The 230,686-nt window shown below is 36.5% G+C and carries 198 protein-coding genes, 2 tRNA genes, 2 pseudogenes and 1 riboswitch (2 of these 203 only partly in view); of the genes and pseudogenes, 89 read left to right on the top strand and 113 right to left on the bottom strand.

Going from position 1 to position 230,686, the window contains the following annotated elements; all coding sequences use genetic code 11:
* The 6 genes from BELBA_RS13640 to BELBA_RS13615 all read left to right on the top strand — a co-directional run.
* On the top strand, positions 1-55 hold the 3' portion of the coding sequence (locus BELBA_RS13640) for a site-specific integrase (RefSeq protein ID WP_014773273.1). 1,178 nt of this gene lie to the left of the window's left edge; only the last 55 of its 1,233 coding nucleotides appear in the window; the start codon falls outside the window, past its left edge; the stop codon is at positions 53-55.
* Complete coding sequence (locus BELBA_RS13635; protein ID WP_014773272.1) at positions 52-420, top strand: hypothetical protein; 369 nt, start codon at positions 52-54, stop codon at positions 418-420. The genes BELBA_RS13640 and BELBA_RS13635 overlap by 4 nt, the downstream gene beginning before the upstream one ends.
* Positions 421-470: 50 nt before the next feature.
* The gene (locus tag BELBA_RS13630; protein ID WP_014773271.1) at positions 471-788 is read left to right on the top strand and encodes a transposase; all 318 of its coding nucleotides are present in this window, start codon (positions 471-473) and stop codon (positions 786-788) included.
* The gene (locus tag BELBA_RS13625) at positions 689-1,648 is read left to right on the top strand and encodes an IS3 family transposase (RefSeq protein ID WP_157466182.1); all 960 of its coding nucleotides are present in this window, start codon (positions 689-691) and stop codon (positions 1,646-1,648) included. Before BELBA_RS13630 ends, BELBA_RS13625 begins: the two co-directional genes overlap by 100 nt.
* 146 nt (positions 1,649-1,794) lie before the next feature.
* On the top strand, positions 1,795-2,019 hold the full coding sequence (locus BELBA_RS13620; protein ID WP_052307635.1) for a ParA family protein: 225 nt from the start codon (positions 1,795-1,797) through the stop codon (positions 2,017-2,019).
* A gap of 7 nt (positions 2,020-2,026) precedes the next feature.
* Positions 2,027-2,296: a hypothetical protein gene (locus BELBA_RS13615; protein WP_014773269.1), complete on the top strand. Its 270-nt coding sequence runs from the start codon at positions 2,027-2,029 to the stop codon at positions 2,294-2,296.
* A 260-nt stretch (positions 2,297-2,556) separates the two neighbouring features.
* Here the strand turns inward: BELBA_RS13615 and BELBA_RS13610 are convergent.
* From BELBA_RS13610 to BELBA_RS13520, 19 genes and pseudogenes are all read right to left on the bottom strand, one after another.
* Positions 2,557-3,771: pseudogene (locus tag BELBA_RS13610) on the bottom strand (IS256 family transposase).
* A gap of 127 nt (positions 3,772-3,898) precedes the next feature.
* Positions 3,899-4,129: a hypothetical protein gene (locus BELBA_RS13605; protein WP_014773267.1), complete on the bottom strand. Its 231-nt coding sequence runs from the start codon at positions 4,127-4,129 to the stop codon at positions 3,899-3,901.
* A gap of 10 nt (positions 4,130-4,139) precedes the next feature.
* Positions 4,140-5,006, bottom strand: coding sequence for a patatin-like phospholipase family protein (locus tag BELBA_RS13600; protein WP_014773266.1), 867 nt, complete (start codon positions 5,004-5,006; stop codon positions 4,140-4,142).
* An 86-nt stretch (positions 5,007-5,092) separates the two neighbouring features.
* The gene (locus tag BELBA_RS13595) at positions 5,093-6,463 is read right to left on the bottom strand and encodes a TolC family protein (RefSeq protein ID WP_014773265.1); all 1,371 of its coding nucleotides are present in this window, start codon (positions 6,461-6,463) and stop codon (positions 5,093-5,095) included.
* 11 nt (positions 6,464-6,474) lie between these two features.
* Entirely contained in the window at positions 6,475-9,549 is a 3,075-nt protein-coding gene (locus tag BELBA_RS13590; protein ID WP_014773264.1) for an efflux RND transporter permease subunit, read from the bottom strand.
* A 4-nt stretch (positions 9,550-9,553) separates the two neighbouring features.
* Positions 9,554-10,588, bottom strand: coding sequence for an efflux RND transporter periplasmic adaptor subunit (locus tag BELBA_RS13585; protein ID WP_103923946.1), 1,035 nt, complete (start codon positions 10,586-10,588; stop codon positions 9,554-9,556).
* Between the two features lie 71 nt (positions 10,589-10,659).
* Positions 10,660-11,241, bottom strand: a complete 582-nt coding sequence (locus BELBA_RS13580; protein WP_014773262.1) for a TetR/AcrR family transcriptional regulator — start codon at positions 11,239-11,241, stop codon at positions 10,660-10,662.
* A 163-nt stretch (positions 11,242-11,404) separates the two neighbouring features.
* Positions 11,405-11,836, bottom strand: coding sequence for a PaaI family thioesterase (locus tag BELBA_RS13575; RefSeq protein WP_014773261.1), 432 nt, complete (start codon positions 11,834-11,836; stop codon positions 11,405-11,407).
* Between the two features lie 52 nt (positions 11,837-11,888).
* On the bottom strand, positions 11,889-12,377 hold the full coding sequence (locus BELBA_RS13570; RefSeq protein ID WP_014773260.1) for a luciferase domain-containing protein: 489 nt from the start codon (positions 12,375-12,377) through the stop codon (positions 11,889-11,891).
* Between the two features lie 13 nt (positions 12,378-12,390).
* Positions 12,391-13,299 (bottom strand): dioxygenase family protein, encoded by a 909-nt coding sequence (locus tag BELBA_RS13565; protein ID WP_041779376.1) that lies wholly within the window; start codon positions 13,297-13,299, stop codon positions 12,391-12,393.
* Positions 13,300-13,356: 57 nt separating this feature from the next.
* Complete coding sequence (locus BELBA_RS13560) at positions 13,357-14,022, bottom strand: NAD(P)-dependent oxidoreductase (RefSeq protein ID WP_014773258.1); 666 nt, start codon at positions 14,020-14,022, stop codon at positions 13,357-13,359.
* Positions 14,022-14,399 (bottom strand): DoxX family protein, encoded by a 378-nt coding sequence (locus BELBA_RS13555; RefSeq protein WP_014773257.1) that lies wholly within the window; start codon positions 14,397-14,399, stop codon positions 14,022-14,024. Before BELBA_RS13555 ends, BELBA_RS13560 begins: the two co-directional genes overlap by 1 nt.
* Positions 14,400-14,510: 111 nt before the next feature.
* Complete coding sequence (locus tag BELBA_RS19110; RefSeq protein WP_014773256.1) at positions 14,511-14,996, bottom strand: hypothetical protein; 486 nt, start codon at positions 14,994-14,996, stop codon at positions 14,511-14,513.
* Positions 14,968-15,321 carry a nuclear transport factor 2 family protein gene (locus BELBA_RS13545; RefSeq protein WP_014773255.1) on the bottom strand — a complete coding sequence of 118 codons (354 nt, stop codon included), beginning with the start codon at positions 15,319-15,321 and terminating at the stop codon, positions 14,968-14,970. Before BELBA_RS13545 ends, BELBA_RS19110 begins: the two co-directional genes overlap by 29 nt.
* A gap of 83 nt (positions 15,322-15,404) precedes the next feature.
* Positions 15,405-16,037, bottom strand: coding sequence for an SDR family NAD(P)-dependent oxidoreductase (locus BELBA_RS13540; protein ID WP_083833708.1), 633 nt, complete (start codon positions 16,035-16,037; stop codon positions 15,405-15,407).
* Positions 16,038-16,268: 231 nt separating this feature from the next.
* Complete coding sequence (locus BELBA_RS13535; protein ID WP_014771681.1) at positions 16,269-17,423, bottom strand: IS91 family transposase; 1,155 nt, start codon at positions 17,421-17,423, stop codon at positions 16,269-16,271.
* A complete protein-coding gene (locus BELBA_RS13530) occupies positions 17,413-18,249 on the bottom strand; it encodes a tyrosine-type recombinase/integrase (RefSeq protein WP_280956311.1) in 837 nt (278 codons plus the stop codon). Before BELBA_RS13530 ends, BELBA_RS13535 begins: the two co-directional genes overlap by 11 nt.
* A 111-nt stretch (positions 18,250-18,360) precedes the next feature.
* Positions 18,361-18,567 carry an SDR family NAD(P)-dependent oxidoreductase gene (locus tag BELBA_RS13525; protein WP_041779375.1) on the bottom strand — a complete coding sequence of 69 codons (207 nt, stop codon included), beginning with the start codon at positions 18,565-18,567 and terminating at the stop codon, positions 18,361-18,363.
* 45 nt (positions 18,568-18,612) lie between these two features.
* Complete coding sequence (locus BELBA_RS13520) at positions 18,613-19,482, bottom strand: SDR family oxidoreductase (RefSeq protein WP_014773254.1); 870 nt, start codon at positions 19,480-19,482, stop codon at positions 18,613-18,615.
* Positions 19,483-19,873: 391 nt separating this feature from the next.
* On the opposite strand from BELBA_RS13520, the gene istA reads away from it, so the two are divergent.
* Genes istA through BELBA_RS13490 form a run of 4 tightly spaced genes read left to right on the top strand, consistent with a single transcriptional unit; the run spans position 19,874 to position 23,144 of the window.
* Positions 19,874-21,436, top strand: a complete 1,563-nt coding sequence (gene istA, locus BELBA_RS19355) for an IS21 family transposase (RefSeq protein WP_245531072.1) — start codon at positions 19,874-19,876, stop codon at positions 21,434-21,436.
* A gap of 12 nt (positions 21,437-21,448) precedes the next feature.
* Positions 21,449-22,168 (top strand): IS21-like element helper ATPase IstB, encoded by a 720-nt coding sequence (gene istB, locus BELBA_RS13500; RefSeq protein WP_014773251.1) that lies wholly within the window; start codon positions 21,449-21,451, stop codon positions 22,166-22,168.
* Between the two features lie 2 nt (positions 22,169-22,170).
* On the top strand, positions 22,171-22,422 hold the full coding sequence (locus tag BELBA_RS13495; protein ID WP_014773250.1) for a hypothetical protein: 252 nt from the start codon (positions 22,171-22,173) through the stop codon (positions 22,420-22,422).
* Complete coding sequence (locus BELBA_RS13490) at positions 22,419-23,144, top strand: restriction endonuclease (protein ID WP_014773249.1); 726 nt, start codon at positions 22,419-22,421, stop codon at positions 23,142-23,144. The genes BELBA_RS13495 and BELBA_RS13490 overlap by 4 nt, the downstream gene beginning before the upstream one ends.
* A gap of 1,086 nt (positions 23,145-24,230) precedes the next feature.
* Here the strand turns inward: BELBA_RS13490 and BELBA_RS13485 are convergent.
* Complete coding sequence (locus BELBA_RS13485; protein WP_014773247.1) at positions 24,231-24,575, bottom strand: winged helix-turn-helix transcriptional regulator; 345 nt, start codon at positions 24,573-24,575, stop codon at positions 24,231-24,233.
* Between the two features lie 88 nt (positions 24,576-24,663).
* On the opposite strand from BELBA_RS13485, the gene BELBA_RS13480 reads away from it, so the two are divergent.
* From BELBA_RS13480 to BELBA_RS13455, 6 genes are all read left to right on the top strand, one after another.
* Positions 24,664-25,080 carry a DoxX family protein gene (locus BELBA_RS13480; protein ID WP_014773246.1) on the top strand — a complete coding sequence of 139 codons (417 nt, stop codon included), beginning with the start codon at positions 24,664-24,666 and terminating at the stop codon, positions 25,078-25,080.
* Between the two features lie 33 nt (positions 25,081-25,113).
* Positions 25,114-25,989 carry an SDR family oxidoreductase gene (locus BELBA_RS13475; RefSeq protein ID WP_014773245.1) on the top strand — a complete coding sequence of 292 codons (876 nt, stop codon included), beginning with the start codon at positions 25,114-25,116 and terminating at the stop codon, positions 25,987-25,989.
* 38 nt (positions 25,990-26,027) lie between these two features.
* Positions 26,028-26,660, top strand: coding sequence for an NAD(P)-dependent oxidoreductase (locus BELBA_RS13470; RefSeq protein WP_014773244.1), 633 nt, complete (start codon positions 26,028-26,030; stop codon positions 26,658-26,660).
* Positions 26,661-26,668: 8 nt separating this feature from the next.
* Positions 26,669-27,715 (top strand): LLM class flavin-dependent oxidoreductase, encoded by a 1,047-nt coding sequence (locus BELBA_RS13465; RefSeq protein WP_014773243.1) that lies wholly within the window; start codon positions 26,669-26,671, stop codon positions 27,713-27,715.
* 801 nt (positions 27,716-28,516) lie between these two features.
* Entirely contained in the window at positions 28,517-28,951 is a 435-nt protein-coding gene (locus tag BELBA_RS13460; RefSeq protein WP_157466097.1) for a DUF6943 family protein, read from the top strand.
* Positions 28,952-29,129: 178 nt separating this feature from the next.
* Positions 29,130-29,771: a DUF6266 family protein gene (locus BELBA_RS13455; protein WP_014773241.1), complete on the top strand. Its 642-nt coding sequence runs from the start codon at positions 29,130-29,132 to the stop codon at positions 29,769-29,771.
* Between the two features lie 173 nt (positions 29,772-29,944).
* On the opposite strand, the gene BELBA_RS13450 is transcribed toward BELBA_RS13455, so the two are convergent.
* From BELBA_RS13450 to BELBA_RS13440, 3 genes are all read right to left on the bottom strand, one after another.
* Positions 29,945-30,017: transfer RNA gene (locus BELBA_RS13450), tRNA-Thr, on the bottom strand.
* Between the two features lie 125 nt (positions 30,018-30,142).
* A complete protein-coding gene (locus BELBA_RS13445) occupies positions 30,143-31,993 on the bottom strand; it encodes a DUF349 domain-containing protein (RefSeq protein WP_014773240.1) in 1,851 nt (616 codons plus the stop codon).
* Between the two features lie 51 nt (positions 31,994-32,044).
* Positions 32,045-32,614: a YqgE/AlgH family protein gene (locus tag BELBA_RS13440; protein WP_014773239.1), complete on the bottom strand. Its 570-nt coding sequence runs from the start codon at positions 32,612-32,614 to the stop codon at positions 32,045-32,047.
* Between the two features lie 153 nt (positions 32,615-32,767).
* Here BELBA_RS13440 and pdxH point away from each other — a divergent pair, with 153 nt between their 5' ends.
* Positions 32,768-33,403 (top strand): pyridoxamine 5'-phosphate oxidase, encoded by a 636-nt coding sequence (gene pdxH / locus BELBA_RS13435; protein WP_014773238.1) that lies wholly within the window; start codon positions 32,768-32,770, stop codon positions 33,401-33,403.
* A 39-nt stretch (positions 33,404-33,442) separates the two neighbouring features.
* On the opposite strand, the gene bshB1 is transcribed toward pdxH, so the two are convergent.
* From bshB1 to BELBA_RS13395, 8 genes are all read right to left on the bottom strand, one after another.
* On the bottom strand, positions 33,443-34,159 hold the full coding sequence (gene bshB1 / locus BELBA_RS13430; protein WP_014773237.1) for a bacillithiol biosynthesis deacetylase BshB1: 717 nt from the start codon (positions 34,157-34,159) through the stop codon (positions 33,443-33,445).
* A gap of 49 nt (positions 34,160-34,208) precedes the next feature.
* Positions 34,209-35,201 (bottom strand): M23 family metallopeptidase, encoded by a 993-nt coding sequence (locus tag BELBA_RS13425; protein ID WP_245531071.1) that lies wholly within the window; start codon positions 35,199-35,201, stop codon positions 34,209-34,211.
* Positions 35,202-35,261: 60 nt separating this feature from the next.
* Positions 35,262-36,200, bottom strand: coding sequence for a thioredoxin-disulfide reductase (gene trxB, locus BELBA_RS13420; protein ID WP_014773235.1), 939 nt, complete (start codon positions 36,198-36,200; stop codon positions 35,262-35,264).
* 317 nt (positions 36,201-36,517) lie between these two features.
* Positions 36,518-37,381: a sigma-70 family RNA polymerase sigma factor gene (locus BELBA_RS13415; RefSeq protein ID WP_014773234.1), complete on the bottom strand. Its 864-nt coding sequence runs from the start codon at positions 37,379-37,381 to the stop codon at positions 36,518-36,520.
* Between the two features lie 93 nt (positions 37,382-37,474).
* On the bottom strand, positions 37,475-39,616 hold the full coding sequence (gene pnp / locus BELBA_RS13410; protein WP_014773233.1) for a polyribonucleotide nucleotidyltransferase: 2,142 nt from the start codon (positions 39,614-39,616) through the stop codon (positions 37,475-37,477).
* A gap of 105 nt (positions 39,617-39,721) precedes the next feature.
* Positions 39,722-39,997, bottom strand: a complete 276-nt coding sequence (gene rpsO / locus BELBA_RS13405) for a 30S ribosomal protein S15 (protein WP_014773232.1) — start codon at positions 39,995-39,997, stop codon at positions 39,722-39,724.
* 43 nt (positions 39,998-40,040) lie between these two features.
* Positions 40,041-41,867, bottom strand: coding sequence for an LptF/LptG family permease (locus BELBA_RS13400; RefSeq protein WP_014773231.1), 1,827 nt, complete (start codon positions 41,865-41,867; stop codon positions 40,041-40,043).
* Positions 41,868-41,946: 79 nt separating this feature from the next.
* Positions 41,947-42,342 (bottom strand): START-like domain-containing protein, encoded by a 396-nt coding sequence (locus BELBA_RS13395; protein ID WP_014773230.1) that lies wholly within the window; start codon positions 42,340-42,342, stop codon positions 41,947-41,949.
* A gap of 92 nt (positions 42,343-42,434) precedes the next feature.
* Between BELBA_RS13395 and BELBA_RS13390 the strand changes: the two genes are divergently transcribed.
* Positions 42,435-42,508 (top strand) — tRNA-Met (locus BELBA_RS13390).
* Between the two features lie 308 nt (positions 42,509-42,816).
* On the opposite strand, the gene rplT is transcribed toward BELBA_RS13390, so the two are convergent.
* The 5 genes from rplT to BELBA_RS13365 all read right to left on the bottom strand — a co-directional run bounded on the left by rplT (position 42,817) and on the right by BELBA_RS13365 (position 47,389).
* Positions 42,817-43,161, bottom strand: coding sequence for a 50S ribosomal protein L20 (gene rplT / locus BELBA_RS13385; protein WP_014773229.1), 345 nt, complete (start codon positions 43,159-43,161; stop codon positions 42,817-42,819).
* A 102-nt stretch (positions 43,162-43,263) separates the two neighbouring features.
* Positions 43,264-43,461, bottom strand: a complete 198-nt coding sequence (rpmI, locus tag BELBA_RS13380) for a 50S ribosomal protein L35 (RefSeq protein WP_014773228.1) — start codon at positions 43,459-43,461, stop codon at positions 43,264-43,266.
* Between the two features lie 22 nt (positions 43,462-43,483).
* Positions 43,484-44,035 carry a translation initiation factor IF-3 gene (infC, locus tag BELBA_RS13375; protein WP_014773227.1) on the bottom strand — a complete coding sequence of 184 codons (552 nt, stop codon included), beginning with the start codon at positions 44,033-44,035 and terminating at the stop codon, positions 43,484-43,486.
* 92 nt (positions 44,036-44,127) lie between these two features.
* Entirely contained in the window at positions 44,128-46,077 is a 1,950-nt protein-coding gene (thrS, locus tag BELBA_RS13370; protein ID WP_014773226.1) for a threonine--tRNA ligase, read from the bottom strand.
* A 112-nt stretch (positions 46,078-46,189) separates the two neighbouring features.
* Positions 46,190-47,389, bottom strand: coding sequence for a 6-bladed beta-propeller (locus tag BELBA_RS13365; RefSeq protein WP_014773225.1), 1,200 nt, complete (start codon positions 47,387-47,389; stop codon positions 46,190-46,192).
* A 91-nt stretch (positions 47,390-47,480) separates the two neighbouring features.
* Here BELBA_RS13365 and lhgO point away from each other — a divergent pair, with 91 nt between their 5' ends.
* Positions 47,481-48,680: an L-2-hydroxyglutarate oxidase gene (lhgO, locus tag BELBA_RS13360; protein ID WP_014773224.1), complete on the top strand. Its 1,200-nt coding sequence runs from the start codon at positions 47,481-47,483 to the stop codon at positions 48,678-48,680.
* A gap of 5 nt (positions 48,681-48,685) precedes the next feature.
* On the opposite strand, the gene BELBA_RS19895 is transcribed toward lhgO, so the two are convergent.
* From BELBA_RS19895 to BELBA_RS13350, 3 genes are read right to left on the bottom strand one after another with little or no spacing between them, the layout of a single operon-like run.
* Entirely contained in the window at positions 48,686-48,865 is a 180-nt protein-coding gene (locus tag BELBA_RS19895; RefSeq protein WP_169315095.1) for a hypothetical protein, read from the bottom strand.
* On the bottom strand, positions 48,783-48,977 hold the full coding sequence (locus BELBA_RS20505) for a hypothetical protein (protein WP_157466096.1): 195 nt from the start codon (positions 48,975-48,977) through the stop codon (positions 48,783-48,785). The genes BELBA_RS19895 and BELBA_RS20505 overlap by 83 nt, the downstream gene beginning before the upstream one ends.
* Positions 48,958-49,290 (bottom strand): carboxypeptidase regulatory-like domain-containing protein, encoded by a 333-nt coding sequence (locus tag BELBA_RS13350; protein WP_083833707.1) that lies wholly within the window; start codon positions 49,288-49,290, stop codon positions 48,958-48,960. Before BELBA_RS13350 ends, BELBA_RS20505 begins: the two co-directional genes overlap by 20 nt.
* 239 nt (positions 49,291-49,529) lie before the next feature.
* On the opposite strand from BELBA_RS13350, the gene BELBA_RS13345 reads away from it, so the two are divergent.
* A complete protein-coding gene (locus BELBA_RS13345; RefSeq protein ID WP_014773223.1) occupies positions 49,530-50,006 on the top strand; it encodes a hypothetical protein in 477 nt (158 codons plus the stop codon).
* Between the two features lie 816 nt (positions 50,007-50,822).
* On the opposite strand, the gene BELBA_RS13340 is transcribed toward BELBA_RS13345, so the two are convergent.
* The 3 genes from BELBA_RS13340 to BELBA_RS13330 form a co-directional block, all read right to left on the bottom strand.
* Positions 50,823-51,254 carry a putative quinol monooxygenase gene (locus BELBA_RS13340; protein ID WP_014773221.1) on the bottom strand — a complete coding sequence of 144 codons (432 nt, stop codon included), beginning with the start codon at positions 51,252-51,254 and terminating at the stop codon, positions 50,823-50,825.
* Positions 51,255-51,279: 25 nt separating this feature from the next.
* Positions 51,280-54,321, bottom strand: coding sequence for an Eco57I restriction-modification methylase domain-containing protein (locus BELBA_RS13335; RefSeq protein WP_014773220.1), 3,042 nt, complete (start codon positions 54,319-54,321; stop codon positions 51,280-51,282).
* A 101-nt stretch (positions 54,322-54,422) separates the two neighbouring features.
* Positions 54,423-55,385 carry a YheT family hydrolase gene (locus BELBA_RS13330; protein ID WP_014773219.1) on the bottom strand — a complete coding sequence of 321 codons (963 nt, stop codon included), beginning with the start codon at positions 55,383-55,385 and terminating at the stop codon, positions 54,423-54,425.
* Positions 55,386-55,475: 90 nt separating this feature from the next.
* Between BELBA_RS13330 and BELBA_RS13325 the strand changes: the two genes are divergently transcribed.
* On the top strand, positions 55,476-56,810 hold the full coding sequence (locus BELBA_RS13325; protein ID WP_014773218.1) for an amidohydrolase: 1,335 nt from the start codon (positions 55,476-55,478) through the stop codon (positions 56,808-56,810).
* Between the two features lie 107 nt (positions 56,811-56,917).
* Here the strand turns inward: BELBA_RS13325 and BELBA_RS13320 are convergent, their stop codons facing one another.
* The 8 genes from BELBA_RS13320 to BELBA_RS13285 form a co-directional block, all read right to left on the bottom strand.
* Entirely contained in the window at positions 56,918-58,588 is a 1,671-nt protein-coding gene (locus BELBA_RS13320; protein WP_014773217.1) for an IS1182 family transposase, read from the bottom strand.
* Between the two features lie 89 nt (positions 58,589-58,677).
* Positions 58,678-59,751: a VOC family protein gene (locus tag BELBA_RS13315; RefSeq protein WP_014773216.1), complete on the bottom strand. Its 1,074-nt coding sequence runs from the start codon at positions 59,749-59,751 to the stop codon at positions 58,678-58,680.
* A 40-nt stretch (positions 59,752-59,791) separates the two neighbouring features.
* Positions 59,792-60,463 (bottom strand): TIGR04283 family arsenosugar biosynthesis glycosyltransferase, encoded by a 672-nt coding sequence (locus tag BELBA_RS13310; protein ID WP_014773215.1) that lies wholly within the window; start codon positions 60,461-60,463, stop codon positions 59,792-59,794.
* Positions 60,464-60,468: 5 nt separating this feature from the next.
* Positions 60,469-61,059 carry a DUF6134 family protein gene (locus BELBA_RS13305; RefSeq protein WP_014773214.1) on the bottom strand — a complete coding sequence of 197 codons (591 nt, stop codon included), beginning with the start codon at positions 61,057-61,059 and terminating at the stop codon, positions 60,469-60,471.
* 48 nt (positions 61,060-61,107) lie between these two features.
* The gene (gene arsM, locus BELBA_RS13300; RefSeq protein ID WP_041779369.1) at positions 61,108-62,079 is read right to left on the bottom strand and encodes an arsenosugar biosynthesis arsenite methyltransferase ArsM; all 972 of its coding nucleotides are present in this window, start codon (positions 62,077-62,079) and stop codon (positions 61,108-61,110) included.
* Positions 62,076-62,693: a TIGR04282 family arsenosugar biosynthesis glycosyltransferase gene (locus tag BELBA_RS13295; protein ID WP_014773212.1), complete on the bottom strand. Its 618-nt coding sequence runs from the start codon at positions 62,691-62,693 to the stop codon at positions 62,076-62,078. The genes arsM and BELBA_RS13295 overlap by 4 nt, the downstream gene beginning before the upstream one ends.
* Positions 62,694-62,698: 5 nt before the next feature.
* Positions 62,699-63,742: an arsenosugar biosynthesis radical SAM (seleno)protein ArsS gene (gene arsS, locus BELBA_RS13290; protein ID WP_014773211.1), complete on the bottom strand. Its 1,044-nt coding sequence runs from the start codon at positions 63,740-63,742 to the stop codon at positions 62,699-62,701.
* A gap of 27 nt (positions 63,743-63,769) precedes the next feature.
* Positions 63,770-64,102: an arsenosugar biosynthesis-associated peroxidase-like protein gene (locus BELBA_RS13285; protein WP_014773210.1), complete on the bottom strand. Its 333-nt coding sequence runs from the start codon at positions 64,100-64,102 to the stop codon at positions 63,770-63,772.
* 246 nt (positions 64,103-64,348) lie between these two features.
* Here BELBA_RS13285 and BELBA_RS13280 point away from each other — a divergent pair, with 246 nt between their 5' ends.
* Positions 64,349-65,428 (top strand): 3-oxoacyl-ACP synthase III family protein, encoded by a 1,080-nt coding sequence (locus BELBA_RS13280; protein ID WP_014773209.1) that lies wholly within the window; start codon positions 64,349-64,351, stop codon positions 65,426-65,428.
* A 79-nt stretch (positions 65,429-65,507) separates the two neighbouring features.
* Here the strand turns inward: BELBA_RS13280 and BELBA_RS13275 are convergent, their stop codons facing one another.
* The 3 genes from BELBA_RS13275 to BELBA_RS13265 are packed head-to-tail and all read right to left on the bottom strand — an operon-like array spanning position 65,508 to position 68,059.
* Entirely contained in the window at positions 65,508-66,296 is a 789-nt protein-coding gene (locus BELBA_RS13275; protein ID WP_014773208.1) for a PhzF family phenazine biosynthesis protein, read from the bottom strand.
* 7 nt (positions 66,297-66,303) lie between these two features.
* A complete protein-coding gene (locus BELBA_RS13270) occupies positions 66,304-67,305 on the bottom strand; it encodes a bile acid:sodium symporter family protein (protein ID WP_014773207.1) in 1,002 nt (333 codons plus the stop codon).
* A gap of 13 nt (positions 67,306-67,318) precedes the next feature.
* Positions 67,319-68,059: a TrmH family RNA methyltransferase gene (locus tag BELBA_RS13265; RefSeq protein ID WP_014773206.1), complete on the bottom strand. Its 741-nt coding sequence runs from the start codon at positions 68,057-68,059 to the stop codon at positions 67,319-67,321.
* A 17-nt stretch (positions 68,060-68,076) separates the two neighbouring features.
* On the opposite strand from BELBA_RS13265, the gene tamL reads away from it, so the two are divergent.
* The gene (gene tamL / locus BELBA_RS13260; RefSeq protein WP_041779368.1) at positions 68,077-70,494 is read left to right on the top strand and encodes a translocation and assembly module lipoprotein TamL; all 2,418 of its coding nucleotides are present in this window, start codon (positions 68,077-68,079) and stop codon (positions 70,492-70,494) included.
* A 2-nt stretch (positions 70,495-70,496) separates the two neighbouring features.
* Here the strand turns inward: tamL and BELBA_RS13255 are convergent, their stop codons facing one another.
* Positions 70,497-71,441 (bottom strand): succinylglutamate desuccinylase/aspartoacylase family protein, encoded by a 945-nt coding sequence (locus tag BELBA_RS13255; protein WP_014773204.1) that lies wholly within the window; start codon positions 71,439-71,441, stop codon positions 70,497-70,499.
* Between the two features lie 90 nt (positions 71,442-71,531).
* Here BELBA_RS13255 and murB point away from each other — a divergent pair, with 90 nt between their 5' ends.
* Positions 71,532-72,545, top strand: a complete 1,014-nt coding sequence (gene murB / locus BELBA_RS13250; RefSeq protein ID WP_014773203.1) for a UDP-N-acetylmuramate dehydrogenase — start codon at positions 71,532-71,534, stop codon at positions 72,543-72,545.
* On the opposite strand, the gene BELBA_RS13245 is transcribed toward murB, so the two are convergent.
* On the bottom strand, positions 72,542-73,024 hold the full coding sequence (locus BELBA_RS13245) for a deoxycytidylate deaminase (protein ID WP_014773202.1): 483 nt from the start codon (positions 73,022-73,024) through the stop codon (positions 72,542-72,544). The genes murB and BELBA_RS13245 overlap by 4 nt on opposite strands.
* A 188-nt stretch (positions 73,025-73,212) precedes the next feature.
* Between BELBA_RS13245 and BELBA_RS13240 the strand changes: the two genes are divergently transcribed.
* The 3 genes from BELBA_RS13240 (at position 73,213) to BELBA_RS13230 (ending at position 74,844) form a co-directional block, all read left to right on the top strand.
* Entirely contained in the window at positions 73,213-73,494 is a 282-nt protein-coding gene (locus BELBA_RS13240; RefSeq protein WP_014773201.1) for a DUF202 domain-containing protein, read from the top strand.
* Positions 73,495-73,644: 150 nt separating this feature from the next.
* Positions 73,645-73,854, top strand: a complete 210-nt coding sequence (locus tag BELBA_RS13235) for a hypothetical protein (RefSeq protein WP_014773200.1) — start codon at positions 73,645-73,647, stop codon at positions 73,852-73,854.
* Between the two features lie 108 nt (positions 73,855-73,962).
* Entirely contained in the window at positions 73,963-74,844 is an 882-nt protein-coding gene (locus BELBA_RS13230) for a Ppx/GppA phosphatase family protein (protein WP_014773199.1), read from the top strand.
* 300 nt (positions 74,845-75,144) lie between these two features.
* Here BELBA_RS13230 and ppk1 read toward each other — a convergent pair whose 3' ends face one another.
* Together ppk1 and gyrB are read right to left on the bottom strand one after the other, a co-directional pair.
* The gene (gene ppk1 / locus BELBA_RS13225; protein ID WP_014773198.1) at positions 75,145-77,268 is read right to left on the bottom strand and encodes a polyphosphate kinase 1; all 2,124 of its coding nucleotides are present in this window, start codon (positions 77,266-77,268) and stop codon (positions 75,145-75,147) included.
* A gap of 127 nt (positions 77,269-77,395) precedes the next feature.
* Positions 77,396-79,357 (bottom strand): DNA topoisomerase (ATP-hydrolyzing) subunit B, encoded by a 1,962-nt coding sequence (gene gyrB / locus BELBA_RS13220; protein ID WP_014773197.1) that lies wholly within the window; start codon positions 79,355-79,357, stop codon positions 77,396-77,398.
* Positions 79,358-79,732: 375 nt separating this feature from the next.
* Between gyrB and BELBA_RS19350 the strand changes: the two genes are divergently transcribed.
* Together BELBA_RS19350 and BELBA_RS13215 are read left to right on the top strand one after the other, a co-directional pair.
* A complete protein-coding gene (locus tag BELBA_RS19350; protein WP_014773196.1) occupies positions 79,733-79,876 on the top strand; it encodes a hypothetical protein in 144 nt (47 codons plus the stop codon).
* A complete protein-coding gene (locus BELBA_RS13215) occupies positions 79,864-80,562 on the top strand; it encodes a beta-carotene 15,15'-dioxygenase, Brp/Blh family (protein ID WP_083833706.1) in 699 nt (232 codons plus the stop codon). Before BELBA_RS19350 ends, BELBA_RS13215 begins: the two co-directional genes overlap by 13 nt.
* Here BELBA_RS13215 and BELBA_RS13210 read toward each other — a convergent pair.
* From BELBA_RS13210 to glsA, 3 genes are read right to left on the bottom strand one after another with little or no spacing between them, the layout of a single operon-like run.
* Positions 80,559-80,924, bottom strand: a complete 366-nt coding sequence (locus tag BELBA_RS13210; RefSeq protein WP_014773195.1) for a CoA-binding protein — start codon at positions 80,922-80,924, stop codon at positions 80,559-80,561. The genes BELBA_RS13215 and BELBA_RS13210 overlap by 4 nt on opposite strands.
* A 9-nt stretch (positions 80,925-80,933) precedes the next feature.
* Positions 80,934-81,887, bottom strand: coding sequence for a glycine N(alpha)-acyltransferase GlsB (gene glsB, locus BELBA_RS13205; RefSeq protein WP_014773194.1), 954 nt, complete (start codon positions 81,885-81,887; stop codon positions 80,934-80,936).
* Positions 81,888-81,890: 3 nt separating this feature from the next.
* Entirely contained in the window at positions 81,891-82,787 is an 897-nt protein-coding gene (gene glsA / locus BELBA_RS13200) for a lyso-glycine lipid O-acyltransferase GlsA (protein WP_014773193.1), read from the bottom strand.
* A gap of 158 nt (positions 82,788-82,945) precedes the next feature.
* On the opposite strand from glsA, the gene BELBA_RS13195 reads away from it, so the two are divergent.
* On the top strand, positions 82,946-83,794 hold the full coding sequence (locus BELBA_RS13195) for an SDR family NAD(P)-dependent oxidoreductase (RefSeq protein WP_245531070.1): 849 nt from the start codon (positions 82,946-82,948) through the stop codon (positions 83,792-83,794).
* 8 nt (positions 83,795-83,802) lie between these two features.
* Here BELBA_RS13195 and BELBA_RS13190 read toward each other — a convergent pair whose 3' ends face one another.
* The gene (locus BELBA_RS13190; RefSeq protein WP_014773191.1) at positions 83,803-84,465 is read right to left on the bottom strand and encodes a hypothetical protein; all 663 of its coding nucleotides are present in this window, start codon (positions 84,463-84,465) and stop codon (positions 83,803-83,805) included.
* Positions 84,466-84,696: 231 nt separating this feature from the next.
* Here BELBA_RS13190 and tnpC (BELBA_RS13185) point away from each other — a divergent pair, with 231 nt between their 5' ends.
* The 5 genes from tnpC (BELBA_RS13185) (at position 84,697) to msrB (ending at position 91,342) form a co-directional block, all read left to right on the top strand.
* Positions 84,697-86,139, top strand: coding sequence for an IS66 family transposase (gene tnpC / locus BELBA_RS13185; protein WP_245531063.1), 1,443 nt, complete (start codon positions 84,697-84,699; stop codon positions 86,137-86,139).
* A 45-nt stretch (positions 86,140-86,184) separates the two neighbouring features.
* Positions 86,185-87,081 (top strand): RsmD family RNA methyltransferase, encoded by an 897-nt coding sequence (locus BELBA_RS13180; RefSeq protein ID WP_014773190.1) that lies wholly within the window; start codon positions 86,185-86,187, stop codon positions 87,079-87,081.
* Positions 87,082-87,102: 21 nt separating this feature from the next.
* A complete protein-coding gene (locus tag BELBA_RS13175) occupies positions 87,103-88,284 on the top strand; it encodes an aspartate aminotransferase family protein (protein WP_014773189.1) in 1,182 nt (393 codons plus the stop codon).
* Positions 88,285-88,440: 156 nt separating this feature from the next.
* A complete protein-coding gene (locus BELBA_RS13170; RefSeq protein ID WP_014773188.1) occupies positions 88,441-90,843 on the top strand; it encodes a penicillin acylase family protein in 2,403 nt (800 codons plus the stop codon).
* Positions 90,844-90,931: 88 nt separating this feature from the next.
* Positions 90,932-91,342 (top strand): peptide-methionine (R)-S-oxide reductase MsrB, encoded by a 411-nt coding sequence (msrB, locus tag BELBA_RS13165; protein ID WP_014773187.1) that lies wholly within the window; start codon positions 90,932-90,934, stop codon positions 91,340-91,342.
* A 130-nt stretch (positions 91,343-91,472) separates the two neighbouring features.
* Here the strand turns inward: msrB and BELBA_RS13160 are convergent, their stop codons facing one another.
* From BELBA_RS13160 to BELBA_RS13135, 6 genes are all read right to left on the bottom strand, one after another.
* Positions 91,473-92,651 (bottom strand): MvaI/BcnI restriction endonuclease family protein, encoded by a 1,179-nt coding sequence (locus BELBA_RS13160; RefSeq protein WP_014773186.1) that lies wholly within the window; start codon positions 92,649-92,651, stop codon positions 91,473-91,475.
* Positions 92,648-94,855 carry a DNA cytosine methyltransferase gene (locus BELBA_RS13155; protein WP_014773185.1) on the bottom strand — a complete coding sequence of 736 codons (2,208 nt, stop codon included), beginning with the start codon at positions 94,853-94,855 and terminating at the stop codon, positions 92,648-92,650. Before BELBA_RS13155 ends, BELBA_RS13160 begins: the two co-directional genes overlap by 4 nt.
* Positions 94,856-95,053: 198 nt before the next feature.
* Entirely contained in the window at positions 95,054-96,004 is a 951-nt protein-coding gene (locus tag BELBA_RS13150; RefSeq protein WP_014773184.1) for a DUF4097 family beta strand repeat-containing protein, read from the bottom strand.
* Positions 95,997-96,383, bottom strand: a complete 387-nt coding sequence (locus tag BELBA_RS13145) for a TM2 domain-containing protein (RefSeq protein WP_014773183.1) — start codon at positions 96,381-96,383, stop codon at positions 95,997-95,999. The genes BELBA_RS13150 and BELBA_RS13145 overlap by 8 nt, the downstream gene beginning before the upstream one ends.
* Positions 96,376-96,681, bottom strand: a complete 306-nt coding sequence (locus tag BELBA_RS13140) for a DUF2752 domain-containing protein (RefSeq protein WP_041779367.1) — start codon at positions 96,679-96,681, stop codon at positions 96,376-96,378. Before BELBA_RS13140 ends, BELBA_RS13145 begins: the two co-directional genes overlap by 8 nt.
* 108 nt (positions 96,682-96,789) lie before the next feature.
* A complete protein-coding gene (locus BELBA_RS13135; RefSeq protein WP_245531069.1) occupies positions 96,790-97,842 on the bottom strand; it encodes an oxygenase MpaB family protein in 1,053 nt (350 codons plus the stop codon).
* An 84-nt stretch (positions 97,843-97,926) separates the two neighbouring features.
* On the opposite strand from BELBA_RS13135, the gene BELBA_RS13130 reads away from it, so the two are divergent.
* Together BELBA_RS13130 and BELBA_RS13125 are read left to right on the top strand one after the other, a co-directional pair.
* Entirely contained in the window at positions 97,927-98,823 is an 897-nt protein-coding gene (locus BELBA_RS13130) for a TolB family protein (RefSeq protein WP_014773180.1), read from the top strand.
* An 84-nt stretch (positions 98,824-98,907) separates the two neighbouring features.
* A complete protein-coding gene (locus tag BELBA_RS13125; protein WP_041779366.1) occupies positions 98,908-99,816 on the top strand; it encodes an SMP-30/gluconolactonase/LRE family protein in 909 nt (302 codons plus the stop codon).
* Positions 99,817-99,865: 49 nt separating this feature from the next.
* On the opposite strand, the gene BELBA_RS13120 is transcribed toward BELBA_RS13125, so the two are convergent.
* The 3 genes from BELBA_RS13120 to BELBA_RS13110 all read right to left on the bottom strand — a co-directional run bounded on the left by BELBA_RS13120 (position 99,866) and on the right by BELBA_RS13110 (position 104,022).
* On the bottom strand, positions 99,866-100,249 hold the full coding sequence (locus BELBA_RS13120) for an acyl-CoA thioesterase (protein ID WP_014773178.1): 384 nt from the start codon (positions 100,247-100,249) through the stop codon (positions 99,866-99,868).
* A gap of 134 nt (positions 100,250-100,383) precedes the next feature.
* Positions 100,384-102,726: a 5-methyltetrahydropteroyltriglutamate--homocysteine S-methyltransferase gene (gene metE / locus BELBA_RS13115; RefSeq protein ID WP_014773177.1), complete on the bottom strand. Its 2,343-nt coding sequence runs from the start codon at positions 102,724-102,726 to the stop codon at positions 100,384-100,386.
* A gap of 246 nt (positions 102,727-102,972) precedes the next feature.
* Positions 102,973-103,164, bottom strand: a riboswitch (cobalamin riboswitch).
* Between the two features lie 153 nt (positions 103,165-103,317).
* A complete protein-coding gene (locus tag BELBA_RS13110) occupies positions 103,318-104,022 on the bottom strand; it encodes a DsbA family oxidoreductase (protein ID WP_014773176.1) in 705 nt (234 codons plus the stop codon).
* 521 nt (positions 104,023-104,543) lie between these two features.
* On the opposite strand from BELBA_RS13110, the gene BELBA_RS19715 reads away from it, so the two are divergent.
* Positions 104,544-104,714 carry a hypothetical protein gene (locus BELBA_RS19715; RefSeq protein WP_014773174.1) on the top strand — a complete coding sequence of 57 codons (171 nt, stop codon included), beginning with the start codon at positions 104,544-104,546 and terminating at the stop codon, positions 104,712-104,714.
* 21 nt (positions 104,715-104,735) lie between these two features.
* Here BELBA_RS19715 and BELBA_RS13105 read toward each other — a convergent pair whose 3' ends face one another.
* Both BELBA_RS13105 and BELBA_RS13100 read right to left on the bottom strand, forming a co-directional pair.
* Positions 104,736-105,065, bottom strand: coding sequence for a hypothetical protein (locus BELBA_RS13105; RefSeq protein ID WP_014773173.1), 330 nt, complete (start codon positions 105,063-105,065; stop codon positions 104,736-104,738).
* The gene (locus BELBA_RS13100; protein ID WP_014773172.1) at positions 105,062-105,310 is read right to left on the bottom strand and encodes a hypothetical protein; all 249 of its coding nucleotides are present in this window, start codon (positions 105,308-105,310) and stop codon (positions 105,062-105,064) included. Before BELBA_RS13100 ends, BELBA_RS13105 begins: the two co-directional genes overlap by 4 nt.
* 947 nt (positions 105,311-106,257) lie before the next feature.
* Between BELBA_RS13100 and BELBA_RS13095 the strand changes: the two genes are divergently transcribed.
* The 8 genes from BELBA_RS13095 to argH all read left to right on the top strand — a co-directional run bounded on the left by BELBA_RS13095 (position 106,258) and on the right by argH (position 114,718).
* Positions 106,258-106,938, top strand: a complete 681-nt coding sequence (locus BELBA_RS13095) for an N-acetyltransferase (protein ID WP_014773171.1) — start codon at positions 106,258-106,260, stop codon at positions 106,936-106,938.
* A 33-nt stretch (positions 106,939-106,971) separates the two neighbouring features.
* Positions 106,972-108,171: an argininosuccinate synthase gene (locus BELBA_RS13090; protein ID WP_014773170.1), complete on the top strand. Its 1,200-nt coding sequence runs from the start codon at positions 106,972-106,974 to the stop codon at positions 108,169-108,171.
* Complete coding sequence (gene argC, locus BELBA_RS13085) at positions 108,158-109,126, top strand: N-acetyl-gamma-glutamyl-phosphate reductase (protein WP_041779365.1); 969 nt, start codon at positions 108,158-108,160, stop codon at positions 109,124-109,126. Before BELBA_RS13090 ends, argC begins: the two co-directional genes overlap by 14 nt.
* Before the next feature lie 10 nt (positions 109,127-109,136).
* The gene (locus BELBA_RS13080) at positions 109,137-110,267 is read left to right on the top strand and encodes an aspartate aminotransferase family protein (RefSeq protein ID WP_014773168.1); all 1,131 of its coding nucleotides are present in this window, start codon (positions 109,137-109,139) and stop codon (positions 110,265-110,267) included.
* A gap of 122 nt (positions 110,268-110,389) precedes the next feature.
* Entirely contained in the window at positions 110,390-111,334 is a 945-nt protein-coding gene (locus tag BELBA_RS13075) for a Rossmann-fold NAD(P)-binding domain-containing protein (RefSeq protein ID WP_014773167.1), read from the top strand.
* A 32-nt stretch (positions 111,335-111,366) separates the two neighbouring features.
* Positions 111,367-112,167 (top strand): acetylglutamate kinase, encoded by an 801-nt coding sequence (argB, locus tag BELBA_RS13070; RefSeq protein WP_014773166.1) that lies wholly within the window; start codon positions 111,367-111,369, stop codon positions 112,165-112,167.
* A 92-nt stretch (positions 112,168-112,259) separates the two neighbouring features.
* On the top strand, positions 112,260-113,345 hold the full coding sequence (locus tag BELBA_RS13065) for a M20 family metallo-hydrolase (protein WP_014773165.1): 1,086 nt from the start codon (positions 112,260-112,262) through the stop codon (positions 113,343-113,345).
* A gap of 35 nt (positions 113,346-113,380) precedes the next feature.
* A complete protein-coding gene (gene argH, locus BELBA_RS13060) occupies positions 113,381-114,718 on the top strand; it encodes an argininosuccinate lyase (protein ID WP_014773164.1) in 1,338 nt (445 codons plus the stop codon).
* A 9-nt stretch (positions 114,719-114,727) separates the two neighbouring features.
* Here the strand turns inward: argH and BELBA_RS13055 are convergent, their stop codons facing one another.
* The 5 genes from BELBA_RS13055 to BELBA_RS13035 all read right to left on the bottom strand — a co-directional run bounded on the left by BELBA_RS13055 (position 114,728) and on the right by BELBA_RS13035 (position 119,651).
* Positions 114,728-115,249: a hypothetical protein gene (locus tag BELBA_RS13055; RefSeq protein WP_014773163.1), complete on the bottom strand. Its 522-nt coding sequence runs from the start codon at positions 115,247-115,249 to the stop codon at positions 114,728-114,730.
* Between the two features lie 13 nt (positions 115,250-115,262).
* Positions 115,263-116,300, bottom strand: a complete 1,038-nt coding sequence (locus BELBA_RS13050; protein WP_342626371.1) for a hypothetical protein — start codon at positions 116,298-116,300, stop codon at positions 115,263-115,265.
* A 244-nt stretch (positions 116,301-116,544) separates the two neighbouring features.
* The gene (locus tag BELBA_RS13045) at positions 116,545-117,123 is read right to left on the bottom strand and encodes a YceI family protein (RefSeq protein ID WP_014773162.1); all 579 of its coding nucleotides are present in this window, start codon (positions 117,121-117,123) and stop codon (positions 116,545-116,547) included.
* Between the two features lie 186 nt (positions 117,124-117,309).
* A complete protein-coding gene (locus BELBA_RS13040; protein WP_014773161.1) occupies positions 117,310-118,977 on the bottom strand; it encodes a DUF6909 family protein in 1,668 nt (555 codons plus the stop codon).
* A gap of 158 nt (positions 118,978-119,135) precedes the next feature.
* Positions 119,136-119,651 carry a DinB family protein gene (locus BELBA_RS13035; protein WP_014773160.1) on the bottom strand — a complete coding sequence of 172 codons (516 nt, stop codon included), beginning with the start codon at positions 119,649-119,651 and terminating at the stop codon, positions 119,136-119,138.
* A gap of 68 nt (positions 119,652-119,719) precedes the next feature.
* On the opposite strand from BELBA_RS13035, the gene BELBA_RS13030 reads away from it, so the two are divergent.
* Positions 119,720-121,069, top strand: coding sequence for a M20/M25/M40 family metallo-hydrolase (locus tag BELBA_RS13030; protein WP_041779671.1), 1,350 nt, complete (start codon positions 119,720-119,722; stop codon positions 121,067-121,069).
* Between the two features lie 90 nt (positions 121,070-121,159).
* Here BELBA_RS13030 and BELBA_RS13025 read toward each other — a convergent pair whose 3' ends face one another.
* From BELBA_RS13025 to BELBA_RS12985, 9 genes are all read right to left on the bottom strand, one after another.
* Positions 121,160-122,863 carry a sodium:solute symporter family protein gene (locus tag BELBA_RS13025; protein ID WP_014773158.1) on the bottom strand — a complete coding sequence of 568 codons (1,704 nt, stop codon included), beginning with the start codon at positions 122,861-122,863 and terminating at the stop codon, positions 121,160-121,162.
* An 87-nt stretch (positions 122,864-122,950) separates the two neighbouring features.
* Positions 122,951-125,410 (bottom strand): PIG-L family deacetylase, encoded by a 2,460-nt coding sequence (locus tag BELBA_RS13020; protein ID WP_014773157.1) that lies wholly within the window; start codon positions 125,408-125,410, stop codon positions 122,951-122,953.
* A 177-nt stretch (positions 125,411-125,587) separates the two neighbouring features.
* Complete coding sequence (locus BELBA_RS13015; RefSeq protein WP_014773156.1) at positions 125,588-126,796, bottom strand: tetratricopeptide repeat protein; 1,209 nt, start codon at positions 126,794-126,796, stop codon at positions 125,588-125,590.
* A gap of 13 nt (positions 126,797-126,809) precedes the next feature.
* Positions 126,810-129,347: a DNA gyrase subunit A gene (gene gyrA, locus BELBA_RS13010; RefSeq protein ID WP_014773155.1), complete on the bottom strand. Its 2,538-nt coding sequence runs from the start codon at positions 129,345-129,347 to the stop codon at positions 126,810-126,812.
* Positions 129,348-129,440: 93 nt separating this feature from the next.
* A complete protein-coding gene (locus tag BELBA_RS13005) occupies positions 129,441-130,427 on the bottom strand; it encodes a hypothetical protein (RefSeq protein ID WP_014773154.1) in 987 nt (328 codons plus the stop codon).
* 97 nt (positions 130,428-130,524) lie between these two features.
* Positions 130,525-131,037 carry a hypothetical protein gene (locus tag BELBA_RS13000; protein ID WP_014773153.1) on the bottom strand — a complete coding sequence of 171 codons (513 nt, stop codon included), beginning with the start codon at positions 131,035-131,037 and terminating at the stop codon, positions 130,525-130,527.
* A gap of 154 nt (positions 131,038-131,191) precedes the next feature.
* Entirely contained in the window at positions 131,192-131,845 is a 654-nt protein-coding gene (gene rpe / locus BELBA_RS12995) for a ribulose-phosphate 3-epimerase (RefSeq protein WP_014773152.1), read from the bottom strand.
* A 52-nt stretch (positions 131,846-131,897) separates the two neighbouring features.
* Positions 131,898-133,547, bottom strand: a complete 1,650-nt coding sequence (locus tag BELBA_RS12990; protein ID WP_014773151.1) for a S8 family serine peptidase — start codon at positions 133,545-133,547, stop codon at positions 131,898-131,900.
* Positions 133,534-134,220, bottom strand: coding sequence for a hypothetical protein (locus tag BELBA_RS12985; RefSeq protein ID WP_014773150.1), 687 nt, complete (start codon positions 134,218-134,220; stop codon positions 133,534-133,536). The genes BELBA_RS12990 and BELBA_RS12985 overlap by 14 nt, the downstream gene beginning before the upstream one ends.
* An 84-nt stretch (positions 134,221-134,304) precedes the next feature.
* Between BELBA_RS12985 and trpF the strand changes: the two genes are divergently transcribed.
* The 3 genes from trpF to BELBA_RS12970 are packed head-to-tail and all read left to right on the top strand — an operon-like array spanning position 134,305 to position 136,433.
* Complete coding sequence (trpF, locus tag BELBA_RS12980) at positions 134,305-134,931, top strand: phosphoribosylanthranilate isomerase (protein WP_014773149.1); 627 nt, start codon at positions 134,305-134,307, stop codon at positions 134,929-134,931.
* Between the two features lie 23 nt (positions 134,932-134,954).
* Positions 134,955-135,848, top strand: a complete 894-nt coding sequence (gene hemF, locus BELBA_RS12975; RefSeq protein WP_014773148.1) for an oxygen-dependent coproporphyrinogen oxidase — start codon at positions 134,955-134,957, stop codon at positions 135,846-135,848.
* Between the two features lie 12 nt (positions 135,849-135,860).
* Positions 135,861-136,433 carry a phosphatase PAP2 family protein gene (locus tag BELBA_RS12970; protein WP_014773147.1) on the top strand — a complete coding sequence of 191 codons (573 nt, stop codon included), beginning with the start codon at positions 135,861-135,863 and terminating at the stop codon, positions 136,431-136,433.
* On the opposite strand, the gene BELBA_RS12965 is transcribed toward BELBA_RS12970, so the two are convergent.
* On the bottom strand, positions 136,414-137,007 hold the full coding sequence (locus BELBA_RS12965) for a riboflavin synthase (protein ID WP_014773146.1): 594 nt from the start codon (positions 137,005-137,007) through the stop codon (positions 136,414-136,416). The two genes, BELBA_RS12970 and BELBA_RS12965, sit on opposite strands and share 20 nt — an antisense overlap.
* Before the next feature lie 130 nt (positions 137,008-137,137).
* Here BELBA_RS12965 and BELBA_RS12960 point away from each other — a divergent pair, with 130 nt between their 5' ends.
* The 5 genes from BELBA_RS12960 (at position 137,138) to BELBA_RS12940 (ending at position 140,674) form a co-directional block, all read left to right on the top strand.
* Complete coding sequence (locus BELBA_RS12960; RefSeq protein WP_014773145.1) at positions 137,138-137,800, top strand: protein-L-isoaspartate(D-aspartate) O-methyltransferase; 663 nt, start codon at positions 137,138-137,140, stop codon at positions 137,798-137,800.
* A gap of 82 nt (positions 137,801-137,882) precedes the next feature.
* Positions 137,883-138,413 (top strand): acyl-CoA thioesterase, encoded by a 531-nt coding sequence (locus tag BELBA_RS12955; RefSeq protein ID WP_014773144.1) that lies wholly within the window; start codon positions 137,883-137,885, stop codon positions 138,411-138,413.
* A gap of 119 nt (positions 138,414-138,532) precedes the next feature.
* The gene (locus tag BELBA_RS12950; RefSeq protein ID WP_014773143.1) at positions 138,533-139,069 is read left to right on the top strand and encodes a hypothetical protein; all 537 of its coding nucleotides are present in this window, start codon (positions 138,533-138,535) and stop codon (positions 139,067-139,069) included.
* 248 nt (positions 139,070-139,317) lie between these two features.
* A complete protein-coding gene (locus tag BELBA_RS12945) occupies positions 139,318-139,641 on the top strand; it encodes a DUF3817 domain-containing protein (protein ID WP_014773142.1) in 324 nt (107 codons plus the stop codon).
* Between the two features lie 10 nt (positions 139,642-139,651).
* The gene (locus BELBA_RS12940) at positions 139,652-140,674 is read left to right on the top strand and encodes a hypothetical protein (RefSeq protein WP_014773141.1); all 1,023 of its coding nucleotides are present in this window, start codon (positions 139,652-139,654) and stop codon (positions 140,672-140,674) included.
* Positions 140,675-140,855: 181 nt separating this feature from the next.
* On the opposite strand, the gene BELBA_RS12935 is transcribed toward BELBA_RS12940, so the two are convergent.
* From BELBA_RS12935 to alaS, 7 genes are all read right to left on the bottom strand, one after another.
* Complete coding sequence (locus BELBA_RS12935) at positions 140,856-143,312, bottom strand: leucine-rich repeat domain-containing protein (protein WP_014773140.1); 2,457 nt, start codon at positions 143,310-143,312, stop codon at positions 140,856-140,858.
* Positions 143,299-144,138, bottom strand: coding sequence for a hypothetical protein (locus BELBA_RS12930; protein ID WP_014773139.1), 840 nt, complete (start codon positions 144,136-144,138; stop codon positions 143,299-143,301). The genes BELBA_RS12935 and BELBA_RS12930 overlap by 14 nt, the downstream gene beginning before the upstream one ends.
* The gene (locus tag BELBA_RS12925; protein ID WP_014773138.1) at positions 144,135-144,713 is read right to left on the bottom strand and encodes a hypothetical protein; all 579 of its coding nucleotides are present in this window, start codon (positions 144,711-144,713) and stop codon (positions 144,135-144,137) included. The genes BELBA_RS12930 and BELBA_RS12925 overlap by 4 nt, the downstream gene beginning before the upstream one ends.
* A 26-nt stretch (positions 144,714-144,739) precedes the next feature.
* On the bottom strand, positions 144,740-145,210 hold the full coding sequence (locus BELBA_RS12920; protein ID WP_014773137.1) for a hypothetical protein: 471 nt from the start codon (positions 145,208-145,210) through the stop codon (positions 144,740-144,742).
* A 258-nt stretch (positions 145,211-145,468) separates the two neighbouring features.
* Complete coding sequence (locus BELBA_RS12915; RefSeq protein WP_014773135.1) at positions 145,469-146,581, bottom strand: TlpA disulfide reductase family protein; 1,113 nt, start codon at positions 146,579-146,581, stop codon at positions 145,469-145,471.
* A 7-nt stretch (positions 146,582-146,588) separates the two neighbouring features.
* The gene (gene gatB / locus BELBA_RS12910; protein WP_014773134.1) at positions 146,589-148,049 is read right to left on the bottom strand and encodes an Asp-tRNA(Asn)/Glu-tRNA(Gln) amidotransferase subunit GatB; all 1,461 of its coding nucleotides are present in this window, start codon (positions 148,047-148,049) and stop codon (positions 146,589-146,591) included.
* 85 nt (positions 148,050-148,134) lie between these two features.
* Complete coding sequence (alaS, locus tag BELBA_RS12905; RefSeq protein ID WP_014773133.1) at positions 148,135-150,759, bottom strand: alanine--tRNA ligase; 2,625 nt, start codon at positions 150,757-150,759, stop codon at positions 148,135-148,137.
* A gap of 123 nt (positions 150,760-150,882) precedes the next feature.
* Between alaS and BELBA_RS12900 the strand changes: the two genes are divergently transcribed.
* Entirely contained in the window at positions 150,883-151,860 is a 978-nt protein-coding gene (locus BELBA_RS12900; protein ID WP_014773132.1) for a M23 family metallopeptidase, read from the top strand.
* Positions 151,861-151,911: 51 nt separating this feature from the next.
* On the opposite strand, the gene BELBA_RS12895 is transcribed toward BELBA_RS12900, so the two are convergent.
* Positions 151,912-153,663: an ABC transporter ATP-binding protein gene (locus BELBA_RS12895; RefSeq protein WP_014773131.1), complete on the bottom strand. Its 1,752-nt coding sequence runs from the start codon at positions 153,661-153,663 to the stop codon at positions 151,912-151,914.
* Positions 153,664-154,044: 381 nt separating this feature from the next.
* Here BELBA_RS12895 and fsa point away from each other — a divergent pair, with 381 nt between their 5' ends.
* The 5 genes from fsa to BELBA_RS12870 all read left to right on the top strand — a co-directional run bounded on the left by fsa (position 154,045) and on the right by BELBA_RS12870 (position 157,855).
* Positions 154,045-154,704, top strand: coding sequence for a fructose-6-phosphate aldolase (fsa, locus tag BELBA_RS12890; RefSeq protein WP_014773130.1), 660 nt, complete (start codon positions 154,045-154,047; stop codon positions 154,702-154,704).
* Positions 154,705-154,819: 115 nt separating this feature from the next.
* On the top strand, positions 154,820-155,023 hold the full coding sequence (locus tag BELBA_RS12885) for a hypothetical protein (RefSeq protein ID WP_041779669.1): 204 nt from the start codon (positions 154,820-154,822) through the stop codon (positions 155,021-155,023).
* A 1-nt stretch (position 155,024) separates the two neighbouring features.
* Positions 155,025-155,735: a cell division ATP-binding protein FtsE gene (locus tag BELBA_RS12880; protein ID WP_014773128.1), complete on the top strand. Its 711-nt coding sequence runs from the start codon at positions 155,025-155,027 to the stop codon at positions 155,733-155,735.
* Positions 155,736-155,835: 100 nt separating this feature from the next.
* Entirely contained in the window at positions 155,836-157,287 is a 1,452-nt protein-coding gene (locus BELBA_RS12875; protein WP_014773127.1) for a S41 family peptidase, read from the top strand.
* A 118-nt stretch (positions 157,288-157,405) separates the two neighbouring features.
* Positions 157,406-157,855: a GNAT family N-acetyltransferase gene (locus tag BELBA_RS12870; RefSeq protein WP_014773126.1), complete on the top strand. Its 450-nt coding sequence runs from the start codon at positions 157,406-157,408 to the stop codon at positions 157,853-157,855.
* Here BELBA_RS12870 and BELBA_RS12865 read toward each other — a convergent pair.
* Together BELBA_RS12865 and BELBA_RS12860 are read right to left on the bottom strand one after the other, a co-directional pair.
* Complete coding sequence (locus BELBA_RS12865; RefSeq protein ID WP_014773125.1) at positions 157,842-158,951, bottom strand: glycerate kinase family protein; 1,110 nt, start codon at positions 158,949-158,951, stop codon at positions 157,842-157,844. The two genes, BELBA_RS12870 and BELBA_RS12865, sit on opposite strands and share 14 nt — an antisense overlap.
* A gap of 9 nt (positions 158,952-158,960) precedes the next feature.
* Positions 158,961-160,379: an alanine/glycine:cation symporter family protein gene (locus BELBA_RS12860; protein WP_014773124.1), complete on the bottom strand. Its 1,419-nt coding sequence runs from the start codon at positions 160,377-160,379 to the stop codon at positions 158,961-158,963.
* Positions 160,380-160,631: 252 nt separating this feature from the next.
* Here BELBA_RS12860 and BELBA_RS12855 point away from each other — a divergent pair, with 252 nt between their 5' ends.
* Positions 160,632-162,095: a Gfo/Idh/MocA family protein gene (locus tag BELBA_RS12855; protein ID WP_014773123.1), complete on the top strand. Its 1,464-nt coding sequence runs from the start codon at positions 160,632-160,634 to the stop codon at positions 162,093-162,095.
* Positions 162,096-162,145: 50 nt separating this feature from the next.
* On the opposite strand, the gene BELBA_RS12850 is transcribed toward BELBA_RS12855, so the two are convergent.
* The 4 genes from BELBA_RS12850 to BELBA_RS12835 are packed head-to-tail and all read right to left on the bottom strand — an operon-like array spanning position 162,146 to position 167,266.
* Positions 162,146-163,531, bottom strand: a complete 1,386-nt coding sequence (locus BELBA_RS12850; RefSeq protein WP_014773122.1) for a TolC family protein — start codon at positions 163,529-163,531, stop codon at positions 162,146-162,148.
* Positions 163,531-164,883 carry an HlyD family secretion protein gene (locus BELBA_RS12845; protein ID WP_014773121.1) on the bottom strand — a complete coding sequence of 451 codons (1,353 nt, stop codon included), beginning with the start codon at positions 164,881-164,883 and terminating at the stop codon, positions 163,531-163,533. The genes BELBA_RS12850 and BELBA_RS12845 overlap by 1 nt, the downstream gene beginning before the upstream one ends.
* Before the next feature lie 12 nt (positions 164,884-164,895).
* Positions 164,896-166,596 carry a peptidase domain-containing ABC transporter gene (locus tag BELBA_RS12840; RefSeq protein ID WP_014773120.1) on the bottom strand — a complete coding sequence of 567 codons (1,701 nt, stop codon included), beginning with the start codon at positions 166,594-166,596 and terminating at the stop codon, positions 164,896-164,898.
* Positions 166,586-167,266: a TetR/AcrR family transcriptional regulator gene (locus BELBA_RS12835; RefSeq protein WP_014773119.1), complete on the bottom strand. Its 681-nt coding sequence runs from the start codon at positions 167,264-167,266 to the stop codon at positions 166,586-166,588. Before BELBA_RS12835 ends, BELBA_RS12840 begins: the two co-directional genes overlap by 11 nt.
* A 212-nt stretch (positions 167,267-167,478) precedes the next feature.
* On the opposite strand from BELBA_RS12835, the gene BELBA_RS12830 reads away from it, so the two are divergent.
* From BELBA_RS12830 to BELBA_RS12820, 3 genes are all read left to right on the top strand, one after another.
* Positions 167,479-170,724 carry a TonB-dependent receptor gene (locus tag BELBA_RS12830; RefSeq protein ID WP_014773118.1) on the top strand — a complete coding sequence of 1,082 codons (3,246 nt, stop codon included), beginning with the start codon at positions 167,479-167,481 and terminating at the stop codon, positions 170,722-170,724.
* Between the two features lie 130 nt (positions 170,725-170,854).
* A complete protein-coding gene (locus tag BELBA_RS12825) occupies positions 170,855-171,520 on the top strand; it encodes a Crp/Fnr family transcriptional regulator (protein WP_041779364.1) in 666 nt (221 codons plus the stop codon).
* A gap of 4 nt (positions 171,521-171,524) precedes the next feature.
* A complete protein-coding gene (locus BELBA_RS12820; protein WP_014773116.1) occupies positions 171,525-172,559 on the top strand; it encodes an alpha/beta hydrolase in 1,035 nt (344 codons plus the stop codon).
* 42 nt (positions 172,560-172,601) lie between these two features.
* On the opposite strand, the gene BELBA_RS12815 is transcribed toward BELBA_RS12820, so the two are convergent.
* Together BELBA_RS12815 and BELBA_RS12810 are read right to left on the bottom strand one after the other, a co-directional pair.
* Entirely contained in the window at positions 172,602-175,763 is a 3,162-nt protein-coding gene (locus tag BELBA_RS12815; RefSeq protein WP_014773115.1) for an AsmA-like C-terminal region-containing protein, read from the bottom strand.
* Between the two features lie 59 nt (positions 175,764-175,822).
* Positions 175,823-176,914 (bottom strand): 6-phosphofructokinase, encoded by a 1,092-nt coding sequence (locus tag BELBA_RS12810; protein ID WP_014773114.1) that lies wholly within the window; start codon positions 176,912-176,914, stop codon positions 175,823-175,825.
* A 98-nt stretch (positions 176,915-177,012) separates the two neighbouring features.
* Here BELBA_RS12810 and BELBA_RS12805 point away from each other — a divergent pair, with 98 nt between their 5' ends.
* On the top strand, positions 177,013-179,115 hold the full coding sequence (locus tag BELBA_RS12805) for a M28 family peptidase (protein WP_014773113.1): 2,103 nt from the start codon (positions 177,013-177,015) through the stop codon (positions 179,113-179,115).
* Between the two features lie 358 nt (positions 179,116-179,473).
* Here the strand turns inward: BELBA_RS12805 and BELBA_RS19105 are convergent, their stop codons facing one another.
* Positions 179,474-182,593: a PAS domain-containing protein gene (locus BELBA_RS19105; protein WP_014773112.1), complete on the bottom strand. Its 3,120-nt coding sequence runs from the start codon at positions 182,591-182,593 to the stop codon at positions 179,474-179,476.
* Positions 182,594-182,769: 176 nt separating this feature from the next.
* Positions 182,770-183,819 carry a sensor histidine kinase gene (locus tag BELBA_RS12795; protein WP_014773111.1) on the bottom strand — a complete coding sequence of 350 codons (1,050 nt, stop codon included), beginning with the start codon at positions 183,817-183,819 and terminating at the stop codon, positions 182,770-182,772.
* 218 nt (positions 183,820-184,037) lie between these two features.
* On the opposite strand from BELBA_RS12795, the gene nrfH reads away from it, so the two are divergent.
* The 4 genes from nrfH to BELBA_RS12775 are packed head-to-tail and all read left to right on the top strand — an operon-like array spanning position 184,038 to position 190,655.
* On the top strand, positions 184,038-184,685 hold the full coding sequence (nrfH, locus tag BELBA_RS12790; RefSeq protein WP_014773109.1) for a cytochrome c nitrite reductase small subunit: 648 nt from the start codon (positions 184,038-184,040) through the stop codon (positions 184,683-184,685).
* An 8-nt stretch (positions 184,686-184,693) separates the two neighbouring features.
* Positions 184,694-186,184: an ammonia-forming cytochrome c nitrite reductase gene (gene nrfA / locus BELBA_RS12785; RefSeq protein WP_014773108.1), complete on the top strand. Its 1,491-nt coding sequence runs from the start codon at positions 184,694-184,696 to the stop codon at positions 186,182-186,184.
* A gap of 18 nt (positions 186,185-186,202) precedes the next feature.
* A complete protein-coding gene (locus BELBA_RS12780) occupies positions 186,203-187,516 on the top strand; it encodes an alginate export family protein (RefSeq protein ID WP_041779363.1) in 1,314 nt (437 codons plus the stop codon).
* A 4-nt stretch (positions 187,517-187,520) separates the two neighbouring features.
* Positions 187,521-190,655 carry a cytochrome c biogenesis protein CcsA gene (locus BELBA_RS12775; protein WP_014773106.1) on the top strand — a complete coding sequence of 1,045 codons (3,135 nt, stop codon included), beginning with the start codon at positions 187,521-187,523 and terminating at the stop codon, positions 190,653-190,655.
* 164 nt (positions 190,656-190,819) lie between these two features.
* Here BELBA_RS12775 and BELBA_RS12770 read toward each other — a convergent pair whose 3' ends face one another.
* The 4 genes from BELBA_RS12770 to BELBA_RS12755 all read right to left on the bottom strand — a co-directional run bounded on the left by BELBA_RS12770 (position 190,820) and on the right by BELBA_RS12755 (position 197,183).
* Positions 190,820-192,628 (bottom strand): hypothetical protein, encoded by a 1,809-nt coding sequence (locus tag BELBA_RS12770; RefSeq protein ID WP_014773105.1) that lies wholly within the window; start codon positions 192,626-192,628, stop codon positions 190,820-190,822.
* Positions 192,629-192,732: 104 nt separating this feature from the next.
* Positions 192,733-193,896: a THUMP domain-containing class I SAM-dependent RNA methyltransferase gene (locus tag BELBA_RS12765; protein WP_014773104.1), complete on the bottom strand. Its 1,164-nt coding sequence runs from the start codon at positions 193,894-193,896 to the stop codon at positions 192,733-192,735.
* Between the two features lie 45 nt (positions 193,897-193,941).
* Complete coding sequence (locus tag BELBA_RS12760; protein WP_014773103.1) at positions 193,942-194,781, bottom strand: DUF4249 family protein; 840 nt, start codon at positions 194,779-194,781, stop codon at positions 193,942-193,944.
* Positions 194,782-194,783: 2 nt separating this feature from the next.
* Positions 194,784-197,183 (bottom strand): TonB-dependent receptor, encoded by a 2,400-nt coding sequence (locus BELBA_RS12755; protein ID WP_014773102.1) that lies wholly within the window; start codon positions 197,181-197,183, stop codon positions 194,784-194,786.
* 665 nt (positions 197,184-197,848) lie between these two features.
* Between BELBA_RS12755 and BELBA_RS12750 the strand changes: the two genes are divergently transcribed.
* The 11 genes from BELBA_RS12750 (at position 197,849) to BELBA_RS12700 (ending at position 219,368) form a co-directional block, all read left to right on the top strand.
* The gene (locus tag BELBA_RS12750) at positions 197,849-198,334 is read left to right on the top strand and encodes a cadherin-like beta sandwich domain-containing protein (protein ID WP_041779362.1); all 486 of its coding nucleotides are present in this window, start codon (positions 197,849-197,851) and stop codon (positions 198,332-198,334) included.
* A complete protein-coding gene (locus BELBA_RS12745) occupies positions 198,331-198,672 on the top strand; it encodes a type IX secretion system membrane protein PorP/SprF (protein WP_052307630.1) in 342 nt (113 codons plus the stop codon). Before BELBA_RS12750 ends, BELBA_RS12745 begins: the two co-directional genes overlap by 4 nt.
* Positions 198,673-198,911: 239 nt before the next feature.
* Entirely contained in the window at positions 198,912-202,211 is a 3,300-nt protein-coding gene (locus tag BELBA_RS19100) for a PAS domain-containing sensor histidine kinase (protein ID WP_014773100.1), read from the top strand.
* Between the two features lie 84 nt (positions 202,212-202,295).
* Positions 202,296-207,467 (top strand): PAS domain S-box protein, encoded by a 5,172-nt coding sequence (locus BELBA_RS19095; protein WP_014773099.1) that lies wholly within the window; start codon positions 202,296-202,298, stop codon positions 207,465-207,467.
* 70 nt (positions 207,468-207,537) lie between these two features.
* The gene (locus BELBA_RS12730) at positions 207,538-209,541 is read left to right on the top strand and encodes a PAS domain S-box protein (RefSeq protein WP_014773098.1); all 2,004 of its coding nucleotides are present in this window, start codon (positions 207,538-207,540) and stop codon (positions 209,539-209,541) included.
* 141 nt (positions 209,542-209,682) lie between these two features.
* A complete protein-coding gene (locus BELBA_RS12725) occupies positions 209,683-210,543 on the top strand; it encodes a sensor histidine kinase (protein ID WP_169315107.1) in 861 nt (286 codons plus the stop codon).
* The gene (locus BELBA_RS12720; protein ID WP_014773096.1) at positions 210,543-213,620 is read left to right on the top strand and encodes a PAS domain S-box protein; all 3,078 of its coding nucleotides are present in this window, start codon (positions 210,543-210,545) and stop codon (positions 213,618-213,620) included. The genes BELBA_RS12725 and BELBA_RS12720 overlap by 1 nt, the downstream gene beginning before the upstream one ends.
* Before the next feature lie 318 nt (positions 213,621-213,938).
* Positions 213,939-214,523, top strand: a complete 585-nt coding sequence (locus BELBA_RS20435) for a PAS domain S-box protein (RefSeq protein WP_342626408.1) — start codon at positions 213,939-213,941, stop codon at positions 214,521-214,523.
* 9 nt (positions 214,524-214,532) lie between these two features.
* Positions 214,533-216,191: an ATP-binding protein gene (locus BELBA_RS12710; protein WP_014773094.1), complete on the top strand. Its 1,659-nt coding sequence runs from the start codon at positions 214,533-214,535 to the stop codon at positions 216,189-216,191.
* A gap of 132 nt (positions 216,192-216,323) precedes the next feature.
* Positions 216,324-218,984: a ligand-binding sensor domain-containing protein gene (locus BELBA_RS12705; RefSeq protein WP_014773093.1), complete on the top strand. Its 2,661-nt coding sequence runs from the start codon at positions 216,324-216,326 to the stop codon at positions 218,982-218,984.
* A 3-nt stretch (positions 218,985-218,987) separates the two neighbouring features.
* Positions 218,988-219,368 (top strand): response regulator, encoded by a 381-nt coding sequence (locus tag BELBA_RS12700; RefSeq protein ID WP_014773092.1) that lies wholly within the window; start codon positions 218,988-218,990, stop codon positions 219,366-219,368.
* 69 nt (positions 219,369-219,437) lie between these two features.
* Here the strand turns inward: BELBA_RS12700 and BELBA_RS12695 are convergent.
* Positions 219,438-220,618, bottom strand: a pseudogene (locus tag BELBA_RS12695) (IS4 family transposase).
* A 193-nt stretch (positions 220,619-220,811) separates the two neighbouring features.
* On the opposite strand from BELBA_RS12695, the gene BELBA_RS12690 reads away from it, so the two are divergent.
* The 5 genes from BELBA_RS12690 to BELBA_RS12670 all read left to right on the top strand — a co-directional run bounded on the left by BELBA_RS12690 (position 220,812) and on the right by BELBA_RS12670 (position 224,775).
* On the top strand, positions 220,812-221,246 hold the full coding sequence (locus BELBA_RS12690; RefSeq protein ID WP_014773091.1) for a response regulator: 435 nt from the start codon (positions 220,812-220,814) through the stop codon (positions 221,244-221,246).
* Between the two features lie 85 nt (positions 221,247-221,331).
* Entirely contained in the window at positions 221,332-221,763 is a 432-nt protein-coding gene (locus BELBA_RS12685) for a response regulator (RefSeq protein WP_014773090.1), read from the top strand.
* A 173-nt stretch (positions 221,764-221,936) separates the two neighbouring features.
* Entirely contained in the window at positions 221,937-223,379 is a 1,443-nt protein-coding gene (gene tnpC, locus BELBA_RS12680; RefSeq protein ID WP_245531063.1) for an IS66 family transposase, read from the top strand.
* 8 nt (positions 223,380-223,387) lie between these two features.
* On the top strand, positions 223,388-224,374 hold the full coding sequence (locus BELBA_RS12675; protein ID WP_041779359.1) for a PAS domain S-box protein: 987 nt from the start codon (positions 223,388-223,390) through the stop codon (positions 224,372-224,374).
* Complete coding sequence (locus BELBA_RS12670; RefSeq protein WP_014773088.1) at positions 224,371-224,775, top strand: response regulator; 405 nt, start codon at positions 224,371-224,373, stop codon at positions 224,773-224,775. Before BELBA_RS12675 ends, BELBA_RS12670 begins: the two co-directional genes overlap by 4 nt.
* Here the strand turns inward: BELBA_RS12670 and BELBA_RS12665 are convergent.
* Complete coding sequence (locus BELBA_RS12665) at positions 224,772-225,119, bottom strand: helix-turn-helix domain-containing protein (RefSeq protein WP_041779358.1); 348 nt, start codon at positions 225,117-225,119, stop codon at positions 224,772-224,774. The two genes, BELBA_RS12670 and BELBA_RS12665, sit on opposite strands and share 4 nt — an antisense overlap.
* Positions 225,120-225,222: 103 nt before the next feature.
* Complete coding sequence (locus tag BELBA_RS12660) at positions 225,223-225,423, bottom strand: hypothetical protein (protein ID WP_014773087.1); 201 nt, start codon at positions 225,421-225,423, stop codon at positions 225,223-225,225.
* Between the two features lie 279 nt (positions 225,424-225,702).
* Between BELBA_RS12660 and BELBA_RS12655 the strand changes: the two genes are divergently transcribed.
* From BELBA_RS12655 to BELBA_RS12645, 3 genes are read left to right on the top strand one after another with little or no spacing between them, the layout of a single operon-like run.
* A complete protein-coding gene (locus tag BELBA_RS12655) occupies positions 225,703-226,005 on the top strand; it encodes a hypothetical protein (protein WP_014773086.1) in 303 nt (100 codons plus the stop codon).
* A 48-nt stretch (positions 226,006-226,053) separates the two neighbouring features.
* Positions 226,054-227,514 carry a proton-conducting transporter transmembrane domain-containing protein gene (locus BELBA_RS12650; protein ID WP_014773085.1) on the top strand — a complete coding sequence of 487 codons (1,461 nt, stop codon included), beginning with the start codon at positions 226,054-226,056 and terminating at the stop codon, positions 227,512-227,514.
* Positions 227,515-227,518: 4 nt separating this feature from the next.
* Positions 227,519-229,828 carry a DUF2309 domain-containing protein gene (locus BELBA_RS12645; protein WP_014773084.1) on the top strand — a complete coding sequence of 770 codons (2,310 nt, stop codon included), beginning with the start codon at positions 227,519-227,521 and terminating at the stop codon, positions 229,826-229,828.
* Positions 229,829-229,991: 163 nt separating this feature from the next.
* On the opposite strand, the gene BELBA_RS12640 is transcribed toward BELBA_RS12645, so the two are convergent.
* Positions 229,992-230,686 carry the 3' portion of a DUF2490 domain-containing protein gene (locus BELBA_RS12640; protein ID WP_014773083.1) on the bottom strand. It continues 4 nt past the right edge of the window, so only the last 695 of its 699 coding nucleotides appear in the window; its start codon lies beyond the right edge, outside the window; the stop codon is at positions 229,992-229,994.

Here is a 230,686-nt window from a genome sequence, read left to right as displayed (position 1 = left end):
CTTTGAGGATAACGTTAAAGAATCATTCCAAAAACAGCTTCTCAATTTTGAATGATGAAAATATTATCTAACAATCAAACAAAAATACTTGACGACATTCTCTACCAGGGGCTTCGCCCTTGGTCAGAGAAAAACAGCGTGGACGAAAAGTTTGCTCCAAAGTTCCGTGCCCTGAAAGAAGCCTCCACTGATTATCAATTCCGGTATGAAATCAAATTTGAAAGGCCATTTGACAACAAAACCAAGTACTACTCAAAGCTGATTCTAAACACCCTCAAAACGGACGTTGAAAGGCTCTACAACCTCATCAGTGAAGATGATACTGAAAACCTAATCCGCTATTGGCTGGATGATACTTTGAACAAGCGTTTAAAGACCCGTTTAAAAGACATTGGAAAGCTGATTAAAGAGAAGGAATGAAGCTGCTACATTTGATTGGACAGTAAGTTAAGCCCCTTAACTTAGAATCAATGAAAGACAGGACAAGAAGAAGCTTTGACAAGGAATTTAAGAAGATGGTTGTCGAACTTCACAAGGGTGGTAAATCATCCAATGAGATTGGTAGGGAGCTGGGAATCCCCGGCGATATGGTACGCCGTTGGAGTAGGGAGTATGAATTCCACGGTGATCAAAGCTTTGCAGGGAACGGAAAACCGATACTGAGTGCTGAGCAACGTGAAATAGCCGAATTGAAAAAAGCGCTGAAAGAAGCCCAGATCGAGCGGGATATCTTAAAAAAGGCCGTAAGCATCTTCTCCAAGAGCGACAACAAATATTCAGGTTCATGAGCGATCACCGAGAGGAATTTGCTGTTGAGAAGATGTGTCAGGTTTTCGGTGTTTCCAGAAGTAGTTTTTACGATTGGCTAAACAGGAAACCTTCCAAAAGAGCCTTAGAAAACGATGTATTGCGACAAACCATCCAAGAGGTGACAGCGCAAACCAAATCCAGACTTGGCAGTCCAAAACTGACCCTGGAGCTCGAGGGCCGAGGGATCTTTATCTCCAGACCCAGGGTAGCCAGACTGATGAAATTGATGGGTATCCGGAGTGTCATCAGTAAGAAATTCAAGGTATGTACCACCGAATCTGATCATCCGTATGCTCCGTCAAAGAACGTGTTAGACCGGGATTTTACCGCTACACGACCGGGAGAGAAATGGGTGTCCGATATCACTTATGTAAGAACTCAGCAAGGCTGGCTATATCTGACAATAGTAATGGATCTATTCGACCGGAAAATCATCGGTTGGTCTATGAGCAGGACACTGGAGGCGAATCCAACGGTGGTCGCAGCACTGCAAATGGCACTGAGAAACAGGCCGGTAAATCCCAATGAATTGATATTCCATTCCGACCGTGGAGTCCAGTACGCCTGTGAAGAGTTCAGGTCCTTGTTGCAGAACCACCGGATAATCCAGAGTATGAGCCGAAAAGGAAACTGTTGGGACAATGCCGTGGCAGAGAACTTCTTTAAAATCATCAAATCAGAATTGATCTACCAGCTTCCACTATTGAACATCGGACAGACACAGATTGAGATTTTTGAGTTTATCGAAATATGGTACAACAAAAAGAGAAAACATTCCTACTTGAATTACCTCACCCCGGAGCAATTCGGAGAAAAAACAAAAACAAAAGCAGCCTAAAGAAAACTGAACTCGAACTAATGAGGGGGATTTTTTTTCTAAATCCCACTCATTAGTTGAGTAGCCCCGCGGCAGGCGGCATTAAATCAAATCAGAAACAGGCTTAAAAATATTGTCCAGTTTTTTGTAGCAAATCCATCGGTGGAGTGTTTATTACCCAAATCAACCCAAACCGAATCCTGACCAAAACCATTGTGGAGAAACTCACCGAGGATCTCCAGGATAAAGTGTTCGACACCAAAATCCGAATCAACGTAGCATTGGCCGAAGCACAGCTGCAGGGACAAAGCATATTTGACTATGCACCAGACTCGAACGGAGCTAAGGATTATGAACTGCTGGTCGATGAAATTTTAAGCAAGTTAAACTGATAAAAATATGGCGAAGAAACTGAACGATCCTAGCAAGGGAAACAAAAACCTTGGCGCAAAACAAAGAGGTCTCGGAATGCTGATCAACCCTGAATCTGAGATACAACAAAAAGAAAAATCATCAAGCAAAGAGTTTGACACAGAAGATGTGAAAATCTACTCACTCCGGATTCCAACTGATATGTTCGATAAGTTAAAATATGAGATAGGTAGGGAAACCAAGGCTTCAATGAGAGATATGATTCTGACGGCGGTTGCTAAGCATTATGGGATTTAGGAAAAGGTTACTCCTTTTTGCACAATTAAAGCCACCTGAAAGGATGGCTTTGTTTCTTATGAAAGACTTTACGTTTTGCTTGATTTTAATACGGTTTTTTGAACAAAGACACGCACATGTAAAAAATTAATTTGTAGAAAAAGGCTAATCAAGCACTTCAGCCCTAATTACGTTTATACAATGTGGGAGGGGAGTGTTAGCCGAACTCTGTCCTTCCCTTCTCTTGGGGTAACCCAAGAGAAGGGAACTAAATAATTATTTTATTCCGCGTCCAAAACTAACCTCCCCTCAAATCTAATGGCAAACTGTTGGACTGTCAACCCCCAGTTATGGATAGGGGCCGTCCATTTCCGTTCGATCCTCTTTGCAGCAAGATACACCAGTTTCAGCAGTGCCATATCACTTGTGAAAGCCCCTTTTATTTTGGTGACTTTCCTAACCTGCCGGTGATAGCCTTCAACCGCGTTGGTGGTATAAATGATCTTTCTGTTGGGTTTGGTATAGGCAAAATAGGCACTAAGACGTTCCCAGTTGCTGTTCCATGAACGGACCACCACAGGGTATTTCTTCCCCCACTTTTCTTCCAGGTCCAACAGGGCAGACTCTGCCCCGTCTTTGGTATCTGCCCCATAGATAAGTTTCAGGTCAGCGGCAAGCTCCTTCTGCTCCTTACTAGCTACATACTTCAGGCTGTTGCGGATCTGGTGGACGATACAGAGCTGTACCTCAGCCTTAGGGAAAATAGAATGGATTGCTTCAGGGAATCCCGTCAGGTTATCTGTACAGGCGATCAGGATATCCTTTACCCCACGGTGCTGCAGGTCACTTAGGACCTGGAGCCAGAAGTTGGCCCCCTCACTTTCAGAAAGAAACATGCCCAACAGCTCTTTCTTCCCTTATTTGTTGATACCCAAAACATTGTACAGGGCCTTATGCCTCACCTTACCATCTTCCCGCACCTTGAAGTGCATCGCATCAAGCCATACGATACAATATACATCCTCTAAAGGACGGCTCTGCCATTCTTTCACCTTTGGGACCACCCGGTCTGTAATCCCGCTGATCACTTCGGTGGAGACCTCTGTATATACATCTCCCGGATATGGGCTGATATATCCCACATACTGCCTCCCATGCCATACAGGGCGGATCTGGTCTTCCAGACTGTCGGCTAATATGCGCTGCCTTTTTTTCACTATTTTAGGCTCAAAGCCACTTTTTCGGTCCTGTGGGGTCTCGATCGTTACTTCTCCCAGGTTACTCTTGACAATCTTGTTGCCCGTGCCGTTTCGCTTGTTGCCCGATGACCAACCATTTTCTTCATCCCGAAGATGCTCTTCCATCTCTGCGTGGAGCGCCTCTTCCAAAAACTCTTTGAGTATCGGCGCTAAGGCTCCGTCCTTTCGGAACAGGTTGTCACCTGATAAAAACTGTTTTAATACTTTTTTCTTGAATGCTGATTCTTGTTCTTTCATACTGCTCTATCTTAAAATTCAAAGCTTTAGACAGAGTTAAGATTACACACTCGATCGATAGAAATTCCATTATCGGATTTTCATACATTTTGTATTTCTTTTGTGCACTCATGTCAATGTGTTTTAATTATTTAATCAATTTTTCTATAATATAAGCTGGAACCTGGGCTGAATACGCATCTTCATCATTAAGTTGATTTTTGGTAACAAGTTCCAACTCGAAGATTAGCCCTAATACAAAAACCTTATCCATTTTTAGCTCTTGATAGAAGTTGTCATATTTTCTTTTTCCCAATAAATTGATCCCATAGAGATGAAAAACATGAATAATTTTACGGAGTTTAGAATAGCTTCCCATCTCTTAATAATTATAATATTCTATACTTTGTTATTTGTTCACTGGCAACCATTTCCCCTATTTTTATCAGTTCATCTGCTTTATGAAAGTCGAAGGTATTGGCCGAATCATTAGGGATATTGATTAAGATATCCGGTTTGTACCTTTCAATATGCTGCCTGGCAATTTTATGTATCATAGCAGCAGTGGTTGTGGTTAACATAGAATAATAACCTAAACTTCCTTTATCTCCTGATGAAACCAGTTTGGCCATATTTTTCATGAGGCCATTAAGCTGGTTATCGTTCGAATTGTTATTTGGCAAAACATTTTTGTTTAATTCATTTTTTTTATCTCCGTATAGATTTACCACAACAAGAATGTAATCCTGTTTACGTTCTACATACTCAATGGGAACCGGATTTAACACCCCCCCGTCTACCAGCAATAAGTTCTTATACATAACCGGTATAAAAACGGTTGGAATTGCTACCGATGCCCGAATGGCCTCATAAAAACTACCCGATTTAAAAATCATTTCGCGTTCGTTCAGCAGATCAGTAGCTACAGCCGCAAAAGGAATACGCATCTCCTCAATGTTCATGTCGGGGATAATTGTTTTCATTTTGTCAAATACTTTATCCCCTTTCAGTAACCCGGAGGTTGACAAAGCAAAATCCAAAAGTCCCCAGATTACCTGTCGGTTTATTGTTTTTACCCAATCGGTGTATTCGGGTAATTTACCCATCGCGTGGAGTCCGCCAATAACAGCGCCTATAGAAGATCCCGAAATAGAGGATATTTCAAACCCTTGTTTCTCCAATTCATTAATAGCACCAATATGAGCCAGCCCTCTTGAGCCGCCACTTGATAATACTAATGATACTTTCCTTTTCATCTTTTAAAATTCATTCATTAATTTCTATTCTATCATTTAATCCAGATGGTTAGCCATTTCTACTTTTGAGTACAAATAGCATTGCTTTAACGCATGTTCTTAACCTCTCTACTGGTACCGGTAACTTGTAAATAGGTTGATATTGCCAGTTGATATTGAGTTTTGGCTTCAATCAATTTATCAGCAGTTTCTGTTTGCAGTGCTTGTGCTTCCAGTAAGTCCGAAAGGGTGACAACACCACTGTTATAACTGGTCTGCATTACTTTCAGATTCTCATCGGTTTGCTTTACAGTTTCTTCCATCATTATAATTTGACGATAAGATTCGTTTACATCAGTCCAGGCTTTTTCCATCTGAAGCTTTAATAAACCTTTGGTATCATTGAAAGTGTTCTCGGCAATTTGTTCCTTGATTTTATGTTCCTTGATGGCGTGCGAGCCTCCCCACCAATCGGAAATGGGTATAGACACTGTGCCATAAACCAAACCATTGGTAGTAGTATTAGTTCCTTCGTAATAGCTGTTGAAGGAATAACCAGCAGCACCTACAGCTAACTGAGGCATATAATCGCCCCTTTTCATTTTAGTTTGTAACTGCTCTGCTTTTACCGATTGCTGCAACAACTGATATTCTGCCCGGTTTGGTAATGCAGCTTCGATATCGGTGTAATAAGTGTTTGGCAATTGTATGTTTTGCAAATCTTCCTGCAATACCAGCGCTGAGTCATACACTATACCGATGGTTTGACAGAACTGCCTAATCGCTAACTGCTTGCCGCTTTGCAGTTTGCTTTTATTGGTTCTAAGTTCACTTTGCTTTATCTGTACTTTCAACGCATCGTTTTTAATAATTAACCCTGATTTGAAGGCATCCTTTACTTGCTTGCTTACATCGTTTAACAACGCTTCATATTGTGCGATGGTCTTTTCTTTTTCCTGAAGCACTACAATCTGCCAGTATTGTTGTTCTGTTTTTAATAGCGTTTCATTTAAACTTAATTGTTGTTGCTTCTCTTTTACGTCAACTCCCAATTGGGCGAGTTTATTTCCGTTGCTGATTTTTCCACCAACAAAAATGGGTTGGGTTATATTGAGTAATCCAACCGTTGCTCTATCTAAAAGCTGGAGGTTTAAACCTGGAAAATAAGCAAACTCTGTTGCCGTTGCGAGGTTAGCCGGATTGCCGTCATATACCGGCAAATTTCCTCCCGGCATATTGAATTTAATGATGGGGTCCATCGCACGCATAGCAAATGCTGTTGCACTTACTTTAGGAAAGTAGTTGGTAAAAGCATTTTTCTTTACCTCCTGAGCCATCTCCATTTCCAATGCACTGTTTTTAATGTGTACATTATTTTTAATCGCCAAGTCTTTACTTTCTTGTAGGCTCAGCGTTGTCTGGCTGTATCCTTCTGTTATGAGAAATAAAGTGGCAGCTATGATAATTATCTTTTTCATTCTAAAGAATTTTAAGCAATTGATTTCTTAAGTGATTGATGATACATCACAGGCAGCACATACAAGGTAAGTATCATGGATATCAGCAGTCCAAAGCAAACTACAGCACCTAAAGGCCCCCAAAGAGATGAGCCACTTACAATCATCGGCACCACGCCAACGGCAGCCGCAAAAGAAGTGAGAAATATGGGGCGCATTCTACGCTTACCGGCAGCCACCGCTGCTTCCGCCAATAACATTCCGTTCTTGTTGCGGAGCTCTTCAGCATAATCAATCAGGATAATGCCATTGCGCACGACGATACCCATAAGGCTCATTATTCCGAGGAAGGAGGTAAGCCCAAAAGGATAACCGGTAAGTACTAAACCCATAGCCGCACCCAGAAAACTTAAAGGCATGGTCAGCATCACTAAAAAGACTAATCTCGATCGCTTAAACTGGAAAAGCAAAATAAAATAAATCAACATTACGCCTGCCAGCATGGCTTTGCTCAGCGGTGTATAATTTTCCAATTCACTTTCCTCCTCACCGCCATACGTGAGTTGAACATCGGAACCTGTTTTTATTTTTTTGAGTTCCGGCTTTAGTTCAGCTAATATTTTATAAGGTAGCACCCCTCTTTTTACATCCGCTCGCACCGTAATAGTTCGTACACCGTTCCTGCGGATAATTTGCCCTTCGCTCCAGTCGGTGGTTATGGTAGTTACCTGTCGCACAGGAACTGTGGCACTCAAAAACAGGGATGTTACATTTTGATTTTCGATATCATCAAAACCATCTCTTTTATCGATTGGATTAATGACCTTCACATCTACCGGATAATCTCCTTCCCAAACTGTACCTATAGGTATCCCAGAGAAACCAGATGCTATTGAAGAGGCGATTAGTCCTCGGGTCAACCCTAACCGGTTGGCGAGTTCATCATTCACATCTACACGCACACCCTGCCTTTTATTAAGATAATCCGTACGCGCCCATATAACAGCATCGTTTTGTTGCATTATACTTTTTACATTTTCAGCGATGGCTTTTATGGAATCAATGTTGTTACCGGAAATCCGTACTTCAATCGGAGCGGTTGTGCTCAGCATATCCAATTGTTTCATGCGCACATAGGCATTTGGAAAAATATTGCGTTTTGCTTCATATTCATCCAATATTGCCACGGCATCGTCGGCTGTTATGGTATTGACTACCAACTGCGCATAATTTTTTGATGGGAAATTAGGTGCGTAGGTAGTGTGGAAACGTGGTGAGCTGGTACCCATGAAGGAGGCTACATTAACCACCCGACTATCACTCATGAGCAATACCTCCATACTATCGGCAACAGCAACTGTTTGGGCAAGTGTGTATCCTTCCGGTAGATAAATTTCTACGGCAAACTGATTCCTCTCCACTTTTGGAAATAACTGTCGTGGCAACAGTGCCATGATTGCTCCGCCTAATAAAATGGAGAGTAAGCCTACCAGCATGGTCAGCTTTGGTCCTCTGAAGGCACTTTCGAGTGTGCTATTATAAAACTGTTGCACCCAATCGAGTAGTGACTTCTTATCGGCTTTTGCTTCTTCCGCTTCTCCTTTCCTGACTCCTTTTTTGATAAATACATAGCTCATGTAAGGAACCAGAAAGTAGGCCACCAGCATAGACGTAAACAAGGCCACACCAATGGTAACAGGCAGAGAACCAACAAAATCACCGGTCATTCCAGATAAGAAAAATACCAAAGGAACATAGGTAGCGATAATGGCAAGGGTAGCAGAAAATACCGGAACAAAAAGTTCTGTCGCACTTTTCCAGGCAGCATCCCAGGGCGTTTCGCCATGATCTAATTTTTCTACATGACTATCAATAACAACAATGGCATTATCCACCACCATGCCTAATACAACGATTAATCCTGCAAGCGAAACGGTGTGTAGTTCAACACCTAATAAATATAAAATGCCTACGGTTATAAAAATGGTAATGGGGATCGTTACGCCGGCAACCGCAGCTACCCGTAAAGGCAATAACAACATCGTAACGATGATCACAGCGATAATAGCAATGAAAAATTCTTTCAGGAAATGAATAATGGAACGATCTACGGCTGTTGGCATATCAGCAATCTTATCCAGATTTACATCAGAAGAAATTTTAGTCCGGATGGAAGCGAGGGATTGATCCACCTGTTTCCCAAAATCAACAATGTTGTTGCCAGGTTGCATTTCCAATGACACCAGCAAGCTTTTTGCCCCATTGTTTTTTATGAAAGAGTCAGGTTCCTTATATTTTCTAACTACAGTAGCAATATCTTTCATCCGGATGATGTTACCAGCAGGATCGGCATACACGATTTGGTTTTTAATGTCTTCTTCCGATTTGAAATTTGCTGGAATATGTATCGGTGTAATCAATTCTGAATTATTGAGTTCGCCACCGTAATACACAGCACCCTCCAATTGCATGGCGGCAAGCACCGTAATAGGACGCACACCGTAATAAGCCAGTTTAGCATTATCCAGATAAATGGCTATCTGTTCCTGTTGAATTCCGTAGTGTTTTACTTTAGAAACGGCCTTTATTTTTCGCAATTCCGTTTCGATAATTTTCAATTCTTTCTCCAGCTCTTTATAGGTTTTGCTTTCTGATTGTATGGTAAGTAGCAAAGCGGCTGTATCGCCAAAATCATTGTTGGCAATCAGCGCAAGTACCTGCGGTGGCAACTGTAATTTTAATTCGCTGAGGCCGAATTTTATTTTATCCCAAAAGCCATCAGGGTCTTTTACGTTGTTGTTTACTTCCACAAACACAACCAACATTCCTTCTCTGGATATGGAATACGTTTTCTCCCGGTTTACTTCTTTAAAACCGTAAAGAAAACTTTCCACTTTGGTGGCTAATTGGTCTTCCACCTGTTCGGAAGTAGCCCCCGGAAATACACCGATGATCAATCCCTGTCGAATGATGAACTCAGGAAATTCATTTCGGGGCATTACCCAAAGAGAAAATATACCAAACAACACCAACAGACTTGTTATGGTAATGGCTATTTGCTTATACCTCATAGCCAATTCTATGACATTAAACTTATGTGTCGTCATGATGCTATTTTATAATGTTTACCTGTGAGCCCTGGCGAAGTTTGTCTTGCCCTGCCACAATGATTTTATCACCTTCTTTCAAATTTCCGCTGACCAGAATTTTTTGGTCGATTAAAGCAATGGTTTTCACCGCTCGCTTTTGAGCCGTGTTATTTTCTATCACATATACAAACTGCGTCCCTTGTAAATCCTGCTGCATTGCTTTGTTAGAGATAAGAACACCGGTCGCCTTGTTTTGGGTTGCAAAGTTGACTGTACAAACCATACCCGGCTTAATGGCTAAATCAGAATTGTCAACTTCAAGTCTTACCGGATAGGAGTGTGAAAATATATCAGCCGAAACACCAATTTCTCTTACAATACCGGTGATTGTTTTAGAGATAGCTCCAACAGTAATGATGGCCTGATCTCCCTTTTTGAACGAACTGATCTCATCTTCTGGTACGGGAATTTTTACATATACTTTACTGATGTCGAATAATTCAAAAACTGTAATATTTGGAAATACATTCTCTCCCTCCTGAATCGATTTTTTACCTATCACACCCGCTGTAAAAGCATATAGTTTTGTATCGTCAAGTCCTTTTTTTGCAATGGCTGTAGCCGATTTTGCCTGACTTAATCCTGTTTCTACCTCCACCCATTTTATTTCAGACAGGGTACCATTTTCATGCATCGGCATTAACCGGTTATACGCATCCTGTGCCTGTTGTAATTTTTGAAATGCCATCTGGTAGGTGTTCTCCATAGTCGATGGATTTAGTTGTGCCAGCAACTGGCCTTTGTTTACCTGCTGTCCTTCTTCTACTGCTATTTTCGAAACGGTTCCCGGCACCGAGAAACTGAGTGGTGTATTTTTCTTTGGCACCACAACCCCGGAATACCCAACTGTATGGCTTCCTTTAAATTGAATTACTTCTTCTGTTTTAACATTAAGGGAAATGTGCTTCGCACTTTCCGATGATGTATTCTCTCCTGACGAGCATCCGGCCAGGATAACGGAAAACCAAAGAGCGATGTGCAGTTTATTGACTTTCATATTCATTGTTAGTTCTATTAATTACAATTAGACTATTTTAGTTTTTTGGTCGATAATGGGTTAAAAAAAAATTACCTCGCTATGATTCCATAAAAAAGCACGTTCAGCAATCCTTCAAACCGATTTTCTGTTTTTGCATAATTGTTTTTAATGAATAAAGGATATTCTAAACCCTTCAGTGCTGTGACCAGGGCAAAGGCGGTGAGGTTGATGTCTTCTATTTTAAAATCACCTTCTTCAACACCCGTCTTCAATATTCCTTTGATGGTGTTAACCTCTTCGGTGTCATACTTCACTCTGACATTTTCAATGAAACTGTAATGCTCCAGATATTCATCTTTTAAAGCACTGTATAGATTGGTTAATTTGTTAATAACTTTCATTCTTGTTAAAACATAAGCCCGTATTTTTTTTTCAGAGGTAGTTTCTGCATTGATTGCTTTTGCTATGGCAGCACTTAACACATCCGATTCCTTTTCAACGATTGCCTTGAAAATATCTTCTTTGCTTTTGAAGTAATGATAGATGGAACTTTTGCCTTTTCTTGAAGCATGAGCTATTTCATCCATTGTGGTTTTCTTAAAACCATATCTGGCAAAGATGGTTTTAGCGGAATTTAGGATGACCTCACTTACATCGTCTTTAATGTCCATTGTTGTTTCCATTGTTTCTTCCCAAACTATTTATCGACCAAATTAGTTTTTTGGTCGAGTGCAAAGATATACATTTTTTTTAAACCCACTCTTTTAAGAATTCTTTCGGTTGGGGAGTTTAGCTCAAACAAGCTGATTTTTGCATAAATTTGAGCGGCTCATGTTAAGATTCACTCCTTAATGCGCTATACACACATCTTGCGAGGGCGACCGGTTCTTTATTATCGGGCTGAAACAATTCTACATCAACCTTAATGATTGTCTTCCCTTGTTTAATTATTCGTGCTTTTGCTTGTACATCCGCCTTAACGGCTGCATGTAAATAATCAATGCGCATATCAATGGTGTTCAGCCTGTCATTGGGTGAATGTAAAGCCGTTGCCCCGGCCACTCCTCCGGCAGTATCGGCAATGGCGGCCAGAATACCTCCATGCCAGCGGCCTTGTATAAAATCACCAATAAACTCTTCTTTGAATGGAACATGAATATGAACCGAGCCTGCTGTAATCTCAACTATTTTTAAACCGAGTATTTTGTTAGCAGGCATCATGTTTTCGATGGCGTGCTTCAATATTTGAAAATCATTTTCGTGCATGGTTAATTTTTTTTTAGTAGAATTTATTTTTACTGACCCAAACTTCGCCTCATTAATCGCTTATTTCACCTATTGCAAATTGGTAGGAGCGAAAAATAATTTTTTTAATCTCATCGGCCTCCTCTTCGTTTCTGGGCGCGTAAACCATTATGAAGTTTGGCGGCAACCATCCTTTATGCACTACAGGATGCAATTCGCCCCAACCCAGTTCAATTACTTTTTTTACATCACGCTGCGGGAGGCCTAAGTGCATACTGCCATCCGGAGCAGGATGAAAATGCGCAAATTCCGTTTCAACCATAAAAGCATTACAATGTGTGCACATTTTTTCTTCTGACATACACATGGCCTGTGCTCCGGGTACAGAGATTTTGCTATACTCCTTTGAAATATCAGGAAGCGAGAATGCCCAACCAATGAGTTCATCCACCAGCTTTCTGTCTTTTGGTTGTTGATCCAATTGCATGTGAGGATTGCTCGGTGTGGTAGTTGGTTTGGCTCCTGTTCTTTTTGGAAGCTCAAAATCATAATGTAAGGTCATGTTATACTATTGTTTAATGGGTTGATTCAATGATGAAACTACGGTCGCTAAATGCAGGCAAAAGACTTTCATAGGTGTGCTCTATAGTATCGTTGGTATTCAGCATAGCCATAGAATAAATTAGCGGCACATAATGATCGGGAGTCGGGGCAGCCATTTTTCCAAATTTTGTTTTTTCATAATTCATCAAACTTTTTATGTCGCGGTCCACCACTCTCTGTTTTATCCATTCATCAAATTCCTTATCCCATCCATACAAGGTTTTATCGCCTTTGAAAAGTCTGGAACTTGCCAATTGAAGATTATGAACAACGGAACCGCTGCCGATAATCAAAACACCCTTCGTTCTTAATTTCTTCAGTTGAACTGCTAACTCATAGTGGTATTGAGGAGATTGATAATAATCAATGCTCATCTGAAAAACCGGTACATTGGCATCTGGGAAAAGATGACGAAGCATGGGCCAATTGCCATGATCGAAACCCCATTCGGTTGTAGTTCTAATTGCAGGGATGGCTTCTGCTACATTTTTGGCAAATTCCGGAGCACCTGGAGCCATGTATTTTATAGTGTAATATTCGGGAGGGAAACCGTAAAAATCGTAAATCGTTTCCGGCCACGGAGAAACATTTACGTATGTGCCTTTGGTACACCAGTGTGCTGATACTACCAATATGGCTTTAATTTCTTTTGGATATTTTTTTCGTAAGTCAACACCTAAATCAAAAAGATAAGTTAAAAAAGGATTCGCTTTATGAGGAAGGTGTATGTCCATTGGGTTTCCGTGCGAAGTAAAAAGAACCGGAAGGGTTACTTCCTGTTCGGGTAAGCCGGTTATCGAATTGGCCCAGCTCTTTACATTTGAAGTCCCAAAACCTATTGTTGCTGCTCCCATTATTTTTATAAAGTCTGATCGGTTCATTTTACAATTCAAAAGGGAATTTAAATCGGACGCACGTTACTCCGCTACCGGATAAAGTCATTCTGATGAAATAGAAAGTTCTTGCTGGTAATACTTTTCATCATCAACAATGTCCAGCATAAAGCGGGCAACATCTTTTCGGCTGATGGTCATGTTTAGTTTTTTATCGCCTTTAATGCTTACCCGAACTTGCTTCTGCTTTTCACTGCTGCTAAGGCCAACCGGTCGAACAGATGTCCATTTCAGTCCGCTTGTACGAAGTACTCTTTCCTGATCTTCATGACCTGCGTAGGCTACACCAACGTTGGTCTTTTTGATAAGAAATTTAAATATCCAATTTGTTTCTTTGTAGCTATCGCCTGTTCCCCAGGCTGAAACAGTTATCACCCGCTTTACACCGTTTTCATTCATTGCGAAAATTATATTTTTCATACTTGTATACAATAAATCAAGTGGCGAAGTCACTTTTGCCCAAGGCAGGTCAGATTTCCTTCCAATGTTGAGCGCAACAAAGATGGCATGTGTTTCCTTGATAACTTTCCTCACATCATCTATACGCATAGGATTTCCTTCAATGACTTGTAGATTGGGATTTGCAAGTTTGATTTTTTGTTTGTCGCGAACCAATGCTTTTACAACCCAACCTTTTTCCAGGGCTTGTTTTACAATTTCAATTCCAGTTCGGCCATTGGCGCCTAATACGGCTATTGCTTTTATGTCCATTATTTTTTCGTAAAACTTGCCAGCATTTCGGGATTGCGCAGGTAATTACCAATCCAGATCACAGTCAAAATAATGGCAGGCATTATAAACGATTCCTCATGTTGTAGATGAGTGGCAATGGCTCCACCAAAGTGGGCGGTTAACAAAAGAAACCCAAGGGAGGATGTTCTGGGAATAATAAATAAAATGATGAAAATCAATTCGCCAATTCCTATAAACGTGAGGTTATCAATCAATCCCCATTTAGTGAAATTAGTTACCAATTCTTCAGCGTGTGTCAGTTTCATGGTGGCGCTCATAATAACCAACGCACCCACTAGTCCAATTATCACCCATGCGGCAATTTTTCTTGTTTTACTCTTTGTTTGCTTTTCCATGATGGTTTTGTTTACTAAATGAATTTCATTTCCATAAATTCTATACTTAAGCATGATGCTCAAGCAAGAACTGCCAAGTAGTTCACTTACCTGGTTTATATCCGATCAAAATCAGGGCAGGAGATAAACGATTACAGTAATAATCAATCCTGTACCAAAAGCATAGGCAAGCAATTGCCAGGCTCTTGCTCTGTCTTTCACCCTGAATTCTTTTTGATCGATGGTATCTGTTTTCCCCACCTCTCCTAAATTGAACATGTGCCCAAATCCGAAATACACGCAGAACTTATTGTACGCCTGTATGAATCCTGTTGCTCCCATTACTGCCGGAATGAAAACTACAAGTCGCATCCAGTGAGGTGCACTGAACCATAATAAGAGAGAAATGGTAATTACCGTTAGTACCAACCCTGTCCATCCACTTGCTTTTCGCCTTTTGATTTCCTCTCTCCCCATATTGCAGGTTCCGGGAATATATTTTTCATTGGAAGGGTTGCTTCCATTATTTTCATTAAACGATGACATAAAGGCAATGGCTTGATCGAGTGAAATTGCTCTTGTTTTGATTTTAGTTAGTTGAATAATAAAAACGTTCATGAATAATTTGGCCGTCCTTCCATTTTTGCACGGCCACCTGGCACATTTTCATGCGGGGCGCGCCTTTGTAGGTGACATCAAATTCCCATTCTACCATAGTCACATTGTCGCCCACGGCAACTGCTTTTACTTCTGCTCCGTGAAACGTTTCAATCATCTGCATCCCTTGAATTTCCCTTTCCCTGTTGGCTGATTTGCCAACCATTGGGGGTTTGGAGTTTTCCTGCATTACTACATCTTCATGATAATACTTTTCAAAAGCATCCATTTGTTTGCCCGACAGCATTAGCTTGATTAGGTCTTCGATTTTTTCTTTGATGTTCATGGTTTGATATTTTTTCGTGTATAAATAAATTCGGTTTTAGAGCAGATAACTATGTAAGTGCCGATGTTGAATAAACAGAGAATCTAATATGCCGCCATTCCTCCATCTACCACATTAATGGTTGCAGTTATAAATTGGCTATCGTCAGAAGCTAAATACAAAACTACATTGGCTACTTCTTCGGGCTGAACATACCTTCCCAAGGGAATACCTTTTATAAATTCCGCTTTTATTGCCTCTGCATGTCCTGGAGCCATTCCTTCTTCCAGAGAACGCATCATCCGGTTATCAACGGTCCCCGGATTAACTGTATTTACCCTGATTTTTCGTGGGGCAGCCTCCTGTGCTGTGGCTCGCATAATACCAATGGTGGCGTGTTTACTTGCATTATAGGCGGTCATTCCTGAGATGCCAATAAGCCCTGCTACGGAAGATGTAATGATAACACTTCCTCCGTCATTCATTCTTGGTAACACATGCTTCATGCCCAACCAAACCCCTTTCACATTGACAGCAATAACTTTATCAAAATTTTCCTCCGGGTATTCTGTAATTGGCTTTACCACCCCTTCGATCCCTGCATTATTGAAGAACACATCTATTTTGCCAAATTTATCTACTGTTTTCTGTGCATATTTTTCAACATCAGAACTTTGGGTAACATTAAGCCCACTAGAGAAAAGCCCTTTGAAAAAAAGCCCTGATTGATGTAAAATCTATCAGGGCTTTTTGCTAGTGGCTGTTGACTGACAACTGGAGGGTGAAGTGTTTGCTAGGTGTATTAGTACTCTTTTTATGGGTTTAATTATTTTTCATTAGTTACGATTTCTACTATTATTTGACCAATCCTTGTGGAAAAGGCATAAAATCCCCTACCCAAAATTGGGGTATTCTGCTTTAGAGATGTCTTGGACCCAACCATTGTTTTCTTAGATCCTGAATACATGTCAGGAAGGGGCTGGATTTGGATTGAAAGATTTTTGTTTTCTGGCTGATCTATCCCTTGTATCAAAGATTGTTTCCATTCTTCCGTGATCGCAGCAAGGGCATTTTAAAATATCCCTGCCGTATTTTTCGAGCATTCTGATCTGGAATGGAATTGTGACTTTGGGTTTGGTTGGTTGCATATCGAGAGAAGACCGTATCATAGCCAACCGTTCAGTTTTGCCCTGTATTCTCAAGTATCCGAAGTGGCGGATCTTGACAAACCTTTTTGGTAGGATATGCTGCTCAAACCTTCTAAGGAATTCCTGATGAGTAAGCCACATCTGTTTTGTTTTGGAACCGTCTGCATAGTCTTTATAGCTGAACTTGATATGTGTTGCGTTGACCTCAAGGATTCGGTGTTTGGTGATGGCAATCTTGTGGGTATAGCGTCCAAGGTACTCGACGACTCTATCGGGTGAACCGAAAGGAGCTTTGGCGTATACGTTCCATTTTTTGAACCTTACAGCTTTAATTACGCTGTTTTTACTGCCAATCCAGCTAATTGAGGGATCTTTTTCCATCCCTTCCATGAATATGGCTTTGAACATACTTGCCAGACTTTTTTGAGGAAAAAGGAATCGGTTGTTTTTGCGTTTGGCATCTACCCAACGCTTTCCGTCGAAGCCACCTGCACTGACGATACAATGTACATGTGGATGGAAAGAAAGATCCTGTCCCCAAGTGTGGAGAACCATTGTAATACCTGGTTCAGCTCCCAGGAATTCAGGCATTCGACCGTGTTTGAGTAATGTTTGGGAAGCTGCCTGAAACAGCAAGTTAAATAGCCTGTTTCTGTTGCCCATGATCACAACATTGAGTTCATGGGGCAAAGTGAATACTACATGATAGTATGCTGTAGGTAGTAGTTCGTCCATCCTTCCCTGAATCCAAGCGTCCCTTTTCATACTTCCACAGTTGGGACAGTGTCTGTTACCGCAGCAATGGTAGCGATGGGCGATGTTGCCACATTGTTGATCATTGCATCTGCTAATGTGATAGCCCTTAGCAGCGGTATGACATGCTACAAGATCAGCAAAAACAGCTTTGCTATAAGTATTGAAGCTGTGGATGGATTGATGTCTGAATAGGGATTGGAAAGAAGAGTCAGTTTCCATCAGCTAGCAAATCAAGTGGAGATACTAGTTTTTCCCTACGTTGTTTGGTAAGGTGAAGATAGATCATAGTAGTCTCTATCTTTGAGTGTCCAAGAAGCTGTTTGATGGTATGAATATCTGTTCCCGCATCAAGCAGATGTGTGGCAAAGGAATGCCTGATAGAATGTGCGGAAAAACCATACTGTTCAAAGCCCGCCTGTTTCATGGCCATGCGGATGGCGTGCTGTATGGAGCGGTCGTTCATAGCTTTTCCCGGGATCTGTCCTTCAAAGAGAAAAACTTTCGGCTTGTGTACTCTGTAGTAAGCTTCAAGCAAAGGGAGAACAGCAGCTGGAAGGATAGTAAATCTGTCCCTGCTACCCTTTCCTGCCACAACTTTGAGCTGCATTTCGGCTCTTGAGATATGTTTCATTTCCAAGAATCGAAGTTCGCTCAACCTGATACCTGTTCCATAAAACAAAGCAATGATGGCTTTATGCTTGATATTGGTTGTGGATTGGATTACATGGCTGATCTGATCTTGGGTTAGAATTTCCGGAAGTCTGAAGTCTTTCCGGGGATAAAGTGCGTGGGGGACTACATAAGGTGAAGGTAAAATGTGTTTAAAAAAGAAGCTACAGCTTTGAGCCGTCATCCTGCATTTGTCCCTACCGACAGCATGCTCTTTTTTGATGTAATTGATGTAAGAGGCAATGTGATCTTGGGTGAGCTGCTCAGGATTAAGGTGATTGAAATAGGCGAAAATATAGCGCATCTCGGCCATATAGTTGCGGATGGTCATATGGGAATATGCTTTGGCTTCTAGGAAAGAAGATAGTTTTAGCAAATACTCCTTAGCGGAATCATTGAGGGCAACAGTGCCCAGCGTGTTTTTTTTGAGTTTTCATGATCTAAGATTTTGATATAAATAAAAATAAGCAGAATTTAGGTAAATCGCTCACCCGTAGGGTGTCAGTTCAACATCTGCTACGCAATAATCAACATTTGGTGATTGTAATTCTGTTGCAGCATTTTTCAACGAATCCTCATTTACGTCAACAAGCATTATTTTCGCACCGTTTTGTAAAAAAAGTTTGGCGGTAATCAGGCCGATACTGCCGGCACCACCTGTAATGATTGCAACTTTGTTTTCTAATTTTCCCATATTGGTTTCATTTATGAATTTCTACTATTTAAGGTTTTATTTATCCTACAAGGATTTTGTGCCATATACACTTTTTAGAAAATCCTTTAAATCAAGAGGAGGATGACCAATTAATTTCTTTAATGTATCATCGGCATAATCAAACTCCCCGGCTTTCATGGTCTCGGCAATACTTGCCATCATACCCGTAACATTTTCCGGCAAACCATGTTGCAGCATGCCCTTTTTCAAATCTTCCAGTGGAATATCTACATAGTTTACAGGGGCATTTACAATATCCGAAAGCATAACAGCTATCTCTGTAAAGGTATATGCTTTTAATGCGGTGATATTATACACTTTATTCTGATGGGCAGAAGGGTTGGAAAGTACAACTGCATTGGCCTCTGCCATATCATTTCGTGACGCAAAATTTACCCTTGCATCACCAGCACTGTAATAAATAGCTCCTGTATTGGTAAAATCTCCTAACAACATCGGTAGAAAATCAGCATAATAGGTATTTCCCATAATGGTATAAGGAATTCCTGATGCTTTAATCTCTGCTTCTGTTTTTACGTGATCCATACCTCCACTGAATTTGGAATCAGGGGAAGATTTCAGCACACTGGTGTAAACGATATGCTTTATGCCACTCTCTTTTGCCGCTTTTATGGCATTAGAATGCTGCTCATAACGTCCGGTTATGGAACTTGATGAAACCAGTAAAAGGACATCTACCCCCCGCATAGCCGCAAGCAATGAATCATAATTAAAGTAATCTCCTATGGCAATATCCACTCCTTTTTTTTTGAATGGAGCTCCTTTTTCTTCGGTTCTTACCAATGCCCTAATTGGGGTTTTAGGATTTTTTTTCAATAAAGATTCGATAGTGGCCGCCCCTAAATGCCCGTTGGCTCCTGTAATTAATATCATAATTTTTTGTTTTTAAATTAGTTGGTAGATGTTTTCACAAACTTAATCAAAATTAAAAGATATATTGAAATATATCTATATATTGAATAAAAAAAATTACTTGACCAATTCTTCTTTAAGGGATGTGAGGTATTTTGGATATTCCGGAGCATATTGACCCCTTAAGACCGGAATAATTTTGGAAGGAGAAAGTGCCTTCAGGCGCTTGATTCGACTGACATTCCGGCGGATGTTGACCCCCCAAAGCGGGATTTTCGTTTGGATTCCGGAGCATGCTGACCCCATCGGGTTCTGATTCCGGAGCATGTTGACCCCTCTTTGTTAATGGTTTTGGTTTCTTAGTGGCTTACCAAGCACTAAGCGGAAGACGATGGCCGGAAAACCAAAACCCATGAGTCAGATCAAACAACTCCTCATTTTACACCGTCAGGGACAAGGAATCAAAGCCATTGCCCGCAGCCTGTCCATGAGCAGGAATACGGTGAAGACCTACCTGTTCAAACTCGAAAAGCTGCTTAGTGACCCGGCCGGGGATCTAAGTGCTGATCAGATTTTGGGTATGGAAGAACCCGAGATTTACCATCTTTTCCATCCCGGAAACCCTTCCTACAAGGATACCCGATACGAGCACTTCAAAAGCCTGCTGGATTACTTCCTGAAAGAACTCCGCCGTACCGGAGTTACCCGGGCCCTACTCTGGGAAGAATACCGCCAGAGCCGTCCTGACGGGTATGGATATTCCCAGTTTTGTCATCACCTGGACCAGCACAGTTCGACCAAAGGCAAACCCTCCCTCAGGCTTGAACACGCCCCGGGAGAAAAACTCTACATCGACTTTGCGGGAAAAACCATTCCCTACATCGACCGGGAAACAGGCGAACTGATCCAATGCCAGCTGTTTGTGGCCTGTCTGCCCTTTTCGGATTATTCCTTTGCCATGGCCGTGCCTTCCCAGACGCTGGAGGATTTTCTGTATGCACTGGCCTGCTGTCTGGAGTTTTTGGGAGGGGTTACACAGATCCTGGTCCCGGACAACTTCAAAGCCGCTGTGGTCAAGGCTGACCGGTACGAACCCGATCTCAACCGGGCTCTGGAAGACTTTGCCAGCCATTACGGAATGGCCGTTGTCCCGACCCGGGCTGCCAAACCCAAGGACAAGGCCCGGGTAGAGAATCAGGTCAAGATTCTTTATTCCCGTGTCTACGCCAAACTTCGTAACCGGCAGTTCTTTGATCTCTATTCACTCAATGAGGCCATTAGGATACAACTCAGAGCCCATAATCAAACCCGCATGAAGCAGAAGGGCTACTGCCGGGAAGAGCAGTTTCTGGCCTCCGAGAAGCCCCTGCTTAACCCGCTGCCCACCGAACGCTTTGAACTCCGGCACCATACCGAGTTGACCCTTTCCCAAAACAACCATGTCTATCTGGCCCGTGACAAGCATTACTACAGTGCCCCCCATACCCTGATCGGCAAAAAACTCAAGGTCATCTACACCCGGTCCATGGTACAGCTTTACTATCAGGGCAAAAAGGTTGCTGCCCACGTGAGAAACTTCAAAGCGGGAGGATACTCTACGGTCAGGGATCATCTATGCTCCCAGCATCAGCACTACCGGGACCGCAGTCCTGACTATTACCGGAATCTGGCAGCCAAAAAATCTCCGGTTTTGGGCCAGTATGTTTCCAAACTCTTTGAGCAAAACCGCTATCCCGAACAGCTCTACAAAACCTGTGACGGACTGCTGTCCCTGTTCAGAAAAGCAGACTTGGGCACCTTCGAAAAAGCCTGCCAGCTGGGAATCGACCACGGTGAATATTCCTACCGCTTCATCAAAAACGTACTGGCCAACCACACGGCCCATGAAGATCATTCCGAACCCGAAAAACCCCTTCCCCCACACCGCAATGTCCGCGGAAAGGAGTATTACCAACAACAGAAACTTCAATTTTAACCCCCTAATCGTATGAATCAGATCGAAACTCAGATGACCCGGCTCAAGCTCCACGGCATGGCCAAAGCATGGACCGCACTTAAAGAGAGCCGCAAAAACCAAAGTCTCTCCCTGACCGAAGGACTGGAGTTACTCCTGCAGTCCGAAGAGCTCGAAAAGGACAACCGCCGCTTCAAAAGGCTGGAGCACACCGCCCAGTTCCGCTACAAAGCCAGTCTGGAAGAACTCAAACTCGACCGCACCAGAGGACTCGACGACCTGTTGCTGGCATCCCTGGCCACAGGCGATTACCTCACCAAAGGCGAATCGGTACTCATCACCGGAGCCACCGGATGTGGCAAAAGCTACCTGGCTTCCGCCCTGGGACATCAGGCCTGTCTGCTTGGATTCAAAGCCGCCTACTTCAATACCCAAAAGCTCATGCTCAAAACCAAGATGGCACGGCTGGAAGGAACGGCCATCAAGTTCTTTGATCGTATCGCCAAAACAGACTTGTTGATCCTGGATGACTTCGGACTCACCCATCTGGAAAAACAGCACCAGCTGGATCTGATGGAACTCATCGAAGACCGACACGGAAAAAAATCCACCATCATCGTCAGTCAGTTGCCCGTACAGAGCTGGTATGAAGTCATCGGAGAGGAAACCATCGCCGATGCAATCCTGGACCGCCTCCTGCATTCATCCTATAGGATCGAGCTCACCGGAGACTCTTTAAGAAAAAAAATGTAAAATTGTCAGGCTATTGGTCTATCCAATACCAAACCATTTTAGAGGGGGGTCAATATCCCCGGAACAGGGGTCAGTATCGACCGGAATATCCAGGTAAAATAACCAATGCAATAGAAGCCTTTAAAAACATTGTTGCTGAAGGTTTAGAAGCTGATATGTCAAATGATGAAGTGAATGATTTGAAATCATCCATTGCCGAAATGAAGAAACAACTTGATCGAATTGCAATTTTAAAACAAGGTGAAAACCAGTGAATCTTTCCGCAATTATAGAATTAGCTTATAGCTGTGAAAAGGCCAAATTCAGCACTCTCCAATTTTTGACATCTTATTATCAATTAGAAGGTAAAAACATGTTCAAAGCTGCTGAATTGGCTGAAATCAACATTCAAAATTTCATTGGATATGCCCAAAGCCACATAGCATTAGCCACTAAATTAAATACAGCAAGTATATTCGAGAATATTGATTCTTCTATAGTTTCATTCAATCCGGATTACCCAATTATCCAGAATATTTACAAAGGTTTACACAAACTAACCTGGCAAGAATTTGAAGAGTTTTGTGGAACGCTACTTAAAAAATGCTTCAATGCTGAAAGTGTAAATATTTCTCAAAAGTCGAATGACGGTGGTGTAGATTTCTCCGCTAAAGTTCCATTCAAGAATATGTATTCTCTAAGTCCTTATGGATATGTTGAACTGTTTGGTCAAGCCAAAAAGTACAGCGGAAATGTTGGTCGTGTAGATATAGACAAATTCACTGCTTTTGCCAATCGTCAAAAAAGAGATAACCAGTACCCGGCACAACTATTTATTTTCTGTACCACATCTGATTATATCCAATCAGCACTAGATGAAATTTCAAAGAACAACTTTATAAGTCTTAACGGCCAGCAAATCGCCTTTCTAGTTTTCAATCAGATGAAGTCGATTGATTTCAAAGGAGATGATTATTTGTCAACTTTCATTCAATAGATCCTGCACACACCATTCCCACCCGCACCCATGTGCCTCCAGTAGGTTCATTTCGTTCGTTCGTTCCTCACTCTCTTCATTCACCCACTTCCAGCACCGCACAGCAAGAGTAGCCCGTTATTCCATTCCGCTGCGCTACATTTCATACCGTGCCACACTTGCTTTTCCCAACACACCCCCCAACGCAGGTAAAGCGGTGTTCGTCAGTCGTTCCGTTTTGTTCCGCAAAAACATATCTGCAAGGGTAAAATGCACTCCCTTCGGTCGCCCTTGCATATACCGTTCACTTACCAGGTGTCTTGCGCTCCAGTGGGTGCTCGCCACCTGCCGTTCACTTGTTTTGCTTCACACACTCTCTCCTTCCTCACTCGCAGCTATTTCATCCCCCCAAACCCCTTCTATGGTGTTCGCTACACTCACAATATTTTTTATTGGGGGTCTGTCGCTGCTTATTGTTTTTGCTCGCCTGCGGGTCGCTGCGGGCTGATCGGGCTGTCATGTTTTTTGCTTTCCCCAATGTGCTTTCAGTCGCTTCATTTCAGTCATTCGTTCCTCATTCCTTCAATTCAGCCACTTTCAGCACCGCACACAAGCGTAGCTCTTTCACTTCACTACACGAGCCAACCCAACGTCATTCCGCAATCTGCCTGCAATCCTCCTCCAATGGTTTTGTACTACACTCAAAAAATACAAACCCTACAAAAGCTATTGCAGGCAGTTATTGCTCCATTCCTTTCCAACAATCGCTACGTTTCGTTCAATCGCTACCCTTGCCTTTGCCGACCCTGATGCAAAAAAACACGCCAGCCCTGCCGTAAACGGTAGGCGTCTGCCGCCCTCATTCTTCGGGCTTTTGCAGCCACCACCCTTGCTCCGCTCGCAGGCGGCTCGCAGAAATGGCTTCGCCTGGGTTTACCTGCGTTTCCCGCTTTTTTCCCTCCGCACAATTCACTAAATTAGTTGACCATGAAAGAACTATTTGAAGACTTTCATTATCTAATTTTTCGCAGGGATGAAAAGGAATTTCTAAGACATTATATGTCCACCCAAAATTACCTATTAAGCACCCCTATTAAACGAAGAAATTTACCTTCCAAGAATTTTCTTGCGGTGATTTTTACCCCAATCACTTAATGCCTGTATAACAGGTTGAAGTGTTTTAGCATAGGGTGTAATGGTGTATTTGATAACTACAGGTATATCATCATATACAGTTCTTTCAATAAGTTCATTTTCCTCTAAATCCTTCAATTCCTTTGCAAGGACTTTTGATGTAATTTTTGGAATACTTCTTTCTATCTCTCTAAAACGACTATTTCCAGAAGAAATAGAAATTAAAATCAACAACTTCCATTTTCCACTAATAATGTCCAGCGCATCCCTGACAGGGAGCATTTCGGACGTACACTCTGTATGACTTGCTTTGCTCATCGCTCTAAGTTTTTTCGCTTACCTTTTGGTAACTGCTATACTTTGGAAAGCAAATGTACGTATCTTTGCCGAAATAAAAAATGAATAAATGACACAGAAAAACAAAACTTCAAAAGCAATGAACATCAGTCTTTGGGCTGCTCAAGTAATTTTGGCTGTAGCCTTTGGCATGGCTGGTGTTTCAAAATCCTTTTCACCAATTCCAGAATTAGCAGCACAGTTAGTATGGCCAGGAGACATTCCTGAGTTTCTTGTGCGTATTATAGGTATTTCTGAACTCGCTGCGGCTGTAGGGTTATTGTTGCCGTCTTTGCTACGCATTAAGCCAAAATTGACAGTTTGGGCTGCTATAGGTTTAGTGGTTGTGATGGTCTTAGCCCTAACATTTCATATTGTACGTGGTGAAATGTTTGCTATCCCTATCAATTTAGGATTCGGACTGGTTGCAGCATTTATTGCTTGGGGGAGAACAAAAAAAGCCCCAATACAACCCAAAACAAAATAACAAGATTGTTAAATCAACAAAAAACATAATATAATGAGTAAGATTTTAGTGACCGGAGCAACCGGACAATTAGGCAAAGCAGCCGTAAATGAATTGTTTCATAAGGTGAATGCAAGTGATATTTCTATTCTTGTTCGTGACCCTCAAAAAGCAGAGGAACTGAAAAATAAGGATGTAAATGTTATCAAGGGAGATTATAATGATTACGCGTCTTTGGTAGCTGCTTTTAAAGGAATTGACAAATTATACTTTGTATCATCCAGCGATGTGATGAACAGATTTGCACAACACGAAAATGTGGTAAAAGCTGCAATAGAGGCAAAAATTGGTCATATCATTTATACAAGTGCTCAACGAAAATCAGAAGATGGCACTTCGCCAATTGCAATGGTTGCAGATGCCCATTGGAAAACTGACAATTTGATTAAGCAATCTGGACTTCCTTATACCATATTAAAACACGGTTTATACACAGATATTTTACCGATGTTTATGGGAGATAAGGTTATTGAAACTGGAACTATTTTTCTTCCAGCTGGTACAGGAAAAGCCTCTTATGCTAGCCGTAATGATTTAGCTGCTGCGGGTGCTGTCATTCTTACAACAGATGGTCACGAAAATAAAGTATATGAATTTGGTGGAACTGATTCTTATTCTTTTGAAGACATTTCGGGTATGCTTAGCGAACTGTCGGGTAAAACCATTCAGTATGTTTCGCCATCAGCCGAGGAATATGCAGAACAATTAAAAAGCCTTGGTGTGCCAGATGAAATGATTCAGGGAGCTGCTACGTTTTGTGTAGCAACAGCTCAGGGAGAGTTTGATTTTCCAGCTACGGATTTAGAAAGACTATTAGGAAGAAAGCCAGAATCCGTAAAGGATTTTTTGAAAGCTGCTTATCAGTTGTAGTCCATTTAGTTTTTTAAAATATTAAAAGAATAGAAAAAATGAAAATAGCAGTATTTGGGGCAAACGGAGCAATAGGAACCCATTTTATAAAGTCGGCTCTTAAAGAAGGACACGATTTACACTTGTACAGTCGTAAGAAAATTGATTTGGCTGATTCAACAAAAACAAAATTATTTATTGGTGAGCTTTCCGACTTTGAAACTATTCGGGAAGCCATAAAAGACACGGATGCAGTAGTAAGTTTTCTTGGACCTGCTCTTAAATATTCCTATCCCGGAATGCCAATAACAAACGGACACGAAAATATCATCCGTGCGATGAAAGAACTAAATGTTTCTAGATTTATAACCATCGCAACACCAGCCGTCAAGTTTGAAAAAGATAAGTCGTCTATCATCACCATTATGCCTAAAATTATGGCAAGGCTATTTATGCCAAAACCTTACAAAGAAATTGTAGCAGTAGGCAAGTTGACAAAATCATCGAGGCTTGACTGGACAATCATCCGCTTTCTTGCACCTGTAGATGGTGAGCCAACAGGAAATGTAAAGGTGTCTTTCGGTGACAAGAAAATTGGTTTCAAGATTACCCGTGCAGACATCGCAGGATTTGCCCTTAAAGAATTGACTCACCCAGAATATATTAGGTCAATGCCGATTATCGGTAGTTAAGCATAGATATGGAGAAAAAAGTAAATTTTGAATTGGGGGTATATTCCTTTGGAAATACGCCCCGAAACAAGGATGGGAGTTACGCATCTACAGCACAAGCAGTTCGTGATGCACTAGAAGCAGTAAAATTAGCCGAAGAAGTTGGTCTGGATTATTTTGGATTTGGCGAACATCATACGAATTCAATGCCGATTTCTTCGCCAGCTTCTATGGTTGTTGCAGCAGCTGCATTGACGAATAAAATAAAATTGGGTACAACCGTAAGCGTGCTTTCAACAGAAGAACCTATTCGTTTATATCAACAACTATCTACGGCAGCATCTATTGCACCTGGACGGATTGATATTGTAGCTGGTCGTGGCTCTTCTGAGATTACGTTCTCAATTTTTGATTTAGACCAAAACAATTATGACTTGTTGTTTAACTCAAAATTTGAATTACTTCTTCAACTCAATAAAGATGAAAATATATCTTGGTCAGGAAAACACCGAAAAAAAGGATTAGTTAACACGTTGATTGTACCTCGGCCAGAACAACCCTTGAAAATATGGCTTGGTACAGGAGGAAGTCCAAATTCAGTTTACAGAGCTGCTGAATTAGGAGTGCCTATGTTTCTTGGTATCCTTGGTGGTTCACCTGAAAAGTGGGCTAACTACGGTACTGCCTATCGTGATGCTTGGACAAAAGCAGGGCATTCCCCAAATCAAGCGGACATTGGAGTAGCAGTTCACGGATTTGTGGCAGAGAATGATCAAGAAGCAAAGAAAATTTATTTAGAAAATGAAGCGCAAATGTTTATGACAGGTTCAGCCGAAATTGGAAGACCAATGAGCAAACCCGTTGGTAGAGAAGCAGACCTTGAAAAAGGGATGGTATTTGCAGGAAGTCCAGAAAACGTTGCTGAAAGAATAGTGAACCTTCATAAATTACTTGGACACTCAAGACAAATTTTGCAAATGGATGTTGGCGGTATGCCTCAAAAGACATTCCTAAAAAGTATTGAATTGCTCGGAACTAAGGTGTTACCGATTGTACGGAAAGAGCTTAACCATTAAACTTTTACACTTAATAATTTCATTACAAGCAGAAAAGAAGGCAAGCCTAAACGGTTATTATATCAATGGGTAAATACAGGAATCCCAAAGAATGGATATAGCTCTTACTTAAACTTATGTTTTCCTTTCTTGCAAATCCAATATAACCAAATTAGGCTCTAATTTCCTCACCTTCAAATTGATCCAACCTTAGTGTCAATATATAACTCAAACATAAAGCAAAGTTACAGGCGTGCGGATGCCAGAGCTGCAAGGGTTCGCTACGCCTGTTAGGAAAAAAATCTCCACCCTACGGGTAGTATTTTTTTCCCACAGCCCTTGCATCAATCGCACCGTCCTGTATTGCGAGGGCATTATGTTTAAGTTATTATTCAGAGTCCGTTTCGGCAGCCGGTGGTTGTTGGCGGGCGTTCGCACCTCAGGTCTTCCGTTTCATGCAGGCATTCAGCGTTGTGGCATCACAGATTATACGCTGCGTGTTTTTTGGTTCGAGTTGTGCCTTTCAGAGCTTCCTTTTTAGGGGGCTCTTTTTTTTACTCGTTAAGGGAAAATTTTAAAAAGAGAAAAGCAAAGATAGGCGGGTTCGCACATGCCCACCGCACTTTCGGACAGTCAAGGTCAAGCCCTACGGGTTTTGAAAAAAATCTCCACCCTTCGGGTAGTATTTTTTCCAAAAACCTTGACAGCCGAGCCTCACCCGCCTAAAAGTCAGCTTTCTCTTTTCTTTTTTTCCCTTTTTTCTTTTCTCTTTTGAAAAAATCTATGCGAAGCGCAGCGAGCAAAACTTTAATGGCTCACTGTATGAAATCGTTTCGTATCAAAACACACCGACTGGAAAGCAGCTACCAACAGCCGCACTTCTTTATCCTGAATAAAGGATTGAACAGCGGGAAACCGCTCAACAACGCTTGCCCAAATTGCTTTGTTTGCCTTACTGATTCAGGCCAACATAGGGAGTTTCTCTACTGGCTTTGCTTTGGATTATGGAAATCAAAATCCTTCCACTATCTCCTGAAAGGCTCCGTAATTCCTTTCGTCACCATTGGTGAAACTCGAAAACTAATCCGAGAAAGCTCAATCAAGGCAAGCTGCAAAGCCCAGGTATTTCAAAAGGCAATTCAAGCCCTTCAACTACTCGATACCAACGAGCAAAAAATCAAGGTCACACTAAAGATGATTGATACTGCCAGACAAGCCATATTTTATGACATGATGAAAGAAACAGGTGCAGGGTAACTTCCTGCTCTGCCAAAAGAACAGGGTAACAAAAGCAAAATAAAGCACAAAAACGCAACAGCATCCAAGAGAGAACTACTGCCTAATTCTTGAAGTAATTTAGTTGGCGAAGGGCAAATCCATGGTAAGTCCGTGTCAAGTCCAAGCAAATGTTTAACCCCTAAAAAATCGTAAAGAGATGGGAAAAATTAATCAAGGTATTCTCGGTGGTGTCTCAGGACAGGTTGGGAATGTAATCGGTGGATCTTGGAAGGGCATCGATTACCTGCGCATCAAACCTTCCAGTGTAGCGAACCCAAGAACTGAAGGTCAGGTTGACCAACGTTCGAAGTTCTCAACTGTTTTGCGGTTCTTGCAGCCCATGACAGACTTTCTGAGAGTCGGTTTCAAGTTGTATGCAAACCGTATGACCCAATTCAATGCGGCCATGTCTTACAACCTGAACAATGCAGTTGCCGGAGCTTATCCAAACTTCATGATTGACTATGCAAGTGCATTGGTTTCTCGTGGAAACTTGACAGGTGTAGCCAACGGTGCAGCCACTTCTCCAACTGCTGGAAACGTAGAAGCAACCTGGACAGACAACTCCGATAGTGGAAGTGCAAGAGCGACAGACAAAGCTCTGATTGTTCTTTTGAACACTACCCGAGGGGAAGCAGTGTTCACCACTGCGGGACCAGCAAGGTCTGCCGGATCAGCGACCATTCCAGTGCCTTCTGAGTACTCAGGAGAAGACGTTGAAGTCTTCTTAGGTTTTGTATCAGAAGACGGTACTAAAGTCGCTAACAGCGTTTATTTAGGCTCTGTAACAGTTGCGTAAAGCGATTGGTGTTTTCCTTGAAAAGCCACTTCAGCAATGAAGTGGTTTTTTTTTGATTTATTTTGAAAGTCAGCAGATAAGCTAAATTCCATATCCATCAAATAGTATGTATTCTGTATGTATTGAAAATAAAAAAGCACTTACGAGTTAACGTAAGTGCCTGATAATCAAAGAGCCCCTTGCCGGGATCGAACCAGCGACCTACTGATTACAAGTCAGTTGCTCTACCAGCTGAGCTAAAGAGGCCTTTTGTTGTCTTTTTGAGCTGTTTTGCTCTTAAGACTCTGCAAATATAGTAGCTTAATTTTTCTGACCAAAACTGATTTAAAAAAAAATAGAGAGATAAAAGTATCTCTCTATTTATGAGCGAATTAAAATTCGCGTAGTATTGAAAGTTTTTTCTTTAGCTTATCAATTTCAGTTTCGGCTTTCTTGATTTTATCATCAAATTGGTCTTTCAACTTATCAGCAGTCTTTGAAGCAGCAAAAAACTCTAAATTATTTTTCCATAATGTGATGTTATTTTCCAAATCAGAGATCTGCTTTCTTATCCCATGTTCTTTCTTATTCAAGACGCGAGTACCATTTGGATCTGCTTGTAGCTTGTTAAGGTTAAGCCTGAACAAAAACTCATCCTTATTACCTCCTTCAACACCCAATTTTTCTACATAATACTCAACAGCTTCGTTAAATTTAGCAAGTATATCCTTCATGTTTTTTCTAGGAACGAAACCAATTTCATTAAATTTATGAATCATGGCTTCAAGGCTTTCTTCTGACTTTGTCTCAGAATCGGCTTCTTTCTTTATCACATCACAAAGCTCAAGTTTAGTCTCTAAATTATCTTCAAATTCTTTATTGACTGCTTTATTAGCTGACCTTCTGTTTTCAAAGAAGGTATCACATGCTTTTTTAAATCTAGAATATAAGCTATCTCTTACCTTCTCTGGTGTTGGACCAAGGTTTCTCCACTCCTGCTGTAATGATATCAGTTTATTAGCCGTCTCTTGCCAATTAGTACTCTCAACTAGTTCTTCTGCTTTAGTGATTAATTCCTCAGCTTTATTTTTATTCGCTATACGTACTTCATCAAGTTCTTTGAAGAAGAGATTTTTGTTTTGGAAAAAGTGCTTAAAAGCACTCCAGAATTTCCTATTGATATCTTTTCCACTTTCTTTTGGAACAGGCCCAATTGCCTCCCATTCTTTTTGAACAGCTAATACTTCCTTAGTTTTTGAATTCCAATCTTTGATTTTTGAAGCCGAAAAATCTTTTAGTCCTTCTAACTTTTCAATGATTTTTTGTTTTGCAACTAAATTCTCTGTAAAAACCTCTTTTTGACTTTCGTAAAATTCCTTCCTTCTATCATATACTGCATCTGAAGCTGTTTTGAATCTTACCCAAAGTGCCTCTTGCTCCTCGCGAGGAACTGGCCCAATATGCTTGAACTCTTCATGCAAATCATTTAAAACTTTTGTGGCTTCAGCTAAATCTTCTAGTTCCACTAAAGTCTCTGCTTTTTCACAAAGTTCAGTTTTTTGCTCTAGATTTTTCTTTCTATCTAATTCCTTCAATTCAAAATAGATACTTCTATTGTCATAGAATCTATCCATCAAGGCATTGTAAGACGCCCAGAGGTTTTTATTTTGTGAGGAAGGAACCTGACCAATTTTTTTCCACTCTTCCTGAATAGATTTGATTGCATTGATGCTCAGTGTGGTCTCTTCACCATCTACAAGATCTCTTAATTTATCTAAAATTGCATTTTTTGCCTCTAGGTTTCTATCTTTTTGCTTTTCTTGATCTTTAAAAAACTCGGCTTTTTTGGTTTTAAAATCATGAACCAATGCAAAAAACTCTTGGTCTAAATCTGATTTTTTAAAATTAAAATCATCCTCTGTTCCACCTTCAGCGATAAATTTCTCAAGCGCTTCATTTTTCTCTGTATTAAAAAATTCATCAAAGTGCGTTTTAATTTCATTTACCTTGGAATCCGATTTGATGAAATTAGAAGAAGATAAAATTGCTTTTAGAGCTGTTAGAAGTTCTTCTTTAGAAAGGTTTGAATAATCTACCTCTACCTCTGCTTCTGATATTTCTTGATCTTCTTCCTCAGATTCTTGATTTGACTCAATGGATTGAATTTCTTTACCCTCGGCTTCTTGATTCTCAGATACCTGGGTCACCTTGTCCTCGTCGGACATTTCTTTGTCTGTGTTCATAATTTAATCAGTACTAATGAAAAACTGTTAAAACAAAAGTAACAAAATTGTTTAATTTAATCTTGGGTCAATGGGATAATTTGCCAATACTTGATATTCACCACCCATATTTTTCAAAATAATCCTCCATAATTCTTCTGGCGAAGAATGTAAAACACTTTCTAAATCAGTATTATCGTTGACAATCCAAGTATTGTCCTCTATTTCAGCCTCAAGTTGCCCCTCTGTCCAACCTGAATAACCTATAAAAAACCTAATATTATCTAAATCAATCAAAGATTGGTTTAGATAAGAAACAAGTTGATTGAAATCTCCACCCCACCAAAGGTTTTTACCTAATTCAATACTTCCGTCTAATAATTTTTCTCCATAATAAATAAAATGAAGTGTATTTTGCTCAACTGGTCCTCCTACGTACACATCACATTCCAAAAAACTAAGATCATCTACCAACTCTCCCAATTTTAGAATTGAAAGCTTATTTAAAACCAAGCCAAAAGCCCCACTTTCACTATTTTCGCAAAGCAATACAACTGACCTTACAAAATTTTCATCTTGTAAAAATGGCTTAGATATTAATAAATGACCTGATTTTGGATCAATTCTAGAATTTTCTTTCATAAAAAATACTTTTTAATAATCGATCGTTAATATATATCTAAATTTTTTAAATGCAATAAGAATGGTACTTTTATCAAGCAAATGAATAGAAAATATAACATATCAATAACACTTTCACAATTACCAAGTTAGTCAACATACAAGCTGATTTATATGAAAATCTCGGATATTAGAATAGATTATGCCCTCAAGTCTTTAGATGTTAAAGATGTGCAAAATATGCCTTTGGAACAATTTAGAATATGGTTTGAAGAAGCTTTGGAAGCAAAAGTTCTCGAAGTCAATGCGATGAATTTAGCTACTATACAAAAAGACGGAACCCCGAATTCTAGAATTGTTTTGCTTAAAGGAATTGAAGATGGACTAATTTTCTTTACAAATTATCAAAGTACGAAAGGAATTGAATTGGCTCAAAATCCAAATGTAGCAGTTACTTTTTTTTGGGCTGAGCTCGAAAGACAAGTTAGATTCTTGGGTAAAGTAGAAAAAATAAGCCCAAAAGATTCTGATGAATATTTTTACTCAAGACCTTTTTCTTCTCAAGTTGGCGCATGGGTTTCTCCTCAAAGCTCTGAAATAGCTGACCGGGATTTTTTAGAAAAGAAGGAAACCGAACTAGGCAATAATTTGAACCCTGAAACAATTAAAAGACCTGATCATTGGGGTGGATATAAAATAATTATTCATCAAGCAGAATTCTGGCAAGGAAGACCTAGTCGCTTGCATGACAGGATTCTCTATCGTTTGAGTGCTACTGGTGATTGGACCAAAGTAAGACTTGCACCATAAAAGCAAAAAATGGTTCTACCGCCCAGGTAGAACCATTTTTTATTGAAGATCAAATAAATCATTGACGCCCAACATTTTTATTTTCGTAAAACCTTCTCCATACTTGGTATTGATACTATGTCCAAATTCTCTTGCCCTTGCATCTATAAACCCAAGAAAATTCTCTGATGAAATAAAGCTTTGTGGTTCAATACTAGTAGGGTCATAAAATTGAGACTTGAATGCTTTTATACTAGCAAGTTTGACATCCCAAAAGTCTGTTATATCAACAACAAAATCAGGTTGAATATAATTATTTTGTATATAATGATAGATGTTTTTTGGTCTCCAAGGAGATTGATTCTCACCATCTAACTGTGTTTCTACACGTCTCAAGCCACTTATAAAACAAGAATTTAAGGCAAGACTGGCTCCTTTTCCATGATCAGGATGACGATCAGTAATTGCATTAGCAAGTACGATTTCAGGTTGATATTTTCTAATCATTTTTACCATCTCTAGTTGATGTTCGTGATCATCTAAAAAATAAATATCTTTGAATCCTAAATTCTCTCTTGCAGATAATTTCAAAATTGCTGCTGCTTCTAAAGCTTCTTGTGTTCTAATTTCTGGAGTGCCTCGTGTCCCCATCTCCCCTTTTGTGAGATCAATAATCCCAACTTTCTTTCCTTGAGCGATCTGACGTGCTATTGTTCCAGAACAAGCTAATTCTGCATCATCAGGATGTGCAGCAAAAACAAGTATATCTAATTTCATGACTCTAGTTTAAATTTCAATCTACAACAAACCAGAAAGGTAAAAAAGTTTATCTTATTCTTAAATTTTGTCCAACCCTAAGAATGCTTCTAGTGGTAAGGTTGTTCAAACGAGTCAAATTACTTACTCTAGTACCATATTTTCTTGCAATAATACTGAGATTCTCGCCACTTCTGACTCTATGATAAACGGATTTTTGTGCCTCAATAACATGATCAAAGCTTGCTGATGTTACTGCGTAAATATCTGAATGTAATCTACCAACACTGAAATCAAAAAGTTGTGTTGGATTGATAGACAAACCTTGATAGCGAACTTCAAAATGTAAATGTGGACCCGTACTTCTTCCTGTACTTCCACCCAAACCTAAAACATCTCCAGATTTTACTTCCTGACCAACTTCGACTAATATTTTGGACATATGTCCATAAAGCGTTTCTAAACCATTCTTATGTCTTACTACTACATAATAACCATAACCATTTCTATCATATGACTTTATCCTTACAATACCATCAAAGGTACTATAGATAGGATCTCCTGTATTTAACTTCAAATCAGTACCATGATGCCAACGATACCTTCTAAAACCAAACTCTGATGTAATTTTTGTTTGGTCTAGTGGCAAAGCCCATTTTGTCCCAAAAAATTGATCATAGAGTTTTACATAAACTGTATCTTTAAAACCCTTGGGATTAAAATCATAAATATTGATTTTTTGACTATCCCAAGAAGAATAATACTCAAAGGCCGTAATCCAAATGCTATCAATTTGTATTTGTTCAGATACTTTTACCAACTGATTTGTAGGAGCCCAAATCAAGGATAGCGTATCTTCTGAGACTATGCTGAGTCTTTTATTTAAATTCACATAATCCTTGTACAATAAAGAGTCTGTCTGACGAGTAATATTTTGAAGATACTTTTGAGAATCAAAAAGTCTTATATCTCTTAAAAGAGGATTATTTACAATTTGAGGCTGTTCTTTGGGCTTTTTAATAATTTTAGGAAAAATTTGGGCATGAGTTTTAAATAAACTCATACCCATTAAAATCAATAACAATAAGACACTTTTATAACTCATTACTTATTATTAAAACAACTACTCTAAGGAGGCTAAATATCTTTCGGCATCTAGGGCCGCCATACATCCAGTTCCCGCAGCAGTTACTGCTTGTCTATAAATATGATCTTGTGCATCTCCACAAGCAAAAACACCTTCAATATTAGTCTTAGTAGTTCCGGGGATAGTTTTGATATAACCAGAAGGATCCATATTAATAAAATCTTTAAAAATGGCAGTGTTTGGTTCATGACCAATAGCAACAAAAAAACCAGAAACTTTAATTTCAGAAACTTCCTTACTTACATTATTTATCAATCTAGCTCCTGTTACTTCATCATCACCGAGAATTTCCTCAGTCTCTGTATTCCAGAGAATTTCTATCTTAGGATTATTCATTACCCGCTTTTGCATGATTTGAGAAGCTCTCATTTCATTTTTTCGGACAATCATATATACCTTACTACAAATATTAGCTAAATAAGATGCTTCTTCACAAGCTGTATCTCCAGCACCTACTATCGCAACATCTTGACCTTTGAAGAAGAAACCATCACAAACTGCGCAAGCTGATACTCCTTTTCCGTTTAATCTCTCCTCGCTTTCTAATCCCAACCACTTAGCGGATGCTCCTGTAGAAATCAAAACTGTTTCGGCATGAATTTCTACTTGTTCATCTACAATGACTTTATGTGGCTTGGAGCTGAAGTCTACTTTCGTGACTAAACCATATCGAACTTTTGTTCCAAATCTTTCTGCCTGCTTTCTAAAATCTTCCATCATCTCAGGCCCCATAATTCCATTAGGATATCCAGGATAATTTTCCACATCAGTAGTGATCGTCAATTGTCCTCCTGGCTGTCCTCCCGTATATAAAATTGGGTTTAATCCTGCTCTAGCTGCATAAATAGCAGCGGTGTACCCTGCTGGGCCAGAACCTATAATAAGTACTTTTACTTTTTCAATATCAGTATTCATTGCTCTTTTTTTAAGGGTTGGCAAATTTTGTTAATTTAAATCTTACAACAAAATTAACATCTGTTAAAATTCCATAAATCATTGAGAAATTAACCTTTGTTTCTGCTCCTTTTACTTTTGAAAATTTGAGTTAAACATTAAGGTACTCTTTTATAATGTAGAAAGTTTTCATCTCAAAGATCAAGTAATTTTTCTGATCAAAGATTAGTGAAATATTTTTAAGTTATACTCTATTTTTTTGTCGAAAATTCTACATCCACTTGGACATAAAAAAAGGGGATAAAATCCCCTTTCAAATTTATTTACCAATAGGATAATTAACCTAAATACGGTTTTAAAGTTTTACTTCTTGAAGTATGTCTTAACCTCCTGATTGCCTTTTCTTTAATTTGTCTAACTCTTTCTCTAGTAAGGTTAAATTTCTCTCCAATTTCTTCAAGTGTCATGGCATGCTCTCCATTAAGACCGAAATAAAGTGTAATTACGTCAGCTTCTCTTTGAGTCAAAGTGGATAAGGCTCTTTGAACTTCTTTTCTCAAAGAATCATTCATCAATCCATCATCAGGCTTTTCTTCACCATCATTTTCTAAAACATCCAATAAGCTGTTTTCTTCTCCTTGAACGAAAGGTGCATCCATGGAGACATGTCTACCAGATATTTTCATAGTATCAACAACCTCACTTGCTGTTACCTCAAGTACTTCTGCAAGTTCCTCCGGAGAAGGTTCTCTTTCAAACTTTTGCTCTAGCTCACTGAAAGTTTTACTAATTTTATTTAAAGATCCTACTCTATTCAATGGTAGTCTTACAATTCTAGATTGTTCAGCAAGCGCTTGAAGTATAGATTGTCTAATCCACCATACAGCATAAGAAATAAACTTAAAACCTCTAGTTTCATCAAATCTTTGAGCTGCTTTAATCAAACCTAGGTTACCCTCGTTGATCAAATCACCCAAAGAAAGACCTTGGTTTTGATATTGTTTGGCTACAGATACCACGAACCTTAGGTTGGCTTTTGTTAACTTTTCTAACGCTAACTGATCACCTTCTCTGATTCTTTTGGCTAAAACCACTTCCTCATCTGCGGTAAGTAGATCAACTTTACCAATCTCTTGTAGATACTTATCTAAGGACTGACTTTCTCTGTTGGTTATCTGTTTGCTAATTTTTAGCTGCCTCATTCAAGAATATATTTAATTACAAATTTTGGACTCTGTTGTTAACAGAAATTTATACTATTAAGGTTCAAATTAATCAATTTGATTAAATAAACTTTAATCTTTGTTCTCTGTTTTTTCTGGTTTTGGAAGAAGTACTTTTCTTGAAAGCTTAAATTTACCTGTCTTTTTATCTACATCGATTAATTTAACCTGAATCTCTTCACCTGCTTCTAAAACTCCATCCATGGTTTCTAATCTTTCCCATTTGATTTCAGAAATATGAAGTAAACCATCCTTTCCAGGCATAAATTCAACGAATGCTCCAAAAGGCATTATATTCTTCACTTTTCCTGTGTATGTCTCACCTATCTCAGGTTGCGCTACAATTCCTTTAATTCTTGAAATTGCTGCGTTCATTGAAGTTTCATCACTTGAGAAAACATTGATTTTACCCATATTGTCTTTCTCTTCGATTACGATTGTGGCACCTGTGTCTTTTTGAATCTCTTGGATTACTTTTCCACCTGGTCCAATTACAGCTCCTATCAACTCTTTTGGAATTGTCATGATAAATGATCTCGGAGTATGTGGTTTCAAATCAGCTTTTGGAGCAGCAAGAGTTTTCGAAATTTCTTTCAAAATATGTAATCTACCTTCTTTTGCTTGGAAAAGAGCTTCTTTCAAGACATTGTAATCTAATCCTTCAACTTTTAGATCCATTTGGCAAGCGGTGATACCTTTTTCAGTACCTGTCACTTTGAAATCCATGTCTCCTAAATGATCCTCATCACCTAAAATATCAGATAAAATTGCATATTTCCCTGTTTTCGAATCAGAAATCATACCCATAGCAATCCCTGTAACGGCAGATTTGATAGGGATACCCGCATCCATTAATGCAAGTGACCCAGCACAAACTGTAGCCATAGATGAAGAACCATTAGATTCTAAAATATCTGAAACTATTCTAATTGTATAAGGATTTTGATCATCCGCTGGCAAAACTTTTTTCAACGCTCGCATAGCTAGGTTACCATGACCAACTTCTCTTCTACCTGGACCTCTATTTGGTTTTACCTCACCAGTTGAGAAACCAGGGAAATTGTAGTGTAAAAAGAATTTGTTGTAGCCTGAAATTACTGCTCCGTCCACCATTTGTTCGTCCATTTTTGTACCTAAAGTACAAGTAGTTACGGATTGCGTTTCACCTCTAGTAAAAACCGCAGAACCATGGGCAGAAGGAAGATAATCTACTACAGACCAGATTGGTCTAACTTCATCCAGTTTTCTACCGTCAAGTCTTTTCTTTTCATTAAGAGTAAGGTTTCTAGCAGCTTCTTTGTGGATTTTTGAAAAATATGGTCCAATCAAACTTGCTTCAAATTCATGTTCTTCTCCAAGACTCTCAACAAACTCTGTTTTTATTGCCTTAATCATTTCTGATCTCTCAGATTTATTAGCAATCATTTTGCTCACGGCATCATAACACTTCTGATAGAGATCAGCATGCATTTTTTCAAATAAAGCTGGATCAGATTTTTCGTGATTATATTCACGCTTTACTTCTTTCCCTACAGCAATTGTCAATTCTTTTTGAACTTGACAATGTCTTTTGATCTCTTCATGTGCCAACTGCATGGCCTCAACCATTTCATCTTCAGAGATTTCATCAGCCTCACCTTCTACCATAAGAATGTATTCTTCAGATCCAGCCACGATAAACTCAAGAGATGCTTGTGCTAATTGAGTTGGTGTTGGGTTGATGATAAGCTTACCATCTATTTTGGCAACTCTTACTTCCGATATTGGTCCGTTGAAGGGGATATCAGAAACAGCCAATGCAGCTGATGCTGCCAAACCTGCTAGACAATCTGGAAGCACATCTGCATCAGATGACATTAAGGTAATTGCAATCTGTGTATCAGCATGATAATCATCTGGAAAAATAGGTCTGATCGCTCTATCAACAATTCTACTGATCAAAATTTCATAATCAGAAAGTCTTCCTTCTCTTTTGAGAAAACCACCAGGGATTTTTCCTGATGCAGCAAATTTTTCTTGATAATCTACTGACATTGGAAGGAAATCTACTCCTTCTCCAGCCTCTTTTTTGGACATTGCGGTGGCCAATAGCATCGCGTTGCCCATTCTTACTACTACAGCTCCATCAGCTTGTTTAGCTAATGCACCCGTTTCAATGATGATTTCTCTACCGTCCTCTAGGGTGATAGTTTTAGAAATTACGTTTGGTAACATACAAATTTGTTAAGAATAAATCTTTAATAGTTATAAAAGTAAGGTTTAATATCTGGGGGAAAGCAAAAAAGTAAGGTTCTCAAATAGAGAACCTTACAGTAATTTTTATTTACGTATTCCTAGGTCAGCAAGAACAGCTCTATATCTTTCGATATCATTTTTGTAAAGATAGTTTAATAAACTTCTTCTCTTACCTACTAGTTTCAAAAGACCTAGTCTAGAAGAATGGTCTTTTTTGTTGGTTTTCAAATGGTCAGTTAAATGCTTAATTCTGAATGTGAATAAAGCGATCTGAGACTCTGGAGAACCAGTATCAGTCTCAGACTTTAACCTACCATGATTTTTAAACAACTCCGATTTTTTCTCTGTAGTTAAATACATGCTTAGTTAAATTTATTTTAAAACAGTCACAAATGTACAAGGTTTATTTTGATTTTAAAAGTGTCTTTTGGTTTTTGCTAAACTTTGTTTCCATCCACTGCTTCACCTTTTTATAGAAATCTGTGTAAACTTCCATTTCGAATAATCTAGCATCTTTTCTGGCTTGTTTTAGAAAAAATAGGCCAATAGGAATTAAAACCAAAATTGAAAACCACGTACCAAATAGAGTATTTGCCATACCTTCCTTACCCCATTTTTCACCTGTAATCGTAAGCATGTAATAGATTATAAAGAAAATAATAGATACTAGGACAGGCATTCCCAAACCTCCTTTTTTGATGATCGCTCCAAGTGGTGCACCTATCATAAACATTACTATACAAGCAAAAGCCGTTGTGTATTTTTGATACCATGCTATTTGATACCTTCGATATTCTCTTTCAACTTCATTTATCTCAAAAACCTTTCTATTGAATGCATTCTTAAGCGTTCTTGCATTATTTAACGCTACGGTAGCAGACCTTGATCTATAATTATTTTTCTCTATAATAGAGTCTATTCTCATCCTTTGTGATTCGGTAAATTCAGTTGGCTTTGATGGTAAATCTGATTTCGGTCTGATAGGCAGCTCTTTGGTTGCTATCTTCCTTGAATAAATAGAGTCTATTTCAAATTGCCTTCCTTGATTTATCGAGTCTGACTTTCTGTAAGAAGGATTCGCCTCTGCAATTTCATTAGCTAGATTATCATCAAAATTTGCACCCACATCAGTCAAAGGCATCAGAGTGGAGCTATCTAGTTTGATAGTATCAAAATTTAGATTACTACCATCTGAAATCGCCAATGCAATTTGCTCATCTGTAGTTTTTAAGGAATCATTTTTTTCGAATAATTTTTTCCTTTCGATTCGAACTGAATCATCATACTTCTTTTTCTTAATTACCTCTTCGGGGATTTCAAAATTTCTGTTTCTTGTATAAAAAGGATAAGAAGATTGTGAGGAAGCGAAATTTGTAAATATCATTCTATTAATTTCACTTGACATGGAATCTAATCCAACTTTAAGCTGACCTATATTTTTGATAGATCTATTATTTGACCATTGATCTTCAGAAGTACGATTCATTTGAAAAGACTCCAAATTGAAAATTATCTGATTTTCAGAAAATTTTGTCCTTGTAAAATCTTGCGGCTTATTGTAAGAAGCTCTTCTATCCCTAGACTCCTTATAACTGATTCCATTGTACAATGTCATACTCATATAAGACTCATTAAAAAATGGCTCCATTCTCCCCGAATCTGCAAGAATAACATTGACATTCCCCCGCCCTTCTGAATGATCATAAATGATAAGATCAACTAACCTGACCTCGTCTAATTTTTTATTTACTTTAATACTATATGTTGGAATACCGCTATAGAATACTCCTTCTTTTATATCCAAAGCAGGAGATTTCATCCGAATATCATAAAGCAAACTAAAAGTTTTTAAATTGACCTTAGGTACAAGATAATTATTAGATAAAAATGCTAAAAAAGATAAAATCACAACAAAAATCCCTATTGGCCTCAAAGCTCGAAGAAGAGAAATCCCACTACTTTTGATAGCCGTTAATTCAAAGTGCTCTCCTAAATTTCCGAAAGTCATTAAGGAAGAAAGCAAAACAGCCAGTGGCAAAGCCATAGGCGAAATACTGATCAAGAAATAACTAATCAATTCTAGGTAAACTACAAAATCTAATCCTTTGCCGAAAATCTCATCGAAATACCTCAGCATATTTACCGTCAGCAGAATAAAATCTACTACAATAAATGTCAACAAAAAGGGACCAATAAAGGACCCTAAAATTAATTTATCAAGTTTTTTCATGAAGAAGTAATCCCCTCTAACAAAACTATTACGTTAAGGCTTTTGAATAAGATGTCAAAAGTAAGAAATCCTAGGCAGATTATCCCCCTATTATTTCTTTTAGAGAAGCTATTAAACTACCCCAAATAGATTCTTGCTCTTCGTCATCATAAGCATCACTGTAATCTATTACTCTCAAAAACATCGTTTGGGTTAACTCATTTTCTTCAAGCTTAAACTCAATAAAAGAATGATCGGTTTCCTCTTCATCATTGGGATCATAAAAGTCAAATTTCACATGCATATTTGTTCTTAATGCTACGAGCTTCGCATGATGATCTTCTCCGTCATAGCTAAAGATGTAATTTTTATCCTCGTTGATTTTGACATCATCGGCAAACCACTCGGACAACCCACTTGCGGTACTCAAATAAGGAAATAAAATTTTCCTAGAAGTATTTATTTGATAGTCAGCAACAAACTTGTTCTTTACCATAGTTTTAAAATTTTGATTCGTAAAAAGTATGATTTTTTAAGCAATCACACTTGTTTTTAACAACTCAACCTAGCATATTTGCATTCCAATTCGGCGAGGTAGCTCAGATGGTTAGAGCGCAGGATTCATAACCCTGAGGTCGGCAGTTCGATCCTGCTCCTCGCTACAAGCCCCATTTTTGGGGCTTTTTTATTGCACAACCTCTAAGAGTTAGGATTCATATCCGCCGCGCTTGTGCGCCGTGGCGTAGCGGACACAGGTTTAACTCCTGTCCTCGCTACTTAAGCCCCTCTTTTGGGGCTTTTTTTGTTATTAAAGAAAAAACCAATTCTAAAAACCTGAAAAATCAGGCTTTTAAAGATTGGTTTTCTGTTCATTTGTAAGATACTAAATTTTATTAGATTCACATTCAATTGGAAATAAAAAAAGCCCTGAAAATTTCAGGGCTTTTTACATAAATAAGTTAGTGCGAACTTACTTAACTTTTTCAACTACAGCTTTGAATGCCTCAGGGTGATTCATGGCTAAGTCTGCAAGAACTTTTCTGTTCAATTCAACTTCACCTTTCTTCAATGCTCCCATTAATTGTGAATACGACATGCCATGTAATCTGGCACCGGCATTGATACGCTGAATCCATAAAGCTCTGAATTCTCTTTTCTTAGCTTTTCTGTCTCTGTAAGCGTACTGTAAACCTTTTTCGTACTTGTTTTTAGCTACTGTCCAAACGTTTTTACCTCTTCCGAAGTAACCTTTGGTTGCTTTTAATACTTTTTTTCTTCTTGCTCTTGACGCTACCGCGTTTACTGATCTAGGCATAGTAATAAATTTTTTGACTCTTGGTGGCTTTGCTTTCGCATTACACTTGTGACCAAAGCGTCTGGTGAATAATTAACCTTAATTGTTTTGTTGATCTCTGAATTAACCGATTCTCAACATTGCTTTAACTCTTCCTTCATCTGACTCGTGAACCATACCCATTTTAGTCAGATTTCTCTTTCTTTTGGTATCTTTCTTAGTCAAAATATGGCTTTTGTAAGCATGCTTTCTTCTGATCTTACCGGTTCCAGAAAGCTTGAACCTCTTTTTTGCACTTGATTTGGTTTTTACTTTTGGCATAACTGTATTTGTTTGTTGAAAATTATTTCTTTGTCGCTTTTGGAGCTAAAAAGAGAAACATTCTCTTTCCTTCCATTTTTGGCATTTGCTCAACTGCTCCATATTCTTCGAGTGCTTGCGCAAATTTCAACAAAAGCATTTCCCCTCTTTCTTTGAAGACAATCGTTCTACCTACGAAATGAACATAAGCTTTCACTTTTGAACCTTCTTTAAGGAAATTGATGGCATGCTTTAATTTGAAATTGAAATCGTGATCATCCGTGTTAGGTCCAAATCTGATTTCTTTCAGAACAGTCTTAGCTGCATTGGCTTTGATTTCCTTTTGCTTCTTTCTCTGCTCGTACTTGAATTTAGCGTAATCAATGATCTTACAAACCGGTGGACTCGCTGTCGGAGAAATCTCTACAAGGTCAAGTTCATTTGCTTCAGCAAGTTTAATTGCCTCAGATAATGATAGAACGGCATTGCCACCTTCTACAAAATCTCCTACGATTCTTACCTCACGCGCCCTGATCTTATCATTTATTTTATAAGGCTCTTCTTGTCTTGGTCTAAACGGTGCTCTTCCTCTCAAAATATTTATTTATGGTTTTGTTGATTAAATTGGCTGCAAATATCGAAATATTTTTGGGATTTAAAAAACCCCAATCTTTTTTAACTGAAATATTAATGTTGGATAGAAGTTGCTATGATATTTTTAAAATAGGCAGCAAATTCCTCTGGACTAAAACTTCCCAAATCTCCCTCACCATGCTTTCTCACTGAAAGCTTTCCTTCTTCCATTTCTTTCTCTCCTACGATCAACATAAATGGAATTTTCTTCATCTCTGCATCACGGATTTTTCTACCTATCTTTTCATCTCTATTGTCAATCGCACCAATGATATCATGATCTTCCAACATGCTTTTGACTTTTTCTGCATATTCCGTAAACTTCTCTGAAATAGGTAAAATAGTCATTTGCTCAGGAGAAAGCCATAATGGGAAATTCCCTGCACAATGCTCAATCAAAACAGCAACAAACCGCTCCAATGAACCAAATGGAGCTCTATGAATCATTACAGGTCTGTGTTTTTGATTGTCAGAACCTATATATTCCAACTCGAAGCGATTAGGTAATTGATAATCGACCTGAATCGTTCCCAATTGCCACTTTCTTCCCAAAGCATCTTTTACCATGAAATCCAATTTCGGACCATAGAAAGCCGCCTCACCTAATTCAGTGACTGTTTCTAAACCTTTTTCAGCTGCTGCTTCGATAATGGCTGCTTCAGCTTTGTCCCAAGCCTCATCGGTTCCTATGTATTTCTCAGCTTTTGCAGGATCTCTTAAAGAAATCTGAGCTGTATATTCTTCAAAACCTAAAGCTTTGAAAACATAAAGCACCAAATCAATCACTTTGATAAATTCTTCTTTCACCTGCTCTGGACGGCAGAAAATATGTGCATCATCTTGAGTAAATCCTCTTACTCTAGTCAATCCATGCAATTCTCCACTTTGCTCGTAACGGTAAACTGTTCCAAACTCAGCATACCTGATCGGAAGATCTTTGTAAGACCGTGGCTTATGCTTGTATATCTCACAGTGATGCGGACAGTTCATCGGTTTCAACAAGAACTCCTCCCCTTCGTTTGGAGTAGCTATGGGTTGAAATGAATCTTTCCCGTATTTTTCATAGTGTCCTGAAGTTTCATAAAGCGCCTTGTGACCAATATGCGGAGTCACCACTTGTTGATAACCGGATTTATCTTGAGCTCGCTTCATGAAATTCACCAAACGCTCTCTCAAAAGTGTTCCTTTTGGCAACCAAAGAGGAAGTCCCATTCCTACTTTTTCAGAGAAAGTGAAAAGCTCCAATTCTCTACCTAGTTTTCTATGATCTCTTCGCTTAGCTTCTTCAAGCATGTGAAGATATTCAGTCAGTTCTTTGGCTTTTGGGAAAGTTACTCCGTAAATCCGAGTAAGCATTTTTCGCTTTTCATCCCCTCTCCAGTAAGCACCGGCGATATTCAATAGCTTGATCGCTTTGATAAATCCTGTGTTTGGAATATGCGGTCCACGACATAGATCTACAAAATTACCTTGCTCGTAGAAAGTGATGGTACCATCATCCAGTCCTTGCAACAGGTCTAATTTATATTCATCATCTTTTTCTGTAAAATATGCTACAGCTTCAGACTTAGAAATCTCTTTTCTGATATATTCATTCTTTTCTCTAGCCAATTCAGTCATTTTGGCTTCGATTTTCTCCAATTCAGAACCTTCGAAAACTCTATCACCAAAATCTACATCATAGTAGAATCCTGTTTCGATAGAAGGACCGATTCCTAACTTCACACCTGGATAAAGTGCTTCTAAAGCCTCTGCCATCAAATGGGCAGATGAATGCCAAAAAGTGGATTTACCTTCCTTGTCATTCCAAGTTAATAATTGCACTGTGGAATCTGAATGGATTGGTCGGGTTGCGTCCCAAACTTCTCCGTTTACTTTTGCTGCCAATACATTTCTCGCTAAACCCTCGCTGATACTAAGTGCAATTTGTAGCCCTGAAACTCCTTTGTCATAATTCTTTACCGAACCATCTGGCAGGGTAATGTTGATTTTTTGATCAGACATTTATCTTTTAATCATTTAATGAAACATCGCATCTATACAAACAGATGCATTACAGCCTGCAAATATGCAAATTCATAGGCGGTTTAGAAAGACTGAACCTAAGAAGATCTTGTTATTTTTTTGTTTTCAGGATCATCAAGACATAATTCTCCGTTTCCTTTCCATAAAAAGCTGCTTCTATAAAATCCTTTCCTTTTCCTTCTTGGTAAGCTTTCCAATCTTCATCTGACATGGTTTGCTTCTTAGCCACTGCTTGATTGTATAAAGCTGGTCCTTGAAGTGCTATGGCTACTTCATTACTTTCTAATTGATAAACAGGTGGATAAAAATTAAAAGACTCGTCAATATCATTGATCAAGTAAAAATTTACCAAATCATGGGTTTTATTCTGCTTATCAAAAATTGAAACAATGCCCTTACCTTCTGTTTCCAATCTACTCAAAATGTATTTTGAATTTGAAAAACCAAAAGGAGAATAAGATGCCCCGCAGTTTTCTTGAAAATAATCCCAAAATACTTTTTCATCCATTTCCAATTCCTTTTCCTTCATTTTTTCATGATTCATTGCATCATTTCCAAAATCGAAAATTATTTGAGGCTGAAATTTATTTTGGTTAAAAGTATATAAGGTATCCAAATAAGTTCTAGAAAAATAAAATCCATTATTATTGGAGTAAAAGTTCACACGATCTCCCATTGACCTATAAAAAATATCTGGATGGGATGAAAAATAGCTTTTGAGAACTGAGCCTTTATGGTCAATCTCCGAAACTAGATTTTCTGCTTTTGCTCCACTATATACAAAGAAGTGTTTGGAATTAATATCATAATAAAAAGTCCTGCCCATAACTGGAATCTTGATTTCATGTATAAAACTTCCTTCAAGATCAAACTTGATGATTTTCCCTGGGTGTGCTAATAAGTAAATGGTGTCTTGTTCAATTTGAAGGTCTGCCACCTCGATGTACTTACCCAAACCATCCCCTCTATTTCTAATCCGTTTTAAAAAATTCCCCTGTCTATCAAAAATTTGAACACCCTTTCCAATGTAAGAATCAAATAAATAGATCTTGTCCTTGAATCCAATAAGCTTTTCAATTTCTCCTATTTGTGAATCGGGATTTTCATCTTCTTTTAAAAGTAAATACTCTATTTCCGGCTCAAAATAATCTGTCAACTTTCCATCTTTGACTGAATCCAAGTCAACCTTGATTGTAGTGATTCCATCTTTTTCGGTAACCGTTCCTGTTTCAGGTTGACTGTTACATCCAACGATAAATAGCAAAAAGATTCCAATGATTTTATTTCCCATATTCAAAACTAATGATTTAAACTAAAATCTAAATATGCTTTCAATTATATTTTTATCAAACAACTGTATATTTGTCTAAAGCATTAAATTCATGTTATACGACATCATCATCATAGGCGGGGGAATAGTTGGACTTGCCACAGGACTGAAACTAAAAGAGCAAAAACCTGAGCTTAAGGTCGCTATCCTCGAAAAAGAAGAAGAGCTGGCAAAGCATCAAACTGGAAATAACAGTGGCGTTATCCACTCAGGACTATATTACAAACCTGGGTCACTAAAAGCTACCAATTGTATCGCTGGATATCATCAGCTGATCCAATTCTGTGAGGAAGAAAGCATTCCTTATGAAATCACAGGGAAAGTTGTAGTCGCTACGCAAAAGGAGCAGATTCCTATTCTGAATGGATTGTATGAAAGAGGATTGCAAAATGGCCTTGAAGGAACTCGTCATATAACCTTAGACGAGCTGAAGCAATATGAACCTTATTGTGCGGGTGTAGCGGCTATTCATGTTCCACAGACCGGGATTGTTGATTATAAAAAAGTAGCTATTGCCATTGGTGAAAAGTTCAAAAGTTTGGGAGGCGAAATTTTCCTTGGTTATGAGGTCATTCGAAGTAATTCACTGAAAGCTTACTCTGTTGTAGAGACCAAAAAAATGCATTTTGATACCAAGCTGATTATCAATTGCGGCGGTCTGTATTCTGACAAAGTTGCCCAGATGAATCAGGATAAAGAATTGGATGTGAAAATAATCCCTTTCCGAGGTGAATACTACAAAATCAAAAAAGAGCGAGAATACCTTGTCAAAAACCTGATTTACCCTGTTCCAGATCCAAACTTCCCTTTCTTAGGTGTACACTTTACGAGGATGATGAAAGGTGGTGTAGAAGCTGGACCAAATGCTGTTTTGGCTTTCAAGCGGGAAGGATACAAGCGCTCGGATGTCAATTTCAAAGAATTATCTGAAACTCTCTCTTGGCCAGGTTTCCAGAAGGTGGCCGCCAAGTACTGGAAAACAGGCTTTGGAGAAATGTACAGATCTTTTTCTAAAGCTGCTTTCACAAAAGCGCTGCAAGAGTTGATCCCAGATATTCAGGAGTCAGATTTGGTGGAAGGTGGTGCTGGTGTGCGTGCCCAAGCTTGCGACAGAACAGGCGGCCTTTTGGATGATTTCAGCATCAAAGAAAATCAATATGCCATCAATGTCCTCAACGCCCCCTCGCCTGCTGCCACAAGTTCTTTATCCATTGGTCAAACAGTAAGTGAATTGGCTTTGAAGAGGTTTTAAACCTATCAAAACTCCTTTTCACCAAATTCACTCTTTACAAATCTAGCTCTGTTCTTGGCGGAATTGAGAGAAAAGGAAAGATTAAGCACGATCACATCTACTTCATAGATATAATTTGTCGTTGTGAAAAACTCCCCTGCTCTTTGGGTGGTGATTCGCGCTTGCAAATGGTCGGAAATAATCATAAACATAAAGTGTGTCCAAAGTACCCGCTCGATCTTGAAGATTGAAATCTCTATCCATTGCCTCCATTCTTAGACCTGCACCATAAGAAAGCTTATCTAGCTTTTTGTCCAACTGAAGATAAGCGGCAATCTCGCTTTTGATTTTTCGTAAGTTCAAAAGCTGGACTATTGAGTGTCTGAAAACCAATGAAACTAATTTTCAAAAAGTATTCCCCAGACAGGAGATTTTCAATCAGAAAATTCCCTGCTTCATCTGTGATACTTCCTTCTACTAGCAGGCTGTCTTGAGTTTTGTAAACAGCCACACTCGCAAATTCCAAAGGAACTTGGCTTTGAGCATCCACTACCTTTCCTCTCAATTCGGCTTGTCCATAAGTCCAAAATGGAAGAATCATAAAAATAAAAACAACCTTAAATACACGCATTTTTTCAAATTTTCGGGAAATTACTAACTCTTAGGCTTCTATAAAGTTATTTTTCTATCAGTGGTAAAAATGATAGAAAAAGCAAAACCGCATTTTTTCTCAATGTCCTATTTTTTAATCCAAATCAAAAAATGACTAAAACTTGAGGACTAAAATTTGTTTTTTCATAAAGATTTGATTATGTTCATCCTAGAGTTTTTACAGTTTATCATTTCTTTAACTTTAACTAACTTTTACAAATGGAAAACAGAATATCCATTGAGATACCCGAAGCGGATCTCGCCGCTGCCAAGGCAGCACTTGAGCAGGTGCAGTCGATTCTTGCGCCTTATGTGATAGCCCTCACTCCTGATCAGCGGAGAACACTTCCCAAGATGAGTGATGGCACGGAACCTTTCGTCGCAAAGGTAGTCGAGTACGCCAATGATGATCCACAGTTTTTGCCTCCTTTCGTGGACAAAGGGGAGTTTGACAAAGACTGGCGAGCCATTAGTGGACTACTTCCCCTCTATCGACTCTGCAATCAGATCGCTGACAACCTCAGCGACACCACCATGCTTGCGGGTTCAGAGGCCTATGTCAGCGCCCTGAGCTACTACAATTCGGTCAAGCAAGCCGCCAAGGTGAACGTGCCCGACGCCAAAGCCATCTATGAAGACCTGCGCAAGCGCTTCAATGGACAAGGCAGAAGGTCGCCAAATGCACCCGCAGAGTAAGGCAATTTGTCTATTTTGTAACACTAACCAGCCGGATTCGAAAGAGTCCGGCTTTTTTTATGAAATCAAAGGGCTAGAGAGACCTGTCAGGTTTTGAAAACCTGACAGGTCTAGTCTATTCATCAAACGAAATCTTCTTTATGAGACTTGAGTTCACCAAAAAGGTGAACTAGTTTGGCAAAAAGGGCAGTCAATTCACCTCTGAGGTGAACTAGTTCGGCAAAAAGATCAGTGAGTTCACCAAAAAGGCAAATTAGATCAGCAAATAGCTCAGTTAGTTCATCTCTGAGGCGAACTAATTGAGCAAAAAGGTGAGTGAGTTCGCCAAAAAGGTGAACTAGTTCAGCAAAAAGGTCAATGAGTTCATCTCCGAGGCGAACTCACTCACCTTCGAAGTGGAGGGGGGTACTTCCGAAGTACCCCCCTGGAGGTAAAATGTTCGACTCCGTTGGAGTCGGGAGGTGGCGGATTTTATGTCATCGATTTTCCACGGGTTTCACCCGCGGTTATTGAAAAGTTAGACCACTTCGTGGTCGGTAATTTAATAGAATGTTGATTTGCATTTCTGATCCCGAAATGCATGTCCGCCGTGGCGGAGCCCTAGGTGAAATCTAGGGAAAAGGATGAATGATGATGCGTGGCAACAACCCAGTGAGGGCCTGTCCCGATGAGCGAAGCGATTTCGGGAGGTTGAACTTATGGGAATGGGATTCCAAAAAATATAAAAGCGTAGATGCTCCCGATAGCTATCGCGGACTACGATTAGAGGTAACGGAACATCAAGGCAGTAAAGGACATCCTTTTACATGGTCTGAATTAATGGTCTGGCTTCCTTACAAATCCGATTACATCAAGATCTACTAGCTCCAAGGATATTACCATATCTTTTACCGTTTCTTTGTACTTAAGAAAATGAGGGGTAAGGATATGCGTTTGATAAGCAGCAGAATCGGCATAGATTTCCAATATGGTGATGTTGGTAGGGTCACTTTTGTCTGCTACTGCTTGATACGATAAGACACCTTGCTCCACACGGATAGCCATCTCCATTTGCTCCTTGAGTGCAGCGGTGTACTCTACTAATTTTAAGGGATCCACTTTGATTTTTGCAAAACGTACCATTTGATTATTTTCCTGTGCTAAGGCACAAGAGGTTAGTGCTAAAAACAATACGATGTTGACAAAACCAAAGCTGAGAATTTTGGTAAATCTTAAGTGTAGTTTTAATATTTGGTAACAGCTCGTCATTTCTTTTTGTTGAGTCGCAAATTTTTTAATCCCCTTCCACTATCCTAATCTCTTCCTCTGTCAAGCCATACAACTCATACACCAGGTTATCGATCTCTCGATCGAGGCGGGTGATGTCGGATTGGAGGGATTGGGCTTTGGATTTTTGTTCGTTGAAATAGGCCATCCACTCGGCTTCTTCTGCTAGACTTAACTGTACCTTGGCTTTCTTTAACTCTCCCAAGAATCCCTTGAAATCTAAGGAAGGCCAGTTTTGGAGTTTGGTGGAAAGCTTTTCAATTGGGAACTTAGCTTCCAATAATTCTATAAACCTTATTTTCAATTTGTTGAATTCTTTAGCCATTTCAATAATCTGTGAGGCAGGAGTCTCAAGGTCACTTCCTTTCCCAATTACTTTCATGTTAACTGGAAGTCTTTTACAGTTTGCGATTAATATCTTTTGAAATAGTTCTTTCTCAAGATCAAGAAAAGAATATTTATGATAAAAATTTATAAGAGTGGAATTCAAAATAGCAAGTAAAGATTTAATTTCAATAGTATTAGGCTTCGGAATAATACCAAATCCAATTTGTGTAAAGTATAATTCTTCATCAGTGTATCCAGCATATATTCTTGGAGGATTACCAGAAACAATTTGTCTAATTAAAATTCTTGGGTTAGTAAAAAACCTTTCGTCCCGTGCTGCTCCAAGCCATTCTCCATATTTTATATATTCTCCAATTTGATTCGATACATGATATCTTGTAATATTTCCTCCACTAATCAATGGTTTATAAGTATCATTAATTCTTATGTCAGAATGATAATCTCTATTTTTAATTAAATCTTCAGAGTGTCCTTTATATTTATCATAAGGAGTTATTCCTAATGTAAAATCTGCAAGAGTTTCTAACAATACTGAATTTTCTAAGGTTTTGTCAAGGATAACATTAATTTCAGGACTAATAAAAATATTAAAATTACAGGAATCATTATTCTTCCATCCCGATTTATTAAATTTTTTCAAGAAAAGATTATCGATACTATTTATTTTTAAATCCTTTGGATAAACTAATGCATTTACAACATCTGAATTAAAACCTTTTCTAAATTCAAAAATCACTGTTTCAACAATTGCATCTTCAAACACACTATCAGGAAGTTTTACAATTGTTGTCATGTCATCCATAAGCAATTTCCTGATTTTTGTATATGATGAATTAATCAAGATGGAATTGGGGTTTATAAATGATAAAAATCCTTTATCCTTTAAAAGGTAATAACCTTTTTCTATAAAAATTGAATAAAGATTGATTCTATTTTCCGCCGTTTGGTAAGTTTTAAATAAAACTTTTACAAGTTCTGGATCTAGCGCTTTTATATCTACATAAGGCGGATTACCCACCACCACATCAAAGCCTCCTTTGGCAAAGACTTTTGGGAACTGCGCTGACCAGTTGAAGGCCAAGTCTCCTGCTACTTCGGGATCATCGATCAGGGAGTTGCCTACTTTGATATTGGAATTGAGACTACTGAGTTTACGGCCTTTTTTGGCGGTGCGGAGCCATAGGGAAAGTCGGGCGATCTGTACGGATTCCTCGTTGATGTCCACGCCGAAGATGTTGTTTTCCAGAATGTGGTTTTCTACATTGGGAAGGATCAAGGGTGAATCGAAGAGTTGGGATTCCAGTTCATCCACATAGCGATGCTCTGCCATCAAAAACTCCAAGACCTGATTTAGAAAAGCTCCCGATCCACAGGCAGGATCACAAATCGTCAGCTGTAGCAGCCAGGAGCGATAGGTATCTAGCTTTTCTTTGAGTCGTTGAATTGTTTTCTTCTGCCTGCCTCTTTTGCCCTCTGCAAAATCCTCGTCTACGATTTCGAGTTCCGCTTTTTTCTCCGTGCATAGCTTCCCTAGGGTATTGTCCACGATGTATTTGGTAATGTACTTGGGTGTATAAAAAACCCCATCCCGCTTCCTCTTGGTCTTGGAACGGTCCACGACCTCACCCGCAAGTTGGGCACGGACATTTTCGATATCATTGAGGGAATGCTCGAAAATATGTCCCAGGATATTGGTATCTACCTCGGATTCAAAATCATATTCGGTCAGCTTCCGAACGTGCTTTTCAAGTACCTGATCCGAAATCTCCAGTGCATCCAAAATCGGATCAGGAGCGAAAAGCCCGCCATTGTAGGCATGTATTTCTGCCTTCCCCGGCTGAACTCTCCCCGTATTCAAGTACCCAAAATACTTTTTGAAAATCTGATACAAAGGCCTGTATTCGTCCAGATCGCAGAGTTTGTTCCAATGCGTGACTATTTCCATAATGGAATTAGGCGGAAGTAAACCCTTGTCCTCTGCAAAAAAGATAAATAGAAAACGATCCAAGAGCTTTTGACTTTTCTTGTAGAGTTCAAGTTCATCAGTGCCAGCATTCAACTTGACCATATCCTGCCAAAGCTCCTGCTTGAAGGCCGAATAATCCGCGTAGAGTTGTTTGGTGATCTGCTCCTCTACCAGTAAGGATTGTTCTTTGATCTTTTTGGGAATGCCCGAAAGCAGATTTTCCTTTTGAAGCAGCAGCCAAAAAACCTTGAATTCCTCCAGCTGCATCGCCAGGATATTGAACTCCAGGAAATCCACTGCATTGTCGATGTAGAAGCGTAATTTCTCGAAATTACTGGTGATAACATAGACGCATTCAGGCTGATTGTTTTTATAATTGAAAGCTTGATCACGGATTTTTTCCAGGTCCTTGGTATCCGTCCCCTTCAGTTCGATAACTGCCAAAGCCTTCCCGTCTTTCAAAATCGCGCCATCGGTCTTTTTAGCATCCTTGATATTCTTCAGCTCTGTGGTCAGGTCATAATCCGGGTTAGGATTGATGGTATAGCCTAGAATATTGACAAAAAGCTCTCGGAGAAAACCTTCCTGAAATTGTTCTTCTTTGGCCGCTCGTATATTTTCCCGAATCTGAGGGTGATGAAAATATTTCTGATAAGCTGTATAGGCTTCCTTGACAAGAGGTTGATCTTGTGTTGCAAGGTATTTTTTAAGAACTGAGTTTTGGAAAAAAGCCATTCAATGGGTTGATTAAAAATTTTTTGATCCTTAAAGATATTTGAATCTGTTGAAACTAAAAATTCAAATTCTGAAATTTTGGTTTGGTTTGTAGGAATTCTTTAGCTATTCAAAAACTCCAAAAACCGCATCTCTGCCCAGGTGAATTCTTGTCCTTTGACTAGGAAGCCGGTGTGACCTCCTCTTTTGGGCATTTCTAAAAAGATATGATGTGATTGCTCGGCTAACTTGATGGGATAGCAGCGGTCGTGGATCAAGGGATCGTTGAGGGCATTGATGATTAAAGTTGGGATTTGGATATGTTTCATCCAATTGTCTGCACTGACTGCCTGATAAAAATCAGCTGCATCTTTGAAGCCATGAAGCTTGGCTGTAAAATGCGTATCAAATGTATCGAAATCTTGCACTCTTTGCAGCAAGTCTAAATCTACCAATCCCGGGAATTGCTCACCTTTGAGCTGCATTTTCAACTTCAACTTACTCAAAAAGCGCTTTCTGTAAAAACCATTTCCTTTGAACGACAGCGTAGCAGCAGAATCCGTCAAGTTGCAAGGAGTGGAATAGACTGCGGCTTTTTTGATTTTTGAATTCAAGTCAGTCCCTTTTTCACCTAGGAACTTCAAGGTCTGTGCACCTCCCATACTGATGCCAGCCAAATAATATTCATCATAAACGCCTGCTGCTTCTGCGTGCTCAAATACGGTATTCAAATCATACGAAGCACCATGATGATACATAATAGGCTGCAAATTCATCTCTCCACTGCAAGTTCTGTTGTTCCAAGCCAAGGCATCAAATCCATGTTGATTGAATAATTTCGCCAATCCTTTGGCGTAATGCCGCTCAGAACTCCCTTCCAATCCATGGGAAATAATCAGCAGCTTTCTGCTTTCATTTCTCGCCCAATCCAAATCCAAAAAATCCCCATCTGGGGTGGCAATTCTTTCTCGCTTGTAAGTTACTCCTTCTATTTTCCTAAAAATACTTGGAATGATGGTTTCCAAATGTCCATTGAAAAGATGTCTTGGGGGTCTTCCGTAAGTAGAGTTTGAAATAATAGGCATAGAAAAAAGAGATTTAATACCACGAAAGTAAAAACATATCGCCTAATCAGGAATTTTTTTGTTAATTCATTGATCAAAACAAAAGCACACATGAAAATTTACCTCAGTTTTATACTTACCCTAGCAATCACTTTTAGCCTTTCAGCCCAAGATTTGGACGGCTCTATTGAGCAGTTTTATCCTCATTTGGTTAAGCTTTACAAAGAACTGCATCAAAACCCTGAGCTTTCCTTGCAGGAAAAAGAAACTTCCGCAAAGATGGCTTCAGAACTCAGGTCTTTAGGCTATGAAGTCACTGAAAATATTGGTGGCTATGGCGTAGTCGGCATGTTCAAAAATGGTCCGGGGCCTGTTCTCCTAATCAGAACAGATATGGATGCTTTGCCGATGGAGGAAAAAACGGGATTGCCGTATGCATCTACCAAAAAAGGTACTTCCAATGATGGCAAAGAAACCTTTATCACGCACTCTTGTGGACACGATATCCACATGTCTGTATTTGTCGGCACTGCCAAGATGATGATGGATTACAAAAACAGCTGGAGAGGAACTGTTCTGATGGTAGCACAACCTGCGGAAGAAAATGGTCTCGGTGCTTTCAATATGATGAAGGATGGGCTGTATGAAAAATTCCCACATCCTGATTATGCGATTGCTTTGCATGATGATCCTTTTTTACCTGCGGGAACATTGGGATATAAAGCCGGTCCATTGATGGCTGGTGTTGATATGATGAATGTGAAAATTTTTGGTGAAGGTGGACATGGTGCAGCTCCACACACGACGATTGACCCGATTGTTTTGTCTGCACAGATCATTCAAGCTTATCAAACGATCGTAAGCCGTACATTAACCCCAACGGATCCTGCTGTGGTGACTGTGGGTTCTATTCATGGTGGATCGGTTCACAATATTATTCCTGACGAAGTGATGATGCAACTGACAATCAGAACCTACTCCTTAGATGTAAGAGAAAAAATAATCAGCAGAGTCAAAGAAATCAGCGAAAATTACTCCAGAGCAGCAGGTTTGGGAGAGGATAAAATGCCGGAATATTGGATTAGAGAGCCATTTACCAAGCCTTTGATCAATGATGCAGCTTTGACTGATCAGATGGTGAATGTTTTCAAGCGAAACTTTGATGATGAAAAATTGGTAGAAGTAAAAGCCTTGATGATCGGTGAGGATTTTAGTGCTTATGGAAATCAAGAAAGACAAATTCCTATCAGCATGTTCTTCCTAGGAGCCAATGATCCTGATTTTCTCAAAGAAGCAAAGGAAAAGGGTTTAGATATTCCGGGATTACATAGTCCCTATTTCGCACCAGTCCCAGAACCTACCATCAAAACAGGGATCAAAGCGATGACGAGTTTTGCAATGGATATTTTAAAAAATCAGGAGGTGATGATGGATGGGAAAAAGTGAGGTATAGTCGACTGTCGACGGTCAACAGCGGCACCATATGTAAAATTAACTTTCTTCATAAGGTATTTGAAAATATAAAAGAGGCTGTCCGAAAAGGGCAGCCTTTTTTATGCAGCAAATTTTAGGGATTGATTTTTCGTTGGTTGATTTATGAAAAAATATTCTGTTTCGGTTTTAAAAAGGTAAATTTCGACTTCTGTAAGTCTATTTCGAACTCGCACAGAAAATTTTATATGGGTCTTGTGCTTTTTATTGTTATTTGCCACCATTTTTCTAAAATTGTGTCCAATAGCCATCAATAGAAACTCCATTTCTACTTTATCTAATCCTTTAAAGGTAAATCGATTAAATTTATTGTTGCTTTTTAGCTGTCCAAAGACGGCTTCAACTTCTATTGGGCGTTTACTGCGATGCTCGAGTCCTTTTTCACTGTTAAGGAGCTCTTTTGCTTTGGCTCTTAATTGGTTCAGTCGGTGGTTTACTTCTATTGTTCTGTTTCCTTTGGCTTGATGGCATAAACTTCTAAGTGGGCATCCACTACATCTTCTTACTTGATAATAAAACACTTGCGATTCGTATCCATTGGCCGATGTCCGTTTTCCACTTCCAATGTTCTCCATTCTTTGTCCCATTGGACACACATAAAAATCCTGTTGTATATTGTAGAACAAATTCTGGACAAGAAACGGGTTGCCCTTCATTTTTTTCTTCTGCTCTTTGTGAAAATAATTATACTTTACATAGGCTGTTATTTCTTTATTTTCGAGCATTTCGTAGTTTTCTTCACTTCCATAACCAGCATCGGCCACCACTGTTTTGCTTTGTTTTTGATACCTTTTTTCAAATTCCTCCAGATGGGATTTTAAAGTCGTAGTGTCGTTAGGTGTTTGATGGATGGTTACGTTTGTAATGAATTGATTCTCTGTGGATATCTGAGGGTTGTATGCAGGTTTTAACTGTCCGTTTTTCATATGGTCTTCCTTCATTCTCATAAAGGTAGCGTCAGGATCAGTCTTGCTATAGGAGTTTCTATTGCCTAAAACCACTAAATCTTTTTCGTATTTTTCGAGTTTTGGCAGATGTTCCTCTTGAAGTTTTTGAAGCTCTTTGGCTGTTTTTTTGTTTGGCTCTTTGAGTTTTTTATTTAGCTCAGCCAATTTCTCTTTTAACTCTTCCGAGTTTATTTTTTTTGGCAATTCTTCTTTGTTAATTTCTTGGTTATCTGATGCTATACTATTTTCGATATCGGATAAAATACTATTGATTTTTACTTCGAGTTTTTCTTTGTATTTCTCTATAGAACCGCGCCAAACAAAGGTATATTTATTGGATTTGGCTTCTATCTTTGTTCCATCGATATACTGAATATCAAGACTTATGTATTTCATTTCCACAAGCATTTTGACTACCTCGGCAAATAAATCTTTGATGTTCTCTTTTAAAATCTTTCCTCTAAAATCGTTGATAGTTCTAAAATCAGGGGTTGAGTTGCCTGAAATAAACATAAAATGAATGTTCTCGGTGAGTGCTTTTGCTATTTTTCGACAAGAATAAGTGTTGCTCAAATAACTGTAAAACAAAACCTTAAGCATCATTCTGGGATGGTAAGCCGAGGTGCCACCTCCTTTATATTTCTTAAGAATGGTATTGATATCCAATGAATTGACAACTTGATCTACTAAGCGAACAGGATGGTTTTCTGGGATTTTGTCAAAAATATTTATCGGAAAAAGTTCCGGAGTATTGATCGATTGCGATTTAAATATTACTTTAGCCATTGCTTGTTTTTTATGCAACTCTAAGATAATATTTTAGATTAAAAACAGCAAAAAAAAGGCTGTCCTTACTTTTTGGACAGCCTCCTTTTTTATTTCTTTCTGTTCAATGCCATAAAGGTAAACATCCAATTGGGAAGTGGTTTTTCAGCTTTTCTTGATTTCAAGCTATAAAACCAACCCCATTTTTCCATGATGGGAATTTTGTGCGTTTCTACAAATTCGATCAACGTGCCATCCGGATCTTCGCAATAAGAAAAATGTCCCGCGGCTTTCCCCATATCAAAACTATTGCTGCTATCAACGGTGAAAGGAAAGCCAGTTTCTGCACACTTCATCTCCAATTGCTTCATGCCTGTGACATCAAAACACACGTGGATAAAGCCTAAATCTCCCCAATCTCTATTTTCGAAAATCTTTTTGGGTTCTTTCTCTTTCAATTCGAAAAGCTCGATTTCAGTTTTGCAAAGTAATCTGCTGAATGCCCCTACTCTATTCTCTAATCTATTAATCAAGACCCTTCTGAACTTTTCTTTTCCTCCAGGAAGCTGCTTCAAATCTTCAAAGGAATCTGTTTCATCGGATTTGATTGTGGTATATCCCAAGATTCCTTGGTATAATTTCAATGCCTTGTCAATATCACGCACCCCAATCGAAACACCTGCTACACCTCCTGTATTGTCTTGATTAAGTTTAAACCAGGAAGTACTTTCAATCATTTCAAAGACATTTCCATAAGGATCTTTGACGTAGAAATGTGACCTTCCACAGGGAGATTTTTGAGGTTTGGATAAAATCTCTACCCCTTCTTTAAGAAAAAAGTCATAAGTTTTTTGAATATCTCGGGTTCTAATTTTAACAGCAAAAATCCCTAAATCACCTAAGCTCAATTCAAACTTTGGTGCAACAGGAGTTTTCTTCGTGTATTGCCAAATTTCGAAACCACCACCACCTTGCATATTCAAAGCCAAAATTGCAAAGCGCTCCTGTGCTTTTCCTGAGGTATATTTTGTCATTAGATTTGCTGTGGCGGCATCTTCAAAAACAGGTACGTCCATTTTAAAAAAATTTCTGTACCAAGCCCAAGCCTCCTTTGCATTTGCCACTCCAATTCCAACTTGTTGAATTCCCGTGACAATGGGAAGGTTTCCATTACTTTGACTCATATTCAATCAATAGATTTCTTAACGATAATTTAGCATTCTTCTAGTAAATAGATTTGAGCGAATCAGGTGATTTTTTCAAAAAATACAAAGTGAAAACAGTAAGATTGGCTAACTGAACTCTTAACCAAGAGTTGGTTTCGTATTTCCTTGCAGAGACCACTATACTTTTTGGCAAGACTTGAAACTGATGTTTTTTCCTTAATCTACCCACAAATTCAAAGTCCTCCATGATGGTATATTTTTCATCAAATCCACCAAGAGCTTCGAACACTTCTCTTTTGATAAATAGCGTCTGATCGCCTCCTCCTGCCAATATACCATTAAATTTTGTAAACCAAGCGTTCATTTTTAGCAAGACTTTATTGGAGTCAAACTGATACCTGTAGCAGCCTGCATCTATTCCATTTGTAAGTGCCTGAATTATATCATTTTCAAAATCTCGGTGTAAAGCTGTATCAGCATGGACAAAATAAAAAATTCCACCAGTGGCAATTTGGCTACCAAGGTTCATTTGTGCAGCGCGGCTTTTTACAGGTGATTGGACAACTTTTGCTCCGAGGCACTTTGCAATTAGAGTAGTATCATCAGTACTTCCACCATCTACTACAATTATTTCAAATTGATTTTCTGTTGAAATTTGAAAAATTAAAGGAATCAATTTTCTCAAATTCTCTTCCTCATTCAAAACAGGAATAATAATACTGATCATCATAAAAGTTATTTCCGCTTGATTACATAGTTTTTGATTGGGCTTTCCATCACGGCTTTATCGAATTTGCCATTGATGTAATAAAATTTATTTCTATTTCCATTTACATTCACCTCATAGTGATCACTGTATTTCGTAATCTTAGAAGGTAGTCCAAAATTCTCAGCCATAAATAATTTATGGTTTTTAGGTTCTTCGAAATAAAGTGCAGCTGAACTGAAAAATATTGGATGATTGATAACCGTGTCTTTTTCGTATTTATAGCTTGTCGCCTCTACGATATATTTCCCATCCTTCCAGTTGATATCGGATGCAAAATTACCTTTATTTGATACAGTTCTTGATTTTGCCTCAATTAACTGATTTCCTTTGTAGTAGGAGTTGATCGAATAATCGACATTAACTTTTCCAAAAAACCAAAACCCCACTTCGCTTGTGATTTCATAGAAAGACTCCTCCCCTTTTTGAGTTTTGACAGCCTGCATTTCCCCAATGGAAAACCCTGCTACTGAAATCTCAAATTCCATTTTTTCTTGCGCTTGCAAGGACTGAAAAGAGCTCAATAGCAGGGTGATCAGAATAAATGTATATTTCATCATAAGAAATTATAAAGCAAGATTTAAGCCTACAATTTCATCAAATTTCTATCAACAACAACCCCCTCCATCGTAAAAATAAGTCGATTCAGAAATATAAATATCTGATCTTCCTAAATCTTTGATGGCACCAGCCGTTTTATCACATACAGAAAGTGGCTGATTTTGCATCAAAACATGTCCTTTTTGATCATCAAAGTACTCCTCTGAACCGAAGTATATTGCTGCTTTTCCTGTGAAAACACATGGCCCATCAACTGGCATTGGATCTTTGATCGCACAGACTTCAACGCTCTCCAAGAAAATCATTTCAGGAGTATAATAGTGACCAGGATCCAAAACACGATACGGTCTTTTGGCTCTGATTTCAACAGTTCCAAAACCTGCATCTGTGATCATTTGAAGATATTCTTTCAGTGAAAGTGAGCCGCTTAAACACAAAGCCCTTAACCTATCATCATTTCTCAATGATTTTGGCATAGGTTGCTCAGTGACAGGATCACTCAAAACCAATCTTCCATGTGGCTTCAAAACTCGGTACATTTCCTTCAAAGCTAAAGCCAAATCATCTTTGGTGAAAATATTAAAAAGGCAATTTTGAGCAGCTACATCGATACTTGAGTCCTCAATTGGTAATGCTAGAGCAGAGCCTTTTCTGATGGAAACAAACTCTTTTTTAAACCAATCATTTTCTTTTTCGGCGATTTCAAGATTATCCTCGCAGGCCTTGATCATTTCGTCAACGATATCAACTCCGATAACTCCATTTTCTTTTCTAGAGAAATAGGAGAATTGAAGTACTTCCATACCACCACCAACACCCACATAAAGCACATTGGGGTTGTTGACCAAATCAGCAAAATGAACTGTGCTTCCACATCCATAATTCATCTCTTGCATGATTTTAGGAATCTTCAATCCCGGAAACTGCCAAATTGGTGTTGTGGTACAACATAAACCAACATCAGGCTTGAGTGCAGCGTCTCTGTAGACGTCAACTGTTGCATCTAAGTAATTACTCATAAAGTTTGTGAAATTAAATTCTTGTATCGCTCCCAATCTGCTTCATTATCAATATCAGAAAGCATTTCAAGAAGTGTAAAAGTTTGTTGTTTTAAATTTAAGCGCTTGATAGAGTCAGATAAAACATTTTTGTGACTCCAAGTCATATTATCAAAAAGGGCTGAATCAATTTTTTTCTTTCCTAAAAGATAATATCCACCATCTTCTGCCGGGCCAAAAACCACATCTGTTAGATCAAGTTTCTCAAAAGCGTCATGAATAATAGATACAGTGATTTCAGGACAATCTGTCCCAATAATTACTGCTTTTTCATAACCTTCATTGAAAACCTCTTCGAATGCATTTTTCATCCTTGAACCTAAGTCAGCTCCATTTTGAACACGGAATTGAACTTCTTCGACAAAAATCTCATCCAAATCTGAATCTATCTTTTCACTGAAATAGATAAATGTATCTATTTCTTGTAGCTGATTGATCATCTTGTAAGTATGTCTCAAAAGCTGCAAATAAATTTCCAAAGCTTGTTTCTCTCCAAGAGTAGCAGCAACTCGAGTTTTTACTTTGCCAAGAACAGGATTTTTCTGAAAAACAATCAGTGCTTTTTTCGATTGCATAGGTATTAAGCTGTTGCTCCCCCGCAGCTAGAACCAGCCCCAGCTGTACAGCCGAAGCAATGTTGTTTTAAAATAATTTCTCTTTCAAGTAGTGATTGCTGATTCCATTCAGAAATATGCTGACTAGACGGAGCTGCCACTTTTAATTCCAACATTTGATTGAAATCGCAATCATACAAATAACCATCCCAGCCAACAGAAATGGTATTTCTACACATGACATTGGAAGCTGCTACAGGATTATATGCTTCTAAAAGCTTTTCCATGTAACTATCGTAGTTTTCTGATCTGAGCAAATACTCTAAAAATCTACTTATGGGAAGATTAGTGATAGTAAATAAGGAATTGAAATCAATTTCATATCCATTTTTGAGGCGCTTTTTGAATTCCAATTCCAAACCTTCCTGCGCTGCTGGCAAGAAAGCTCCAGATGGATTATAAACAAGATTTAAAACCAAATCAGAATTTTCCATTCCGTACCCAACTTCATTGAGCATTTTTAAGGCTTTAATTGATTTTTCAAAAACCCCATCACCTCTTTGTGAATCTGTCTTCACAGCTGTGAAATATGGCAGTGAAGAAACGACTTCAATTTTATGCTTTTTGTAAAACTCAGGGAGATCGTGGTATTTTGGATTAGCCAAAATGATGGTCAAGTTACATCTGACAATAATTTGAACCTCAGCGCTTATTTTTCTAATTTCTTCTATAAACCATCTAAATTCAGGATTCATTTCAGGAGCTCCGCCTGTCAAATCAACAGATTTGATTTTTCCTTTTTTGATAACCTCAAGACAATCAAGCATGGTCTCTCTAGTCATAATTTCTTTGCGATCAGGTCCAGCATCTACATGGCAATGTTTACAAACTTGATTACACATTTTACCCATATTGATCTGTAAGACATCGATTTGAGTAGGTTTGAGAGGAAAAAGATTGGTTTCAGCAAGCTTATCGGCAAAACTGACACCATTTATCGGAGCATCTAAGACTTCCAGTTCATACTCAATTTTTGAAAGTGGATGTTGTTGTGCTTTTAATGATTTCATTGGTTGGTTGATCTAATTCGTCGGAGATTACATAGAAATCTCTTTTACTTTATTCATCATTTGCGTGCTATGAACTAAGGAAGCGCCACCTCTAATTGCAGCTGCTACATGAACGGCTTCCATCATTTGTTCTTCATCACAGCCTTTTTCCATTGTATCTACAGTATAAGCATCGATACAATATGGACATTGAATTGCATGAGCGACAGCCAATGCAATTAGAGATTTTTCACGGGCAGTCAATGCGCCTTCTTTAAAAACCTCTCCATAATAGTCGAAAAATTTATCAGCCATGGATTTCTGAAATTCTCCGATTTTGCCAAATTTTTTAAGGTCTTCAGGATTGTAGTATGTTTTCATAGTTTTAAAATTTATTGATTTACGTATTAAGCCTTTCAAATAGATTTATGTTTGAAGATAATTTTTGAATTTAAACTTTAAATTTTTAAACAAGAGGAAAAACTGAAAATACTCTTACAATTTATTGAGAGTGGACAGGCAGTTTCAAAAAGAAATTAATTACAATTTTTGTTTTTTTGAGCCCAATTAAGATATTCTTTCTAAATTTCGATCTATTAACAAATCTTCACCTACCAATAGAATTATATGCAGATTTATTCAATAATTACAGGGTCTGGTAAATATATTCCTGAAATAGTTGTAAAAAATGAAGAATTCTTCAATCGAACTTTTACCAACGACCAAGGGGAAGTTCTCGCAAAACCAGTTCCTGAGATAGTAAGAAAATTTCAAGAAATCACTGATATTCAAGAGAGAAGATATCTCAGCTCAGAGTACAATACATCCGACATGGCTTTTTTTGCTGCTGAAAAAGCCATAGCCTCTGCCCATATTGACCCAGAAACATTAGATTATATTATTGTTGCACATAATTTTGGTGATATCCTTCATAATAATGTCAAATCTGACATGGTACCTACTTTGGCCTCAAGAGTAAAACACTTATTGAAGATCGAAAATCCAGATTGTGTTGCTTATGATTTGCCATTTGGTTGCCCAGGTTGGGTTCAAGGAATCATTCAGGCAAATTATTACATCAAATCTGGCGATGCCAAATCAGTTTTGGTTATTGGGGCGGAAAACCTCTCTAGAATAGCTGACCCGCATGATGTAGATAGCATGATTTATTCTGATGGAGCCGGAGCTGTAGTTTTACAAGCAAAAGAATCTTCTAGTCCTATTGGACTTTTATGTCATAAAACTAGAACTGATACTTTGAATGAAGCTCATTTTCTCAAAATGGATATATCCTATCATCCTGAATTTGCTGATGATACACTTTTTATGAAAATGAACGGGAGGAAACTATACGAATATGCTTTGAATACAGTACCTCAATTGATCAAAGAAACAATTGAAAAGTCAGGTGTTCCTCTAACATCAATCAAAAAAGTGCTGATCCATCAAGCCAATGCAAAAATGGATGAAGCCATTATTCAGAGAACCTTTAAATTATTTGATTTGCCTTTAACAGATTCTTCTCGAATCATGCCCATGACAATTTCTAAATTGGGAAATAACTCTGTGGCCACTGTTCCGATTCTTTATGACATGATCATCAAAGGCGAACTTGAAGGGCATCAGATCAATTCAGGAGATCATCTTGTATTTGCTTCTGTTGGAGCGGGTATGAATGTCAATGCATTCATTTATTTGGTGCCTTAAGGAAATTTGGCTACAAAAATGAAAATCCTGTCCGGTTTTGAAAACCAGACAGGATTTGCTAGTTAAGACTGAGTTAGTTTCAGATTTCAACTTTACCTAACATATAAGTAACCGCTTTCCCACTTATTTTTACTCTTTCACCGAGCATTTTACAAGAAAGTTTCCCAGTTCTCTTAGATAACTGAACCGCAGTCAAATCATTTTTACTCAACTTTTCTGCCCACAATGGTGTCAGTGAAGTGTGAGCAGAACCAGTAACAGGATCTTCATTTACACCAACTCTTGGACCAAACCATCTAGAAACAAAATCCACTTGATCACCTGGAGCGGTTATGATAAAGCCTCTTGTCTCTACTTTAGCCAATTCGCTAAGGTCAACTTTCATATTTTGAACTTGACTTTGATTATCATATATCAAAATAAAATCACTCAAACCTCTCCAAAGTTCTCTTGGATGTTCACTAAAACCTGCAATGACTTCTTCCTGAATATCAATTTGCTGTATTTTGTCAGTCGGAAAATTTAAAGTCATTTGTCCATCAGCTTCTAATTCAACTTCTAAAACACCCGATCTTGGAGAAAGAAATTTGATCAATTTCCCTGAAAAGCCTTGATGCTGAAAAATCACATGCGCAGTAGCTAAAGTAGCATGACCACAAAGGTCCACTTCAACGCCTGGAGTAAACCAACGAATCTGAAAACCCTCTCCATCAGGAATATAAAAAGCAGTCTCAGAAAGGTTATTTTCTTCCGCAATTTGCTGCATCAGTTCATCAGGCAACCAAGAATTCAAAGGAATCACAGCAGCAGGATTCCCTTCAAAAGCCTTCTCGGCAAAAGCATCTATTTGATAAATATTTAAATACATCTTTAATTTATTCTTTGTTCAACATTTTATACTTATCTCCTAACCTCTGCGCAATAGCAGAGCCTACAATCAATTGCAAAGCGTGGTAAATCATCAAAGGCAGCAAAATAACTCCAAAAATCATCGGGTCCGGAAACATCACTCGCCCCATTACAGCTCCTTGCACCAATGATTTTTTACTCCCACAGAAAAGGACTGTGATTCTATCAGCATCATTGAATTTCAAGGCTTTTGCGATTATATGCATTAAAAGCATCATCAATAAGAAAAACGAAAGCATTAAAGCACCTAAAGTTATCAACTCTGCCGCGGTCTTTCCATCAAACATTTTCTCAGCAAAGGATTCAGCAAAAGCTGTAAATACAATCAACAAAATGATGAATTGATCCAAGTTCTTTAAAGATTTTGAATTTTTACTTACCCAATTATTAAGTAAATGATGAAGGAAGAGTCCAAAGATCAAAGGAAGAAGCACTTGCAAACTCAACTTGATAAAGGTATCTGTCAAATCAAAAGCGACCGCAGAGTCAGGAAGCAGTAGTTCCATCCAAATTGGAGTAATAAATATCCCCACCATACTAGAAATACTTGCATTGAAAATCGCTGCTGGAAGATTTCCTCCAGCAAGTGATACCATGACTACAGATGAAGATACAGTTGATGGCAATGCTGCCAAATAAAAAGTACCTAACCACAAATAGGAATTTTCATCTCCCCAAATAGAATATAGAAAAATGATAACAAGTGGGAATATCAAAAAAGTAGTAGCTTGAACAACCAAGTGTAATTTCCAATTTGCTAAATCTTGAATCAGTTTCCGTGGATTTAACTTGACTCCATAGAAAAAGAAAATCACCGAAATCCCTACTCCTGTTATCGGTTTAAGCGGAATAGGACTAGCTTCCGTTCCCCAGTCAGGGAATATCTTAGCTAGAAAAATTACACCTATCAATAAGAAGAAAAAAGTATTAAGACCGACCTTTTTTAGATTCCCGAATAAAGCTGACATAATTAAAATTCCCTTAAGACCTTCTGAAATTATCACAAATGATAGCAGTAGCAATAGCTACATTTAATGACTCTGCATCTCCAAATCTTGGAATTGTAATTCTTTGAGTCACTAATTTCCCAATCTGATCAGAAATCCCATTTGATTCATTTCCCATGACTATCACACCTGACGGAGAATATTGGGATTGGTGAATATTTTCTCCCTCTAAAAAAGCCCCAAATATTGGAGAATTAACTTGAAGTAAATATTCATACAGATCTGTATATGAAACATTTACTCTTGTAAAACTTCCCATACTAGAATTCAATACCTTTGGATTGTAAAAGTCTGCTGATTCGTTCGAACAAATGATATTGCGAATCCCATACCAATCAGCAATTCTTATGATTGTGCCCAAATTTCCTGGATCTCTGACATCATCCAAAGCCAAAACAAGATCCTTACTTGAAATCTTTGGAAGATGATTTTCTTTGATTTTTGCTACTGCCAAAGCAGAATCATTGGTTTGAAAAGATCCTGCTGCCTGCAGCGTGTTTTGATTAACTAAATAGGATTCACCTTTGAATTTCTTGAGCATACTTGAATGTTCTAAAGCAAACTTTTCAGTGTACAAGAGATGTGAGATTTCGAAATCTGAGTTTAATAATTCCGTTACATTTTTAGTACCTTCCACAAAAAATGCGTTTTCTTGTTTACGGAATTTTTTCTGCTGCAAGGATTTAATAAACTTAAGCGTATTTTTGCTCAACATTCGGTGCCGATATAATAGTGAATAAGGTCAAATATATAAACTTTCTTTTTCTACTCTTTTTGATTTCTTCATGTTCTTTGACCAAAGGCTTGAAAGAAAATGAATATGTCGTCTACCAAGCTAAGATAGAAGGGATTGAAAAAAGCGATAAGGACGCCTTAACTCGGTTGATCAAACAAACACCAAATACTAGAATTCCACTTTTAAACACCTCTATTGGTGTTGCAATTTATAGATTTGGTCTCTTGACTTTTGATAGCACGAAAATTATTAATAAGAGAGAGGAACTATTTGAAGAAAGAAATGCTCTTCTAGAAAAGCAGAATCAAGGTATAGAACTTTCAAGGAAAGAAGTCAAGAGATACAACAAAATAAACAGTCAAATTACTTCTTACGATAAGAAATTAGAGTTTGGCAATTTTTTCATGCGTACCGGAAATGCTCGGGTTATCTTAGACAGCGTAGCTACAGAAGATTCCAAAAGACAAATGTCATTCAACCTGTCTAATAACGGCTTTTTTGATAGTTATGTGAATTATGATGTAAAGACAAAAGGAAAAAAGGCTTATGTCACCTATCAGGTCATTGAAAATGAGCCTTACATTATTGATTCTGTTTTTTTCCGATCTGATGATGAAAATATCTATCAGCTACTAAACAAAAATAGCAATCAAACAGAAATTAAAGTTAAGTCTCGATATGAACAAGCCCAGCTTTCGAGAGAAAGGCAAAGAGTAGAGGATTTCTTAAAAAACAACGGGTACTATACTTTTTCGAAATCATACATAGAATATAATGTCTATCAAGACACATTAAATAAAACTGTTGAAATTGAGCAACTGATTAGAAAACCAGAATTTGAAGATTTTCATAAAGTTTACACTTTAGACTCTACTTATTTTTCTATAGATTCTCCTTCTGATTTGATCTTTGACGAAGAAGCAGAATCGACTTATCAGGACATCAAATTTAAAATTTACAGGGATCGATACTCAGAAAAAATCATTTCCTCTAGAATTTTCTTGAGCAAAGGTGCGCTTTACAATAAGACGGATGTATTAGAAACACAAAGGCAATTAGCAAATTTAGATTTATTCAGATTTGTGAATATTTCATTTGATACTCTTGGTGATGTCTTGAGACCGAGAATTTTCACTCAACCTAATCAAAAATACTTAATCACAAATCAACTTGGTGCTAGCATTACAGAGCAAGTTCCGGGTCCATTTTTTAGCCATTCTTTGAGAAATAGAAATTTATTCAGAGGAGCTGAAATTTTTGAATTCAATTTTCGAGCAGGTCTTGAGGGCGTAGTTTCAGCCACAGGAGAAGGTGGTGTGTTTCGGTCGAGAGAGCTCAATACATCAGCATCGATTATTTTTCCTCAATTTTTGATCCCAATCAATAGATCCTCTTTAGAGAAATTTGGACGTTACAATCCGCGAACAAGAACATTAGTAGGTTATAATTATGTCGATCGACCAGAATATACCAGGGAAAGTGTCAATGGGATACTAGCTTACAATTGGAATACAAGAAATCTTAGACAGCAGTTTACTTTCAACTTATTGGATGCAAATTTCATCAGATCAAGCTTAAGTGATGATTTCAGAATTATCCTTGAAGATTTTCAAAATCAGGGGAATAACTTGATCAATTCCTTCCTTCCCTCCTACGTTAGTAGCATGTCAGGTCAGGTCGTAGTAAATTTTAATCAATATGGAACTTTCCAAAAAAACAATGCTTCATTACTTCGAATATTTATTGAAAGTGGAGGGACAACATTGAATTTTGTGGATAGAAGCTTATTAGAAAACAGGAGTTTAGCATATTTCCAATTTTTAAAATTCCAAGCTGATTTTAGACGATATATTCCAATCTCAAGTAAACGAACTTTTGCTTACCGTTTGAATCTTGGATTAGCAAAACCTTATGGAATTAGTGATGGAGTTTTGCCTTATGAAAAATACTTCTTTGCGGGAGGAAGTACTGGTATTAGAGCTTGGCAGCCACGTAGATTAGGACCTGGTTCATATACACCACCGATAAACGAAAATGGCTCTTTTGATTACAGATTTGAGCAGCCTGGAGATATTTTATTTGAGGGAATGTTCGAATTAAGACAAAAGCTTTATGGCTATTTTGATGGAGCATTTTTTGTTGACATTGGAAATAGCTGGACATTTCAAGAAGACCCTACCCGACCTGGAGCAGATTTTAAATTTAATAGATTCTACAAAGAACTTGCTGTAGGAACAGGTATAGGTTTAAGGATGGATTTTGATTTTCTTGTTCTTCGATTAGATATGGGAGTAAAAGCAATAGACCCTGCGAGGCCAGAAGGAAATAGATTAATTTTAGGTAATTTTTTCAAAGGTTTTCTCGGAGAACCTGGACAAACAGTCTTCAATATAGGAATAGGATATCCTTTCTAGACTTAGCTTGCTGTCTTACCAACATGAACCAAGGCATCACCCGCATTTACTACAGGATTATTGTTCAAGCCAACAACGTAGCCATTAGAAGTGCATTTCACTGGGACTTTTACTTTGCCATAAGGATCTGAAATTTTCGCTAATATTTGACCTTTTTTCACAGAATCACCCAACTGAACGGTGGAAGTAAAAATCCCTGAAATCTTTGCCCGCATCCAAGAGCTTTCTGAAATCATGATGGTATCCTTAGGCTCAGAATCTCTCTCAATCATCCCAAGGTGAGCCAACAGCCTCTTCGTGCCTGCAACAGCCTCCTCTACTGCATAATCATCTAGACGCATGGATTCACCACCTTCATAAACCATGATATGCTTTCTTTTCTTGTATGCTTCCTTCCTGAAGGATTTATCAATATGTGGAGAATTCAATATAAAGTGTGTCCCAAAAGCTTTTGCCAATTCCAAAACTTTCTTATCTCTATAGTCCACACGAACCTGTGGAAAATTAGAAAGCATCCGACCACCAGTATGGAAATCAATTCCGTAATCTATCAAGGGAATAATATCATTTGTCAAGATAAAGGCAATTTGAGAAGCTAAAGACCCCTTTTTGCTTCCTGGAAAACTTCTATTCAAATCTCGTCCATCAGGAAAAGTTCTGGAATTGCTCAAAAACCCATAAACATTCACAAGAGGAATAAAAATGATGGTTCCCTTCAATGGCGAAATCAAATCTTCTTCTAACATTCGCTTTACTGCTACTATTCCATTGATTTCATCACCATGAACTCCCCCTGAAATAAGCACAACAGGACCATCTTCTTTGGCTCTTTTGATAAATATGGGAAGATCAATTAAGGTGTGTGTAGGCAGTCTAGCAATCGCAATTTCAATATTTAAAGTTTGCCCTGGCCTAATTCTCACGCCATTGATAACCATTTCTTTCATAGAGTCTTAATTTTAATAGCTTTCGAAATATAGACCTCTCCTTTCTATTTGCACAAAATCTTACTTAATTCGCAGGTATAATTTTCAGCCATGAATATACAAGAAAACATTTCTTTAAAACCATTCAATACTTTTGGAATTGACAAAAAAGCCAAATTTTTTATTCAAGCAACAACAGAAAAGGACATTCTACAAGCCTTGGATAAAGCTAAAGAATTAAACCTCCCTCTAATTGTTTTGGGAGGAGGAAGTAACATTTTGTTGACCAAAGATCTGGAAGCAGTCGTTTTGAAAATCGAAATCAAAGGGATACAAATCACAAAAGAAACTGATGAAGAGGTTTTTATAGAAGTAGGAGCTGGTGAAAATTGGCATGAATTTGTACTTTATTGCATAGAAAAAAACCTGGCTGGTGTGGAGAATCTTTCTTTGATTCCTGGCACGGTTGGCGCTTCTCCGATGCAAAACATAGGAGCTTATGGAATCGAAATCAAGGAAGTTTTTCAAAGTCTAAAAGCCATCCACAGAACTACTGGAAAAGAAGAAATATTTCATTGGGAAGATTGTCAATTTGGATACAGAGAAAGCATATTCAAAAATGATCTCAAAGATCAATATATTATCACTAGAGTTGAGTTCAGATTAAAAAAGAAGCCGGTTTACCACACAGAATATGGGGCAATCGCTCAGACGCTTGAGGAAATGAAAGTCACAAATCTTTCTATCAAGTCTATTTCTGATGCAGTGATCAAAATCAGACAAAGTAAACTTCCTGATCCCAAAGTAATCGGCAATGCTGGAAGCTTTTTCAAAAATCCAACTGTTGAACCACAAATGTTCGAGAAAATAAAATCAGAAAACCCTACTGTTCCAGGTTTTCCAAACGATGAAGGGATTAAAATTCCCGCAGCATGGTTGATTGAACAGGCAGGCTGGAAAGGAAAAACTTTTGGGAATATTGGAGTCCACAAACTTCAACCTTTGGTATTGGTAAATTACGGCAATGGTGATGGTCAAGAAATTGCAGAGTTGAGCAGAAAAATTCAAGCTTCTATAGAAGAAAAATTTGGAATTTCGCTTCTTACAGAAGTTAATTTCCTTTAAATCAGATTATCCTCAAACTTGATATCCTTTTCATATTTATGGACTTCAACACCAAACTTCTTTAAAAACTCAAGCCCTTCATCAAAAGGCAAGCCTTTATATTCAGCGTAGGAATACATAAAAATTACACGCTTAATTCCCATAGAAAATATAATTCTAGCACAAGCCAAGCATGGTGCAAGTGTGACGTAGAGAGTAGATCCTTCTACAGAAGTGTTATTTTTGACTGCATAAAGAATTGCATTCTGTTCTGCATGAAGTGCAAGAGTACAACTTCCTTTGCTATCTCTAGCACATCCATCTATTGGAAACTCCTCATCACAATTATGTGTACCGGAAGGTGGACCATTATATCCTATCGAAATGATCCTTGTTTCTTTGGTGAGAACTGCTCCAACATGCTTTTTGATACAATGGGATCTTTTGGCAAGATTCACTGCCAGCTCCATAAAAATATCGTCAAAATTAGGTCTAATCATTTTTATTCAATCGGATTTCAATTTAATTGATAGAACAATTCAAAATCAACAAAACCAGATAGACATTAACTAAACTACTTTGATTAAGCTGATTATTTTTTTGAATTTGAAATCGTAAATGTGCGACTTTTATCACTTAATTTAGAGGGATAGTATTAATAAATTTGTGAAAATTTCAAATTCATACCATGGAAAAAGAAAATCTAACAGATGAACAAATGATTGTAAGAGATTATCTAGCAAGGCAAAGGACTACTTTAGCAAATGATAGAACATTACTTTCTTACATCAGAACGTCGCTTTATTTTTTGGTCAGTGGTACAGCCCTGATGGAAGTAAATGTACTGAGTCATATCAGAGAATTAGGTTATGTTGGTTTTGCACTAAGTTTAGGATTGATGTTTCTTGGCTTCTTCAATTATTTTAAAGTCAAGAAAAAATTGAAAAAAGGAAATTACATTGGAATGTAGAAACAGAACTTACTTTTCTTTTATCAGTGAATTTCCTATTGATTCGAAATAAAAAGATACTTAAATCTTATAATTGATATTTTAGATTCAAGAATTGGTCGCATTCTTGTTTATATTGAGTTATTGTTGAATTTTAAAAACTTCAAAACTATGAAAGCACTAGGAATAATATTGATTGTAGCAGGTATTGCCATGTTTTTTTTCTCAGGATTTAGTTTCAACACCGAAGAAAATATCATTGATGCAGGACCAATTCAAGTAAATAAGCAAAAAGAAAATAATGTGTCTTGGCCAAATTATGCGGGAGGAATCAGTCTTGTGGCTGGGGTCATCGTCTTGGTAGCAGCAAGAAAAAAATAATATTTATCATATAATTTAAATTTCAATTAATTAAATTAGATGGTACAAAATATGTAATCAATTAAAGAAAGGGACTTCGGTCCCTTTCTTTTAAACCTTAAAGTCACTTTGAAATTAGCCGCCGTAGATATTGGCTCGAATGCCATCAGATTACAAATCACCAACGTTACACATTACGAAGGAAAAGTCACTTTTAAAAAAATCGAATATTTAAGGTTCCCGCTTAGATTGGGAATGGATGTTTTTCATGTACAGAAAATCAGCGACAAAAACAGAAGAAAGTTTGTCAAGTTGATGAAAGCATTCAAGCTTTTGATCGATTTGTATGAAGTTGATGATTACATGGTCTGCGCCACCTCTGCCATGCGTGAATCTACCAATGGCAAGGACATAGTAGAAGAAGTCAGACAAGATATCGGTCTTAAAATTCAAGTAATAGATGGAAATAGAGAGGCTGAGTTGATCAACCTAGCATTGTGGTCTTATATTGACGAAAAATCATATTTACATATTGATGTTGGTGGTGGTAGTACTGAGTTGAATATCTACATCAACAAAGAAAAAGTAGCTTCAAAGTCATTTAAAATTGGCTCTGTTAGAGCTTTGGATGACAAAATACCCAACTCAGTTTGGAATAGCATGAGCAAATTTATAAGTGAAAATGTAACCAAAAAAGATAAAATCACTTGTATTGGTACTGGTGGCAACATCAATAAAATCTTTGAACTATCTAAACCTAGCAAGAGCAAAAGATTTTTGGATTATAGCAAAATAGAAGAAATTCAAGCTTATATAGCCTCGTTTTCTTACGAAGATAGAATTAACAAATTGAACCTTAATCCTGATAGAGCAGATGTAATACTTCCAGCAAGTCGAATTTATCTTGCTGCAATGGCTGCTGCTGCATCAAAAAAAATGATCGTACCTGATGTGGGATTGAAGGATGGTTTGATGAATGTGCTCTATGAGAGAAATAAAATCAAAAAATGATACACAATTAACCCCGATTTTTCCCGTATCGGTTGATTTGAAATATTGTTACAGTATAACAGAATATTGTAATTTTCAGGAACATAAAAAATTGCTCAACTCAATTAAAAAACTTGCACTAGCAAAAAATCTGAACGCATGATAAACAAACTATTCATTTAAAGTAAAGGAATCATATTTACAGATGGCTACTTTCAGCATGCCTTATTTTACTTAAAATGATAAATATCAGAATAAAAAAAGGAGCTAAAATCTAACGGTTTATAGCTCCTTTTTTACTTAAACTATTTTTAACAAAAATTATTCAATCAATTTGACTTTCATTACATTATCGACATTTAAATTGAAGAATTCTTTATGAATATTAAACTCCTCTTCATCTGCTTGCGGAATTTTTGAAACATAAGTTCCATCTTCTAGCATCTTGTAAGCGTTGACATTATCTTTTAAATTATACGAAAGAATATTCATCAATTGCTTTTCTAAAAGAGGAGCATCAACTTTAAACAAAGACTCCAATCTTTTGTCAAAACTTCTGACCATCATATCTGCACTTCCGGCATAAGTTCTGGTTTTTCCAGTATTATGAAAATGATAAATTCTAGAATGCTCTAAAAATTCACCCACTATAGAAATTACTTCAATATTTTCACTCAAGCCCTTCCTTCCTGGCCTTAAACAACAAATCCCTCTAATGATCAATTTAATAGGAACTCCTGCTTGAGAAGCTCGATACAGTGCATAGATAATTTCTGAATCTTCTAAAGAGTTTACCTTGATAAACACGCCACTTGGCAATCCATTCCTAGCATTTTCTGACTCTTGTTCAATATACTCAATCAGCTGATTACGCATATCTCTAGGAGCAGTAATCAAACTTTCATAGGTATCAGGCATTGAATGTCCTGTAATTACATTAAAGAATTCAGATACATCATTTGCGATCACCTCATTGGTAGTCAATAACCCAATATCAGTGTATAAACGTGCGGTATCTTCATTATAATTACCCGTTCCCAAATGAACATATCTTGTAATTTTATTTTCATCCTTTTTGACGATCAACATCAATTTGGTATGTGTTTTCAAATTTGAAATACCATAAATGACAAAACAACCTGCTTTTTGGAGTTTTTTGGCTTCTCGAATATTATTTTCTTCATCAAACCTAGCTTTTACCTCAAAAAGAACGGAAACGTGCTTTCCATTTTCAGCAGCTCTTAATAAGGCTTTGGTAATTCTTGAATCACTAGCAAGTCTATAAATTGTCATTTTTATAGCCATGACATTTTGATCTTCAGCCGCTTTTTCAATCAAATCCAAAATTGGATCAATATTATTGTAAGGATGGTGAAGCAGAATATCCCTATTTTTTAAAACCTGAAAAATATCTTCCGTACCCTCTTCAGGATAAGAAAGTGGATGTACAGGAGAGGGCATTTGGGGAAGCCGATCTTTGAATCGCTTATTTCCAATTACTTGCCAGAGACCTGTAAAGTCAAGCATACTTCTTTTTTCCACTTTGAAAATACTATCATCTTGTATATTCCAACGCTCTTTGAGCAAATTGATCATCCATTTGCTATATCCTTCTTCAATTTCAATTCGGACTACTCTACCTGTTTTTCTTTCATTCAGCTTTCTTTTGACTTCCTCAAGGAAGTTCGCGTCCATATCCTCACTTTCTTCCAGAGTGAAATCTCCATTCCTAGTAATTCGGAACAAATTGACTGATTCAATATTTACATTTCTAAATAGAGAAATCAAATTTTCTCTAATTACCTCTTCAATAGGTATGTAAAGCACAACATCCTCTCTTTCAATTTCAAAAAATCTTGGAATATTCGCAGGAATCTGAACAAAAGAAAGTTTTCGATTTTCTTTTTTCTCGCCAGGTGCCAAAGTCACTACTCCAAATACAAGGAGTTTATTCATCAAAATAGGAAAAGTCCTGTAGCCATCATACACCATCGGTGTCAGCATCGGGTAGATTGCCTTGTTGAAGTAGGACTTGATGTAATCTTGTTCGTCCTCTGACAAATTTTTGACATTACTCAAGACAAACCCTGAATTTGCCATACTTGGCAAAAGTACTTTTTGGAAATGCTCTTGCGACTTTTTATGAAAATCTTGACACTCAAGCATCAATTTCATCTTGAAAGGCTCTTCTCTCAAACCTGAATAATCGACCCTCTCTTTATCATAATCAAGGTAATTGTACAATGACCCAACTCGAATCATAAAAAACTCATCAAGATTGGATGCGGTAATTGCCAAAAACTTCAATTTCTCAAAAATGGATCGGTTTTCCTTTTTGGATTGATCAAACACGCGCTCATTAAACTTCAGCCAACTCAAGTCTCTACTCACTAAGTCGCTGGAATCTATAATGCTTTCAAATTTATCTTTTGCTGTGATATTCATATGGGTTACTTCAGGATTAAGCAAATCTAATTAAATATTTGTCCTTTAATAAAGTCTAAGTTTAAGAATTTTTTAAAGAATAAAAAAAGGGAGCTTTTGGCTCCCTTTCAAATATGATTTATCAAGATTAGGTATCAATTTTTGCGTATTTGGCATTTTTCTCAATAAAATCTCTTCTTGGCGGAACTTCATCTCCCATCAACATGCTGAACAAATGATCCGCTTCGGCAGCTGAATCGATAGTTACCTGCTTTAGCGTTCTTGTATTTGGATCCATAGTCGTCGTCCAAAGTTGCTCAGGGTTCATTTCTCCAAGACCTTTGTAACGCTGTAAGTTGATGCTATCTTCTTTTCCTGAATCCCCAACCATATCCTTGGTGATAGTCTTCCTATCATCTTCATTATAAGCGTATCGTTCATCTTTTCCCTTTTTCAAGAGATACAAAGGAGGCTGCGCAATATAAACATAACCGTTTTCAATTAAAGATCTCAAGTATCTGAAAAACAAAGTCAAGATTAAGGTTCTGATGTGAGAACCATCTATATCCGCATCCGTCATGATGATGATCTTATGATATCTTAAATTAGTCAAATCCAATTCTCTATCACCATTGACAGTTCCAAACTTTACTCCTAGTGCAGTAAGGATATTTTTGATTTCGTCGTTATCGTAAATTTTATGTTCGTGCGCTTTCTCTACATTCAAGATTTTTCCTTTCAACGGAAGAATTGCTTGAAAATCTCTGTCTCTTCCCTGCTTGGCAGAACCACCTGCTGAGTCTCCTTCGACAAGATAAAGCTCACAAACTGTTGGATCTGAATTGGCACAATCTGCCAGTTTCCCTGGAAGACCTCCACCACCGAGTACGTTCTTTCTTTGAACCATCTCTCTTGCTTTTCTTGCAGCATGCCTTGCTTGAGCAGCTAAAACAACCTTTCCAACAATAATTTTTGCTTCACGTGGATGCTCTTCCAACCAAATCTGTAAAGTCTCAGAAACAGAGCTATCTACTGCCCCAACAACATCAGAGTTACCCAGTTTGGTTTTAGTTTGTCCTTCAAACTGTGGTTCAGCTACTTTCACTGAAATCACAGCAGTCAACCCTTCTCTAAAGTCATCGCCTGAAACTTCAAGTTTTAGCTTATCCAACATTCCGGATTTATCAGCGTAGCTTTTTAATGTTCTTGTCAAAGCTCTTCTAAAACCAGAGACATGGGAACCACCTTCGTAGGTGTTAATGGTATTTACATAAGAAACTACATTCTCAGAATAAGAAGAGTTGTAGCTCATGGCCACCTGAACTGGCACACCATTTTTCTCAGATTCAATATAAATTGGGCTTTCGATGATCTTTTCTTTTGTCTCATCTAGGTACTGAACGAATTCAACCAAGCCACCTTCAGAGAAAAATTCTTGAGATTTTGGAGAACCATCATCTTCCAATTCTCTCATGTCTTTCAAGTAGATTCTAATTCCAGCATTTAGGAATGACATCTCTCTCAGTCTATTTGCTATTGTTTCGTACTTGTATTCGGTTATTGCAAATATGCTAGCATCTGGCTTAAAATGAATTGTAGTACCCCTTTTATCCGTAGTGCCAATTTCTCTAACAGGATATTGTGGAACCCCAATGGAATATTCTTGTTCAAAAACCTTCCCATTTCTATGAACAGTTGCCTTCATCATAGTTGACAAAGCATTCACACAAGAAACTCCTACACCGTGAAGTCCACCCGATACTTTATAGGTATCTTTATCGAACTTTCCACCAGCGTGGAGTACAGTCATAACAACTTCTAGAGCTGATTTCTTTTCTTTCTCGTGATAATCAGTCGGAATACCTCTTCCATTATCTTCTACAGTAATGGAATTATCCTCATTTACAGTGACATGAATCGTATCACAATGCCCTGCTAACGCTTCATCAATGGAATTATCTACAACTTCCCAAATCAAATGATGCAGTCCCTTAACTCCAACGTCGCCAATATACATGGCTGGTCTTTTCCTTACTGCCTCTAAACCTTCGAGTACCTGAATATTCCCCGCAGAATAATCCTTATTGTTTCCTTGTTTGCTATCGCTCATAATTATTATAAAAGGCTCTTTTAAGTAATTTAAAGAGATTTTTTACCGTTTCTTTCAAAGTGTAATTATACACAAAAAATCCGAGAGGACATACCTTCTTTTGTGGTTTAATTCGGCTTTTTTTATCCTTTTTCGAAATTCTATTAATATCTCAATTTTAAAATTTTATATTAAAAAAATATCTTGATACAAAATTTAAGATATTTCAAATTATACCATTTTTAAGTTATACATAACACATTCTAAGCGTTTTACTTACTTTTGTTTATTTTTTCTATCGATGAGTTAAACAAATTATATATGGTTAACCTTTATACATCGACAAAAGTCAAAAGAATATTTCAATAAACTAATCACATCTAAAATCAATTAACAATGAACACCATTATTACAGCAGAATTAATCGGATTGGAGCGCGTTATTAATAGCGACCCAGTTGCCATTACCTTTTTCATTGGGTATATGGCTATGTTTGCGTCCGCAGTTTTCTTCTTTGTAGAAAGAGGATCAGTGGATTAAGCATATTTATAATCAAATACTTAGGGATCATAGGCGCGTATTTTATTCTATGGATGATTTTTCCCGCGGTCTCTTTAGCAATATTTTTATTGATTTCTGCTTATCACTTTGGTCAAGGGCATTTTATTCATTTAAAAATTGTCAAATACAAACGACTCACCTACTTCATTGTGGGTTGTAATTTTTTAGGAGTGATTCTTTTCAGCGATTATATAGCTACAGCGACCATTTTAGAATCTATAGTTGACATCACACCATTCATTGACTATGGTTCAATAACCATGATTTCTCTATTCATATCAAGTCTTATTGTAGTTTCTATTCAAAATTTAAATAAAATTCACTTGCTGCTAGCAGAGATTATCGTCCTTAGTTTTTTACTTTACCTCCTACCTGTGCTCATGGCTTTTATTCTTTATTTCGGATTTTGGCATGCTTTACCGAGTATGATGGCCGAATTCGACTCCTTGACAGCGAATATCCAACATGGGAAAATCAAAAAGTTTATTGTTCAATTAGCACCTTTCAGTATTATTAGTTTTATAGGAATTGGTCTTATTTTATTCCTAGCAACTAGCTATCTCAACGAAGAACAAATGATTCTTCTATTTTTCATCTTGGTGAGTTTGATTTCAGCACCACATATTTGGGTGATGAATAATTTTTTAGAAAAAAGAGAATCTTAATACTGCTTTGTACTGATCATGACCAAAGTACAAGCATTTACAGTTTCAATATTGTTTTCTTGAGCTAATTTAGCCAAATCTATATTTTCTGTCCCTGGATTAAAAATAATTCTTTTGGGCTTGAGGGAAATAAGGTAGTCATACCATTCAGGCTGATGCCTTGGTCCGATGTATAATGTAATCGTATCGACATCATCTATAATTGGCTTGTCATTCAGGTCTAAGATTTCCTTACCAAAAACAGACCCTTTCTTGATTCCAACAGGTGTAAATGGAATTTTATTTTCAAAAAGCATTTCTGCAGCTATGTATGCATACCTAGAGGTATTTGTAGTAGCTCCTATGATGACTGTATTCTTCATTTCATTCTTCTATCTACTCCCAAAGACCTGATCTCTGATAAAAGTCTCCATGTGTCTATGTTTTTTACTTTCGTAAATATCTGCAATGGTAATAAGAATCCCCGTTTCTTCAACAGCACCAAATTCATCATTGAGTGCAGTTCCAAAAGTTTTCATAGTCGGAGAAAGATTCATGTAAGTATTGATCAAAGGAGGTATATTTTCCTTTGCTGCCCGGATACGGGAGTTAAGCAATTTATATCCTTCTTTATACTCTAAATCTTTAAAAGTATCTCTTACCTCTGTCATATCTGTTTCATATGTCAACCTTAAGTTGTCAAGCGGGCTTACCAAATTTTCCTTATCCGGAAAATAATGATTCATAAAATAGAGCAATAAATCTCTTGCCTCTCGATTGTAATGGGGATACATCGTCACTTTTCCAAAAAGATATTTAACTTCTGGATGAAGCATTACAACCGCTCCCAAACCATCCCACAGATTATCCAAGGAAAATAAGCCTTTTCTATTATCAATGCTTGGTTGGTATTTTGGTTGAACAAAAGAACGACCTAGTTCAATCGTATGGGGAATATATTCTTTGATAAATTTCTCAGAAAACTTAAATAAATGTGAAGTAGATAAATTTAATTCACCTTTTTTATCTATTTGAGCATTTTTACAATCAATCAATCTGTAGCCGGCAACGATTTCTTCATCCTCAGGATTCCAAGTGATCAACTGCTGATAGCAATTTTCACAGGTATCATTTTCATCAATGTCCAAAGGCTGACCTGTACCTCCTCCAGCACCTCTAAAAGTCAATTCCCTTAATCTTCCTATTTCTCTTACAACATTTGGAGAGTTATGGTAATCAATTAAATATATATGATTATTGCCATTATTAGTATATCTTAAAAATCGCTCAGGTATCAATTCCTTTTTTAACAATTCCTTATCTACAGCTGGTATAATTTCTTGCATAAATTAATCTTTTTTGGCCATTTGATAAACCATTTGCTTCACTTCTTCTGCCCAATCTTTTTCGCTTTTTGATTTATCAAAATGTTTGTAAGAAATTGGCTTACCTATATGTATAACTACCTTTTTGCCTTTTTGGGAAAACATCTCATCTGCTAAATAAAACATCTCAATATTTGACTTTATCCCCAACATCTTTCTAAACTTAGCTAAGTTATAAAAGAAAATCGAATTCTTACCTTCAATATACACAGGAACAATATCTTTCTGATACCTTTTTGATTTACTGATGAAACTTTTCTTCCATTCCAAATCCATAATCCCAACATCTTGTTTTCGAGAAACCAAGCCTGCTGGAAATACTAAGATTGCATTTTCACTAGCGTAGGCACTGTCTATCAATTTTGTCAATTCCCTGCTATTTGCTCCATGATTGTTAACTGGAATAAACATTGGTTCAAAATTGGTAATATTGGTCAAAATATCAGTTACCAAAAACCTGATATCTGTCCGAAATTTTCCAAGCGCATACATGAATGCAATTCCATCCATTCCACCTAATGGATGATTTGCAGCAAAAATCACAGATCTGTCCAAGGGAATATTTTCAGCTCCAGTAAGAGTAACCTCTACACCAAATTCATCAATTAAAGCATTGACAAATTCCATTCCTTGAAGATGACCGTTTTTAGCCATCACATGATTGATGTCATTTTCATGAACAATTCTTTTGATATACTTGATCAAAAAAGAAGGCAACCAACTATGAAGCTTTGGATTTTTATCCTTCAATACTTTTTCAACATCTATAAAAGGTTCTTTTACTTTCACTTGGTACAAGTAGGTGTTTTGAGTTTGCTGATTTTCAGTTTCTCTTAATCCTTTGATAGTCACAAGGATCATGAAGTCTATCAAAGAATAAGTTTCTGTTTTTTGTGAAATATTAAAATTTCAAAGGCTTAAAAATACAAATTTTTAGATAAAATATAAGTTTTATTTAATCAGACAAAATATCATACCTTTTAAATTTCTTAACAAAACCAATAAAATTGAGTTAAGAAGTGAAAGAAAAGAAAATGAATATAGCGATAACAGGTGCAACCTCAGGAATTGGCGAACAAGCTTTGAAAAGTTTAATACATGATTTTGAGCAAATTTTTATCCTAGCCAGAAATGAAAAGAAAGCAAATGATATCATTCAAGAGTTTTCAAAAGAAGATCAAAAAAAATGTATTTTTATTTATATAGATCTTGCTGACATGGATTCCGTCGTGAAAGCAGCTGAAAAGATCAGTTCTAAAACAGATCACCTTGATGTTTTAATCAATAATGCCGGTGGGATTTTTAAAGAAAAAGAAATCACAAAAGATGGTTTTGAGATGAGTTTATCTGCAAATCATCTTGGTCATTATTTATTGACAAATAAACTCTTGCCGCTGCTCCTGAAAAGCAAAGTTTCTAAAGTCATTCATGTAAGTTCAGAAGCACATCGAATGGGAAATGTTAATTTCAACGATCTAAATTATGACAAAAGAAGTTTTAGCTCTTTCGGATTTTATGCAAATGTCAAATTATTCAATATCTTATTTTCAAAGTCACTAGTAGAAAAATTTGGCTCAGAAGGTTTGAAATCTTATGCACTTCATCCCGGGGTTGTCAAAACTAATTTTGGACAAGAAACAGCAGGCGCGTTTTCCTTTCTTTGGAAATTGGCAAGTCCATTTATGATCACAGCAGAACAAGGAGCTCAAACCACCATTTACCTTGCCAAAAATAAGATTGATGACAAACACAACGGTGCTTATTTCAAAAAATCAAAACCTGTGACTCCATCTAGATCAGCAAACTCTAAAAGTATGAGAGATAAACTTTGGAATAAAAGTTCTGAACTACTTGAAAAATGGATGTAAATCAAATCTCAATTTAGACTCTGGAGTAACATTTTCAAGTCTACAGGATCATCAACCTTTAATTTATTTGATTTGATGAATTCTTTAATTTCTTTTCCACCGAGGTCTTTAACAAATTGATTTACTTTCAACTCCTCAAATTGAAGCCCTTTGATTTTAAAGAATTTTATATAATGTTGATAAGTATCAAATTGGGGTGAGGAATAGCTATCTGGAAGGTTAGTGGGTTTGTATAGTTTTTTTGAATGAAGTGCAACAATCTTGAAACCCTCCCATTCACCAATATACTCCACAATTCTTTTTTTTGCTTCTATATTCTCAAGGATAAACTTTCTTGGATTTTCATCTTTTGTCTCAACGGAAATCCATTTTTTGACAGGAAATGGAGGGTTATCATCATCTGACATTTTGATAACCAATTCTTCTTTTACCATTTCAAAATTGAAAGGAATCTTCAAATGAGTTGTTCCATTTGGTAATAGAATATCGCCAAATACAGCATCATCAAATAGAAATGGAGTTCCTTTTACGCCAACAGTTCGTGCATTAATAGTAACTGAATTAAATCCTGATTTATAATACAGTACATCATTTTCAATTTGAGCATTTCCTTCAAATGAATAAAAAGAAAGTACACTGAAATAAACTAGAACTGTAAATCGCAAAAGCATATTCAATAAGATTTAGAAGCAATATTTAACAAAGTTATCTTTTTTTATCACCTTCTAAATATAAACAATCCAAGTTCATTTTCATTTGTTTTTTCGTAACTACTCAGGTACATTATTTACTGACCGATATTCAAGTATTTGGAGTCTTGTTGCCCTCTGTGGTGTATTGATGCGTATTTGTATGTGAATGTACGAAAATCAGCTTTAAAGTTGGTTTATCCACATTTTTTTGTGGGGAAAAACAGCGTGGATTATTGGTATTCATGGGATTATGTGCTGATATTCAGGAAACATTTCTATAGTATATTGGACCACAGGGATACGCTTATTCAGGAACTGATCAAGATGAACCTCCAGCTTATGGAGCAGGTCAAGTCTTTAAAATCTAGGGTATCCGATTTGGAAAATGAGCTTGCCCGTTACCGTAATCCCAAAAACAGCCGCAACAGCTCGGTTCCCCCTTCAAAAGACGAGAACCGCCCCAAAAAAAATCAGAGTCTCCGTCAGGATACAGGGCGCAAAACCGGCGGTCAGCCTGGACACAAAGGCCATACCCTTGAAATGACATCCTCCCCGGACATAATAGAAAACCACATCCCTTTATTCTGTACCTGCTGTGGTGGTGATCTGTCGGCGGTTCCAGCAGAACTGTCCTCCAAAAGACAGGTCCTGGATCTTCCTGTGATTAAAGTGGTATGTACCGAGCATAGAATCTTTTCCAAAAACTGTTCCTGTGGAGAAAAGATCAGTGGGTCATTCCCTGACAATATCAATGCCCCCATACAGTACGGGAGCGGTGTTGAAACCATTGTCGGTTATCTGCATGCCAGACAGTATGTTCCCTATAGAAGGATGAAAGAACTTCTCAGGGACTGCTTCGGTATTAATCTCAGCGAGGGGAGTATCGATAACATTATCGGTAGGTTTGCCCGCAAGTCTGCACCAATATATGCAAAGATAAAGACGGCAGTCTCTAAAAGTCCTGTGATAGGAGCTGACGAGACTGGGGCTAAAGTGGATGGAAACAAACAGTGGGTCTGGACTTATCAGACCGAGGAACTCACCCTGTTAGCTATATCTGAATCACGTGGACTTAAGGCGATGAATACACATTTTCCCGATGGGTTCGGAAAGGCAGTATTGTGCCACGATGCATGGAGGGCATACTTCAACTATTCGGAAAACCTGCACCAGCTCTGTTGTGCACATCTGCTTAGGGAGCTCAACTACATTGTTGAACGCTATAAATCTAAATGGGCTGACAGCCTTAGGGCCCTGTTCAGGGAAGCTATCTCACTGAAGAGAAAACTCAAAAAACTACCAGATCCAGAGAATAGCAGGAGTATTGCTTCCATTGAAGAGAAGATGGATAACCTACTCGCCCAACCTGTAGAGTCAAAACATAAAGAAGCAGTATCCCTACAAAAAAGACTCCTGAAATACAGAAAGTCACTTTTTACTTTTCTCTATCACCAAAAAGTACCACCGGATAACAATGCCTCTGAAAGAGCCATACGCAACATCAAGGTGAAACAAAAAATATCAGGACAGTTCAAATCCAACAATGGAGCTGAAAACTTCTGTGTTATAAGATCCGTCGTGGATACCCTGATCAAACGTTCGGGAAATATCTTAGAAAATCTAAATCATATAGCTAATTTACAACCTGAGTAGTTACGTTTTTTCTACTCATTAAACTTATATGTTTACTTTTGCAGCATGAAAGAAACGATTTTGTCTTTGACACCCAGCAACTGGGAAGATTATGAACTGATAGATACAGGCGGTTTTGAAAAATTAGAGCGTTTTGGAGAATATGTTTTAAGTAGACCTGAGCCTCAGGCAATCTGGGACAAAAGCATGACTGACCAAGAATGGAAAGCCATGGCACATGCGATTTTTTCAAAAGAAAAGAACAATCCCGAAAAAGGACATTGGAACGAGCTCAAGAAGATTCCTCATAATTGGCAGATTCAATACAAAAATCAAGATGAATTAAAGCTAAACTTGAATTTGGCAATGACATCTTTCAAACATATCGGTTTGTTTCCTGAGCAAGCCGTTAACTGGGATTACATTACTGACACAGTCAAAAAACTTCCCATTAAAAATCCAAAAATCTTAAATCTTTTCGCTTATACAGGAGCTGCAAGTGTCGCAGCTCGTGGTACAGGTGCTGAAGTTACTCATCTTGACTCTGTCAAACAAGTGGTCACTTGGTCAAAGCACAACATGGAATCTTCTGGAATGGAAGGGATCCGATGGATCGTAGACGATGCGATGAAATTTATCAAAAGAGAAGTCAGAAGGGGAAATAAATACCATGGAATCATATTGGATCCTCCCGCATATGGAAGAGGGCCTGACGGTGAAAAATGGATTTTAGAAGAGCAAATCAATGAAATGCTCAAGCTATGTGCTGAACTTTTGGAACCTGATCATCATTTCCTCATTCTAAATATGTATTCTCTCAGCTTTAGCTCGATAATCGCCGCAAATTTGGTAAACTCCAACTTCAAAGAAGTCAACAATGCAGAGCATGGTGAGTTGTACCTAGTAGATAGATTCGAGAAAAAACTACCGGTTGGTATTTTCTTCAGATTCAGAAAATTATAAAATAAGATTTCAAAACATTCCATGAACAATAGACAATTATTCCTTTCTCACCTTGCACAGACGACTGATTTTCCTTTAATGATTGAAATCGAGAAGGCTGAAGGAATTTATATGTTTGGACCGGATGGAAAAAAATATATTGATTTAATTTCCGGAATAGGAGTCAGTAATGTTGGACATCGACACCCAAAGGTATTGACCGCAATTCAAGAACAGCTGGACAAATACCTTCACTTGATGGTATATGGAGAATATGTTCAAAGTCCTCAAGCACTTCTAGCAAAGGCCTTATGTGATACACTTCCAAAGCACTTAGACAATGTATATCTAGTAAATAGTGGTTCTGAGGCAGTTGAGGGTGCTCTCAAGTTAGCAAAACGCTATACCAATCGAAGAGATATCATTTCTTGTGTGGATGCGTATCATGGTTCTTCCCAAGGCGCACTTTCTGTCGGTGGGAACGAAATCTTCAAAAGAGCATACAGACCCCTCCTACCCGGCGTCAAAAATATTGTCTACGGTTCATTTTTTCAACTTGATCAAATCACCACTGACACAGCAGCAGTTATCATAGAAACCATTCAAGGCGAAGCAGGAATCAAAGTAGCCTGTTCTAATTATTTTCAAGCCCTGAGAAAGCGTTGTGATGAAACAGGTACCCTACTGATCTTGGATGAAATTCAGGCTGGTTTTGGTAGAACAGGAAAATTTTGGGCCTTTGAGCATTTTGGAATAGAACCTGATATCCTTGTATGTGCCAAAGGAATGGGCGGTGGAATGCCGATAGGAGCTTTTATAGCTAACAAAGAGGTCATGGGAGTTTTCAAAAACAACCCCCTGCTAGGTCATATTACCACCTTTGGAGGACACCCTGTAAGTGCAGCAGCCTCTTTGGCCACAATTCAAATCATAAAAGATGAAGGTCTCCTTGAGTCCGTTGAAAGCAAAGCAGAAATCTTCAAAAAATTACTAGTACACCCTAAAATCAAGGGGGTTAGAAATATGGGATTGATGATGGCGGTTGAGTTTGACTCTTTTGATGTACTCAAGCCTATCATTGACAAAGCCATAGAAATGGGCGTGATTACAGATTGGTTTTTGTTCTGTGATGATGCCATGCGCATTGCACCACCATTGATTATCACCGAATCTCAAATCAGAGAAGCCTGCGAAATAATTCTGAAAGCAATAGACGAAGTTTGATTCTAAATACAGAATTTTTTACACGATTTAATTTTTTTGACTTAAAGTCAATAAGTTTTTTCATGATTCATTTCAGCCTTAGGAATAATTATCCTTTCTCTATCTTCATTTCTTTTTACTTTAGGGTACTAATTATAAAACCCAAAATATCAATTTATGAAAAAACTGCTCTTCCTTATCCTTTTCCTCTTTTTCGCAGTTGTAGTCGGTTATCAAGTGATTAAACACCGATTTGCTCCTGAATATCATGGAACCAAAGAACTCATCGGCCTACAAGCTAATTCTGAAGTCTATTTCGATGATTTTGGAATTCCACATATTTATGCTGAAAATGAGCTAGATGCATACATGACATTAGGTTATGTGCATGCTCAAGATCGTCTTTTCCAAATGGAAATGATGCGAAGAGTGGGTTCTGGAACTTTAGCGGAGCTATTGGGAGAAGATTTGGTAGATGTAGATAAATTTTTTAGAACTCTTGGAATTCCCAAACATGCTGAATGGAGTACAGAAGAGTGGAATAAAGAAGGAAGTACCCCTTGGAAAGCAGCTACTGATGCCTACATCAAAGGAGTTAATCAATTTATAGAAAATGGGAAACTCCCTTTGGAATATACTCTATTAGGAACAAAACCGAGGGAATTCACCATCAATGATGTTCATAGCATCGTGGGATATATGTCATTTACTTTTGCAATGGCCATGAAAACTGATCCGCTGATCACGAGGATCTCACGTCAATTGGGTCCTGACTATTTGAAAGTACTATCTGTTCATACGCTAGCAGAACACCATGTTATTCCAAACAATTATCCCAATCGAAATACAGAATCCAAAGAAATTGTCTTCGAGGAAACTTTGACTACCCTATTTGAAAAGTTGCCTGTTCCTCTTCTGGAAGGAAGTAATTCTTGGGTTATCGATGGCAGTCGAACTGCTTCTGGCGAAGTACTCTTTTTGAATGATACACACATTGGTTTTGCGCAACGTTCTGTTTGGTACGAAGCACATCTTGAGTATCCGGAATTCAGTTTTTATGGAAATCATTTGGCTGGCGTTCCTTTTGGTTTGGTCGGTCACACTAGAGAATTGAGTATAGGTCTGACCATGTTTGAAAATGATGATCAGGATTTTTTCGAAGAGCAACTAGACCCAAATAATCCTAATCAAACGGTTTACGGTGATGAATTTAAACCTTTGAAAACCAGATTGGAAAGAATCTCAATTAAAGATAAAGACCCAATAGATTTTGAAGTAAAAGAATCTGTTCATGGTCCTATCATGAACGAGGTAATTCCTGAAATTGGTCAACTTACAACTAATCCTGTTGCCTCTTGGTGGGTGTATATTTTAGAACCAACCAGAGCGTTGGAAGCGGTATACAGAATGAATCATGCTCAAAATATCCAAGAAGTAGAATCAGCGGTTAGGCTAATTCACGCACCAGGATTGAATGTGATGTATGGAGATAAAACTGGGAATATAGCTTGGTGGGCAGCTGCCAAACTCCCAATCCGACCAGCACATGTCAACTCAAAAGTATTTTTGGATGGAACGAGTAATGTGGACGAGCCAACTGGTTGGATGCCATTTGAAGAAAATCCTATGAGCATCAATCCTGAATCGGGCTTTGTAGCTTCTGCAAACAATCAACCTGATACCTTGTCGAATGGAACATTTTACCCTGGCTATTACTACCCCGGAGATCGATGGGATAGAATTGATAAAACTGTGAGATCAAGAAATGACTGGACACAAGAAAGTATCAAATCCCTGCAATTGGAAACAATCAATGAAAATCATCCCATCAATGCAAAAAGTATGCTTGAAGCTGTAGAAAATGCGTCTTTTGGTGATTTTGAAAATGCTAAAAATATCTTGTCCAACTGGGATGGGAATCATGATTTAGAAAGCATCGCTCCTACTGTTTATTACAAATGGCTTTACCATACACTCCATGGAATGATGTCAGATGAATTGGGTGATGCAGATTTTGAGAGCTTTTTGAAGACTTTCCTGTATATCAGAAGTGTTCCAACCTTAATCCAAACTGAAGATTCTCCATGGTGGGACGATTCTAGTACAGAAAAAGTAGAAAGCAGGTCAGAAATTATTCAGAATGCATTAGAAAAAACGCTGTCTGAATTGGATGATCAATTTGGATCCAATATAGAAAAATGGGCTTGGAAAAATGCAGTAGTATTAGAACATCCCCATCCTCTTGGGGCCAAAAAGCCATTGGATAGAATTTTCAATGTTAATGCACCAGCTGTTTCGGCCAACGAAGAGTCCGTCAATAAATTGACTTTCGATCTCAATGGAAGTGGGATTTATCAGGTGAAATCTGGTCCTGCAATGCGTATAATCGTTGACTTTGCCAATGTAGAAGCATCGGAGTCTATTTTACCCACAGGTCAAAGTGGAAACCTATTCAGCCCATATTACAGTAATCAGGCGGAAATGTTTGCTACTGGAAAATACAGACCACAACTGATGAATGAATCTCAAATTAAAAACAATGCAAAAGGTACAATTACTTTCACTCCAAAAAGTGATTAATAGATTCTCTAGCTCGTTTTTTGAGTTATCCTAAACTTATACTTGCTACAAATGTTATTTAGTAAGTAGAATTAAATAAGCTGAACCAATGAAAAAATACTATCCTATAGATAAACCCGAATCCGAATGGAGGGCTGAATTAGACGAGCAAAGCTATAAAGTCTTAAGAGAAAAGGGAACCGAAAAACCCAATACAGGACAATATTACCTGAATAAAGAAACTGGAATATATGAATGTAAAGGCTGTGGAAATGATATTTTCCATTCTTCCGCCAAATACGATAGTGGCTGCGGATGGCCTGCTTTTACAGAACCTATTTCACCAAAAGCAATAGATGTTCAGATGGATTATTCACATATGATGATCAGGGAAGAGATTCTTTGCGCAAAATGCGGAGGACATCTTGGACATCGCTTTCCTGATGGTCCTAAAGATCGAGGAGGAATCCGCTACTGCATCAATTCCGTATCTATGGATTTCAAAAAAGAAGATCAGTAGTTTATTTATCAATTGTAATAACTATACCATCCAATATCTACATTTTTATGAAAAATGATTTAAAGTATAAATTGACTTCTTTGATATTTGAAAAATCTTATTCTTTGAATACAAAAAAAATGTTGGTTTACTAAGTTAGATTATAAATATCACTCGGTGGAAATAAAAGGTCTAAACAGTTAGCTTTCAATTTAAAATTACATCCCTTATCTATGACTTTTCCGTCTGGCATTCTTTTAATTGGGTAATCAAGTGTAATTGCACCAGTTTCAACTAAAATCTCAAATTTATCAATCATTGGATTCTTAGTGTGCTCAACTTCTTTAAAATGGAAATATTCGTTGTTATCTTCAATTTTACTGTCTGCCTTAATCCAGAATGTTTCTTTATGTTTTTTCAAAAGTTCTTTTCTCAAAGTCTCTAATTTCCAAACTAAAAAATCCCCAATTTCTGGTCTATCTGAATTTTCAACTAACCAATCCTTTTTATCTTCTATTTTTAAGATTAAACCTTGTGCATTTCTACCAGTTCCCCTTATGGTATTATATAGGCGAAAAACACCTTTTTCCCAATATCCGAAAGCATCTAAAATCTCAACTCTGGACTTAAATTTACTGAGTTTCCAATCTGGCGTTTTTCCAAAAAGTCCTTTTCTATTGTTACGAGAGTCCCTAAATGATTTTAATTCAATGCCTTTATAATCTGGAGATTTTGAAGAATTCATCTCAATGCCAAGTAATAATTCGATCGTTCTTCCAATTCCTGTGTCTGAATTAACCACTGATTTTACAAAACCTGAATTAGCAATTAGTTTTAGCTTGTTGAGTAATTCAATTGCTATTTCACTTTCTTCAAAATTTATTGCAGATATTAACTCTTTAAATGGATTGGTTAAAGCAGAATCTATCAAAGTACCAATATTAAGCCTTGTTAGATTGAAAATATGAAGACAATCATCAAAAAATATAATTGCTATTATATCATTTGGATTAGCAATTTTTGTTAGTCCCGAAAACCAAATTCTTGGGTCTCCTTTTTTAGTTTGTGGTCTGTATAAAGAAGCTGTTGAATGGATTACTTGAAAGTCCTGATAAATAAGAGCTTCAATTTGAACTTTGTTTTCTTGACCTTGCCCTTGAATATCATAGTCGTGAATGCTATTTTCTTTTAGAAAACTTCTAACTGAGCCAGTGGCATCCATAATTGATTTTTTTAAACCAGTTTCAGTTGGCTCAATTAGAGAAAGAGAAACCTGATTTTTGGTCAGGATTTTAATTTTTAACTGTTCTGCTTCTGTTAGTACTCTCATTTAATATTTTTTAAAATCTCAGTGGCAATTGCTCTTGCCAATAATGGCGGTACGGCATTACCAACCAAAGTGTATTGCGGAACTTCTGTCTTTCTATTATTACCACCAGTTGAACGCTTTCCCTGAAAAACAAAAGAATCATCAAATGATTGAAGCCTTGCCATTTCACGAACTGTCAAAGCTCTTGGTGAGTTGTAATGAACATAATCATCTGGGATTGTCATAATAGTTGAACTTTGTTCATCTGGTTTCAATACATTGTAATTTCTTTTATTTGAGGTCAAACCGCAATCATCTATTTCACATTGAGCCTTTTTATAATCTCCATTTTTTAGAATAATTTCAAGCCGTTTTATTACGTCATCATTTTGATTGCTTGTTTTGTGATTATTTAGAATGTCAAAATATTTTTCTCCCTTTTGAAGTCCTTCAAAATTTCTCACATAGAAAGGTTTAGTTTTGGGTTGATACCTTTCAATTAACCGACCTCCTCTTGACCATTCCGCAAAAGATTTTCCGGTTTTAGAATTTTCCTTGCCGTCAATAGTCCTTTTTTTCAAGAGACTTTTCATTTTTTCGGCTGTTCCGTTATATTGTTTTGAAATATTTACTAATTCATAGTGGTGAGCTTCTTGATTATTACCTATAAAATCAAGGTCGTATAAAGCTTCAAAAATGGTTACTTTTTCATTTTCCTTTACGGTTGGTGGGATTTCAGAAATAAATTTCTGGTCTTTTCTGCAACCTATAAAAAGAACACGCTCACGATTTTGTGGAACACCATAATTTGAAGCGTTTGCGACAAGTGGTTTTTCGATTTTATAAAGCCTAATGCTGTCCAGAATTTTGTTGAGTTCAGATTTCTCCTTTTCAGAACATAGGTTTAATAGGATGTCTAAGGTTTCATCAAATGAATTCGTGTAAATTTTAAGTGCTGTTATTATATCAGAACAGTCTTTTATATAGTTGGAAGGAACTTTGAGTCCCTTAAATGCAAATTCAATTTGTTCAATTACACTCTCAGACCCGATATGGGTTAAGAAAGTCGTGAATGTTTCTACAAATGCGTCACTATCAATATTGCAGAAGTCTTTCTCTTTAATGATGTCACGTTTCAGTTTTTCCCATTCTTTGGTTCGGGCAAGAATATTAAAACCGTGTCTAATGGTATTTATTCTTGAATCAGTCTTGCTGGTTTTATAATCAGCAATTTTAGGTGTAAGTTGCTTGAATCTATTATCTACAAATCGAATAAATTCTTCTCTGCCTATTTCAATTTCAGCATCCCTTAATTTTTCAATTTCAACTCGTTTTATAATACTTTCAAGCAAGAAACTATTTTTATCAGACTTCATTTTTCTGATAAATGAAACTAAAACTGGAATTTCTTTATTGTCAACTATTGAATTGATTTCTTGAATTATTAAATCTTTGATTTTCCCATTTTCTTTTGTAAGAATCCCTTTTACATTCTCCATTACAAAATACTTCGGTTGCAATATTTTAATTACTTCGAGGTAGTGTGAAAATAAATCATCTTTTTTATCAAACTTCTTTCTCTTTCCAGCCAGACTGAAGCTTTGGCAAGGCGGTCCACCACAAACCACATCAATTTTTTTGTTACCTATCTTTTGTAAAAGGTTGTCTAAAAAATCAGGTTCTGTAATGTCTTGTTTTAAAAATTCCGCATTTAACCCCAATTGATGATTATATCTTACTATGTGAGTGAGTTCGCAATTTTCATTTATGTCGCTTGCCGCAATGAAGTCAAAGAATTTATTATTAACTTCTGCTTGTAAAAAGCCTTCACTAAAACCACCTGCACCTGCAAACAAGTCAATGAAAGTAAAAGGCTTACCATATAGTGAAATCTGTTCCTTTACAATATTAACAGTATGATTTTCTCTGTACCCGTCAATATGTTGATTGAGAATATCTTTGATTTCATCTTGTGAAAACGTTTTTTTGTTAGAATGATGTAATAATTCATCTGCACGTTCATTGAGAAAATTCAAATAGTGATTTGTCTCAGTCGCTTCAATTGTAATCCCTTTAACTCGTTGTCTTTTCTTGTCAAAAAGCTCTGGGTCAATCTTTTGTCCTGTCGCCAACTTAATTTGTGTGCCAGAACAGTTAATCCTTAAATGAATAGGGGCAAGCCCTTTCTTGTCTGATTTGTCGAGATAAAAATTGATTGTTGCCATAAATACGGACGATTTTACGTACACGGACAAAATTACGGACAAATTTTCTTAATTTCTATACCTTATCTATATAATTTATGATAATTGTAATTAAAAAAAAATGACTCATTTTGTCTTCTCTCTCAAGTTTTATTTAATGAAAAAACTAAATATGTCATTTTCGGATGGGGAAATAAAACTTTTCAATAACCCATTTAATCAATTCATAATCCTAATACTACCACTACTCGCTTTTCCTTGAATGGTGTGCTCGCTAGCATTGTCAATTTCAAGTCTCTTTGAGCCCTTTTGCTCTCCTACTGTCACTGAACCGCTATTGGCACTCAGATCAAAATTGAATTTTGTAAGGTCAGAAGGAGTTTGAATTTTTATGCTTCCTGAGTTTGATTTCAGAACTGTTTGCTCTCCAAGACCTGCATTTGTGGCATTGATACTTCCTGAGCTTACTGTCAAATCTCCCAAATAAGTGATTTGATTAAATTTCATAGAACCTGAGTTTACTTTTCCACTGACAGTACCTTCGACGTCTTCTAACTTCAAACTACCTGATGAAGCTTGTGCATGTACATCGCCTTGAACTTCATTCATGGTAATGCTACCAGAATTAACCTGAGCTTTGACATCTCCCACAAGCCCTTCAGCTTTGATGCTGCCAGAAGAAGCTTTGAGATTGATATCTTCTACGTTTAAGGCTAGTGCATTAATATAACCTGAGTTAACCTGAAGATCGATATGATCATGTTTGACATATTTAACATCAATAGATCCTGAGCTATTTGAAATATTCAGTTTGATATCTTCAGGTCCTGTAAGGCTGATGAAACCGTTATCCCCTCCATTAAAATTGAAAAAGTTGAGCTGAACAGCATTACCCGTTACTTCTACAATCAACTTAGAACCTGATTTTCGAAATTTCACATCCAAATCACTATTCTCTGGAACTTCCAAATAAGAATTTAAAGTCACTTTAGATGCATTTTCTATGCCTTCATAGGAAACTTCCAAATACTTCCCATTGACTTCAATTTCTCTAATCTCTTCAAATGATTCTTCAGATGTACGGGTAACGAGCGGACCTTCACTTTCACAAGAAGAAAGAAGTACTACTATTCCGAAGAAAAGTAGTACTAAGAATGACTTATTATACATTGGAATTTGTATTTGTTGGTGCTGAGAAATTTCCATTAGACATCATGGACAAGGTCTCGTGCGCTACTCTCATGTTATACTCATAAGCCAAGCTTTTGTAATTGATCAAATCGACGATTGTACCAATAAAACATAGACCTACCGTCAAGATATAGAGTATCCCCAAACCAATTTGGCCAAGAATAAATCTATGCAAACCTGCGAACCCAAAGAATCCAAGCAAACAAAGAATCAATACCATTTGATTGTCTTTTCTTCTTGCTCGGTAAACCTGTGCAAAAAGATTTGCTTGCTCATCATCCATATTTTTTAAGATTCCTTGGATGTAACCTAATTCCATACCCTCTAATTCTGGAAGGTGTCTTAATACATTAGCCATAGTGTTTAATTGTTTTGTTGTTTCTGATTAATTCAAATATGCGATAAATAATAACTGCAAAGGCAAACATCGCCAAAGGGTGCATAGACCATGATTCTTGAAATTCACCCCTAGTCAAAAGGCTCATCGATCGACCCAATCCACAGCCTGGGCACCAAGAAAATCCTAGGTTATCCAATGGGCAAAGGCTGAAATGATGTGCATCGTATGGATCTATTCTCAAAATGCCAATCAGAGCCCCGATCCAAAAGATCAGTTCAAGTGGCAATTTCCTCACAGATGTAATTATCTTTTTCATTTGATCGGAAAAGTACGAAAAGAATGCCAAGTGTAAAAAATGGTCATAAAGGGCTAAAAAGCCCTATTCAAAGAAAATACTTATTAAAAACGGACAAAAAGTGTTCGGTTATGAACGATTGATAACGGGAATATTCAACTGAACCTCCTTTCCAAAGTTGATTTTGGACTGGGCCATAAATTGAGCGCGTATTTTTTGATATGAAGGTTTTCGTCCAGATTGTCGGTAAAAACTCAATTCCAACAATAACCCATAAAGTTCTTTAGGTAATTTGAACTCTTCTTTGATATCAAGCATATTGGAAGCTTCTTTTCCTATAAAATAAGCGATCACAGTTTCCATATATTTCGTCAAATTCTTATCAGGAATACTTTCTTTATAATAGTTGATCAAAGAATTAATCAGAATTTTTCCAGCCTCTGTTTTCTTGAGTTGTCTTGTTTTGATGATTTTACTTAATTCAAAGGACTCTTTCGAGGTTTCAGACCAAAAATCTATATTCAAACCCATATAATGTCCAACTACTTTCCAGTAATGAAGCACAGCTTCCAAAGTTTCTTTTCCAGGAAATCTACCAATTTTCTCAAAACCACGCATCACCAGCAAGCTAAACGTGCTATTCGTCCCAATCAAATCCTCTTGGTTTATTGGAATACCCCATTCTGATTTCCAATCTTTGGCATATTGCTGCACAAAATATCTACTGAAGGCATGAATCAACCTTACTTTTGCTATCGTCAACAAAGCTTGACTATCAGAAATAAATGTTCCTGGTCTGTACACATCTAATAAAAACAAAGCTGTCTCCGAAAGACGCATGCCTACTTCATCTTTGATTCTTTTGGATCGAATCAAAACTTGAGCACCATCACCAAATGCATAACAATATGGCAAAGAATAAAAACCCAACATCGCTAAATACAAATTCCCTTCGGCATTGAAGAATTCTTGCGAAGCCAAAACCTTCTTTTCATCTATAAAACCCGGTGCATCTTGATAAAAATCTAAAAAAGCTTTTAAGGGTTCAGGAAAATGACTGTAAACATCCGCTTCGGGGAAATTCTTCCAAGAGTTGATCTGAACGGCTAAATCTGCATTAGCGATCAAAACTGGAATTACTACATCTGCCAACGGATCACCTTGACTACGCAAGGCTTCCATTGATTCATTTTGATATAATTTTAATTTATCCACCTACTTCTAACCTTCATTTTGTAATTTAGTTTTTGGAATTCATTCATACTTATGCTTCAGAAGACATATACCCTCTTATTCTTTATATTACTATTTAATTTAAAAAGTTTCGCTCAAAATTCCACTGATATTATTGCCATTGATGTGAAGAAATCTTTCGGTAAAATTGAGCTTATTCCTGGAACAGAAACGAAAATTACGGATAGAAAAGGATATGACAATCAGCCTAATTTTATCAATGACAAGCAATTGGCATTTTCCTCAGCTGATGAAAAAGGGAATTTTGATATCATTATTTATAATTTCGAAACGGGTAAGTTTACCAACCTGACAAAAACACCCAATCAAAACGAATATTCTCCAAGAATTACAGATTGCGGGCTTTATGTCTCCGCAGTCACCGTAGAAGAAGGCGGGTTACAAAGGCTTTGGCTGTATCCAACGAATTTTGGTGAACCAGAACTCCTTTATGATGATATTTTGCCGGTTGGCTACTATGATTGGTTTGACAACAAAGCAGCGATGTTTGTCCTTGGTCAGCCCAATTCTTTGGTTTACCCTTATAGTAAATCTGATGTTTTGACCATCAGTCAGAATATCGGAAGAAGCGTGGTCAAAAGACCCAAAACAAGCATTATTAGCTTTATAGATAAGAATTCTATAAGTGAAATCTCGGATTCAAAGTCTTATGCTATCAAAGGATTTGATCTTGAGAAGAAGGAAAGTATTGACTTAGGTTCAACCAAAGGGCTGGTAGAGGATTTCATTTGGCTTGACAAGAAACACCTGCTCACTTCAGAAGGAAACAGTCTTTTTATTAGAAAATTTAACGAGGATACTTGGTATAAAATTGGTGAAGTAAATCTTCCAAATTACCAAAAAATAAGTCGACTATCTTATTCGCCAAAACTCAAGAAAATTATTATTGTCATGGATCGAATGGATTGATTTTTCAATAACAAAAAAAGTCCTGTACCTTGCGACGAAAATTTATCCATAGATCATTCTTAATACTCCCAAAATTTATAAAGTATGCGTAATTTCCCCATGATCATTTTATTCCTGCTTGCTACTTTCGGCAATATCCAAGCTCAGATAGTGGACAAAAAGAATTTGATAGAAAAGAATGCTGAATTAAAGAAAATTGAGGGTGGATTCTCATTTACCGAAGGACCGGCAGTAAGTCGCTTGGGTGATGTTTATTTCACAGATCAGCCTAACAACAGGATTATGAAATGGTCCTTTTTCACTGGAGAAACAGAAGTTTTCTTAGAAAATGCAGGCAGATCAAATGGGATGTTTTTTGATAAAAGTGGAAATCTGATTGCCTGTGCTGATATGGATAATCAGATTTGGTCAATTGATGAAGAAGGCAATAAAACCATTCTGATCGAAAGTTATCAAGGCAAAAAATTAAATGGTCCGAACGATTTATTTATTACACCTACTGGAGAAATGTACATCACCGATCCATTGTACAAAAGAGACTATTGGACTAGAGATCCCGAATCACAACAAGACGGCGAACATTTGTATTTCCTTTCTGCAAACAGGTTACAATTTATGCCAGTAGATGAAAATCTTGTAAGACCAAACGGAATCGTCGGAACACCTGATGGGAAAAACTTGTATGTATCTGATCCAGGTGCAAATAAGATTTACAAATACGATATTATTGAAGATGGATACCTTTCTAATAGAGAAATTTACTTGGAGAGAGGATCTGATGGGATGACTATTGATTTCAGGGGAAATATCTATGTAACTGGTGAAGATGGAGTAAAAATCTATAACAAAAAGTCGGAAGAAATTGGTCACATACCAATTCCCGAAAAATGGACAGCAAATGTGACTTTTGCAGGTCCAGACAGAAAAACGCTTTTTATTACAGCTTCCGAGTCCGTTTACAAAATAAGAATGAAAGTTTACGGAACTTACTAATCTGAGCTTTCCTTAGGCAGCAAAAACAAAAAACCAATCAGCATAGCTATCATACTATGCTGATTGGTTTTTTGTTTTGATCTACTGCTACAAATGTAAATACTCCTGAAACTGCCTTTTCTCTCTTGTCGTCATACATTTCTTCAACATAAATCTCTACATGGACTTTGAGGCTTGTGTTTCCAATTGAAGTAACTCTACCTACCAATTCTACAAATGTGCCTTCAGGAATAGGCTGAGTAAAGTCAATCCTATCACTACTTACTGTCACTACCCGTTGACGGCAAAATCTAGTAGCAGTGATAAATGCCACTTCATCCATCAACTGCATTGCTGTTCCTCCGAAAAGCGTCCCATAATGATTCGTGGTATTGGGGAAAACCGCTTTAAAAATGTGCGTTTCTGATTGCTGTATCCTTTCTTCTAAGTTCATATTATTTTTGTTTCAAAAGCTGCGAACGCAACTGTTTTCTTATCTTTATTCTTAAGTCGAGCCTTCAATTTTCTCAAATGAATCAAAAAGAATCAGCAAGCTTCTATACAAACTTGCTGATCTTTCGGTAAACACTAATTCAACGTAACAGGAACTAGTTCTCTCATAGCTTTTGCAGCCAAAACCATTTCGACTAGAGACTTGTGGGTTTCTTCCCATTGTCTTGTTTTCAATCCACAATCAGGATTCACCCATATCTGTTCTGATGGAATTACATCTGCTGCTTTTTGCAATAATTCTATGATTTCAGCTTTGGAAGGGACCCTTGGTGCATGGATATCATATACTCCAGGCCCTATTTCATTTGGATACTTGAAGTCTGCAAAAGCATCCAAGAGCTCCATCTGTGAACGAGAGCATTCAATCGTAATCACATCGGCATCAAGGTTGGCTATATGACCAATGATGTCATTGAATTCTGAATAACACATGTGTGTATGAATTTGGGTATTGTCATCTACCCCGCTTGCAGAGAGCTTAAATGCTTTGATAGCCCAATCTAGATATCCTTCCCAATGTTCTTTCCTGATTGGCAAACCTTCCCTCAATGCAGGCTCGTCTATCTGAATGATACGGATTCCTTCTTTTTCCAAATCCAAAACCTCATCTCTAATAGCCAAAGCAATTTGATTACATGTCACGCTTCTATCTTGATCATCCCTTACAAAGGACCATTGGAGAATGGTCACCGGTCCAGTAAGCATTCCCTTCACAAACTTTGGAGTGAGGGATTGAGCATATTTTGACCAAAATATTGTCATCGGTTCCGGCCTATACACATCTCCATAGATAATCGGTGGCTTGACGCATCTGCTGCCATAACTTTGAACCCAACCAAATTGAGTGAATGCAAAACCGTGCAAACGCTCACCGAAATACTCTACCATGTCATTTCTTTCATATTCACCATGAACCAAGACATCTAAACCAATTTCTTCTTGGATTCTGATTGTCTTCTCCGTTTCATCTTTAATGAATTGTTCATAATTCTGCTTATCGATTCTTCCATCCTTGAAGTCAGCACGAACTTTTCTTACTTCCTTTGTTTGAGGAAATGAACCAATTGTAGTTGTTGGATAAAGCGGAAGATTCAGTAACTCTGCCTGTACAATCTTTCTATTCTGAAACGAAGATTTTCTCTCAAAATCAGAGTCCAAAACATTATTCAATCGCTTCTTTACTTCATTTTTATGAATCAAGCTTGAATTTGTTCTGTTGCTGATTGCTTCCTGATTTTTATTGAAAATATCAGAAAATACATTTTCAAAAGATTCTAAACCATTCGCATTTGGAACATTGACAGATTTTGACAATTTCTTCAAATCACTAATTTCCACCAATTTTTGTTTGGCAAATGAAAGCCAACTTTTGATATCATTATCAAGCTTCAACTCACTATCCAAATCGCATGGTGAATGAAGTAAAGAGCAAGAAGGAGCTATAAATAATTTTTCGGGATCAACTTTTCTCAGAACCTTTTGAATTAGATTCAATGAATTTTTATAATCATTTTTCCAAATATTTCTTCCGTCAATTAATCCAAGTGAAATGGAAAGATCTTTCGGTCTATTTCCTAACAACTCATCCAATTGCTCGGGACAACGGACCAAATCTACATGAAGACAACAAACAGGTAAAGATGTTGCTACGCTTATATTTTCGTACAAACCTCCAAAATAAGTTGCTAACAATGTCTTCAAGTGAGGGTACTTTTTTCTGATTTGGGAATAGGCGCTTTGAAAAGCCTCTTTATCTTTAATTGAAAGATTCATAGCCAAAAATGGTTCGTCAAACTGAACCCACTCTACACCATGTTCTACAAGCTTATCCAATATTTGGAAATAAACAGGAAGAAGATTTTTTATTAGGTCAATGCGATCAAAACCTGCTTCTTTTTCCTTACCCAGTAAAAGGAAAGAAACTGGCCCCAAAATAACAGGCTTCGTTTTGAAACCTGCCAGTTTTGCTTCTGCAAATTCCTGAATGACTTTTGAAGAAAATAGCTTAAACTCTTGATTTTTCTTGAACTCCGGTACGATGTAATGATAATTCGTGTCAAACCATTTGGTCATTTCCATGGCCTTGATATCCAAACCATTTGCCTGATATCCTCTCGCCATTGCAAAGTACAAATCGATTTCAGACTTATTTTTGTCAAAAATTACAGAATGATACCTTTCGGGAATGGCTCCAACTGTAAATGCCATATCCAAAACATGGTCATAGTAAGAAAAGTCATTTGAAGGAATCAAATCTATCCCACATTCTTTCTGTAAGGTCCAATTGCTGAGCTTGATTTCGTTTCCTACTTGAAATAACTCCTGCCTTGTGATTTTTCCTGCCCAATAGTTTTCACAGGCCTTTTTCAATTCTCGCTGACTACCAATTCGCGGATAGCCAAGATTATGCGTTTGCATGGTCTTTTAACTTTATTTGTTTGAAATAATTGGTTAAAAGCTCATCACAATAAATCAAAAATGCTTTTGGAAAAGAAGGTGTTAGAAAAGTGAAGGAAATAAATATGTCCCAAATCAGACACACTTTTCCTATCAAGGAAAAACCAAAATCGGTAAATCACTTTGGATCAAAGACCTATAGAAATGCCAAAAAAGCATAGAAGGAAATTGAATCACACTTGACTAAAAGCTTCAAATCGCGAAAGCATCGTCATATCGAAATAGGCAGGTCTCCTGACTTGTAACAGCTTTTGTCGTCCTTCCCATTTTATTTAAAACAGTGGACATACTAGGACAAAAACCTTTGGATTGTTACTTACAGTTGCGCGACAGTTCGTGATTTGCACACGATTCCCTTTTAATACACACCTAAGCATAACCAATTCCGGATGATATAGAATTATAGTAAAGAACTTTAATTTCACAAAACTAGTAAAATCACTTTACCCCACACTAATCTATCTAAGTTTTAAATAAATACTTCAAAAACTACTGGGCTTCAAGAATAAATTACAGTTTTATCAAAATATAATTCTGTAGCAAGCATTCTTGTTAACAATTCCCTTCTATGTCACAAGAGCTTCCTTCAGAACTGTTCATTTGTAAAATGGGATTTTCCTTCACATAATCTTCCCAAGCTTTATTCAAAGTATCCTGGAATACCTCAACAGGTTGAGCTCCCGAAATACCAAATTTCCTATCAAGAACAAAGAAAGGAACACCTCTCACTCCAATTTGTCTTGACTCCGAGATATCTTTCTCAACTTTTTCAGCGAACTCATTTGATTCCAAACATGCCTGAGCCCTTTCTTTATCTATTCCTACTTCTTCTGCCAAAGAAATTAAAGTACTCAAGTCATCAATGTTTTTTCCTTCTGTAAAATAAGCCCTCAAAAGTCTTTCTTTCATTTCATCACCTTTTCCTAAGGTTTTTGAAAGTTGTAACAAGCGATGTGCATTTTTGGCATTGGCGACTACGGTTTTGTCCATGTTGTACACCAAGCCTTCACCCCTCGCCATTTCTGTCACTTGATTGGTGATTTGATGGGTTTGTTCTAAACTCCAGCCCTTAGTTTCTGCCAAATATTCAGCAGTTGATTTGCTAGGGTCTGTTTTCATATCTGGATTGAGCAAAAAGCTTTTCCAGACGATTTCAACATGGTTTTTATACTCAAAATTCTCTAAAGCAGATTCCAATCGTCTCTTGCCAATATAACAAAAAGGACACATGATATCCGACCAAATTTCTATTTTCATGATTTTTAGGTTTTATTGTAATTACAATCAAATTTCAACACCAAGAGTTCCGAAATATGAAAACAAAAGAGTGTCCTTCCTGTGCCATGGATGTAGATAAAACAGCTGTTTTTTGTCCAATCTGCAACTTTGAATTCCCCCGTCGAAATCCCATTTATGCTTGGGTAGCTGTATTGCTAGCAATCTTTTTATTGATCCTTTTTATCTTTTAGTGGAATGTTTTCAGAAGTATAACTCTCTTAAGGAATATAAAGTGAGGTAACAAAAAATTAGCTAAAGGAGCATTAGTCCTATAATCTTCTTGAAAAAATTAGAATTTTGTAATGTCTATAGGGGCGCTAGTCCTTTATTTCTAGTAGAAAAAAATTGAGCAACCAAACCCAGAAGGGTATATACCTGAAATCTTAATCTATTTGGAAAAATTCGCCTAAAGCTAATATTCCTGAATCCTTATTAAGATGAATGGGCTAAAGCACTATTCCAATTGAAGAAATTACGTTAGTGGTATTAAATAAAAAAAAATGTATAAAGACAGCAAAATTAAATTGATACCTAGATTAATCGTTGGCTTTATAACGATTGTTCTCTTTTTCTATGATAAGACTTTAGCTAGATATTTTATTTTCCCAGCACTTATAATTATGGGATTAATTGAGCTAACCATGAAAAAAAGACAAAGAAATCAAGAGTGAAATTACATAGCAATGCTCACGTCATAGATATTTTCCTATTCGATGATTATTACTTAAAAATCGAACCAAATAGAACATTTCTTGATCTTGTCTATAACTATTGAAGAACACATACCAAGTTGTATTCTTATTTCTCTTGAAAGAAGTATAATGCATTCCCTTTCCATACTTTTCGAAATACTCTGGCGCAGGTTTTTTGGATTTATTCGGTAGATCTTTTTCGATTTCGGCAAAAAGATCATCAGCATAACGGTACGCATCTTCGAAAAAGCCGAAGTACTCCTTTTCATAAAGAATTAATGACAACTCTTCAAAGTATGCCCTGATTTCAGGAAGGAAGAGCACTTTCATTTATGATAGATTTTTTTCAAATCCTCCTCTATACCTTTCATTAGTTCACTTTTTGTGATCCCATTATGAAAATCTTCAGGTAATTCATACTCCTCACCCACCTCCCTCAATCCAAGAACTTGCGCAAGCAATGTGTCTACTAGATTGTTCAAGCTACGATTTTCTTTTTTTGCAAGGTACTCAAGCTTTTCTCTAACGGAGTCACTAAGCCTTAGTGATGTTGTTTTTCTTTTAGATGTATTCATTTGTGTTTATTTGTATTCATTCGTGCTCCAAATATACATTTTTTACTTTAGCAGAAGTTGAAAGAGCTCTGATTGTTTGATCGATAGCTTTACCACAACTTCCTGTAAGGAAATCTATGTTTCTTATTGGCTATATTTTCTTTGCTAGCCTATCTTTTCTTAGCAATGAACTCTTTTAAAAGAAACTGCAATCTTTGAATTTAATTTCAGGAAAATATAGCTTTGGCTAAAGCCAATATTCCTGAATCCTTATTATGATGAATGGGCTAAAGCGCTATTCCAATTGATGGGAATAGCTTAATAATTTTCTTAATGACTAAAACACAGAAATTTTGAATGAACTGTTAATGACGAAGAATCATTAAATTCACTAATTTGAATTTTGAGGCTCTAAAGTTCCAATCCTATTACTCAAGAAAAGATTATCTAACTTTTATTCCTGCTTTATCCTCACCTAATTCTGTCCTATAGCAAAGCCGTACCAAAGTAGTAGCAAAGTAACACCAAAGTAGTACCAAAGTAAGAGATAGTGCGACCTTTACTGTCAAGCTGATTTTAAGTCTGTGTTTTACTTCACTATTAATTATCTCTTCAGATACTAATTGAACAACTCATTTTTTATTAATTCTGAAATAGATTCTTTGAATTTTTAAATTATTGATATAATAATTTGCATATTATTTCAATACTTGTAACCTTTGTTGACACAAAGACCATGTACAGTAAAAAAGACATAGCAACTTATTCTTCAATTGTCCCAAACATTTTGGGTTCAATGGCTTTGTTATTTTTATCTCCGCTAAGAGAATTTAGGAATAGCTTTAGGGCAACGCCCCTATCTTAATTTTTGGTGCCCTATGTGGGCGACCTCAATCAGCAATATTTCCTCAATTTATCATTTCTAAATTAACCTAAGAGTCACCACTCTGTCTATTCCAATAAACTCAATGGACAATTACTCTTTTATAATCAAGCCAGCTACGGAAGCACATACTATTTATGCTTCTATCATCACAGATGAAATGGAGCAATCAGCAAAAGCCAGAGGTACTGGGATTGCTAAAAGATCTCCTGAATACATCGTTACCAAAATGATGGACGGCAAAGCGGTAATCGCCACCACATCTGATGGCGAATGGGCGGGATTTTGCTACATCGAAGCTTGGGGCCATGGAAAATATGTAGCCAACTCAGGTCTTATCGTCGCTCCTCAGTTTAGAAAATTTGGATTGGCCCGTCAGATCAAAAAAGAAATCTTTAAACTCAGCAGAACCAAATATCCTGAATCCAAAATATTCGGCTTGACAACCGGCGCAGCAGTGATGAAGATCAATTCTGAATTGGGTTATATTCCTGTTTCTTACTCCGACCTGACTGATGACCAACAGTTTTGGAAAGGCTGTCAAAGCTGTGTCAATTTTGAAATCTTACAAAGCAAAAACAGACAAAACTGCCTTTGTACAGCCATGCTTTACGAACCAAAAGCTCAAAAAATTCAGCATGAAGACTTGGCCCTTCGAGACGATTTCAAGAAAAATATCAAGCTTTTTGAGCGTTGGACAAGATTGAAAAAATATGTCTTGTTGAATCTTAAAAAAACCAAGAGTAAAACCATCAACCTATTTTAAACCACAAGCCGAAAGCTTACAAAAAATCTTAAAATGAAAAAAGTAGTATTAGCATACAGCGGAGGATTGGACACCACTTTTTGTGCACTTCACCTGACCAAAGACCTTGGATATGAAGTCCACGCAGTACTGATCAATACAGGAGGTTTTTCAAGTGAAGAACTATCGGAAACCGAAAAAAGAGCAGATAGCCTTGGGATTTCATCATTTACCATTCTTGATGTAACCAAAACTTACTACCAAGAAGTCATCAAATACCTGGTATTCGGCAATGTTTTGAAAAATCAAACTTATCCACTTTCTGTATCTGCTGAAAGAATATTACAAGCCAAAACGCTTGCAGATTATGCTAAGAAAATAGGTGCCAAATGTGTCGCACATGGAAGTACAGGAGCAGGAAATGATCAAGTTCGTTTTGATATGATTTTTCAAACGATCATTCCTGACATCGAAATCATCACTCCTATCCGTGACCTTCAGTTGAGCAGAGAAGCCGAAATCGATTATCTCAAAAAACATGGCATTTCGATGAACTTCGAAAAAGCCGCCTACAGTATCAATAAAGGAATCTGGGGAACCTCTGTTGGAGGAAAGGAAACCTTGACTTCCAGTCAAACACTTCCTGATTCAGCTTGGCCTACTCAGGTTACTAAGGAGAAAGCCGAAGAAATAAGTCTAATCTTTGAAACAGGTGAATTGATTGGTGTCAATGACACCCTATTTGATAATCCAGTGGAAGCCATATTGAAAGTAAATGAATTGGCTGCTCCATTCGGAATTGGAAGAGATATTCATGTGGGAGATACGATAATTGGAATCAAAGGTCGCGTTGGATTTGAGGCTGCTGCACCTTTGATTATTATCAAATCCCACCAATTACTTGAGAAACACACTTTAACCAAATGGCAGACTTTCTGGAAAAATCAGCTAGCCGAATTCTATGGCAATCACCTGCACGAAGGACATTATCTAGATCCTGTGATGCGGAATTTAGAAGCTTTTTTAGCAGATACACAAACATTTGTCACTGGAAAGGTGAAAGTAATGCTGCATCCTTTCCGTTTCCAAGTGATAGGAATAGAGTCTGAGCACGATTTGATGGCATCCAAGTTTGGCAGTTATGGCGAGATGAACAAAGGTTACACAGCACAAGATGTCAAAGGATTCACCAAGATTCTCGGTAACCAAACCGCAATTTTCCATCAAGTAAACAAGCCAGATCATGAAAATTAATGTAGCCATTATCGGTGCAGCGGGCTATACAGGTGGAGAATTACTGAGACTTTTGGTTCATCATCCGATGGTGAATTTGTCTTATGTTCACAGCAATAGTCAAAAAGGAAAACGCGTTAATGAAGTACATCCTGATTTGATTGGAGATACAGATTTGAAATTTACAGATCAAGTTTCTACAGATGGAATTGATGCCGTATTTCTTGGTTTGCCACATGGAGAGACCAAAGGTTTTCTTGATAAACACAAATTTTCTGATGATACTGTAATCATTGATTTGAGTACAGATTTTAGAGATGAAAGCAATGGTTTCCTTTACGGACTTCCAGAAATTAACAGCGAACAAATAAAATCAGCCAAGAAAATAGCCAATCCAGGCTGCTTTGCTACCGCGATTCAACTAGGCCTTGCTCCTGCTGTTGCAAAAAATTGGATCAAAAATCCTGTTCATATCTCTGGAATAACAGGCAGCACGGGAGCTGGGAAAAAATTAGCCGAAACCTCACATTTTAGCTATAGAAGTAGCAACATGTCTGTTTACAAGCTTTTCACCCATCAGCATCTTCAGGAAATCAAACAAACTTTCCTGCAAATTCAACCTGAATTCAATTCAGAGTTGCTCTTTATCCCCTACAGAGGAAATTTCCCAAGAGGTATTTGGATTACTTCCTACTTTCCTTTTGATGGAGAACTTGAAGAAGCGTACCAATTGTTCGAAACCTTCTATAAAGACGCTCCATTTACCCATATTTCGCGAAATGACATTGATTTGAAGCAAGTGGTAAATACTAACAAATGCATTATCCATATCAAAAAAGAACGAGGACAATTGGTAATTTACTCTGCTATAGACAACCTACTCAAAGGAGCTTCAGGGCAAGCCATTCAAAACTTTAATCTCGCTTTTGGATTGGATGAAAACTTGGGTTTAAAATTGAAGAGTATCGCATTTTAAGTTAAGAGAGATGAATTTATTTGACGTTTACCCTTTAATTGACGTCACCCCTGTAAAGGCTCTAGGGGCTAAACTTTGGGATGAAAATGGGGCTGAATACTTGGATTTGTACGGTGGTCATGCTGTGATTTCTGTGGGACATTCACACCCACATTTCAACCAGCGAATCAAAGATCAACTTGATCAAATCGCCTTTTATTCTAATTCGGTTCAGATACCGATTCAAAAACAATTGGCTACAAAATTAGGAGAGCTTTCTGGATACACAGATTTTAACCTATTCTTATGTAACTCAGGAGCCGAAGCAAATGAAAATGCACTCAAATTAGCTTCATTTGTAACAGGAAAATCTGGCTTTATTTCTTTTTCAGGTGCTTTTCATGGGAGGACATCAGGAGCAGTAGCTTTGACTGATAATCCCAAAATAATTGCTCCCAGCAATCAACGAACAGATGTTCATATTTTAAATTTTAATGAACTTATTGGAGTAGAAAATCTTTTGCGAAAAGGGAATATTGCAGGAATTATCATAGAAGGAATTCAAGGAGTTGGAGGGATTCAAATTCCCAATCCTGAATTTCTAATAAAGCTTTCTGAATTATGCAAAAAATATGATGCCAAATTGATTCTTGACGAAGTTCAATCAGGATACGGGAGAACTGGTAAGTTTTTTGCACATCAATGGGTCACTGGGCTCGTTCCAGATATGATAACGATGGCCAAAGGAATGGGAAATGGCTATCCTGTTGGAGGTGTGTTGATTCATCCTGATATCAAAGCTAGCTTTGGTTTGCTTGGAACTACTTTTGGAGGAAATCATTTGGCCTGTGCTGCTGGATTAGCTGTCTTGGAAATTCTTGAAAAAGAAAAACTTCAAGAACAAGCTCTAAAATCTGGTGAATATCTGTTGAAGGAATTAGAAACGATCAATGGTGTAACAGATGTGAGAGGAAAGGGCTTGATGATAGGAATTGATTTGGAAAAAGAAGCAGCTCCTATTCGTTCTGAATTAGTCAATAAATACAAAATATTTACAGGTAGTTCTTCAAGTAAACATACAATTCGTTTGCTTCCCCCATTAAATATTGAAATTATTCAACTATCTTCGTTTTTGGATAGTTTAAAGAAAATATTGAGTTAAGTCATTAACCAAATCAATATAAAGAGGTAAATCAATCTTCAAAATTATCTCTTTCTAAAAAGAAAAAAATTTCTACTTCAAACTTCCATAAAGAGCATTTCTTTAAAAAAGGTAAATCTACAATGAAGCATTTCACTCAATTCGAAAATATATCCCTTGCTGAGCAACTAATTGAGCAAGCATTACAATATAAAATTGATTCAAGAAAACACATCTCTAAAGGTTTAGGAAAAAGAGTTGGCTGCATTTTTTTAAATCCTTCATTAAGAACTAGAGCAAGCACACAAATTGCAGCATTAAACTTAGGAATGGAACCTATTATCATCAACATGGACAAAGAAGGTTGGGCACTTGAGATGCAGGAAGGTGCAGTAATGAATAAAACCACTGTGGAGCATATCAAAGATGCAGCAGCAGTTTTAGGTACTTATTTTGATGTTTTGGCTATCAGAGCCTTTCCTACACTAACCAATAAGGATGAAGATATAGAAGATTTTGTTTTGAATCAGTTCAAAAAATACGCCAACGTGCCGATTATCAGTCTCGAAAGTGCAATTAGACATCCTCTTCAAAGTCTTGCTGACATGATTACTATTCAAGAAAATAGCAAAGCAATTAAAAAACCCAAGGTAGTCCTCACCTGGGCTCCCCACATCAAAGCAATTCCACACGCAGTAGCTAACTCATTTGCAGAATGGGCAGTGGGTTGTGGTCATGATTTGACAATTACTCATCCTGAAGGCTATGATTTAGATCCCCAATTCACTCAAGGCGCTGTTATAGAATTAGATCAGAAAAAAGCATTAAAAAATGCAGACTTCGTTTACGTCAAAAACTGGTCTGCATTCAATGATTATGGGAAAATTCACTCTACAGACTCATCATGGATGCTTACAGAATCACATTTTGAAAATGCTCCTGAGGCTAAAGTAATGCATTGCCTCCCTGTAAGAAGAAATGTAGAACTATCAGACGAAATCCTTGATGGACCACGAAGTCTTGTACAAAAACAAGCAGAAAACAGAATCTTTGCAGCACAAGCAGTGCTCAGTAAGATTATAATATAACAACTAAAAAACCTCACAAACCTACAAAAACCATGAATATTAGTATCATTAAAATCGGTGGTAACGTAATAGACTACCCCGAAAAACTTGACGAATTTCTATATTTATTTTCAAGATTTCCAGGGAAGAAGATTCTCGTTCACGGAGGAGGTGTTTTAGCTTCTAAATTCGGCGAAAGCATGGGTGTAATGCCCGAAATGATTGATGGAAGAAGAATTACCGACAAGGACACCTTAGATATTGTAACTATGGTCTATGCCGGTTTGATCAACAAGCAAATCGTAGCAAATCTTCAAAAGCTTAAACAAAATGCATTGGGAATGACAGGGGCAGATGGAAACCTAATTCAGTCTAAAAAAAGACCTGTAAAAACCATTGATTATGGTTTTGTTGGTGATATTAAAGAAATTAATACCGACCTTCTAAGCACTCTTCTTTGTGAAGATATCATTCCTGTAGTCTGTGCCATCACACATGATAAAAAAGGACAGTTACTAAATACCAACGCAGATAGCATCAGTTCTGAAATCGCTGTGGCACTTTCGGGAAGACATAAGGTGAATCTTTATTATTGTTTTAATAAAGCAGGGGTTTTGATTGACGAAAAAAATGATGACTCCATCGTACCGCTTATCAATGAAGATATTTATGCTGAATTGAAAAAAGAGGATGTTATACACTCAGGAATGATTCCAAAATTAGATAATGCTTTTGCTGCACTCAACAAAGGTGTTAACCATGTATGGATAGGAAAAGCTGAAAACCTTCTGTTGGCAGCTAAAGGAAAAGTTTCAGGAACAAATATCGAAAAACACAGATACGACCTTTATTAATAATTGATTATCAATATTTTAATAGATAATAACAAATATTTGGTTTAAACAATTTTCAGCTACAATTAATTCAAGCTGACGACCTATTCAATATGCTCCCAAGTGCTTCTGAAATTTCAACATACGCTGTGAAGGCTATAGCTCTTCTGGAAAAATTGATTGCTACACCTTCTTTAAGTAAGCTAGAGGCAGAGACCGCAAAAATCCTAGAAGAATATCTTGATCAACATAAAATTGCTTATCAAAGAGTAGGAAATAACATCATTGCTAAAAGTAAACACTTTGATTCTAGTAAACCTTCCATCCTTCTGAATTCCCATCATGATACTGTAAAGCCTAATGAAGGCTACACTAAAAATCCATTTGAAGCAATAAAGGAAGATGAAAAAATATTTGGATTGGGCAGTAATGATGCTGGTGGTTGCCTGGTTTCCCTAATTGAAACTTTTCTTCATTTTTATTCACAAGAAATGCCATATAATCTCATTCTTATAGCTAGTGCAGAAGAAGAAATTTCTGGGAAAAATGGGATTGAAAGCCTACTTCATTTACTATCAAATGTAGAAGTAGCAATTGTCGGAGAACCAACAAAAATGCAAGTTGCTGTAGCCGAAAAAGGACTTATGGTTATAGATGCGGTTGTTCGAGGTAAAGCTGGACACGCTGCAAGAGAAGAAGGCGAAAACGCAATATACAAGGCTTTAGAAGATTTGAATATCGTCAAGTCATTTGAATTCAAGCGAAAATCTGAATTTTTAGGAAAAACTAAGGTTACTGCTACGATTATCAATTCAGGAACACAACATAATGTAATCCCAGATATTTGTACTTATACTTTGGATGTACGTGTCACGGACAGTTATACTTTAGAAGAAGCTTTCAAGGAACTCCAAAATCATCTTCAAGCGGAGCTTAAGCCAAGATCTTTAAGATTAAATTCCTCAAAAATCCCTTCCGATCATAAAATTCACAAAGTTATAAAGCAATTGAACCTAGTTCAATATGGCAGCCCTACCCTATCAGATCAGGCTTTGATACCCTACCCATCTATCAAAATTGGTCCAGGAGATTCTGCACGCTCCCATACAGCTGATGAATACATCTTCATCAGTGAAATCCATAAAGGCATTGAAGGCTATATAAATGTATTGAATTCGTACATTTATCATCAAGACTAAATATTCATTACCCAAATCAAAAGTAACCATCCAATATGAAACTTTGGCAAAAAGATAAAACAAGCAAAAAGGAAGTTGAATCATTTACAATTGGTAAAGATCCAGAATATGATATACTGTTGGCTCCATTTGATGTTTTAGGTTCAATGGCACATGCAATGATGCTTCAAAGTATTGGATTACTCTCTGTCGAGGAATTGGCAGTTTTGAGAAAAGGTTTAAAAGATATTTATCTTGAAATTGAAAAAGGGCAGTTTCAAATTGAGGAAGGAGTAGAAGATATTCATTCACAAGTAGAGTTTTTACTCACGCAGCGTTTTGGTGATGTCGGCAAAAAGCTTCACAGTGGAAGGTCTAGAAATGATCAAGTACTGGTTGATTTAAAGCTTTTTTATAGAGCAATGATTCGAGAACTTGTTGAAGAAATCCAAGAACTATTTGGCTTGCTACAAAAGCTATCTGAAAAGCATAAAAATGATCTTATGCCAGGTTACACCCATACCCAGTTGGCTATGCCTTCTTCATTTGGTTTATGGTTTGGTTCTTTCGCCGAAAGTTTGACAGAAGATTTAGATCTAATTCTTTCAGCTTACAAACTATCGAATAAAAACCCTTTAGGCTCAGCAGCTGGCTATGGTTCTTCATTTCCGCTTGACCGAAATTTAACAACTAATTTGCTTGGCTTTGATGATCTTCACCACAATGTGATCAATGCACAAAATAGCCGTGGTAAGACGGAAAAAACAATTGCATTTGCTTTATCAGGCTTGGCAGGAACACTAAACAAACTTGCTTCTGATGTTTGTATTTTCATGAATCAGCACTTTGGGTTTATTTCTTTCCCAGATGAGCTTACTACTGGAAGTAGTATTATGCCACATAAAAAAAATCCAGATGTTTTTGAGTTGATCAGGGCAAAAACTAACCAAATTCAAGCCTTACCAAATACAGTGACATTGCAATTGAGTAATATGACTACTGGTTATCATCGAGATCTACAATTACTCAAGGAGTCAATCTTTCCTGGTTTTGAGACTATGATAGATTGCATCAAAATGAGCACTTTTATGTTGAAAGAAATCCGTATTACAGAAAAGATACTAAAGGATGAATTTTATAAGCATGTCTTCTCGGTTGAGGTAGTCAATGAATTAGTACTTCAAGGTATACCTTTTAGAGATGCATACAAAAAAGTTGGATTAGCTATTGAGCAAAATGATTTTTCTCCCAATCAAGAAGAGGTCAATCACACGCATGAAGGAAGTATTGGGAATTTATGTACTTCTGAAATCAAGGGTAAAATGAACCTAACTATCGCTAAATTTGAATTCGAAAAAGTAAATAAAGCATTGGGAGATTTGTTAATATTTTAATTCACAAAATTAAAAACCAAGCTTAATTTCCAAAGCGAGCTTATCTTCAACTTTGATCAATCCTCCAAGCTTTTTTGGAGGCTCAAGTCCTAATTCATCAAAGTTTATGACGATTTCACCTTTCAATTGTTTACCGCCATTGCTCAGATGCAGCGCTTTGTAGTGAAGTCTTTTCCCAACAATATTAACTAGGACATCACAAGTGTAATCCTTGCCTTTAGTTTGAAGATTATTCACACGAACTTTTGCGTGCGGATATTCATCAGCTTTGATTGTTTTTCTAAAATCTTTGTTCAATAAAAAATTGCCACAACCAAATTCGTGAACAGGGATATCAAACACGATTGGTTCTCTAGATTGAGCACTATTAATAAAAAGCGTGTCCTTAAAACCTTGATTCAGATAGTCACATTTAAAGCTACCAAGAGAAGTTTGTCCTGAGACTGATATTGTTTTCTCCTTGATAATGAGCTTCTTCTCTGAAGAAACCAAGTGACTAAGTACTAGAATCAAAGCTATAAGGACACGCATGATTAATTTTAATTTAGAAGCCTATGACACCTTCTATCATTAGACCGTTGAATTTACCACCATTTCTGATGTCACCTGTTGCAAAGTCATTATAATTTTGACTTACATACTCAAGTTTAGCAAGGATGTTTTTGGTTACAAACCAGCCACCGCCTATTTGAATTCTATCCATGCTAATCTCTGGGGCTGTTGGACCACCTGAAAGTTGACCTGATACTTTGTTGTATCTAGCTGCTAGGTATAAGTTTTCCTTTGCACCTAATCTATACACAGCATCCGCACCCATGTTTGTCCATGTTCTGTCTTCAGTCTCGTTTGCTGCTTTACCTTTAGATTGTTCAAAGTTACCGAACAATTCCAAGCCTTTTATTTTCACAAATGGATTCAAGACCATCGCAGTGATATTATCAGTTTGATTAGGGTTAATTCTTCCTGATGTGAATTGTGCCGAAGTAGATGCTCCTACAGCTTCCATCACCAAGTAGTATCTTGATCCTGCTCTATCACCTCCCCAAAGGGTATTTCTTGCTGATCCACTTGTAGAATAAACAGAACCTGTCAACCTAACTCTTACATCATCATTGATCTGCTTATCGTATCCAAGTTTACCTAAGAAGTTTAAGCTTCTATCTTCTGGTCTTGTAATACCACCTTGGATTTCACCGCCAGTTACACCGACCATCGCAATGATACCATTGTTTTGGTAGAATAATTCACCACCAACTTCTGTAGTAAATGCATCCATGATATAGTTTCCTATGAATGGATTGTACATGGCATTACCGTTGTCTGATCTTCTAAAGTGAGCATCACCATAGTTAATTTCCATGTGACCTACTCTCAAAGTAAGGTATTTGTCAAACCAATCTGTATTACCAAGATTTAAGAAGCTCAATTTGTCAACTTGTAGAAATCCACCCTTCACCCAAGTTTCTGGATGGCGTCTTGAAGAAAGGTAAGTTACCAAGTTCAATCTAACACCATCTGCTAATGCTACATCTATGTTCAAGTTTGCTGTTGCAAGGTTAGTGCCAGCTCCGATTTCAATCAACTCAGGGGAACCTGTAGCGTTGCTATGGCTTAAGCTTTGGAATTGTTGAGTGAAGTGACCTCCAACTCTTACTTTTACTCCATCGAATCCAACAGTATCTGCTTTTCCTGTTTCAAATACATTGACTCCTCTTTGGTCATAAGATCTCTAGAATTGCATATCTCTTTGGAGTCCTTGGGCCATTGCGGATACTGATAGACCGGCAATAGCGATCATTGTAATTAGTTGCTTTTTCATTGCTAAATTATTTAGTAGGTTGGAATGTGACGTTGAAATGTATGCTTACTTCGTTTCCTGTTTTTACTGTCCCCATCAATGCTGTTGGAGGGTCGACGTTATAGTCTGTTAATTTGAAATCGTGTTTTCCTTTGAATGTTACTTTTTCACCAGCAACAGTTGCTGATACTGGGAACTTTGCTGCTTTAGTCACTCCAGCGATAGTGAATTCACCAACGGCTTCAAAAGAAGTTCCTTTTGCTACAAATTCTTTTAGGTTGAATTTTACATCTTTGTGGTTTTTGGTTTTGAGTGCTGCATAAGCATTTTTATCCATTCCACTTTTACCACTTTTGATACTTTCAGCTGGCATGGTGATGGTCACATTTTTAATGGTTCCAACTTTTCCATTTGCTAAAGTAAGTTCTGCTTTTCCAGTTGCAGTGCTGGATTTCATATCCCAATCGTGAAGTGTTGAGGTTCCAGAAACTTTCAAATCTGGATTCGCAGATAGCGTATAATTTACTTGAGCTATTGCAGATACATTGAATAATATCAATGCTGCAATCAGTGTGGTTTTGAGTATTGAAAAGCTATTCATTTTCATGGCTTTTGGTTTTTGATTATGATTCAAAGGTAAGTGACGATTGTTGCCCAAAACATGAGCAAAGTCAGTTTTTATCCTGATTTTCGACACGAGGAAATATTTCAAAGAAATATAAAATAGTATAAAAACTTAAAAATCTGACACTTACGAGTCAGATTTTATAAAAAGCATATTTAAAAGAAAATTTTATGAAAATAATTTTTCCAAAATTTTATAGGTAATCAAGTAAGTAGGCCTTACACCCTCCATTCCTAATGCTCCAGAAGCTAAAGTACTACCTGTTTCAAGTGGGTTATCAGAAGCATAATAGGCATACAGTACTTTTACATTTTTACGAATGCTATTCCTAATTTTACTAGCTGATTGAATCGCTTTTTGATAGTGAGCTCCTTCCATCTCAAGTCCTGCAGCCTTCCAGGAAGATTCTAAGAAGTAAGTTAAAACATCCTTATTTTGAAGTGAAGTCCCCAATACCGTAATCATTGGACCTTCATACACTCCCAATCCAAATCCTTCGAAATCCACTTTCTTCAATTCATTCTTAAATGGATAATTATCAGCTGTCCCCTCAAACACATGACTATTTGGAATCATGATATCTCCTTTATTTCCTTCTAAAATCCCTGCTTTTCCCATGATTGAGGCTGAAACAACATCCAATGGAATTGACTTTCCATCTTTTTCATAAGGTTTCAATAACTCATCGAAGCATTCATAAGCTTGTTCACCAAAAGCATAATCCATCACTACAATTACGGGCTTATTTTTATCTTCTTTGGGAAGGCTAATACCCGGAATAATTGTACCCTTGCTCATTCGTGCAGTATCAATAAGCTGCGCCCCAATATTGGTTCCTGACAAATCTGGTAAATCAATAAATCCATTCTTATTTGCGAAAGCTTGGATTTCTTTACCTTTATTTTTTTTATCATTTACGCTTATCTCCATTGCAATTTTCTCAATCTCCTCATAGGATTTTAGTCCTAATGCTTGGTGACCATAGATCGTATTCACCACACTATGAAGATTTGCAGAAATAATATGAATTGGTCTTTGAATTAAACCTTGGTCGTCTAAAACACTTTTTATTCTATTTGCCCAAAGCTCCCCATAAACATGATGACCAACTCGCTCTCTTAAAGTAGCTGAAAAGGAAATTTCTCTGTCTTTCTCATGCAAAAATTCATTTATCGATAATTTTCCTAAGTGATAAATAATAGAAAATAAGCTATTAGAATTTGATGAAGCAGAAAATTTTTGAATTGTCTGATGTGTTTCATCAAAAGTTCTACCGGTGATATGACTCAAATAAGAACACGCTGCTTCTGAATCAAACTCTTCTCCTTTTCTTTCTTTCTCAACAATCTTTTCAAGCATTTCCCAGTTCAGGTTAATTCTACCTTTATGGTCGGTACTATTTTTTCTTATTTTTTCTGATTCTATGTACAAAAATGTCAAGTGAGTCAAAATATCATAAATATCAGATTTACCACGTGTCATTTCTACATACATTTGGTCTTCATCGACTCTATAGCAGTTTCTTTTTCTTCTACTTGGCACCAGGGTCAAAAAATCAGAATGCTCATATCCTTCACGACTTATCAACCTTACAAACCTACATTCTTCTATTCCTTTTGGTAGGCGCTCCATGACATAAAGTAAGCCATCGAGCTCTATTTTTTCTTCGTCTATAACCAAACCATAGATTTCTGGACTTAACACCAAAAGTGAACTCACTAGCGACTCTCCAGATACTCCCATAGGCTTGTATGTACCTCTCATAAAAAGGTGACGCATGGTGATGTATAATCTTTCAATGGCTGCTCGTGATTCCTGTGCTCTTGTTCTTTTCATATTTTTAAAATTTTTTATTAGGTAAATTCAGCAAATTTACAAATTTTTCCTTGAAATCACACTATTTAATTTTATTAAACAAGTCTAATGCCCTTTTTTATTGGGAAATTGAATTCCAAATTGACAAAACTCAAACTATTCGACTGTTTAAAATCCTATCAATATCTTTCCTTTAAAATAGTCAAATGATGCAGAGTATGACCAGCCATAATGTGAAAGAGCGCCCGCACACTTACTTCATGTCCACTTGCATTTCCAAATCTTGTAAATGACTCTTGAGGCAATGTCTTCATCATAGAAACTAAGGCATAGCGAGACATTTCAAAATCTTCTAGCAAATTCATTAAAGGAACTTGATTAGCATCAGAGTTGGCTACATAAATATCTTGATCAAAACCTGGGAAGGAAGCCTTCTCTCCTCTTGCAAAGCACATTGCTCTAAATGTCATAACACGATCTGTATCGATGATATGGTTAAGTACTTCCTTTGCAGTCCATTTTCCAGGTCCGTAGGCTGTCCCAGAACTCTCCTCTCCCTTGGATTCAAAATACCTTCTCACTTCTTCAATCTGATTCAGTAGAAGTTTAGATATGTCCTGACCGATAATTTTTTCAATATATTTCCCATAGTAGGGAGCATATTCTCCTTCTTTTGGTATTAAATTTTCATTCATGTAAAATATGTTTGGATGTGAATAGTACTTTGGTAAATTTAATGCTTTCAAAATCACCAAATATCAAAATGAGAAAAATATTACTAATATTCGTGTTTTTTGCTGCATCAAGCTTGTATGCTCAAACGCAAATCGTCCAAAGAGATGCTGAAATAGCTAAAATGGTATCCGAAATTTCCGCCAAAAACCTAGAGAAGTATGTAAGAGACCTTGCAGATTTCAAAACAAGACATACGCTTAGCAAACAAGCTGGGGACACTGGTATTTTAGCCTCACAAAAATATGTTCTTAATCATTTCAAATCATTCGAAAGTGAATCAGGTGGACGATTGAGTTCAGAAATTGACTTCTTTACAATTCCTGCTGATAATAGAAGAATTCCAACTGACAGCAAGTTGGGTAACGTCATTGCAACACTAAAAGGCAGCGATCCTAATGATGATCGAATCTTGATCATCATGGCACACATAGATAGCAGAGCATTGAGTGTGATGGATTCTGTGATAGATGCTCCAGGAGCCAATGATGACGGTTCTGGTGTTGCTGCGATCATCGAATTAACACGAATCATGTCTAAAAAATCCTTTCCTGCCACAATTAAGTTCGTTGTTGTCAGTGGAGAAGAACAAGGCTTAAAAGGTGCTGAATATTTGGCTAAAAAAGCAAAAGCAGAAAACTGGAACCTTGTAGCCACACTTAACAATGATATGATTGGAAACAGCCGTTCTTCACAAACAGATATCAGTGACAATACCAGAGTAAGGATTTTTTCTGAAGGTGTTCCAATGGCAGAAACTGATCAGATGGCTGCGATAAGAAGATATACCAATGGAGAAAATGACAGCAAATCCAGACAGCTTGCGAGATTTATGAAAGAAATCGGTGAAAGATATATGGATCAATTAGAAGTGAAATTGATTTATAGAAATGATAGATTTTTGAGAGGTGGGGATCATACTCCATTCGCAAGAGAAGGATTCACAGCCATTAGGGTTTGTGAAATGAATGAAAACTACTATGCACAACATGAAAATGTGCGTTTTGAAGATGGTATTCAATATGGTGATTTACCGGAATTCATGGATTTTGAGTATATGAGAAAAGTAACAGGTATTAACCTAGCATCACTTGCATATTTGGCAACAGCGCCATCTGAACCTCAGATGGTCGGTATAGATGTAAGAAGATTAAGCAACACTTCTACTTTAAGATGGGAAGCTCCGAAAACCGGAAAAGCTAAAGGATATTATGTTTTGATGCGTGAAACAAGCGATTCAATGTGGCAAAAGAAATTTTACACTGAAGACATGACACTAACCATTCCCTATTCTAAAGATAATTATTTCTTTGCTGTTCAGGCAGTTGGAGAAGAAGGACATGAAAGCATGGCTGTTTTCCCACAACCTATTACACGATAAATACTTTAATGTATTAAAAAATTAAACCCCATCGAGATTGATTTTCGATGGGGTTATTTTTTTTTATTCTAAATGTATCTTTCAATTTCTCTATTTACTATTAAAAAGTTGAATAATAGCTGCAAATAGCATCACCAGAAGACAGCCAATCGCATTATACCAAAGGTATCCAATATCGATATTCACCCCAAGTAAAGATTCTCCATTCCTCCAGTGAATCAGTAAAATAACAACTTCTGCCATCAAGGCAGCCAAAAAAACTGCTTGTCCTTTGATCCATTTCATGTAAAATCCGACAAGGAAAATCCCCAAAATTGTCCCATAAAATAGAGAACCAAGTAAATTTACAGCTTGTATAAGGTTTTCGAATAAGGTTGCATAAGTAGCGAAAAGAATAGCGAAAATCCCCCAAAATGCTGTTAGCCATTTGGAAGAAAGCATATAATGACGATCTGATCCTTTTTTATTCAATGACCTTTTGTAAATATCTATAGTGGAAGTCGATCCCAATGCATTCAATTCAGATGCAGTTGAGGACATTGCGGCGGAAAAAATAACAGCAAATAATAACCCTATAATCCCTTTTGGTAAGTAATCCATGACAAAGCGCATGAAGATATAATCTGTATCTCGTGTCTCTGCACCTGCATCATTTTTTATAATCAATGATTTCACTTCATCTCTAATCTGCTCTTGCTTGGCATAAGAAGCTTGCATTTCAGACTTAGCCTTTTCTACTCCTGCTTTATCCTCCTGTCGAACAGCCTCTAAAAGATCTGAAATACTACCAGATTTTTCTTCAAAGGTTTTTGAAAATTCGTTTTGTAAGAGTGTAAAGTCCTCTTTGTATTCTGAAACTTCCAGTTTTTCTGTTTGCACCTTATTGAAAACTACTGGAGGTTGGAAAAATTGATAAAAAACAAAAACCATCACCCCAATAAATAAGATGATAAATTGCATAGGAACTTTGAGCAAGCCATTCATTATCAAACCCATCCTACTTTCTGCAAGTGTTCTTCCTGTCAAATATCGCTGAACTTGAGATTGATCAGTTCCAAAATAAGAAAGAAATAAAAAAAGCGCTGCGGTCATTCCCGACCAAAAATTATATCTATCGGACCAATTAAAATCAAAATTCACAATATTTAAGCGTTCCATTTTCCCCGCTACATGAAGTGCTTCCGTGAATTTGACAGGAAGCATTTCTATCACCAAAATCCCTGCGAGAATCATCCCTCCCATCATTCCCATCATCTGTTGCTTTTGAGTAATGGAAACAGCCTTCGTTCCACCAGAAACGGTATAAGCAATCACAAGAATACCTATAAATATATTGGTCCACGTTAGATTCCATCCCAAAAGCGTGGAAAGTATAATAGAGGGTGCATAAATGGTAATGCCAGCAGCCAAGCCTCTTTGAGTCAGGAAAAGTAAAGCTGCAAGAGTTCTGGTTTTTAGATCAAACCTATTTTCTAAAAATTCATAGGCAGTGTAAACTTTAAGTTTATAGTAAATTGGAATAAAGGTAACTGACAAAATGATCATGGCTACAGGAAGCCCAAAATAGAACTGAATAAATCTCATTCCGTCTTCATAAGCCTGTCCAGGAGTACTGAGGAAAGTAATAGCTGAAGCTTGTGTAGCCATTATCGACAATCCGATAGTCCACCAATTCATATCGCTATCACCTCTTAGATAGTTTTCCATGCTTTTGGGGCCATAGGTCTTATAGACACCATAACCCACTATTGTTAGCAGTGTACCGAAAAGAACAATCCAGTCTAAATTACTCATGAAAAAGCTTGGGTTAGCCAATAAAACAAACCTATCAAAACAAATAATGTAATGATCAAAGCAACATACCAATTATTCCATTTAGTATTATTTTCCACTTGGTTGCTCGATCAAATTGACAAAAATTTTAATTGCTCCTGGAACTCCAGCAGGCAGTTGTCTGAACCAAGAAATTCCAGAATAAGTGTATGTTCCTTTACCATATTTGGCAAATAGTAATGCACCTTGGCTTGCCTTTTCTCCTGGATCTTGCATGGTAAATGGAGTAGAATAATTTGAATCCCAGTTAGAAGTAAAGTACAAACCTCTTTCTTGCACCCAACCATCAAAATCTGAGGCTTCAATTTTGTTTGGAAAACTCATAATTGGATGATTAAAATCTACCACAACTGGAGACCCCTCTACTGTAACCCTATCTCTTGATAATGAAAATGGAAATGGTCCCATCTCTCTAGTCAAAAGTGGTGAAGAAGTATTGTACTGAACGATCACATTTCCACCTTCTTTGATATATCCCATCAATTGATCCACATTGGAAGCCAATGCTTGATTGGTATTGAATGCTCTGATACCAATAATGACAGTTTTAAATTCTTTGAATTTATCCTTTTTTATATCGCCATTTTCTAAAAAAGAAACTTGATAACCTAAGTTTTTCAAAATATCTGGGACATCATCGCCGGCACCATTGATATAAGCTATATTTTGACCACTAACTTTGATATCCATTTTGATCAAATCAAAGGATGTTGAGGTAAAATAGGTCAAATTAGGAATATGCTTATACAAGATTCTTTTTGTATCCTGATTAAAAACTCGCTTATCATTTGTCGTGAAATTGACAACAATTGACATCTTCTCCTGGTTAGAATCTAAAATTCTAATTTTGTATAAGATCCTTTTTCTTCTGTCATCCTTTTCCATAGAGAGAACCTGATACTGATTTTTATTTAGTCCCTCTAAAGTGAGTACTCCATCAATGAAATTATCTCTAAAAGAAATTTCAACATTAAGCTCAGGATTAGCTCCATCAACCAAGAAAACATGCTGCTTGTCAAGATTTATATTTACTTCTGGAACAAGAGTAAATGGTTGTTTGATCTCTCCATCTACCTGATCATTATATTTATACATCAATGGAATCTCATATTGAATGGTTTGACCATCAATTTCTAAAGTAACTTGAGAAGAGATAGAAGCTTTATTGATCGGCTGACCAATTTTCTGAAGATCAACAACATCAAATAAACTATTATCAATAGGTTTTTCTAGCCAAAATGGTTGTGATACTGGGTAATCAGTTGGAATAGAAAGTTTGATCACTTGATTTAATGGTTTATTATCTGTCGCTAATTTATTAATCTGAATATCTGAAATACTAGTATTTGCTGATTTGACAGTGATAGGCAAAGCTGAAGGATTATTGAATAAAAATTCTGTCTCTAGAGTTTCACCTGGATAGCCTATTTCTTTTCTAATAATAAATTCAGATTTCACTCCAAGATTACTTAGGATTAATTGATTTATAAAAGATTTCTTTTCTAAAAACCATTTTTCCTTGTTGTTTACTCCATCCATTAATCTTTTGATTGTCAAAAGATTTTTTACATTATTTTCAGGTTTTACAAAATCAAATAAATTTAAAGCATTTTGAATTGCTGATTCGATTTTCAATCCATCCTCTATTTTCTCCCATCTATTTTGAATCCCCTCAAATGGACTATTTTCAAAACTTTCACCATTCAATTGCTCTATAAAATCATTTCCTACTCCAATTTGAGAAGTTGAACCAAAGCCTTGAGATTTGTGCATTGTTCTACTGTCAGCCGCAATTTGAGAATAGGTAGTTCCCAACAAAGGATTGTAATCACCTACTGGGAAAATATGATAATTTTTTTCAGAATTAGGTTCATATTGTCCTCCCCAATTGTATGCATTCCAAAAAAGTCTCTTGGCTTGCCAGGGTTCAGCCGAATTCAGTTGGTCCGAAAAGGCATCTTTATTTCCAGAAATCTCAAAAGCTTCGGAGGCAAGAATAGCTGATGTTGTATGATGTCCGTGAGTTGTACCAGGCGTGGTATTAAATCTATTGATGATAATATCGGGTTGAAAATCCCGAATAATCCATACTACATCAGCAAGAAGTTTTTGCTTTTCCCAATTGTTTAGTGTTTCATCAGGGTTTTTACTAAATCCAAAATCAAGTGCTCTTGTGAAAAATTGTCTACCTCCATCTGTATTTCTTGCTTGTAAAAGTTCATGAGTCCGAATCATTCCAAGTTCAATTCCCAACTCTTTTCCTATTAAGTTTTGCCCTCCATCCCCTCTTGTGAGAGAAAGATAGGCTACTTGCGCATGTTCACCATTTGCCAAATAGGAAATCAACCTTGTGTTTTCATCATCAGGGTGAGCTGCTACAAAAAGAATCCGCTTGGTTTCTTTCAGTTTCAACAAGTCATGATAAAGTTTAGAAGAAGGGTTTTGTGCAAATGCAGGAAGAAGTAAAAAACCGAATAAGGTTATTAGTAAACTGGTTTGTTTCAACATTTGGATTTAAAATTTGTAGATCAAAATCTAGAATATGTTTCAATCATATAAAAACGTTTTTTTATCAAAGGGTTTTTCATGATGTTAACATATATGATGAATGGTCAAGAAAAACAAAAAATCATAAAAAAAGCCACCTAAAAGGCAGCTTTTTTTTTTTTGATTATGGTGGAAAAATTAACCTTCCATCCAATTTTCACCGAGTAGCTCGATCAATTTTTGATTATATTTCTCTGCCTCTTGCTCGTTTTCTAATTTTGTATGAATTTGGAAGAGAATTTCTAAAATATTAGTTGCTTCAGGCTTTATTTCTACAGCTTTAGTGAAATAAGGTATTGCTTTTACATAATACTCTTCTGCCTCCTTATTCATTGAATCAGCTCTTTTTTCCCATTCTTCATCAGAAAGTGAACCGACTTCATTCAAGATTACTCTTGCCTTTTCAATGTAGATTGCCCCGGCGTAGTTATTTCCTTCATAGAAATCTGGATCAACTTGTACAGACTTTTCATACTGAGCTAATGCACCTTCCATATCCCCAGATTGTTCTAATAAATAGCCGTATCTTAAAAGAAGGCCTGTGTTTTCCGGGTCGTTTTCCAAAGCTGCAACAACAGATTTCATTGCTTCGTCCAATTTATCCAATTGTAATAAAAGTTGAATTTCAAACTCAGCAAGTGTCTTGTCGTTTGGATCAATTTTTCTAGCTTCTGTAACGAGTCTATAAGCTTCCTCAGGATCTTTATCTGCTCCACTTGCAATCTGAATTAGGAAATAATAAGCATTTAACTTATCATAATCTTCAATTTCTAACAAGCGATTTAAATATACTTTTGCCTCATCTGTTTTATCCAATTGAAATGCAAGATAGCCAGCATTAAAGTTCATTGTAGTATCAGTAGGGCTGATTTCACTAGCTAGACCAAAGTACTCATAAGCCATCTCAAGATTATCTGCTTCGTAAGTGGCTATAGCTTTTTGGAAAGTCGAATTTTTTAATGTTTCCATGCTATAAGGTCTCAAATTTTCTGGCATTCCTGCAAGATCATCTTCAAAAACCTCTTTACCAACTTTACTTTCCTTGTCATTTCCTACCATTTCCATGGTTTTCTGAAAAACAGAATAGGCATCTTTTCCTAATTCAACTGTTGACATTTCAGTTTCATCAGCTGAATCGTAGATTTTTGTTTGGATTTTTCCTTTGAGTAAATGAGTTTCTGGATCATCTTTTGTCTCGGGATCTTGCAATGCACTTTCAACCTCAGTCAATGCAGTTGTCAGTTCTCCTTTTTTAAAGTTTCTTTCAGCAGATTTCACCACTTTTTTCTGTGCGAAACTTACGGTGACAAAACCTACTAAGGCTAATGATAAGATTAACTTTTTCATTTTGTTCTTTTTTCTAATTGTTTGGATCTTCGGTTATATTGTTTTCTGAATCAGGGTTTTCTCCCTGTGGGTTTTGGGTAATTTCTGTATCTTCTTCAGACTCTTCTTCTCTTCTGATTTTTTCAACAGACGAGATTTCGTCGTTTTCTCCAAGTTTGATCAATCTGACTCCTTGTGTAGCTCTTCCCATCACTCGGAGATTTGAAACAGGAGTTCGGATTGTAATTCCGGATTTATTGATAATCATCAAATCATCGGTATCAACTACTTCTTTGATAGCCACCAAATAACCTGTTTTCTCAGTTACATTCATGGCCTTCACTCCTTTTCCTCCTCTATTTGTAATTCTATACTCATCAAGAGGTGACCTTTTGCCATATCCTTTTTCAGAAACTACAAGAAGACTTGCATCTTCTCTAGAGGCACATACCATGCCAATCACTGTGTCGTTAACATTACTTAACTTTATAGCTTTGACACCTGTAGCTGTTCGGCCCATAGGTCTTACAGTGGATTCGTGGAAATGAATCGCCCGACCAGATTGTGCAGCAATGATAATGTGCGAATTTCCATTAGTCATTTCCACTTGCATCAATTGATCTTCATCTCTGATGTTTAAGGCTATAATCCCATTAGTTCGTGGTCTTGAATATTGTTCAAGCGTGGTCTTTTTGATGATTCCCTTTTTGGTCACCATCACCAAGAAGTTATTATTGATATAATCTTCGTTGCTTAAATCTTCAACTTGAATAATGGATCTAATGCTATCTTCAGAAGTGATATTGATCAGATTCTGAATTGGCCTTCCTTTAGAAGCTTTGGAACCTTCTGGAATGGCATAGGTTTTCAACCAAAATAATTTACCAAGATCTGTAAAGATTAAGAGATAATTATGTGTGGATGCCGTGAACAAATATTCTGTCCAATCGTCATCTTTTGTTGTGGCTCCTCTTGAACCTACACCTCCTCTACTTTGCGTCCTATATTCTGATAATGCAGTTCTTTTGATATATCCCTCATGCGACACGGTAATTACTACTTCTTCATTTGGAATCATATCTTCATAACTGAAATCCTCAGCATTGTGCTCAATATCAGTTCTTCTATCATCAGCGTATCTTTGCTTCATTTCAGCAAGCTCGTCTTTGATGATTTGCATTCTTTTGTCTTCGTTGGCAAGAATTTCTTTTAATTCTTCAATCAAAGTCATGATTTGATCATACTCTTCTTGAATCTTTTCACGCTCCATGCCTGTAAGACGCTGAAGTCTCATATCTAGGATAGCTCTTGCTTGAATTTCACTCAATTCAAAACGTTCCATCAAGCCATTTCTAGCAGTTTCAGGATCTCTTGAACCTCTTATCAAAGCAATTACTTCATCGATATTATCTAAAGCGATCAAATAACCCAATAAGATATGAGCTCTTTTTTCTGCTTCTCTTAATTCATATTCAGTACGTCTCACGACCACTTCGTGGCGGTGATTGACGTAATGAACAATCATATCTTTCAAATTCAGCGTATAAGGTCTACCTTTCACAAGGGCAACATTATTCACTGAAAAAGAAGTCATTAACTGTGTTTGCTTATAAAGATTATTTAATACCACATTGGATATGGCATCTCTTTTCAATTCATAAACAATTCGCATCCCTTGTCTATCAGATTCATCTCTAATAGCAGAAATACCATCTATTTTTTTCTCTGTGATTAATTGAGCTGTTTTCTCAATCATGTTGGCCTTATTGACCAAGTATGGAATCTCAGTGATGATAATCATCTCTCTTCCATTGTCTTTGGTTTCAATGTTTGCCTTACCACGAACGATAATTCGTCCTCTTCCAGTTTCAAAAGCTGCTTTTACACCATTATAGCCATAAATAGTCCCACCCGTTGGGAAATCTGGAGCAATAATGTGCTCCATCAATTCTTGAATCGTAATGTCTTTGTTATCAATGTAAGCAGTGATGCCATCTACGATTTCTCCTAAATTGTGCGGAGCCATATTGGTAGCCATACCTACCGCAATCCCAGACGCTCCATTGAGTAATAATGCCGGAATTTTTGCTGGAAGTACCACTGGCTCCTTCAAAGAGTCATCAAAGTTCAACTGGAAATCAACAGTCTCTTTATTGATATCAATCAACAATTCCTCAGCAATTCTTTTGAGCCTGGCTTCTGTATAACGCATTGCAGCTGGATTATCTCCATCCACAGAACCAAAGTTGCCTTGACCATCCACCAAAGGATATCTTAAGGACCATGGCTGAGCCATACGAACCATCGTTTCATATACTGCTGAATCACCGTGAGGATGGTACTTACCCAGTACTTCCCCAACAATTCTAGCTGATTTTTTAAAGGATTTGTTGTGTAGTACGCCCAATTCTTGCATTCCGAAGAGGATTCTTCTGTGAACAGGCTTGAGTCCGTCTCGGACATCTGGAAGTGCTCTGGAAACAATAACCGACATCGAATAATCGATGTAGGCTCCACGCATTTCGTCTTCAATGTTAATCGGTATGATATTCTCTTTTTCTCCTTGAGCCATATTTATCTATTCTCAATAAGCTTGCAAGATAATAAAAAGAAAACGGTTTTGAAATATGATTTTACACTCAGAAAGAGTGAATTTGAATTAGTTTTAATACCATTGACCCACTCTTCGGTTTTGTAAATTGAAAATAGAACTTCCTCTATATTCAACTCCATTATGTAAGTGCTTCATAACCACGCCACAACCTTCAACCTTACATCTTTTTGTACCCGGAATACTGATAGAAAGCCCAACTTGAGCTCCCAAAAGGGTTTGTTTAATATTCTGAAATTCTTCAATATTTTGTGTCTGATAGGAGAAATCTCTCATTTCTATTCCTGTTTTAACAAAAAATCTTGCGTATTCTGAAAATTCACGCTCTACTCTAAGCGCTAATCCATAATAAGGCGAATCATTAATAACAAAGTTAGGAGAGGTTGATTTTCTTACTAAAATATTTCCATATTCACCTTCCAAAATAAATCTCCAAGGATAGTTTTGTCTCATCCTTTGTGTTTTTTCTGATTGCATATATACATTTTGAGTAGCAAATTTTCTATATCTCCATTTTAAAAAACTCCTTCTCCTATTTGCATCATACAAAACAAGACCAACAGTACCATAGAGTTTATCAAAAGTATATGCACTGTTTTCAAATTCAAATTGATAATCTGAACCTTTCAAAGCATTCATACTTCCCATTTCTCTTCCATAGCCACCACCAACTACCAAGAGATTGAAAAGATTCAGTCTAACGCCTAAGTTCACAGGAACGCCAAAGCCATTTCCTTTAAAACTGATAGTGTCGTTGCCAGATAGCTCTCTTGGATTTTCTAAATTTCTGTATTGTGAAATTGGATATTCACTTGGCAAGCTGGAAAGAAAATTCAAATCATTTTGAATATAATTTCCACCGGCGGATAGCTCAAAACTAAAATTGCTAATAGCTTGTCGGAAAAAATTACCTATATTATTTTCACTCATCCGACCTCTCTTAGCTTTGGTATCTATTCCAAAAATATCTTCTTGAGCTAAAATCTCACTTGAAATTAAGGAGACTAAAATAAGGGGAAGTAAAACTCGACTGTATTTCATATTATCATTAACGAAACCCAAATTAAAAATAATACTTCTAATAAAAATAAAAAGGCCTTCAAATTGAAGACCTTTCTCAAAATAATTCTTTCAGCTATTATAAACTGTCTGTGACTGTATCACCATCTTCTTCAGCATCTTTTTCTTTCATTTCCGCAATCAGGCTATCTACTTTAGCTTTAACCTCAGGATTTTCCTTCATTGCTTTATTTACTTTATTGTAAGTGGCTGCTCCTAATACTTCAGCGTCCATGATCAAATCAGTTTTATATTCCCTCGCTACATCTCCCAATGATGCGATAAAATCTTGGATTCTTTGATATTCCGCTGTTTCTTCTTCGGTAATTTCAATTTCAGCTAACTTCTCTTCATTTCCCCATGCAGCCTTAATCTCATTGTATCTTGCGCCTCCTTCTCCGATGATTTCATTCGTCTTGATCATCTCTTCTACCTCAGCTTGTTTGCCTGCCATGAATTCCAGGAAATTTGCTTCCATTGCGGCAAATTTCATCATTTCTTCTTCAGTCACTTCTTCTGACACCTCCTGAGCGTTCACTTGAACACTCATTAAACCTAACAATAAGAAGGCTAATACAAATACTCTTTTCATCATGATAATTGATTTAATTTAACTTTTTTATTCAAAAACGAACCTCTAATAAAATGTTTTCAGCCCGTTATTACAAAGAATTGTCCAATTTCTGTGCCTTAAAAATTGTTAAAAGGCAAATATTATAGATTGAAGGAGTTTTATCAAAATTAATTTACTGAATCTTTTTTAATTCTTTTATGGTTGCAATTGGGTCTTCGGAAGAAAAAACAAAGCTACCTGCAACTAAAACGTCAGCTCCAGCCTCCCTCAGCATCCCTGCATTTTTTTGATTCACTCCGCCATCAATTTCAATCTCTGTTTGTGCACCACTTTCGATGATAATTTCTTTAAGTCTCTTAACTTTTTTGTAAGTATTTTCAATGAATTTTTGTCCACCAAATCCAGGGTTTACTGACATGATACATACCAAATCTATATCCTTAATAACATCCTTCAACAGTTCCACAGATGTATGAGGATTTATAGCAACACCTGCTTTACAGCCTAGCTGCTTGATCCCTTGCAAAGTCCTATGCAAATGATCGCAAGCTTCATAATGTACTGATATGATTTCTGCCCCAGCATTTTTGAAAGCTTCTAAGTACTGATCAGGATTGACGATCATCAAGTGAACATCCAAAGGCTTTTTCGCGTGCTTATTGACTGCTTCTGTAACAGGAATACCAAATGAAATATTCGGAACAAAAACACCGTCCATGATATCTACATGGATATAATCTGCTTCAGAAGCATTGAGCATTTCTATTTCTTTCTGAAGATTAGCGAAATCTGATGCAAGTATCGAAGGAGCTATTTTTACTGACATATTTTTAGTAGGGTTTATAAGCTGCAAAGGAAATAAAAAAGATTTTAGCCCCCTACCTTTTTATTAATTTTGTCCTTCTTATTTCTCTTCCTGACTGCATTTCTACAATATACAATCCACTTTTCAATTGAGAAATATCTACTTCAAAAGCAATATTATTGGAAGGTCTCGTTAAGTCTTGTTCAAAAATTAAATTCCCATTCGACTGATAAACTCTGATTTTTCCCAGAAGTTCTTGACCAAAATCCGCATAAAGAATTCTTCCATCGTTCGGGTTTGGATATATTCTCCAAGAAAAATTTTCGCTTTGTGGATTTTCTACATTTAAAACCTCTCCGAAATAAGCTCTACTGAAATTCGGAATTCCATATCCTAATAAATTATCCGGATCTTCCGATTGAGATCCACTCTGTTTTAACAGTTCAATTAATTCATCCTTTGTCAACTCTGGCTTTGCTTGCCATAATCCAGCTGCCAAAGCCGCAATCTGAGGAGCTGAGAAGGATGTGCCACTTCCATTATTATTTAAACTTCCTGTTTGGGTAATTAAAGTCACTCCAGTTCCAAGGGTTGATAATTCAGGCTTAATTCTCTCATCTGAGGTTGGACCTTGTGAACTTCTGCTCCACCATTTAGATTCTCTATCAACACCGCCAATAGCTAATATCCCATTTGCATCCGCAGGAGCTGTAATCGAAAAAGGTCTAGGACCATAATTCCCTGCACTCGTTACAATCAAAATCCCTTTTTTGCCAGCTATATCTGCTCCTTGTGAAATGATGGCAGTAGTACCATCTAAATCTTCAAAAGTATAATCCATATTAGGATCATCAAAGTCAAGATAACCTAAAGAGGAATTGATAATATCTACACCCAAACTATCCGCATATTCAGCTGCCCTCACCCAATTGTACTCTTCAATTCTGAATTCTGAAAAAACATCTTCGGTAATACAGAGAATATAATTGGCATCAGGAGCACCAGAAACAAGTAATTCAGGTGAGTTAGCAGCAATCAAAGAGAGTACATTTGTCCCATGTTGGTTTTTTGAATAGACATTAGGATTACTAAGGTCCACAAAGTCTTTTGTTCCGATAATTTGATTTCTTGCTATCAAATGTGAAAAACCTTCAACTTGATCTACTCCCGGAAATCCCGCATCAAAAACAGCAATCGTAACACCTTCTCCTTTAAACCCTTCTTCATGCATCTCTGGGATCCCTAAAAGGGAATTTTGAAATTCATAATCTTCTACTTGAGACTTCCTAAATCCAAATTTAAAGTTGATACTATTCAGATTGCTTTTCTTTATTTTTCTCAAAAATCGTCCTCCTGCAGATTGTGAAACATAAACCAAAACAACCTTTTCAACAAAATCTAAATTTCCAATTGTCGCCAATTGTTCTTCTGTCGCCTCAACCAAAGATGCATTCATCCAATTACTGTTATAAATAACGTTTTGGACATTTTCTTTGATGATTGAAATGTATTTTTCTGAAACTGGCAAATCTAGACTATCCAATGCAATTCCCTGACTCGCTCTTCTTTGTATTGATTTTTCAGTCAAAAATTCAGTTGGACTTTCTAAGGAGAAGTTCTCTTGTGGTTTATATTTATAATGTACTGCATATTTGTTTTGCGCTGAGGCAAAACCTACAAAAAACACAAAACCAAAAACAGCAAAAAACTTAAATCTTCCCATAATTGATGATTTTTAAATGCAATTTTTCACCAGAATCTACAAGTTGCTGACCCAAACAGTCATTTCGAGAACAATAAGTTAGCACTTCAGAAAATTGCTCAATCATCCCTATACCTTTTACGAAAACCTCGTATCTGTTATCACGGAAAGTAATCTCGTCGTCATCCATCTCTTGTAGAACCCTGACAGCTTGATTATAGTTTATCGATCTCAATTCATAACCTCCCAATAAGTCAATAGTGAATTCATCAGATTCATTTGATGAATAAATTTTACTGTCCCAAGACTTGTTCATCTTTGGAGGAAAAGAAAGGGAAACTACCCTTTCATTATCTTGCATTCTGACCAAAGCATTATTTCTTACAAATAAAGCATAGTTCCCAACACCTATCCAATTTGAGCGGTTTGCTGAGCGTTCTCTTAACATGACATAAACTGTGATTCCTTCCTCACTTAAATAACTATAATCAACTTTGTCACGGAAATAAAAATTATTTGTTTCCGAGTCATTTTCTCCAAAATATATGGTCTGTTCAACTTCATATTCCCAAAAAAGTCCAACTTCTAATGGTTGATAATCAAATCCAAAATCTGTGTTCTGATCATCCACTTCTTGGCAAGACCAAAGGGCACAAAGAATAAGTAAAAGGGGAATTAAATTAATTCTGTACATATGACTCTTCTAACAACATGCTAAAAATACATTTTTCGATCGAAATCTTTTACCTTAGCGTGCAGAAAAACAATAATATCTAAAATGTCTCTCAAAACTTTCGTAAAAATAAGTGCTATCAACAACCTAAGTGATGCCAGATACTGTGCTGGAATGTATGTTAACTTGATGGGCTTCAACTTAGAAGAAAATCAACCTAATTATATTTCTCCTGAAAAATTTGGAGAGATAACGAGCTGGCTCTCGGGTTTGGAGTATGTTGGGGAATTTGAAAATTCTCATCCCGATTCGATTTTAGAAACACTTAAAAGCTATCCTGACATCAAATACATAGAAATTCAAGAAGAAATTCATTTGAAAATGCTTGTCAATTCAAGTTATGGTTTAATCCTCAAGCAAAACATCAAAGATGTTGACGATTTGGAAGATTTAATAACAAAATCTCAATCCTATTCGGATCATGATGTCACCCTTCACTTGGTAAGTGAGACGCTTCATTTAGATGACTCAATTCTAGAAAAAATCAAAGCTTTATCTGAAAAATGCCAGGTATTATTGGGCTTTGGTTTGGAAGCAAATTCGATTGAAAATATAATTGAAAAGACAAAGATTAGAGGAATATCGCTTCAAGGCGGTGATGAGATTAAGCCAGGGTTGAAAGATTTTGATGAATTAGCTGATATTTTGGAGGCATTGGAAATAGATAATTAATTTAAAAATATACAGACATTTTTATGTTGGACAAAAAGCAGGTTTCCCAAGATTTCATGGCCATTCAAGACCATATCTGCAAAGAATTGGAATTGGCAGATGGGAAAGCAAAATTCAAAGAGGACAAATGGAACCGTGCTGAAGGTGGTGGTGGGAGAACAAGAATAATCGGAAATGGTAATATCATCGAAAAAGGTGGAGTGGCATTTTCTGCAGTTGAAGGACCTACACCAGAAAAAATCTTAAAGAAGCTAAATCTTGAAAAAGCAGACTTTTTCGCTACAGGAGTTTCCATCGTGATTCACCCTGAAAGTCCGATGGTCCCAATCATCCACATGAATATCCGGTATTTCGAGATGAGCAATGGCATCAATTGGTTTGGTGGTGGTATTGATCTGACCCCTCATTATGTTGATGAGAACGATGCTCAATTCTTTCATCAAGCTGTCAAAGAAACCTGCGATCAATTCAATCCGGAATATTATCCGAAATTCAAGAATTGGGCAGATGACTACTTCTATATCAAACACCGAAATGAAACACGTGGTGTAGGGGGTATTTTCTTTGATAGACTCAGTTCTGATAATGAAAAAGAGCAAAATCAGATTTTCGAATTTGCGAAATCCATCGGATACCTTTTCCCAAAGGTGTACACCCATTTTATGAATAAAAATCATAAACTCCCTTATGGTGAAAATGAAAAAAGCTGGCAAGCTCTGAGAAGAGGTCGTTATGTGGAATTCAATTTGGTTTGGGATGCGGGAACTAAGTTTGGGCTTGACACCAATGGAAGAACAGAAAGTATCCTGATGAGTATGCCACCTCAGGCAAACTGGGAATATATGCACCAGGTTAAAGAAGGTTCAGAAGAAGAAAAAACACTCTCTTTGCTGAAAAAAGGGATAAACTGGGTTTAATTAATTGAAGGAATGATAGATTATTTCAAATCAGTAGATGAACAGCTTTTCCAGTTTTTGAATAGCTATCATTCAGATTTTTTGGATCCGATCATTTTCCAACTCACCCAAACTTGGCCTTGGATACCTTTATATATTTTCCTTTCTATTTTAGTCGTAAAGAAGTTCGGGAAAAATTGTTGGTGGGTGTTTATCAGCATTGGACTGACCATTCTATTTGCTGATCAATTTACTTCTGGATTTATGAAACCATTCTTCCAAAGACTTCGACCTTGCCACGATCCTATGTGGGAAGGAATCGTCCACAATTATGGAAAATGTGGCGGTTTATACGGATTCGCCTCTTCCCACGCTTCCAATAGTTTTGGTATTGCAACAATCATTACCTTGACCCTTTCAGATCGCTTTAAAGCTGTCAGATGGCTATTCTTATGGGCAATTTTATTCTCATACACAAGAATTTACCTTGGCGTTCATTATCCGGCTGATGTGATTGTTGGAGGATTCATAGGAATTCTTTCCGGCTTTTTAGCTTTTGAGATCAGCGTATTTTTAAACAAAAAGATTACTCAGAATACCCTCTAATAATCCTCTGTATATATTTTCCAATGACATCAAATTCTAAATTCACTTCATCTCCAACTTTGAGTTGGTGGAAGTTGGTGAACTCATAAGTATAAGGAATAATGGCTACCGAGAATCTTCCATTTTTTGAGTTGAAACAGGTCAAACTTGTTCCATTTACGGTAATTGAACCTTTTTCTACCGTGACATTTCCTGAATTGGAATCAAAAGAAAAATCAAAAATCCAAGATCCATCTTGTTCCGAGATCGCCTCTACCCTACCAACTTGATCCACATGTCCTTGAACGATATGTCCATCAAATCTCCCATTTGCAGGCATACATCTTTCTATATTGACCTTTTTCCCTACTTTCCAATTTTTCAAACTCGTTTTCCTAAGTGTTTCATCTATGGCTGTTACACGATAAATTGCTCCATTGATCGCTACAACTGTAAGGCAAACACCATTATGTGCCACAGATTGGTCAATTTTTAACTCAGAAGTGATGGGTGATTCAATATCAAAATGGAAGTTTGTGCCTTCTTTTTCGATTTTGCTGATGGTCCCTAAAGTTTCTATAATTCCGGTAAACATGGTTTCTAAAATTAAACTTCTAATATTCAATCGAAAGTAAGTTCTCTTCGATTTTGGTTCAAATTAAGACATTATAAATCTTAACTTAGCAGTCACATACAAAGTTTCTTAAAATTCTTCATTTATATCCATGCTCAAACTTGAGGATACATATAGACATAAAGGTCAGCGAAATGCCTTAGTGAAATTGTTAGAAAAAAAAGGAATCAAAGACTCCAATGTACTAAAGGCTATCAATACACTTCCCAGACATTTTTTCTTTGATACAGCATTAGACTCACATGCTTATGAAGACAAAGCATTTCCCATCGGAGAAGGTCAAACCATCTCTCAACCCTACACAGTGGCTTTTCAATCTGAATTATTAGAGGTCAAGCCTAGAGATAAAGTCTTGGAAATTGGAACTGGATCGGGCTATCAGGCGGCCATTCTTTACCTCTTGGGAGCAGAAGTGCATAGCATTGAATATCAAAAAAAGCTCTTTGATAAGACAAAGAAGTTTCTTTCCAAATTGGGGATTTCAGTTCACTTTTATTTTGGTGACGGTTCCCAAGGAATACCTACCCAAGCGCCTTTTGACAAAATAATTGTCACCGCTGGTGCACCAATAGTTCCTACTTCACTACTGAAGCAACTGAAAGTTGGAGGGATTTTGGTGATTCCAGTTGGAGATCGTAAAACTCAGAAAATGATGAAACTGACGAAGAAAACAGAGAAGAAAATCATTCAGGAGGAGCACGATAATTTTGCCTTTGTCCCCTTACTCGGAGAGGAAGGCTGGAAATCACAATAATCAAAACATTGTATTGAATTGACCGTTATAATATTTCATATAAGGAAATATATTCTGTATTTTTGTAAAAAATATAATTTTTATGACCAGAAAGAAATTAGCAAAACAATCTGAGGTAATCATGACCGAAATGGTCTTACCAAATGACACCAATACCTTGAACAACCTCATGGGAGGGAAACTGATGCACTGGATGGATGTGGTGGCAGCGATCTCAGCACAAAGACACTCCAACAGAATCGTGGTGACAGCATCAGCAGATAGTATTTCTTTCAAGCATCCTATTGCATTAGGAAATGTGGTTACCTTAAAAGCACAAGTAACCCGAGCCTTCAACTCTTCCATGGAAGTTTTTATTGAAGTTTTTGCTGAAGATATTCCTGCAAATAAAAAAATCACAACGCACAGAGCTTTTTTCACCTTTGTAGCAGTAGATCAAGGAGGAAGACCAATAGAAGTTCCAGAAGTAGAGCCAGTTTCAGAAGATGAAATTGAATTGTATGAAGGAGCATTGAGAAGGAGACAATTGAGATTGGTGCTTGCCAAAAGAATGGATCCAAAAGATGCAGTTGAATTGAAGTCAATTTTCAATTTGGATGAAAAAGATAAGTAATATTCTTGCTTTCATAATTTATAAAACTTTCAAAAAGTCTTGAATTCGGTTCAAGGCTTTTTTTATTTTCATTCAATTCAAAAGTTGCTTGCTGATGATTTTTTAGGCAATTTAGCCTAATGGAAAGTGTAAATCTTCATGACTTAGGCATGTTTATAGAATCAGAGATCTATATCATCCAATCAGAAATGTCAAATCTTGTTTCAAAACATTCTTCTCAAAATAACCATTTAAAATTGAATGAAGAGATTGAGGATGATTTGAGTGAAGAACTTGATTTGATTTATGAAGGGAATTTCGAAAAGGGAATCTTAGTAATCTATGAAGCAAGTCATCTTGAACCTGACCTTAGAGAATTTTTATTTAATATATTAGGAGCTGTCAAATGCTCTTTAAAAGATGTTGCTTTGAGTTCAGCCGAGTCTATTGAAGAGGTTACTGTTCAAAAAATCGAGGAATTAGCACCTAACAAAATCATTGTTTTTGGGAAATTAAATCACCCTATTTTTCATTTGAAACAAGTGAATTATGAAATCAGAAATGAAGATGGTGTAGAATACCTTTTTGCAGATGACCTCAGATCAATTAGTATGAATATAGATTTGAAAAAATCACTTTGGGCGAAACTTCAAGTATTATTTGAAGTAAGTAGATAACTTAAGCAACAAAATCTGTCAAAATCTAAATTTCCATTCAAGCAATTTATTTGATGAATCTTGAGTTTAAAATTTATCTGTGGCAACTATTAAATCAATAGCCAATTAAAAGAATCTAAATCCTATCTTTGAAATGCTATCTACATTTGCGTAAAGTGACGTAGTTGACGATTATCTGTTTGATCATATTTCAAATTTTCACCTACGGTATTATTGCAGATAGTCAATTATAAAAAATAAGAAAAATTATGGCATCTTTAGAAACAAAGAAAAAGTGGCTCAAAAGGTTTAGAGTAATCAGTATCGTTGAGGGTCTGTCCTTCTTGCTATTACTTTTTATAGCTATGCCTTTGAAATACATTTTTGATATGCCTCTTGCTGTGAAATACGTAGGCTGGGCACATGGATTATTATTTATAATCTACATTTATGTTATTTTTCCTACAGCTAAAAAGTTAGACTGGAATTTTTCGAAAACTTTATTTGGTTTACTTGCTTCTGTTCTGCCATTTGGACCATTTATTTTTGATCGAAATTTGAAAATTCAAGAAAAAGAAATGATCGAGTCTTAAAATTTATCCTATGGCTTTGATCAGCAAAAAGAAAATCGTCTACCCTATCAGTCAAGGATTGAAAAAATACTTGATGAAATATGGTAGAGAAGTGGATTTTCCGATTCATTACAAAGACTTGCTTAGATACAGTTCTTCAGTACCTCTTTATGATTATAAGGGAAATGATACGCTATGGGAGACTGTTTTTTTCAATGAGTCTGATAGAGAAGAAATTCATTACAATGTCAAAAAAATCTATGCGCTTTTGAAAGCAGAGGGAGATATTTCAGTAATGAAACACCTTTATGTTGATCGTATTGATTTGTGTATTTATGGAAACACACAACCTTTTCGCGTTCGTATAGTCAACAGAATTAATGATAATTTCGATTATTTCTATGTAAAAAATGCTGATGCATCTCGGGTTTATGGCTTGGAACTCGAGCATTTACTTTCTCCAAATAGGATCTCTTACTTAGTACATAACAATACACTGATTGAGGAGCATATTGCTGGGATTCCTGGGGAAATGTTTATGAAACTCCACATTCATGATCAAATGCTGAATCCAATCAGACTGGCAAAGGAATTTGTCAAATTTAATGAAAGGTGTTTTGTACGACTTCTCGGAGATATGCATTCTTCCAATTTTGTCATCGATGTGACTCCAGATTTTGAAGAAACACATTATAGAATTCGAGCGATTGACTTTGATCAGCAATCCTATGAAGGCAAAAAATCAATTTACCTTCCTCAGTATTTCAAACAGAACAATGCTTTGATTCAATTGGGATTAAATCACATCACTTCTGAGTCAATGGTGCAATATCAGCGAGAAGAACGTGCATTAATTGCAAATAGACTTAAGTCATCACATAAAGAGATTGAAGATATTCTGAGAAGTATGGAACATGATACCATATCGACAAAAACCAATATTGAATCTTTGAAAAATGATTTGGCAAGGCATTACAAAAATGAGAAGTTTCTTTCTTGTAAGAATATGGGAGCAATTTTGAGGGAAAGTTTAGAGCAGGTGCTTAAAAAGTAAAAAGGCTTAGAAATTTCATTCTAAGCCTTTTTAAATAATTATGTACGTCCGCTTTTACTTTAGTAGCCAATGAAAATCCTAAATTTGAAGACTTGTGAACCGTTAGCTGTTGTAAGTTGACAGTTATCCGCAAAATTATTTGTGATAAAATCACATACTGGTTTCAATGCGGATAATCATATTAATAATATCTCACTTCACATTCAGGATTAAGATTTTTGAAGGAATCTATCCCTCTACTATTGATCCTTGTATTGAAACAACTCAATTTGCTAAGGTTTGTTAAACCTTGAACAGGCTTTAAAGAACGCACATTTGTACTTGCAATATCTAGTTCTTCTAACTCATAGAGTGATTCTAAACCTCTCAAATTCTTAACATTTGTCCCTGATATATTCAGAGATTTCAATTGTGTGTGTACACTCAAAGGTCTCAAATCTTCAATTCCTGTATCGGATAAATCTAATTTTGTAATATTTCTCAATTCAGAAATTACTTGCAAATCTGTAATTGGCGCTTTACTTATTTTTAAATATTCAAGTAGTTCTAAACTAAATAGATCAGAAAAATCCATGGCAGGCACATCAGAGATGGACAACTCTCTCAAGTTTATAAAAGCTGATAAATGTCGGAAATTAGAAACCGATTTCCCTTCAATTATTAGTTTTGTTTTTGTAGTCCATACATGCAAATCTTCTAAACTTGGTTCATCTGAATCTCCAAACTCACTCTTAAAAATAGACTTCCAAGTCTCATCAAGAGCATCCCACCATTTTTCTAATTCTAAACTACGGAAGATAATATTAAGCTCAGGGTTGGCATATATTGCTTTGACTACCTCTTCTTTAGAAATATTAGAATGATCTACATTAAGATATTTTAAATTAGTCAACCCATCTAAAGATGCTATACTTGTAATTTGACTTTTTCTAAAATCTGCAGATACTAAATTAGGCAAATTCGCTAAAGGTCTTAAACTACTAACCTTGGTATTTCTTCCTGTAATTTTCACTAGTGTTTTTATATCTGCCAAAGGTGACAAGTCCACAACCTCTGTATCATCAAAGTACAGTGAAACTATCTTCTTGAATTTTAGTACTGGACCAAGATTGCTAATGCGACTTCCAGATAAATCTAAAGAATCAAGACCTATCAATGAAGAAATCACTTCAATGGAAGGTTCAACTTGATCCAAAACTGGATTGATTTTTACAAAAACGTCTCTCCAAGCTTGAGGTAATCCATTCCACCAAGTTTGAAGATTTTCAACATGATGAATCAGCAGAATATTCTTATTTCTTCTGGTAAATTCATCCGCAGCCCATTCTTGAATCCGAGAGCGATCGGCATAAATCTTTTGCAAGGATGGAATCTTGTCCAATGGGCTCAAGTCAGACACTTCGGTTTGATTGATATTAACGACTCTCAGATTTGGTAAATCCTTCAAAGGAGATAAATCAACTATATTACTTTCCTGAAGATTGATAGATTCTAACCCTTCAAGTTTAGACAATAACTCAAAATTGATTAAATAATTTGAACTGATATCCAATTCACGCAACTGAGATAACTCCTCGATATTTGCAATATTATTAAACCCGTTTCCTTTAAGATTCAAAATTCTTAAAGATTCAAAAGAATTCAACACCCCAAAACTCATGATCGGAGTTTGAACAGCTTTCAAAGTAGCTAAAAGCTTCAAATTACCCAATTCGCTAATATCATTGATCTCAGTATTGCTAATATCCAAATAAGTCAAACGATCAGAATATTTAATGAACTGAATATCTTTAGTTGGTGTATTGGAGATGTTTAGATAAGACAAAAAGGTCACATTGCTTATCGGGTTGAGTTCCTTGATTTGAGTATTGCTGATATCAATGTATTTTAAGTCACGTAATGCCTCAATAGGCTCAAGATCCATTACATATTGATTTCCAGAAAAATCTATAGAATCAATCGTGCTAATTTTATAAAGATGATTCAATTCGACCGAATCTTGATCTGCTAAACCAATTTTGGATTTGAAATAGCTTGTCCAAGTATATGAAAGTGACTCCCACCACTCAAGTAACTCTTCATCTCTACTCAATTTGGTCGTATAGATACTCGCTATTTTGAGTTCATTGGACTGCTTATCTACATTTATTTCGATAAACCTCTCTTTAGTATTTGAGATTTTCTCAAGATTCAATCCTGTGGCTGTGATTGTCCTATCCAAAGTCACGACAAATGAAAGTTCTCCATTATCTCTTAAAAATGGCTTCACCTCTCTTACTTTAAATTTGAACGCTGCATCTTTAAAAAAGAACTCAATATCTTTTAAATAAGCAGTAATATCTTTGTTGGTTATAACTTTCCTGTCTAGCAACAAATCGTCCTCGACTTGAACTTTATTATCTCTAAATATCTTCTTGTAACTTTCTCTTATAATTACATCTTTATCTCTAGCAGGGGTATCTTTGCTACCAACTGTATTGAAAAAATACTCCAAGAATTGGACTTGGTCCTCTACTTTTTGACCTAGATCTTTGATTTCCTGCTTAGAATAATCGCCTATTGCTTGTTGTGAAAACGCAGATAGGGAGTTTAACAAAAGAAGAACAAAGAAAAGCGCTATATATTTATTTTTGATCATAGATGTATTTCTGGATAACTTCTTTATCACCTGTTCCTAATTTTACCAAGTTGCTAATTAACCAACCTGTATTAAATCCTGGTCTATTGAATTGGTTTAATTCAAAATACCAATTGTTGATTTGAAAAAAGTGAAACTTAACATCTGAAATATTATCAAATTTCAAATTTCCATTTTTCATTTCATAAAGGAATACAGTCAGGTAATCTGGTTCGTATTCTTTTGGTGTATATGACTCTGGTTTATTATTTTCTTGAAAAGCTTTTCTGAGATTCATAAACCCAATTTCATGGCTCAAAGGATGTAAAAAGGGCTTTTCATTGCCTTTAGGTTTTCTAAAGATATTTTCAAAAGGCTTGAAACTCACTTTATCGACTACCCATTCATAGCCTAGACCTTCTGGCTGTAATTTCATAAATAGCGTAGCTGCCTCTTTTTTACCCTTAAAGATAAAAGTTGTCTCTACTTCCGCGAACCATTCTCCATTATGAAAATTGATGTATTTGGGTAAAGTCTCAGACAAGACGTCGTTAAGAAATTCATTTTTGAGGGCCGACTGGATACTTGAAGTTTCATTGTCAAAGAGGATATTGATGAATTTCCCTCTTAACTCTCTATTTCTATAAAGTTCGTCAGTATCGTAATATCTACGAGTTCCATCAGCACTTTCCTCTCCATTAAACCTCCTAAAAAATTGATTTACCTGTTTGGTTGAAGCGGCAAATCTTCCATCATCCTGTGGCGAACCGGGGCTGTATAATCCTTGCCCCGGTGCCAACTGAATGGATGTAATAAATAAAATTACAAGAACTGTTAATTTTCTCATGCTGAAGTTTCAGTCACACGGATATCACCTAACATGACGTCCCAGAATTCAATCGTTCTACCAGCTATTTGAGTTTGTTTTTTCTCTACATAGATGGTAATATCTTTCTTGGTAGTATCTCTATAGTTCAAGCCACTTTCCAATGAAGTACCTTCAAATCTTTGATATACAGTTACTACGCCAACATAACGTCCATCAGGCTGTCTTTCAAGATCAGAGATATAGTGGATGTCATACCAAGTAATATTTACGCGATCGTAATTTAAAGCCATTAACCTCTCAAAATACCTTCTTACTTTATAGTAAGCGATTTCTTTTCTATTGATAGATGAAACACCCATTTCAGCATCTGGAGCAAAAAGCTCTTCAGCTCTATCCATCACTCTGTTTGCTTCAGAAAATTGTGTTTCTTTGCTCCCAATGATAGAGATGTATTTACTTAAATCTTTTACCTTTTCAAGTGCCAAAGAATCAATGGCTTGCTTTCTTGCTGGACTAATGTCGTTAGATTGTGCCAATGTGATTGACGCTGAAGCTAAAAACACCAATAGAAATAATGGAATATATTTTTTCATGATTATATTTTTTTCAATTAGAATGATTATTTACGACGAAGTTCTAATTCAGAAACTCTTCCCGAACCATCTAAACGAATATCGCTGATAAAGTTTAGGTTCTTTTTAGTGTCTTTTAAATAGTTGAGGTATTTAGCAATAGTAGTAGGCTCGTCGTAATCTTTGATACCACTTTCCTCATGAATAACAATCAAAACAGGAGTTTCTTGATTTGAAAACATTCCCAAAACCTCTTGGATTGTGCTATTTGCAGTTTGTACACTATTCGCATTTGAAATACTGCTAAAATAATTTTCTAGCTTACCTACTGCAACCTCTTCTGCAGAAGGTTGAGCTGGTTGTGGTGCTGGTGCAGGTTGAACTTGCTCAACTGGCGCTGGTGGCGGAGTTTCTGCTACAACTTTCTTTTTGCTTTTACAAGCTCCCATAGCTAATAAGCCAAATACGGCAATAAATGCTATTCTGGTTAGGGGTGATTGGAAGGTTCTTTTTTTCATGTTTAAGAATTATTGTTTGTTATTTGATTTCTCTTGAATTGACCTTACTTTGACAAAAAGCATTCCATTAAAGACTTCGATAAGAAATAAATTAATAAGAATACAGTTTTTTAATAAATTCATCTCCGATTATGCCGCAAATGTATATCAAAATCTTTGTTTCGAAATACGTATCTTTCAGGAAATTAATATATTTTAACAAAATAAAAAAAGCCATTTCTATTTAAAAAATGGCTTTTTCTAGGTAATGCCTAATTATTAGTCAAATAGCTCTTTTAACTTGCTTTCTAAACTCGGGCCACGAAGATCTTTTGCGATAATTTTGCCCTCTGGATCTAGTAAATATGTGGCTGGTATAGCATTGATCTGATAGGTAGCAGCAGCTTCAGAGTTAAAATATTTCAAGTCAGAAACCTGAGTCCAAGTCAACCCATCATCAGCTATAGCTTGTACCCAAGCCTCTTTTGTTCGGTCTAGGGAGACGCCAAAAACTTCAAATCCTTTTTCATTATACAGATTGTATAATCTCACCACATTTGGATTCTCTTCCCGACAAGGCTTGCACCATGCTGCCCAAAAATCTATTAAAACATATTTGCCTCTCAAATCAGAAAGCTTTACTAATTCACCATCTGGGTTAGGCAGGGCTATTTCTGGAGCAGTCTGCCCTATCGAAAGTGCCCTCATATCTTCAAGCTGTGCCATCAAGGTGGTGATCATTTTTGTGTCAGGATATTTTGTGTTCAACTTACTGACTAATTCGTCAATATAAATGAAATCATTTTTAGGATTGAGCATTCCTATTGCTGCCAAGGCGGCAAAACTTCCATCCATTTCATCTATCACTTGTTTTACTTTGACAGCATGATCACCTTCTAGGTTCATGGCTTTAGTTTGAATTTCCTTTATAGATTCTTGATCCTTATTAGTCATTGCCTCATAATAGGAATCATTTAGCTCATTGATTTTATTTTGATAATCATCCATCAATTCCTGAACCTTAATCATCTGTTGAGAATCTTTGGAACCTAGTATTACTAAGCTATCTTCATTATTCACATCATAATTAATCTCAACGTCTTGATCATAAAGTGCTAATCTTACGGATTTCTTATCCCCAATAATCAATTCATAAAATCCAGGTGCTTCGATAGTTAGGTCATAATTGAATTTACCATTTGAACCTAATTTCAATGTGTCAATCACGTCTGTTCTGTCATCAATAAACTGAACCAAAACAACTTTATTAGAGTCAAAATTTTCGATTTTTCCAGCGACTTTTACTTCTCCATCAAAAACTTGCTCACTTTCCCCACAAGAGAAAAGAACTGCCGTAGATAAAATGAAGAAAAACTTTTGTAATATTTTCATAGTGTGCTTAATTTTCTAATAATTCAGTGAGTAATTTGGTAGCTACTTTTGGATCAGCTTTGCCATGTGACTGTTTCATTACTTGCCCCATAAACATGCCCATCAAGCCTTTTTTTCCTGATTTATATTCTTCGACTTTTGCAGCATTTTCAGCAATCACCTTTTCAATGATTGGCTTCAAAGAACCCTCATCACTCTCTTGAATCAGATTCATTTGTTGCGCAATTTCTAGTGGACTCTTGTCTTTACTTTTTAACATCTCAGGATATATTTTCTGAGAAGCTACTGAGAAGTTTACTTTTCCATCATCCACAATAGCAATCAAATCTGCTAGTCGCTTGGGAGAAATTGGAAAATCAGAAATGTGCAGAGTCAACTCATTTAAATAGGATTTCACAGGACCCATCATCCAATTGGATGCCGCTTTATAATTTGCTGTGGACTCACATAATTCATTGAAATAAAGAGCTATTTCTTTCGAATCAGTCAATACTCCTGCATCATATTCAGGAAGACCGTAGACAGACACAAATTTGTGATGCAATTCTCTTGGGAGTTCAGGCATTTCTTTTCTTATGCCCTCAAGCCATTCTTCCGAAACAACTACAGGACTCAAATCTGGCTCTGGGAAATACCTGTAATCATTCAAGTCTTCTTTTGTACGCATAGATGCTGTAGTTCCTGTTGTCGCATCAAATGTCCTAGTCTCAGATATGATTTCTTCATTTGCTTCGATCAAATGAATTTGCCTTTCATATTCGTGCTCGATTGCTCTGGCCACGTTTCTGAATGAATTCATATTTTTCACTTCGACCTTTTTTCCATATTCAGCAGCACCACGAACTCTGACTGAGATATTGGCATCACAACGAAGTGAGCCCTCTTCCATATTTCCATCACAAATATCTAAGTATCTAACCAATTTCTTAATCTCTACAAGAAATGCATAAGCCTCTTCAGATGACCTGATATCCGGCTCCGAAACAATCTCTATCAAAGGCACCCCAGCCCTATTGTAATCTACCAGAGTATCTACTTCACCTGCAAGGTGCATGGATTTACCTGCATCTTCTTCCATGTGAATCCTAGTTAAGGTAACAGATTTTTTAGAGCCATCAGGCATGGTCAATGGAACCTCACCTCCTACACAGATTGGATTTTTGTCTTGGGTGATTTGATAACCTTTTGGAAGGTCTGGATAAAAGTAATTTTTTCTTGCAAAGATATTTCTTCTTGTAATATCAGAATTACAAGCAATTCCCATCTTTACAGCAAATTCTACGGCATTTTTGTTCACTTTTGGCAAAGTGCCCGGGTGACCTAGCGTCACCACTGAGATATGGGTATTTGGCAGATTTCCGAACTCGGTAGAATCAGTTGTGTACATTTTGCTTTTGGTAAGCAATTGTGCATGGACTTCCAAACCCACAACCAATTCATATTTATTTTTTAATTCAGCTGAAAGCATCTTTATTTTCTTTTTGTATTTCACTTATTGTGTCAAAAATGGCTCAGAATTCATCCAAAACCAAATAAGAACTAGGGATTTTAGCTTAAGAAAACATTTCCCTTGCTTTTTCAATCACAGAAGCTAATCCTTCAAGATTTTTTCCTCCTGCTGTTGCAAAGAAAGGTTGGCCTCCTCCCCCACCTTGTATTTCTTTAGCCAATTCTCTCACTGCATTTCCAGCATTCAAGCCTTTATTTGAAACTAACTCTTCACTAATAGTCACCGCAATTTGTGGCTTTCCATCAATTTCAGCTGCTATCACAGCTACGAAGTTAGGAAATTCATTTTTCAACTCAAATGAAATTTTCTTCAATGCATCAGCAGATGGCAAACTAACCTGAGCAAACAAAAGATTAGTTTCTTCTACCTTAATCACTTGTGAAGTTAGTTCTTTTTTCAAAACTTGAGCTTGCTGTCCATGTAATCCTTCAATTTCTTTCTTTAGATCGTTCTTTTCTTGAATTAAAGCTTCAACTGCCTTTTTGAGATCCCTTGGACTTTTCAAGAGTTCTTGAATTTCTTTGACGAGCGCTAGGTTTTCATTCATAAATGCATCAGCAGCAGCAGCCGTAATTGCCTCAATTCTCCTAACTCCCGAAGAAATCGATCCCTCAGATATAATTTTGAAAAGTCCAATCTGACCTGTTGAAGCCACATGTGTCCCCCCGCAAAGTTCAACTGAAAAATCTCTATCAAATGTAATCACTCTTACAAACTCCCCATATTTCTCTCCAAACAAGGCTGTTGCTCCTTGTTTTTTAGCTTCTTCGATCGGTACATTTCTTTGTTCTTGAAGTACTATATTTTCTCTGATTTTAGCATTAACAATGGCTTCAACTGCATTGATTTCCTCATCTGATAATTTCGAAAAATGTGCAAAATCAAAACGTAATAATTCTTCATTGACCAAAGACCCCTTTTGCTGAACATGATCTCCCAAGACTTCTTTCAAAGCAGATTGAAGAAGGTGAGTAGCCGTATGGTTATTCATCGTCAACCTTCTTTTCTCAGCATTTACTTTAGCACTAAAAATAGCTGATGTATCTGTTGGTAATTTATCCACGAAATGAACGATCAAGTCATTCTCTTTCTTTGTATCCAATACTTTGATTTGCTCTGATTCAGATCTAAGCCAACCTTGATCTCCTACCTGCCCTCCACTTTCTGCATAAAATGGCGTTTTATCTAATACTAATTGAAATCGATCTCCTTTTTTATCTTTTATTTGTCTGTATTTGATAATTTGACTTTCTGCTTCTAAATGATCATAACCGATAAATTCCACTCCTTCTTCGTCAGCGACCATAATCCAATCTCCTGTCTCTTGCTCTGCTGCGGATCTAGATCTAGTTTTTTGCTTTTCCATCTCTTCAGCAAAACCCTTTTCATCTACCGAGATACCATTCTCTCTTGCAATCAAAGAAGTTAGATCAAATGGAAAACCAAAAGTATCATACAATTCAAAGGCAGTTTTTCCATCAATAATCTTAGTGGATTTCGATTCCATGTCCGACTTTATTTGATCTAGAATTTTCAAACCATTTTCTAAAGTTCTCAAAAATGAAGCTTCTTCTTCCTGAATTACCTTAGCAATAAAATCTTGCTGGGATGCTACTTCTGGGAATATTTCACCGAAGTTTGTCGCTAACAAAGGCATCAATTCAAACATGAATGGCTTTTGGAAACCTAAAAATGTATATCCATACCTAACTGCCCTTCTTAAAATCCTTCTGATCACATAACCTGCCTTATTATTGGATGGCAGCTGACCATCTGCTATTGAAAAAGCGATCGCTCTAATGTGATCGACAATCACACGCATGGCAATATCTAGCTGTTCATTTTCACCATATTTTTTGCCTGATTTTGCTTCTAAAACCTCAATAAATGGCATAAAAATATCCGTATCGTAATTGGAAGATTTCTGCTGAATAGCTCTTACCAATCTTTCGAATCCCATTCCCGTATCTACATGTTTTGCTGGCAATTCCTTCAAAGAACCATCTTTGATTCTATTGAATTGCATAAAAACCAGATTCCAGATTTCAATTACTTGAGGATGATCATTATTAACTAGATTAAAACCACTTTCTTGCGACCTTTCTTCATTTGAACGTAGATCAACATGGATCTCAGAGCATGGTCCACAAGGCCCAGTATCACCCATCTCCCAAAAATTATCTTTCTTAGAACCGAAAATAATTCTGTCTTCAGAAATGATATTTTTCCATAATTCAAAGGCTTCAGAATCCTGATCCAATCCGTCAGCTATGTCTCCACCGAAAACAGAAACGTATAATCTATCTTTTGGTAGTTTATAAACTTCAGTGAGTAATTCCCAAGCCCACTCAATTGCTTCTTTTTTGAAATAATCACCAAAAGACCAGTTTCCAAGCATCTCAAACATCGTGTGGTGATAAGTATCTACACCGACCTCTTCTAGATCATTGTGCTTGCCTGACACTCTCAAACACTTCTGACTATTAGCTACTCGAGTTGCTTTGGCAATTTCATTTCCCAAGAAATAATCCTTGAATTGATTCATCCCTGCATTTGTAAACATCAATGTTGGATCATTTTTGACTACGATGGGGGAAGATGGAACAAACTGATGTTGTTTACTTTGGAAAAATTCAATAAAGGTACTTCTGATTTTCTTTGCTTCCATGTAAGCTTTTGACTATGTTCGGATTATAATTTCAATATTTATATATTTGCATGCCTTTTGTCGTTAAATCACCCAAGACTGCACAAGGCTTGCAAAATTAGAAGATTTACCCTGCAAATAATAATGAGTAGAATAAAATATTACTACGATCCAAAAACCTGTAAATACGAAAGATATCAAAGAAGCAAATGGGACACCATGCTTAACGCCCTCGGTTTCCTTTCTGCAGCGTCGATTCTTGCGGTTGGAATTTTGATTGTTTTTAACCTCTATTTTGATAGTCCAAAAGAACTTATCCTCAAAAATGAGAATAAAGAATTGAAACTCTATTATGAATTAATGGAGGAAGAAGTCAATGTGATGAGCCAAATGCTTGCAGATCTTCAGCAAAGAGATGACAACTTATACCGCGTAATTTTTGAAACAGAGCCCATTCCTTCTGAGATTAGAAAAGCAGGTATTGGAGGGTCAGACAGATTTAAGGAAATTAAAGAAAAAGGACTAAAACAAGAGCAATTGATAATTTCTCTAAAAAGCAAAGTTGAAGATTTGAAAAGACAACTTTATGTTCAAAATGTTAGCTATGATGATATTTCAGAAATGGCATTGAACAAAGAAGAATACTGGGCTTCAATTCCTGCCATCCAACCAATAAGTAATGAAGAGTTGAATAGACTTGCCTCAGGCTATGGAAATAGACTTCATCCAATCTTAAAAGTTAGAAAAATGCATACAGGCGTTGATTTTTCTGCTCCCAAAGGTACTCCAATCTATGCTACAGGAGATGGGGTAGTAAAAAGTGTAAAAACTGTTTTTGGTGGATACGGAAAGCACATAGAAATTGATCATGGATTTGGCTTTGTGACTAGATATGCGCACATGAATGAATTTAAAGTGAGAAGAGGCCAAAAAGTAAAAAGAGGTGATTTGATCGGAACAGTTGGAAATACGGGTTCTTCTACAGCTCCACATGTTCATTATGAAATATTAAAGGACGATAGATATGTCAATCCTGTTCATTATTTCTTCAAAGATCTCGATCCAAGTGAATATGATAAAATATTGGAGTTCGCCTCTAAAGAAAATCAATCTTTGTCTTAATTTTAATTGAAATTGAATAAAATAGGGATGCCAAAAGCATCCCTATTTTATTTATATTCTAGCCTGATAAGTGTAAAGCTGGAAGTACCTCCCCTCCTTTTGAATTAACTCATCGTGCTTGCCTTGTTCAGCAATTCTTCCTTGCTCGATAACAAGAATCTGGTCTGCTTGTCTAATAGTACTGAGTCTATGTGCAATCACAAAGGTTGTCCTTCCTTCCATCAATTCTTTTAAACTTGCTTGAATCAATGACTCACTTTCCGTATCTAAATTTGAGGTAGCCTCATCCAAAACAAGAATCTTAGGATCTGCTAAAATTGCTCTTGCGATGGCAATTCTTTGTCTTTGTCCTCCTGAAAGTTTTACTCCTCGTTCACCAATCAAAGTATCAATTCCGTCTTCAAATCTATCCGTGAATTCATTCACATGTGCCGCCTTTATAGCCTGTTTGAGCTGGTCTTCACTTGCATTTGGTCTTGGGAAAAGTATATTTTCTTTAATAGTACCCTCAAATAAAAAATCATCTTGAAGAACAACTCCAAGTTGCGATCTATAACTATCCAGGGTTATTTTTTGTAGATCAACATCATCAATGGTGATAATTCCAGACTCTGGATTCAAAAATGATGCTGCTAAACCTGCTATGGTTGTTTTTCCAGAGCCTGAAGTCCCAACTAAAGCTGTCACAGAGCCTGCTGGTGCCTCGAAAGAGATGTGATGCAAGACATCTTTACCTTCTTCATAAGCAAAAGAGACATCTTTAAAACTGATATTCCCTTTCATTTTTGGAATGGCAATAGTCCGATCTCCTGTGGTATTTTCTAGAGGTGAATTCATGATTTCTTCAGTTCTATCCAAACCAGCAAAGGCCTCTGTAAACTGACTTCCAATATTACTCATTTGAACAATCGGAGCAATCATAAAACCTAGGTAAAGTGTAAAAGCTAAGAAATCACCAAAAGTCATCTGTCCATCCATAATCATATATCCTCCAATTCCCATGATCCCAGCAGAAGCAAGACCAAGTAAAAAAGTCGCAGATGAAGTAACCACACTTGTAGCAGTCAAACTTGCTTTGACATTCAAAAATAATCTTTCTACACCTGCTTCAAAACTTTTGATTTCTTGTTCTTCAGCATTGAAGCCTTTGATTACTCGAATTCCTCCAAGTGTTTCGGTGAGTCTTCCTGTAACTTCAGCGTTGATTTTTCCACGCTCTCTAAAAATCGGTCTGATTTTCCCGAAAGCCTTCAAGGAAATCAATCCAAATATTAAGACAGGAACCAATACATAAAGCGTCATCAAAGGGCTGATATAAATCAAAAGAACTAATGAAATTATTGCAGTCAAAACTCCTCCAATCATCTGAGCAAATCCTGTCCCCACTAGATTTCGAACACCTTCTACGTCAGTCATAATTCTAGACACTAGCTCTCCGGTTTTTGTATTATCAAAAAATCTAATTGGAAGTTGGATAATATGTCGCTGAACTTGAGCTCGTAATTTAGAAATCAAATGCTGTGCTTCTACACTTAATATTTGAGTCAATGCGTAAGATGTGACAGCTTGAATTGTAATTGCGATGGTTACTCCCAATACAAGCCATTTTAATGTGTCAAGATTATTGGAAGGAATGACATCATCAATCAGGATTTTACTTGCTCCAGGCAAGACCAAACCCGAAAGTCTACTAATGATGATCAAGAAAAGTCCAAGAAAAAGTTGTTTTCTTCTTGGCCAAATGATGGTTTTAAAAACATGGGCCATAGTGACCTTGTTTTCCCCGCGCTTTGATTTCGACATGTTTTTTTTAAAGGAGATAAGTTGATTATTTATTAAATTAAAGGTTGATAGACGATATTATTCCTTGAGATTAGTAAAGTAAGCACTATAGAATATATCATCACATCAACCAAAATGAGATGTTTTTTCAATTGATGGCCAAGATTCATTTTTAAGGTAAGCAAACATATTTATAGCGTTATAATAAATTTCTCTCAGCTATTAACTTTTCTTCATTTGTCTTAAGTCTCAAATCAGAAAACTAGCGTCTAACGTCTAGCCCAAACAATAAAAGTCTAAAAATTAGTTCTTTTTTAAAATAAAGGAAATAATTGAAGTTCCATTTCCTAGATATTCCTTTAACTTTGAACAATTAATAACAATCTATAAAACCTATACACAATGAAATTCTTTATTGACACTGCAAACCTTGATGAAATCAGAGAAGCTTATGATCTTGGAGTCTTAGATGGAGTTACGACCAACCCCTCTTTAATGGCCAAAGAAGGAATAAGCGGAGACGCGAATGTGAGAGCACATTATAAAGCAATCTGCGATATCGTAGATGATAAAGTAAGTGCTGAAGTGATTTCAACAGATTTTGAAGGAATGATCAAAGAAGGCAAAGAATTGGCGAAAATCGATGATAAAATTGTCGTAAAAATCCCGATGATCAAAGACGGAGTAAAAGCAATCAAATATTTTCATTCTGAAGGTATTAGAACGAACTGTACTTTGGTATTCTCGGCAGGTCAGGCAATTCTTGCTGCAAAAGCTGGTGCATCCTATTTATCGCCATTTATTGGAAGATTAGACGATATTTCCTATGATGGCTTAGAATTGATCGAACAAATCGTTCATATCTATCAAACTTATGGATTTGCTACGGAAGTTTTGGCCGCTTCTGTGAGACACACCATGCATTTGATTAAATGTGCCGAACTAGGTGCTGACGTGGTTACTTGTCCATTGAAAGTAATTACTGGATTGTTGAAGCATCCATTAACTGACTCTGGTCTTGCTACTTTCCTTGCAGACCATGCCAAAGCTGCAGGAAAATAATATATCCTCCCACGGATTCGTTCTATTTTAAAAAATCGATTGTTTTCTGTAAACAATCACGTTTAAATTGAAGTAATCCGTGGGTAATTTTATCATTATCAAAAAAATGGATTTCATGTACATCATCAAAGTAAAAGGCAAAGCTAAAATTCCAGATTACATTCAGATCAGAGATGAAAACTTTGTTTTAGTAGCTTATTTTAGAGCCGATAGACCAATGAAAAATGTAGAGAAATTCGGCTTAGATGGTAAAGAAGAAGCGCTAGAAGCCTTGATCAAAGAACTACCATTTGGGAAACTTCAAAAACTGGAATTGTAATATGGATTTCAATAGTGACCCTATTATCAAAGTACAAGATGCTGGAATTTTTCAGGGATTAGATGCTATTTTGCATGATGTCAACTTTAGTATCGAGAAAAAAGAATTTGTTTTTTTGATTGGAAGAACGGGTAGCGGAAAAAGTTCGCTGTTGAAAACACTTTATGCTGATCTTCCTTTGCGTATGGGTGAAGCAGAAATTGTAGGATTCAACCTCAATAAAATAAAAAATAAAGAAGTCCCTTTTCTCAGAAGGAAGTTGGGGATTGTTTTTCAGGATTTTCAGTTGTTCCCTGACAGGACTGTAGCCGAAAATATTTTTTTTGTCATGAAAGCTACAGGTTGGAAAGACAAAACAAAAATGAAAAACAGAATGGCTGAAGTCCTAATGCTAGTTAATTTGGGTGATGCAGCCACAAAAATGCCACATCAACTTTCCGGTGGTGAGCAACAAAGAGTAGTGATAGCAAGAGCATTGATCAATGACCCAGCAATATTACTTGCTGACGAACCTACGGGTAATCTTGATCCGGATGTAGCTGATGGCGTTTTTAAACTCTTTCAAGAAATCAACCAACAGGGAACAGCAATATTAATGGCAACTCACAACCATGATTTATTAAGAAAATATCCATACAGAGTCCTCAAATGTGAAAAAGGTTTGCTCCTAGATAGCAAAACGTCTGACATTTCAATCAACACCTCTTATTGAGGTGTTTTTTTTTATTCAAAAGTTAGAATTTTAATATAAAAACTTGCGTTGAAACAATAGAATAGTAAATTTGGTTGATATTCTATAAGAACAAGATTTTATGAAGCTATTAAGAATTAAATCAGGATTATTATTAAGTCTCTTAATATTCCTTACTGTATTTTCTTCTTGCAAAGAAGAAGAAGAAATGACACCTGCTGTTGACGATAAGCCAACTGCAGAAGAGACTGCAAACATCCGAATAAATAATTGGATAAAAGATGTGATGGATGAAGTATATTTCTGGTTGGAAGACATGAAAACCCCAATAGTGAATACTTCTGATCCAACAAGTTACTTTGAGTCATTTTTGTTTAAACCCACAGATAGATTCTCTGCTATCTACCCCAATTACCAAGAATTGATAAGCGGACTCTCTGGAGTTTCTACTGAATCTGGTTATGAAATAACTTTACTGAGAGAAAGTAACGAAAATGAAAATGTAGTCGCTCTAATTACATATGTCAAAAAAGCTAGTCCAGCTGCCAATGAAAACCTGAAAAGAGGGGATCTAATTAGTCAAATTAATGGTACTACCATGACCTTGGCAAATTATCAAAGTGTTTTACGCCAAAGATCTAGCCAACATTCAGTTACATTTAGAAGAGCCAATGACGATGGTGCTTTTGGAGCTCCTCAAACAGTTTCATTGAATTCCATTGAAATTGAAGAAAATCCTAATTTCTTAGATACAGTTTATACCATTGAAAACCAGAAAATAGGGTATGTCGTTTACCACTTTTTTGCTCCAGGAGTGGTCAATTCTGCCACCAACCAGATAGACAACAGATATGACGCTCAAATGGACGAAATTTTCGCAAAGTTTAAGGCTGAAAATATTAATCAACTTATAATTGATTTTAGATACAATGGAGGGGGCTATGTTTCAAGTGCTGTAAACTTAGCGAGTTTGATCGTGCCGAATTATACTCCTGAGAAAGTTTTTTCCAAAACTAAATACAATAGTTTCTTATCTGGCTTTTCAAATTTCCAAAATATTCAAACAAAGTTTAGAGATAAATCCCAAAACATTGGAAATCAACTTGGTGATGGGAAAATATATGTTTTGACGAGCTCAAGAACAGCATCAGCTAGTGAATTAATAATCAATGGTCTAAAACCATATTTAGACGTAGTCGTAATTGGTGCAAAAACTACAGGTAAAAATGTCGGTTCTGTTGCGCTGGAAGATGAAGACAATCCAAACAATTCCTATGGACTTCTCCCAATTGTCTCCAAAAGTTTCAACAGCTTAGATCAGTCAGATTATGGAACAGGATTTATTCCTAACGAGGAAGTGATAGAATTCGAATTTTTCCCTTGGAGAGAGTTCGGAGATACAAGAGATCCGCTACTTAGTGCTGCGATAAGAAGAATTACAGGCTCTTCTACATCTGCCGGTAGATTACAAAGAGAACAGAGAATTATGGTTGGTTCTTCATTAGATGCAAAAATCAGAAATGGGATTTTGCTAGAAGACAATTCAAATTTCAAAAAATATCTAGAAAATTAAGCTAAAACTTCAAGCTTTTTCTCTCTTAATACTCAAACCCGATATTGGAAACGATATCGGGTTTTGTTTTTAATTAATAGCTTAAAATCGTATTATCGTTTACCAAAACGTTACACGCATGAACTACACTATAAGAAATTGCGAAGAAAATGACCTTAAAGATCTTGTGTTGCTATGTGCAGCCCATGCCGAATATGAAAAAGGTGAATTTGATCCATCAGGAAAAGTAGAAGCCCTTCGCTCAGGGATTTTTGATCTTCCCAAAAGATTGAATTGTTGGGTGGTAGAAGTAGATGGAAAAATTGAGGGTTTCAGCACATATACTTTTGATTATTCTACATGGGATGCAGCATCATTTCTATATATGGACTGTCTTTTTCTCAATGAAAAGATTCGAGGAAAGGGCGTTGGGACAGCAATAATGAAACGAATACAAGCTGTTGCTAAGGAAGATAACTGTGTGAATATCCAATGGCAAACTCCTGAATTCAACGCTTTGGCTATCAAATTTTATGTCGGTCTAGGAAGTGTTGGTAAACAAAAAATGAGATTCTTTATGAAGCCTTGATACTTTTATAAATGTCAATTAACACTTGTCTGAGATTTTCTTCAGCGATTGCTTTGAAGTTTTTATTTTCAAAATCTAAATCAGGCAAACTTCCAACTTGATCAAAACCATCTTGAAGACCTTCGTTACCAGAAGTTATCAAGATGGTTTTCTTTTGATGTTTTTTAGCCAATTGAAGTAATTCATAAGTTCCCTTACCTCTAGCTGATTGATGATCATAGCGACCCTCGCCGGTGATAATTAAATCAGCCTTGCGAATACGATTTTCCAGATTCACTTGCTCGAAAAAATATTTAGAGCCCATTTTGATATCAACAGGAAAGAAATGAGATAAGCCATAGGCTATTCCTCCCGCAGCTCCAAACCCTGCTTGATCTGCTATTTCTTTTTTGGTTTTTTTAAACAATAATTCAAAAAATCTTGCACAATCCTTGATAAAATCTGATTGTGATGCTTGATCGAGCCCTTTTTGGGAACCAAAAAGAGGTATAGCGCCCTTGGATCCAAAAAAAGTGTTGTCCACGTCACAAAGGACTGTGAACCGTAAATCTATTTTTTTGATTGGAATCTGAATGTGAGAAATATTTTGAAGCAAATTCTCTGAGAACATGCTCAACTCTCTTCCTTTGTCATCTAAAAAAAGATAGCCTAAAGCTCTTAAAATTCCAATTCCCAGATCAATACTAGCACTTCCTCCGAGTCCCAGCACAACATGTTTAAATCCAAGAGAAATTGCATCTTGAATCAATTCACCTGTTCCATAAGAATTTGCTATTTGAGGATTGATTTCATAAAATTTCAAATTTTTCAATCCTGAAACAGTAGAAATATCCAAATAGGCGGTTTGCTCTTCTTCCTTCAAAAAATAATACCCTAAACAAGGTCTTCCAAGAGCATCCAAAGCATATTTTTCGACTCGTTTCAATCCCAAAGCTTTCCCTAACAAAAAACAAGTCCCATCACCTCCGTCAGCAATGGGACAAATATCAAGTTCTAATTCCTGATTACATGATAATAAAGTGCTTCCGATTATTGAAGCTGCATCATCGGCATCAATGCTTCCTTTAAAGGCATTTGGAGCAACCAAGATCTTCATTCGATTTTATCAATATTTATTTTCAGCTTTCATTCTTTTGAAGTAATCAATGGTAGCAGTCTTTACCTTTGGTGCGAGATAAATAGTCGAAATCATAGTAGGAATAGCCATAACCGCATACATTCCATCTATGAAACTTACCACTACTTCCAAAGAAGCTACAGCGCCAGCCACTATAGTAAGTAAGTAGAAATAATTATAATAATTCGCCTTTTTTGGGCCAAAAAGATAAATAAAGCACTTATGACCATAGTAAGAATAAGTAAACATCGTCGAGAGAGCAAAAACCAAAACGGCCAACATCAATAGATATTTCCCCAAACCTGGAAGTGCCATTTCAAAAGCTGACAAAGTTAATCTTACACCATCATTTTCCGTAGTTTCCCAAACGCCAGTTAATAAAATTACCAAGGCAGTTAAAGTACATACTATAATTGTATCTATAAAGGGCCCTAACATGGCAATCAATCCTTCTCTTACAGGCTCATTGTTCTTTGATGCTCCATGAACCATCGGGGCAGTTCCGATTCCAGCTTCATTTGAGAATGCTGCTCGTCTCGCTCCAATTATAATTACAGCTCCAACAGCCCCACCCATGACAGAATCTCCTGTAAAGGCATCCATTACGATCAATTTCAGCATTTCAGGTACATCACCGATATACTGAATCATGATGATGATAACCGTAATAAAATACAGCGCTACCATAAATGGAACAAGCTTGGAAGCAACCAATGCAATTCTCTTGATACCACCCAAAATAACAATGGCCACAATCAACATCATAGAAATCCCTAAAATCCACTTTATTGTTTCTCCTGAATCTAATACAGTACCAAATAAAGAATTGAAAGTCTCTGTAAATGAAGAAATATATCCTAAAATCTGAGTATTATCATTTATCATTACTGATCTGAATACTGCAGTTAATTGATTTGCTTGAAAAATTGAAAGAAGTCCTAAAACACCCGCAACAGAAAATAAAATAGACAAAGGCTTCCATTTTTTCCCCATCCCCTCTTCAATTACATACATGGGACCACCCTGAACTTCTCCATTGGTATCTTTTCCTCTAAACATAATAGCTAGTGTACAGGAAAAATACTTGGTCGCCATGCCAACAAAAGCAGACATCCACATCCAAAATATCGCTCCTGGACCTCCCATATTGATTGCAATCGCTACTCCAGAGATATTTCCTAAACCAACTGTTGCAGCTATTGCCGCAGAAAGTGCTTGAGTAGAACTAATCTGTCCTGGCATTTTTTCATCATCAAACTTCCCTCTAACCAACCTGATGGCATGACCTAAATGTTTGAAAGGTAAAAATCCTGAATAAAGAAATAACAACAAACCACCCCCCATTAATAATACGAGCATAGGAGTATCCCAAATCCAATTACTAAAGTTTACAATAAATTGTCCCATTTTTTAAATATCAATTAAGAAGCATATTAAGTGCATTTTTTTGATTAAACAAAAGGTAATGTGTTTTGCGCAGTTTTAAAATGATGAAAAATGAATTAAAAGTAAAAATATCAATCGGTTGAAATTTCCATTTATCATTTCGAATTTCCATTTTTCTAAAAAACTCGATTATTTACCAGATCAGATAATTTTTTAATAAATTGAAAATTCATTAGATCATATGTTAACTTTAAATTTCCCAAAATAACTACTATGGAAAAGGATGATAATTCATTAAATAATAATTCAAGACGAAGTTTCATTAAGGCCTCAGCCACTGCTCTTGCTGGATTTTATTTTGTACCTCGTCATGTACTAGGTGGCCCTGGGTTTGTGGCACCTTCAGATAGACTCAGAGTGGCTGGGATTGGTGTTGGAGGAATGGGCTACAATGATGTAAAGGGCATTTTTAATAGTGGGAAAGTTGATATTATTTCTCTTTGTGATGTAGATGATACCCGAGCCAAGCGAAGCCGGGAAGATCACCCAAAGGCCACATACTACCGTGATTATCGTGAAATGCTCGAAAAGGAGCATAAAAATATAGATGCACTAATCATTTCTACTCCTGACCATATGCACGCTGTGCAGGCGATGGCAGCCATGCAATTGGGAAAACATGTGTATGTACAAAAGCCTCTTTCTCACGATATTTATGAAGCTAGAAAACTAACAGAAGCTGCGGAAAAGTATAAAGTTGTGACGCAAATGGGAAACCAAGGATCTTCTGGAGATGGAGTTCGGAAAATGATGGAGTGGTATAATGCAGGTTTGATTGGAGAGGCAACTCGCGTCTATTGCTGGACTGACCGCCCTGTATGGCCACAAGGAATTCCTTGGTCTAAAGACACAGCAAATCCTCCGGCTGATTTAGATTGGGACTTGTGGTTGGGAACAGCTCCACAAAAAGATTATGTAGCCAACTTGATTCCATTCAATTGGAGAGGTTGGTGGGATTATGGCACTGGAGCCTTAGGCGATATGGCTTGTCATATTATGGAAGCACCATTTAGAGTTCTAGGATTGAGCTATCCTGAGTCAGCAGAGTGTAGTGTTGGTTCGGTATATGTGGGAGAATTCCAAAGAGGATATTTCCCAGATAGCTGTCCTCCATCTTCACACATCACACTTAAGTTCAAAAGAGAAGGTAAAGATGATCTGCCTTTCCATTGGATGGATGGTGGGATCCAACCTGCAAGACCTGAAGAACTCGGACCAAATGAAATGATGGGTGATGGTGGCAATGGCGTAATTATCGAAGGCACCAAAGGCAAGATGATGTGTAGCACTTATGGTAGAAATCCACAATTGTTACCGCTCACTAAGACAAAAGATATTTCAGTAGCAGAAACACTTTATAGAGTTCCAAATGGAGACGGCGGTCATTATAACAATTGGGTTGAGGCTTGTATTGGAGGTTATGGAAGTCAAGAGTTTGATCAATTAAGCTCTCCATTCTCCATTGCAGGACCACTGACAGAGTCAGTTTTGATGGGAAATTTAGCCATTAGAAGTTATGACTACAGAACACCAAAAGAAAATGGCAATGGCTTTGATTATCCGGGAAGAGGAATCAAATTGGTTTGGGACGGGCCAAATATGAAAGTAACCAACTTCGATCCTGCCAATCAATTTGTAAAAAGAGAATACAGAGAAGGTTGGAAATTAGGGGTTTAAAAACCTAAATTTAGATAAAAAGGAGATTTGATCAGAGTCAAATCTCCTTTTTATTCATCAAATCCCAATCCAGCTGCATTTAGCATTTGAACATAAGCAACTTTCCTCTTGGCTGCCAGATCATTGAGAATCAACCTCCCATCTAATACACTAACTTCACGCGCATTGATCAAGAATAAAGAACTTTCTCCAATATTAAATCTTGTCTGCTCTCCTTCTAATAATCGCTCTAGACCAAGGATATTTGCATTATAGACTGCTAGTTGCTGCTGAAGTGTTTGAAACTTATTAATCTCTGCCTCAAGCTTTGTTCTAAGTTGGAGAAATTTCAAATCCCGATCATTTTGCTTAAAATCAATTTTTGCTTTGGTCAAGCCTAGTCCACCTCTTTCTTTTCTTAAAAGAAGAGGAGTTTGAATTGTAAATCCCCATTTGTAATTATTTTCAAAAAATGGAGACTCATTAAATTGCCCTACCGTCTCCGTCAGAAAATTATAATTTACCTTCACAACTGGTTTGAGCTGCTCAGCTTTCCATCTTCTTTCTACTTCCAAGGAAGCTAGCTCATAATCCGTTAACCTCAACAATGGATGTTCTGCAATCAAACTTCTGAGTGTTGCTTGATCATAATCGAGTGTAATATCATCGAGAACATTTTGAGGAAAAGTAGTCATCGCTATGTTCATAGGATTATCATCTTCATCCCAAAGAAATGTTTCTAAATTTTGAGCTGCCTTAAAGTAATCAATTTGGGCAGATTGAAATCTATACATCCTATTCATCACTTGAGTATAGGCTTCAATAGTATCAATTGCTGGTAAATCTCCTTGAATAAAACTTGTTTTGACAGCTTCGAATCTAACCTCTGCTAACTCGACGCTTTCTTCCAAAATCTTCATGTTTTGGTAAGTAGAGGACCAAAACCAATAAGCCTCTGAAGCATCTACATAAAGATCATTGAGAATTTGCTGTCTTTCTGTTTGTGTGACATTTAAATATATCTCAGCTTGCCTTAAGGCCGCTCTTCTTTTATCAATAAACAAACCCTGACCGAGATTGACCGATGCTCCGGCAGCAATCAGTCCATTGTTGGGTACAGTTCGCTCTGGATTGAGGTAAGTTCCAGAGTTTTGTTCAAATACACCTTTTAATTCGACACCTGCCATAGTGGGAATCACTATTCCCCCCTCTCTCTTGTCATAATATTCAGTATCGCTAAACTGTTTATTGTCATAATTACCATAAAGTAAAGGATCAAACCCACCTCTAGCAATTCTCATTTCTTGTTCTCCAAACTGTTTATTAATATCAGCTTGTTTGGCTATAGGATGATAATACTTCACCCAATCTAGAAACTGCTCGTAGCGTAAAACCTCCTGACCTAGAGTAGGTAAAGCAATTAAAAACCCAAAGCAAACCAGAATCAAATACTTCATTATAATTTATCTTTATTTGCTTTTTTTTCTTTTCTAGTGTAATAATCCGCAGGGAACCCATTGAGTTGTCGCCATATTTCATACCATATAGGAACGTCATTTAATAAGGCAATACCATCTGCTCCTGATCCTATCTTCAAAGCATAGGGCCAAGGATCTTCCTCAGGGTCTTCTACTACTATTACTCGATATTTGTTATTTTCTCCAGCAAAATTATCTATAGCTTTTACTTTTCCTCCAAATGTACCATTGGAGAATTGTGGCCATCCTGAGAAAACAATAGCAGGCCAACCATCGAAAATAAAGCGAACTTTATTCCCTGGTCTCAATAGAGGTAAATCAACAGGCTCCACATACATTTCTACCGCCAATTGTGCATCAGCAGGCAAAATACTAATGATTTCAGCACCTTCTTTGATCGTCTCTCCTATTCCGACTTGAATTGCTTTAGTGATGTAACCATCTTGTGGAGCTAAAATATGCCTGTAGCCAGTTCTAAATTCATAATTCGTAAACTGATTTTTCAATTTTGTAGCAGTCGCTTCAGCATCATACTGTGCTGATAAAGCAGAATATTTTTCAGATTCAGCTTTCGCCATTCTATCTCTAAAATCATTGTCAATCGCATTCAATTCTATTCGTGCTGCAAGTAATTCATTTTGAGAACTAAGCAAGTTGTTCTCAGCTGCAATCAATCCTGCTTGTACTTCTTGAAATCTTAATTTTCTGGTTTCAAAATCTGTCAAAGATCTCAATCCATCTTGATATAACTTCTCCGCTCGATCCAATTGCTGTTGACCTACTTGAAAGTTGACCTTAGACTGTTCGAAACGGATGCTATCTGATTGGACTTTCAATTCGGCCATTCTGAGCCTATTGGTAGCTTGTTCTTTTCTCAGTGTATTGTTTGACTTTAGGGCATCCACTTGAATTTCTTGAGCGAGAACTTTTTGCTCATAAGACTTTGCAGATAGTACCTTTGCATCTACTTGAAGCTTGGTTCTCTCCAAGAGCTGTGGATCAAAATACTCGTCTTTAACTTCAGATATAAGTAATATTGTATCCCCTTTAGTAACATAATCACCTTCAGAAACATACCATTTTTCAATTCTACCAGCCAAAACAGAATGAACTGTCTGCGGTCTTTGATCAGGTCTAAGAGCAGTTACGTAGCCATTAGACCTTACGTTTTGGGTCCAGGGAAGAAAGATAAAAAGAACCATTCCCAGTAGAAACCAAAGTAGGACTCTGATTCTTTGTTTGCTTTCATCGGTAGGCTTTGTCATTGAAAAACTCTTGAAGCCGTCGAAAGAAACACCTTTCTCAATATTATTTTTTGAAATATTTAACATTGCTCCTTAAGATTAAAGATTTTTATATTCAAAATATGCTTCACTAGGACCATCAAAGGCTACTTTACCATTACTCAATTCTATGATTCGTGGTGCTTTTTTCAAAAGCGAAATATCGTCTGAAACCATCACTGTAGTCCAAGGACCCTCAAGAATATATTTCGCTACTCTCTCCTTGACGGTATTATCAAAGTAACTAAACAAATCTTCTAAAATGAGTGCTTTTGGGTTGCCTGCAAGACACCTTGCCATGATAATTTTACTAATTATTTTTTTACTCAAACCTTTGCCTTCAGGCATCAATCCAGTATCAATATCATCTTTGAGTGCATAGATATACTCTTTCAGACCTACTAGTTCTATGATATCTCTGATCTGTTGAATAGCTACTTCTTTTCCCAAAGTAATATTTTCATAGATCGTACCATGAAAAATCGATTGATGTGTCAAGCTATCTCCAATAAAACTTCTAAACTTATCCAAATTCATCGTTTCAATTGGAAGACCATTTACTAAGATTTTCCCTTTGTAATCAGAATATAGTCCTGCCAACAAATACATCAAAGTACTTTTTCCACTGCCACTTGTACCAGTTAATATTACTTTATCGCCCGTCTTCAAGTCAAGTGATACATTATCCAATATGTTGAATTGGGTGTCTCTGGATTGATAGGTTACATTTTTTACTTTGAATTCCAATCCTTTGAATTCTTCTGTGAGAGACTTGTCCGTCCCTTCTTGCCTTTCTACAGGCAAGTCCAAAATTTGACCAATTTTTTCAGTAGCAGTCAATGTATCATATACAGTCTCCAATGTTAAAATGAGCTTTTCAACAGAATTGACAACTAATACGATAATAATTTCTGCAGCCACAAATTGTCCAATACTGATTTCGTTATTGATCAGTAATAAACTACCCGCAACAAGCAATGAACAAACAATTAAGACCTTAAAAGCAATTAGAATTTTATATTGAAAAATTAAAATTGCGAAATGTTTATTTCTAAAATCAACATAAGATTCTAACAATTTATCAACCCGCATGAAAGGAAGTTTGGAAGTGCCAGCTAATTTGAAAGTGGCCATTGTCCTTCCTATTTCTTCTAACCAATATGCTACCTTATATTTAGAAGTAGATTCATCCAAAGATGTCTCCATTCCTTTAGGACTCGTGAAATAGAAGATTAAAATTAACAAAGAGATCAAAATGAATCCAAAAATGATAAAAAATGGATGATAAAAAGCTAGCAAAACCAAGCCAAAGAACACTTGAATTGATGCTGCGGAGAAATCAATCAGGATTTTTGCCATGCCTTTCTGAAGATTTATCGCATCAAAAAACCTATTCACTAAATCAGGCGTGTGCTTATCTTGGAGTGAATCTAATTTTAATCTTGGCAATCTATATGCAAATCCAAAACCTGCTTTGGTGAAAATTCTCTGCTGAAGCTTCTCAGTCAGATACAGCTGACTGATCTGTAAAAAGCCTCCAAAAGAAATCCCAGCCCCAACTACGACTACAAGTAGGATCCACGAAGTACTTATACGACCACCTAAGATAAAATTTAATATAGCTTGAATACCCAAAGGCAAACTCAATGAAACTAGTCCATTTAAGATTGTATAAAAATAAATGGCATACACCTCTTTACGTTCTTCATTGAGAAATCTAGCGAATCTCCTTATAGGAGTAAGTGCTAAGTCAATTTTCATTTTCTATTGCTTTAAAGACCAGTTGTTGAAAAAAATCCACCCTTTTGTTATCCAAAGGATGAATTTCGGTAAGACTTGGAATATGCTCCGAATAATAAGATTGTAATAAACTTGATTCCATAATGGTAGAAACAAGTGTTTTAGGGTATTCGTAATTTGGATTTATTTCTAAAATAATTTCAGCTATCCTTTCACCAAATCTATTGTAAAGATTAAAAAAGCCATTTTTATAATCTTCATCAACCTCCTTAGTAAGATAGGCTTTAGTGGATTCATCAACCAAAACCCTTTTTAAGCAAATGGGATCTATATAATTATTTACTTTGTAAATAGGTCCTTGAACCAATATTTTGATTGCTAACATCAGACGTTCTTTTGGATCTTTTACATTGAGGGAACTTAAAACTAAATTCTGCTCTAAAAAACCCCAATACCAAAGCGTAAGGAATAACATCAATTTATGTTTATTCTCAAAATACCGATAAACTGCCGTCTCTGTACAACCAATTTTGAGTGAAAGTTTTTTGAAAGTAAAATGCTCCAATCCAAGCTCCGGTATCAAGTGAAGACTATAATTGACAATCTCCTTCCCTAAATCAGAACTAAATGGATCTTTCAAATAGATATTTTCATTGATATCTACCCGCAAGTTTTTAAGGATTTTTTCCATAATTTATTCTAAAAACATAACCTTAACGAACTCAAAAATAAAAAAGTTTAGAATTATAGCTTTTTTGTTTGTATTACAAACAAAAAAATATGAAGGGAAAATATCCTTAAAGTTAAGATTAGATTAATAATGTAGAAATGTCGTATTACGACAATTTAAGAGCTGTGGGGCTGCTTAGCTTTATTTATTGAAAAACTTAACTACACCAAAAAATGAAAAAAATATTACTCTTGACATTGATTAGTTTACTGATCTTTTCATCAGGAAACCAAAATCATGCAGTAGCTCAGAATGCTTCTGCATCGATTTACGGAATCGTCAGAAATGCATCTGGCGAAACATTGCCAGGTGCCAATGTGATTTTGAAAAATGAATCCACTGGTTTCTCTACTGGAGCGGTAACCAACCTTGAAGGAAGGTTCCAAATCAATCAAGTACCACTTGGTGGACCTTACACTATAGGAGCTTCATTCGTGGGTGAAGGCAATGTAGTCAAACAAGGATACATGCTCAATCTAGGAGATCAAGTCAAAGTAGATTTTGATCTTCGGGATGGGGACAATCAGCTAGAAACAATCACAGTAACTGCCGCTGATTATGCTCCAAACAGAGTATCCCCAATAGGTGGAGCAACAAGGTTAGGACTAAACGAAATCAAAAACCTTCCTACAAGCGGAAGAAGCTTTCAAGACTTGGCAAATTTGGCTCCGACTACCGCACCTGCAGGATCTTTAGCAATTGGTGGTACAAGAGAAAGCTCTACTTCCATCACCCTTGATGGTGGTAACCAAAGGTTTATGATGAATGGCGGATTGATTTCCCAATATACTGTTTCTATGGAAGCTATTCGCGAATACGAAATCACTACCAATGAATATAGCGTAAGAGAAGGTCGTCAAGGTGGCGGCGCTATCAATGTGGTAACAAAATCAGGTACCAATGAACTAACAGGGTCTGCATTTTTCTATAATAGAAACCAAGCACTCACCGCAAGCGAAGATTATATTGGAAGACCCATCAATGATTTTAATATCAATCAATATGGTTTTTCCCTTGGTGGCCCGATCATCAAGGATAAACTGCACTTCTTTACTGCACTTGACTTTGAAGACAGAAGTGAACCGATTGCCATTATTGATGTAAGAGATGCTCAGACTGAAAGACTGGAACAAATTACTCAGCAAAACCTCGATAGATTTATCAATATCCTTGAAGAGCAATATGGTCTAGATCCAAATAGACAACAAACAGGCTTATTCAACAGAAAACCGACAAACAGAACGATCTTTGCAAAGCTTGACTGGCAGATCAACAAAATCCACAAGTTAACTTTCAGAAACAACATCTTCTGGGGAGGAAATGAGTTCGTCGTTGGTGGTGATCAAACTACGCTTGCAGATTCAAGGGGAGATTTGGAAATTTTTGGATTAAATAGCCAATTGGCACTTCGTTCTACTTTTTCCCCAAAATTGACAAATGAACTAAAGGTTCAATATCTCAGAGCCCAAAGGGATTTTGTAGCAAGATCCTTTGCTCCTAGAGGTTTTGTTGGAATTGAGTCTTTTCAAGAAGATGGAACCAGGCTCTTTAGACAATTTCAATTTGGAGGCAATAGAATTGCACCAGAAGAGCAAGGAGAAAAGCAAATTCAACTGGTGAACACAACGTATTTACAAACTGGAAAAGTTTTCTGGACATTTGGTACAGATAATCTAATCACATTTACCAATACTCTTAATACCAACGAACAAGGTGGTTTGTTCCAATTTGGTAGTTTGGATGATTTGGAAGCAAGGACACCATTTCAATATAGCAGATTAGTGCCAAATAATCCTGATGGTAGATATACGCCAAAACTTCAACAAACTGCACTGGAACTTTCAGCATTTGCACAAGCAGAATTGAATTTTACCAATAAGCTTAGTGGCTCTTTGGGAGTTAGATGGGATGCTACAGTTTTCATGACTACCCCAGAATACAATCCTTTGATAGAAGCTGAGCTGGGAAGACGGACTGATGTAGTTGCCAAAGATTACAATAATTTCCAACCTAGATTGGCTTTTACTTATGACTTCAATGAAGATCAGAAAAATGTCTTGAAATTGGGCTTTGGTGGATATTCTGCAAGCATTGTCCATTGGGCTCAATTGAGTAATATTTTGCAAACAGGGACCCAGTTAACCGATTTGCTTCTAACTGGAGCTGCTGTTCCAACACCTAATTTTCCAAGCTACATTCAAGACCCTTCATCCGTACCGGGTGTACCGGCTGGTGGCCAAGGCAGATCTCCATACATCAATTTGATTGGAGAAAATTTCGAGGCTCCTTACACTTGGAAAGGGAATGTAGCATACAGAAGATTCCTTACCAATGAGTTTTACTTTGGAGCTAATGCATATTTTGCAAGAACTGTAAATAACTACAGATATCAAGATTTGAATTTGAGAAATGAGTTTGCATTTAGACTTCAAAATGAAGGAAACAGAGGTGTTTATGCAGACCCAAGTCAGATTACAAATGTAAATTTGACATCTCCTGGAGTAGTAGTGTACCCTATCAATCCTTCGGTGGTAAATGCAAATCCAAATTTGGGTAGAGTCTTGGAATTGAATGGTGATTCAGATATTTGGCAAAGAGGAATCATATTTGAATCTGGATACATTTTCCCTAAAGGAGGTTCGATCACTGGTTCATTTACAATAAACCGAACAGAAGACAACAATTCATACAACTGCTGTATTGCAAGAACATCTGTGACTACAGCAATCTTTGACGACCCAAGAGACCTTCAAAACAACAGAGGTGGAGCAAATACTGATTTTAGGCACAAAATAGTATTGTTTGGATCTTCACCAACATTTAAAAACATGACTATCTCAGCAAGATATGTTGGTCAGTCTGGAACACCTTGGTCTCCATTGGTTTTTGGTGATATAGTCGGAGACGGTGCCGGTCTATTGATCAACGCAAACAAAAGAGCCTTTATCTTCAACCCTGAAACAATCAGGAATACGCCAAACATAACACCATTCGAGACATTGATAGCAGATGGAATGGATGTCGTATTGAGCAATCCTGACAATATTGCTCGGGAATTATTGATAGACAATCTGGGTGAAGTAGCTCCGAGAAACGAAATTTACAATCCATTTTGGCACAATGTCGATGTTCGATTCACTTATAGACTTGACAATAATGTAATCCCTGGACTTGGCAAAAGCAATGTTGAATTCATTGCAGAGGTATTCAACTTCACCAATTTGTTGAACAGTGATTGGGGTGGTGCTTCTACAGTACCAGGTAGCAATCAAATCTTACTTCAGTCACTTGGTTTGGATCCAATAGCTACCGGACAAGGTAGGCCACAGTACGCTTATAGAGTCAACCCAACCTTTGGTGAAACAGTAAAAGCAAATGCACCATACCAAGTTCAGTTGGGTTTGAGATATACATTCTAATTTCTTCTGCTTTATAATTCTAAAAAGACCTGCGAAAACTCACAGGTCTTTTTTTAAAATTAAATAAAATCACATCTGGGTAACTTTGAAGTAATATTTGAATCCTAAATTCGGGAATTCACCCAAGTTTATGCCAGAGAAATTAAAATTACATCTAATTGTCGATTCTATTAAAGAGTGTGGAAACGAAATCAACCTCATTCATCTCAATCCTGATAAGGAAATCAGTGAAGGCCTAGCTTATGTACAAGAAGGAATAGCGAAAATATATGGAATCAATGAAAAAGGACTAAAAATAAACACGGATCTTGTATTTCAAGGGGAGATATTTCTGGTACAAAATGGAAATTACCAATCACGGGACAATTTCTACCTTGAAGGACTTAAGTATTCCAAGATATTTTTTCTCCCATTAGACCATCTTTCATCAATCCAAAAAGAATTTCTTCCCGAAATACAAATGAAATTTTACAATGAAAGGCTCAAAAGGATACACCAACAAAAAGTAAGAAACTATGATTTGGAGCTGCATGAGCGGGTATTTTACTTACTTTTTGACTTTTGTTTGATTTTTGGAAAAGCTTCTGATGCATATTATTCAATGCCCAATTTTTTTACCCATGATGAGTTGTCAAACATATTGAGAAATTGTAGGCAAAACATCACAGCTTGCCTAAATGAGCTCAAGCGTGATGGAATCATTCAATACAATAGAAAAGAAATAAAGATTGAAAAAACTATCTTTGAAGAAAAGAAAGTGAAATACCTAAGTGGTCTCAAGAAAACAAAGAAATAGTACAATGCTAAAAAGAATACTTCCAATCATCATGGCCATAGCGATAGTTTTGGCTGTTTTTTATATGCTTGGCCCCAAAGCCTCAGTTCAAAACTTGGCTGGAAAATACCCAGAGATCCCGACAACACCTGTTGATTTGGAAAACTATGTATTCCAAAAAGAAGACACTGTCAAAGGTCTCAAACCAGGAAATGAAGCAAAAATTATTTGGGCAGACCCTTTGAACAAAGAAAAGACTCCTTACAGCATTGTGTACATCCATGGTTTTGGAGCAAGTGAAATGGAAGGCAATCCTGTGAATCGCAAATTAGCTGAGTATTTTGGAGCAAATTTATTCTTGGCGCGTCTTCCTGAACATGGTATTGATAGAGTTGATGCTATGAAACACTTGAATGCACCAAAGCTGATGAATGGTGCAAGAGAAGCATATATGATTGGGAAAAGCCTTGGTGATAGTGTGATTGTTGTTGGAACATCGATGGGTGGAGCTTTGTCTATAAATCTAGCATCAGAAAGATCGGATATGAAAGCATTGGTACTTTACTCCCCAGCTGTCGGAGTGAATGGTGATATGCTTGAACAATTTTTCCAACCTTGGAGGAAATTTATCTTTGAAAACTTCATGCTAGAAAATGGTACACGAACAATGAAAAGAGAGGGCGAAAAGGCAAAATATTGGTCAGAACAATATCATGTCAATAGTTACGAAAGTTTAGCAGTTCTGATCAAAAGCACAATGAATGATTCTACTTTTCAAAAAATTACTCAACCGCTATTTTTAGGTTATTTTTATAAAAATGAAAAAGAACAAGATTTTGTGGTATCTGTACCTAAAATGCTTGATATGTATGAAAAAGTAAGTACACCAGCAGATCAAAAATATAAAAATCCATTCCCTGAATCTGGAGATCACGTCATTGCATCAGATATCACCTCCAAAGACTGGAAAGGTGTGTTGAAAAGTACCATTGAATTTTTAGAGAAATTACCTTTACTTAATAAAACAGATTCTTTATCTGATAATGAAATACTTCCATAAAAAGCACTGATTGAATTCCAATAAAGTTAACCGCTATAAATTCTAATTTTTGTCACGTTTTAGACTGATTTTATAGTCGTCAGGTGTGCCTTTCATATTGATATTTACAAACCTGATTCTTTTATCTTCATTTCTAAAGACAATCGCATCTTCTTGGTCTGGATCGACTTCATTTTGATTTTTTCCTCCAAAAAGTGATCTGAACCCTACTTGAGTTACCATAGCAAGGGGAACTCTTATAAAATAGTCCATATTCAAATCTAAGCTTTGAGAGCCTGAAAGCTCTATAAACCCTAAGCTTGAATTGATATTCATCTTTGGAATATTCAGTACTCCACCTTTAAGTTCAAAGGTATTACTCAGCGTATCAAAACGGACATTATTTAAGTTTCGATCAGAAAAATAACTCGAAAGTGCATTCAAAGGCGCAAAATTCACCAAACTCCCTTGATAGACAGTCAAATCCATTTCTGCTTCAGATTTCTCAATAATTGGAGTGAGATCAGGATAAACTAAAAATTTACTTTTAATCATTCCACTGACTTTTCCATGCAAGTTTTCATTGACTAAATAATCTTGCCCAAAGTTTTCAAACTTGATTAATAGCTTATCTAAATCCAATTTATTAGCTGTCATTTCACTGCTGAAATATATTTCTTCAGGATTTGAACCATTAAAATATCCCTCTACCGAAAGCGCACCGTCTGCTATCCCAAACCCAAGCGTATCTACATACAAATAGTGATCTCTGGTAGTTCTTATTTTTGAATTAATATTTTCAAGCCAAACAGTATGATAATTCATTTTCTTAATCTCAGCCGAGAAATCCATTTCTGAAAAGGGTAATTGGAAAATATTAAAGGAATCTTGATGATTAGTTTCCTTCTCAATCCCCTCAAAACCCATCAAAGCATCTAAATCAAGCATATTAGACTGGATTCTTAAATGATTTTTCTTAGGTTTAAATTTTCTAATTGAGTCAGTTTTACCTAAAAAATATCCTAAATCAACATTAAAATCCGAAACACCCATTCTGCCTTTAAAATTTTCCATGGTCAAATAGTCATTTTCATAATGAACCCTTCCTCCAAAATCTTTCAATTTTAGTGGATGAATTTTCATTTTCCCATCTAAATCTTCTAAATAAAAGTCAGCTGACTTGAATTCTCCTTGATAATGTAGATCAACTTTCCCTATTAAGTTAAGATCTGAAAAGACTTCGTTACTGTAATCTTCTGGCAAATAATTCACACCTTTGAAACTCAGCAAATTTTGCAGTTTCAAAGTATTTGACTTGAGATTGAATTCAAATGTGCTATCGCCAACTTTTTTTTCCTGAAACCACTTTTCATAATTGTGGATTTTTCCTGTAAATAAAAAATCGCTTTCATCAAGTTCTCCTTTGAAATCTTTGACTTCTAAAAACTCTTCATGAATAAAAATATCAGCATGAAAATCATGAAAAGTATGTGGGTAATTTTTCAACTTAGCGTAGAAATTTTCAACAAAAAACTCCCCTTTTGGTAAATATTTAAATTCATAAAGCTCTGCTCCAGTTGTCTCAAAGGCTAAGTCTATTTGAAAGTCAGATATCTCCTCTTCAATTTTAGTTTCACTTGAATCAGAGTACAATAACTCTTTTAAATTCAAAAACTTAGACTTTGAATTAATCTTAGCAACAATTGGCAAATCATTTCCATGTAAGAGTACTGGAAAATTGCTCAGCTCTCCCGAAAATGAAAAATCAGACTCCCCTATCATAAAACTCAAGGAATCTAGGATAACTTGACCTTCTTTCATATAAGCATAAGCATTTGCAGAAGTTATAGGGAGATCGTATCCGGGAATTTCTAAGCTTAGATTTTTCAAAAATAACTCAGTCTGAAGACTATTTTCCACACCACTTATAGAAGAAGTAGTCATATCCATATCAATCAATTCATCGAAATCCATATCCAAGACAACTTGTCCCTGAATTCCCTGCAAACCTTCTATTTCAAAAAATTCTCCCAAAAAGCCTAAATCTAAATCAGCATTTAAATTGATTTTGATAAAAGGATCCTCAAAATCTCTAATGGTGAACTGTCCTTGGAATATTCCTTCTTGAGGCTTTGCATGAAACTGTTGTAATTGAATTTCTGAGGTTTTCAAATTCCTATCTGATCCATTGGTATAGAAACCTGAAAATCTTAATTCATCCACTTTTTTTTGAATTCCTGTATTCAAAAAATAAGCATTATCAGCACCAAATTCGACAGCAATTGCGGGACTTTTTCCAGCGCCTGTCTCTCCTCTTACTGAACCTAAAAAATACACCTCACCTTCATTCTTATACCTTTGGAGTACTTCTCCAACCTCCTTGGGCATAAAGGCAGCAAAAATATTAAAATCAGGCTTCTCTCCATTGAATTTAAGATCCAAATCAACCCCCTCTTCTAAATTGACCACTTGTCCAGATAATGCTAAAATAGCCTCTTCCAATTTTACTTTTGAAGGGGAAATTTTCAATAGTTTTTCTTGATCAAAATAGTCCAATTCTAAGTCTAAATAAACTTTTTTATCAGCAAAAAAAGTGTTTTCACCATCTTGATCCAAATCAAAAATCAAGTCTGAAATCACATCTAAAAAAATATGCTTATTACTGAATTTAATCGCAGTGTTCAATTGATCTATATGAAAAACTAAATCTCTTCCACTTGCTAACTCTGAATAGGTTATGTCAAAAGTATTTAATTCCAAATTAGCTAACTCAAATTTAAAATCTGATGTTTCATCCTCTTTGGTCGAGTCTTCACCAAATCCTTTTGCAATTAGCAAATTTATATCACCATTTTCGTATTGAACCAAGTCGAGATGACCATTATTGACCTTTAGCTTTTTGACGTTATAATTCCCATAAAGTATATCCCAAATATTAAATCCTAAATAAAAATCATCTGCTTCATATATCGGCTTAGAATCCATCGATTTGGATTCATAAAATTTGATATCTTTCAAATCAATTGAGATATATGGGAAATTTGCAAAAGGTGAAATGTTTGAATCTTTGATTGTAAGAACACCAATAAACTCTTCGTTTATCTTTGCAATAGCATTTTGAGTAATGGCTTTTTGCTTACTAAAAACCAAGAGCAGAGACACTACAAAAATTAATATTGGTACGAATATTAATAAGGCTAGATATTTTAATCTTTTTTTGGACATAGATAAAATTGATTCCAATTTTTAAAAAACAAAACTAAATAAAATCAGATGAGTTTTCATTAATCACCAAATGACATCCCCATTGCTTTTGCTCCTTTTATTAAAAAGCCTTCAGGATCCACCACATTATAATCACGAACTGCTTCTTCTAAACTCACTGAACAATAATCATTATTTTTGAAAGAAACCATTTGGCCAAATTGAGCATTTTGAACAAGATCAAAGGCTTTTACGCCAAACATGGTTGCCAAAACTCTATCATAACTCACTGGAGTTCCTCCTCTTTGAATATGACCTAAAACTGTTTCACGGATTTCAGGTTTGCAGCCAGCTAGTTTCAATTCTTGAGAAAGCTGAAAAGCTACCCCGCCTAGTCGAAGATGTTCAGAGACATTTTCTCTTTCTGAACCAAATACTTGTCCGCCTTTGGCTTTTGCTCCTTCTGCGATCACAATGTTGACAAATCCTCTCCCTTTTTCATATCTGCTATCTATTTTTTCTTTCACTTTTTGGATATCATAAGGAATCTCAGGAATTAGACAGATTTCTGCTCCACCCGAAATCGCCGTATGTAAAGCAATCCATCCAGCATCACGACCCATCACTTCCATAATCATCACTCGATGATGACTTTCCGCAGTTGTCACTAACTTATCAAAACTATCTGAAGCTATTTGCACGGCTGTTTGAAATCCAAAAGTGGTGTCAGTTGCTGAAAGGTCATTATCAATTGTCTTTGGCACACCAATGATCGGAACCCCTAAATCAAAAAGGGCTTTTGAAATTTTTTGAGATCCATCTCCTCCAATGTTAACTACCGCGTCAAAGCCTAAAGCTTTTATTTTTGCGGCCAATGCATCAGTTCTATCTTCAAATACTATATTTCCATTATCATCTTGAACAGGAAATTGCAGGGGGTTTCCTTTATTTGTAGTCTTCAAAATAGTCCCGCCTTTCACATGAATCCCCCCTACTTTTGACTTCGTTAGCTTGATGATTTGGATAGGATCAGCCATGACACCATTAAAAGCTTCTATGCTACCATAAACCTCCCATTCCTTTGACTTTTTTGCAGTTTTAAAAATCCCTCTAATCACAGCATTCAACCCTGGACAATCTCCACCTCCAGTACAAACAAGTAATTTTTTCATATCCTTTATATTTATTATTTTCCGATCAAACAATTAATTAACTAACCTTAAAGATAGGATAGATATATTTGTTTACTTACGATCCAAACAAAATAATGATGAAGAAAAAATTACTCTTACTCAATTTATTTATCTGTGCAAGCCTCATGCTTGGCCTTCAAGCACAGCAATTAGACGGTTTTCAAAAGTCTTCTCAACCCAGACAAATGGCTATAGAAAAGGATTTTTTGAATGCGGTGGACTTTTCAAGATTTAAAAAACACTTGACTGCAATCACTTCAGAACCACATCCAGCAGGTTCGGAAGCCAATGATAAGGTAAAAGACTACATCGTAAAAACCATGAAAGATGCAGGCTGGGATGTCAAAGTGCATCCTTATGATGTCTATCTCTCCAAAGAACCAGGGGAATCCTTGGTTGAAATAGTCAGACCTTTTAGACAGCCATTGAATCAGCAAGAAAATATTGAAAATGAAGACCCCTATTCTGATCACCCTGATTTATGGAAAGGTTGGAATGCTTTTTCTGGAAGTGGGGATGTGACCGCAGAGGTAGTTTATGCCAATTATGGCACAAAAGCAGATTTTGAAAAATTGAAAGCAATGGGCGTTGATGTCAAAGGAAAAGTTGTTTTAGCAAGATATGGTGGCAACTTCAGAGGATTCAAAGCAAAATTTGCAGAAGAAGCTGGGGCAATCGGTTTGCTAATTTATACTGATCCAGAGGACTCAGGATACAAAAGAGGATTGACATATCCAGAAGGAATCTATTACAGTGAAACATCCATTCAAAGAGGTTCTTTGCTAACAGTAGACTGGACGGGTGATGCACTGACTCCATTTGAACCAGCTTTACCCTTGGATGGAAAAGAAAAAATCAAGCGTCTTGACCCTCAAAGCGTAGGCTTACACAGCATTCCTGTTACACCTATTCCTTATGGTTCTGCCAAAGAAATTATGGTTTTAATGAAAGGGAAACCCGTTCCAAGTGGATGGCAAGGTGGATTGCCTTTTACGTACCGTTTGGAAGGCGGAAATGAGCTTCTCGTCAGAGTAAAAGTAGATCAAAAAAGAGACTATGTTCGAGCTAATAATGTAGTAGGAACACTCATAGGAAGTGAAAATCCAGATGAATGGGTGATTTTAGGGTGTCACTTTGATGCTTGGTCATTTGGCTCCACAGATCCTAATAGTGGTACTTCTATGCTATTAAGCTTAAGTGAAACGTTAGGTCAATTAGCCAAAGAAGGTAAAAGTCCAAAAAGATCCATCCTAATTGCACATTGGGATGCAGAAGAACATGGAGTAATTGGTTCCACCGAATGGGTTGAACATTACCGTGAGGAATTACAAGCAAAAGCCGTGGCCTACATCAATTTGGATGCTGCTGTTTCTGGAAGAAATTTTGGAGCTTCATCCTCTCCTACTTTGAAGAATATCATCATGGAATCAGCCAAAACAGTAAGTTTTCCTGATTCTGCTAAGACAGTTTTTGAAGTTTGGGCTAAAAACCAACCTGAACCAGCAATCGGGAATCTTGGAGGTGGTTCTGACCATATTGCATTCTATATGCATGCCGGAATTCCATCTATGAGTGGCGGAGCTAGCGGTCCAACACTTTACCATACGAATTATGACAATTTACACTTTTATGAAAAATTTGCTGACCCAACTTTCAAAATGGGTGGAGCAGTAGAACAGCTAGTTGGGATTATCAGTTTGCGTCTTGCCAATGCAGAGGTTATTCCTTATCAAACAAGCCGCTATGCAAGAGACCTAGAAGGCCATTTTTCGAATGCAGTAGCTCAAGTGAAAAAATTTAATCCAAGATTTGATGGGTTTTCTAAATCAAACGAAGCAATTGGTCTCTTAAAAATAAGTTCAAATACGCTAGACAAGAGTATGGCAAATAAACTCGAAAATTCAACCATAGATTCTAAGTCTCTGAAAGCAATCAATGAAGATTTGCGAAGTCTTGAAAAATCATTTTTAGACACCAAAGGCATGTATTTTGGCTCTTGGTATAGATCTCTCTATGCCTCCAATGATCCATTTAGCGGTTATGCTTCTTGGATTCTGCCAGGAATCCAATATGAAATTGAATTGAAGTCATCAGAAAGATTACAAGAATGGGACGAGAGATATGCAAATACAATTCTCGATTTGAATAAAAAAATCAAAACTTTATTAGAAAAACTATAGATAAGGCTTGCTAAAAAGTCTCAGGGATGCAAGCCTTTCCTATCGGTATGCAAGTTCAAAGAGGACGAATCAAGATGATGCTTATCCTTTAAATGAGACCAATGCAGAAAAGGATACACCTGAGACTAACCCAAAATTTCGAATATTGAAATTTCCAAGAGCATGGGAAATAGTTTAATTCAACTTGAAAAGCATGCAATTGCTGATAAACCTTACATTCAATAAACAGACAATTTATTCAAAGTAACACAACTAACTTTACAAAGGGCGTTTTTCAGCACGCCTTAAAAAAGTAAAAAAAAACTAATTCAAATTTAGAAAGCCTGCTAGACTTTTCTAGAAAATCAGCAGGCTTTTTTTATTTGGGTATGGTGATGTAAAAGGTACTTCCTACACCAATTTCAGATTCTAACCATATCTCACCACCGAGGCTATTGATTATTTTCTTCACAATAGCAAGACCGATTCCAGTTCCAGAATACTCTTCCTTTGAATGTAACCTTTGAAAAAGAACAAATACCTTTTCGAAATATTCTTTATCTATTCCTATTCCATTATCCTTTATTGAAATTTTCCAAAAATTCGATAAACTTTCGGCCTTAATTTCAATTATAGGATCTAAATCAGCCTTTCTATATTTAATCGCATTTCCTATTATATTTTGAAAAACCTGTTCCATCTCTAAATGATACGAATTGACTTGCGGCAAACTCTTAAAGTAAATCTTTGTATTACTCTCTTCTATTGCTTGCTTTTGCATTTTCATGACATTCTGAACTATTTCATTGAGATCTACAGATTTCTTTGATTCTTTGGTTCTTCCAACTCTTGAAAACTCCAGTAAATCCAAAATAATTTTACGCATTCTCACTGCACCATCCATTGCATAAGAAATGTAAGTTTTACCTTTTTCATCCAGCAGAGGATCATATCTCTTTTCAATTAATGCTAAAAAGCTAGTGACCATTCTCAATGGCTCTTGTAAATCGTGGGAAGCTACGTATGCAAATTGTTCTAACTCTGCATTAGACTTTGCAAGGTCTTGCAAATGTTGTTCGATTTGCCTTTCTGCTAATTTTCTTGCGTGGATATCTTGAAAACTTCCGTAAATTTTTATGCATGCTCCATGAAAAAATTCAGCTTGCCCCATAGCTCTAACCCATTTTTCTTGACCTTGATAAGTGGTAATTGGGAATTCAAAATCAAAGGGGTTCCCCTTTTTAATACAATCATTTACAAGCGATTTTACTTTTTCTCTAAAATCTTCACGATAGAAATTGATTGATTTTTCTAAATCTATTTCTAGATCATCAGGTATTCCATGGATTTGTTTGGTCATTCGAGACCAATACAGTTCCATATTTCTGACATCCAATTCCCATCCTCCAATTTTTGCCATTTGAGAAGCTGACTCAAGCAATTTTCTCAACTCTCTTGTCTCTGTAATATCTCTGATTACACCGATTAATTTTTTAGGAAGATTTTCCTTATCTCTTATCAAAAACCCAATGACTTCGGCAAAAATCACTGTTCCATCCTTCTTAATAAGCCTATGCTCTTCAGCAATTTTAAACTTCTCTGCATCTATAAAAAATTCTTCGAGCTTTCTTGTAGAGTCTTCAACATCTTCAGGATGCATCATCTTCCTCCAATCTTCAGCAGTAAAATCCCCTTGATGAACATAGCCAAAAAACCGCTCAAAACTCTCCCCCCAATAAACCTTATCATTGACCATATCCCATTCATAAATAGCTTCATTTGTAGCTTTATTTATGAAAGTATTAAGTTCATTCGCATGTTTAATTTGTTCCAAATCTGAAAAATGTTCCAAAATAATAGAAGCTAACCTACTTGCCCTTTCAATTGCGACTTTCTCAATAGGTCTGGGTGTTCTAGATTCTGAAAAATAATTTGCAAAAGTCGCAACAACCTCCCCTTTTTTATTAAAAACTGGCCTAGACCAACAAGATTGAAATCCGAATTTTGCTGCAATTCCTCTATATTTTAACCACCTTTTGTCGGTTGGAATATCAGACACAATTACTTCTTTTTTTGTAAAGGCAGCTGTTCCACAAGACCCAGCATCTTCTCCGATTGGTTCTCCTTCTATAGCTTCAATAAACGCGGTGGGTAAAGAAGGTGATACAAGATTAAAAACCCTACCTTGATCCACTCTCAACATCGAAGATTTCAAGTCTGGAAAGACATCCTCAAGTTTGAACATCAAAAGACCTAATACTTCTTTGAGCGTCACTTCCCCTTCCATACTTTTCTCCATGACCTCTCTTTCCAAATGCTCAATCTTTTGTTGGAAATATTTATCATTGATATCAACTAAAACCCCCTTTAATCTATCCGGTTTACCAAGCTTTGTTTGTACTGACACCCTATCCTGAAGAAGAATATACTCCCCTGACTTTTTCTTAAATCGATATTCAAAAATATGATTCTGACCTAGATCAACCATTTTTTTACAGTAGGTATAAGCTTGGCTTCTGTCGTCTGGATGAATATGATTGATCCAAAATTGATCTTCAGAAAGCCATTCTTGTGCACTATAGCCCAACATTTGCTCAACCTGAGGACTTACAAAATTAAATTCAAAAGTCTTGGCATCTGCTTCCCACATGATGCCATCCACATTTTCGACGAGTGCTTGGAAATTATTCAAAGTATCCTGCACTTTTTTCTCGGCCTCAATTTGATCCGAAATATCTTGAAAAACACCTATTAATTTGACTGGCTTACCATCGATATCCTTTATCAAGGTTCCTCTTGACAAAATTTGTTTTACCGTACCATCATCTAATAAAAATCGTTTTTGAATTTTATATTCTTTTCCTGTAGTCAAAGTTTGCTGCATCGCTTCGATAGCTGCTGGTTGATCTTCTGGATGAATGACACCAAGACCTTTTTCGAATGTTACTTCAAAAGAGTTGGGTACATATCCACAAATCAGGTAAACACCTTCACTCCAGGTAATTTTATTTGTGCTCACATCTAACTCCCAAGTTCCGAATCCAGAAATCTGTTCTGCCTGATTCATCAAAATCTTTTGAGCCTTAAGTTGGTCTTGAAGTAATTTCAACTCTGTATTATCTTTTACGAAGTGCATGAAATACCTAGCACCATCATCAGATTTGATTGGAGTGTTACTAATCTCCAAGTTCACAATTGGATTTTGATTTAAAAGTGACTCGAGTGCAACATCTTCTAATTTAAGCGATAACTCTTTTTGACTTTTGAGTGATTGTAAGAAAAATTTTTGAAGTTCATCAATTTTTTGATGGTGCTGTGCATGAATAACTTTTTGATAGATAGAGAGAATATTCTCTCCCTCAATCTCCCGCTCATGAAGAAAATCTTTGAGGGATTGATTAGAGGAAATTACTATCAATTGATCTCCTTCTGCTTTAATTATAGCAGCAGGACTCGTTGTCGCATTGACAAAATCTAAAAATATTTTAAGATCTCCCATTGCGTTTTAGGCTATGCTTTGAAATTGGGTGAATAAAGCTTGATCTAAATAAACCTTATTAACAGAAAGGTAGTGTTTTTAACCAATACAAACAATTAGATAAGTCATTGTAACAAAAAAGTTTATCTAAATACGTAAAAATTTACAGCTAATCTTTAAGACTAGATTTATCATCATTATTTAGATGGAAACTCTACTTCAAAAACAGCTCCTTTATCTTCTCCAGGGCTGTAAGCAGAAAGCTTTGCTCCATAGCGTTCAGCTATCTTTCTGCTAATGTATAATCCTAATCCTGTGGATTTTTCTCCATTAGTCCCTTCTTTTTGATAGGAAGAAAATTTTTGAAAAAACCGACTCGTCAATCTTGGATCAAACCCAATACCTTCATCTTTTACTTGAAATAAAAATGAATTGATTTTTCCATTACCTTCTAACTTTATAGAACCTCCATCCTTGCTAAATTTAATAGCGTTTGACAATAAATTTAAAATCAATTGTCTCACCAAAACTTTTTCAGCCAGAATTTGTGAATTTCCATTTATTGAAACCTCAACTTTCAAATTTTTCTCCTCTATTTGATTTTGACTACTTTTTAATACCTCATCTAAAACAGCTTGAAAATCCTCCATATCAATTCTTGGAATCTCACGACTATTGTGTTCATCCTGTAATAATCTAAGTAAACTCTCAATCAAATCTAGCTGAGCATTCATCTCAGTAGCCAATTGGTTAGAAATATCTTCTACAAATTCTCTATCAGTTTCTGTCTTCAATAATTCAAAAACACCTCTAGCTTTTACTATAGGTGCTCTTAAATCATGTGATAACAAATAAATCAAATCATTTTTTTGATCTATCAATTCTTCAGTTCGCAAAATTGTCTTTTCCATACTTTGAAGCAATCTGACCAACTCGTCTTCTCCTTCTATACTCAATTTAGGGATTTTACGGTCAGAAATATATTGCAACAAAGCCTGATCAGCCTTTTGAATTGGTTTGATTAGATAATTCAAAATATATAAAGTCAAAGCAGTTCCTAACAAGGTAAAACCCAATACAATCCAAAATATGGTTAAAGATTCAATTTCATTCGGGAGGACTAATAAGAAAATAGACAAACCAATCAATGGAATATGAATTCCGAGAAAAGTGATTACAAAAAACTTTAACGCATAACTGCGCTTCAGACCAGGCAGTGAATAGAAACTTTTAAGAATATTATTCATGTAAATAAAATTTATAAAATTCAATCCGATTATTGAGTTCCAATATATCAGGAAATATTGATATTCTGTGATAGAATAGTTTATAAACTACAAAGAACTTGATATTTATAATTTCACTATTCATTAATTTTTTTGTAACTTTTGTCACATACATGATTTTTGTCATAAACGAATGGCAAATGTGATATTAACTTTAAACCATCAACTCAACCCGCACTATGTCGAAATTTCAAAGTTTCAAAAAATTTCTTTTTAGATATAGTCTTGTCCCTCCAAGAAAATGGAGACCTTATGCTACCGTATTGGTTGCTATAATTTTTGGACTTGGCATCTATGTCTTAAGAATCAGTAATGCAGTATCTTATCTATCGGATGATCCTCAGGCATGTGTCAATTGCCACATCATGACTCCACAGTATATCACTTGGACGAATAGTTCTCATAGAGAAGTTGCCCATTGCAATGATTGCCATGTACCCCATAATAATGTCTTCAATAAGTATTTTTTCAAAGCCAAAGATGGACTCTATCATGCCTCCATATTTACCATACGCGCTGAACCTGAAGTAATCAAAGCACTAGAACCTTCTATTGCAGTGATCCAAAGTAATTGTATCAGATGTCACGAGCCACAAGTCACAGATGCGAAAATGGCTTCTTTTGTGGATGATCATCACGCTAAAAGAACTGATAGAATCTGTTGGGAATGTCACAGAGAAGTTCCGCATGGAAGAACAAAGAGTCTCTCTGCTGTTGGTCATCAGATAGAACCCATAAAAGCACATGCACCTGCAGATATCAGTGTGATTCCCAAATGGCTCAAAGAGTCAATGGATAAAAAAGAAAATCAAGCCTCAATCAAATAACCACAACTATGAAAAATTGGATTCTTTTCGGCCTTACAGCTTTATCAGTCTTTTTACTCGCCATGCTCGCCTATACGATCATGGATAGAAAAACTGAGGCAAGATTTGCCTATCAGGCAAAAGTCAGCATAGATGGGATAGAACCTCGAGATTCTATCTGGGGACTCAACTACCCAAGACAATATCAATCTTACATGAAAACCCAAGACACCACATTCAGCAGTATGTACAATACATCTGGATTCCTTGATGTATTAGACGAGCAGCCGGAATTGGTTATTCTTTGGGCAGGATATGCTTTCAGTAAAGATTACAATCAACCTCGTGGACACGCGTATGCTGTCACTGATGTTCAAAACTCTCTCCGAATTGGCTCTCCCATGGAAGCTGGAGATGGTGTCATGCCAAGTACATGCTGGACCTGTAAAAGTCCCGATGTTCCTAGGTTAATGAGTGAATTGGGGGTAACCGAATATTACAGTCAAAAACTCTCTGATTTCGGAAAAGAAGTGATCAATCCTATTGGTTGTGCTGATTGCCACAATCCAGAAACTATGAATCTAACCATCACCCGTCCCGCTTTGATAGAAGCCTATGAGGCAATGGGAAAAGATATCAATCAAGCATCACATCAAGAAATGCGCTCTTTAGTCTGTGCGCAATGCCATGTGGAATATTACTTTGACAAAACTAAACCTGGAAAAGAAAATGCTCAATACCTTACATTTCCTTGGAAAGATGGAATGGATGTAGAATCTGTAGAAGCTTATTTTGATAATATAGATTTTGCAGATTGGGTTCACCCTCTATCTAAGGCTAGAATGCTAAAAGCACAGCATCCAGACTACGAACTTTTCACGCTAGGTGTGCATGCTAAAAGGGGCGTTTCTTGTGCAGACTGTCACATGCCGTACAAAACTGAAGGTGGTCAAAAATTCACAGATCACCACATTGGTTCTCCTTTGAGTAATGTCGAAAACTCTTGTTTCGTATGTCACAGGGAGAAAGAAAGTGATCTTATGACAGATGTCTATGATAGACAAAGAAAAATCAAAGAAGGAACCTCCAAACTACAAAAGCTTTTGGCAATGGCACATGTAGAAGCTGCAAAAGCTTGGGAATTAGGAGCCACAGAATCTCAAATGAAAGATATTCTTCTAGGAATTCGTCATTCTCAATGGAGATGGGATTATGCAGTAGCATCTCACGGAGCAGCTTTTCACGCTCCTTTGGAAACCAGTAGAATAGTCACCTCTGCTACAGGCATAGCCCAAGAAACCAGAATAAAACTTGCAAGACTTCTTGCTGATCTTGGTCACAACAAACCTGTTGACATGCCCACCTTTGATAAAAAAATACTTCAAGCCTACATAGGGCTAGATATACCAGCAGAAAAAGCGGCGAAAGAAACCTTCTTAGAACAAGTAGTCCCTCAGTGGATCAAAGATGGCAAAGCTAGAGAAGCGAAAAAAGAAGTAAAAGTCATCAGTAGTAAATAACCTATCAGACTCAGCACAATGAGAAAGTTAATGCTTTTAGGAGGGGCCATTTTCATGGCCCTTTCTTTTAATCCTACATTTGCCCAATTTAATTTAGATGGGCAATTTATTCAAAGAGGTGAATTCCGAAACGGATTCAATAGACCTATTTTGGAAAATGAAGTTCCTGCAAAATTCATCGCCCACAGAGCAAGACTACAGGCTAGCTACAAGATGGAAAACATCAACTTTTATATGTCGATTCAAGACATTCGGACTTGGGGAAATACACCACAAGTGAAAGCAACTGATAATTTCCTTTCTGTCCATGAAGCTTGGCTGGAAACCAATATTGGAGAAAATTGGAAAATCAAACTCGGCCGCCAAGAATTGAACTATGATAATTTCAGATTTCTAGGAAACCTAGATTGGGAATTGCAAGCGAGGGCGCACGATTTTGCTTTGGTCAAATATGAAAAAGAAGACATGAAACTGCATTTTGGAGGTGGCTATAACCAAAGTGAACAACGACTCGCAGGTGTCTTCTATGACATGAACAATAATTACAAAGCAGCGCAAATGATTCGCTATGAAAATAAATTTGGAGCGCTTAACTTCTCTCTCCTCTTTTGGAATGATGGGAGGCAGTTTGCTGTCAGGAATCAAGCTGGAACAATCACCGATGAAGGAATCAATTACAGACAGACCGTTGGTATTCCAACCTTGAAATACCAAAAGGGCAATACCTCCTTAAGTGGCTTTTACTATTACCAACTTGGTGTAGATAATTTTGGGAGAAATGTGAATGCCTTCGATCTTTCGGCACAAGTCACTCAGCAGTTTGATATAGATTCCGAAACAGGCAAAAAATTTAGATTCGTCGCTGGATTAGAAGTTTTAAGCGGTACATCCAATACTGGAACTCTGGAAAACAACTCCTTCTCTCCTCTTTACGGGACTAATCATCTTTTTAATGGCTATATGGATCTTTTCTATGTTGGTGGTGCGCATGAAAACAATGTTGGCTTACAAGATTATTACATCAAAGGAAGGTATGACTTCAACCCTAAATTCTTTCTCCAAGGTGACATTCATCGCTTTTTAACACATAAAAATGTGATTCAAGGAATTTCGCAACTGGACAAGAATCTGGGAACTGAATTGGATCTTTCTTTTGGATACATTTTCAATTCGGCTATTTCGCTCCAAGGGGGCTATAGTCATTTCCTCTACTCAGATACTTTCCAAAGTTTGCAAAACAGAGGCACTTTAAAAAACACCCAAAATTGGTCCTACTTGATGTTAATCTTTAGGCCTACAATGAAAAATCGATTTATAGGGATTTTACTCTAAGTATATGAAATTTTTGAAAATTCTATTTTCAACCAAAGTTAGTTTAGTCTTATTAATTGCCTTTGCTGTCTCTATGGCTGTGGCCACATTTATCGAAAATGATCATGGCACAGCCGTCGCTTGGAAGCTAGTGTATGATGCTTGGTGGTTTGAGATCATTATGTTATGGCTAGCATTTAATTTTCTAGCACATATCAGTCAATACAAATTACTTCATGCCAACCGCTGGCCTGTGGGTCTTTTCCATCTCGCATTTGTGGTTATTCTTTTGGGAGCAGGCGTGACGCGCTATCTGAGTGTTGATGGGGTAATGCACATTAGAGAAGGAGGATCCGAAAACTCATTTCACACCTCAACAGACTACCTTCAAGTAAAATTGTCACAAGACAGTAAAGGTTTGAAATTTGAAAAACCAATCAATATCGTTCCTCATCAGTTTAGCCCTGAAGTTCATCAGGTAGAGTTCAATGACAATAAACTTCAAGTCAGGATAAAAGAATACATCAAAGCTGGTGTAGAGACATATATCGACGGTGATGAAACCTACATCGATCTCGCTGTTGCTATAGGAACTGGAAGGGAAGATTATATCCTAACCGAAGGTAATGATTTGGCTTTGGGAAATATTTCTTTGGGAACTGTACAAACCTCCACAAGCCCAATCAAGATATTCAAAGAACTTGACAAGTGGATGATAGAAACTAATACGCATCTACAAATCATGGAAATGAGCACACAGCAGATGGGAGTCATGCATGAAGGAGAAACAAGTCAGCTGCAATTGCGCTCACTATATCAATGGAATGGCGGTGCTTTTATGATAAAATCAATTGTAGAAGATGCAGCTATCGTCTACCAAGCTGAAACTGACGAAATGCTCGCCAAAAATATGCCCGATGTCGTTCATCTTGAAATTTTGGACACAGATGGCGAATTGATTAGCAACACCTATATCCGCAAGGTAAGCTTCAACCCGAGTTGGCATCCTTTCACCCATGAAGGATCCAATTATAGTCTCACTTTCGGTCCAAAAAACATCAAACTCCCGTTTGAACTTTACCTCAATGATTTTGATCTAGAACGCTATCCTGGGAGTCAAAGCCCAGCTTCCTATGCTTCAGAAGTAATGGTAAGGTCAAATGGAGAAGAATTTCCCTACAGAATTTATATGAATAATGTGCTCGATCACCGAGGATATCGCTTCTATCAGTCTTCTTATGACAATGATGAAAAAGGGACTATCCTTTCCGTCAATCAAGATCGTCCAGGTACCTATTTGACTTATTTAGGTTACACACTTTTGACTTTAGGAATGATTCTAACACTTTTTGCGAAAGGTAGTAGGTTTCAATTACTCAATAAAAAACTTGGGATGCTCCGTAAAAAAGCCGCTGCATCTGTCATACTGGTACTGCTTTCTATCTCAACTCTATTTGCACAGGAAGTACCCATGCAGGACCCTAGATTATCCTTGACACCTAAGGAACAAGCTGAGGCGTATGGAAAATTGATCGTGCAAGATCTTGATGGAAGAATGAAGCCCTTGAATACATTGGCCAACGAGATTATAAGAAAGCTCAGTGGAAAGACCAAAATCGACGTACCAACGGAAAGTGGGCTGATGACATTTAGTTCTGAGCAGTTTTTGCTCGCTGTACAATTAGATCCGGTTACCTATAGTCATCTTCCTTTGATCAAAATCGATCAAAAAAAATCTTATTATGTATTTCAAACGCTCGGAGTAGAACCAACTGAGAGGCTAAGTTTTCGGGATTTCTTAGATGAAGATGGCAATTATCTTTTGCAGGAAATGGTCGAAGCTAGTAATAAGCTCAAACCGTCCGAGCGAAATGAATCAGATAAAGAAATTCTCAAAATAGATGAACGTTTCAATATTTTCTACGCCTTGTTGACTGGTGATTTCTTACGACTTTTTCCAAACAAGTTAGACAGAAATAATACTTGGTTTACAAGTCAGCAATTCATGCAAGGATTTGATGAAGACGACGCCGTATTTGTCAAAAACATTACCTCACTGTATCTCGCAGCTGTTGACAAAGGAATCAAAACTGATGATTGGGCAGAAGCAGAAGAGACACTTTCTTATATCGAACTCTATCAACAAAAAGCCGGAAGTGAAGTCTATCCAAATGAAACCGAAATCAAAGCCGAACTTCTTTACACGAAATTGAACCTAGGAACACGGTTGTTTGGTCCATTTTGGCTTCTTGGAATCGTTATGCTTGCTTTAGGAATTCTATCGCTTTTCAAACAAACCAAAATGATAGGCCTTTCATGGAAAGTTGGAGTGATTTTGACATGGATAGGATTCATCTTGTTCACGTTCCATCTTGCGTTGAGATGGTATATTGCTAAGCATCCACCCTGGTCTGATGGCTTTGAGATGATGGTATTTGTAGCTTGGGGAGTTTTACTATTTGGGATGATCTTTTCCAACAAATCACAGTTCACTATCCCATTATCATTGCTGTTTTCAGGGACTTTGCTGTTTGTTGGTTTTTTGGATTGGCTCAATCCAGAGATTACAAACCTCATGCCTGTGCTCCACTCCTATTGGCTCAAAATACACGTGGCAATCATTGTGAGTGGGTATGTACCTTTGGCACTTTCTGCTATTATTGCCCTACTGAGTCTAATTTTGATGATCTTCAAACCTTCACTGCCAAAAGCTAAATGGTGGCTCAGCTTGCAAGAGCTGAATATCGTGAATGAAATGTCAATTACAATCGGTTTATTCCTACTCACTGTAGGAACGTTTTTAGGTGGCGTTTGGGCAAATGAAAGTTGGGGAAGATACTGGGCTTGGGATCCAAAAGAAACGTGGGCATTGATCTCTGTGATCGTTTATGCGATTGTTCTTCACCTAAGGCTAATCCCATCACTCAAAAAAAGTCTGATTTTTAATTTGGCAAGCCTTTGGGCTTTTAGCTCCATTATCATGACATCCTTTGGAGTGAATTATTACCTTTCTGGATTACATTCCTACGCAGCCGGAGACCCTGTCCCTATTCCTATTTGGGTATATTGGATAGTAGCATTATTGCTGATTATTTCTCTTCTAGCCATTTGGAAGTACAATAAAATTGAAAAAGATCAGCTAAAGAAGTTGATGGTATAAATAATAAGACCTGTCAGATTTGAAAATCTGACAGGTCTTATTTTAACCTTTTGAACTATTTCTTAAAATTCTGTAAGACTTCAACGAGTGGCCGGATATCTACTTTTATTCATTCCTACTCTCAGTACTAACCACTGATCAACTGCTAACCAATAACTTTTAGACTAATCAACTAAGCTTGGAACAGCAATTTCTTCAATCTCAGCTAGTGTTGCTTGGAATTGATTTTTCATCCTACTAATCATCTCTTCTGTATCTACAGGAATTTCTTCAATTAACCTTTGATAATAAGCAACTCCTTGTTTGAGGTTAGCTTTAAATTTATCGACGTAAGCTTCAAATTTTGCAGGTTGGTCAAGTAGATAATTATCAATCTCTTCCTTAAGATAAGAGATGTAAAGTTGAAGTTCTTTTACAAACATATGTGGACGATCTGAATCACGGAGGATCGAAATTTTCCCATAAATATGACCAACCATTTCTTTCAAGCTAAATACACCTGAAAAGTAAGCCAAATTTGGTCCAGGACAAATAGTCACAGCAGTAAGATTCCTCGCAGGAATTTCTCCATTTGTCAATAGCGCTGGAGCTCCAAGACCTTCACAGAGACAGTCTTTTGCCAAAAACCTTTCTGTTCGCTTTTCAAAATCAATCACATTTGAAAATTTGCTTTTCATTTCCTTCATTTTCAAATTCAGGTATTGTCTGGAGGCTGTACATATTGGCTTTTCCGTAAACTCAGTATTGAAAGAAAGAAACTTCTTATAACATGGACTGCCAGCGCGGTCTTTATTTATTCTTTTTTTCCTTTGATCTTCTGAGCTGCTTGTCCTGAGATTATTAAATCTGACACCCAAAGGCGATGCATGACTGAGATAATAATCAGATTTCTTAGCATGAACCAATTTTTGTAAAGTATCATCGTCAACATTGGTAGCTTCAGGAACCATCAAAAATGGGCTTCCCCATCCTGTGCCATCTAGACGGTAATAATCCAACAAAAATTCATTTTCAAGAGCTGTTCCAATCCCCCCTTGAACTGTGATTTTCAATTTTTCATCTGATAGCAAAAGTGGTTTCCCTTGAGCTAATAAAGCCTGATTACAAGCTTCCAAAAGCACATTATTGAGATTTTCTCTATTTTCTTTAAATTCTTCAAAGATTGGTCCAAGTAAAATCCCATCCGTAGCAAAGGCATGTCCACCACAATTTAGACCTGATTCTATTCTAAATTCAGATACCCAAAGTCCTTTTTTAGCCAAAAATCTTCCTTGAATCATCGCTGATCTGTAATCACTCACTTTCAAAATTATCCGCTTACGAATATCGCCTTTGTGATCCGGAAAAAATGCATCGAACTGCTCAGCATAGCTATAAAGCGCTGGATTCATACCCGCAGAAAACACCACTGATGCATTCAATTTGCTATTTGCAAAACCACGCAAAGCGGATAAGGCATCAGAAAACTCTCTAGGCAATTCCTCTCCCTTTTCATCAAAATTCAACTTATCAACTTTAGTCATGATGTTCACATCAATCTTACCTCCTTGAATATAAGCCTTCAGTTGATTTTCTGCCTGAACTCTATCTTCGCCATTGAGAAATGGTAAATTTTCAAAAAGTTTTTTGGCAGGATGTTTATCAGATAGTAATTCAAAATAAGTGTCTAAATCATTTCCTTCACCAAAAAATTGTGATTTTAAAAGGTTAATTTGATTTTCTATTTGCTCGTGCAAAAAATTTAAATAAGCTGTAATCCGCAAAGCACGGCTATCTTTTACACTTGTATTTATTGGAAAATAAGGAACTCCTAAATTTCTGCTTTTCACTCTTCGCATGTCTTCCAAAAGTGAATCATCCATGATGGAGACTACAGAAGAGATTCCGAATTTAGCAACTTTGAGTGGAGTTTCTAAGGTATATCCTAATCCCATTACCGGGATGTGAAAACTATGAGGCTTTGAATCTTGCATTGTATTAGCGGTTGGTTATAAATAAAGAACCAAAAATACAGTGCTCTCAACCGCTAATAAGCAACATTGCTCATGATGATTCCTGATATAAATCAGAGAAAATATTAAGCATCTTTCTTGCCTTTATACAATTCATATTTCAAAAGCCTACAATCAATAGTTCCATTATAAAATTCCATTTTTCGAGATGGTCGCAATCCTACTCTTTTGGCTAAATCCAAGTTGCCCGTAAATACAAACCCAGTGTATCCGGCACACCTTTGCTTCATAAAGTCTCCTAAGCGTTTGTAGGTGGCTTCTAATTCAGCTTCTTCGCCTAATCGCTCACCATATTCTGGATTTACCATCATGATTCCAGTTTCTGAATCAGGAATGGTAGTTTCTTCAAAATCACAAACTTCATAAGAAATTAGGTCCTCCACTCCTGCGGTAGCAGCATTTTCTTTTGTAAAAAGAACAGCTTGTTCCACAATATCACTTGCAATGATTTCTATGCCATCAATCGGTGTGATCTTTTCCTCCAACTCTGCCTTCATTTTAAGGTATGCAGACTCTTCATATCCAATAATATGCATAAATGAATAATGGTCGCGGTACAATCCAGGAAATCTATTAGTAGCAATTAAAGCCGCTTCAATCGCCAAAGTTCCTGATCCACACATCGGATTCACAAAAGGACTCTTTCTATCCCAACCTGTAGCATAAATTGTTGCAGCAGCAAGTGCTTCCAGCATCGGTGCTTTTCCAGGGATTTTTCTATACCCATGCTTGGCAATAGTTTCTCCTGAAGTATTGATATACAAAGTTGCCTGAGTTTCTTTCCAAAATAACTGAAAAACAGCACCATCATACGCCGAACCTGTATCGGGTCTTACTCCTGTATTTTCTCTAAACCTATCGACTATGGCATCTTTCACTCGGACATTGACAAAAAGTGGATTGTCAACACTGTCATTTTCCACATGTGAATTCACTGAAAAATAGGTGTCTTTTGTGATGTATTCCTCCCAAGGAAGAGTTTTTACTCTTCTATAAATATCATCTGCATGATGCAAATAGAAGGATTTGATTTCGAAAAGCACATGACTAGCTACTCTCAAATGCATGTTAAGATACATGCATTCGTTCAAAGATGCGTACAATTCAATGTATGTTCTAAATACATTTTTTGGCTTGAATCCGAGGTCTTTTAATTCCTTTTCAACAAATGGAGAAAATCTATCTTTAAAAGTAATGACTACCTTTCCTTTTTGAGCAAAATCTAACATCCTGCAAAAGTAAGGAATCTAAACGATTCGAAATTGATTTTTTAATTAATCAGATTTATCTTCTACAATATTTACTACAGCACCGAGGTATGGACTGACCATAAAATAACCTAAAACATCTCCTTCACCATCCAAAGGACGAATATTTGAAACAGGATTTTGAGGTGGCGGACTAAACAAGCCGCCATCATTAAAGAGTAAATTCACTAATTGTGATAGGTAATCATAGACATCCAAATTCAATCTAAAAAGCTCTAAACGTACTCTATCGCCTTCATTAAATGCAAATCCACTTAATTCAAACCCTCGATCAAGTATAGAAGTCCCAAACGAATCATCAAAAAGCAAATAGTCAGATCTTCTATTTAGTAAAGTATCATTTCTAATAATTCTGATCCGATAATTATTATCATCTACAAATGGAATTTTCCCATAAAGTGTCAAATAATATCCTTCTTCTCTAAAAACTCTTTCTTCCTGATAGGCAAAAGTCAAAGAATCAAGTACGGGAGGCTCGAGCATCTTGCCTTGTGAAATATATTCTTTCCCCTCAATGATAACATGTAGTTCATAGATCGCCCCCAATTTACCAGTTACATTATTAACAGGAAGATAACTTTGAAACTGTTCATTAAACCTAAATCGAATTCTTTGATTATCCTCCAAATTCAGGATAAAAACATCTGCATCAGTTACTATTTCATTGGGATCCTCTGAATAATAATCTCTCGAAAAAGAAACTTGAACTTGATTAAGCCCAACAGTATTCGTCCAAACAGCTTCAATAACAGGAGTTCTTTCTGATTTTTGAAGATCCAAAAAAACCTCTTCTTGACAAGAGAAATTTAAAATGGCTAACAATATCAATAAAATAGAATTTCTCATTTTTAAAAATTAAAATTGTATGTTAAAGAAGGAAGGAAAGTAAATAAATAAGTCATAATTACACCCGGTCTTCTACTAGTGACCATTTCATTAGGTCCGGGCGTAAAATTAATTTGATCATTGAAAATCTCTGTAAATTGATATGCAAATGGATTTTTTCTTCCATAAAGGTTATACACACTAAAGTTCCAACTTCCTCTCCATTTTCTTCCTTTATCAGCATTTTTCCAAGTGACAGAAGCATCCATTCTGTGATAATCGGGAAATCTATCGTCATTTCTTACACCACTAAATAAAGGCAAGCGTTGACTGTCAACTTCGTACGATCCAACTGGAAAAGTTACCGCTTGTCCAGTGGTATAGACAATTGTCAATCCTGCTGACCATCTTTTATTAAATTCATGGTTCACTACCAATGTTAAATCATGAGGTCTATCAAATCTTGGATTATACCATTGGTCAAAGCTGATCCCTGGTACTTGTCTCCATGTTCTTGAATAAGTATAACTTAACCATCCAGTCGATTTACCTACATTTTTTCTTAATAAAAATTCAAGTCCATAGGCATAGCCATTTCCTGTAAGGATTTCCGTTTCTACATTATCTGTGAAAAGGATATTTGCACCTTGTCTTAAATCGATGATATTTTTGAAATCTTTGTAATATCCTTCAGCTGAGATTTCCCAAATGTTATCATTAAGATTTTTGAAAATCCCCACTGAAACTTGATCTCCTCTAATTGGGGGAACATATGTTCCTGCCAAAATCCATCGATCTATAGGAAGACCTGCTGAACTGTTGGATGCTACTTGTAAATATTGAAAGCTTCTATTAAAAGATGCTTTTAGTGAAAGTCCTTCATTTAATAAATATCTCGCTGCCAATCTAGGTTCTATTCCTTGAAAATCTTTTATTCTCTCAAATCTTCCAAAAACTAAAGAATCTATTATTTCTGCCTCGGGGCTTGGTTGACCTCCTTCATATCTGTAATCAACCCCTTTTCCCTGTTGCTGATAAATAGACCATCTTATTCCAGCCTCAACACTTAATTTAGGATTGATTTCCGTTGTCCCACCTATGTAAAGATTATTCTGAAGACCATTTCTTGGATTGGTTGCGAATGGCTCTATGGCACTCCCTGGTGTAGGAATAAGGCTAATTGGGGAAAAACTATAAAGCTGACTATGTGCACCCCATTTCAATTCCGTTTTTTCTGTAGCTTGATAGGTCCAAGTTGCCTTTAAGCCTGATTCTGCTAAGGTATTTCCCCATTTGAACCCACTATCAGGATCATCAAAATCCACATTATATTGGTATGAACTGTGATATGCAGTTAAGTCAAAAAAGAAGTTTTTGGAGATATTCCTATTCCATATTATTGATGAAACCCAATTGCTCCAACCTAATCCAAACTGAGCAGACAAACCTAAGTAATCAGATCCGTAGTAAGATGAAACAGTCAATTTATCTCTATCGCCTAAGAGAAAAGTAAATTTTCCATTCAAATCATAAAAATACAAATCATTGCTATTGATATTCGGATCAGAAGATAATCTCAAGAACATATCTGCATAAGTTCTCCTACCTGATATTGAAAAACTGGATTTATCGGATAAAAGTGGCCCATCTACAGTTAAACGAGAGCTTATTGTTCCTATTCCACCTTCCCCTTTTACTTTTTCAAAATTGCCTTCCTTCAACGAAATATCAATCACACTGGAAACTCTTCCACCGAAATTAGCAGGGATATTCCCTTTATAAAAATCAACTCCACTCAAAGCATCAGGATTGAACACCGAGAAAAACCCAAAAAAGTGAGATGGATTGTAAACAGGTGCTCCATCTATTTGAAGCAAGTTTTGATCTGCCGAACCACCTCTCACAAAAAGGCCTGTTGTCCCCTCTCCTGCTGTTTGCACTCCAGGAAGCAATTGAAGGCTTCTAAGCAAGTCAACTTCGCCAAATAAAGCTGGAATATTTTTGATCGTCTGAATAGGAACTACAGATTTTCCTAAATCCAAACTTCTGACATTTTCATCGGGTCTAGTACTACTTACAGTTACTTCTTGTAAATCTATATCTTCTTCTCTAAGAAAAAATTGAATTGGCTTAGTTAAATCTTTTGCTTGAATTACTCTAGCTACCTGCTCAAAACCCACAAAAGAGATAATCAATTTTGAAGGAAGATTCGTTAATTTAATTTGAAATTTTCCATCCAAATCAGTAGTAACACCACTACTCAAATCATCTTCCCAATAGACATTTGCTCCTGGAATGGGCAGATTTTGTGAAAAATCAAATACAACTCCTTCTACAAGGCTCTCATTTTGAGAAAAAACTGTTCCATGAGATACCAGTCCAAAACAGATAACAAATACTACAAAACGAAATAAAAATTGCATAAAGGGATTTTGCTTTCATTGGTAAACGCCAAAGAAGCATTTTTGATTTCCCAAATCAAACATTTTATTGATGTAACTATTGCTTTTTCTTTATCCATTTTCTAAGAAAGGCAATAACAATAGCAGCCAATAAAATAAATGGCCAAATATTCATAAGTCCCAAACAAAATAACCTAAACCTTTCCAGCCAATTACAAATGAATTGACAAGTTTATTGAAAAAGCCTAAATCTGGATTTTTGGCAACAGTTATATTTTCAGAAAGAATTATTTCTAAACTACTAAAGATGTTTGTCTTGTCATATTTTGTAAGCGTTTCTGAGAAATAACTAATTATTATTTACAAATCACTAATGGACCAAAATTTATTTTTTCAGTCTTTTTGAACGGTAAAAAATAAGAATATACCGATTTCCAGTTAGATTACATTTTTCTGTTTAATTCGTAAAAATGTGCGCTATCACCAATTTTTTACAAAAATCACCAAATATTTGTACATCTAAATTATTGCATTTCGTCATCAATAATATCTTAGATATGAAATAATATACTGACTTATCACATTATTCAAAAATCTTATTTTTAATATGTAAATTATTTTTTACAATTTTAGTCACCCTAAGCACCATTATTATAATTCAAATATCAATAAACACAGATTCTAACATGAGTCAGAAGATTTACAAAAGAAATTATTTAATCATTGTTGTATTATTTTTATTTTTCAGTAATACTCAAACAGGTTATTCGGTTGAAATCAATAATTTGAATGACCTCAATCAGCTAACAAATATTAGCAGCAATAAGGGAACACTGAACCCTTCATTCGATCCAGACATTTATCAATATAATGTCCAAGTATCATTTTTAGATTCAGAGATTATATTAAGAGCAGAAACTGATAATGCTTCATTATTGATTCAAGTCAATGGTAACAATCCTAGAGCAAGTTTTAATGAAACTAGAGTTCCTCTTGTCTTTGGTACAACTTCGATACCCATCAACCTTATAAAAGATGGTCAAATTGTAAATCAATACTTTGTAGATGTTATCCGACCTATTCCAACAACTGAGGAAATAGATGATTGGAGAACATTAATCAAGGATCTATCAATTTTGGCGATATCTTCTTTGATAAAAAGCCTCGCGTGAGTGTTTTCCAATCAGGTTTTAGACACACCATTTCTCCAGTAGTGAGCATCGCTTCGCACGTCATGTACAGGGCGCAAGATGATCTTCCAAACCATTTTGAAGCTAATATAAAAGGCATTTTCATGGATAAGATTTGGGTTGGAGTGGGTCATAGAGTAGATTACGCTAATAACTTCACATTTGGAGTGGTGCATAAGCAAATCAAACTGGGATATACCCATGAAATCCCAACTAACAAATCCTACCTCATCCCTCAACCAACACATGAATTTATAGCTACTTTCTCACTTTGGAGAAAATATGGTAATGGAAATGATGGTGATATGGTAATTTGGTAATTTAGAATATCAATAATTCTGATTATCTGCTTTATTTCAAATTTCTTCTAGAAAATACTGCAGATAATCAGATTTTTAAATGCATGCTATTATTCAGATAAGTTTTTTATAAGAAACTTTATTTATATCCTTTAAATATTGATATTGAGCTATTATTACCAAACTAAAGTGATCATATCTAATCCCCATGATTTCTTTACTTGATTTTTAATAAATAAATAGCCAAGTTATCTGAGTGTATGGAAAAGGGTAATTCACGTTTTCAAGCCATCTTTGAAATTGTACCTATTCCTATCTGGGAAGAAGATTTCTCTGAGGTGAAAGCTTATCTCAAAGAATTAAACTTGATAGGAAAAGATGAAATTTCAGTTAGAAAATTTTTTATCGACAATCCCCACCATTTAATTATTTGCGTTTCAAAAGTAAAATTATTAAACCTCAATAAAGCTTGTTTAGACCTTCACCATGCCTCTACTAAAGAAGAATTACTTGAAAATTTCTCCTCAATTTTTGTTGAAGAATCCCTTGAAACCTTGAGGGAACAGTTATTAGCTATTTGCTGTGGATCTGATCATTTTGAAGTTGATACCAAGATCAAAACCTTAGATGGAATTATTAAGCATATTCACTTAAAATGGACTGTAGTCACTGGATATGAAGACTCTCTAAAAAGTGTCATCATCACAACAAATGACATTTCAGACAGAATTCAATCGAGAAAAAAAATTGAAGATAGCGAAGCAAAACTTCTTTATGCACAGCAACTCGCTAAGATTGGAAATTGGGAAATTGACCTCCCAAGTCAAGAATTAACCTTATCTGATGAAATTTATAGAATTTGGGAAATTGAGAAAAATGAAGATGATCCTAAAACAGATTTTTTCATCTCCACTATCCATCCTGAAGATTTGAATCAAGCCTATTTGAACTATGAAAAAGCGATCAAAAAAATAAGTGCAGCGGATTTGAAGCTGCGCATTATTCTAAAAAATGATCTCGTAAAATGGATACATATTAAAGCCAGTATTGAAAAGGATGAAAATAATATTCCAATTAAGATAGTAGGTACTGTTCAAGATATCACAGAGGAAGAAACCCTCAAAGAATCTCTTAAAGAGCTTATCAAAAGGTATCATTTTGTTACAAAGGCTACTTTCGACACAGTTAGAGATCTGGATTTGGAGACAGACACAATTTTTTGGGGCGAAGGAATCAATAGTGTTTTTGGATACAACCGCAATTCCTTTGATAATTTCAAAGAGACATGGATTAATCTCATTCATCCAAATGATCGATCTCGCATATTTGAAAGTATGCAAAAAGCAATTCAAAATAATTCGGACATCTGGCAGGAGGAATATCTCTTTAAAAAAGCAAATGGAAGATACGCTCTTGTAAATGACAGGGCAATGATCATTAGAGATCCCAAAGGTCAGGTAAAAAGGTTCGTTGGGGCGATGCAAGACATCACTAATCAAAAGAAATCCGAAAAGGAGCTCAAAGCAAGAACTCAATTTATTGAAACCGCATTAGATAATTTACCAATCGGTATCGCTGTAAATAGCATAGATTCTGGCGAGGCAACATTGATGAATAAGCAATTTTCAGAAATCTATGGTTGGCCTGAAAAAGAGTTGCGTGATGTTGAATCATTTTTTGAAAAAGTATATCCTGATCCAGCTTACAGAGCACAAATGACGGCTCAAATCATCGCTGACATAGAAAGTGGTGATCCCAGCAGAATGGAATGGAGTGGAATAGAAATCACAACTAAATCTGGAAAAAAGAAAATTATCTCAGCCAAAAATATTCCTGTTTATGATCAGCAAATCATGATCTCAACGGTAATCGATGAAACTGAAAAAATTAAGGCTGAAAAAGCACTACAATTGAGCAATGAAAGATTCCTTTATGCTACAAAAGCTGTTTCTGATGCTATTTGGGATTGGGATATTGAATCTGAAACAGTTTTTTGGGGTAGTGGTTATGAATCCCTTTTTGGCTATCAATCAGATCAAATGTACGTCAAGGACGACTTGTGGGAGACCAAAGTCCATCCAGATGACAAAGAAACCATCTTAATTGATGTTGAAAAAGCTCGTAAAGATCCTAAAATTAACAAATGGAAAGGGGAATATAGATTCAAAAAGTCAAACGGAGAGTATGCTTATGTTCTTGAAAACACAGTGATCATTCGAAACAAAAATGGCAACCCAATCCGGATGGTCGGCGCCCTACAAGATATCTCCGACAGAAAGAAGTCTGAAGAAGCACTCTTAAATAAAACGCGCTATCTCGAAACCATCTCCAAAGTAGTCGAAGCGCTTTTATATTACAATGACTGGGAAACTGTTTTAAATGAAAACTTAAAAACCATAGCAGAAGCAGTGAATGCTGATAGAGCTTATTTTTTGAAAAACTTTAAAGAATCAAACAGCCAGGAATTGTCTGCAAAGCAAATTTATGAATGGGCCAAAGATGGAATTTCACCACAAATCAACAATATCAATTATCAAAAAATCCAGCTATCTCGCTATCCAGATTTCTTGAAAGAAGTTTCTAGAAAATCACATTTTGCAGCCCTAACTTCTCAAACTTCTGGTGAAACAAGAAAGATTTTAGAAGAACAAGAAATCAAATCAACTCTTCAAATTCCCATTTTTATAAACGATAATTTCTTTGGATACTTAGGTTTAGATGATTGTACCTCCGATAAGATTTGGACAGATGAAGAAATCTCATTTTTACAAACATTAAGTACAAATTTCGGAGTGGCAATCGAAAAAGCTGAATTTGAAAAATCACTCACAAACCTCAACTACGAGTTGAAAATCAGTAATAAAAATCTAGAAATATCAAATTCTGAATTGGAGCAATTTGCTTATGTTGCTTCTCATGATCTTCAAGAGCCATTGCGCATGATCACGAGTTTTTTGACTTTAATCGAAAAAAAATATCAAGATAAATTAGATGAAAAAGGTAAAAAATACATCTATTTTGCTACTGATGGTGCTAGAAGAATGCGTGATATCATTTTAGATTTATTGGAGTTTTCAAGAGTAGGAAAAGTCGGAGAAGTAGAAAATCAAGAATTTGACGTAAACAGTCTCCTAGACGAAATAAAAGGATTGCTCAAAGTCCAAATCCAAAACTCAAAAGCGGAGCTAGTCACTTCTAACATTCCAATTGTGATCACACAAAAATTGGCACTTAGACAACTTTTCCAAAATCTGATTTCCAATGCTATAAAGTATAAAAAATCAGAGATCAACCCAATTGTTGAGATCAATTGTGAAGAGAAGAAAAACGAGTGGATTTTTAGCGTAAAAGACAATGGATTGGGAATAGCTCCAGAATATCACGAGAAAATATTTGTTATTTTTCAAAGACTTCATGACAAAACCGAATACTCAGGTTCAGGAATTGGGCTTGCTATTTGTAAAAAAATAGTAGACTCTTTAGGCGGCAGGATTTGGGTAGAATCGGAACTAGGGCTTGGCAGTATATTTTATTTTAGTATTCCAAAAATAAATAAATAAAAATATGCTCAATTCTTATAAATGCTTACCTTTTGACAACCTAAGCAGCCCAGCTTTCAATCAAAAGCAATATCCCACATCTCAATGAAAGTCGACAATCGTCCCACCAATAATATCCCTCAAAAAAAAGTACTGAAAGTAATAGCAATTGGAGCTTCTGCAGGTGGCTTGGAAGCTTTACAGGATTTTTTGTCGCACCTCCCTCCTATTGAAAATGTTTGTTTGATCATCGCTCAGCATTTGAGTCCTTCACACAAAAGCATGCTTGTGTCTCTTTTGACTAAAGAAACCAAATTAGAAGTTGCTGAAGCCATTCATGGAGATAAATTAGAAAGCAATAAAATATACATTACTCCACCAGATAGTGAAATTACTATTTACAAGGGGAAAATTATTTTAAATAAACCTTCTTCAGCAATTGGTCCAAAACCTTCCATTGATATCTTGTTAAAGTCTCTATCAAAAGACTTTAAAGAGAATGTAATTGCAGTCATTTTATCTGGAACAGGCTCTGATGGAGCCGCTGGAATCTTCGTTGTAAAAGAAAATAAAGGCTATGTAATTGCTCAAGAACCCCATACAGCCAAATATGATGGGATGCCTATTTCGGCTATCAACACAGGTGTAGTAGACGCCATCCTTTCACCTGATAAGATCGGTGAAGAAATACTAGATTACATCATCAATCCAAATCATGAAATCCAGCAATCATTAGAGGCAGAAGGAACTTTAAATAAAATTTTTCAAATCCTCAGTGACAGAACAGGAACCGACTTTACCAATTACAAACCTGCCACTATCGGTAGAAGACTCAACAAAAGATTAGCAAATTTCCATATAGATAATTTAGAAGATTATCTCCAGATACTAAGAAATGACCCTAAAGAAGTGGACGAAATGTTTAATACCATTTTGATAGGGGTAACTTCATTTTTTAGGGATCGATCCGCTTTTCTAGCATTGGAAGAGCAGATCAAAAAAATCATTGCTAGCAAAACGAAAACTGACACCATCAGAATTTGGACACCAGGCTGTTCCACAGGTGAAGAACCTTATTCAATTGCCATCACATTTGACAAAATCCTTCGTGAAAAAGGGCTCTCTATCCCTGTTCAAATTTTTGCTACAGACATCGATGATCGCTCTATTGACTTTGCCAGAAAAGGAATTTATTCAGAAGAAAAAATATCTAAACTTCCCAAAGAAACTCTTGATACTTACTTCACTCCAAATGTGGAAGGATTTACCATAAATAAAAATATCCGTGGAATGATCTTGTTTTCCAAACATAACCTGATCAAAAACCCACCTTTTTTCAAATTGGATTTAATTTCTTGTAGAAATCTCCTGATCTATTTCGATAATTATTTACAAAATCATCTTATTCCCCTTTTCCACTATTCCCTACTTCCAAAAGGATTCCTATTTTTAGGCAAATCAGAAACTGTTGGCCAATTTGAAAAACTCTTTCAAACCTTGGATGGAAAAAACAAAATCTATCAAAGAAAACCTGGGGAAAGCTTGAGAAAATCGAAGTTGCAATCCCATCCCATTTTAAAAACCAATAGTCAACAACTAGAAAGTAAATCAAATGAATCTCTAGTGACAATTAATGACTTGATCAAGGAAACCATCTTTAAAACGTATGAACATCCTTATGTGATTGTCAATGATGAATTTGAAGTTCAAGAGATTCATGGTGATATCCGACTTTTTCTCAGCCTTACCTCTGGGAAAGCAAACCTGAACCTTTTCAAATTACTCAACTCAGAACTTCAGATTGAGGTAAGATCAATTTTAATAAATACAATCAAAGAAAGAAAGGTTACAAAAAGCAGCATAAGAAGATTTACACTTTTTGAGAAGACTTATTTTGTAAGAATAATTGCTAAGCCCTTGATTTTTAATCATAAAATCAAGGATCTCTTTCTTGTGATTTTTGAACAGTTGGACTTAGAAGATTATGTGTCCAAAGGTATTGTCACAAATGATAGTAAAAATGAAAATCAACGTGTGGCTGAATTGGAAAATGAACTTTTGGCTACAAAAGAACAAGTTCAAACCTACATCGAAGAGATAGAAACAAGCAACGAAGAGCTGCAGTCTCTCAATGAAGAAATGCAATCAACCAATGAAGAACTGCAATCGACAAATGAAGAATTGGAAACCAGCAATGAAGAACTGCAATCTACTTACGAGGAAGTTCAGATTGCTTACTCAGAATTGAAATCCACACATGAAACCTTAGAACTTAAAGAACGAGAACTTCTCGAAAAAGAATACAACCTCAAAGCTTTGTTGAATAATTCTCTTCAAGCATTTTTACTAATCGATGATGCATACGCTGTAATTGAATGGAATCAAATTGCGAATGACCTTTGGAATAAGCTGAGAAAAGCGAACATAAAGAAAGGTGAAACTATCCTAGACCTTATTTCAGAAGAAAACCTCGAAAACTTTATCAAGCAAATTAGAGAAGCTTTCAAAGGAAAAACCATCAAAAAACAGCTCAAAGAATCTAGTGTTGATAAAATAGAATATTGGTTTGAGTACTCGATTACTCCCGTTCAAGATCATACTGGACAAGTAAAGATTATATCTATTGGACTGATAGACATCACTGAAAAAATTGAAGTTTCAGCAAAACTCAATAAATCTGAAAAGCTACTCACCTCTGTATTTAACGCCAATGGCACAGGCATTTGCATTACAGATTCATCAGGCAAATTTATCGAAGTCAACGACGAATATTGTAAGATTTATGGTTACAGCAAAGAGGAATTACTTGGACAGCATTTCACAAAAGTAGTCCCATCCGAAAATAGAGAAGAGCTCGAAAAACTTCATGACGACTTTATTTTTGGCAAAGAAGAAATGAGCAAAGAATGGATTGCAAAAAGAAAGAATGGTGCCTTGATCGATATTTTTGCGAGTCCAAGGCTACTTATTTATGAAGATGGATCTCGCTACAAAGTAACATCAGTTAGAGATATTACTGAAAACAAGAAATATAAAAACATCTTACAAAAATCATCAGATTCTGCCCTTGTTGGTGGATGGGAATATGACAATATTACTGGGGTTTTTGCGCTTTCAGAAGAGGCCAAAAATATTTTTGAAATACCCAAATTGACAGAAAATCTTTACTCATTTTCTTCAAATATGTTTAAAGATGAAGCAAAAGTCATCTTAGACAAAGCCATGAAAGATGCTCTAGAAAAAGGTGAAGCTTTTGATCTGGAAATACAAGGACATAATACCAATGACGATTCCATTTGGGTAAGAATCACCTGTAAACCTATAGTTTACAATAATAAAACATTGAAATTATTTGGTACACTTCAAAACATAACTCAGCAGTATTTTCTACTTAAAGAACAAAAAAGAACCTCAGATCTACTTAAAAGAACTGAAGCCATATCTAAAGTGGGAAGCTCAGAGTTCAACCTCCTCACCAAAGAGTCGGTTTGGTCCGATGAATTTTATAGAATTTGTGGATTAGATAAAGATACCCATCGAGCTTCATTTGACTTGCGAATAAGCCTAATTCACCCTGATGACAAAGAGTATGCACTCAAAATCTATCAAGATGCAATAGAAAAAGGAGGAGATTATGAATTAGAAAAAAGAATCATCACTCCAGAAGGAATCATCAAACATATAAAATCTGAAGGAACTGTTGAGCTAAATGAAAGTGGAATACCAAGCCGAATGATCGGGGTATTTAAAGACATTACCGAACAAGTTAGGAATGAAAAAATTGCTAAAGAAAAAGAACAAATCTTCAAAAACCTCTTTGATAATGTCAGTCATTTGGCCGTACAAGGTTTAGATGAAAATGGTCAAGTAGTATATTGGAACAAGTCAAGTGAAAAGCTTTATGGCTACAGCGAAAAAGAAGCTGTAGGAGAAATCATCTCAGACCTTACGGCTTTGGATAATCAAAAGTCAAATTTGATGATTGAATTAAAAAGCATGATTCAAACTGGCCAAAACCTCAAGTCAAGAGAAGAAATTCATAAGAAAAAAGATGGGTCGATTGTGCCTGTATTTGTGAATTACACATTGATCGAGATTCCAAATAGACCAACCCAAATTTTTAGATTCAACATAGATATCTCAGAGGCTAAATCAGCAACTGATGCTTTAATACAAAGTAATTTAAGATATGAAATCGCTACAAAAGCAACTTCTGATACCATATGGGATTGGAATTTAGAAACTAACACGGTCATCAGAGCGGAAAACTTCAAAACCATCTTCGGGCATGAAATTGACAAGTTTTCTTCCAACAATAAGTATTGGCTTCAACTCATTCATCCAGATGATAGAAGGGGCATTTCTAGAAGTTTAAACAAGTTTCTTGACAGTGACCAAGAGCTTTGGGAATCTGAATTTAGATTAATAAAAAGCAATGGTGAGTATGCTATCGTTCTAGATAAAGGGATATTATTAAGAGATAGTAACAATAAGCCAATTCGAATGATCGGTGCTACACAAGATATCACCGCAAGAAAAAATGATGAACAAGAGCTCCTCAACCTAAGCACTCAACTCATTCGAAGAGCAAAAGACTTGGAAACCTCTAATGCTGACTTAGAGCAATTTGCTTATGTCGCTTCTCATGATTTGCAAGAACCTCTGAGGATGATAACCGGATTCCTTTCTCAACTTCAAAAAAAATATGAAGATATTTTAGATGAAAAAGGGAAAAAGTACATCTACTTTGCAACTGATGGTGCCACTAGGATGAGGCAAATCATCTTGGATCTATTAGATTTTTCAAGAGTGGGAAGAATCAAAGAAAATGAACAAAATATTGACATCAACGAAATCCTAGAAAATATTCTAATCCTCAATAGCCGACTGATTGAAGAAAAAGAAGCTCAGGTAAGTTTTGAATCCATGCCAATAGTTTATGCTCAAAAAACTCCTTTGCAACAAATCTTTCAAAACATCATCAATAATGCTCTGAAATATCAAAAGCCAAATCAAAAACCTATAATCAAAATCAAAGCTGAAGATCAAGGAACGAATTGGCTTTTTTCAATTTCGGATAATGGGATAGGAATCGAAAAGGAATATCTAGTAAAAGTCTTCACAATCTTCCAAAGACTGCATACCAAAGCAGAATATGAAGGAACAGGATTAGGTCTAGCGATCTGCCAAAAAATAGTACAAAATTTAGGTGGAAAAATATGGGTCGAATCAGATATAGGTAAGGGAAGTGTTTTTTATTTTACTATACCTAAATAGCATTAAATTAAAACTTATATTTGACCATAGATGGTTTTGTAAATTCATACGAATAGCTAAATATTATTTCATGAAATCAAAAAGCAGAAACATTTTTTATAAATACCCCCTACTCTCAGGTATTTTGGTTTTTGTACTTATCACTGGATTGCAATACTTTACAGTCAAAGAATATGACTTAAAAATCAGCAATGAAAACCAAAGGGTAAAAGATTATAGTAATCTTATTCAAAAACAAATTTCTAATGCTATCGCAAGTAGCATTTCCACTACCAAAGTTCTCAAATATATTGAAGAAAATTATGGTATTGATGAAGGCTTTGATACCATCGCTGCAGAGCTTCTAGAGACAAACAGGTTCATCGATGCAATTCAACTTGTGGAAGGTGGAAAAATCAAATTCACTTATCCTTTAGAAGGCAACGAAAACGTCATTGGCTATGATATTTTGGCAGAGCCAAATCTTAGAGACGAAGCTCTAAAATCCATTGAAAAAAGACAACTTTATTTTGCAGGGCCACTCAAGTTGAAGCAAGGAGGAATAGGAATAGTGGGTAGAAATCCAATTTTTAAAAATAATGAGTTTTGGGGTTTTGCTGCTGTAATTATGAAATTTGATTCATTTTTGAAGCTATCAAATATTGATACTTCTGCAGATAATCCATTTTATGTCCAATTTTCAAAAATAAATAATATTACAGGTAAAGAAGAGCTTTTCCTTCCCCCTGCTACTGATGATTATACAGGATTCGAGGATTCTTTTACCTTGAAAGAAGGAGATTGGAAAATCTCTGTTCAACTCAAAGAATCTACCGCTTTTAGAGAAGTCTTGCCTTTTTTGATCTTGCGTGTAGTTCTTTCCGCTGTTTTAGGGTTTATTGCCTATTACTTAACAAAGCTCCCTTCCATCCTGAACGACAAGCTAGATGATAGAACACGAGAATTAAAAGAAAGTAATCAACGCTTTGAGTATGCGTCGATTGCAACTTCAGATGCAATTTGGGACTGGGATTTGACATCAGGGCACGTATTTCGTTCTTCTAATTTTGAGAAACTTTTCGGACATCGGATAGACAAATACACCAATAATAAAGATTTTTGGATCAGTCAGATCCATGCAGAAGACTATCCAGAGGTAGAGCGGGCAATGCTGTCTTTCCAAAATGGTACAGACGAATTTTGGGAATCTACTTTTCGATTCAAAAAGGCGAATGGAAAATATGCCTATGTTTTAGACAAAGGAATTATAATCAGAGATCAGGATGGTAAAGCTCTGAGAATGATCGGAGCAACACAAGATATAACTGCCAAAAAATTAGCTGAGAAAGAATTAGAGAACGAAAGAGAATTTTTAAAATCTCTGATGGAAAGTCTCTCTGAAGCCATCGTAGCTTGTGATGAAAATGGAAAAATCATTATTTCAAATCGTGCAGCAAGAGAAATCCATGGGATGGAAGTCAAAGAAACCATGCCTGAAAATTGGGGTGAAACTTATGACCTTTATCACAAAGATGGTAAAACACTCCTACGCAAAGAAGAAATACCACTTTATAGGGCATTTCGAGGAGAAAAAATCATCGAAGAAGAATTCAAAATCATACCTCAAGGAGAGTCTGAAAGAACAGTCTTGGCAACTGGAACTCCGATTACTTCTTTAGAGGGGAAAAATCTCGGTGCTGTCGTAGCGATGAAAGACATCACCAAATCAAAATCCAACGAAAGAGAACTTTTACAACTTAGCCAAGAATTGGCTATCAGAGCTCGCAAACTAGAAATTTCCAATACTGAATTAGAGCAATTCGCTTATGTAGCATCACATGATTTGCAAGAACCACTTCGCATGATTACAGGATTTCTCAATCAGCTTGAAGTCAAGTATCGAAATGTTCTTGACGAAAAAGCTCAAAAATACATCTTCTTTGCTACTGATGGAGCAAAAAGGATGAGACAAATCATCCTAGACCTTTTAGAATACTCTAGAGTTGGAAATTACCACGAAAAGGAAGAAGAAGTAGCTGTAGATCAAATTCTCAAAAATATCATCATTCTCAATAGAAGGATAATCAATTGGTAGTACCTTCTTTTTTACCATTCCAAAAATCAAAGAAGTAAAATGAAGCCAGGCTTTAAAATTGCGCTAATTTATTTGTTCATAGGTGTGATTTGGATTTTAACCAGTGACCTCCTTCTAGATTTTATTCTTGAATCTACTGGCTTGGAAAAATCAACAAGCTATCAATCCATAAAAGGAATTTCTTATGTGACTATCACAGCTGTTCTTTTATTTCTTTTGGTAAATAAATTTTACTCAAACTTATCTGAGAAAATCGAACAATTAGAATTACTCAATAAAAAGCTGAATCAACAGTCTAGGAAACTTGAAAATTCAAATAGAGATTTGGAACAAATGGTTTATGTAGCTTCTCATGATTTGCAAGAGCCTTTGAGAATGGTTTCGAGCTTTATGGGGCAACTTCAGCAAAAACATAATGAAGAATTAGACCAAAAAGGAAGGCGCTACATCAAGTTTGCACTAGATGGGGCTGAAAGGATGAAAAGAATCATTCTTGATCTTTTGGACTTTGCCGAAGCAGTAAATATTGAAGAGAGTACCGTCACGATCAACCTCAACGAGCTGATGGAAAAAGTAGTAGCTTCCCATCAAAGAACAATTCATGAAAAAAAAGCAGTGATCACTTGGGAGAATATGCCTGAAATCAAGGGGAAGAAAATTCAACTAATACAAGTTTTTCAAAACTTGCTATCAAATGCACTGACATACCACAAAGAAGACACCATTCCAAAAATCCATATTGGTTTTGAGAATAAATCAGACACTTATCAATTTTCTATCAAAGACAATGGGATAGGAATTAATCCAAAATATCAAGAACAAATTTTTAATATTTTCAAACGACTGCATACCCAAGATGAATTTCAAGGCACCGGAATGGGCCTGGCCATTTCTAAAAAAATAATCCTCAATTTAGATGGGAAAATTTGGGTAAATTCCTCTGAAGGAAATGGCAGTACATTTTATTTTACTCTTCCAAAATCCAAAAATAGTCCGCAGTAATGAACAATAGTCTTAATCTAAAAATTTTCGAAGCCTCACCGCTTCCCTCCTTGTTGATTTTAAAAGATGAACCAAAGTTCACTTTACTTGCTGCGAATAAAGCTTATTTAGAAGTAACCAACAGCAAAAAAGAAGATTTGATTGGAAAAGGACTCTTTGAAGCATTTCCAGCAGAAGTGAATGAAGCAGAAGGTGATGCAGAAAAGTTATTATCTGCAATTCAGAAAGTTATAGACACAAAGCAAGCCTACAAAGCACCAGTACAGAAATATAAAATTCCCGTTAGAGGAACTGAAGAGTACCTTGATATTTACTGGGATCCTATGTTCACTCCAATTTTTGATGAAAAAGGTGAGATTTCTCATATCCTTCACACAACGGAAGATATTACTTCAACAGTCCTCGTAGAAAAAGACCTTGAGTCTTCAAACCAAAAATGGGATGACTTGATTTTCACGATTGATGGTATATTTTGGGAAGCGAAAATCAACCCACTTCAATTTACTTTTGTCAGCCCTCAAGCAAAAGAAATGCTTGGTTATGATACGGAAGAATGGAAAGCACTAGGGTTTTGGGAATCAAAAATTTACAAAGACGATAAAAATTTCACGATCAATTATTGTGAAAATCAAGTTCAAAAGGGTCTCAATCATAATTTTGAATACAGATTTGTCAAAAAAAATGGAGAGGTTATCTGGATGAGTGATGTAGTATCTGTCATAAAGGAAGATGGCAAACCAAAGCTCCTCAGAGGAATAATGACCAATATCAATGACAGAAAAAATGCAGAAAAAGAAAGAGATAAAAACAGATCCAAACTAGAAAATATCCTCGATAGATCCCTAGACGTCATCTGCACCATTGACCAAAATGGTTTTTTTAGAGACATGAGTTCAGCTTCTATCAATATTTGGGGTTATCAGCCTCAAGAAATGATCGGTAGAAAATTCATGGATTTTGTTCATGAAGAAGATAAAGAGAAAACCAAAAAAGCGGCGGAAGAAATCATGAATGGTCTCAATATGACCAATTTTGAAAATAAATATCACAGAAAAGATGGTTCTATTGTACCCATAGTTTGGTCTGCAAAATTTGATTCACGAGATCAAATCATGTATTGTGTGGCAAAAGATGGAACTGAAAAACAAAAATTAGAAGATAAAAACAAATTACGCTTAGCCATCAATTCGATTTTTACCGAAGATTTGGATCTCAATCATATTGCAAGCAAATCCTTAAAACTTTTCTTAAAATATTCTCAATTGGACTATGCAGAGCTTTGGATGCTTAGCTTGGATAATAAAAGCATGATATTGGAGGCTTATGATGGGCCTGAACATATCAAACCCAAACGCGAAATTCGTGAATACAATGGAAAGGTCGGCCTGATGTCAGAAATTAGTAAAAGGGAAGACTTGCTCTACATTGAAGAACTTCAAAAACACAAAAGTGTAGCGAGAAGCGAATTTTTAATCAAACATAACTTCAAATCTGCGATATGCTATCCTGTAAGATTTGATGGAAAAGTAATTGCTGGGATATTGCTCTGTAGCATCGATAAAATAGTTGACCTAAAAGATATCCCAACTTTAGACATTGAATTCTTGGTTCAACTGGGATCAATGATTAAAAGAAAAAAAGCCGAATATGAATTGAATCTATTTTTCGATCTTTCTCCAGACTTATTATGTATTGCAGGGTTTGATGGCTATTTCAAAAAAATCAACCAATCCTTTGTCAAAACACTTGGATACACTGAAGAAGAAATTTTAAGCATCAGCTACAACGACTTCACACATCCAGAAGATAAAGGAAGCACACAGTCAACAGTAAAAAAACTAAGTGATGGAAATAACATCACCTATTATGAAAGTCGCTACAAAACAAAATCCGGTAAATACATTTGGCTAGCCTGGACATCAACACCTTTACTAGAAGAAGGATTAATTTTTGCGATAGCTAAAGATATTACAGAAAGAAAAAAACAAGAAGAAGCGCTAAAAGTATCAAACAAAAAAGTATTTGAAATTCTTGAAAGTATCCAAGATGGATTTTGTGCATTGGACCAAGATTGGAAGGTGACCTATTGGAATACAGAAGCAGAAAAACTCTTGCTCAAAAAAAGGGAGCTCATCTTGGGGAAAAATATTTGGGAAGCATTTCCTGAGGCATTGAACCTAAACTTCTACTCCTATTTGGATCAAACCATGAAGGAACAAAAACCAATAAGGTTTGAAGAATATTTTTCTCCCCTCAACCTTTGGTTAGATCTCAGTGCTTTTCCTTCTGAGGATGGAATAACGGTTTATTTTAGAAATATCAATGATCGTAAAGCCGCAGAAGAACAAATGTTGGATTTAAATCTTTCTTTAGAACATAAAGCAAAAGAATTGCAAGAATCGAATGCTGAATTGGAGCAATTTGCATTTGTAGCTTCTCATGATTTACAAGAACCTCTCAGGATGGTGACGAGTTTTCTTCATCAACTCAAAAAGAAATATTCCCCAGTCTTAGACCAAAAAGGACTTCAATACATTCATTACGCCTCAGATGGCGCTGTGAGAATGAGGCAAATCATTCTTGACTTACTTGATTACTCAAGGGTTGGTCGTGTTGAATACCAAATAGAAAAGATCAATTTGAACGAGCTGATGAAAGAAATCAGCAGAATCAACCATACTGTTTTAGAAGAGAAACAGGCGCTTTTAACATGGGATAACTTACCGGAAATCAATGGTGAAAAAGGTCCTATTTTTCAATTATTTCAAAATTTCATCTCCAATGGCCTCAAGTATCAAAAGAAATCTGTCAACCCAAAGGTGCATGTTTCTTTCAGAGAAAACAGGGAATATTGGGAGTTTGCAGTCACAGATAATGGAATAGGAATTGCAACTGAATATCAATCCAAAATCTTTGAAATATTTCAAAGGCTTCATCACAAAGACGAATATTCTGGTACTGGAATCGGCTTAGCTATCTGTAAGAAAATCATAGAAAAATACGGAGGAAAGATTAAACTTGAATCTGAAGTTGGAACAGGAAGTAAGTTTGTATTTACCATTAAAAAGAAAATATAATTAAAATCATTTTAATTATAACATTAATAAAATTTGTATAAAATTATGCATAATACTTGATGAATTGCATTGGGATTTGTCTTAAATTTAAACTGTAAGATCGCCCCAAATCTTCTTCAGATATGCCCAGCAATAATCAAAAACTAATCTATGGAATCTTAAGCATTTCCCTATCTCTATTCGTACTAGGAATAGTTTGGATTGCCAATCTAAATTTTGAATTTCAAATACTTCCCATCCTAACAATTGTTCTTTCATCCTTAATTTTTTTCATAGGAGCAAAACTCAAAAACAACCTCAAATCAGACCAAGTCTTATATAAATATTTCTTCCACTCCAGACGAGTTTACCACAGCATTTGAATTTGCTTCTATTGGAATGGGATTGGTTTCTTTGGAGGGTAGATTTTTGAAAGTGAATAAAAGTCTTTGTAACCTATTAGGCTACACATCAGAAGAATTTACAAAGCTGACCTTTCAAGAAATCACCCATCCAGACGACCTTGAAAGAGACCTTGAATTCGTCTATAAATTGATTAATGATGAAATAGAAAACTATCAAATTGAGAAACGCTATTTTACTAAAAATGGGAATGTAATTTGGATCAATCTCAGTGGTTCCAAAGTCAAAAATCCTGACGGAAGCTTCAAGCATTTTATTGCACAAATTGAAGACATTACACCTAGAAAAAATGCATTTAAGAAAATCGAAGAGCAGAATTTTCGAATCCAAAATATCATTGAAGGAACGAATGCTGGTACTTGGGAATGGAATGTGCAGACGGGTGCGACTATATTCAACAAGCGATGGGCTGAGATGATTGGTTATACTTTAGAGGAATTAGAACCAATCAGTATCAAAACTTGGCTAGAAATCGTCCATCCTGATGACGCCCCTATCTAAGAGCAAAAATTGAAGGAATGTTTTGAGAAAAAGACGGAGTTCTATACATGTGAATGCCGAGTGAAACACAAAGAAGGTCACTGGATTTGGGTTTTGGATCGGGGTAAAATCTTGTCTTGGACAGAAGATGGCAAACCTTTGATGATGTTTGGTACACACATTGAAATCACTAGCTTAAAGCAAAATGAAGAGGAGCTCGTAAAAAGTAAAGCATTTTTGGATACTGTATTGAACGCTGTAGATGTAGGAATAGTAGTTTGTGATGAAGATGGTAAATTGACTGCTTTCAATCGAGCAGCTACAGACATGCAAGGCATTCCTTTCAAAGCAGTGGGTACACAAGATTGGTCCAAGCATTATAGCCTTTTGAAAACTGATGGCATCACGCCATTACCACTTGAAGAAATCCCATTACACAGGGCCTTAAAAAACGGTCATTTGGAAAATGTTGAATTCATTATTCAGCACCTATCTGGCAAACAGATTAACCTAAGTTGTACAGGTGATCAAATAAAGGATCAAAATGGAAATCTTTTGGGAGCAGTGGTGGCCATGACTGACATCACAGAAATCAAAAAATCCACGAAGGAAAATGAAGAATTCGGACTCAAATTCAAAGGTATATTCGATTCCACATTTCAATTTATCGGTTTCCTCAGCCCTGATGGAACACTTCTAGAAGCCAATCAAACAGCTATGAATTTTGCAGGCTTGGAAGCAAGTGACCTGATAGGAAAGAAATTTTGGGATTGCTATTGGTGGACCATTTCCAAAGAAACGCAAGAAACACTCAAGTTAAATATTGAACGAGCTGCCAAAGGCGAATTTGTTCAGTATGAAGTTGAAGTTTTGGGTAAAAATAGCACCACAACTATTCTTTTTAACCTTAAACCTCTTTTCAATTCTACTGGAGAAGTCATCGCTATCATTCCTGAAGGTAGGCCTATTCAAGAAATCGTCGATGCAAGAAATGCTCTGCTTCACAAAAATGAAGAGCTCGAAAGATTTGCAAGTGTAGCTTCCCATGATTTGAAAGAGCCGCTGAGAATGATCAGCAGTTTCATGACTTTATTCCAAAAGAATTATGGAGATTTGTTAGATGAAAAAGCCAAAAAATACATTCATTTTTCAGTGGATGCAGCTTCCCGGATGACAATTTTAATTAATGATCTTCTCAATTATGCAAAAGTTGGCAGCGAAGAAGCCCCTATTGAACTGATCAAAACCAATGAAATGCTTGAAAAAATAGTGCCTTTGTTTCATGCGAGTTTGGAAGAACAGAACGGAAAAATAATAATTGAGGAATTACCAGACATTCTAGCTAAGACTACGCCTATCAAAATGCTTTTTCAAAACCTTATCGGAAATGCATTAAAATACCAAAAGCCAGATTCCTCCCCTCTAATAAAAATTAGTGGAAAAGAAAATAGTGAAAGTTGGGAATTCTGTGTACAAGATAACGGGATAGGAATTGCTCCTCAATATTTTGAAGAGATCTTTCAAATGTTCAAAAGACTCCATACCAAAGAAGAATATGCAGGAACAGGAATGGGATTAGCCACTTGTAATAAGATTGTAAAACAGCATGGAGGAGAAATTTGGGTAGAATCTGAAGAAGGTAAAGGCAGTCATTTTTATTTCACAATCAAAAAACAAAATATGAATTGAAAAATTATAGTTACGAAATAATTTTCAGAATTTCAGTGAAAATAATTATATCATTTCGCTTTTTTATATTTCATATTATATTTAATTTCATTTCGATTAGATCACCACATCACCGTAATTATCAAATCGAGAATGAACAGAAAAATCCTTTTCAAGACATTATTCTTGATTGCCTCTGTAATTAGTGTTTTAAAAAATAGTCCTTCTCTTGCTCAACAAATCGCTGTTGGCGCAAATGACCTACCCTATATTCCTGTTTTCTTCAACAATGACAATAGTCTTCCTCAAAATACAGTTTTTGATATTGAGAAAGATGACTTTGGCTTTTTGTGGATTGCAACGGAAGAAGGGATGGTTCGCTATGATGGGTCCACATTTTCACAGTTCAACAAAGATAAATACAAAGAGATCGTATCGAATATTTTTTATGATGTTCATAAAGTAGAAAACGAGGGAGTTTGGGCAGCAAGTGACAATAGCCTGGTTTTATTTAATAAGCGAATTTTGAAAGTCATAGATGCTAGAGAAGTCATACATGACAACGTAATCAGCTCAATCGCAAAAGACAAACAGGGAAGATTGTGGATTGGCACTTTGGGCGACCGCTTATATTATTTAGAAAATGATGAAATCAAAGTTTTTGAATCTTGGGAAATAGCCGAGGGGAGAAAAATCCAAGTCATAGATGTCGTAGGAGATAATTTGCTCATTGGCACAAATAAAGGTCTTTATCAATTCAACCTAATTTCTGAAAAAATCACTTTAGTCAATCAATCTGAAAACCTTGATATTCAGACCATTCTACCAAATGAAAATGAATACTTTATTGGGACTAAAAACAATGGAATTCATCACTTCAAAAACAATACATTAGCTCCAGACTCTTTTAATGAAAATTTTGATTTTCCTTTTGTAAACCATATTGCGCTGGATCAAAACAAGAATATCTGGGCAGGTATTTCTGAAGAAGGGCTCTACTTTTCAGAAAATGGAGAAATTCAAAAACTAGATATTGAAGGTTTAGATGAAAACTTAATTCGGATTATCTACATAGATCAAGATCATATTTGGTTAGGTACTACAGGCTTTGGGATGATACAGCTTAAACCTGCATCCATCCAAATGGTAAAAACAGATCAAGAAAAAATTGAAGGCTCAGTTTTTCCAATTTATCAACACACAAACAATCAAGTATTTGTAGGAACTGCAAGAAAGGGCTTTTATCAAATTATTAACAATGAAAGTAGGCTATTTGATGAATCAGATGGTTTGACAAATAATATCATAGCATCAATTACTGGCAGAGATCAGAAGATTTTTTTCGGTACTCATGAAGGGGTGAATAGCTTTGATTTGGAAACTAATACTATCAGTGCAGAAAAAAGCATCAACCAACAACTCAAAGGTAAAATTGTCAATACCCTATTTAAAGATTCAAATGATCAAGTTTGGATTCTCACTTCCAATGGCGGTGTCTATACAATGGATCAAGAAGAGCGGCTTACTCCAATAAAAATTCCTGAAAAATTCAGCCATACTGATTTGATTACAATATTAGAAGATTCAAAAAAGCGAATATGGCTAGGTTCATTTGCCACTGGAATGCTCAGCATAGAAAACTACAGGCTTGTAAAAGAATATCAACTTCCAATTGAAATAAAATCTAAGATAATTTTCGACATCTATGAAGACCCTGAAGGTGATTTATGGCTTGCGACAGAATCTGGTCTGATATCCTTTGATCATGATGATTTCACAGAGGTAAAACCTATCAACGGATTAAAATCTCAAGCAATTTATGCCATTCAAGATGATAACAAAGGGCATATTTGGCTGAGTAGCAATTCCGGCTTGACCAGTATTCCAATTGAAGACTTGGTACAATTCAAATCTTCGTCTGATCACTTTTTGATCCGTTCCAAATCATTCAATCGATCAAATGGAATGGCAAATAGTGAAACAAATGGAAATTGCTACCCTTCTTCTCAAATGCTTAATAATGGTGAACTTTGGTTTCCTACGATAAAGGGAATAGCCAAAGTAGATCCAGGTTTCATTACTCATCAAACTGATGCACCTCAGATAATTATAGAAGGGATATACATTGGGGATAGCTTTTTGGATACTCAATCCGACATCGAAATCCCCGCAGGTACTTTCAAATTTGAAATCAATTTCAATTCTATTGATTTTGAAGATCCTGAAAACACACAATATTACTATAGATTCAAAAATCAATCTACTTCTCTGATTTCACTTGGCAGAAGAAACCAAATCATTTTGACATCTATAGATCCAGGAACTTATACAGTAGAAATTCACGCTTACAAAGCTGGAAAATGGTCTGTACCTCAAGAAATAAATTTCAAAGTGAATGGTTTCTTTACAGAAAGCATTTACTTCAAGTTTTTAATTTTCACTTTCATCTTTTTGATGGGTGCCTTGACTATCATTTATTTTAAAAAATTCAAAGAGGGAAAAGAACTTGAACAAAAAGTAAAAAACCGAACTGCTGATTTAGAAAAATCTAGATTGGCCCTAGAAAATGCTTTAAAAGATATAGAGCTTCAAAATACCAAACTTAAGGAAATCACATGGTTACAATCCCATGTCGTAAGAGCGCCTCTGACAAGGGTGATGGGACTTGCACATTTACTGAAAAATCAAGAAAATTATAAGCATATTCACAAATCAAAATCTGAATTAATCACTGAATTGGAAGATGGATTATTGGAGATCGATGATATCATTAGAGAAATTCATTTGAAATCCGAAAAATTAGAAAATAACTAAAATATGAATTTTGAAATTTTGATTATAGACGATGACACAAGTGTATTGTATTACCATGAGATGATGGTAATAGAAAGTGGCCTTTCTCTTCATCCAAAATGTTTTAATAATCCAACGATTGCCTTAGAATACCTCAATTCAAATCAAGACAAAAGCACCGAATTTTTGATTTTCCTAGACCTCAATATGCCCAAAATGTCAGGATGGGAGTTCCTGGAACGCTTAAGAAAGCTTGATTTAGACATATTTTACAAAGTAGTCATAGTTACATCTTCCCTGAGTCAAAACGACAAAATCAAGTCACAAAATTATTCTGAAATTGAAGGTTTTTGGGAAAAACCACTTACAGTTGAGAATTGCCTTTCTTTTTTAGAAAAATTATAAAGTCAATGCTGTCCTAAATAATTTACAAGACAGATGTTTAGCTGTGTTTCTACAATTTCTATTGTGATTTTATCTGTAATCCGGAAATAGAACCCCCTGTTGGCTTTTTTGAGGAGGTTTTTCATGGTCTTCAAAGGGTTTGTCCAGCCACTTTTGCAGCTCTATTTTAACGAATATGTTCAGTCTGATAAATGCAACCAGATTGGACAGATGCCATCCGAATTTAGCGGTTGCCTTCATCACTTTTAGGAGCAGAATGGTGATCAGCGCGGTCCATATCTGGATCATCACGGCATTTTTCGATGTTCCGATAAAGGTTTTGATATGGAGTAACTGCTTGATGTCCCTGAAGAAGATCTCAATCTCCCATCGGCACCGGTAAAGATCACCGATTGTCTTTGCTGACCATTTGAAGTTATTGGTAATCAGTTCTACGGTCTGTTGGTTTTTTTCGTCCCATACAGCCACTCTTCTGAGTTTTCCGGGGTACTTCACTTTGGACTGCTGGTGGACCAGTTCAATTTCTTCGTCTATGAGTACTTCCTGTGCAGTATTTTCAGGGAGTTGACGTTCATTGATTGTGCTGAACTTAAGGTTATCCTTGTGCCTTATGACGAAAAAGACCCCCTTGCTGTCCCAAATGTTGAGCATCGGAAAGTCATTGTAATAGCGGTCAGCCACTATAACGGATCCTTTCTCCAAAGGAATATCATAAGCGCCCTTATGTCGGCCATACTTCCTTCTGTAATATTCACATAAACAGGGAGTTTCCCGTCATAGTCCAGAAGCGTATGCATCTTTACAGCACCCTTTTTGGTCCTGAAGGTTGCCCAGTCAAACATCGAAAGGCAAAGACTTACCACCGTGGAGTCGAGCAGATAGACGGGAGCCTTGATCCGTAATTTTACCCTGCTCAGGGACGCCTGCTGTCCTAAATGCTTCAGAAGTCCGTAATACAGCTCCTTGAACAGGTCAGAGTCCCTGCGCTTGTTCTGATAACTGATACTGGACTTGGATGGTGCCTTGGCAATCCCCAGATGGTTTAGGTTCCCCGTGGCCGAACGCAGGCCGTTTGAAATATCCCTTACAGAAGTACTCTTGGCAAAATGACAGAAAAGCATGGACACCAAATGCGTCCAGCTGTCAAAGCCTTTGCAGGCCTTGTCTGTTTGCTTCTCTTCAACCAGTTTCTTGAAAATTGAACGTTCGATTTTTTTAATAATCTGAGAAAACAATGTAATATTACTCATGGGAGGTCTATGTTTTTTGGTGCAATCCCAAAATAGCTATTTTGGGCAAAAAACCAGACCTCTCATATCTTATTTAGGACGGTATTGATAAAGTAAAATTTTCTCTTGTCTATCTTTGATCCTTAAACTTTTTACTATATTGAGTGCATTATTTTGCGAATAATTACCTAAGCTTAGTAATTAATTACACTTTATGAAAAATGTGCACATTCTCCTTGTTGAAGATAATGAAGGGGACATTCTCTTGACTTTAGAAGCTTTGGAAGAAGCAAAGATGAAAAATACAATCAGTGTCGTAAAGGATGGAGAAAAAGCTATCCAATACGTAGAGAAATTGGAAGAATATAAAGATGCAATCTATCCTGATTTGATCATTTTAGATGTAAATCTTCCCAAACTCAATGGTCATGAAGTGCTCCAATACTTGAAAAATAAAGATGAACACATGCATATTCCTGTAATTATGCTCACTACTTCTTCATCTCCTAGAGACATCAATGAGCCTTACAAAAACCACGTCAACTGCTTTATAACCAAACCAATAGACGTAGAAGATTTCATTCAAGCAGTGCTAAGTATAGAAAATTTTTGGATTAATCTGGTAAAACTTCCTTTAGTCAGGGAATAAGCTTTGCATATTGACTGTAGAATTGCGTAATTATAACCTTGTAAAATAAATAAAAGACTAAATAACAATTTGTAAGTCAAGTAATATGAGGAAAATACAAATCCTATTAGTTGAGGATAATGAAGGTGACATATTGTTGATTACAGAGGCGCTTGAAGAGGGGAAAATCTTGCATGATTTACAAGTTTCAAAAGATGGTCATCAGGCCATTTCACTTCTAACAAAAAAAGGTGAATATAAACATGTAGCTACTCCAGATATAATTTTCTTGGATATCAACCTTCCAAAAAAGAATGGACACGAGGTACTTAAATATATTAAAAATGATCCAAATTTAAAGCAAATACCAGTAATCATGCTCACGACTTCCTCTACTCCCAAGGATGTTCTTGAAGCTTATAGAGCACATGCCAATTGCTACATCACCAAGCCAGTTGGCGGATCTGATTTTCTTTCAATAATTTCTCAAATTGAGGAATTTTGGTTTTCCATTGTAAAACTACCAACCACAACCTAGAGTACTATGACTGAAATTGACTCTGAAAAAAGAATTTGTAACTACTCAGGTACATTATTTACTGACCGATATTCAAGTATTTGGAGTCTTGTTGCCCTCTGTGGTGTATTGATGCGTATTTGTATGTGAATGTACGAAAATCAGCTTTAAAGTTGGTTTATCCACATTTTTTTGTGGGGAAAAACAGCGTGGATTATTGGTATTCATGGGATTATGTGCTGATATTCAGGAAACATTTCTATAGTATATTGGACCACAGGGATACGCTTATTCAGGAACTGATCAAGATGAACCTCCAGCTTATGGAGCAGGTCAAGTCTTTAAAATCTAGGGTATCCGATTTGGAAAATGAGCTTGCCCGTTACCGTAATCCAAAAAACAGCCGCAACAGCTCGGTTCCCCCTTCAAAAGACGAGAACCGCCCCAAAAAAAATCAGAGTCTCCGTCAGGATACAGGGCGCAAAACCGGCGGTCAGCCTGGACACAAAGGCCATACCCTTGAAATGACATCCTCCCCGGACATAATAGAAAACCACATCCCTTTATTCTGTACCTGCTGTGGTGGTGATCTGTCGGCGGTTCCAGCAGAACTGTCCTCCAAAAGACAGGTCCTGGATCTTCCTGTGATTAAAGTGGTATGTACCGAGCATAGAATCTTTTCCAAAAACTGTTCCTGTGGAGAAAAGATCAGTGGGTCATTCCCTGACAATATCAATGCCCCCATACAGTACGGGAGCGGTGTTGAAACCATTGTCGGTTATCTGCATGCCAGACAGTATGTTCCCTATAGAAGGATGAAAGAACTTCTCAGGGACTGCTTCGGTATTAATCTCAGCGAGGGGAGTATCGATAACATTATCGGTAGGTTTGCCCGCAAGTCTGCACCAATATATGCAAAGATAAAGACGGCAGTCTCTAAAAGTCCTGTGATAGGAGCTGACGAGACTGGGGCTAAAGTGGATGGAAACAAACAGTGGGTCTGGACTTATCAGACCGAGGAACTCACCCTGTTAGCTATATCTGAATCACGTGGACTTAAGGCGATGAATACACATTTTCCCGATGGGTTCGGAAAGGCAGTATTGTGCCACGATGCATGGAGGGCATACTTCAACTATTCGGAAAACCTGCACCAGCTCTGTTGTGCACATCTGCTTAGGGAGCTCAACTACATTGTTGAACGCTATAAATCTAAATGGGCTGACAGCCTTAGGGCCCTGTTCAGGGAAGCTATCTCACTGAAGAGAAAACTCAAAAAACTACCAGATCCAGAGAATAGCAGGAGTATTGCTTCCATTGAAGAGAAGATGGATAACCTACTCGCCCAACCTGTAGAGTCAAAACATAAAGAAGCAGTATCCCTACAAAAAAGACTCCTGAAATACAGAAAGTCACTTTTTACTTTTCTCTATCACCAAAAAGTACCACCGGATAACAATGCCTCTGAAAGAGCCATACGCAACATCAAGGTGAAACAAAAAATATCAGGACAGTTCAAATCCAACAATGGAGCTGAAAACTTCTGTGTTATAAGATCCGTCGTGGATACCCTGATCAAACGTTCGGGAAATATCTTAGAAAATCTAAATCATATAGCTAATTTACAACCTGAGTAGTTACAAGAATTTTAATTATTGAGGATAACATGGGGGACTTCCTTTTGATATCCGAATATTTAGCAGAACAATTCAACAACTTGGAAATAGAGCATGTAACTACATGCAAGCAGTCTTTGACCAAGGACCCACATGAATATGACGTTATTCTTTTGGATCTAAGTTTACCTGATAAAAGTGGCGAAGATCTAGTCTATGAAATCATCAAGTTTGCTGAAAACATCCCAGTAATCGTTCTTACAGGCTATTCTGATAAAAAATTCGCAATAAAATCTATCGGACTTGGAACTGCAGATTATCTTCTCAAAGACGAGCTTAACCCAGATATTCTCCAAAAAAGCATAACTTATTCGATAGAACGTAAGAAGGTCTTTAATCAATTGGAAGATTCAGAAAAGCGATATAGAGAGCTTTTCCAGCTCAGCCCGCTCCCTATGTATGTGTTTGATAAATCTTCCTTTCGATTTTTAGATGTCAACAAAGCAGCAATCTCGCATTATGGTTATTCCAAAGAGGAATTTCTTTCCATGACTGTTTTCGATATCCGCCCAGTAGATGAAATCGAGAGAGCAAAAGATATCATCCAAAATGAAGAAAATACTGGCATGAAAACGCCAGGAGTGTTTAAACATTTCAAAAAAAATGGGGAACAGATAGATGTAGAGATAAGTTATAATGAAATAGACTTTGAAGACAAAAGAGCCTTATTAGTCTTAGCTAATGACGTGACGCTAAAATTCCAACATATAGCTGCTATTGAAAAGCAAAACGAAAAACTTAAAGAAATTGCTTGGATTCAGTCCCACGTCGTCAGAGCTCCACTTGCCAGATTAATGGGTTTAGTCAATCTGATTTCTATGACTGAAGATAGCGATCCTGAAATAGATAAAAATGAATTGTTGCAACATATTCTAAATTCTACAGAAGAACTAGACAAGATCATTCGCGATATTACCAACAAAACAGAACAAATAAACATAGATAAAATTCAATGAGATACGAAGTCATAATTGTTGATGATGAAGATATTATCATCAAACTCGTTCGACATCTGATAATAAAAAGTGATCTACATCAGGATCCAAAAGGATTCTTGAGTGGTCAAGATGCTTTAGAACATTTGAGTTTACTCAATGAAACTGCTCTCCCTCAAATCATACTTTTAGATATCAATATGCCTGATTTAGATGGTTGGGACTTCTTGGATTTCTTGATGAAATCTGATCTTAAAAAGAATATTTATGTAGTGATCATCACCTCATCGATAAACAAATCTGACAAAATAAAGGCAGAAACTTATGATATCGTAGCAGGACACATTGAAAAACCTGTAAGCATGAAAAATATGGAAGAAATAAAAAATTTGAAAAGCCTTGAATCTTTATTTCACAATTAAAGGCGCTTAATGTATTCTTCTGGACTCATTCCAGTCTGTGTTTTGAATGCCTTAAAAAAGGTTATTCTAGAACTGTAACCTACTGCCAAAGCATAATCTTGAACAAGCCAATTAGCCTTATGCTTACTCATCAATTCTTGTGCTTTATGAATTCTAAATTGATTCAAAAACCCTCTAAAGCCAAGATCAAAAGCTTCTTGGACTAAGCCCGATAAGGTACGAGGGCTTACTCCTATGATTTTACTAAAAGTGTATAAATCTAAATTAGTTTTTTTATAGGTATCGTTCTCTTCCAGAAATCGGAGCATTTCTTGACCTTGAATTCTATTAATTATTGAAGTCATTCTACTTTAATTTTAACCCTAACCCGTAATTATTTTCATAAAGTTGTATCAAATAAACCTGCCAGATTTGAAATCTGGCAGGTTTATATTTTCTGATTACTTATTACCAAATCAACACTTCCTTCTTATCTTCTCTAATATTCTTCTTGAAAAGTGGAATCACCGCCAGAAATTCATGGGTAGTGTTTGGAAGCAAGTAGGACTTGTTCTTCGGCAACTCATACACATAACCAATTCGCATCATCGGAAGTATTACTGGGTATAATTTGGATTGTTTGGTAAATAAATAAGTCGAAAATTTCATCGCACTATGCAATTTAGTATTAAATCAGCGAAAAAAGGATGAATTAGATGGAAATTCTATGCTTTTATGTGGCAAAATTATCAACACCAATCTTATAGGTGAAGATTATCCCCTGATCATCAGTCTAATATTTAAATCCCGCAGGCATTCCAATCTATCTGATTGTTGAAGATTTTTCCTATCATAAATATTAATTATGATAAACATTATAAATATAAATAAAAACTAATGATCATAATTTATTTGTTTTGCCTGATAAATCAAACATAATTATCGAAAATGGAAACAAAAGAAGAAGTTTTGGTCAAAGAAAAACTGGTAAAATTAGTTGATGGAGAGTTTACTCCCGACCAAGCTATGGAAATTCTAAGAGCGCTGATAGATCAAAAAATCAACTATCACAAAATTGAAAATCAACAAAATTGGGAAAGAAATCATAACATAGATTCCGAACCTTTCTTCAAAAGAATCCAAGAACTCGAAGAAGAAAAAAAGAATATCTATCAGTACATCTCTAATCTTAAAAAAGAAGGGAAATCGATAGAAATAAAAGGTGTTTTAACTGTTAAGCCAGTGATTTGAATTTAAAGATGCACTAAGTCATAGATCGAAAAACTTTAAACATCAAATATGGAAAGTTATCCAATATCCTCGCTTGGAAATCAAACTCAAAAATCAAATATCAAACCTATTTTACCTAGCATATTCGCTTCAATTTATTGGTTCTTACTCTTGGCGAATATTTCTGCTTTAATTTATTACCACACATATTCTCCAAGTTGGACAGGCTTAGGAATATTTAGAATATCAGGACTTACACTCCTTATTTGGACTACCGTTCTTTTTTTTAGCTCAATAGTTGGTACTTACTCAAAAAATTACCTCACAGGTTTTAAGTACCAAAATCGTTTTTCTCTTCTAAGCTTTGGATTTACTTTTTCTGTCTTACTTTTCGTCCTTTCTAATCACATCTTACCTTTATTGCTCTCTTGGTTTGCCATGGGAATTTTCATGGCTAAATTGATTGGTGTCAATCAAGATTGGCAAGAAGCAAAGGAAGCTGAGAAATTTTCGCTTCGCTATTTTTTCTTTGGATCCCTGCTTTTAACTGTAGGTGTTCTCATACTAAGTTTCCAAAACAATCAGTTTACCTTATCGGGACTTACAAACGCTTACGAGAACAACACTTCGTTTTTAATCCTTCCATCAATTCTTATCATCCTAGCTGCTTTAGTCCAATCAGCCATCTACCCTTTTCACAAATGGCTACTTTCTGCCATGACATCCCCTACCCCTGCATCAGCCTTGATGCACGCTGGCTTTGTAAATGGCTCTGGCATTTTATTGACTCTATTTGCACCATTGCTTATCGCTTCGAATTCACTTTGGGTATTATTTGTCATTGGAGGAATCACAGCAATCGTGGCACAATTTCAAAAATTGATTCAAGTGAATGTCAAACATAAACTCGCTTGCTCAACGATCGCTCAAATGGGATTTATGATCATGCAATGTGGATTAGGTTTTTTCAATGCTGCAATCGCACACTTAATTTTACATGGTTTTTATAAGGCTTACCTTTTCCTCTCCTCTGGAGAACAAGTCATACAAAGTTCCCCCGTAGCATCTCCAAAAATAAAAATCACTTTTATTCAAGCTCTTGCAGTGGGCATATTCGGTGTCTTGGGAGCCTTTTTGTTTGCCTACCTTACTGGCAAAACCAATTATTCAGACAGCAGCATCTTCTTGACGCTAATTGTAGCCATCACTGTGGGTCAGGCTACCTACAATATTGTCAAAGAAAAAACACTGACTTACCTAGAAAAAATAGGCATTTCCGCTGTTCTATTCTTATTAGGAATAAGTACCTACGCCATGTTTTTCAATGGAATCACCTACTTATTGGCTGATGTTCCCATGATTCAAGTTAAGCAGCCTCTTGATGCACTTCAGATCGGCTTTGGACTTATTTTTCTCTTAGGATTTTTTATCATGAAGCTAGGAGTATATAGAAAATCAGCTTGGCTTTATGTGATGTTCATGAATTTATCTCAGCCATACAAAAAAACAGTTCATTATTACAAAAAGTAAAATTATGCAACAAGAAAGAATTTTACAGAAAATTGAATTGGCCTCAAAAAGCCTGGGGAAAACATGGCCCCTCTATTCATTTGTAACTTCCAATCCACTCACCGGATTTGAAAATAAACACTTCAAACAAGCAGCTTTAGAAGCAGAGCAGCTTATGGGTGGACACCTCTTTCCAGACTCCTCAAGCTACAACAAGGCTTTGCAGTCTGGGAAAATAGACCCTGAAGAGTTAAAAAACTTATTTGATGAAAAAGGAATCAACTTTTCCATAGAAGAGAGCCTGAGTCAAATGAACCCTCAAATAAACACCTCCAAAAACTCCACCCATCTACTAGACAGCTACATCATCAAATGGCTGATGACTTTCATGGATGAAGGTCTAGCAGAATGGAGTATGCCGGATAGAGAATTGGGAATTTACAAAGCTTGGAAAGCATTGGTGAAATATGACAAGGATATCACCATCAACTTCCCAAATAAGCTTCCTGAGAATAGCTTAGACTTATTAAAGGATTTACTTGAAGATTTTTCTGAGGAAGATCAAATTGAGGTAATCAAACAGCATTTAGCGGCATTGCCGGGTTGGACAGGATATATCAAGTATAGACTCGAAACAAATTCTCAGTGGCAGCAAAAATTTCCAATTACTATCGAAGATTATCTTGCAGTAAGACTGTGTGCAGCTAAAAATCTAAATATCAACCTGCTTCAAATCAATAAAAAAGCAAGCATCGACAATCACGATAGAGAACTAGAATATTTATGGTTGAAAGCTTGGGAAAAAACTTGGCAAAAAAACATGGCCAAAAACTTAGACAAAAAGCTACAATCAGATCAAAACCCAAACCATCCAGATCAAAAAAACTATTCTCCTGAGGCTCAATTCGTATTTTGCATTGATACCAGATCGGAATTGATCAGACGTCATGTTGAAGCATGTGGCAACTATGAAACTTTTGGATATGCGGGATTTTTTGGAATTGCGATGGACTATGAAAACCTTAGCGATGGAATTGTCAAAAAATCTTGCCCACCAATTTTAGCTTCTTCATACAAAGTATCAGAACTGCCAAAAGAAAAAAATAAACATGAACTCAATAAATTTCTCCAACGAAATGAAAAGAAAAACTTCACTCATTACTTTTTGAAAAGAATGAAGCACATGCTTCCTTCTGCCTTTGGATACGTAGAAGGATCAGGAATTTTCTATGGAGCTTCACTCTTGAGCAGGACGATAATCCCAAACAAACTTTATAATTCAAAAAAGAAAGAAAAACTGTCTTTTGAGAATTCCTGTAATCCGCATTTAACTACCATATCAGATACAAATCTTTCTGCAAAAATCAACTTAGAAGAAAAGGTATCAATTGTAAAATCAGCCTTTGACTTGATGGGTTGGAAAACTTTCTCTCCAATCATTCTATTTGTTGGGCACGGAAGCCACACTGCCAATAATGCATTTGCTTCAAGCTTAGATTGTGGTGCTTGTGCAGCTAGTCCAGGCAGACACAATGCAAGAATGCTTGCGCTACTTGCTAACCAACCTGATGTAAGACTGGAACTGAAAAAATTGAATATTCATATCCCAGAAACAAGCTTTTTCATGGGAGCTGAACACAATACCACCACAGATGAAATAGTCATATTCGACTCAGAATTACCTGATTCGCACAAAGAACAATTCTTACAGCTCAAAGAAAACCTCTTTAAAGCTCAAGTTTCAGCAACGGCTGAGCGCTTGAACACCTCGAAAAATAGCATTCAAGCAGCAGAGAAGAAATCAAACAATTGGTCAGAAACAAGACCGGAATGGGGCCTTGCAAAAAATGCTGGATTTATCGTCGGTCCTAGAGCTTTGACCAAATCACTAAATCTACATGGAAATTGTTTTCTGCATTCTTACAATTGGGAATTGGACACCGACGGCAATGCCTTAGCTGCCATTATGCAAGGACCTATGGTAGTCACCCAATGGATCAATAATCATTATTACTTCGCAACAGTGGACAATGAAAATTATGGCGGAGGTTCCAAAATCACCCACAACGTCACAGGTAGATTTGGTGTGATGCAAGGGAATGGAGGCGACCTCAAACGTGGTTTACCACTACAATCTGTAAATGAATCCGACCAACAATATTATCATCAACCCCTGAGATTATCTGTCTATATCCATGCCCCAATAGCAAGAGTTACCGAGATTTTAGAAAAATATAATCACCTAAAATCCTTGATTACCAACGAATGGATTTACTTGATGGTAATAGACCCTCAAGATTCAAATAAAATCAAAGCTTATGCCGATGGGAAGTAATGGAAAACCAATGAACTAGAATTAGCTGAAGTCTATGCTTCAAGTTCAAGCGATTTGTAAAATTCTAAACCAACCTATTGAAAACTCTATCAAAATTTTTAAAAACCACCAACAACAAAAGGCTGTCTCAAAATTTGAAACAGCCTTCTTTTTTTGAAATCTCTTACAAGGAAAGGTAAACTCCAAACTTTAACCAAAGCCTACTCCTAAACCTATTTTCCACCAAGTAATCATCTGTTCTGTAATCCAAACCAACTTCATACTTGGTCTTATCACTTACAAAAAAACCCAAAGAGGCTACAAAACGATTTTCTATATCATCTTCAGAATCTTGATTCATATAGATAACTTCATTCGATAAGGTCAAATATTGCTCTCCAGGATCCAACTCCCTCCCCTGTAATGGCATTTGCAAAGCATATCTATACCTTATCCTTAGCAAAAGATCTTCGGTATCAAAAAAAGTCTGATCCGCTCTAATCCTATGTCCAATTCTAAAAAAATTACTGCGTTGAAGAATAGCAACTTGCTGAATTGTCCGATGGGTGTTTTCACCCTTTTCAATCCTATATTGATAGCCAATATCTACCTTTACAAAAGGATTTATCCTCATGCCTATAAAAGTCTGCAAATCAGTTAATGTATGCGCATATTCTAATTCTCTGTTGAGCCTTTGTGCATCAAACATACCATGCTGAGATTCCACTTTATGGGTTACATAATAATCCTTGTTGAGCTTATAGCTGAGTTGAGCTTCAGGAAATAAGCCAGAGGTAAATAAATGTCTATTTTGCCCAAAAGCAGCACTCGAAAATAAACAAGCAAATATAAAAACAGAAAGAATGTAAGACTTTGTCA

Source organism: Belliella baltica DSM 15883 (assembly GCF_000265405.1).
GTDB lineage: Bacteria > Bacteroidota > Bacteroidia > Cytophagales > Cyclobacteriaceae > Belliella > Belliella baltica.
Note: the sequence above shows the minus strand (reverse complement) of the source record. Positions and strands in the feature narration are given on the sequence as shown.

Coding starts and splice junctions, on each gene's coding strand:
- BELBA_RS13635 (WP_014773272.1), top strand. CDS start 52: ATGATGAAAATATTATCTAACAATCAAACAAAAATACTTGACGACATT.
- BELBA_RS13630 (WP_014773271.1), top strand. CDS start 471: ATGAAAGACAGGACAAGAAGAAGCTTTGACAAGGAATTTAAGAAGATG.
- BELBA_RS13615 (WP_014773269.1), top strand. CDS start 2,027: ATGGCGAAGAAACTGAACGATCCTAGCAAGGGAAACAAAAACCTTGGC.
- BELBA_RS13605 (WP_014773267.1), bottom strand. CDS start 4,129: ATGGGAAGCTATTCTAAACTCCGTAAAATTATTCATGTTTTTCATCTC.
- BELBA_RS13600 (WP_014773266.1), bottom strand. CDS start 5,006: ATGAAAAGGAAAGTATCATTAGTATTATCAAGTGGCGGCTCAAGAGGG.
- BELBA_RS13595 (WP_014773265.1), bottom strand. CDS start 6,463: ATGAAAAAGATAATTATCATAGCTGCCACTTTATTTCTCATAACAGAA.
- BELBA_RS13590 (WP_014773264.1), bottom strand. CDS start 9,549: ATGACGACACATAAGTTTAATGTCATAGAATTGGCTATGAGGTATAAG.
- BELBA_RS13585 (WP_103923946.1), bottom strand. CDS start 10,588: ATGAAAGTCAATAAACTGCACATCGCTCTTTGGTTTTCCGTTATCCTG.
- BELBA_RS13580 (WP_014773262.1), bottom strand. CDS start 11,241: ATGGACATTAAAGACGATGTAAGTGAGGTCATCCTAAATTCCGCTAAA.
- BELBA_RS13575 (WP_014773261.1), bottom strand. CDS start 11,836: ATGCACGAAAATGATTTTCAAATATTGAAGCACGCCATCGAAAACATG.
- BELBA_RS13570 (WP_014773260.1), bottom strand. CDS start 12,377: ATGACCTTACATTATGATTTTGAGCTTCCAAAAAGAACAGGAGCCAAA.
- BELBA_RS13565 (WP_041779376.1), bottom strand. CDS start 13,299: ATGAACCGATCAGACTTTATAAAAATAATGGGAGCAGCAACAATAGGT.
- BELBA_RS13560 (WP_014773258.1), bottom strand. CDS start 14,022: ATGGACATAAAAGCAATAGCCGTATTAGGCGCCAATGGCCGAACTGGA.
- BELBA_RS13555 (WP_014773257.1), bottom strand. CDS start 14,399: ATGGAAAAGCAAACAAAGAGTAAAACAAGAAAAATTGCCGCATGGGTG.
- BELBA_RS19110 (WP_014773256.1), bottom strand. CDS start 14,996: ATGAACGTTTTTATTATTCAACTAACTAAAATCAAAACAAGAGCAATT.
- BELBA_RS13545 (WP_014773255.1), bottom strand. CDS start 15,321: ATGAACATCAAAGAAAAAATCGAAGACCTAATCAAGCTAATGCTGTCG.
- BELBA_RS13535 (WP_014771681.1), bottom strand. CDS start 17,423: ATGGAAACTGACTCTTCTTTCCAATCCCTATTCAGACATCAATCCATC.
- BELBA_RS13525 (WP_041779375.1), bottom strand. CDS start 18,567: ATGGGAAAATTAGAAAACAAAGTTGCAATCATTACAGGTGGTGCCGGC.
- BELBA_RS13520 (WP_014773254.1), bottom strand. CDS start 19,482: ATGATATTAATTACAGGAGCCAACGGGCATTTAGGGGCGGCCACTATC.
- istA (WP_245531072.1), top strand. CDS start 19,874: ATGAGTCAGATCAAACAACTCCTCATTTTACACCGTCAGGGACAAGGA.
- istB (WP_014773251.1), top strand. CDS start 21,449: ATGAATCAGATCGAAACTCAGATGACCCGGCTCAAGCTCCACGGCATG.
- BELBA_RS13485 (WP_014773247.1), bottom strand. CDS start 24,575: ATGAGCAAAGCAAGTCATACAGAGTGTACGTCCGAAATGCTCCCTGTC.
- BELBA_RS13480 (WP_014773246.1), top strand. CDS start 24,664: ATGACACAGAAAAACAAAACTTCAAAAGCAATGAACATCAGTCTTTGG.
- BELBA_RS13475 (WP_014773245.1), top strand. CDS start 25,114: ATGAGTAAGATTTTAGTGACCGGAGCAACCGGACAATTAGGCAAAGCA.
- BELBA_RS13470 (WP_014773244.1), top strand. CDS start 26,028: ATGAAAATAGCAGTATTTGGGGCAAACGGAGCAATAGGAACCCATTTT.
- BELBA_RS13465 (WP_014773243.1), top strand. CDS start 26,669: ATGGAGAAAAAAGTAAATTTTGAATTGGGGGTATATTCCTTTGGAAAT.
- BELBA_RS13460 (WP_157466097.1), top strand. CDS start 28,517: ATGAAATCGTTTCGTATCAAAACACACCGACTGGAAAGCAGCTACCAA.
- BELBA_RS13455 (WP_014773241.1), top strand. CDS start 29,130: ATGGGAAAAATTAATCAAGGTATTCTCGGTGGTGTCTCAGGACAGGTT.
- BELBA_RS13445 (WP_014773240.1), bottom strand. CDS start 31,993: ATGAACACAGACAAAGAAATGTCCGACGAGGACAAGGTGACCCAGGTA.
- BELBA_RS13440 (WP_014773239.1), bottom strand. CDS start 32,614: ATGAAAGAAAATTCTAGAATTGATCCAAAATCAGGTCATTTATTAATA.
- pdxH (WP_014773238.1), top strand. CDS start 32,768: ATGAAAATCTCGGATATTAGAATAGATTATGCCCTCAAGTCTTTAGAT.
- bshB1 (WP_014773237.1), bottom strand. CDS start 34,159: ATGAAATTAGATATACTTGTTTTTGCTGCACATCCTGATGATGCAGAA.
- BELBA_RS13425 (WP_245531071.1), bottom strand. CDS start 35,201: ATGAGTTTATTTAAAACTCATGCCCAAATTTTTCCTAAAATTATTAAA.
- trxB (WP_014773235.1), bottom strand. CDS start 36,200: ATGAATACTGATATTGAAAAAGTAAAAGTACTTATTATAGGTTCTGGC.
- BELBA_RS13415 (WP_014773234.1), bottom strand. CDS start 37,381: ATGAGGCAGCTAAAAATTAGCAAACAGATAACCAACAGAGAAAGTCAG.
- pnp (WP_014773233.1), bottom strand. CDS start 39,616: ATGTTACCAAACGTAATTTCTAAAACTATCACCCTAGAGGACGGTAGA.
- rpsO (WP_014773232.1), bottom strand. CDS start 39,997: ATGTATTTAACTACAGAGAAAAAATCGGAGTTGTTTAAAAATCATGGT.
- BELBA_RS13400 (WP_014773231.1), bottom strand. CDS start 41,867: ATGAAAAAACTTGATAAATTAATTTTAGGGTCCTTTATTGGTCCCTTT.
- BELBA_RS13395 (WP_014773230.1), bottom strand. CDS start 42,342: ATGGTAAAGAACAAGTTTGTTGCTGACTATCAAATAAATACTTCTAGG.
- rplT (WP_014773229.1), bottom strand. CDS start 43,161: ATGCCTAGATCAGTAAACGCGGTAGCGTCAAGAGCAAGAAGAAAAAAA.
- rpmI (WP_014773228.1), bottom strand. CDS start 43,461: ATGCCAAAAGTAAAAACCAAATCAAGTGCAAAAAAGAGGTTCAAGCTT.
- thrS (WP_014773226.1), bottom strand. CDS start 46,077: ATGTCTGATCAAAAAATCAACATTACCCTGCCAGATGGTTCGGTAAAG.
- BELBA_RS13365 (WP_014773225.1), bottom strand. CDS start 47,389: ATGGGAAATAAAATCATTGGAATCTTTTTGCTATTTATCGTTGGATGT.
- lhgO (WP_014773224.1), top strand. CDS start 47,481: ATGTTATACGACATCATCATCATAGGCGGGGGAATAGTTGGACTTGCC.
- BELBA_RS19895 (WP_169315095.1), bottom strand. CDS start 48,865: ATGATTATTTCCGACCATTTGCAAGCGCGAATCACCACCCAAAGAGCA.
- BELBA_RS13350 (WP_083833707.1), bottom strand. CDS start 49,290: ATGCGTGTATTTAAGGTTGTTTTTATTTTTATGATTCTTCCATTTTGG.
- BELBA_RS13345 (WP_014773223.1), top strand. CDS start 49,530: ATGGAAAACAGAATATCCATTGAGATACCCGAAGCGGATCTCGCCGCT.
- BELBA_RS13340 (WP_014773221.1), bottom strand. CDS start 51,254: ATGACGAGCTGTTACCAAATATTAAAACTACACTTAAGATTTACCAAA.
- BELBA_RS13335 (WP_014773220.1), bottom strand. CDS start 54,321: ATGGCTTTTTTCCAAAACTCAGTTCTTAAAAAATACCTTGCAACACAA.
- BELBA_RS13330 (WP_014773219.1), bottom strand. CDS start 55,385: ATGCCTATTATTTCAAACTCTACTTACGGAAGACCCCCAAGACATCTT.
- BELBA_RS13325 (WP_014773218.1), top strand. CDS start 55,476: ATGAAAATTTACCTCAGTTTTATACTTACCCTAGCAATCACTTTTAGC.
- BELBA_RS13320 (WP_014773217.1), bottom strand. CDS start 58,588: ATGGCTAAAGTAATATTTAAATCGCAATCGATCAATACTCCGGAACTT.
- BELBA_RS13315 (WP_014773216.1), bottom strand. CDS start 59,751: ATGAGTCAAAGTAATGGAAACCTTCCCATTGTCACGGGAATTCAACAA.
- BELBA_RS13310 (WP_014773215.1), bottom strand. CDS start 60,463: ATGATGATCAGTATTATTATTCCTGTTTTGAATGAGGAAGAGAATTTG.
- BELBA_RS13305 (WP_014773214.1), bottom strand. CDS start 61,059: ATGATGAAATATACATTTATTCTGATCACCCTGCTATTGAGCTCTTTT.
- arsM (WP_041779369.1), bottom strand. CDS start 62,079: ATGAGTAATTACTTAGATGCAACAGTTGACGTCTACAGAGACGCTGCA.
- BELBA_RS13295 (WP_014773212.1), bottom strand. CDS start 62,693: ATGCAATCGAAAAAAGCACTGATTGTTTTTCAGAAAAATCCTGTTCTT.
- arsS (WP_014773211.1), bottom strand. CDS start 63,742: ATGAAATCATTAAAAGCACAACAACATCCACTTTCAAAAATTGAGTAT.
- BELBA_RS13285 (WP_014773210.1), bottom strand. CDS start 64,102: ATGAAAACATACTACAATCCTGAAGACCTTAAAAAATTTGGCAAAATC.
- BELBA_RS13280 (WP_014773209.1), top strand. CDS start 64,349: ATGCAGATTTATTCAATAATTACAGGGTCTGGTAAATATATTCCTGAA.
- BELBA_RS13275 (WP_014773208.1), bottom strand. CDS start 66,296: ATGTATTTAAATATTTATCAAATAGATGCTTTTGCCGAGAAGGCTTTT.
- BELBA_RS13270 (WP_014773207.1), bottom strand. CDS start 67,305: ATGTCAGCTTTATTCGGGAATCTAAAAAAGGTCGGTCTTAATACTTTT.
- BELBA_RS13265 (WP_014773206.1), bottom strand. CDS start 68,059: ATGTTGAGCAAAAATACGCTTAAGTTTATTAAATCCTTGCAGCAGAAA.
- BELBA_RS13255 (WP_014773204.1), bottom strand. CDS start 71,441: ATGAAAGAAATGGTTATCAATGGCGTGAGAATTAGGCCAGGGCAAACT.
- murB (WP_014773203.1), top strand. CDS start 71,532: ATGAATATACAAGAAAACATTTCTTTAAAACCATTCAATACTTTTGGA.
- BELBA_RS13245 (WP_014773202.1), bottom strand. CDS start 73,024: ATGATTAGACCTAATTTTGACGATATTTTTATGGAGCTGGCAGTGAAT.
- BELBA_RS13240 (WP_014773201.1), top strand. CDS start 73,213: ATGGAAAAAGAAAATCTAACAGATGAACAAATGATTGTAAGAGATTAT.
- BELBA_RS13235 (WP_014773200.1), top strand. CDS start 73,645: ATGAAAGCACTAGGAATAATATTGATTGTAGCAGGTATTGCCATGTTT.
- ppk1 (WP_014773198.1), bottom strand. CDS start 77,268: ATGAATATCACAGCAAAAGATAAATTTGAAAGCATTATAGATTCCAGC.
- gyrB (WP_014773197.1), bottom strand. CDS start 79,357: ATGAGCGATAGCAAACAAGGAAACAATAAGGATTATTCTGCGGGGAAT.
- BELBA_RS19350 (WP_014773196.1), top strand. CDS start 79,733: ATGAACACCATTATTACAGCAGAATTAATCGGATTGGAGCGCGTTATT.
- BELBA_RS13210 (WP_014773195.1), bottom strand. CDS start 80,924: ATGAAGAATACAGTCATCATAGGAGCTACTACAAATACCTCTAGGTAT.
- glsB (WP_014773194.1), bottom strand. CDS start 81,887: ATGCAAGAAATTATACCAGCTGTAGATAAGGAATTGTTAAAAAAGGAA.
- glsA (WP_014773193.1), bottom strand. CDS start 82,787: ATGATCCTTGTGACTATCAAAGGATTAAGAGAAACTGAAAATCAGCAA.
- BELBA_RS13190 (WP_014773191.1), bottom strand. CDS start 84,465: ATGCTTTTGCGATTTACAGTTCTAGTTTATTTCAGTGTACTTTCTTTT.
- BELBA_RS13180 (WP_014773190.1), top strand. CDS start 86,185: ATGAAAGAAACGATTTTGTCTTTGACACCCAGCAACTGGGAAGATTAT.
- BELBA_RS13175 (WP_014773189.1), top strand. CDS start 87,103: ATGAACAATAGACAATTATTCCTTTCTCACCTTGCACAGACGACTGAT.
- BELBA_RS13170 (WP_014773188.1), top strand. CDS start 88,441: ATGAAAAAACTGCTCTTCCTTATCCTTTTCCTCTTTTTCGCAGTTGTA.
- msrB (WP_014773187.1), top strand. CDS start 90,932: ATGAAAAAATACTATCCTATAGATAAACCCGAATCCGAATGGAGGGCT.
- BELBA_RS13160 (WP_014773186.1), bottom strand. CDS start 92,651: ATGAGAGTACTAACAGAAGCAGAACAGTTAAAAATTAAAATCCTGACC.
- BELBA_RS13155 (WP_014773185.1), bottom strand. CDS start 94,855: ATGGCAACAATCAATTTTTATCTCGACAAATCAGACAAGAAAGGGCTT.
- BELBA_RS13150 (WP_014773184.1), bottom strand. CDS start 96,004: ATGTATAATAAGTCATTCTTAGTACTACTTTTCTTCGGAATAGTAGTA.
- BELBA_RS13145 (WP_014773183.1), bottom strand. CDS start 96,383: ATGGCTAATGTATTAAGACACCTTCCAGAATTAGAGGGTATGGAATTA.
- BELBA_RS13140 (WP_041779367.1), bottom strand. CDS start 96,681: ATGAAAAAGATAATTACATCTGTGAGGAAATTGCCACTTGAACTGATC.
- BELBA_RS13135 (WP_245531069.1), bottom strand. CDS start 97,842: ATGGAAGCCTTGCGTAGTCAAGGTGATCCGTTGGCAGATGTAGTAATT.
- BELBA_RS13130 (WP_014773180.1), top strand. CDS start 97,927: ATGCTTCAGAAGACATATACCCTCTTATTCTTTATATTACTATTTAAT.
- BELBA_RS13125 (WP_041779366.1), top strand. CDS start 98,908: ATGCGTAATTTCCCCATGATCATTTTATTCCTGCTTGCTACTTTCGGC.
- BELBA_RS13120 (WP_014773178.1), bottom strand. CDS start 100,249: ATGAACTTAGAAGAAAGGATACAGCAATCAGAAACGCACATTTTTAAA.
- metE (WP_014773177.1), bottom strand. CDS start 102,726: ATGCAAACGCATAATCTTGGCTATCCGCGAATTGGTAGTCAGCGAGAA.
- BELBA_RS13110 (WP_014773176.1), bottom strand. CDS start 104,022: ATGAAAATAGAAATTTGGTCGGATATCATGTGTCCTTTTTGTTATATT.
- BELBA_RS19715 (WP_014773174.1), top strand. CDS start 104,544: ATGTATAAAGACAGCAAAATTAAATTGATACCTAGATTAATCGTTGGC.
- BELBA_RS13105 (WP_014773173.1), bottom strand. CDS start 105,065: ATGAAAGTGCTCTTCCTTCCTGAAATCAGGGCATACTTTGAAGAGTTG.
- BELBA_RS13100 (WP_014773172.1), bottom strand. CDS start 105,310: ATGAATACATCTAAAAGAAAAACAACATCACTAAGGCTTAGTGACTCC.
- BELBA_RS13095 (WP_014773171.1), top strand. CDS start 106,258: ATGGACAATTACTCTTTTATAATCAAGCCAGCTACGGAAGCACATACT.
- BELBA_RS13090 (WP_014773170.1), top strand. CDS start 106,972: ATGAAAAAAGTAGTATTAGCATACAGCGGAGGATTGGACACCACTTTT.
- BELBA_RS13080 (WP_014773168.1), top strand. CDS start 109,137: ATGAATTTATTTGACGTTTACCCTTTAATTGACGTCACCCCTGTAAAG.
- BELBA_RS13075 (WP_014773167.1), top strand. CDS start 110,390: ATGAAGCATTTCACTCAATTCGAAAATATATCCCTTGCTGAGCAACTA.
- argB (WP_014773166.1), top strand. CDS start 111,367: ATGAATATTAGTATCATTAAAATCGGTGGTAACGTAATAGACTACCCC.
- BELBA_RS13065 (WP_014773165.1), top strand. CDS start 112,260: ATGCTCCCAAGTGCTTCTGAAATTTCAACATACGCTGTGAAGGCTATA.
- argH (WP_014773164.1), top strand. CDS start 113,381: ATGAAACTTTGGCAAAAAGATAAAACAAGCAAAAAGGAAGTTGAATCA.
- BELBA_RS13055 (WP_014773163.1), bottom strand. CDS start 115,249: ATGCGTGTCCTTATAGCTTTGATTCTAGTACTTAGTCACTTGGTTTCT.
- BELBA_RS13045 (WP_014773162.1), bottom strand. CDS start 117,123: ATGAAAATGAATAGCTTTTCAATACTCAAAACCACACTGATTGCAGCA.
- BELBA_RS13040 (WP_014773161.1), bottom strand. CDS start 118,977: ATGAAAAGAACAAGAGCACAGGAATCACGAGCAGCCATTGAAAGATTA.
- BELBA_RS13035 (WP_014773160.1), bottom strand. CDS start 119,651: ATGAATGAAAATTTAATACCAAAAGAAGGAGAATATGCTCCCTACTAT.
- BELBA_RS13030 (WP_041779671.1), top strand. CDS start 119,720: ATGAGAAAAATATTACTAATATTCGTGTTTTTTGCTGCATCAAGCTTG.
- BELBA_RS13025 (WP_014773158.1), bottom strand. CDS start 122,863: ATGAGTAATTTAGACTGGATTGTTCTTTTCGGTACACTGCTAACAATA.
- BELBA_RS13020 (WP_014773157.1), bottom strand. CDS start 125,410: ATGTTGAAACAAACCAGTTTACTAATAACCTTATTCGGTTTTTTACTT.
- BELBA_RS13015 (WP_014773156.1), bottom strand. CDS start 126,796: ATGAAAAAGTTAATCTTATCATTAGCCTTAGTAGGTTTTGTCACCGTA.
- gyrA (WP_014773155.1), bottom strand. CDS start 129,347: ATGGCTCAAGGAGAAAAAGAGAATATCATACCGATTAACATTGAAGAC.
- BELBA_RS13005 (WP_014773154.1), bottom strand. CDS start 130,427: ATGAAATACAGTCGAGTTTTACTTCCCCTTATTTTAGTCTCCTTAATT.
- BELBA_RS13000 (WP_014773153.1), bottom strand. CDS start 131,037: ATGAAAAGAGTATTTGTATTAGCCTTCTTATTGTTAGGTTTAATGAGT.
- rpe (WP_014773152.1), bottom strand. CDS start 131,845: ATGTCAGTAAAAATAGCTCCTTCGATACTTGCATCAGATTTCGCTAAT.
- BELBA_RS12990 (WP_014773151.1), bottom strand. CDS start 133,547: ATGGGAAGATTTAAGTTTTTTGCTGTTTTTGGTTTTGTGTTTTTTGTA.
- BELBA_RS12985 (WP_014773150.1), bottom strand. CDS start 134,220: ATGTACAGAATTAATTTAATTCCCCTTTTACTTATTCTTTGTGCCCTT.
- trpF (WP_014773149.1), top strand. CDS start 134,305: ATGTCTCTCAAAACTTTCGTAAAAATAAGTGCTATCAACAACCTAAGT.
- hemF (WP_014773148.1), top strand. CDS start 134,955: ATGTTGGACAAAAAGCAGGTTTCCCAAGATTTCATGGCCATTCAAGAC.
- BELBA_RS12970 (WP_014773147.1), top strand. CDS start 135,861: ATGATAGATTATTTCAAATCAGTAGATGAACAGCTTTTCCAGTTTTTG.
- BELBA_RS12965 (WP_014773146.1), bottom strand. CDS start 137,007: ATGTTTACCGGAATTATAGAAACTTTAGGGACCATCAGCAAAATCGAA.
- BELBA_RS12960 (WP_014773145.1), top strand. CDS start 137,138: ATGCTCAAACTTGAGGATACATATAGACATAAAGGTCAGCGAAATGCC.
- BELBA_RS12955 (WP_014773144.1), top strand. CDS start 137,883: ATGACCAGAAAGAAATTAGCAAAACAATCTGAGGTAATCATGACCGAA.
- BELBA_RS12950 (WP_014773143.1), top strand. CDS start 138,533: ATGGAAAGTGTAAATCTTCATGACTTAGGCATGTTTATAGAATCAGAG.
- BELBA_RS12945 (WP_014773142.1), top strand. CDS start 139,318: ATGGCATCTTTAGAAACAAAGAAAAAGTGGCTCAAAAGGTTTAGAGTA.
- BELBA_RS12940 (WP_014773141.1), top strand. CDS start 139,652: ATGGCTTTGATCAGCAAAAAGAAAATCGTCTACCCTATCAGTCAAGGA.
- BELBA_RS12935 (WP_014773140.1), bottom strand. CDS start 143,312: ATGATCAAAAATAAATATATAGCGCTTTTCTTTGTTCTTCTTTTGTTA.
- BELBA_RS12930 (WP_014773139.1), bottom strand. CDS start 144,138: ATGAGAAAATTAACAGTTCTTGTAATTTTATTTATTACATCCATTCAG.
- BELBA_RS12925 (WP_014773138.1), bottom strand. CDS start 144,713: ATGAAAAAATATATTCCATTATTTCTATTGGTGTTTTTAGCTTCAGCG.
- BELBA_RS12920 (WP_014773137.1), bottom strand. CDS start 145,210: ATGAAAAAAAGAACCTTCCAATCACCCCTAACCAGAATAGCATTTATT.
- BELBA_RS12915 (WP_014773135.1), bottom strand. CDS start 146,581: ATGAAAATATTACAAAAGTTTTTCTTCATTTTATCTACGGCAGTTCTT.
- gatB (WP_014773134.1), bottom strand. CDS start 148,049: ATGCTTTCAGCTGAATTAAAAAATAAATATGAATTGGTTGTGGGTTTG.
- alaS (WP_014773133.1), bottom strand. CDS start 150,759: ATGGAAGCAAAGAAAATCAGAAGTACCTTTATTGAATTTTTCCAAAGT.
- BELBA_RS12900 (WP_014773132.1), top strand. CDS start 150,883: ATGAGTAGAATAAAATATTACTACGATCCAAAAACCTGTAAATACGAA.
- BELBA_RS12895 (WP_014773131.1), bottom strand. CDS start 153,663: ATGTCGAAATCAAAGCGCGGGGAAAACAAGGTCACTATGGCCCATGTT.
- fsa (WP_014773130.1), top strand. CDS start 154,045: ATGAAATTCTTTATTGACACTGCAAACCTTGATGAAATCAGAGAAGCT.
- BELBA_RS12885 (WP_041779669.1), top strand. CDS start 154,820: ATGTACATCATCAAAGTAAAAGGCAAAGCTAAAATTCCAGATTACATT.
- BELBA_RS12880 (WP_014773128.1), top strand. CDS start 155,025: ATGGATTTCAATAGTGACCCTATTATCAAAGTACAAGATGCTGGAATT.
- BELBA_RS12875 (WP_014773127.1), top strand. CDS start 155,836: ATGAAGCTATTAAGAATTAAATCAGGATTATTATTAAGTCTCTTAATA.
- BELBA_RS12870 (WP_014773126.1), top strand. CDS start 157,406: ATGAACTACACTATAAGAAATTGCGAAGAAAATGACCTTAAAGATCTT.
- BELBA_RS12865 (WP_014773125.1), bottom strand. CDS start 158,951: ATGAAGATCTTGGTTGCTCCAAATGCCTTTAAAGGAAGCATTGATGCC.
- BELBA_RS12860 (WP_014773124.1), bottom strand. CDS start 160,379: ATGGGACAATTTATTGTAAACTTTAGTAATTGGATTTGGGATACTCCT.
- BELBA_RS12855 (WP_014773123.1), top strand. CDS start 160,632: ATGGAAAAGGATGATAATTCATTAAATAATAATTCAAGACGAAGTTTC.
- BELBA_RS12850 (WP_014773122.1), bottom strand. CDS start 163,531: ATGAAGTATTTGATTCTGGTTTGCTTTGGGTTTTTAATTGCTTTACCT.
- BELBA_RS12845 (WP_014773121.1), bottom strand. CDS start 164,883: ATGTTAAATATTTCAAAAAATAATATTGAGAAAGGTGTTTCTTTCGAC.
- BELBA_RS12840 (WP_014773120.1), bottom strand. CDS start 166,596: ATGAAAATTGACTTAGCACTTACTCCTATAAGGAGATTCGCTAGATTT.
- BELBA_RS12835 (WP_014773119.1), bottom strand. CDS start 167,266: ATGGAAAAAATCCTTAAAAACTTGCGGGTAGATATCAATGAAAATATC.
- BELBA_RS12830 (WP_014773118.1), top strand. CDS start 167,479: ATGAAAAAAATATTACTCTTGACATTGATTAGTTTACTGATCTTTTCA.
- BELBA_RS12825 (WP_041779364.1), top strand. CDS start 170,855: ATGCCAGAGAAATTAAAATTACATCTAATTGTCGATTCTATTAAAGAG.
- BELBA_RS12820 (WP_014773116.1), top strand. CDS start 171,525: ATGCTAAAAAGAATACTTCCAATCATCATGGCCATAGCGATAGTTTTG.
- BELBA_RS12815 (WP_014773115.1), bottom strand. CDS start 175,763: ATGTCCAAAAAAAGATTAAAATATCTAGCCTTATTAATATTCGTACCA.
- BELBA_RS12810 (WP_014773114.1), bottom strand. CDS start 176,914: ATGAAAAAATTACTTGTTTGTACTGGAGGTGGAGATTGTCCAGGGTTG.
- BELBA_RS12805 (WP_014773113.1), top strand. CDS start 177,013: ATGAAGAAAAAATTACTCTTACTCAATTTATTTATCTGTGCAAGCCTC.
- BELBA_RS19105 (WP_014773112.1), bottom strand. CDS start 182,593: ATGGGAGATCTTAAAATATTTTTAGATTTTGTCAATGCGACAACGAGT.
- BELBA_RS12795 (WP_014773111.1), bottom strand. CDS start 183,819: ATGAATAATATTCTTAAAAGTTTCTATTCACTGCCTGGTCTGAAGCGC.
- nrfH (WP_014773109.1), top strand. CDS start 184,038: ATGTCGAAATTTCAAAGTTTCAAAAAATTTCTTTTTAGATATAGTCTT.
- nrfA (WP_014773108.1), top strand. CDS start 184,694: ATGAAAAATTGGATTCTTTTCGGCCTTACAGCTTTATCAGTCTTTTTA.
- BELBA_RS12780 (WP_041779363.1), top strand. CDS start 186,203: ATGAGAAAGTTAATGCTTTTAGGAGGGGCCATTTTCATGGCCCTTTCT.
- BELBA_RS12775 (WP_014773106.1), top strand. CDS start 187,521: ATGAAATTTTTGAAAATTCTATTTTCAACCAAAGTTAGTTTAGTCTTA.
- BELBA_RS12770 (WP_014773105.1), bottom strand. CDS start 192,628: ATGCAAGATTCAAAGCCTCATAGTTTTCACATCCCGGTAATGGGATTA.
- BELBA_RS12765 (WP_014773104.1), bottom strand. CDS start 193,896: ATGTTAGATTTTGCTCAAAAAGGAAAGGTAGTCATTACTTTTAAAGAT.
- BELBA_RS12760 (WP_014773103.1), bottom strand. CDS start 194,781: ATGAGAAATTCTATTTTATTGATATTGTTAGCCATTTTAAATTTCTCT.
- BELBA_RS12755 (WP_014773102.1), bottom strand. CDS start 197,183: ATGCAATTTTTATTTCGTTTTGTAGTATTTGTTATCTGTTTTGGACTG.
- BELBA_RS12750 (WP_041779362.1), top strand. CDS start 197,849: ATGAGTCAGAAGATTTACAAAAGAAATTATTTAATCATTGTTGTATTA.
- BELBA_RS19100 (WP_014773100.1), top strand. CDS start 198,912: ATGGAAAAGGGTAATTCACGTTTTCAAGCCATCTTTGAAATTGTACCT.
- BELBA_RS19095 (WP_014773099.1), top strand. CDS start 202,296: ATGAAAGTCGACAATCGTCCCACCAATAATATCCCTCAAAAAAAAGTA.
- BELBA_RS12730 (WP_014773098.1), top strand. CDS start 207,538: ATGAAATCAAAAAGCAGAAACATTTTTTATAAATACCCCCTACTCTCA.
- BELBA_RS12720 (WP_014773096.1), top strand. CDS start 210,543: ATGAACAATAGTCTTAATCTAAAAATTTTCGAAGCCTCACCGCTTCCC.
- BELBA_RS12705 (WP_014773093.1), top strand. CDS start 216,324: ATGAACAGAAAAATCCTTTTCAAGACATTATTCTTGATTGCCTCTGTA.
- BELBA_RS12700 (WP_014773092.1), top strand. CDS start 218,988: ATGAATTTTGAAATTTTGATTATAGACGATGACACAAGTGTATTGTAT.
- BELBA_RS12690 (WP_014773091.1), top strand. CDS start 220,812: ATGAAAAATGTGCACATTCTCCTTGTTGAAGATAATGAAGGGGACATT.
- BELBA_RS12685 (WP_014773090.1), top strand. CDS start 221,332: ATGAGGAAAATACAAATCCTATTAGTTGAGGATAATGAAGGTGACATA.
- BELBA_RS12670 (WP_014773088.1), top strand. CDS start 224,371: ATGAGATACGAAGTCATAATTGTTGATGATGAAGATATTATCATCAAA.
- BELBA_RS12665 (WP_041779358.1), bottom strand. CDS start 225,119: ATGACTTCAATAATTAATAGAATTCAAGGTCAAGAAATGCTCCGATTT.
- BELBA_RS12660 (WP_014773087.1), bottom strand. CDS start 225,423: ATGAAATTTTCGACTTATTTATTTACCAAACAATCCAAATTATACCCA.
- BELBA_RS12655 (WP_014773086.1), top strand. CDS start 225,703: ATGGAAACAAAAGAAGAAGTTTTGGTCAAAGAAAAACTGGTAAAATTA.
- BELBA_RS12650 (WP_014773085.1), top strand. CDS start 226,054: ATGGAAAGTTATCCAATATCCTCGCTTGGAAATCAAACTCAAAAATCA.
- BELBA_RS12645 (WP_014773084.1), top strand. CDS start 227,519: ATGCAACAAGAAAGAATTTTACAGAAAATTGAATTGGCCTCAAAAAGC.